Source organism: Simiduia sp. 21SJ11W-1, from assembly GCF_024138675.1.
Taxonomy (GTDB): Bacteria; Pseudomonadota; Gammaproteobacteria; order Pseudomonadales; family Cellvibrionaceae; genus Simiduia.
In genome coordinates, this window is the sequence record NZ_CP090959.1 from 1,745,547 (window position 1) to 1,976,232 (window position 230,686).

The 230,686-nt window shown below is 52.3% G+C and carries 212 protein-coding genes, 5 tRNA genes and 1 pseudogene (2 of these 218 only partly in view); 168 read left to right on the plus strand and 50 right to left on the minus strand.

Features of this window, described 5'->3' with window-relative positions; translation table 11 throughout:
* The 5 genes in view from nqrE to sthA are tightly spaced (at most 35 nt apart) and all read left to right on the plus strand, a layout consistent with a single transcriptional unit that may run on beyond the window.
* A protein-coding gene (gene nqrE / locus L1F30_RS07650; RefSeq protein WP_253361309.1) for an NADH:ubiquinone reductase (Na(+)-transporting) subunit E crosses the window boundary here: on the plus strand, positions 1-183 show its 3' portion. Its footprint begins 432 nt before the window's first position; 183 of the gene's 615 nt are visible here — the last part of the coding sequence; the start codon falls outside the window, past its left edge; its stop codon occupies positions 181-183.
* An 18-nt stretch (positions 184-201) separates the two neighbouring features.
* Complete coding sequence (gene nqrF / locus L1F30_RS07655; RefSeq protein WP_253361310.1) at positions 202-1,425, plus strand: NADH:ubiquinone reductase (Na(+)-transporting) subunit F; 1,224 nt, start codon at positions 202-204, stop codon at positions 1,423-1,425.
* A gap of 1 nt (position 1,426) precedes the next feature.
* Positions 1,427-2,467: an FAD:protein FMN transferase gene (locus tag L1F30_RS07660; RefSeq protein ID WP_253361312.1), complete on the plus strand. Its 1,041-nt coding sequence runs from the start codon at positions 1,427-1,429 to the stop codon at positions 2,465-2,467.
* 28 nt (positions 2,468-2,495) lie between these two features.
* The gene (nqrM, locus tag L1F30_RS07665; RefSeq protein WP_253361314.1) at positions 2,496-2,723 is read left to right on the plus strand and encodes a (Na+)-NQR maturation NqrM; all 228 of its coding nucleotides are present in this window, start codon (positions 2,496-2,498) and stop codon (positions 2,721-2,723) included.
* 35 nt (positions 2,724-2,758) lie between these two features.
* A complete protein-coding gene (gene sthA, locus L1F30_RS07670; protein ID WP_253361316.1) occupies positions 2,759-4,159 on the plus strand; it encodes a Si-specific NAD(P)(+) transhydrogenase in 1,401 nt (466 codons plus the stop codon).
* A 118-nt stretch (positions 4,160-4,277) separates the two neighbouring features.
* On the opposite strand, the gene L1F30_RS07675 is transcribed toward sthA, so the two are convergent.
* Complete coding sequence (locus L1F30_RS07675; protein WP_253361318.1) at positions 4,278-4,592, minus strand: hypothetical protein; 315 nt, start codon at positions 4,590-4,592, stop codon at positions 4,278-4,280.
* A 29-nt stretch (positions 4,593-4,621) separates the two neighbouring features.
* Entirely contained in the window at positions 4,622-5,158 is a 537-nt protein-coding gene (locus L1F30_RS07680) for a PilZ domain-containing protein (protein WP_253361320.1), read from the minus strand.
* A gap of 99 nt (positions 5,159-5,257) precedes the next feature.
* Here L1F30_RS07680 and L1F30_RS07685 point away from each other — a divergent pair, with 99 nt between their 5' ends.
* Genes L1F30_RS07685 through L1F30_RS07695 form a run of 3 tightly spaced genes read left to right on the plus strand, consistent with a single transcriptional unit; the run spans position 5,258 to position 8,401 of the window.
* Entirely contained in the window at positions 5,258-6,493 is a 1,236-nt protein-coding gene (locus tag L1F30_RS07685) for a lipoprotein-releasing ABC transporter permease subunit (RefSeq protein WP_253361322.1), read from the plus strand.
* Complete coding sequence (locus L1F30_RS07690) at positions 6,486-7,175, plus strand: ABC transporter ATP-binding protein (RefSeq protein WP_253361323.1); 690 nt, start codon at positions 6,486-6,488, stop codon at positions 7,173-7,175. The genes L1F30_RS07685 and L1F30_RS07690 overlap by 8 nt, the downstream gene beginning before the upstream one ends.
* Positions 7,172-8,401, plus strand: coding sequence for a lipoprotein-releasing ABC transporter permease subunit (locus L1F30_RS07695; RefSeq protein WP_253361325.1), 1,230 nt, complete (start codon positions 7,172-7,174; stop codon positions 8,399-8,401). Before L1F30_RS07690 ends, L1F30_RS07695 begins: the two co-directional genes overlap by 4 nt.
* Before the next feature lie 3 nt (positions 8,402-8,404).
* On the opposite strand, the gene L1F30_RS07700 is transcribed toward L1F30_RS07695, so the two are convergent.
* Both L1F30_RS07700 and L1F30_RS07705 read right to left on the minus strand, forming a co-directional pair.
* The gene (locus L1F30_RS07700; protein WP_253361327.1) at positions 8,405-8,938 is read right to left on the minus strand and encodes a DUF2062 domain-containing protein; all 534 of its coding nucleotides are present in this window, start codon (positions 8,936-8,938) and stop codon (positions 8,405-8,407) included.
* A 96-nt stretch (positions 8,939-9,034) separates the two neighbouring features.
* Positions 9,035-9,643 (minus strand): hypothetical protein, encoded by a 609-nt coding sequence (locus L1F30_RS07705; RefSeq protein ID WP_253361329.1) that lies wholly within the window; start codon positions 9,641-9,643, stop codon positions 9,035-9,037.
* 397 nt (positions 9,644-10,040) lie between these two features.
* Between L1F30_RS07705 and adk the strand changes: the two genes are divergently transcribed.
* Together adk and hemH are read left to right on the plus strand one after the other, a co-directional pair.
* Positions 10,041-10,685 (plus strand): adenylate kinase, encoded by a 645-nt coding sequence (gene adk / locus L1F30_RS07710; RefSeq protein ID WP_253361330.1) that lies wholly within the window; start codon positions 10,041-10,043, stop codon positions 10,683-10,685.
* 75 nt (positions 10,686-10,760) lie between these two features.
* Complete coding sequence (gene hemH / locus L1F30_RS07715; protein WP_253361332.1) at positions 10,761-11,738, plus strand: ferrochelatase; 978 nt, start codon at positions 10,761-10,763, stop codon at positions 11,736-11,738.
* A gap of 9 nt (positions 11,739-11,747) precedes the next feature.
* On the opposite strand, the gene L1F30_RS07720 is transcribed toward hemH, so the two are convergent.
* Positions 11,748-12,761, minus strand: coding sequence for a hypothetical protein (locus L1F30_RS07720; RefSeq protein WP_253361334.1), 1,014 nt, complete (start codon positions 12,759-12,761; stop codon positions 11,748-11,750).
* A 165-nt stretch (positions 12,762-12,926) separates the two neighbouring features.
* On the opposite strand from L1F30_RS07720, the gene tsaB reads away from it, so the two are divergent.
* The 7 genes from tsaB to L1F30_RS07755 all read left to right on the plus strand — a co-directional run bounded on the left by tsaB (position 12,927) and on the right by L1F30_RS07755 (position 20,129).
* Positions 12,927-13,607: a tRNA (adenosine(37)-N6)-threonylcarbamoyltransferase complex dimerization subunit type 1 TsaB gene (gene tsaB / locus L1F30_RS07725; protein ID WP_253361336.1), complete on the plus strand. Its 681-nt coding sequence runs from the start codon at positions 12,927-12,929 to the stop codon at positions 13,605-13,607.
* A 19-nt stretch (positions 13,608-13,626) separates the two neighbouring features.
* Complete coding sequence (locus L1F30_RS07730; RefSeq protein WP_253361338.1) at positions 13,627-14,418, plus strand: undecaprenyl-diphosphate phosphatase; 792 nt, start codon at positions 13,627-13,629, stop codon at positions 14,416-14,418.
* A gap of 42 nt (positions 14,419-14,460) precedes the next feature.
* Positions 14,461-15,330: an NAD(P)-dependent oxidoreductase gene (locus L1F30_RS07735; RefSeq protein ID WP_253361340.1), complete on the plus strand. Its 870-nt coding sequence runs from the start codon at positions 14,461-14,463 to the stop codon at positions 15,328-15,330.
* A gap of 224 nt (positions 15,331-15,554) precedes the next feature.
* The gene (locus L1F30_RS07740; RefSeq protein ID WP_253361342.1) at positions 15,555-16,853 is read left to right on the plus strand and encodes a M18 family aminopeptidase; all 1,299 of its coding nucleotides are present in this window, start codon (positions 15,555-15,557) and stop codon (positions 16,851-16,853) included.
* Positions 16,854-16,865: 12 nt separating this feature from the next.
* Positions 16,866-17,876, plus strand: a complete 1,011-nt coding sequence (locus tag L1F30_RS07745; RefSeq protein ID WP_253361344.1) for a cyclic nucleotide-binding domain-containing protein — start codon at positions 16,866-16,868, stop codon at positions 17,874-17,876.
* 9 nt (positions 17,877-17,885) lie between these two features.
* Positions 17,886-19,031, plus strand: a complete 1,146-nt coding sequence (locus tag L1F30_RS07750; RefSeq protein ID WP_253361346.1) for a DUF3524 domain-containing protein — start codon at positions 17,886-17,888, stop codon at positions 19,029-19,031.
* Positions 19,032-19,121: 90 nt separating this feature from the next.
* The gene (locus tag L1F30_RS07755; RefSeq protein WP_253361348.1) at positions 19,122-20,129 is read left to right on the plus strand and encodes a tryptophan--tRNA ligase; all 1,008 of its coding nucleotides are present in this window, start codon (positions 19,122-19,124) and stop codon (positions 20,127-20,129) included.
* 99 nt (positions 20,130-20,228) lie between these two features.
* Here L1F30_RS07755 and bioA read toward each other — a convergent pair whose 3' ends face one another.
* A complete protein-coding gene (gene bioA / locus L1F30_RS07760; protein ID WP_253361350.1) occupies positions 20,229-21,512 on the minus strand; it encodes an adenosylmethionine--8-amino-7-oxononanoate transaminase in 1,284 nt (427 codons plus the stop codon).
* A 14-nt stretch (positions 21,513-21,526) separates the two neighbouring features.
* Here bioA and L1F30_RS07765 point away from each other — a divergent pair, with 14 nt between their 5' ends.
* Positions 21,527-22,333, plus strand: coding sequence for a DUF547 domain-containing protein (locus L1F30_RS07765; protein WP_253361352.1), 807 nt, complete (start codon positions 21,527-21,529; stop codon positions 22,331-22,333).
* On the opposite strand, the gene L1F30_RS07770 is transcribed toward L1F30_RS07765, so the two are convergent.
* Positions 22,318-23,076, minus strand: a complete 759-nt coding sequence (locus tag L1F30_RS07770; RefSeq protein ID WP_253361353.1) for a flagellar brake protein — start codon at positions 23,074-23,076, stop codon at positions 22,318-22,320. The two genes, L1F30_RS07765 and L1F30_RS07770, sit on opposite strands and share 16 nt — an antisense overlap.
* A gap of 212 nt (positions 23,077-23,288) precedes the next feature.
* Between L1F30_RS07770 and ttcA the strand changes: the two genes are divergently transcribed.
* The gene (ttcA, locus tag L1F30_RS07775; RefSeq protein ID WP_253361355.1) at positions 23,289-24,218 is read left to right on the plus strand and encodes a tRNA 2-thiocytidine(32) synthetase TtcA; all 930 of its coding nucleotides are present in this window, start codon (positions 23,289-23,291) and stop codon (positions 24,216-24,218) included.
* 2 nt (positions 24,219-24,220) lie between these two features.
* Here the strand turns inward: ttcA and L1F30_RS07780 are convergent, their stop codons facing one another.
* The gene (locus tag L1F30_RS07780) at positions 24,221-24,649 is read right to left on the minus strand and encodes a hypothetical protein (RefSeq protein WP_253361357.1); all 429 of its coding nucleotides are present in this window, start codon (positions 24,647-24,649) and stop codon (positions 24,221-24,223) included.
* A gap of 257 nt (positions 24,650-24,906) precedes the next feature.
* Positions 24,907-25,395 (minus strand): Lrp/AsnC ligand binding domain-containing protein, encoded by a 489-nt coding sequence (locus L1F30_RS07785; protein ID WP_253361359.1) that lies wholly within the window; start codon positions 25,393-25,395, stop codon positions 24,907-24,909.
* 205 nt (positions 25,396-25,600) lie between these two features.
* Here L1F30_RS07785 and ald point away from each other — a divergent pair, with 205 nt between their 5' ends.
* Together ald and L1F30_RS07795 are read left to right on the plus strand one after the other, a co-directional pair.
* Positions 25,601-26,719, plus strand: coding sequence for an alanine dehydrogenase (gene ald, locus L1F30_RS07790; RefSeq protein WP_253361361.1), 1,119 nt, complete (start codon positions 25,601-25,603; stop codon positions 26,717-26,719).
* A gap of 267 nt (positions 26,720-26,986) precedes the next feature.
* Positions 26,987-29,350, plus strand: coding sequence for a bifunctional diguanylate cyclase/phosphodiesterase (locus L1F30_RS07795; RefSeq protein WP_253361363.1), 2,364 nt, complete (start codon positions 26,987-26,989; stop codon positions 29,348-29,350).
* 28 nt (positions 29,351-29,378) lie between these two features.
* Here the strand turns inward: L1F30_RS07795 and L1F30_RS07800 are convergent, their stop codons facing one another.
* A complete protein-coding gene (locus tag L1F30_RS07800) occupies positions 29,379-30,095 on the minus strand; it encodes a 16S rRNA (uracil(1498)-N(3))-methyltransferase (RefSeq protein WP_253361365.1) in 717 nt (238 codons plus the stop codon).
* 20 nt (positions 30,096-30,115) lie between these two features.
* Positions 30,116-30,192 (minus strand) — tRNA-Arg (locus tag L1F30_RS07805).
* A 79-nt stretch (positions 30,193-30,271) separates the two neighbouring features.
* Here L1F30_RS07805 and arsS point away from each other — a divergent pair.
* The 3 genes from arsS to L1F30_RS07820 all read left to right on the plus strand — a co-directional run bounded on the left by arsS (position 30,272) and on the right by L1F30_RS07820 (position 32,693).
* Positions 30,272-31,252 (plus strand): arsenosugar biosynthesis radical SAM (seleno)protein ArsS, encoded by a 981-nt coding sequence (gene arsS / locus L1F30_RS07810; protein ID WP_253361367.1) that lies wholly within the window; start codon positions 30,272-30,274, stop codon positions 31,250-31,252.
* On the plus strand, positions 31,236-31,991 hold the full coding sequence (locus L1F30_RS07815; protein WP_253361369.1) for a TIGR04283 family arsenosugar biosynthesis glycosyltransferase: 756 nt from the start codon (positions 31,236-31,238) through the stop codon (positions 31,989-31,991). The genes arsS and L1F30_RS07815 overlap by 17 nt, the downstream gene beginning before the upstream one ends.
* A 66-nt stretch (positions 31,992-32,057) precedes the next feature.
* Positions 32,058-32,693: a TIGR04282 family arsenosugar biosynthesis glycosyltransferase gene (locus L1F30_RS07820; protein ID WP_253361371.1), complete on the plus strand. Its 636-nt coding sequence runs from the start codon at positions 32,058-32,060 to the stop codon at positions 32,691-32,693.
* A 415-nt stretch (positions 32,694-33,108) separates the two neighbouring features.
* Here the strand turns inward: L1F30_RS07820 and L1F30_RS07825 are convergent, their stop codons facing one another.
* Entirely contained in the window at positions 33,109-33,570 is a 462-nt protein-coding gene (locus L1F30_RS07825) for a flavodoxin family protein (RefSeq protein ID WP_253361372.1), read from the minus strand.
* 101 nt (positions 33,571-33,671) lie between these two features.
* On the opposite strand from L1F30_RS07825, the gene L1F30_RS07830 reads away from it, so the two are divergent.
* The 19 genes and pseudogenes from L1F30_RS07830 to L1F30_RS07920 all read left to right on the plus strand — a co-directional run bounded on the left by L1F30_RS07830 (position 33,672) and on the right by L1F30_RS07920 (position 52,665).
* Positions 33,672-36,197 (plus strand): DNA internalization-related competence protein ComEC/Rec2, encoded by a 2,526-nt coding sequence (locus L1F30_RS07830; protein WP_253361374.1) that lies wholly within the window; start codon positions 33,672-33,674, stop codon positions 36,195-36,197.
* 131 nt (positions 36,198-36,328) lie between these two features.
* Positions 36,329-36,919 (plus strand): MotA/TolQ/ExbB proton channel family protein, encoded by a 591-nt coding sequence (locus L1F30_RS07835; protein ID WP_371922661.1) that lies wholly within the window; start codon positions 36,329-36,331, stop codon positions 36,917-36,919.
* Positions 36,920-36,922: 3 nt separating this feature from the next.
* Positions 36,923-37,360, plus strand: coding sequence for a biopolymer transporter ExbD (locus tag L1F30_RS07840; protein ID WP_253361378.1), 438 nt, complete (start codon positions 36,923-36,925; stop codon positions 37,358-37,360).
* A 4-nt stretch (positions 37,361-37,364) separates the two neighbouring features.
* Positions 37,365-38,393 carry a tetraacyldisaccharide 4'-kinase gene (gene lpxK, locus L1F30_RS07845; RefSeq protein ID WP_253361380.1) on the plus strand — a complete coding sequence of 343 codons (1,029 nt, stop codon included), beginning with the start codon at positions 37,365-37,367 and terminating at the stop codon, positions 38,391-38,393.
* Between the two features lie 48 nt (positions 38,394-38,441).
* On the plus strand, positions 38,442-39,206 hold the full coding sequence (gene kdsB, locus L1F30_RS07850) for a 3-deoxy-manno-octulosonate cytidylyltransferase (RefSeq protein ID WP_253361382.1): 765 nt from the start codon (positions 38,442-38,444) through the stop codon (positions 39,204-39,206).
* 31 nt (positions 39,207-39,237) lie between these two features.
* A complete protein-coding gene (locus L1F30_RS07855) occupies positions 39,238-39,729 on the plus strand; it encodes a low molecular weight protein-tyrosine-phosphatase (RefSeq protein WP_253361384.1) in 492 nt (163 codons plus the stop codon).
* A complete protein-coding gene (gene murB, locus L1F30_RS07860) occupies positions 39,726-40,736 on the plus strand; it encodes a UDP-N-acetylmuramate dehydrogenase (protein WP_253361385.1) in 1,011 nt (336 codons plus the stop codon). The genes L1F30_RS07855 and murB overlap by 4 nt, the downstream gene beginning before the upstream one ends.
* Entirely contained in the window at positions 40,711-41,322 is a 612-nt protein-coding gene (locus tag L1F30_RS07865; protein WP_253361387.1) for an alpha-ketoglutarate-dependent dioxygenase AlkB, read from the plus strand. The genes murB and L1F30_RS07865 overlap by 26 nt, the downstream gene beginning before the upstream one ends.
* Positions 41,323-41,520: 198 nt before the next feature.
* Complete coding sequence (locus L1F30_RS07870) at positions 41,521-42,174, plus strand: response regulator (RefSeq protein ID WP_253361389.1); 654 nt, start codon at positions 41,521-41,523, stop codon at positions 42,172-42,174.
* A gap of 247 nt (positions 42,175-42,421) precedes the next feature.
* Positions 42,422-44,170, plus strand: coding sequence for an excinuclease ABC subunit UvrC (gene uvrC / locus L1F30_RS07875; protein WP_253361771.1), 1,749 nt, complete (start codon positions 42,422-42,424; stop codon positions 44,168-44,170).
* Positions 44,171-44,216: 46 nt separating this feature from the next.
* The gene (pgsA, locus tag L1F30_RS07880; RefSeq protein ID WP_253361391.1) at positions 44,217-44,777 is read left to right on the plus strand and encodes a CDP-diacylglycerol--glycerol-3-phosphate 3-phosphatidyltransferase; all 561 of its coding nucleotides are present in this window, start codon (positions 44,217-44,219) and stop codon (positions 44,775-44,777) included.
* A 136-nt stretch (positions 44,778-44,913) separates the two neighbouring features.
* A tRNA-Cys gene (locus L1F30_RS07885) sits at positions 44,914-44,987 on the plus strand.
* A gap of 58 nt (positions 44,988-45,045) precedes the next feature.
* Positions 45,046-45,132: transfer RNA gene (locus L1F30_RS07890), tRNA-Leu, on the plus strand.
* A 1,228-nt stretch (positions 45,133-46,360) separates the two neighbouring features.
* A complete protein-coding gene (locus L1F30_RS07895; protein ID WP_253361393.1) occupies positions 46,361-48,268 on the plus strand; it encodes a competence protein CoiA family protein in 1,908 nt (635 codons plus the stop codon).
* A gap of 91 nt (positions 48,269-48,359) precedes the next feature.
* Positions 48,360-48,676, plus strand: a pseudogene (locus L1F30_RS07900) (type I restriction enzyme HsdR N-terminal domain-containing protein); the annotation flags it as partial.
* 555 nt (positions 48,677-49,231) lie between these two features.
* A complete protein-coding gene (locus L1F30_RS07905; protein ID WP_253361397.1) occupies positions 49,232-49,693 on the plus strand; it encodes a restriction endonuclease in 462 nt (153 codons plus the stop codon).
* A gap of 456 nt (positions 49,694-50,149) precedes the next feature.
* Positions 50,150-50,815: a hypothetical protein gene (locus L1F30_RS07910; RefSeq protein ID WP_253361399.1), complete on the plus strand. Its 666-nt coding sequence runs from the start codon at positions 50,150-50,152 to the stop codon at positions 50,813-50,815.
* Positions 50,816-51,013: 198 nt separating this feature from the next.
* A complete protein-coding gene (locus L1F30_RS07915) occupies positions 51,014-51,547 on the plus strand; it encodes a hypothetical protein (RefSeq protein WP_253361401.1) in 534 nt (177 codons plus the stop codon).
* Positions 51,548-51,561: 14 nt separating this feature from the next.
* Positions 51,562-52,665 carry a cellulose-binding protein gene (locus L1F30_RS07920; RefSeq protein WP_253361403.1) on the plus strand — a complete coding sequence of 368 codons (1,104 nt, stop codon included), beginning with the start codon at positions 51,562-51,564 and terminating at the stop codon, positions 52,663-52,665.
* A 418-nt stretch (positions 52,666-53,083) separates the two neighbouring features.
* Here the strand turns inward: L1F30_RS07920 and L1F30_RS07925 are convergent, their stop codons facing one another.
* From L1F30_RS07925 to flgA, 5 genes are all read right to left on the minus strand, one after another.
* Positions 53,084-54,028: a hypothetical protein gene (locus L1F30_RS07925; protein ID WP_253361405.1), complete on the minus strand. Its 945-nt coding sequence runs from the start codon at positions 54,026-54,028 to the stop codon at positions 53,084-53,086.
* 355 nt (positions 54,029-54,383) lie between these two features.
* A complete protein-coding gene (locus L1F30_RS07930) occupies positions 54,384-55,118 on the minus strand; it encodes a flagellar brake protein (RefSeq protein WP_253361407.1) in 735 nt (244 codons plus the stop codon).
* A gap of 3 nt (positions 55,119-55,121) precedes the next feature.
* Positions 55,122-55,598 (minus strand): flagella synthesis protein FlgN, encoded by a 477-nt coding sequence (locus L1F30_RS07935; RefSeq protein WP_253361409.1) that lies wholly within the window; start codon positions 55,596-55,598, stop codon positions 55,122-55,124.
* Between the two features lie 84 nt (positions 55,599-55,682).
* Positions 55,683-55,985: a flagellar biosynthesis anti-sigma factor FlgM gene (gene flgM, locus L1F30_RS07940; RefSeq protein ID WP_253361411.1), complete on the minus strand. Its 303-nt coding sequence runs from the start codon at positions 55,983-55,985 to the stop codon at positions 55,683-55,685.
* A gap of 373 nt (positions 55,986-56,358) precedes the next feature.
* On the minus strand, positions 56,359-57,057 hold the full coding sequence (gene flgA, locus L1F30_RS07945) for a flagellar basal body P-ring formation chaperone FlgA (RefSeq protein WP_253361413.1): 699 nt from the start codon (positions 57,055-57,057) through the stop codon (positions 56,359-56,361).
* A 234-nt stretch (positions 57,058-57,291) separates the two neighbouring features.
* Here flgA and L1F30_RS07950 point away from each other — a divergent pair, with 234 nt between their 5' ends.
* The 13 genes from L1F30_RS07950 to flgL all read left to right on the plus strand — a co-directional run bounded on the left by L1F30_RS07950 (position 57,292) and on the right by flgL (position 73,122).
* Positions 57,292-58,242 carry a chemotaxis protein CheV gene (locus L1F30_RS07950; protein ID WP_253361415.1) on the plus strand — a complete coding sequence of 317 codons (951 nt, stop codon included), beginning with the start codon at positions 57,292-57,294 and terminating at the stop codon, positions 58,240-58,242.
* 72 nt (positions 58,243-58,314) lie between these two features.
* Complete coding sequence (locus L1F30_RS07955; RefSeq protein ID WP_253361417.1) at positions 58,315-59,163, plus strand: protein-glutamate O-methyltransferase CheR; 849 nt, start codon at positions 58,315-58,317, stop codon at positions 59,161-59,163.
* A gap of 274 nt (positions 59,164-59,437) precedes the next feature.
* Positions 59,438-59,842: a flagellar basal body rod protein FlgB gene (gene flgB / locus L1F30_RS07960; RefSeq protein WP_253361418.1), complete on the plus strand. Its 405-nt coding sequence runs from the start codon at positions 59,438-59,440 to the stop codon at positions 59,840-59,842.
* Positions 59,843-59,844: 2 nt separating this feature from the next.
* Positions 59,845-60,282: a flagellar basal body rod protein FlgC gene (flgC, locus tag L1F30_RS07965; protein WP_253361420.1), complete on the plus strand. Its 438-nt coding sequence runs from the start codon at positions 59,845-59,847 to the stop codon at positions 60,280-60,282.
* A 12-nt stretch (positions 60,283-60,294) separates the two neighbouring features.
* Positions 60,295-61,005 carry a flagellar hook assembly protein FlgD gene (locus tag L1F30_RS07970; protein ID WP_253361422.1) on the plus strand — a complete coding sequence of 237 codons (711 nt, stop codon included), beginning with the start codon at positions 60,295-60,297 and terminating at the stop codon, positions 61,003-61,005.
* Between the two features lie 20 nt (positions 61,006-61,025).
* Positions 61,026-63,488, plus strand: coding sequence for a flagellar hook-basal body complex protein (locus L1F30_RS07975; protein ID WP_253361423.1), 2,463 nt, complete (start codon positions 61,026-61,028; stop codon positions 63,486-63,488).
* A gap of 395 nt (positions 63,489-63,883) precedes the next feature.
* Entirely contained in the window at positions 63,884-64,627 is a 744-nt protein-coding gene (gene flgF / locus L1F30_RS07980; protein ID WP_253361425.1) for a flagellar basal-body rod protein FlgF, read from the plus strand.
* A gap of 111 nt (positions 64,628-64,738) precedes the next feature.
* Positions 64,739-65,524: a flagellar basal-body rod protein FlgG gene (flgG, locus tag L1F30_RS07985; protein WP_253361427.1), complete on the plus strand. Its 786-nt coding sequence runs from the start codon at positions 64,739-64,741 to the stop codon at positions 65,522-65,524.
* A 29-nt stretch (positions 65,525-65,553) separates the two neighbouring features.
* Positions 65,554-66,231, plus strand: coding sequence for a flagellar basal body L-ring protein FlgH (flgH, locus tag L1F30_RS07990; protein WP_253361429.1), 678 nt, complete (start codon positions 65,554-65,556; stop codon positions 66,229-66,231).
* Positions 66,228-67,325 (plus strand): flagellar basal body P-ring protein FlgI, encoded by a 1,098-nt coding sequence (locus tag L1F30_RS07995; RefSeq protein WP_253361431.1) that lies wholly within the window; start codon positions 66,228-66,230, stop codon positions 67,323-67,325. The genes flgH and L1F30_RS07995 overlap by 4 nt, the downstream gene beginning before the upstream one ends.
* Positions 67,326-68,279 (plus strand): flagellar assembly peptidoglycan hydrolase FlgJ, encoded by a 954-nt coding sequence (flgJ, locus tag L1F30_RS08000; RefSeq protein WP_253361432.1) that lies wholly within the window; start codon positions 67,326-67,328, stop codon positions 68,277-68,279.
* Positions 68,280-68,339: 60 nt separating this feature from the next.
* A complete protein-coding gene (gene flgK, locus L1F30_RS08005; protein ID WP_253361434.1) occupies positions 68,340-71,513 on the plus strand; it encodes a flagellar hook-associated protein FlgK in 3,174 nt (1,057 codons plus the stop codon).
* A 7-nt stretch (positions 71,514-71,520) separates the two neighbouring features.
* Entirely contained in the window at positions 71,521-73,122 is a 1,602-nt protein-coding gene (gene flgL / locus L1F30_RS08010) for a flagellar hook-associated protein FlgL (protein WP_253361436.1), read from the plus strand.
* Positions 73,123-73,139: 17 nt separating this feature from the next.
* Here the strand turns inward: flgL and L1F30_RS08015 are convergent, their stop codons facing one another.
* Entirely contained in the window at positions 73,140-73,490 is a 351-nt protein-coding gene (locus tag L1F30_RS08015) for a hypothetical protein (RefSeq protein ID WP_253361438.1), read from the minus strand.
* Between the two features lie 377 nt (positions 73,491-73,867).
* Here L1F30_RS08015 and L1F30_RS08020 point away from each other — a divergent pair, with 377 nt between their 5' ends.
* The 46 genes from L1F30_RS08020 to L1F30_RS08245 all read left to right on the plus strand — a co-directional run bounded on the left by L1F30_RS08020 (position 73,868) and on the right by L1F30_RS08245 (position 121,547).
* Entirely contained in the window at positions 73,868-76,003 is a 2,136-nt protein-coding gene (locus tag L1F30_RS08020) for a flagellin (RefSeq protein WP_253361440.1), read from the plus strand.
* Between the two features lie 335 nt (positions 76,004-76,338).
* Positions 76,339-78,411 carry a flagellin gene (locus L1F30_RS08025; protein WP_253361442.1) on the plus strand — a complete coding sequence of 691 codons (2,073 nt, stop codon included), beginning with the start codon at positions 76,339-76,341 and terminating at the stop codon, positions 78,409-78,411.
* Positions 78,412-78,474: 63 nt separating this feature from the next.
* The gene (locus L1F30_RS08030) at positions 78,475-78,855 is read left to right on the plus strand and encodes a flagellar protein FlaG (protein ID WP_253361444.1); all 381 of its coding nucleotides are present in this window, start codon (positions 78,475-78,477) and stop codon (positions 78,853-78,855) included.
* Positions 78,856-78,946: 91 nt separating this feature from the next.
* Positions 78,947-80,968, plus strand: a complete 2,022-nt coding sequence (gene fliD / locus L1F30_RS08035) for a flagellar filament capping protein FliD (RefSeq protein WP_253361446.1) — start codon at positions 78,947-78,949, stop codon at positions 80,966-80,968.
* Between the two features lie 98 nt (positions 80,969-81,066).
* Positions 81,067-81,459 (plus strand): flagellar export chaperone FliS, encoded by a 393-nt coding sequence (gene fliS / locus L1F30_RS08040; protein ID WP_253361448.1) that lies wholly within the window; start codon positions 81,067-81,069, stop codon positions 81,457-81,459.
* 133 nt (positions 81,460-81,592) lie between these two features.
* On the plus strand, positions 81,593-81,958 hold the full coding sequence (fliS, locus tag L1F30_RS08045; RefSeq protein WP_253361449.1) for a flagellar export chaperone FliS: 366 nt from the start codon (positions 81,593-81,595) through the stop codon (positions 81,956-81,958).
* Positions 81,959-82,041: 83 nt separating this feature from the next.
* Complete coding sequence (locus L1F30_RS08050) at positions 82,042-82,290, plus strand: hypothetical protein (protein WP_253361451.1); 249 nt, start codon at positions 82,042-82,044, stop codon at positions 82,288-82,290.
* Between the two features lie 48 nt (positions 82,291-82,338).
* Positions 82,339-82,734: a flagellar export chaperone FliS gene (gene fliS / locus L1F30_RS08055; RefSeq protein ID WP_253361453.1), complete on the plus strand. Its 396-nt coding sequence runs from the start codon at positions 82,339-82,341 to the stop codon at positions 82,732-82,734.
* Positions 82,735-82,994: 260 nt separating this feature from the next.
* Positions 82,995-84,434, plus strand: coding sequence for a sigma-54 dependent transcriptional regulator (locus L1F30_RS08060; RefSeq protein ID WP_253361455.1), 1,440 nt, complete (start codon positions 82,995-82,997; stop codon positions 84,432-84,434).
* Between the two features lie 204 nt (positions 84,435-84,638).
* Positions 84,639-85,850 (plus strand): PAS domain-containing sensor histidine kinase, encoded by a 1,212-nt coding sequence (locus tag L1F30_RS08065; RefSeq protein WP_253361457.1) that lies wholly within the window; start codon positions 84,639-84,641, stop codon positions 85,848-85,850.
* Entirely contained in the window at positions 85,847-87,295 is a 1,449-nt protein-coding gene (locus L1F30_RS08070; RefSeq protein WP_253361459.1) for a sigma-54 dependent transcriptional regulator, read from the plus strand. Before L1F30_RS08065 ends, L1F30_RS08070 begins: the two co-directional genes overlap by 4 nt.
* A gap of 251 nt (positions 87,296-87,546) precedes the next feature.
* Positions 87,547-87,738 carry a PA3496 family putative envelope integrity protein gene (locus L1F30_RS08075; RefSeq protein ID WP_253361461.1) on the plus strand — a complete coding sequence of 64 codons (192 nt, stop codon included), beginning with the start codon at positions 87,547-87,549 and terminating at the stop codon, positions 87,736-87,738.
* 442 nt (positions 87,739-88,180) lie between these two features.
* Positions 88,181-88,549, plus strand: a complete 369-nt coding sequence (fliE, locus tag L1F30_RS08080; RefSeq protein ID WP_253361463.1) for a flagellar hook-basal body complex protein FliE — start codon at positions 88,181-88,183, stop codon at positions 88,547-88,549.
* A 42-nt stretch (positions 88,550-88,591) separates the two neighbouring features.
* Complete coding sequence (gene fliF / locus L1F30_RS08085; protein ID WP_253361773.1) at positions 88,592-90,262, plus strand: flagellar basal-body MS-ring/collar protein FliF; 1,671 nt, start codon at positions 88,592-88,594, stop codon at positions 90,260-90,262.
* Complete coding sequence (gene fliG / locus L1F30_RS08090; RefSeq protein WP_253361465.1) at positions 90,259-91,302, plus strand: flagellar motor switch protein FliG; 1,044 nt, start codon at positions 90,259-90,261, stop codon at positions 91,300-91,302. Before fliF ends, fliG begins: the two co-directional genes overlap by 4 nt.
* Positions 91,303-91,330: 28 nt before the next feature.
* Positions 91,331-92,320: a FliH/SctL family protein gene (locus tag L1F30_RS08095; RefSeq protein WP_253361467.1), complete on the plus strand. Its 990-nt coding sequence runs from the start codon at positions 91,331-91,333 to the stop codon at positions 92,318-92,320.
* A complete protein-coding gene (gene fliI, locus L1F30_RS08100; RefSeq protein ID WP_253361469.1) occupies positions 92,310-93,671 on the plus strand; it encodes a flagellar protein export ATPase FliI in 1,362 nt (453 codons plus the stop codon). Before L1F30_RS08095 ends, fliI begins: the two co-directional genes overlap by 11 nt.
* Complete coding sequence (locus L1F30_RS08105) at positions 93,668-94,105, plus strand: flagellar export protein FliJ (protein WP_253361471.1); 438 nt, start codon at positions 93,668-93,670, stop codon at positions 94,103-94,105. The genes fliI and L1F30_RS08105 overlap by 4 nt, the downstream gene beginning before the upstream one ends.
* Positions 94,106-94,273: 168 nt before the next feature.
* Positions 94,274-94,579 (plus strand): STAS domain-containing protein, encoded by a 306-nt coding sequence (locus L1F30_RS08110; RefSeq protein WP_253361473.1) that lies wholly within the window; start codon positions 94,274-94,276, stop codon positions 94,577-94,579.
* Positions 94,580-94,587: 8 nt separating this feature from the next.
* Positions 94,588-96,297: a fused response regulator/phosphatase gene (locus tag L1F30_RS08115; protein WP_253361475.1), complete on the plus strand. Its 1,710-nt coding sequence runs from the start codon at positions 94,588-94,590 to the stop codon at positions 96,295-96,297.
* A gap of 52 nt (positions 96,298-96,349) precedes the next feature.
* Positions 96,350-96,682 carry an Hpt domain-containing protein gene (locus tag L1F30_RS08120; protein ID WP_253361477.1) on the plus strand — a complete coding sequence of 111 codons (333 nt, stop codon included), beginning with the start codon at positions 96,350-96,352 and terminating at the stop codon, positions 96,680-96,682.
* A gap of 187 nt (positions 96,683-96,869) precedes the next feature.
* A complete protein-coding gene (locus tag L1F30_RS08125) occupies positions 96,870-98,309 on the plus strand; it encodes a flagellar hook-length control protein FliK (protein ID WP_253361479.1) in 1,440 nt (479 codons plus the stop codon).
* A gap of 209 nt (positions 98,310-98,518) precedes the next feature.
* A complete protein-coding gene (locus L1F30_RS08130) occupies positions 98,519-99,031 on the plus strand; it encodes a flagellar basal body-associated FliL family protein (protein ID WP_253361481.1) in 513 nt (170 codons plus the stop codon).
* Positions 99,032-99,040: 9 nt separating this feature from the next.
* Positions 99,041-100,036 (plus strand): flagellar motor switch protein FliM, encoded by a 996-nt coding sequence (gene fliM, locus L1F30_RS08135; RefSeq protein ID WP_253361483.1) that lies wholly within the window; start codon positions 99,041-99,043, stop codon positions 100,034-100,036.
* Positions 100,037-100,060: 24 nt separating this feature from the next.
* Complete coding sequence (gene fliN, locus L1F30_RS08140) at positions 100,061-100,504, plus strand: flagellar motor switch protein FliN (RefSeq protein WP_253361485.1); 444 nt, start codon at positions 100,061-100,063, stop codon at positions 100,502-100,504.
* A gap of 4 nt (positions 100,505-100,508) precedes the next feature.
* A complete protein-coding gene (fliO, locus tag L1F30_RS08145) occupies positions 100,509-101,033 on the plus strand; it encodes a flagellar biosynthetic protein FliO (protein ID WP_253361486.1) in 525 nt (174 codons plus the stop codon).
* A complete protein-coding gene (gene fliP / locus L1F30_RS08150) occupies positions 101,033-101,818 on the plus strand; it encodes a flagellar type III secretion system pore protein FliP (protein WP_253361488.1) in 786 nt (261 codons plus the stop codon). The genes fliO and fliP overlap by 1 nt, the downstream gene beginning before the upstream one ends.
* Positions 101,819-101,820: 2 nt before the next feature.
* Entirely contained in the window at positions 101,821-102,090 is a 270-nt protein-coding gene (fliQ, locus tag L1F30_RS08155; protein WP_253361490.1) for a flagellar biosynthesis protein FliQ, read from the plus strand.
* A 2-nt stretch (positions 102,091-102,092) separates the two neighbouring features.
* The gene (gene fliR, locus L1F30_RS08160; RefSeq protein ID WP_253361492.1) at positions 102,093-102,863 is read left to right on the plus strand and encodes a flagellar biosynthetic protein FliR; all 771 of its coding nucleotides are present in this window, start codon (positions 102,093-102,095) and stop codon (positions 102,861-102,863) included.
* Between the two features lie 10 nt (positions 102,864-102,873).
* Positions 102,874-104,010, plus strand: coding sequence for a flagellar biosynthesis protein FlhB (gene flhB / locus L1F30_RS08165; protein WP_253361494.1), 1,137 nt, complete (start codon positions 102,874-102,876; stop codon positions 104,008-104,010).
* Between the two features lie 35 nt (positions 104,011-104,045).
* Entirely contained in the window at positions 104,046-105,194 is a 1,149-nt protein-coding gene (locus tag L1F30_RS08170; protein WP_253361496.1) for an SMP-30/gluconolactonase/LRE family protein, read from the plus strand.
* 72 nt (positions 105,195-105,266) lie between these two features.
* Positions 105,267-107,459: a flagellar biosynthesis protein FlhA gene (gene flhA / locus L1F30_RS08175; RefSeq protein ID WP_305879925.1), complete on the plus strand. Its 2,193-nt coding sequence runs from the start codon at positions 105,267-105,269 to the stop codon at positions 107,457-107,459.
* 26 nt (positions 107,460-107,485) lie between these two features.
* On the plus strand, positions 107,486-109,000 hold the full coding sequence (gene flhF / locus L1F30_RS08180) for a flagellar biosynthesis protein FlhF (protein WP_253361498.1): 1,515 nt from the start codon (positions 107,486-107,488) through the stop codon (positions 108,998-109,000).
* Positions 109,001-109,029: 29 nt separating this feature from the next.
* Positions 109,030-109,854 (plus strand): MinD/ParA family protein, encoded by an 825-nt coding sequence (locus tag L1F30_RS08185; RefSeq protein WP_253361500.1) that lies wholly within the window; start codon positions 109,030-109,032, stop codon positions 109,852-109,854.
* Positions 109,855-109,856: 2 nt separating this feature from the next.
* A complete protein-coding gene (locus tag L1F30_RS08190) occupies positions 109,857-110,606 on the plus strand; it encodes an RNA polymerase sigma factor FliA (RefSeq protein WP_371922654.1) in 750 nt (249 codons plus the stop codon).
* A gap of 106 nt (positions 110,607-110,712) precedes the next feature.
* A complete protein-coding gene (cheY, locus tag L1F30_RS08195; RefSeq protein ID WP_253361504.1) occupies positions 110,713-111,096 on the plus strand; it encodes a chemotaxis response regulator CheY in 384 nt (127 codons plus the stop codon).
* A 23-nt stretch (positions 111,097-111,119) separates the two neighbouring features.
* Positions 111,120-111,896, plus strand: a complete 777-nt coding sequence (locus L1F30_RS08200) for a protein phosphatase CheZ (protein WP_253361506.1) — start codon at positions 111,120-111,122, stop codon at positions 111,894-111,896.
* A gap of 32 nt (positions 111,897-111,928) precedes the next feature.
* Entirely contained in the window at positions 111,929-114,187 is a 2,259-nt protein-coding gene (locus tag L1F30_RS08205; RefSeq protein ID WP_253361508.1) for a chemotaxis protein CheA, read from the plus strand.
* A 71-nt stretch (positions 114,188-114,258) separates the two neighbouring features.
* The gene (locus L1F30_RS08210) at positions 114,259-115,278 is read left to right on the plus strand and encodes a chemotaxis response regulator protein-glutamate methylesterase (protein ID WP_253361510.1); all 1,020 of its coding nucleotides are present in this window, start codon (positions 114,259-114,261) and stop codon (positions 115,276-115,278) included.
* Between the two features lies 1 nt (position 115,279).
* Entirely contained in the window at positions 115,280-116,020 is a 741-nt protein-coding gene (locus L1F30_RS08215) for a flagellar motor protein (RefSeq protein WP_253361512.1), read from the plus strand.
* A 14-nt stretch (positions 116,021-116,034) separates the two neighbouring features.
* Positions 116,035-117,099 carry a flagellar motor protein MotD gene (motD, locus tag L1F30_RS08220; protein WP_253361514.1) on the plus strand — a complete coding sequence of 355 codons (1,065 nt, stop codon included), beginning with the start codon at positions 116,035-116,037 and terminating at the stop codon, positions 117,097-117,099.
* 61 nt (positions 117,100-117,160) lie between these two features.
* On the plus strand, positions 117,161-117,955 hold the full coding sequence (locus tag L1F30_RS08225; RefSeq protein WP_253361516.1) for a ParA family protein: 795 nt from the start codon (positions 117,161-117,163) through the stop codon (positions 117,953-117,955).
* 2 nt (positions 117,956-117,957) lie between these two features.
* Positions 117,958-119,787: a chemotaxis protein CheW gene (locus tag L1F30_RS08230; RefSeq protein ID WP_253361518.1), complete on the plus strand. Its 1,830-nt coding sequence runs from the start codon at positions 117,958-117,960 to the stop codon at positions 119,785-119,787.
* Between the two features lie 95 nt (positions 119,788-119,882).
* Positions 119,883-120,368, plus strand: coding sequence for a chemotaxis protein CheW (locus tag L1F30_RS08235; RefSeq protein ID WP_253361520.1), 486 nt, complete (start codon positions 119,883-119,885; stop codon positions 120,366-120,368).
* 36 nt (positions 120,369-120,404) lie between these two features.
* Positions 120,405-120,920, plus strand: a complete 516-nt coding sequence (locus tag L1F30_RS08240) for a DUF2802 domain-containing protein (protein ID WP_253361521.1) — start codon at positions 120,405-120,407, stop codon at positions 120,918-120,920.
* Between the two features lie 72 nt (positions 120,921-120,992).
* Positions 120,993-121,547, plus strand: a complete 555-nt coding sequence (locus L1F30_RS08245) for a hypothetical protein (protein ID WP_253361523.1) — start codon at positions 120,993-120,995, stop codon at positions 121,545-121,547.
* A 103-nt stretch (positions 121,548-121,650) separates the two neighbouring features.
* On the opposite strand, the gene L1F30_RS08250 is transcribed toward L1F30_RS08245, so the two are convergent.
* From L1F30_RS08250 to L1F30_RS08265, 4 genes are read right to left on the minus strand one after another with little or no spacing between them, the layout of a single operon-like run.
* Positions 121,651-122,403: a YciK family oxidoreductase gene (locus L1F30_RS08250; RefSeq protein ID WP_253361524.1), complete on the minus strand. Its 753-nt coding sequence runs from the start codon at positions 122,401-122,403 to the stop codon at positions 121,651-121,653.
* Between the two features lie 16 nt (positions 122,404-122,419).
* Positions 122,420-123,088, minus strand: a complete 669-nt coding sequence (locus L1F30_RS08255; RefSeq protein ID WP_253361526.1) for an HAD family hydrolase — start codon at positions 123,086-123,088, stop codon at positions 122,420-122,422.
* Positions 123,081-123,812, minus strand: a complete 732-nt coding sequence (gene ubiG, locus L1F30_RS08260) for a bifunctional 2-polyprenyl-6-hydroxyphenol methylase/3-demethylubiquinol 3-O-methyltransferase UbiG (RefSeq protein WP_253361528.1) — start codon at positions 123,810-123,812, stop codon at positions 123,081-123,083. The genes L1F30_RS08255 and ubiG overlap by 8 nt, the downstream gene beginning before the upstream one ends.
* Before the next feature lie 4 nt (positions 123,813-123,816).
* Entirely contained in the window at positions 123,817-125,157 is a 1,341-nt protein-coding gene (locus L1F30_RS08265) for a TRZ/ATZ family hydrolase (protein WP_253361530.1), read from the minus strand.
* Between the two features lie 300 nt (positions 125,158-125,457).
* Between L1F30_RS08265 and gyrA the strand changes: the two genes are divergently transcribed.
* The 32 genes from gyrA (at position 125,458) to L1F30_RS08425 (ending at position 163,255) form a co-directional block, all read left to right on the plus strand.
* Positions 125,458-128,025 (plus strand): DNA gyrase subunit A, encoded by a 2,568-nt coding sequence (gyrA, locus tag L1F30_RS08270; RefSeq protein WP_253361532.1) that lies wholly within the window; start codon positions 125,458-125,460, stop codon positions 128,023-128,025.
* Positions 128,026-128,072: 47 nt separating this feature from the next.
* Complete coding sequence (pheA, locus tag L1F30_RS08275; protein WP_253361534.1) at positions 128,073-129,191, plus strand: prephenate dehydratase; 1,119 nt, start codon at positions 128,073-128,075, stop codon at positions 129,189-129,191.
* Complete coding sequence (gene cysC / locus L1F30_RS08280) at positions 129,192-129,821, plus strand: adenylyl-sulfate kinase (protein WP_253361536.1); 630 nt, start codon at positions 129,192-129,194, stop codon at positions 129,819-129,821.
* A 3-nt stretch (positions 129,822-129,824) separates the two neighbouring features.
* Positions 129,825-132,101: a bifunctional prephenate dehydrogenase/3-phosphoshikimate 1-carboxyvinyltransferase gene (locus tag L1F30_RS08285; protein WP_253361538.1), complete on the plus strand. Its 2,277-nt coding sequence runs from the start codon at positions 129,825-129,827 to the stop codon at positions 132,099-132,101.
* Between the two features lie 97 nt (positions 132,102-132,198).
* Positions 132,199-133,551, plus strand: a complete 1,353-nt coding sequence (locus L1F30_RS08290; RefSeq protein ID WP_253361540.1) for a phosphomannomutase CpsG — start codon at positions 132,199-132,201, stop codon at positions 133,549-133,551.
* 24 nt (positions 133,552-133,575) lie between these two features.
* Entirely contained in the window at positions 133,576-134,463 is an 888-nt protein-coding gene (gene galU, locus L1F30_RS08295) for a UTP--glucose-1-phosphate uridylyltransferase GalU (RefSeq protein WP_253361542.1), read from the plus strand.
* 258 nt (positions 134,464-134,721) lie between these two features.
* Positions 134,722-135,036, plus strand: a complete 315-nt coding sequence (locus tag L1F30_RS17595) for a ComEA family DNA-binding protein (RefSeq protein ID WP_371922655.1) — start codon at positions 134,722-134,724, stop codon at positions 135,034-135,036.
* A 222-nt stretch (positions 135,037-135,258) separates the two neighbouring features.
* Positions 135,259-135,936 carry a (d)CMP kinase gene (cmk, locus tag L1F30_RS08305; protein WP_253361544.1) on the plus strand — a complete coding sequence of 226 codons (678 nt, stop codon included), beginning with the start codon at positions 135,259-135,261 and terminating at the stop codon, positions 135,934-135,936.
* Between the two features lie 169 nt (positions 135,937-136,105).
* Positions 136,106-137,794: a 30S ribosomal protein S1 gene (gene rpsA / locus L1F30_RS08310; RefSeq protein ID WP_253361546.1), complete on the plus strand. Its 1,689-nt coding sequence runs from the start codon at positions 136,106-136,108 to the stop codon at positions 137,792-137,794.
* A 279-nt stretch (positions 137,795-138,073) separates the two neighbouring features.
* Entirely contained in the window at positions 138,074-138,370 is a 297-nt protein-coding gene (ihfB, locus tag L1F30_RS08315) for an integration host factor subunit beta (protein ID WP_253361548.1), read from the plus strand.
* Positions 138,371-138,372: 2 nt separating this feature from the next.
* Positions 138,373-138,654 (plus strand): LapA family protein, encoded by a 282-nt coding sequence (locus L1F30_RS08320; RefSeq protein WP_253361550.1) that lies wholly within the window; start codon positions 138,373-138,375, stop codon positions 138,652-138,654.
* A gap of 59 nt (positions 138,655-138,713) precedes the next feature.
* A complete protein-coding gene (locus tag L1F30_RS08325) occupies positions 138,714-139,838 on the plus strand; it encodes a tetratricopeptide repeat protein (protein ID WP_253361552.1) in 1,125 nt (374 codons plus the stop codon).
* A gap of 88 nt (positions 139,839-139,926) precedes the next feature.
* On the plus strand, positions 139,927-140,634 hold the full coding sequence (pyrF, locus tag L1F30_RS08330) for an orotidine-5'-phosphate decarboxylase (protein WP_253361554.1): 708 nt from the start codon (positions 139,927-139,929) through the stop codon (positions 140,632-140,634).
* Between the two features lie 167 nt (positions 140,635-140,801).
* The gene (cysD, locus tag L1F30_RS08335) at positions 140,802-141,716 is read left to right on the plus strand and encodes a sulfate adenylyltransferase subunit CysD (RefSeq protein ID WP_253361556.1); all 915 of its coding nucleotides are present in this window, start codon (positions 140,802-140,804) and stop codon (positions 141,714-141,716) included.
* A gap of 114 nt (positions 141,717-141,830) precedes the next feature.
* Positions 141,831-142,172 (plus strand): four helix bundle protein, encoded by a 342-nt coding sequence (locus tag L1F30_RS08340; RefSeq protein WP_253361558.1) that lies wholly within the window; start codon positions 141,831-141,833, stop codon positions 142,170-142,172.
* 94 nt (positions 142,173-142,266) lie between these two features.
* A complete protein-coding gene (gene cysN, locus L1F30_RS08345) occupies positions 142,267-143,676 on the plus strand; it encodes a sulfate adenylyltransferase subunit CysN (RefSeq protein ID WP_253361560.1) in 1,410 nt (469 codons plus the stop codon).
* Positions 143,677-143,698: 22 nt separating this feature from the next.
* Positions 143,699-144,769: a dTDP-glucose 4,6-dehydratase gene (rfbB, locus tag L1F30_RS08350; protein WP_253361562.1), complete on the plus strand. Its 1,071-nt coding sequence runs from the start codon at positions 143,699-143,701 to the stop codon at positions 144,767-144,769.
* Positions 144,766-145,668: a dTDP-4-dehydrorhamnose reductase gene (gene rfbD / locus L1F30_RS08355; protein WP_253361564.1), complete on the plus strand. Its 903-nt coding sequence runs from the start codon at positions 144,766-144,768 to the stop codon at positions 145,666-145,668. Before rfbB ends, rfbD begins: the two co-directional genes overlap by 4 nt.
* Positions 145,669-145,680: 12 nt before the next feature.
* Entirely contained in the window at positions 145,681-146,562 is an 882-nt protein-coding gene (gene rfbA / locus L1F30_RS08360) for a glucose-1-phosphate thymidylyltransferase RfbA (protein ID WP_253361566.1), read from the plus strand.
* Positions 146,562-147,110: a dTDP-4-dehydrorhamnose 3,5-epimerase gene (gene rfbC / locus L1F30_RS08365; protein WP_253361568.1), complete on the plus strand. Its 549-nt coding sequence runs from the start codon at positions 146,562-146,564 to the stop codon at positions 147,108-147,110. The genes rfbA and rfbC overlap by 1 nt, the downstream gene beginning before the upstream one ends.
* A gap of 28 nt (positions 147,111-147,138) precedes the next feature.
* Positions 147,139-147,927, plus strand: coding sequence for an ABC transporter permease (locus L1F30_RS08370; RefSeq protein WP_253361570.1), 789 nt, complete (start codon positions 147,139-147,141; stop codon positions 147,925-147,927).
* The gene (locus tag L1F30_RS08375; protein WP_253361572.1) at positions 147,927-148,661 is read left to right on the plus strand and encodes an ABC transporter ATP-binding protein; all 735 of its coding nucleotides are present in this window, start codon (positions 147,927-147,929) and stop codon (positions 148,659-148,661) included. Before L1F30_RS08370 ends, L1F30_RS08375 begins: the two co-directional genes overlap by 1 nt.
* A 27-nt stretch (positions 148,662-148,688) precedes the next feature.
* Positions 148,689-149,429 carry a hypothetical protein gene (locus L1F30_RS08380; protein WP_253361574.1) on the plus strand — a complete coding sequence of 247 codons (741 nt, stop codon included), beginning with the start codon at positions 148,689-148,691 and terminating at the stop codon, positions 149,427-149,429.
* Between the two features lie 40 nt (positions 149,430-149,469).
* Positions 149,470-150,603 carry an NAD-dependent epimerase/dehydratase family protein gene (locus tag L1F30_RS08385; RefSeq protein WP_253361576.1) on the plus strand — a complete coding sequence of 378 codons (1,134 nt, stop codon included), beginning with the start codon at positions 149,470-149,472 and terminating at the stop codon, positions 150,601-150,603.
* A gap of 6 nt (positions 150,604-150,609) precedes the next feature.
* Positions 150,610-151,338 carry a hypothetical protein gene (locus tag L1F30_RS08390; RefSeq protein WP_253361578.1) on the plus strand — a complete coding sequence of 243 codons (729 nt, stop codon included), beginning with the start codon at positions 150,610-150,612 and terminating at the stop codon, positions 151,336-151,338.
* A 7-nt stretch (positions 151,339-151,345) separates the two neighbouring features.
* Complete coding sequence (locus L1F30_RS08395) at positions 151,346-152,440, plus strand: GSCFA domain-containing protein (RefSeq protein WP_253361580.1); 1,095 nt, start codon at positions 151,346-151,348, stop codon at positions 152,438-152,440.
* Positions 152,441-152,702: 262 nt separating this feature from the next.
* Positions 152,703-156,806, plus strand: a complete 4,104-nt coding sequence (locus L1F30_RS08400; RefSeq protein WP_253361582.1) for a hypothetical protein — start codon at positions 152,703-152,705, stop codon at positions 156,804-156,806.
* On the plus strand, positions 156,803-158,305 hold the full coding sequence (locus tag L1F30_RS08405; RefSeq protein WP_253361584.1) for a hypothetical protein: 1,503 nt from the start codon (positions 156,803-156,805) through the stop codon (positions 158,303-158,305). The genes L1F30_RS08400 and L1F30_RS08405 overlap by 4 nt, the downstream gene beginning before the upstream one ends.
* Positions 158,306-158,322: 17 nt before the next feature.
* Entirely contained in the window at positions 158,323-160,542 is a 2,220-nt protein-coding gene (locus L1F30_RS08410; protein ID WP_253361586.1) for a glycosyltransferase, read from the plus strand.
* Positions 160,543-160,610: 68 nt separating this feature from the next.
* Entirely contained in the window at positions 160,611-161,480 is an 870-nt protein-coding gene (locus L1F30_RS08415) for a glycosyltransferase (protein ID WP_253361588.1), read from the plus strand.
* A gap of 2 nt (positions 161,481-161,482) precedes the next feature.
* A complete protein-coding gene (locus L1F30_RS08420) occupies positions 161,483-162,388 on the plus strand; it encodes a glycosyltransferase (protein WP_253361590.1) in 906 nt (301 codons plus the stop codon).
* Positions 162,389-162,391: 3 nt separating this feature from the next.
* Positions 162,392-163,255 carry a glycosyltransferase gene (locus tag L1F30_RS08425; RefSeq protein ID WP_253361592.1) on the plus strand — a complete coding sequence of 288 codons (864 nt, stop codon included), beginning with the start codon at positions 162,392-162,394 and terminating at the stop codon, positions 163,253-163,255.
* A gap of 12 nt (positions 163,256-163,267) precedes the next feature.
* Here L1F30_RS08425 and L1F30_RS08430 read toward each other — a convergent pair whose 3' ends face one another.
* The 3 genes from L1F30_RS08430 to L1F30_RS08440 form a co-directional block, all read right to left on the minus strand.
* A complete protein-coding gene (locus L1F30_RS08430; RefSeq protein WP_253361594.1) occupies positions 163,268-165,037 on the minus strand; it encodes a nucleoside-diphosphate sugar epimerase/dehydratase in 1,770 nt (589 codons plus the stop codon).
* Between the two features lie 128 nt (positions 165,038-165,165).
* Positions 165,166-165,996: a hypothetical protein gene (locus L1F30_RS08435; protein WP_253361596.1), complete on the minus strand. Its 831-nt coding sequence runs from the start codon at positions 165,994-165,996 to the stop codon at positions 165,166-165,168.
* A gap of 179 nt (positions 165,997-166,175) precedes the next feature.
* Complete coding sequence (locus tag L1F30_RS08440; protein ID WP_371922656.1) at positions 166,176-167,090, minus strand: NAD-dependent epimerase/dehydratase family protein; 915 nt, start codon at positions 167,088-167,090, stop codon at positions 166,176-166,178.
* A gap of 125 nt (positions 167,091-167,215) precedes the next feature.
* On the opposite strand from L1F30_RS08440, the gene L1F30_RS08445 reads away from it, so the two are divergent.
* Entirely contained in the window at positions 167,216-168,643 is a 1,428-nt protein-coding gene (locus tag L1F30_RS08445; protein WP_253361598.1) for an MBL fold metallo-hydrolase RNA specificity domain-containing protein, read from the plus strand.
* Between the two features lie 212 nt (positions 168,644-168,855).
* Here the strand turns inward: L1F30_RS08445 and L1F30_RS08450 are convergent.
* A tRNA-Val gene (locus L1F30_RS08450) sits at positions 168,856-168,932 on the minus strand.
* 207 nt (positions 168,933-169,139) lie between these two features.
* Here L1F30_RS08450 and thrS point away from each other — a divergent pair.
* The 10 genes from thrS to L1F30_RS08500 all read left to right on the plus strand — a co-directional run bounded on the left by thrS (position 169,140) and on the right by L1F30_RS08500 (position 177,113).
* The gene (gene thrS / locus L1F30_RS08455; RefSeq protein ID WP_253361600.1) at positions 169,140-171,056 is read left to right on the plus strand and encodes a threonine--tRNA ligase; all 1,917 of its coding nucleotides are present in this window, start codon (positions 169,140-169,142) and stop codon (positions 171,054-171,056) included.
* A 102-nt stretch (positions 171,057-171,158) separates the two neighbouring features.
* Entirely contained in the window at positions 171,159-171,701 is a 543-nt protein-coding gene (infC, locus tag L1F30_RS08460) for a translation initiation factor IF-3 (protein WP_253361779.1), read from the plus strand.
* Between the two features lie 62 nt (positions 171,702-171,763).
* Positions 171,764-171,958 (plus strand): 50S ribosomal protein L35, encoded by a 195-nt coding sequence (rpmI, locus tag L1F30_RS08465; RefSeq protein WP_253361602.1) that lies wholly within the window; start codon positions 171,764-171,766, stop codon positions 171,956-171,958.
* 31 nt (positions 171,959-171,989) lie between these two features.
* Positions 171,990-172,346 carry a 50S ribosomal protein L20 gene (rplT, locus tag L1F30_RS08470; RefSeq protein WP_253361604.1) on the plus strand — a complete coding sequence of 119 codons (357 nt, stop codon included), beginning with the start codon at positions 171,990-171,992 and terminating at the stop codon, positions 172,344-172,346.
* Positions 172,347-172,499: 153 nt separating this feature from the next.
* Positions 172,500-173,513, plus strand: coding sequence for a phenylalanine--tRNA ligase subunit alpha (pheS, locus tag L1F30_RS08475; RefSeq protein ID WP_253361606.1), 1,014 nt, complete (start codon positions 172,500-172,502; stop codon positions 173,511-173,513).
* Between the two features lie 57 nt (positions 173,514-173,570).
* The gene (pheT, locus tag L1F30_RS08480; protein ID WP_253361608.1) at positions 173,571-175,952 is read left to right on the plus strand and encodes a phenylalanine--tRNA ligase subunit beta; all 2,382 of its coding nucleotides are present in this window, start codon (positions 173,571-173,573) and stop codon (positions 175,950-175,952) included.
* 24 nt (positions 175,953-175,976) lie between these two features.
* Complete coding sequence (gene ihfA, locus L1F30_RS08485; RefSeq protein WP_183910263.1) at positions 175,977-176,282, plus strand: integration host factor subunit alpha; 306 nt, start codon at positions 175,977-175,979, stop codon at positions 176,280-176,282.
* The gene (locus L1F30_RS08490; protein ID WP_253361610.1) at positions 176,266-176,637 is read left to right on the plus strand and encodes a MerR family transcriptional regulator; all 372 of its coding nucleotides are present in this window, start codon (positions 176,266-176,268) and stop codon (positions 176,635-176,637) included. Before ihfA ends, L1F30_RS08490 begins: the two co-directional genes overlap by 17 nt.
* A gap of 95 nt (positions 176,638-176,732) precedes the next feature.
* Positions 176,733-176,809: transfer RNA gene (locus L1F30_RS08495), tRNA-Pro, on the plus strand.
* A 97-nt stretch (positions 176,810-176,906) separates the two neighbouring features.
* Positions 176,907-177,113: a DUF2788 domain-containing protein gene (locus L1F30_RS08500; RefSeq protein WP_253361612.1), complete on the plus strand. Its 207-nt coding sequence runs from the start codon at positions 176,907-176,909 to the stop codon at positions 177,111-177,113.
* Positions 177,114-177,201: 88 nt separating this feature from the next.
* Here the strand turns inward: L1F30_RS08500 and L1F30_RS08505 are convergent, their stop codons facing one another.
* From L1F30_RS08505 to L1F30_RS08520, 4 genes are all read right to left on the minus strand, one after another.
* Positions 177,202-180,687, minus strand: coding sequence for a chitinase C-terminal domain-containing protein (locus tag L1F30_RS08505; RefSeq protein WP_253361614.1), 3,486 nt, complete (start codon positions 180,685-180,687; stop codon positions 177,202-177,204).
* Positions 180,688-181,212: 525 nt separating this feature from the next.
* A complete protein-coding gene (locus L1F30_RS08510; RefSeq protein ID WP_253361616.1) occupies positions 181,213-181,584 on the minus strand; it encodes a response regulator in 372 nt (123 codons plus the stop codon).
* Positions 181,585-181,647: 63 nt separating this feature from the next.
* Complete coding sequence (locus tag L1F30_RS08515) at positions 181,648-182,799, minus strand: ATP-binding protein (protein ID WP_253361618.1); 1,152 nt, start codon at positions 182,797-182,799, stop codon at positions 181,648-181,650.
* Positions 182,800-183,273: 474 nt separating this feature from the next.
* The gene (locus L1F30_RS08520; protein ID WP_253361620.1) at positions 183,274-185,508 is read right to left on the minus strand and encodes an NADP-dependent isocitrate dehydrogenase; all 2,235 of its coding nucleotides are present in this window, start codon (positions 185,506-185,508) and stop codon (positions 183,274-183,276) included.
* A 607-nt stretch (positions 185,509-186,115) separates the two neighbouring features.
* Between L1F30_RS08520 and L1F30_RS08525 the strand changes: the two genes are divergently transcribed.
* Together L1F30_RS08525 and xthA are read left to right on the plus strand one after the other, a co-directional pair.
* Positions 186,116-188,209, plus strand: a complete 2,094-nt coding sequence (locus L1F30_RS08525) for a carboxy terminal-processing peptidase (RefSeq protein ID WP_253361622.1) — start codon at positions 186,116-186,118, stop codon at positions 188,207-188,209.
* 64 nt (positions 188,210-188,273) lie between these two features.
* Positions 188,274-189,083 carry an exodeoxyribonuclease III gene (gene xthA, locus L1F30_RS08530; RefSeq protein WP_253361624.1) on the plus strand — a complete coding sequence of 270 codons (810 nt, stop codon included), beginning with the start codon at positions 188,274-188,276 and terminating at the stop codon, positions 189,081-189,083.
* A 55-nt stretch (positions 189,084-189,138) separates the two neighbouring features.
* Here the strand turns inward: xthA and L1F30_RS08535 are convergent, their stop codons facing one another.
* Entirely contained in the window at positions 189,139-191,340 is a 2,202-nt protein-coding gene (locus L1F30_RS08535) for a response regulator (protein ID WP_253361626.1), read from the minus strand.
* 154 nt (positions 191,341-191,494) lie between these two features.
* Here L1F30_RS08535 and L1F30_RS08540 point away from each other — a divergent pair, with 154 nt between their 5' ends.
* From L1F30_RS08540 to L1F30_RS08555, 4 genes are read left to right on the plus strand one after another with little or no spacing between them, the layout of a single operon-like run.
* Positions 191,495-192,013, plus strand: coding sequence for a sigma-70 family RNA polymerase sigma factor (locus tag L1F30_RS08540; RefSeq protein WP_253361628.1), 519 nt, complete (start codon positions 191,495-191,497; stop codon positions 192,011-192,013).
* Complete coding sequence (locus L1F30_RS08545) at positions 192,010-192,372, plus strand: hypothetical protein (RefSeq protein WP_253361630.1); 363 nt, start codon at positions 192,010-192,012, stop codon at positions 192,370-192,372. The genes L1F30_RS08540 and L1F30_RS08545 overlap by 4 nt, the downstream gene beginning before the upstream one ends.
* The gene (locus tag L1F30_RS08550; RefSeq protein ID WP_253361632.1) at positions 192,356-192,616 is read left to right on the plus strand and encodes a hypothetical protein; all 261 of its coding nucleotides are present in this window, start codon (positions 192,356-192,358) and stop codon (positions 192,614-192,616) included. Before L1F30_RS08545 ends, L1F30_RS08550 begins: the two co-directional genes overlap by 17 nt.
* Positions 192,616-193,137: a DUF3106 domain-containing protein gene (locus tag L1F30_RS08555; protein WP_253361634.1), complete on the plus strand. Its 522-nt coding sequence runs from the start codon at positions 192,616-192,618 to the stop codon at positions 193,135-193,137. The genes L1F30_RS08550 and L1F30_RS08555 overlap by 1 nt, the downstream gene beginning before the upstream one ends.
* Before the next feature lie 16 nt (positions 193,138-193,153).
* Here the strand turns inward: L1F30_RS08555 and L1F30_RS08560 are convergent, their stop codons facing one another.
* From L1F30_RS08560 to L1F30_RS08595, 8 genes are all read right to left on the minus strand, one after another.
* Positions 193,154-193,393: a hypothetical protein gene (locus tag L1F30_RS08560; protein WP_253361636.1), complete on the minus strand. Its 240-nt coding sequence runs from the start codon at positions 193,391-193,393 to the stop codon at positions 193,154-193,156.
* A 20-nt stretch (positions 193,394-193,413) separates the two neighbouring features.
* Positions 193,414-195,033 (minus strand): methyl-accepting chemotaxis protein, encoded by a 1,620-nt coding sequence (locus L1F30_RS08565; protein WP_253361638.1) that lies wholly within the window; start codon positions 195,031-195,033, stop codon positions 193,414-193,416.
* Between the two features lie 148 nt (positions 195,034-195,181).
* Complete coding sequence (cysG, locus tag L1F30_RS08570) at positions 195,182-196,558, minus strand: siroheme synthase CysG (protein ID WP_253361640.1); 1,377 nt, start codon at positions 196,556-196,558, stop codon at positions 195,182-195,184.
* On the minus strand, positions 196,558-197,835 hold the full coding sequence (serS, locus tag L1F30_RS08575; RefSeq protein WP_253361642.1) for a serine--tRNA ligase: 1,278 nt from the start codon (positions 197,833-197,835) through the stop codon (positions 196,558-196,560). Before serS ends, cysG begins: the two co-directional genes overlap by 1 nt.
* A gap of 18 nt (positions 197,836-197,853) precedes the next feature.
* Positions 197,854-198,228 carry a fluoride efflux transporter CrcB gene (gene crcB / locus L1F30_RS08580; RefSeq protein WP_253361644.1) on the minus strand — a complete coding sequence of 125 codons (375 nt, stop codon included), beginning with the start codon at positions 198,226-198,228 and terminating at the stop codon, positions 197,854-197,856.
* Positions 198,225-199,580: a replication-associated recombination protein A gene (locus L1F30_RS08585; protein ID WP_253361646.1), complete on the minus strand. Its 1,356-nt coding sequence runs from the start codon at positions 199,578-199,580 to the stop codon at positions 198,225-198,227. Before L1F30_RS08585 ends, crcB begins: the two co-directional genes overlap by 4 nt.
* A complete protein-coding gene (lolA, locus tag L1F30_RS08590) occupies positions 199,573-200,217 on the minus strand; it encodes an outer membrane lipoprotein chaperone LolA (RefSeq protein WP_253361649.1) in 645 nt (214 codons plus the stop codon). Before lolA ends, L1F30_RS08585 begins: the two co-directional genes overlap by 8 nt.
* 19 nt (positions 200,218-200,236) lie before the next feature.
* Complete coding sequence (locus L1F30_RS08595; protein WP_253361651.1) at positions 200,237-202,570, minus strand: DNA translocase FtsK; 2,334 nt, start codon at positions 202,568-202,570, stop codon at positions 200,237-200,239.
* A gap of 248 nt (positions 202,571-202,818) precedes the next feature.
* Between L1F30_RS08595 and trxB the strand changes: the two genes are divergently transcribed.
* The 4 genes from trxB to infA all read left to right on the plus strand — a co-directional run bounded on the left by trxB (position 202,819) and on the right by infA (position 205,546).
* The gene (gene trxB, locus L1F30_RS08600) at positions 202,819-203,769 is read left to right on the plus strand and encodes a thioredoxin-disulfide reductase (RefSeq protein ID WP_253361653.1); all 951 of its coding nucleotides are present in this window, start codon (positions 202,819-202,821) and stop codon (positions 203,767-203,769) included.
* Between the two features lie 52 nt (positions 203,770-203,821).
* Positions 203,822-204,517: a leucyl/phenylalanyl-tRNA--protein transferase gene (gene aat, locus L1F30_RS08605; RefSeq protein WP_253361655.1), complete on the plus strand. Its 696-nt coding sequence runs from the start codon at positions 203,822-203,824 to the stop codon at positions 204,515-204,517.
* Positions 204,510-205,223 carry an arginyltransferase gene (locus L1F30_RS08610; RefSeq protein WP_253361657.1) on the plus strand — a complete coding sequence of 238 codons (714 nt, stop codon included), beginning with the start codon at positions 204,510-204,512 and terminating at the stop codon, positions 205,221-205,223. The genes aat and L1F30_RS08610 overlap by 8 nt, the downstream gene beginning before the upstream one ends.
* Before the next feature lie 104 nt (positions 205,224-205,327).
* Positions 205,328-205,546: a translation initiation factor IF-1 gene (infA, locus tag L1F30_RS08615; RefSeq protein WP_015046008.1), complete on the plus strand. Its 219-nt coding sequence runs from the start codon at positions 205,328-205,330 to the stop codon at positions 205,544-205,546.
* A gap of 105 nt (positions 205,547-205,651) precedes the next feature.
* Here infA and clpA read toward each other — a convergent pair whose 3' ends face one another.
* Both clpA and clpS read right to left on the minus strand, forming a co-directional pair.
* Entirely contained in the window at positions 205,652-207,937 is a 2,286-nt protein-coding gene (gene clpA, locus L1F30_RS08620) for an ATP-dependent Clp protease ATP-binding subunit ClpA (RefSeq protein WP_253361659.1), read from the minus strand.
* 13 nt (positions 207,938-207,950) lie between these two features.
* The gene (gene clpS / locus L1F30_RS08625; protein WP_253361661.1) at positions 207,951-208,334 is read right to left on the minus strand and encodes an ATP-dependent Clp protease adapter ClpS; all 384 of its coding nucleotides are present in this window, start codon (positions 208,332-208,334) and stop codon (positions 207,951-207,953) included.
* Between the two features lie 273 nt (positions 208,335-208,607).
* On the opposite strand from clpS, the gene cspD reads away from it, so the two are divergent.
* A complete protein-coding gene (cspD, locus tag L1F30_RS08630; RefSeq protein ID WP_253361663.1) occupies positions 208,608-208,871 on the plus strand; it encodes a cold shock domain-containing protein CspD in 264 nt (87 codons plus the stop codon).
* 91 nt (positions 208,872-208,962) lie between these two features.
* Here cspD and icd read toward each other — a convergent pair whose 3' ends face one another.
* Positions 208,963-210,219, minus strand: a complete 1,257-nt coding sequence (icd, locus tag L1F30_RS08635) for an NADP-dependent isocitrate dehydrogenase (protein WP_253361665.1) — start codon at positions 210,217-210,219, stop codon at positions 208,963-208,965.
* 221 nt (positions 210,220-210,440) lie between these two features.
* Between icd and L1F30_RS08640 the strand changes: the two genes are divergently transcribed.
* The 8 genes from L1F30_RS08640 (at position 210,441) to L1F30_RS08675 (ending at position 217,854) form a co-directional block, all read left to right on the plus strand.
* Entirely contained in the window at positions 210,441-211,121 is a 681-nt protein-coding gene (locus L1F30_RS08640; RefSeq protein ID WP_253361667.1) for a pseudouridine synthase, read from the plus strand.
* Entirely contained in the window at positions 211,118-211,579 is a 462-nt protein-coding gene (locus tag L1F30_RS08645; protein ID WP_253361669.1) for an NUDIX domain-containing protein, read from the plus strand. The genes L1F30_RS08640 and L1F30_RS08645 overlap by 4 nt, the downstream gene beginning before the upstream one ends.
* Positions 211,580-211,609: 30 nt before the next feature.
* A complete protein-coding gene (gene mnmA, locus L1F30_RS08650) occupies positions 211,610-212,722 on the plus strand; it encodes a tRNA 2-thiouridine(34) synthase MnmA (RefSeq protein ID WP_253361671.1) in 1,113 nt (370 codons plus the stop codon).
* Positions 212,723-212,725: 3 nt separating this feature from the next.
* Positions 212,726-213,355, plus strand: a complete 630-nt coding sequence (hflD, locus tag L1F30_RS08655; RefSeq protein ID WP_253361673.1) for a high frequency lysogenization protein HflD — start codon at positions 212,726-212,728, stop codon at positions 213,353-213,355.
* Positions 213,356-213,436: 81 nt separating this feature from the next.
* Positions 213,437-214,801: an adenylosuccinate lyase gene (purB, locus tag L1F30_RS08660; protein WP_253361675.1), complete on the plus strand. Its 1,365-nt coding sequence runs from the start codon at positions 213,437-213,439 to the stop codon at positions 214,799-214,801.
* 47 nt (positions 214,802-214,848) lie between these two features.
* Entirely contained in the window at positions 214,849-216,021 is a 1,173-nt protein-coding gene (locus tag L1F30_RS08665) for a cupin domain-containing protein (RefSeq protein WP_253361677.1), read from the plus strand.
* A gap of 434 nt (positions 216,022-216,455) precedes the next feature.
* Entirely contained in the window at positions 216,456-217,019 is a 564-nt protein-coding gene (locus tag L1F30_RS08670; protein ID WP_253361679.1) for a hypothetical protein, read from the plus strand.
* Between the two features lies 1 nt (position 217,020).
* Positions 217,021-217,854, plus strand: a complete 834-nt coding sequence (locus L1F30_RS08675; RefSeq protein ID WP_253361680.1) for a hypothetical protein — start codon at positions 217,021-217,023, stop codon at positions 217,852-217,854.
* 55 nt (positions 217,855-217,909) lie between these two features.
* On the opposite strand, the gene L1F30_RS08680 is transcribed toward L1F30_RS08675, so the two are convergent.
* Both L1F30_RS08680 and L1F30_RS08685 read right to left on the minus strand, forming a co-directional pair.
* Positions 217,910-220,081 (minus strand): malate synthase G, encoded by a 2,172-nt coding sequence (locus tag L1F30_RS08680; RefSeq protein WP_253361682.1) that lies wholly within the window; start codon positions 220,079-220,081, stop codon positions 217,910-217,912.
* 153 nt (positions 220,082-220,234) lie between these two features.
* Positions 220,235-221,173 carry a LysR family transcriptional regulator gene (locus L1F30_RS08685; protein WP_253361684.1) on the minus strand — a complete coding sequence of 313 codons (939 nt, stop codon included), beginning with the start codon at positions 221,171-221,173 and terminating at the stop codon, positions 220,235-220,237.
* 229 nt (positions 221,174-221,402) lie between these two features.
* Between L1F30_RS08685 and L1F30_RS08690 the strand changes: the two genes are divergently transcribed.
* On the plus strand, positions 221,403-222,995 hold the full coding sequence (locus tag L1F30_RS08690) for an isocitrate lyase (protein WP_253361686.1): 1,593 nt from the start codon (positions 221,403-221,405) through the stop codon (positions 222,993-222,995).
* 82 nt (positions 222,996-223,077) lie between these two features.
* Here L1F30_RS08690 and L1F30_RS08695 read toward each other — a convergent pair whose 3' ends face one another.
* The 3 genes from L1F30_RS08695 to L1F30_RS08705 all read right to left on the minus strand — a co-directional run bounded on the left by L1F30_RS08695 (position 223,078) and on the right by L1F30_RS08705 (position 225,102).
* Entirely contained in the window at positions 223,078-223,596 is a 519-nt protein-coding gene (locus L1F30_RS08695) for a putative 4-hydroxy-4-methyl-2-oxoglutarate aldolase (RefSeq protein WP_253361688.1), read from the minus strand.
* A 267-nt stretch (positions 223,597-223,863) separates the two neighbouring features.
* Positions 223,864-224,175, minus strand: a complete 312-nt coding sequence (locus L1F30_RS08700) for a Rieske (2Fe-2S) protein (RefSeq protein ID WP_253361690.1) — start codon at positions 224,173-224,175, stop codon at positions 223,864-223,866.
* A gap of 3 nt (positions 224,176-224,178) precedes the next feature.
* Positions 224,179-225,102: an alpha/beta fold hydrolase gene (locus L1F30_RS08705; protein ID WP_253361692.1), complete on the minus strand. Its 924-nt coding sequence runs from the start codon at positions 225,100-225,102 to the stop codon at positions 224,179-224,181.
* Between the two features lie 93 nt (positions 225,103-225,195).
* On the opposite strand from L1F30_RS08705, the gene L1F30_RS08710 reads away from it, so the two are divergent.
* The 3 genes from L1F30_RS08710 to L1F30_RS08720 all read left to right on the plus strand — a co-directional run bounded on the left by L1F30_RS08710 (position 225,196) and on the right by L1F30_RS08720 (position 228,061).
* The gene (locus tag L1F30_RS08710) at positions 225,196-226,584 is read left to right on the plus strand and encodes an anthranilate synthase component I family protein (protein WP_253361694.1); all 1,389 of its coding nucleotides are present in this window, start codon (positions 225,196-225,198) and stop codon (positions 226,582-226,584) included.
* Between the two features lie 390 nt (positions 226,585-226,974).
* Complete coding sequence (locus tag L1F30_RS08715) at positions 226,975-227,700, plus strand: phosphoadenylyl-sulfate reductase (RefSeq protein WP_253361696.1); 726 nt, start codon at positions 226,975-226,977, stop codon at positions 227,698-227,700.
* A gap of 25 nt (positions 227,701-227,725) precedes the next feature.
* Positions 227,726-228,061 (plus strand): hypothetical protein, encoded by a 336-nt coding sequence (locus tag L1F30_RS08720; protein WP_253361698.1) that lies wholly within the window; start codon positions 227,726-227,728, stop codon positions 228,059-228,061.
* Between the two features lie 71 nt (positions 228,062-228,132).
* On the opposite strand, the gene cysB is transcribed toward L1F30_RS08720, so the two are convergent.
* The 3 genes from cysB to L1F30_RS08735 form a co-directional block, all read right to left on the minus strand.
* The gene (gene cysB / locus L1F30_RS08725) at positions 228,133-229,107 is read right to left on the minus strand and encodes an HTH-type transcriptional regulator CysB (RefSeq protein ID WP_253361700.1); all 975 of its coding nucleotides are present in this window, start codon (positions 229,105-229,107) and stop codon (positions 228,133-228,135) included.
* 136 nt (positions 229,108-229,243) lie between these two features.
* A complete protein-coding gene (locus tag L1F30_RS08730) occupies positions 229,244-229,765 on the minus strand; it encodes a universal stress protein (protein WP_253361702.1) in 522 nt (173 codons plus the stop codon).
* Positions 229,766-229,825: 60 nt separating this feature from the next.
* Positions 229,826-230,686, minus strand: the 3' portion of a protein-coding gene (locus L1F30_RS08735) for a 5'-nucleotidase (RefSeq protein ID WP_253361781.1). The gene runs 72 nt beyond the window's last position; only the last 861 of its 933 coding nucleotides appear in the window; its start codon lies off the right edge, out of view; it ends in the stop codon at positions 229,826-229,828.

Below are 230,686 nucleotides of genomic sequence, written 5' to 3' on the forward strand. Positions count from 1 at the left end.
TCTACCGTGTTCGGTATTGGTTCTGGTGTGGGCTGGGCGCTGGCAATCACCGCGCTGGCCGGTATTCGCGAAAAAATGAAGTACAGTGATGTGCCTGCGGGTCTGCGTGGCCTGGGCATTACCTTTATCACCGTTGGTTTGATGTCGCTTGGCTTTATGTCATTCGGCGGCATCGACCTGTAAGCGAGGTAAGAACTTTAGATGGACATTACAATTATTGCTGGCGTCGTGATGTTCACGGTCATCGTGCTTTTGCTCGTGGCTGTGATCCTCGGCGCTCGCTCAAAACTGGTTAATTCCGGCGATGTCACCATCGTCGTTAACGATGAGAAAACCATCACTGTGCCTGCCGGCGGTAAGCTGCTGCAAACCCTGGCTGATAGTGGCTTGTTCCTGCCCTCGGCTTGTGGCGGCGGCGGTAGCTGTGCGCAGTGTAAGTGCATTGTGAACGAAGGTGGCGGCGAGATGCTGCCCACTGAAGAATCGCACTTCACCAAGCGTGAGGCCAAAGAAGGCTGGCGCTTATCTTGCCAGACGCCGGTGAAGCAAAACATGAAGGTGCACGTTGAAGAAGACGTGTTTGGTGTGAAGCAGTGGGAGTGTACCGTTGAGTCCAACCCCAATGTTGCCACCTTTATTAAAGAGCTGACGCTCAAGCTGCCAGAGGGCGAGAACGTCGATTTCCGTGCCGGTGGTTACGTGCAGCTGGAAGCGCCACCACACCATGTGAAATTCAAAGACTTCGAAATCGAAGAGAAATTCCGTGGCGATTGGGAGCACTTTGGCTTCTTTAACCTGGAGTCAAAGGTAACCGAGCCGGTTATTCGCGCATACTCCATGGCGAACTACCCGGAAGAGAAGGGCATTGTTAAGTTCAATATCCGTATTGCAACGCCACCACCGCGCACGCAGGGCTTGCCACCAGGCCAGATGTCCTCTTACGTGTTTAGCCTGAAGCCCGGTGACAAAGTGACCGTATACGGCCCCTTTGGTGAGTTCTTCGCCAAAGACACCGATGCCGAAATGGTGTTTATCGGTGGCGGTGCCGGCATGGCCCCCATGCGTTCGCACATCTTTGATCAGCTGCGTCGCTTGAAGTCCAAGCGCAAGATGTCTTTCTGGTACGGTGCGCGTTCGCTGCGTGAGCTGTTCTACAAAGAAGACTACGACATGCTCGCTTCCGAGAACGAAAACTTCGATTGGCACATTGCCTTGTCTGATCCGCAGCCAGAAGACGATTGGACAGGCCTGACCGGCTTCATCCACAACGTGTTGTACGAGCAGTATCTGCGTGATCACGAAGCGCCGGAAGATTGTGAGTACTACATGTGTGGCCCGCCAATGATGAACGCGGCGGTGATTAAAATGTTGAAGGACCTTGGTGTTGAAGACGAAAACATCATGCTTGATGACTTTGGCGGCTGATTTGGCAGCCGGGGTCTGGTTAAAAGCGAGGGCGCGCAAGCGCACCTCGTTTTTGTTTTTGTGGCTATTGGTTTTTTGCCTGGTAGCTTGCCAGGCAGACCCGGCTGCATATGAAAAGCTGGCCGGTAAAACCATGGGTACCAGCTACCACGTGACACTGGTAGGTGAGGTGGAAGATGCCGCCAGCCTGCAAGCAGAGATCGATGCGCTTTTGGTGCAGGTGAATAAGGAAATGTCTACTTATGATCCTGAATCTACCCTGATGCAGTTAAACCGCGCGCCTTTGGGTGAGGCCTTCGCGCTGCCCGCTGGCTTGCAATACGTGTTGGCTGAATCGGGCCGCTTGCATGAAGCCACAGGCGGTGCCTTTGATGTCACCGTGGGCCCTTTGGTTAACCGGTGGGGGTTTGGGCCTGAAGCCGAGCAGGCGCTGCCCAGTGCCGAGGAAATCGCTGCACTGCAGGCCCGCGTGGGTTTTGGCTACCTGTCGTTTTCTGAGTCTGGCGGTACTGTTACCCGTGAGCGCGATGTGTTTGTAGATTTGTCTGCCATTGCCAAAGGTTACGGCGTTGATCGCGTTGCCGAGCTTTTACAAGGTAAGGGGTTTGACAACTTTCTTGTGGAAATCGGCGGCGAATTGCGGCTTGCGGGTGTGAACCCCTACGGTAAGCCTTGGCGTATTGCCGTGGAGCGCCCGGAATTGGCCCCTGGTAGTGTTCAGGCCGCCATTGGCGTATCCGACATGGCAATGGCGACATCGGGTAATTACCGTAACTTTCGTTGGATTGATGGCAAGCAGTATGCCCATACTATCAGCCCCGTGACAGGCTGGCCGGTAGAGCATCAAATGTTATCGGTGACCGTACTTGCTGAAAATTGCACACTGGCAGACGGTTTGGCCACGGCTTTCAGTGTTATGGGGCCCGCCGATACGCTGGCTTATGCACAAAAGCACGGGCTTGCGGTATTTCTGCTTGAACAGCAAGGCGATAAAATAGTTGAACGCTGGTCCAAGGCGTTTGAACCCTACCTGGAAGATTGAGCGGCCAAGCCGCGTGTAGAGGTGTGAGATGGCAACATTTTTAGTGGCGTTTGTGGTGCTGGGGCTGGTGATTATTGCCATGTCTGTAGGCGTGTTACTGGGGCGCAAGCCAATCAGTGGTTCCTGTGGCGGTATGAGTGCCTTAGGGATGGAAGTTGCCTGCGATATTTGCGGCGGCGACAAAGGCAAGTGTGAAAAAGAAACCAGCAAATCCGGCGCAGATGCATCAGATTTGTCTTACGACGCAACCAAATAAGGCGCGTTGTTTTCGATATTAGCGGAGTGAGATGCATGGCGAAGAAGTATCACTATGATGTATTGGTGATTGGCGCGGGCCCCGGTGGTGAGGGCGCTGCAATGGCGGCGGCTAAGGCCGGCAAGCGCGTAGGTGTGATTGAAAACCGGCAGGGTGTGGGCGGTGCCTGTGTGCACAAGGGCACAATTCCCTCTAAATCACTACGTCATGTTGTGAAGCAAATTATCCGCCATAAAATCAGCTCGTTGTTTCGCACCACCGGTGATGCCCATATTTTCAGCTACCCGAAGGTATTGGCTGAGGCCTTGCGGGTAGTGCCCAAATATGTGGATTTGCATACCGACTTTTACACCCGCAACCGCGCCACCATCATTGTGGGTGAGGCAAGCTTCGTTGACGCGCACACTGTGTCGGTCAGGCTGGTTGATGGCGCAAAAGAGCAGATAACTGCCGAGAAAATTGTTATCGCCACCGGTTCGCGCCCCTATCACCCGGCAGATATTGATTTTAACCATGCGCGCGTGTACGACAGCGACACCATTTTGGATATGAAACACACGCCGCGTCATATCATTATTTATGGTGCGGGCGTGATTGGTTGTGAATATGCCTCAATATTTTCAGGCCTTGGTATCAAGGTGGATTTGATCAACAGCCGCGAGCATCTGTTAACCTTCCTGGATGACGAAATTTGTGACGCCCTGAGCTATCACCTGCGCGACATGGGTGTGACTGTGCGTCACGGCGAGGAATATGAATCCCTTGAGGCCACAGACCGCGGTGTTACCTTAAAGCTTAAATCCGGTAAGCGCATTCACGGTGATGCGCTCTTGTGGTCTAACGGGCGCACAGGTAATACCGATAGCCTTAATTTGGGCGCGATTGGCCTGGAGGCCGATGGCCGTGGCCAGGTTCGCGTAAATGATATGTACCAAACCAGCATAGAAAACATTTATGCGGTGGGTGATGTAATTGGCTGGCCATCGTTGGCCAGTGCGTCTTACGATCAGGGCAGGGCGGCGGCTACCAATATTTTGGGCCAGGAGAGCCGGTTTGTGTCTGATGCGCCCACGGGAATTTATACGTTGCCCGAAATCAGTTCAATTGGCAAAACCGAAACCGAGCTAACTGCTGCAAAAATTCCCTATGAAGTGGGGCGGGCATTTTTTAAAAATACCGCGCGCGCGCAAATTTCTGGCGAAAAGGTTGGTGTGCTTAAAATTTTGTTTCATGCAGATACCCTTGAGATTCTTGGTATTCACTGCTTCGGTGCAGAGGCTGCCGAAATTATTCACATTGGCCAGGCCATTATGAACCAGCAGGGTGAAGCCAATAGCATTGCTTATTTCGTGAATACCACCTTTAACTACCCCACTATGGCAGAGGCCTATCGCACGGCCGCATTAGACGGGTTAAACCGGGTCAACCGCATCTAGTAAAGGCGTGTTTTAACCTCTTGTGGTTACCGAGTGATGTGATAATCCGGCATTGTTAATACGCACAAAAAACCCCGCCAATAGGCGGGGTTTTTTGTTGTCTAGTGTGTTTGCAGTATCAGTCGGGCGAATCTACTGGCGTAGGCGTTTTGTGCATTGCCTTGGGTTGGTGCCTGAGTACTGCGTGAATCACGTGCTCGCCTTCAAAGTACACCATGAAGTTGCTGTACTCCCAGCGGGTGATGGGCGGGTTGCCCCGTGCGGGGTGTTGTTTTTCAGCCGCGCCAAACTTGCTCTCTACCTGCGTCATGGTTTGGCCTTTGGTGGGCAGTGTGAGGCCGTCTATGCCTTGCTGACCTACGGGAATACGGATTTCTTCCGCGTGTAAAGCGGGCGCAAATACGATAGCTAGCAAAAGTAATAGGTGTTTCATGGTGTTACTCCTCTTATCGCAGGGTGGCCTTAAGACCGTGAGCGCCGTTGGGCACTGATGATATGCCGCCCCAGTAGTTGTTGGTCGCTGTCGGCTTGCTCCAGAAACTCGCAGCCAATCAGCCACCCTGTGCCCTTTGCGTCGCACCTTACCACTTTGGCGTAGTTAAACAATGTGAAGTGGCTGGCAACGAAGGTTATCGCAAGCGCCAGACACGTATTCAGTGGCAGTGCATCGGCTTGCTCAAAGGCAAGGCCGTTGGTGCTGATGCTAACCGTTTGCTGCTTTGACGTTGTGTGCTCGGCGGCCAGCGCGTTTGCCAGCAGGTCCAGGCGTTTGTCCTGCAACCTTAATGCGTGGGCAACACTGCTTTCAAGGCTGCCGATCAGGGCCTGCAGCTCAAGGCCTAAACGCGTGAATTCGGTCAGTGTGTGTAGTTGCTCAAACTCCGGAAAATGGGCCGCAGCGGGTTTTTCGGTGTTGTTGGTCACCACTGCGTGCAACGCTACCCGCTCTTGAATTCTGAAGGCTTCGCGCTGGTCTTCCGGTGTTGATTGTCGGGCCATGGTGTACCTCCGTTTTGCCTTTCTTGTTATACCACGAAACCGCCTTGCTCGCGTGTGCCGGGGCTTGTGCCAATCGGGCGGCTCGGGTTTAATGCGCCCATGAAGTCTATGCCTCTTTTTATTGGTCTGCGCTATATCCGCGCTCGCCGTCGCAACCAGTTCATCTCGTTTTTGAGCGGCTTTGCCATGCTGGGCATGCTGCTTGGGGTGGGGGCATTGGTTATTGTGCTCTCTGTGATGAATGGCTTCGACAGAGAGCTCAAGGGCCGCCTGTTGGCGGCTATCCCTCACGGGCTCATAGCCGAGCCCGCCGGTACGCGGGATTGGGTTGCGCTGGCCGAGCGTATAAAGCACCCGGATATTTTAGCAACCGCTCCCTATGTAGAGGGCTTTGCCATGCTCGGGTTTGGCCGCTCGTTACAGGCGGTGGAATTCAACGGCATTGAGCCTGCTTTGGAGGGTGCGGTATCGGATATTGCCGATCACATGGTGATGGGGCAGCTGGATTCACTGGCGCCCGGCACCTACGGCGTGGTGCTGGGTCGCATACTGGCGCGCCAGTTGGGCGTGGTGCCCGGCGATAAGATCATGATGACCTTGCCGCAGTTGAATGTCACACCGGCCGGTATTTTTCCGCGTGTTAAACGCTTCACTCTGGTGGGCGTATTCGAGGTGGGGGCGCAGGTAGATCAATCACTGGTGTTAATGCACCTGGAGGATGCGCAGAAGCTTTTGCGCATGGGCGCAAACGTAGACGGCGTGCGCGTGCGCGTAAGTGATATGTTTAACGCCCAAACCGTGCTGCAAGATGTTCGCAATCAACTTGGTGGCACTGTAGAAGTGCGAAGCTGGATGCAAACCCAAGGCAGTCTGTTTCAAGCCATCAAAATGGAAAAAACCGTGATTACGGTTTTGCTGCTGATCATTGTATTGGTGGCTGCATTTAATATTGTCACAAGCCTGATCTTGATGGTGGCCGATAAACGCGCCGACATTGCCGTACTGCGCACGCTGGGTATCACCGCCAGGGAGGTAATGGCCATTTTCATGGTGCAAGGCTCAGCGGTAGGCATGATTGGAATTGTTGGCGGGGCACTGCTGGGGTCACTCATTGGTATTTATATTGGCCCCATTGTTCAGTACCTGGAGTCACTTACCGGGCTGTATGTATTTGATCCCTCCGTGTATTTCATAAGCCATTTGCCATCCCATTGGCAGTGGCAAGACGTTGCCTTGGTTGCCAGTGTGGGCGCGCTATTGAGTGTGTTGGCAAGTTTATACCCGGCATATCGCGCCTCTAAAGTAGAACCTGCAGAGACACTTCGCTATGAGTAATATTGAACCCGTTTTATCCTGTGTCGATCTCTGCAAGTCATACAGCCAGGGCCCGAGCGTTGTTCAGGTGCTTAAGTCTGTAGCCTTTCAATTGCGCCCGGGTGAGCGCGTGGCCATTGTAGGTTCCTCGGGTTCAGGTAAATCTACGTTACTGAATTTATTAGGAGGGCTGGATACGCCCACGCAGGGCTCGGTGATGCTCGCAGGCAAGCCCTTGTCTGAGCTTTCCGATAATGCTCGCGGGCGCTTGCGCAATCAGCATTTGGGGTTTGTGTATCAATTTCATCATTTGTTGCCGGAATTCAGTGCCCGTGAAAATGTAGAAATTCCCATGCGCATAGCCAAGATGCCGGCCACTACTTATCGCGCGCGTGCAGAAACCTTGCTCGCTCAGGTGGGCCTTGCGCACAGGCTGGATCACAAGCCCTCGGAACTTTCAGGCGGTGAGCGCCAACGCGTGGCAATTGCCAGGGCGTTAGCCATGCAACCTGCATGCGTGTTAATGGATGAACCCACCGGCAATCTGGATGCAGAAAATGCCGAGGCAATTCAGGCCTTGATGTTGTCTTTAAGCCAAGAGCATGGCCTTGCGTTTGTGGTGGTCACCCATGATATGGCACTGGCCGAACGAATGGATCAAGTGTTGTTGCTGGAAAAGGGCAGCCTAAGGGCGCACCCATGAATAGCCTGCCGCTTTGGATAGGCCTGCGCTACACCGGCAGTAAGCGCCGCGACCAAATGGTGAGTTTTATCTCGTTGGTGTCCATTATCGGTTTGGTAATGGGGGTTAGCCTGCTCATTGTAGTGATGTCTGTAATGAATGGTTTTGATCGCGAGTTGCGCGAGCGCATTCTGGGCGTAATGCCACAGGCAATGGTTATGCACCGTCAGGGCGTGGAAAACTGGCAGGAAAAGGCGCAAGAATTTGCCCGTCATCCGCTGGTGCTGGGCGCAGCACCTTACGTGCAAGTGCAGGGGATGATCAGCCATGCAGATCAGGTTGCCCCCGTGAGTGTTTACGGGGTAGATGCCTCACAAGAGCCTCAGGTGTCGCGCTTGCCGGAGTTTATCGAACACAGCGCGCTTGATGCATTGCCAAGCGATGGCGTGTTGTTGGGTGCAGGCGTTGCGAAAAAACTTGGCGTGGCTGTAGGTGAGGCAATTACCCTTATTATTCCCGATAGCGACAGCGCTACCCGCTTACCGCACCTGGCAACCTTCAGTGTTGCAGGCATTGTGAATACCGGTACCGAAGTAGATAACGGTTTGGCAGTTACCCGGCTTGAAACAGCCGCCGCACTGGCGGGCCTGGGTGACAGAGTGACAGGTATCAGGCTACGCCTGGCTGATTTGTTTGCTGCGCGCGCGGTATTGCGTGAAATATTGGATGCCCAGCCCTATGGTTTTTATGGCATAGACTGGACCCGCACTCACGGCAATTTATTTCAGGCAGTGCAGATGTCGCGCCAGCTGGTGGCGCTGTTATTGTTTTTAATTATTGCAATCGCAGCCTTTAACGTAGTGTCTACGTTGGTGATGGTGGTGGTTGATAAACAAAGCCAAATTGCTATTTTGCGTAGCCTGGGTGCAAGCCGTTGGCACATCATGGGTATTTTTATGGTGCAGGGCGCGCTCATTGGTGCTGTTGGCACTTCAATGGGGCTGCTCCTGGGAGCGCTGGGTGCATTCTATGTGACCGACTGGGTGAGCGCACTGGAATCGCTGCTTGGTATCCAGTTTCTGGCCTCAGATGTTTACCCAATCAGTTACTTGCCGAGTGATTTTCGCTTGAGCGACAGCCTGACGGTGGGTGCCATTGCTTTGGTGATGAGTTGGCTGGCAACCTTATACCCTGCCTGGCGTGCCAGTCGCGTGGCGCCCGCTGAGGCGCTGCAGTTAGATCACTAGTGTTTATTTGCTTGTTTTACGGGCCAGGCGTTCGTCAATGCGTTTGCGCCAGTTGCGAGAAACATTCCAGCGCCAGAGTTGATTGATGGTAAGAAAGGCAGTACACGAAAAAAACAGCGCGCACACGAGGCTCCCCGCTAACAGTGGCGGCAACAGGTAGCCCAGTTCAGCAAGTATCCACTCAACACTCATTTCAAAGTGAAACGGCCGGTCTGGCGCGCCGAGCAGTACCAGCCCTAAGCGGTAGCATGCATAAAACATGGCAGGCATGGTGACGGGGTTGCTGATCCACACCAGCGCCACGCTGATAGGCAGATTTGCCCGCAACCAGAGTGCACCGGCTGCAGCGACGCCCATTTGCCCGGGAATGGGCAAAAAACAGACGAAAATACCCACCAAAAACGCGCGTGAAACCGAGAGCCGGTTAAGGTGAAACAGGTTAGGGTCGTGCAGGAGTGTGCCGAGAAACTGCAGAGATGCATTGCTTCTGATTTTGGCTGGATCTGGCATCCAGCGTTTCAGGAACTTCTTAGCCATCGGCGTAGACCTAAATCCTTGATGGCGCGCATTATGCCGAAAATGCCTTGGCTGAGCCAGTGGGGCACAGGCCAAGGCGATTGGAACAAAAGTGGGTTAGTGGGGCAGTGACGGGTTTTCGGGGTCTTCAGCTGCGGGCGCCGGGGCGGCGGCTTTTGGTGCCCGCGGTGGCTGTGTAGCCGCTGAGGCACCAGCGCTTGCCTGCGCTTGTGGCGCAGCTTTTCTGGCGGTTACCGGTTGCTCGGGCCGGCTTAACTGGTTGGCCAGCTGCAGCTGCTCACGCACGCCTACTGTTTCCTTGTGATCTGCCAACAGTTCGGAAATCTGTTTGTTGCGGGCTGCAATCTGCGCCTGCAGGTCTTTTATTTCCTTTTCAAGCTGGGCATTTTTGTTAAGCAGGCGCTCTTCTTTATCAGTGGCATCGGCAATGATGTCGTCGATACTGATGTTAGTGGATTCCAGGGTTTGCTTAACAACAGAAACCACAACCTCTTTGTTGTCTTTCGGGAGTTTGCGCATCAGGCCTATGGCATCTTCAATGCCGTAGCTTAAGCTCGGGCGAACAGGTTTTGGCGCGGGCGCGGCCACCAGCGGTGCCTCGGGCTCGAAATACTCGCCGTTGAGATCCTGGCTGTTGGGCAGGCCAGGGCTATCAAGCAGCTCGGTTTCGTTGTCTTCTTGCTGATTCCGTGAAAATAGGCCCATGTCGCACTCCTGTAGATTGGTTTCTGGACTCCTATGATATTAGTTGATGCACGGTAACTGCCTGTGACCCTTTGGCAATTAATTATTCAGGTTATATGCCTAAAGGAAATAACAGCCATTCTGTAAAGTCACAATCTCTCTAGCTTGGCTGCCTGAAACTGCAACCGAGGTTCGCTATATAAGGTATAAAAGAGGCTCATTCGGCCAAAAAACAGGCAATTCAAGCACTTAGATGCGGTTATCAGTGCCAATAAGAACGGCCTTGCTTGAGTAGGTGGGGGGCAGCGTGTATCTTATGCGGCCCAAAACAAGGGTGTACCTGCTGACGATTAGTGGACTGATGTCTGGTGGCAACATCTGGAACAACGCGATACGAGAACTGTAGGAGCGAGCGAACATGCGCGTAATTCTTCTCGGTGCCCCAGGCGCCGGCAAAGGCACACAAGCCCAATTTATTATGGAGAAGTTTGGTATTCCCCAAATCTCCACCGGTGACATGCTCCGTGCAGCAGTGAAAGCTGAGTCGCCCTTGGGTTTAAAAGTGAAAGACATTATGTCTTCTGGCGGCTTGGTGTCTGACGACATCATTATCGCGCTGGTGAAAGATCGCATTACCCAGCCTGATTGTGCGAAGGGCTTTTTGTTTGATGGCTTTCCGCGCACCATTCCACAGGCCGAAGCCTTGGTGGAGGCGGGTGTTGATATCGATCACGTGGTAGAAATAGACGTGGCAGATGAAGTTATTGTTGAGCGTTTGAGCGGGCGCCGTGTGCACGAGGCATCCGGTCGGGTGTATCACACCGTATACAACCCGCCGAAAGAAGCCGGCAAAGACGATGAAACTGGCGATGCCCTGGTGCAGCGCCCCGATGACACAGAAGAGACAGTGCGCAAACGCCTGGCAACCTATCACGAGCAAACCGAACCTCTGGTTGGCTTTTATGCTGCGCGTCAAGCCACAGGCTCGGTAAAATGCAGTAAGATTTCCGGCGTGGGTAGCGTTGATGAGATTCGCGAGCGGGTGTTTGCCGCGCTGGCATAGTTTCTCGCTCGATGTAAAAACCCGCTTCGGCGGGTTTTTTTATGCCCGTTTCATTTATACCTTTAAAGGTGAAGTATGAGCCGCGATGCCGTAATTTTGATTAATCTAGGTACCCCTGAATCTCCAACACCCAGTGGGGTGCGTCGCTTCTTGCGGGAATTTTTATCCGACCGGCGGGTGGTAGAGGTTCCAAGACTGATCTGGTGGCCCATTCTGCACGGCTTCATTTTACCCTTTCGGCCAAACCGCGTTGCCAAGGCCTACCAATCCATCTGGACACCCGAAGGCTCGCCGTTGAAGGTTTACACCGAGCGGTTAGCTGAAAAGCTGCACGAGAGTTTGATTGAGGCCATGGCCGATAAGGCACCCAAGGTGTTTTGCGCCTACACCTACGGCAAGCCTTCTATCGAACAACAAATATCGCAATTACAGGGCGAGGGCGTGCAGCGTATTTTGCTGCTGCCTTTATACCCCCAATACTCAGCAACCACCACGGGCTCTATTTACGATCAGTACGCGGCCTTAATCCAGCGCTCGCGTGATGTGCCAGACGTGCGTATTCAGAAGTTTTACTACCATCGTCAGGATTACACGGCAGCCCTGGTACAAAGTGTTCAGGCCCATTGGGCAAAACACTCACAGGCCCAGAAGTTGTTATTTTCATTTCACGGAATCCCTAAGCGCAATGTCGAGCTGGGCGACCCTTACCAGCGTCACTGCCTGGCCACTGCCAAATCTGTGGCAGAGGCACTTAATCTGCCTAAAGATCGTTGGGCTGTTAGTTTTCAGTCGCGGCTGGGTAAAGCTGAATGGCTAAAACCTTATACCGATGTGGTGTTGAGTGAATGGCCGAAGCAGGGCATAAATAGTGTGGATGTAATCTGCCCGGCCTTTGCAATTGACTGCCTGGAAACACTTGAAGAGATTGATGAGGAAAACCGGGAGCTGTTTTTGGCATCGGGCGGAAGCGAATACCGATACATCCCTTGTTTGAATGACGACCCGGCCCAGGTGTTTTTATTTTCCAATATTGCGCTTGAACATTTCGCGTAGATTTCGCCGTTAAATCTTAAAAGGTATCGAATCGGGGGCAAATTCCAGAAATTTGCCCCTCACACACTGTTTTTTGTTCAAAAAATGGTCTAAAAACTCGCAAATTTTCAATTTCTTTCTTAATATCAAAAGCGATACCGCTGTGTTTGCAGTTTTAGCACTGGTGTCATGCACGATGTTGTGCTCAAAACGTGTAATAACAAAACAGTTTGATTCATGTTCGAGGAGATGACACATGGCACGAGTCGCTAAGAAACGCACCGCAAAACGCGCTGCAAAAAAAGCACCCGCAAAGGCAAAATCCGTACGTACACCTGCTGCTACTTCACCCGCCTTAGATAAGGCGCAAGGCAGTGTCGATAAAATGACTAAAGACATCGCAGCACAAGCCAAGCAACTGGCCGCTGCCCGTAAGAAAGCTGCAGCAGCCAAGAAGAAGGCCGCGAAATCCGGTAAGGCAATGGATAAGCGGGCGGCAGATGCTGCCAGCAAGGCCGCAACAAAGGTTTCTACAGCTATGCAGAGCCTGCGTGCAAAAATGTCTGATGCAAAAGATAAGCTGGCTAAGTTGAAGGCAGAAGCCAAGGCCCAGGCGCGCGTTGAATCGGCTATGGCCAAGATTGAAAGCATGAAAACCAAGCTTGCTGCCAAGGCCGAGGCTGATTTAGAGAAGGCACTCAAGGCCTTTGAAAGCAAATGGACCAAAAAGCGTGCAGCAGCAGACGCCAAGAAAGTAAAAGCGACCACCAAGAAGGTGAAAGCCAAGCTTGCTTCGGTAGAAAAGAAGGAAAAGGCCAAAGCAGCCGCCGCCGCTAAAAAAGCCGCTGCCAAAGCTAAAGCCGCCGCTAAAAAGGCTGCCGCCAAAGCGAAAGCTGCCGCTAAAAAGGCCGCTGCCAAAGAAAAAATAGCGGCCCGCAAAGCCGCCGCCAAAGCAAAAGCCGCCGCCAAAAAGGCCACCGCCAAGCCTAAAGCCCGCAAGGCCAAAGCGAAGGCGAAAGCAAAGCCCAAGGCTAAAGTGGCCAAGGTGAAACGCGCTCCGGCCCGCAAAAAGGCGGTAGGCCGCGGCCGCAAACGCAAAGCCTAGTAAGCAAAACCTTTAAAATCCCCCGCAAGGGGGATTTTTTTTGGGGTGCAGGCCTCGGCAAATTCTGGGAAAATGCTACCCCAAATTCCATTGCCTGCCTTCTTATGCGTCGAATTCTTGCTCTAGATACCTCTTCAAATGCCTGCTCTGTGGCACTTGCCTATGACGATGTGCGCTTTTGCCGGGCTGCCATAACCCCGCGTGGGCATATGCAGCGGCTATTACCCATGGTGGATGAAGTGCTGGCCGAAGCGGGAGTGAAGGTGTCATCGCTGGATGCCATTGCATTTGGTCGGGGGCCGGGCTCGTTCACGGGCTTACGGGTGGCAACGGGAGTTGTGCAGGGTTTGGCATACGGCGCGGATTTGCCTGTTATTCCCGTGTCATCACTGGCGAGCCTTGCACAGGGTTACAGCCGATTACACCCGGCGTTTGCCGGAAGCCTGGCAGTTGCTGTAGATGCCCGTATGGGTGAAATTTACGGGGCGCGCTTTACCGTTACCGGGCAAGAAATAGCCGCGAGCTCTGATGAATTATTGGCGCCGGTTGCCGATTGGCCAGCATGCCTTACGGGCACAGAGGCTGCCTGTGGCAGTGGCTGGCTGCTGGCGCCTGAGCTGCCACCGGTGTGTACCACAGAAATAGAACCCGATGCACAGGATGTTCTGACCCTGGCTGCAACAGGGCAGATTACCCCGGTGGCCGCAGATCAGGCACTACCTATCTATTTGAGAGACAGCGTGAGCTGGCAAAAGCGCACCCGTATTCGCACTCAATCCCTTTAAATTTTATAGCGAGCAGGTCATGGATTGGCTTCAAGTACTTTTGTTGGCTCTTATTCAGGGGCTAACGGAATTTTTACCTATATCGAGTTCCGCGCACCTTATTTTGCCGCACGCCATTTTAGGTTGGCCTGATCAAGGCCTGGCATTTGATGTGGCTGTGCATTTTGGTAGCTTGCTGGCGGTAATTACCTATTTCAGGCGGGATCTGCTCACCCTGGCCGGTGCCTGGTTTCACTCATTTGCCGGGCGGCGTTCACACAATAGCGACCTTGTGTGGATGCTGGCACTGGCTACCTTGCCTGCGGGCATTGCGGGCCTGTTAGGTAAAGATTTTATTGAGCTTCATTTGCGCTCGGCCTGGGTGATTGCATGGGCCACCATTGTTTTTGGTTTGCTCTTGGGCTGGGCCGACAGGCGCGGCGGTGGTGAGCGCACCTTGGTGAATATGACATTAATGGCAGCGGTGTTCATCGGCTTTGCGCAGGTGCTTGCGCTTATTCCCGGAACATCCCGTTCTGGTATTACCATGACGGCTGCATTACTTTTGGGTTTCACGCGGGTAGATGCCGCGCGCTTTTCGTTTTTGCTCTCCATTCCGATTATCGCAGCCAGTGCCGGTTATCTAAGCTATAAACTGTTGGCGCTGCCTGCTGTTGATTGGGGTACGCTGGGCTTAGGGTTTGTGCTGTCTGCACTCAGTGCCTATGGCTGCATTCATTTTTTCATGCAGGTTATTAGCCGCATGGGCATGATGCCTTTTGTTATCTACCGTTTGATCTTGGGCGGTGCGTTGCTTGTGCTTTTTTGGTAGCAGCGCGTTTATTTATATTCCTGAATATTTGTTGGAGGCCATATGAAAGCGGCGTTTATCGGGCTGGGCGTTATGGGCTACCCAATGGCTGGGCACCTGCAGCAAGCAGGAGTCGCTACCACTGTATACAACCGCACTACCGCCAAAGCCGAGCGCTGGGTGGCGGAGTTTGGTGGCCAGCATGCGCTGACTCCGAAGCTTGCCGCCAAAGATGCCGAGATTATTTTTGTCTGTGTTGGCAATGATGATGATTTGACTGACGTGGTGGCAGGTGAGCAGGGTGTGCTGGCAGGTGCCCAAGCGGGCGCCATTATTGTTGATAACACCACAGCCTCGGCCAGTGTAGCGCGCGAGCTCTATAGGGTGGCTGCGGCAGCCGGTGTGGCGTTTTTGGATGCCCCGGTTAGCGGTGGTCAGGCAGGCGCTGAAAAAGGCCAGCTCACGGTAATGGTAGGGGGTGACGCGCCGGCTTTTGCCAAAGCTAAACCGGTGATCGAACACTTTGCCCGGGCAGTGCGCTTACTGGGCCCCATTGGCAGTGGCCAGTTGTGTAAAATGGTTAACCAAATCTGTATAGCGGGCCTAGTTCAGGGGTTGGCTGAGGGGTTGCACTTTGCCAAGGCCGCGGGCCTGGATGCCGCCGCCGTGATTGATGTGATTTCCAAAGGGGCTGCCCAGTCATGGCAAATGGAAAACCGCTATGAAACCATGTTGGCGGGCGATTATGACCACGGTTTTGCCGTAGACTGGATGCGTAAAGATCTTGGGATTGTATTGGCCGAGGCCAGCCGCAACGGTGCCCGCTTACCGGTAACGGCCCTGGTTGATCAGTTCTACGGTGATGTGCAAGCGCTCGGCGGCAACCGTTGGGACACCTCAAGCCTGTTGGCGCGCCTGGAGCGCACCAAATAAGAAGTGCTGCAGCCATAGGTAAAGCCGCGTAGGTTCAGCGGCACAGGGTATTCGGGCGTGATGTGAGGCGAAGCCTGTGGATCTTAAACCCGGGCTTTGCACCTGATACCGGCGCTCCTGATGTCTACAATGAAGTGCCGCGCCTTGGCGCAATACACACGGGCAGGCATTAACAACATTCGATAAGGCGGCGTAGGCTGCCCACCAAACGAGGAAAGTTGCACATGGCCCAGGTTGCCATCACCGATAAATTAACCCGCTTTTTACAGGCATCCCCCACGCCTTTTCATGCGGTTGCCGCCATGGTTGAGCAATTGGAGGCAGCGGGTTTTCAGGCTTTGCACGAGGGTGATGCCTGGCACTTCAAGCCAGGTGGCAAATACTATGTGGTGCGCAACGGCTCTTCAGTGTTGGCCTATGTGCACGGCGATAACCCCATAGCACAAGGCATTCACATGGTGGGTGCCCACACAGACAGCCCATGCCTTAAGGTGAAGCCCAATCCGGAGGTGAACAGCTGTGGTTATTACCAGCTGGGGGTTGAAGTGTATGGTGGCGTACTGCTGGCGCCCTGGTTTGATCGCGACCTTTCGTTGGCGGGCCGGGTTAACTACCTGAATAAGGCCCGTGAGCACAGTGTGGCGCTGGTCAATTTCGAGCGCGCCATTGCCACCATCCCAAGCCTTGCCATTCACCTGGATCGTGAGGTAAACAAAAGTCGCAACATCAACCCCCAAACCGACATTCCACCGGTACTTGCACAATTGCCGGGCCTTGAAAGCAAGCCGGATTTTCGTAGCCTCTTGGCCGAGCAGCTTGGCAAACAAGGCTGTGACGACCTCTCGCAAGTGCTCGATTACGAGCTGTGTTTCTACGACACCCAGCCGGGCACCACTCTGGGGCTGAATAATGAATTTTACGTGGGCGCGCGGCTCGATAATCTACTGAGCTGCTTTGTGGGCCTGGAGGCCTTGTTAACCGCAGATGCAGGCCAGAGCCAACTACTCATTTGCAATGATCACGAAGAAGTGGGCAGTATGTCGGCCTGTGGCGCACAAGGGCCCATGCTGCGTCAGTTTTTAGAGCGCCTGCTGCCAGATGCCGAAGCCCGCAACCGCGCAATAGACCGCTCGATGATGATTTCAGCCGACAATGCGCACGGCATTCACCCCAACTACCCAGACAAGCATGATCAAAACCATGGGCCGCTGTTAAACAAAGGCCCGGTGATCAAAATAAATGCGAACCAGCGCTACGCCAGCAACAGCGAAACCAGTGCATACTTCCGCCACTTGTGTCAGCAGTTAAATGTCCCGGTTCAAGCCTTTGTGGTGCGCACAGATATGGCGTGCGGCAGCACCATTGGCCCCATCACAGCCGCAGAAATTGGCCTTCGCACATTGGATGTGGGCGTGCCAACCTGGGGTATGCACTCCATTCGTGAAACGGCCGGAACGACCGATATGGTCGATCTGATCAACGTTTTACGGGCGCATTTTTCTGCCCACTCACGCATTAAATAATCCGGAGTAACCATGTCGTTCGACCTTGAAGCCCTGGCTAAATTTGAGCCTTTTACATCCCTTAGCGAAGAGTACTTGCAGCGCCTAATGGATCACCTCGAATTGTTCGAGCTGGAGCGGGGCACTTTGGTTTTTAAACGCGGCAAGCCTTTGTCTGAAAACTACTACCTGGTGTCTGGCAGTGTAGATTTGATTGCGGCCGACTTTGAATCTGAAGTGATTACCGCCGGCACAGAGCGTGCCCGTTCGCCGCTCAATTTGCAGTCGCCCTCTCCGGTATCGGGTGTGGCGAAAGAGCCCGTTGTGGTGTTTCGCATTGATAAAGAGTTTGTGGATTTGGTGCTTGCTTATACCGAATCCACCGTTGAGAAAAAGGTCGAACAGGCCGGTGAAGAGCATCAGGATTGGATGTCGTGCCTGTTGGAGTCGCCCTTGTTTAACAAGGTGCCGCCGGCCAACCTGCAAGAACTGTTTGCCAAGTTTGAATGGGTAGAATTCGAGCCCGGCGATGTGTTAATTCAGGAGGGGGATCAGGGCGATTACTTCTACGTGCTGGAAAAGGGCCGCGTGGCGGTAGAGTCGCGCAGCCAAAAGCTCGACGTAGTGCTGCGCCCAGGCCATTACTTTGGTGAAGAGGCGCTGGTGGGCGAAGCCGTGCGCAACGCCTCGGTGATTGCCCAAACCCCAGGCGGCGTAATGCGCCTGACCAAAGAAGATTTCCGCGTGTTACTGCAAGAGCCCATATTGCAGTTTGTAGATGCCAAAGCCTGGGAGTCCCTTGAAAAAGCGGGCAACTTTAAATTGGTAGACGTGCGCCTGCCCATGGAATACCGTTGCGGCCACGTGGCCGGTGCCGTAAATATGCCCTTGGGTGGCCTGCGTGCCCGTGTTGACCGCTTGGAGTCTGGTATTAATTACCTGATTACCGGTGACGGTGGCCGGCGCGCCGAAGTGGCGGCTTATTTGTTTAATCAAGCGGGGCTTGATTGCTCTATTTTGTCCTGCGCGGGCGAGCTTTACTAAGCCGTTCGGGTGCGCTGCCTGCTTCTCTCTGCCTATCACGCGCACAGTCACGCCTATTGGTGTGACGGCGTGATGGCAAATTTCCCGCACATTCAGTGGGAGCAGCTCACACTGCCTGCACGCTATTTTAATTGGCGTATTCGGGGCAACGCCATTTCCCTGCTTGCACAATACCCCGAGCAGTTGTCGGCGCCTGCCGATGCCATAGTCGCCACCTCCATGACCGATTTGGTGGGCCTGAAAGCCTTGGCTCCGCACTTGGCAGGCTGCCCGAGTGTGCTGTATTTCCATGAAAACCAGTTCGACTACCCGGCCAACGATGCCCAACAGGCGCGCCTGGAACCACAAATGATGACGCTCTACAGCGCGCTTGTGGCCAATTATCTGGTGTTTAATTCCTGCTATAACTGCAATACCTTTTTTGCAGGCGTGAGCGCCCTGGTGCGTAAACTGCCCGATGGCTTGCCGAAAAACCTGGTGGCAGATTTGCAGGCTAAAGCGCGCGTGCTGCCGGTGCCGTTAAACCCTGCCGCCCACCCAGGCCCCTCGGCAAAAGCCGGCCGCCTCACGGTGATTTGGAATCACCGCTGGGAGCACGACAAAGCCCCTGAAAGGCTCTATGAAGCCTTGGTCAAGCTGCGTGAAAAGGCCCCCGGTTGTGCGCTGACGGTACACCTGGTTGGGCAGTCTTTTCGCAAGGTGCCGGCCGTGTTTGCCAAAATTAAACAGCTACTTGAAGAAGAGGGCTGGGCGGGCGCCTGGGGTTTTCAGCAAGCGCGGGCAGATTACAACCGGTTGTTGGCCGAAAGCCACTTTGCCATCTCTACCGCGCTGCACGACTTCCAGGGCCTTGCGATGCTTGAAGCGGCGGCTTATGGGGCGCAACCCATACTGCCGCGAAGGCTTGCCTACCCTGAGTGGTTTAGTGAATCGGCAGCACGGTTTTATGGGTCTCACCCGGAAGATGTACACAGTGAGGCACAAGCGTTGGCAGAGGTTCTTGTGCAAGCGGTTCAGGGGCATTATTCAGGTGCAGCCATGCGCGGGCATGCGGCTGCAACAGAGGCCGTAGCCGCGCTGGGCTGGGGTAACTTAAGGGCCGCATACGGCCAGTTGTTTGATGAGCTGCAAGCCTCTGCGGGCTTAATGGGGTAGTAGCGGCAACAAGAGCCGATGTGCAGGCTGCACGGCGGGGGCAGGTCGGGTATTATACGCGGCCCTAGCCAACACCAGAGTTTTAGCATTATGAGCAAGCAGCGGATTTTAACGGGCATCACAACCACGGGAACCCCGCACCTGGGCAACTATGTGGGTGCCATCCGCCCAGCCATTGAGGCCAGCCACGACACCAATAACCTGTCGTTTTATTTCTTGGCCGATTTTCACGCATTGATCAAATGCCAGGCGCCGGAGTTGGTGCACCAGTCTACCCGTGAAATTGCCGCTACCTGGTTGGCACTTGGGCTTAATACCGATAACGTGGTGTTTTATCGCCAGTCTGATGTGCCGGAAATTCCCGAGTTGTGCTGGGTGCTTACCTGCATGGCCGCCAAGGGCTTGATGAACCGCGCCCACGCTTATAAAGCCGCCGTTGCCGCCAACGAAGAGGCAGGTGAAGATACTGATTTTGGCATCACCATGGGGCTTTATAGCTACCCGGTGCTGATGGCCGCCGATATTTTGATGTTCAATGCCCATAAGGTGCCGGTTGGGCGCGATCAAATTCAGCACGTAGAAATGGCGCGTGATATTGCCGCGCGTTTTAACCATCACTACGGTGAATTGTTTACGCTGCCAGAGGCAGTGGTAGACGACAACGTGGCTGTTTTACAAGGCCTCGATGGCCGTAAGATGAGCAAAAGCTACGGCAATACCATTCCGTTGTTTTTGGAAGAAAAGCCCCTCAAAAAGCACATCAACAAAATTAAAACCAATTTGCTTGAGCCGGGCGATCCAAAAGATCCCGATGACGCCACGGTATTTCAAATTTGGCAAGCCTTTGCCACGCCTGAGCAAACCCAATATATGCGTGACGAATTCGCAGCCGGCATCGCCTGGGGCGAAGCCAAAAAACAATTGCACGCACTGATTAACGATCAATTAAAAGAGGCCCGCGAGCGCTACCAAACGCTCTTGGCAGACCCGCTGCACATTGAGGCAGAGTTGCAAAAAGGGGCAGAGAAGGCCCGCTCATACAGTGCGCCGTTGCTGCAAAAGGTGCGCGAAGCTGTGGGTATCAAGCCGATTCGCTAAGGGCTTACGGAAATTATAAAGGCGCCCGGCAATGCCTGGCGCCTTTTTTTATGTTCAAATTTTTTTGGTTTTTGTAAGATTGGGTGCGCGTGCGCGGCGCTAGCTGCCCATGCTCAATACCTTGCACATGGCGCCGGTGAGCAGCGAAAGTTCCTTATCGCTGATAATGAGCGGTGGCATTACGTAAACCAGTTTTCCAAACGGGCGAATCCATACACCTTGGTCTACAAAGCGGCGTTGAATAAGCGCCATGTCAACCGGTGCTTGCATTTCCACCACCCCGATGGTGCCCAGTACCCGCACATTGGCAACACCTGGCAGCTGTTTGCAAGGCGCAAGCCCCGCGGTTAACCCGGCTTCAATTTGCAGAACCTTTGCCTGCCAGTTCTGGTTGCATAAAATATCCAAACTTGCATTGGCGGCCGCGCAAGCCAGCGGGTTGCCCATAAAGGTGGGCCCGTGCATGAACACACCGGCTTCGCCATCACAAATGCCTTGGGCCACTTTGTTGTTACACAAGGTGGCGGCCAGGGTCATGTAGCCGCCGGTTAAGCCTTTGCCCACGCAGAGAATATCCGGGCTGATACCTGCGTGCTCGCAGGCAAACATTTTACCGGTGCGCCCGAAGCCTGTGGCAATTTCATCGGCAATCAGCAATATGCCGTATTCATCGCACAGTGCGCGCGCCGCTTTCAGGTATTGCGGAGAATAAAAACGCATGCCGCCAGCGCCTTGCACTACCGGCTCTAAAATCAGCGCGGCAAGGGTTGTATGGTGCTCGCTCAGTATTGCCTTTAGTGGGGCAATATCTTCATCAGTGCAGGGGGCATCAAAGGCGCAGGTGGGCGCGGGCGCAAACAGGTGCGTGGGCATGGCATCGGCAAAGAGGTGATGCATGCCCGTTACCGGGTCACACACAGACATGGCACCAAAGGTATCCCCGTGATAGCCGCATCGCAAAGCAACCATGCGGGTTTTTTCAGGCTTGCCTTGTGAGCGCCAAAATTGCAGCGCCATTTTAAGGGCCACTTCCACAGACACAGAGCCCGAATCGGATAAAAAGACTTTATTTAAACCGGGCGGTGAAAGCGCAACCAGTTTTTGTGCAAGCTTCACGGCGGGCGCGTGGGTGAGGCCGCCAAACATCACATGGGAGACTTTATCCACCTGGTCTTTAATGGCTTGATTGAGCACCGGATGATTGTAACCATGCAGCATGCACCACCAGCTGCTCATGCCGTCGATGAGCTTGCGGCCATCGGTGAGCTCGATGTATACGCCCTGGGCACTGGCTACCGGGTATACCGGCGGCGGATTGTTAAAAGACGAGTAGGGGTGCCAGAGTAATTGTTTATCTAACGAAAGCAGGCTGTCTGTATCCATGGGGGAACTACACAATGAACTTAAAAAGGGGAGTTTACGTGGCTTGCCTGTTTAGAACCAGCCGGGCTCAAGCCGTGGCCGTGATCTGCAGCCTGTCAATGTTGCTGGCAAGTGCTTTTGCCGGCGCAGCCGAGGCAAATCCGTACCAGCAATTTTTAGATACCTACCGCCATGAAACGCCCCGTGGCGCACTGGTAGATTACCGGGCCGTAACCGATGCCCATAAGAAGGCACTGGGCAACTATGTTGCGGGCCTTCAAAGGCAAGCGCCCAGCACCATGGGTGGCGCCGAGGCCCAAGCCTACTGGGTAAACCTCTACAACAGCCGGATGATTTTGCTGGTACTGGAGTCGGGCATTCCGGCATCAATCAAAGATGTGAAGCCTAATTTGGCGGCCTGGCTTGCCGGCGGGCCCTGGAAGTACCCGGTGGTTGACGTGGAGGGGCGCTCACTCAGTTTTGATGATATAGAACACGGTATATTGCGAGCCCAATGGCAGGAGCCCCGCATTCACTTTGTGCTCAATTGTGCGAGTATCGGTTGCCCGGATTTACCGGCCAAGGTGTTAACTGCAGGCACACTTGAGGCCCAGCTTGAATCTGCGGCCTGGGCGTTTATAAACAGTGAAAAGGGCGTAGATGTGAGCGCCAATACGGTGTACCTCAGCCGTATTTTCTATTGGTTTGGCGAAGATTTTGGCACCACCGAGGGCGCCCGCATCGCGTTTATCAATGGCTACCGCAAGGTGCCCATTCCCGAGGGGGCAAGCCTGCGCTACCGCTACGATTGGGCTCTGAACGACTATCAGGCGGCCCGGTAATTTTGCGCGAGCAGTGTGTCTACATAATGGCTCAGCAGGCCGTATTGGTCGCTGGTTAAGCCGCTGAACTCTACGCTGATTTCCGTTTGCCGAACCGGGCGACGCAGAAAGCGAAAGCTTCGGATTTTGCCGTCGCACTGGATTTTCAGCTGCCGGCCCAGTTCAAATTGAATGTTGGGTACCTTGCTGCCGCGGCTGATCTCGCGCAGCTTGTCGCCGTTGAGGTTTAGCCGCATGCCACCGGCCGACAAATTTACCAGTGAGCCAAACCAGTGCGAACGCCAGGGCGATTGCAGCTTCACCGGCACCATGTGATCTTCAAGCAACAAGCGCGGGTGGCGACGCCGCTGGCGGTATTCCAGTGATTCCGGCAGGGGCACCAGGTAGCAGGGGCTGCCGGCAATGGTTTGGCGCTCCAGCACCGGCGCTTCAAATTGCATGATTTTGCCCATGTGCTGGTGCGAAAGGTACAGGCTTTGGCCAATGGCTGGTTGTGGCGCGGTGGGGAACAGCTCATCCAGCACCAGCAGCCGTTGGCTGAAATTGATATCCAAAATCAGTGATTGAAAGCTTTGCCGGTGATTATCAAGCTGCACGGTAATCAGCTGGCGGCGGCTTTGCAGGTCTATCAGGCTTGCATAGCGCTGCATGATGCCCGTAAGGCTCATATCCTGGGCGGGTTCAACGGCAGGTGGCGCATCGGGTGTGCGAATTTTTTGCATTACTGCGTGCAAAAGGCTCATAGCGTCATCTCAATCGGGCAAGGTGCAAGGTGTTGTAACAGGGGTAGAGCAATCGCTATGCCAGCCCGGCACCCCTTGAATTTAGAGGGGTGCCGGGCCTACTGTGATGCAGAAGGCGGCAGGGGTTTGCCGCATGTTGGCAAGCGGCAAGGCGGTTTCCCAAAGCGCTTAAAATCCGTACAATGGCGCCCCCAAAATCGCAGGCCACCCCCATGCAAGATGTAGCCGAACGCAAAGACAAGCTGGAATTCAACAAGCTCCAAAAGCGCTTGAGGCGCCAGGTAGGCACCGCCATTGTAGACTTCAACATGATTGAAGATAACGACAAGGTGATGGTGTGCTTATCCGGCGGGAAAGATTCCTACGCCATGCTGGATATCCTGATGAGCCTGCAAAAAACCGCGCCCATTCGCTTTGAGCTGGTGGCGGTGAATCTGGATCAAAAGCAGCCGGGCTTCCCCGAAGAGGTGTTACCCAACTATTTGCGTACAGTTGGGGTGCCGTTTCAGATTCTTGAAAAAGACACCTACTCGGTGGTGAAAGAGAAAATCCCGGAGGGTAAAACCACCTGCGGCCTATGCTCGCGCCTGCGCCGCGGCACCTTGTACAGCTATGCCGAAAAAATTGGCGCCACTAAAATTGCGCTCGGCCACCACCGCGATGACATGGTTGAAACCCTGTTTTTGAACATGTTTTATGGCGCCAAGCTTTCAGCCATGCCGCCTAAATTACGCGCCAGTGATGGCCGTAACATAGTGATTCGCCCGCTGGCCTATTGCCGCGAAAGCGATTTGCAGGCCTTTGCCGAGGCCCGCAATTTTCCCATCATCCCCTGTAATTTATGTGGCTCCCAGGAAAACCTGCAGCGCCAGAACATCAAGGCCATGTTGCACGAATGGGAGCGTACCCACCCGGGGCGGGTAGAGCAGATTTTTGGTGCAATGCAAAATATTGCCCCCTCCCAGCTGGCCGACCGCAACCTGTTTGATTTTGAAAACCTGAACATCGATCGCACCGGCGAGCGCGCGGAATACGCCTTTGATGATGCCTCGGTTACAGATTGGAGTGACGGTGAGGGCAGCGAGCCGAAGGCGCGGGCGGCAGGTGCGGGCGTGCAATATATAGACGCGGTAAACCTTTAGCCTTAGGCCGCCATGCGTTTACGGCGGTTAAAGGCTGTGGCTAAAAGTTCGGCATCTGTGGGCTTGGCCGATGGCATGCGCTCGCAGGTTTGCTGAATGAGTAGCCAGGCAATGGCTGTGGCGTAGCGCAGGTTGGTGATCAGCTCATCATCGGGGTTATTCAAAAAGGCCCGCTGTGAGGCCAGGCCCCGTACCGTTGAGGCAAGTTCCGGCTGGTGTACCAGGTAGGTATCCCACACTTGGCGATGTTGTTTGGAGGTAATACGGTACAGGCCCAGGCGGCGGGCGCGATCTGGGCATATGTGGTGGCCAAGTTCACTGGCTGCAGCCGCCTGGAGCAACAATTGCTCGGCACGTTTTGTATACAAACCCATCTGGCGCAGGGTAGGCCGGATAATCAAGCCCACCAGTTCCGGTTCGCAGATGCCCATGTCAATCTCCCGCTAGCGCGAATAATACTGGGGTTTCGCCTGTCCAAGGTGTAGACCCATTTGGTTCAATACGCCAGAACTTATGCAAAAAGAATCACTTGCGGCCGATTGCTATAAATGATCTGAGCAGCGGTGCTGGCTTTTTGACGCTTACCACTTAGGTGGCGCTCAGTACTAAACGTTCCAAAATCTGTGCCAGTATTTTTCGCGGGCTTACCTTTAAAAAACCAGTGGAAATCACTGGCCTTTTGCCTGGCTTAAGGCCGTTGGTAGCGCACGGGAACTTCCAGGGTTTCTTTTACCTGCTCCATAACCACATAGCTGGTGCACTCCTGTACACCCGGCAGGGTGAGCAATGTTTCACCGTAAAACTGCCTGTAGGCTGCCATGTCTGCCACGCGGGCTTTAATTAGGTAATCAAAGTTGCCGGATACCAGGTAGCACTCCTGTATTTCTGGCAGGCTGGCGGCGGCTTTTCTGAAATCTTCAAAAATATCCTGCGAGGAGCGCACCAGGCTGATTTGCACAAACACCACCAGTGCGGCATCCAGAAACTCCGGGTTCACCATGGCGGCATAGCCTTGAATGACGCCGTCGCGTTCCAGCCGCTTTACCCGCTCCATGCAAGGCGTAGCGCTCAGCCCCACCTGGCGGGACAAGTCTGCATAAGAGGTGCGGCCGTTTTTCTGGAGCACGCGAATGATGTTTTTATCAATGGTGGAGAGCTCTTTTGCGCGTTTTTTCATGTGCGTAATTCTTCTGAAAAAGGTATGGGCTGATAATAGGCGGTCATAATGGTTGAATCCACTAAAAGGTAAATTTATATAGTTGAAAGCTCTGATAAAACACGAAAATTGCAAAGGAATCACCCGTTTGCCGTGGCTATACTTCGCCCCATCGATAACCACATAAGGCCAGCCATAGTGGCCCGGCGAGAGACTGAGGTGATTTATGTTAATCGGTGTACCTAAAGAGATTAAAAACCACGAATACCGCATCGGCTTAACCCCTGCGGGCGTAAAAGAGCTGGTGATGAATGGCCACGAGGTGGTGGTTGAAAACAACGGCGGTGCGGCTATTGGTTTTGAGAACGACCAGTACATTGCAGCCGGTGCACGCATTATCGATTCGGCCGAAGAGATCTTCGCCACAGCCGACATGATCATCAAAGTTAAAGAGCCCCAGCCAAACGAGTGCCGCATGCTGCGCGAAGGCCAGCTGCTGTTCACTTACCTGCACTTGGCGCCCGATCCACAGCAAACCGAATTGCTGGTGGCCTCTGGCTGTACCGCTATTGCCTATGAAACCGTAACCGATGCCCGTGGTGGCTTGCCTCTGTTGGCGCCCATGTCTGAAGTGGCGGGCCGCATGTCTATCCAGGCCGGTGCCCACCACTTGGAGAAGGCCCAGGGCGGCCTGGGTGCGTTGCTGGGCGGCGTGCCCGGTGTAGCACCTGCCAAAGTGTTGGTGATTGGTGGTGGTGTTGTGGGTACCCAGGCTGCGCGCATGGCTGTGGGTATGGGTGCAGACGTGACCATTCTGGATCGCTCCTTGCCCCGTTTGCGTCAACTGGATACCGAATTTGACGGCCGCTTGCGCACTGTTTACTCCACCGCAGACGCCGTAGAGCAATATGCCATTGAGGCCGATCTGGTGGTAGGTGCGGTACTGATTCCCGGTGCTGCGGCGCCCAAGTTGTTAACGCGCGACATTATCAGCCGCATGAAGAAGGGCGCGGTGGTAGTGGATGTGGCCATTGACCAGGGCGGTTGCTTTGAAACCTCCAAGGCGACTACCCACCAAGAGCCTACCTATGTCGTTGATGACGTAGTGCACTACTGTGTAGCCAACATGCCAGGCGGCGTGGCCCGTACTTCTACCATTGCACTCACCAACGCCACCTTGCCGTTTGCCGTGGCGCTGGCTAACAAAGGTGCCAAGCAGGCTGTGCTGGACGATGCCCACCTGATGAATGGCCTGAACGTGCACGCTGGCAAAATCACCTATAAGGCCGTAGCAGATGTACTGGGCTACGCCTTTGTGGAGCCCAAAGAAGCCCTGGGCGCCTGATTATCGATCAATCTGTGAGACCTTAGCGAAAATTTCGCGGCCGCCTAAACAGGCGGCTTTTTTTTGCCTGCAAGGTGGGAATCCTTTGTCAGCAAGGCGTTAGGCGACTACTCTTATAAGCACCGGGCATATTGCCCAGGGAAAATTCGGTTCAGGACAATAAGAACGCCTATTGTGAATACCCCTCTGGTAGACCACTCCTTCAAAGGGATCTCATTCCGCCTGGCTAAGGTTGGGGTTGTGCTTGCCTTTTGTTTGGGCTTGGCCATGAGCTCGATTCAGTTGTACCTGGATTTGAAAGGCAATGAGGAAGACCTGGAAAACCTCATTAACCGCGTCATTGAAGTCACCACGCCACCGGCTGCCCGCGCGGTGCACACCTTGGATGATGACCTATCGCTTGAGGTGGTAAACGGGCTTTTGGCCTACGATTTTATTTACGAAGTTACCATTTCCGACGAGCTCGGCAGTGTGCTGGCCTCCGGGAGCGAGCCGCGCCCGGCCACCTCCACCCGTTGGATTACCCGCTTTATTGCAGAAGATAGTCGCTCATACGTTGCGCGCTTGACCATTCCGGGGTACGGCGACGCCGTGGCTGGCACCATCCGTTTCACCGTGGATGTAGATGTCGCCTTAGCCCCGTTCTTTGAGCGCTCCGGGCTGATTTTGGGCGCGGGCATGTTGCGCAATGCATTCCTTGTGATACTGCTGTTTTTTGCCTTTCACGTGATGCTCACCCGGCCTTTGATTCGCCTGGTACGGCAAATGAGCAGTATCGATCTTGATAAGCCCGGCACATCGCGCATTGAATATGTGGCTGATCACAAAGACGATGAGCTGGGCCAGCTGGTTTCAACCACTAACAAGCTGCTCGATTTAATGGAGCTCTCGCTCGCCAAGCGACGCGCCGTGGAATTAGCTTTGCGGCGCAGTGAAGAGCACATCCGGCAGATTATCGACAACCTACCGGTGATGGTGGGCGCCCGCAATCGCGACGGCAACTACATTTTTGCCAACAAAGCGCTGGCAAATTTTGTGGGTAAAACCACCGCTGAAATGCAAAATTGCCATGTAAGCGATTTGCTTCCCTTTTACCTCAACGATGTGGCGCGTCTGTCTGAGATTGATCGCCATGTGATCGAGGGCGAGGTGGCCAGCGAAGTAATGGAAGAAAACTTCCGCTCGGCCGATGGCAAGCAGGTGTATCTGCAAACCCACATCATGCCCATGGAATTTTACGATGAGCGCGTGGCGCTGGTGGTATCTACCGATATTTCCGAGCGCAAGCAGGCACAATTTAAAATGGAGTTTATGGCCTATCACGATGCCCTCACCAATTTGCCAAACCGCGTGCATTTGGTAGAGCGCTTGGAGCACGAGCTGCGCAGGGCCAGGCGGCACGGTTACCACGGCGCGCTGCTGTTTATAGACTTGGATCACTTCAAAACCATTAACGACTCCCTCGGACACCCAGTGGGGGATGAAGTGCTGATACAAGTGGCAGACAGGCTGGTTAAAGCGGTGCGCGAAGAAGACCTGGTTGCACGCTTAAGTGGTGATGAGTTTGTGGTTGTGCTCACAGTTTTGGATCAAGATATTTCCGCTGCCGCATTCCGTGCAGCCGAAGTGGGTGAAAAAATTCGCCAGCGCATATCCGAGCCCTACCTGTACGATGAAATGGAGCTGCGGGTGAGCGGCAGTGTGGGCATTGTGGTATACCCCGATAACGAAAGCAGTGTGCACGAGCTGATTCGCTACGCAGATACCGCCATGTACCAGGTTAAAGAGCGCGGGCGAGACGCCATAGAGTTCTTCAACACTGAAATGGCCGATAAGGTAAGCCAGCAGCTGTTAATGGAGGGCGATCTTCACCGCGCGCTTGAGCTTGAGCAATTTGAGCTCTATTACCAGCCCAAAATTGATTGCGAAACACTGGAAACCATTGGCGCAGAGGCGTTGTTGCGCTGGCAGCACCCCGATAAAGGCTTCATTTCACCTGCGGATTTCATTCCCGTACTTGAGGCCTCTGGCCTGATTGTGGGCGTGGGTGAGTGGGTGCTGGAACAAGCCTGCAAAAGCCTGGTGGCATGGCATGAAGCAGGGCTTTGGAAGCCCGGTATGCGGCTGAGTGTTAATATCAGCCCGCGCCAATTCAAGCGCAAAACCTTCGTGCAGGATGTCACCGAAATTATTGAGCGTTACGATCTGCCTAAAGAGTCTCTTGATATGGAGATTACCGAGGGCGTGGTTATTCAAAGCATTGATGAAACCATTACCACCATGGGGCGCTTGGCGGCCATGGGGGTCAGTTTCTCTCTTGATGACTTTGGTACCGGTTATTCTTCTATCAGCTATTTGAAATCCCTGCCGGTTTCCACCCTCAAAATTGATCGCAGTTTTGTGCGTGACATTGTGGACGATCAGAACGACCGTGTGTTGGTTGAAACCATCGTTACCATGGGCAGCCTGTTGGGAATGGATGTTGTAGCAGAAGGTGTTGAAGAGCAACCGCAGCTTGATTTATTAAAACAATACGGTTGCCACTTCTATCAAGGGTATTTATCCAGCCCCGCTATCGCCTTTGATCAGTTCGAGCAGTGGCTGCAAAAGCCTGCGGCTAAAGCTCACTGAATGTTGCGCAGGCGTTACCTGAAATTCGCTAAAACAGCTTGCTAAGTAATACCGGTAGTGCAGTTTCTACCCGTAAAATTCTGGGCCCAAGGCTGATTGCCTGAAAACCGATTTCCTGCAGTTTTTTAACTTCAAATTCAACGTAACCGCCTTCAGGCCCAACGGCCAAGTGGCAGTGCTTTGCGCGGGTTACACCTGTTGGGCAAGGGGTTGCCTGATAGGGGTGGGCTACATAGTTTTGACAGCCTGTAACCCTGCCGGCCAACTCATCTTCCACAAAGGGTTTAAAGCGTTTGGCGAACTCCACGGTGGGCAGCCGGGTATCTTTAGCTTGCTCCAGCCCCAGTACCAGTTGCTCGCGGATGGCCTGGGGCTGCAAAAACGGGGTTTGCCAAAAGCTTTTTTCAACCCTTGCGCCATTAATCAGGGTGATGTGCTTCACTCCCATAGCGCTCGCGGTTTGCAAAATACGCCGTAACATTTTAGGGCGGGGCAGTGAAAGTAAAAGGCTGACGGGTAATGGGGCCGGGGGTTGCTCGGTGAGTGCTATGGCTTCAAGTGTGGCCCGGGTTTCGCTGGCGTGCGTAACAATGGCCTGGCCCATGCATCCATCAATCAGCCCCACCCGAAGTTGATCGCCGGCTTGAGCTTTGTGAACCTCAAACAGGTGCTTCGCGCGGCGGCCGGTTAAAACGGCTTGATCTGATCCGGTAAAATCCTCAGTATCGAGCAGTAATAGATTCATAGGTGAGTGCAGGTGGAAAGTGGCGTCCCCGAGACGATTCGAACGTCCGACCTGCCGCTTAGGAGGCGGCTGCTCTATCCAGCTGAGCTACGGGGACTCGGCGCCAATTGTAATGATATTCAGGTAGGGTGCAATCGCCGTGTGCGTTGGCCCATGCAAGGAACCCAATAAAACCCATGTTAGATACCAAGCATTTACTTACACCTACAGATTTTCCGGCCATCACCCGCGGGCGCCTGCATACGCTGCAGGTTAATCTTGGCTACCTGTGTAATTTAAGTTGCACCCACTGCCACGTAAATGCAGGGCCCAGGCGCACAGAGCTGATGGATCGTGAAACCATTGATATGGTGATCGAGTTTGCCTTGGCGCGCGGTGTGAGCTGTGTGGATGTGACCGGCGGTGCGCCAGAAATGAACCCGCATTTTCGCTACCTGGTAGAAACGCTGCGTGGCCACGGTATCAGCCTTATAGACAGGTGTAATCTCACTATTTTGCTAGAGCCTGGCTTTGAAGATATGGCGCAATTTTTAGCCACCCATCAGGTGCATGTGGTGGCAAGTTTGCCGTGCTATGAGGCAAAAAATGTGGCAGAGCAGCGCGGCAAAGGGGTGTATGAGCAATCTGTTGAAGCCTTAGTGCAATTGAATGCACTCGGTTATGGAACCGGCGGCGCGCTAAAGCTTGACTTGGTGTATAACCCCAATGGCGCTTTTTTACCGCCACCGCAAGCCGCTTTACAGGCAGATTACAAGCGCGAATTAGGGGAGCGCCACGGTATTGTGTTTGATGAATTATTAACCATTACCAATATGCCAATCAGCCGCTTTGGCAGCGTTTTGCAATCAAAGGGCAATTTTGATGATTATTTGCAGCTGCTAAAAAACAACTACAGCCAAGCCAACCTTCACAACGTAATGTGTAAAGGGTTAATCAGTATTGACTGGCAGGGCCATGTGTACGACTGCGATTTTAACCAAATGCTTGAAATGCCAATGATCAATCATGCGGCCGAAACCATTGCAACGGATAACGCAAGGCTGCACCTGACAACACTGCTGGCGCAAGACATTGAAGGCTGGCCCATAGTGGTTGCCGAGCACTGCTATGGGTGTACTGCGGGCCAAGGGAGCAGCTGTGGTGGCGCGCTCGAATAATCTGTTGAGCGTTGTTATACCCACCTACCGCGAAGGTGGGCGCTTATTGGCGTTACTTGAGTCACTGCAAGTGAGCCGCCAAAGCGCCGTAGAGATTATTGTGGTAGACGGCGAGGGTAGCGATAGCCGTATGCCGGCGCTTTCCTCTCTGTGCGACGCGTTAATCCAATCTGCCCCCGGGCGTGGCTTGCAAATGAATGCAGGTGCCGCCGTCGCCACATCGCCTTGGCTTTTGTTTTTGCACGCAGACAGTGGCAACGCTGCCCACTGTATTGCGCAATTGCTTGTGCAGCTGAAAAATTCGCCAGATCAGGTGTGGGGCTTTTTTAAGGTGCAAATTCGGCCTTTGCATCTGGCGCTTGAATGCGTCGCAAGCTTCATGAATTTGCGTTCGCGCACCACGGGCATTGCTACCGGCGATCAGGGTATGTGGGTCAACCGGAAGGTGTTCACAGGCTGCGGCGGCTTTTCTGAATTGCGCCTGATGGAAGATATTGCATTGAGCGATCTGCTGGCCAAGCAGGCGCGCCCGCTACAATTAACAGGCCCCTTGATAACCGATGCCCGGCGTTGGCTCGCACGGGGCTGGTTGCGCACCATGGTACAGATGTGGTGGTTAAGGCTGCGCTACTGGGCCGGCACTCCCGGCGATGTTTTGGCGGCCCGCTATTACCCAAATCACAGTTTCGAGGCGCAACAGCCTGGCCTTTCACCCCGCCAACATCAAAAAGTTAAATGATCATGCAGGCCATTAAGCGCCTGCAACGCGCCCACCCAAAAACACACAATTATTAAGGCCCAGGTTATGCCCCGCGGGATAATTATTCAGTTTGCCAAGTTGCCGAGGGCCGGGCATGTGAAAACGCGCATGCAGCCAGTGTTAACAACCGCGCAAAGTTGTGCGTTGCATCAAGCACTGTTGGCGCACAGCTTTGAAACCGTCCAACGTTGGAGTGCAGCGAAGCCCGGTTGGGGGCATTGTCTGGCGGTTACTGATCCAGAAGATGCCCATTGGGGCCGATTTCAAGCGCCCTTGTGGGCACAGCCTGAGGGGGATTTAGGCGCGCGTATGGCGGCCGCGGTTCGCTGGGGTAAAGACCAGGGTGCTGGCTGCGTGCTGATTATCGGCAGCGATTGCCCCGGGCTCGGCTCGGATTACCTCAATAAGGCAGCCGAGGCCCTGGAAGGTGGCGCGCCCTTGGTGGTTGGCCCGGCCGCTGATGGTGGTTATGTGTTGATTGGTATGCGCGAGCCTCAGGCGGTGTTTGGTGATGTCCATTGGGGGTCAGACAAGGTGCTGGCGCAGACGCTGGCACGGGCAAAACACTTGAATTTGCACGTGCACCACCTGCCAACTCTCGACGACATCGACAGGCCCGAAGACTTGGTTTTGCTTGAAAATTGGTCGGCTTTGGCGCCTTGGAGCCAATTTGAGCGTTAAGTGTGCGTTACCTTTATGCACACCATCATTTTTTGCTCAATCTTTGGGCAGGGCTTTCGCCAATGTTCAGGTTTTAATCTAGGTAAATAGTGTAAGTTATTGAAAGTAAAGGGTTATGTTGGGGTGCCTACTTTTTCGTCAAGTTGTAGGGCGCCCAGTATTTACCGCGTATAGCGGCATCTGCCCAAGGAGTATGCACAGAGTTATCCACAAGAATTGGGGAAAACTGACAGTCAGAGCTGATTATTTGTTCAAGTTTGTTACCCGCTTTTGCAATTGCAATTATCGGTAAAGCCAGGTTTTGATTTTTGATCCGGCAGACCTTGCCCGTTTTGCGCTTAAATTCCCCGCCTCGCGCCCAGGCTTCCGTCGTTCGGCGGGCTGTGAGCCGCGATTGAGGGCTGGGTGCACGCCCTTAGAAAATCCCCATCACCAAGCCTGCTGCCATCGTGAGCCCAAGCTCATGGGCATCGGCTAGATGTGCCGGCGTAATTTCGCCGCGGCAAATAAGCGGCGCAGCTACCCGGGTGAGGGGGTAGCCTTTGGCAATGCGATCTATTTCACGCACCGCCCCTGTGCCATCGTTACCGGCGGAGATAAACACGCCGTAGGGTTTGTTGAGCGCGTAAGGCTCTGCCGGGTAGAAAGTACGGTCAAAAAAATCCTTTAGTGCGCCACTCATATACCCAAAATTTTCTGGCGTGCCAAACAGCACCCCATCACACCAGAGTAAATCTTCAAGGGTTGAATCGAAGGCTGTTTGCAGTTTCACGCTGCAGCCGGCTTCTTCCTGGGCACCGCGAAAAGCCGCCTCTGCAAGCTGGCCTGTGTTGCCAGACTGGGTGTGGTAAACAATGAGCAGGTGCTTGGCAGACATTCAATAAAGGCCTGATTGATTCGCGAGGTGACGCCGCCGGTCAGGGCCGCTATAGTTGAGCTTACTTCCCCCTATGCGTTGAAACAAGGATCGTTATGCGCATGTCTTTGCTGGTTTTCAGCCTGAGCCTTGGCAGCCTTTGCCTGTGGCCGGATTTATTGCCTGGCAGTTGGCTAATAGCAGCCTGGTGCTTGGCACTTGCAGCCCTTTTATGGCCCTCACTTATTTTTTTCAATTTGACGAAAGTTCGGCCTGCGCCCGCAATCAGGCGGGGCATTTTGCAGGGGCTGTTTGCCGCACTGGCAGGGGTGAGTGCTGCGCAGTTGCATGGTGCGCACATAGTGCAGTCGCAATTGCCAGCCGCTTGTGATCAGCAGGCGTTTCGTATTGAAGGGCAGGTGGTTGATTTACCCAATCAGCAAATGGGCCGGGTACCCTTTGTAAGCTTTCAGCTGCGTGTAAAAAATATCAAAGGGTTAGGCCAAAATCAGCAGTTGGCCACTCAGTGTAAACCTCACGCAGTGCAGGGCGAGCGCGTGCAGCTGTATTTGTATGAAAGCGAAGGCTTACCCAAGCCACAAAATATAAAAGCCGGGCAGCATTTAAGCCTTGAGGTTGTGCTGAAACGCCCGCGTGGGCTGATCAATCCGGCGAGTCAGGATTATCAATTGAGGTTACTGCGCCAAGGCGTGATGGCAACGGGCATTGTACGGCAGTTGGTGCCGCTGCCTGATGCACGGCCAGGCTTCTCTGTTGATGTGCTGCGTGCGGCCTGGCGAGAAAAATTAACCCGGTGGGTAGCCGACCCTGAAGTGGTGGCGGTGATGGCAGCGCTCTCTATTGGTAGCCGGCAGGGCTTAAGTGAAAACACCCGCACGCTACTTACCCACACGGGTACCGGCCACTTGCTTGCCATATCCGGCTTGCATGTGGGCATGATGGCGCTGGTGGGGTATGGCCTTGGGCGGCTGCTCTTTGCGCTTTGTGTCGCGCTTTTTTCCGCGTCTTTTTACACGGTGATAAACGGGCGCTTACTGGCGGCTGTGGTGTCTGTGATTTGCGCCGGTGGCTATGCAGGTTTGAGTGGCTTTGCGCTACCCACGCAGCGCGCGTTGATCATGGTGTGTTTGGTGTATATCGCGCAATGGGTGGCCCGCTACTGGGCCCTGCTGGATGTGTGGCTGGTAGCGCTCGCCTTGGTGCTGCTGATAAATCCGCTGCAAGCGGCCGATGCCGGGCTGTATTTATCATTTGGTGCGGTATGGGCGTTGATGATGCGCCTGGATGCTCGCCACAACCAAAGTCACCATTGGGTGGGGAAAATCAGCGGCTGGTTTTTGCCGCAATGGTGGGTATTTTTGGGGCTGATTCCGTTAACCATTTTATTTTGGCAGGGGGTGAGTTCAACGAGTGTGGTGGCCAATAGTATTGCCATACCTTGGGTGACATTAATCACTGTGCCCGTTGTGTTGTTGGCGTTTGTGTTGCAGTGGCTGCCGCTGGTGTCTGAATTTTTAGTCTCGGTGTGTGCCGCAAGTATCGAGAGTTTGCTGGCGGTTTTGGCGGCCCTGGCAGCTATTGCCCGCGCGTGGGGCTGGCTGGTTGTCAGTTTGCCGGCCTTTGTGTGGTTGCTGGTGTTTTTTGCGGTGGCCTTGCTGTTTGTGCCGCTGCCTGTACGAGTGCGCATTGCCTGTTTGGTGTGCCTTGCCTTTGCAAGCCTGTTGCATACCGGATTTTTAGCGTTGAGTCACCCAGCCCGCCAGCGCATTACCGTGTTTGATGTGGGGCAGGGGCTTGCCGTGTTAATGGAAATAGATGGCCGTGTGATTTTGTACGACACCGGGCCGCCGCTGGGCAATCACACTAACGCTGCTGAACATATTTTATTGCCCTACCTGGTTGCGCGCGGTATTAACCGGTTAGACCTGTTGATTGTGAGCCACGGCGATGCCGACCACGCAAGCGGGGTGCAAACACTGATTTCACAATTGAAGGTAGATACCCTTTGGTTTGGCGAACCGCTTGAAGGGTTTGGCTTAGGCGCCATGACGCAGCCAAACACCGGTGCATGGCCTGCAGGTCACATGGCCCGTGCGCGCAATGCTCAAAACGCGCGTACAACTGCCTTTGCAGGCGAGCTTGGTGCTTGCCATGGCAAGCGCTGGGCCGGAGCCTCAGGGCTGTTTACCCTAAGCGCCTTGCCGCGGCCTGTTTCGCAATTACAGGGCGGTGGCAATAATGCCTCATGTGTGGTGTTGCTGGTGCTGCCCGGGCTTTCGGTGTTGATACCTGGCGATATTGATAAATCAGCCGAGCTTAGCCTCAATTTGCCCGCTCACAATGCAGGCGGGCTGCAGCTACTTGTGGCCCCCCACCATGGCAGCAAAAGCTCATCAAGCTTTGGCCTGCTGGGCATGTTTCAACCCTCCCATGTGATCGTAAGCGCAGGTTATCGCAATCGCTATGGGCACCCCCATGAGGATGTGGTGGCGCGCGCCCAGCTCTACGGGGCCATGCTGCTCAACACCGCCACCAGTGGTGCCATTGAGTATCACTGGCAAGCGGGAGAGCCCGGTGGCTTTCGCACCTGGCGCAATTATCAGCGCCGGTTCTGGCATCACCGCTAAACAGCCTTAAAACCTTGTGGTAGAGTGACGGGCAATTTGGCGGCGGTGTCCGCTCAATGGCAATTATCCCTTGCAAGGCAAGAGCTTAGGAGTGTGAAGTGATCGAGATTTTCTTGTCCGGTGGTTGGCTGATGTGGCCTATTTTGATTTGTTCCATGGCCGTTGTGGGTATCACCCTGGAGCGGTTCTGGACACTGGATGCGAAGAAAATCGCACCACGGCATTTGTTGTCGCAGGTTTGGGGTTGGATAAAAAATAACCAGCTCGATGCGACCAAGATCAAAGAGCTAAAGCAGTCTTCCCAGTTGGGCAGAATTCTGGCTGCAGGGCTTAGCAATTCACGCCACGGCCGCGACATTATGCGCGACTCAATTCAAGAGGCTGCCGGCGAAGTGGTGCACACCCTGGAGCAATACCTCGGCGCACTGGCCACTATCGCCGCCGTTGCCCCATTGTTGGGGCTACTGGGTACCGTCATCGGCATGATTGATGTATTCACCACCATCACCGAGCAGGGCACGGGTAACGCCGGTGCATTGGCCGGTGGTATTTCACAGGCCTTGATTACCACGGCTGCAGGTTTGTGTGTGGCGATTCCCGCGATGATTGCGCACCGGTTTTTCGTGCGTAAAGTAGATTCGCTCATCGTTATTATGGAGCAGGAGTCTATTAAGCTTGTGGATGCCCTGCACAGCGATCGCCGTGTGGAAGGCAAGGGTTAATAAATGAGCAACGCCGTACAGTTTCGCCGCTCGCGCCGCGAAGAAGAGGCAGTTAACCTAACACCCCTTATCGACGTGGTGTTTTTGCTGCTGATCTTTTTTATGGTGTCTACCACCTTTACCAAAGAAACCCATTTGTCCATTGATTTGCCGGAAGCCAAAGGTGAATCAGCCCAGGAGTTGCCGCAGCAAGTTGAAATTCTGATTCATGCAGACGGCAGCTATGCCATCAATGGCCAAACATTGGTGGATAAAAAACTGCCCACCTTATTGCGTGCGCTGCAATCACTTGAAGGCGAGGCGAATGAAACGCCGTTGATTATCACCGCCGATGCGGCAACCCCGCACCAGGCCGTGGTAACCGCCATGGATGCCGCAGGTCAGCTGGGCTTTGTGCACCTGAGCCTTACCACCCGTCGCCCAGAAGTGCAGGAAGACTGATACGATGCAGGCCTTTATGCTCAAGGCCTGGTACGAGGGTGGTTGGCGCTCTTGGGTGACGCTGCCTTTGCTATGGCCATTGAGTGTGTTGTTGCGGGCTGTTGCCGCAATCAGGCGCAGGCGCCAGCAGGCCCAGGCCCAGGCGCACGCAGTTGCAGGCGTGCCCGTGATCATTGTGGGCAATATTTCCGTGGGCGGTACCGGCAAAACGCCACTCATTGAAGCGCTGGCGCAGTCGCTGCAACAAGCCGGTTGGCGCCCGGGCATTGTCAGCCGTGGCTACGGTGGGCAGGGGCCATTCCCGCTTTTGGTGTCATCCAATACATCGGCACAAGCCTCGGGCGATGAACCCAAAATGTTGTATGAGCGCACGGGCTTGCCTTTGGTGGTGGCGCCTGATCGCCCCCTTGCCGTGCAGCATTTGTTAAGCCAGGCCAATTGTAATGTCATATTGAGCGACGATGGCCTGCAGCATTACCGGCTCCACAGAGATCTGGAAATTATTGTGCTAGACGGCAGCCGGGGCCTGGGTAATGGCCGGTTGTTACCGGCAGGCCCCCTGCGTGAAACACCTGCACGTTTAGGCGAAGCAGATTTACTTGTGATTAACGCCGCAGGCCCGCTGCACCCGAGTTTACAGCCCTGGGCGCACCAAAGTATCACCATGACCCTAAAAGCCCACGAGGCCGTAAATGTGGCCACAGGTGAGCGGCGGCCCATTGGTGAATTGCCCGATTGTCACTGGGCAGCCCTTTGTGGAATTGGCAACCCGGCGCGTTTTTATCACACGTTAGATGAGCTAAATTTGCGTTATACGCCGCACAGTTTTCCAGATCATCACGCCTACACTGAGCAAGAGCTGCAGGCTTTTACGGAAAAAGCCGTGTTGATGACCGAAAAAGACGCCGTAAAATGCCATCGGTTTGCCGGCGCGAACTGGTGGTTTATCAAGGTGGCGCCAACATTTAGCCGTGATATCAAAGCGCAGCTTACGGCATTGCTGAATGCCCTTGAAAATCCCATTGCTGATTAAGCAATAAATTTTTTATACGTTGGGCCAAATTTTAGGTAAACATTTACTATGAGTTACACAGTTATTATTCCTGCCCGCTTTGGCTCCAGCCGGCTACCCGGTAAGCCGCTGGCTGATATTGGCGGTAAAACCATGATTGAGCGGGTGGTTGCTGCGGCAAGTTTAAGCGGCGCTCAACGCGTGGTGGTTGCCACAGACGACGAGCGCATACGCGAACATTTGCAGGCCAAAGGCATTGCCGTGTGCATGACCCGTGTAGACCACGCCTCAGGTACAGACAGGCTGCAGGAAGTGGCGCAGCAGCTAAAACTTGCAGATAGCGACATAGTGGTAAACGTGCAGGGTGATGAGCCGTTAATTCCGCCAGCGGTTATCGATCAGGTGGCAAGTAATTTGGCCAATGCGAAAGCGGCATCTGTAGCAACACTGTGTGAAGCTATTGTAAAGCCCGAGGATTTATTCAACCCCAATGTTGTAAAAGTTGTGGCTGATCACGAAGGCCTGGCGCTGTATTTCAGCCGCGCGCCAATGCCTTGGGCGCGCGATGCCTTTGCCGCCCGCGGCACAGATTTTCACGGTGAATTACCGGCTGCACCCTTTGCACGCCATATTGGCATTTATGCCTATAAGGTTGGTCTGTTAAACCAGTTTGTGCAGTGGCCGCAGGCGCCCCTTGAGCAAGTTGAATCGTTGGAGCAATTGCGTGTTTTGCATTTCGGCCACCGCATTCATGTGGCAGAGGCCTGCGAGCCGGTACCCGGTGGCGTAGATACGCCTGAAGATCTTGCCCGGTTGCGCAAGTTGTTAGGGTAGGGCGTGCTTTGGTTGCTCAATAGGTATATTGATGAAAATAAAAGTATTGATGGTGTGCCTTGGCAACATTTGCCGCTCGCCCACCGCAGAAGGCGTATTGCAACAAAGGCTTAAGGCCGAAGGGTTAGCTGCGGTTGTACAGGTAGATTCAGCCGGCACCGCAGGCTGGCATGTTGGCAAGGCACCGGATGCCCGTAGCCAAGCCCATGCGTTGCGGCGCGGCTACGATTTATCGAGCCAGGCCTCACGGCAGGTAACGGCCGAAGATTTTAATACCTTCGATTACATTCTCGCCATGGATCAGCAAAACCTTGCCGATCTGCGCGCCATTAACCCCGCCAACAGTAAAGCCCAGCTGCAACTGTTTTTAGCTTTTGCGCCCAATTGCGGCACAACGGAAGTGCCAGACCCTTACTACGAGGGCGAAGCAGGTTTCGAGCAGGTGCTGGATTTAATTGAGCAAGCTGCAAGTGGGTTTATTGCCCATTTGCGCACCCATGATTTAAGTAGCCACACGCTGTGAATATTCAAACCAAGGTTAATCTAGCGCCTTATTGCACTATGGCAACACCCGCTGTTGCCGAGCGCTTGGTTGTGGTTGAGTCTACCCGGGCTTTGCGCGAAGCGTTGGCGCTGGCCCAGGCCAACCGCTGGCCTGTGTATGTGTTAGGTGGCGGCAGTAATGTGGTCTTCAAAGGCGACCTTGCAGGCCTTGTAATTCACATGGCCATTGACGGCATAACCCTGCAAGATGCCCAAGATACCGTACTGGTGACGGCCGGTGCCGGTGTGCGCTGGCAGGCGTTGGTAGATTTTTGTGTGGCACAAAATCTATGGGGTGTTGAAAACCTGAACCTTATTCCCGGCACTGTGGGGGCTGCCCCCATTCAAAACATCGGCGCCTATGGCGTTGAGCTGGAATCCATTTTCCATAGGCTTGAGTTAGTGCGGGTAGATGATCTGAGTGCCCACACATTCACACCCGAGATGTGCGAGTTTTCTTACCGGCAAAGCCGCTTCAAGCGTGAGCCTGGTGCTTATGTAATTACGTCTGTTACCTTAAGGCTTGCCAGGCAGGGTGAGCCACAGCTGAGCTACCCGGGGCTGCAAAACCAGCTCGCCCATGTTGCGGGCCCGTTAACGCCAAAGGCCGTGGCAGATACCGTGGCGGCCATTCGGCGCGCCAAACTGCCAGACCCGAAAGATATCCCCAATAGCGGCAGCTTCTTTCACAACCCCATAGTTTCGGCCAGCAAGGCTGCAGAGCTTCAGGCCCGCTGGCCAAACCTTGTGAGCTTTGCGCAACCCAACGGGCAAGTGAAGCTGGCCGCCGGCTGGTTAATTGAGCAAGCCGGTTTTAAGGGCCAGCTCTACGATGGGGTGGGTATGCATAGCCAGCAAGCACTGGTGATGACCAATCCGGGCCGGTGCAATGGCAGCCAGGTGCTGGCGTTGGCTGAGACGGTAGCCCAAAAGGTGAACGACCTGTTTGGGGTGCAGCTCCATGTTGAACCTCAAATTCTTCCCTGAGCATCTGGCCTTAAGCGGCGCAGATCTCTACTACCACCCCAGCTACCTGGGCGCAGCCCGGGCGCTGTCTTTGTATCAAGCGTTGGAATCCAGCCTTGCCTGGGAGCAATCAGAGATCCGGGTGTACGGCAAAAGTCATAAAATTCCGAGGCTCAATGCCTGGTATGGCGAGCCCGGCCTGCGCTACCGCTATTCCGGTAAAACCTTCAGTGCCCACCCCTGGACGCCTGAATTGGCCGAGCTTTGCCAGGGCCTAAACCAAGCGCTTGGTACGGGTTTCAACAGTGTGCTGGCCAACTATTACCGCACCGGCGCAGACGCCATGGGTTGGCATGCCGACGACGAGCCCGAGCTTGGCCCCCGGCCCGTTGTGGCCTGCGTGAGCCTTGGCGCACCAAGGGACTTGCGTTTTCGGCACCGGGCAGGCCAAGGCCCAAGCTTCGGCTTGCGCTTGGCCCATGGGTCGCTCTTGTTGATGGGCGAAGGCACGCAGACCCACTGGCAGCATAGCCTGCCACGCAGGGCGCGCAGTGGCGCCAGAATCAGCCTTACCTTTCGTCAGGTGACACGCCCCGCCCATCACTAAGCGGAATTTCATTGCCGCGAACTGCCTCACATTCGCTGGTCAATTTTACAGGCGGGTGGTACATTATTCCGTCAGCAAACCATGAAAAGCCCTTAAAAATGAACCTGTAAAAGGTTTAATAATGGATCTAAGCGGCAAATCAGTAGGGATTAGAAAAACACCCACACGCACAGTGTGACAGTCTTTGGGGACTCACTTTTGATCAAAATACTGGTAGTCGACGACCATGATTTGGTGCGTACGGGGATTGTACGCATGTTGTCGGATGTAGAAGGGATCGACGTTATCGGTGAGGCAGAAAGTGGCGAAGTGGCCATAAAGCTCACCAAAGAGCTCGCCCCCAACGTTATTTTGATGGACGTTAAAATGCCCGGTATGGGGGGCTTGGAGGCAACCAAAAAACTCCTGCACTGGCACCCTGAAGTGCGCATTGTGGCGGTAACCGCCTGCGACGACGATCTCTACCCACAGCGGTTGCTGCAAGCCGGTGCTGCCGGCTACATCACCAAGGGCGCCGACCTCAAGGAAATGATAGAAGCTGTGCACACGGTGATGCGCGGTGAGATCTACATGAGCAATAACATTGCCCGCCAGTTGGCCATGAAAAACTTTGGTGGCCGGGGCGCAGAGCAGTCGCCCTTTGAATTGCTATCTGAGCGGGAGCTGCAAACGGCGCTGATGATTGCCAATGGCCAAAAGCCCACAGATATTGCAGCTACATTTAACGTAAGTCCGAAAACCGTGAATACCTACCGCTACCGGATTTTTGAAAAGCTCAATATCAGCAGTGATGTAGAGCTTACCCTGATGGCCGTAAAACACCACGTATTGGATCCGGAATCTGTGGTGTAATTAGCCTCACGCAGTGTTCCAAACGCCCGGTTAACCGGGCGTTTTTGTTTCTGTTTCACTCGTGTCAAAATCTGCTAACCAGCAAACCTTGCAGTGGCCGAATACAGGCAATAGAGCAAAATACGTAATGACCGAACCCCAATCAGAACTGGCCGCAACAGAACCAGAGGCTAAGGTTCAAAGTGGCCAAGCATTTGACCCAAAGCGCTTCGTGAAAACTTTGCCGCAAACCCCGGGCGTGTATCAAATGTTTGATGATGCAGGTCACATCTTATATGTGGGCAAAGCGAAAAATCTTAAAAGCAGGGTGGCCAGCTACTTTAGGGGTACGGGCTTGTCGCTTAAAACAGAGGTATTGGTTAAGCGCATTCAGTCGATGCAGGTCACGCTTACGGAAACGGAAGTAGAGGCGTTGCTGCTTGAGCAAAGCCTGATCAAGGCGCAGCGGCCACCGTACAATATTTTATTGCGCGACGATAAATCCTACCCGTATATTTTTATATCCAGCCGCGATGATTACCCAAAAATAAGCATTCACCGTGGTGCCAAGCGCAAAAAAGGCGACTACTTTGGCCCTTTCCCTGGCGCCAGTGCGGTACATGAAAGCATTAATTTCCTGCAGAAGGCGTTTAAGCTGCGCACCTGTGAAGATTCAGTGTTTGCCAACCGCTCGCGCCCCTGTTTGCAGTATCAGATTGAGCGCTGTTCAGGCCCATGCGTAAACCTGATAACGCCTGAGGATTACCGGGCAGATCTTGCCAATGCCGAGCGTTTTTTAAAGGGCAGTAGTGCAGAGTTAATTGGCGCGCTGGCCGATCAAATGGAGCATGCATCACAGCTTTTAAATTTCGAGCGCGCAGCCCAACTGCGAGATCAAATCAGCGCGCTGCGCAGTGTGCAGGCGGAATCCACCGTTGATAATCAGTCTGGCGATGTGGATGTGATTGGGTTGGCCGTTGATGGCGACCAGGTATGCGTACATTTTTTATTCGTACGTCAGGGCCGGATTCAGGGCAGCAAGAGCTACCATTTGAAAAATCATTTAGGTGAGGGTGACGCAGAGTTGCTCAGCTCTTTCGTATCTCAGTGGTACCTGGGTGGCGGCGACCGCGATTACCCGCGCGAGATTATTGTACCCTTCGAAATAGAGGGCCATGAGCTGTTAACCCAGGCCATCGCCAGTGCGGCCGGGCGCCGCCTTGTGATCAGCTGGCAGGTGCGGGCCTACCGCCAAAGCTGGCAGGGCCTCGCACAAACGGCAGCGGCGCAAAACCTGGCCTCCGAGCGCGCCGCCAAATCCAGCCTGCGCCAACGTTTTGAAGCGTTACAAGCCGTGCTCAAACTCGATGAGTTGCCAGAGCGCCTGGAGTGTTTTGATATCAGCCACAGCAGTGGCGAAAAAACCGTGGCCTCCTGTGTTGTGTTTAACCACGATGGCCCGCTGAAGTCCGACTACCGGCGCTTCAATATTGAAGGGCACACACCCGGCGACGACTACGCCGCTATGTCTCAGGCGCTCACCAGGCGCTATGAGCGTGTGCAGAAAGAGGGTGGGCGATTGCCGGATTTATTAATAGTGGATGGCGGTAAAGGCCAGCTTGGCATTGCCCGCGAGGTAATGGCAGAGCTCGGGCTTACCCAGTTGCGGTTGTTGGGGGTTGCCAAGGGCACCACGCGCAAGGCGGGCTTTGAAACCTTGATAGACGGCACCCGCGAGTTCACGCTAGACGGCCAGCACGCGGCATTACACCTCATTCAGGCTATTCGCGATGAGGCCCACAGGTTTGCCATCACCGGCCACAAGCAGCGCCGTGACAAGGCGCGCAGAGTCTCTAAGCTGGAAGAAATTCCGGGGGTTGGGCCGCGCCGGCGCAGAGAGCTGCTAAGGCACTTCGGCGGCTTTCAGGAAATCGCCGGTGCATCGGCAGCGCAATTGGCAAAAGTGCCGGGAATCAGCAAAAAACTGGCCGATGATATTTACACTGCCCTGCATTGAAGGTAACTTGCCCGATTGATATCTACAGAAGTATTGCAGTCGCCCTATGACATTGGCCAACCAGCTTACCCTTGCGCGAATCGCACTTATTCCTCTGTTTGTTGTGGTGTTTTACCTCCCTTATAAGTGGAGCTACCCGGCGGCGGCATTGATTTTTTCACTGGCGGCCATTACCGATTGGCTCGATGGCTATATTGCCAGACGCTACGAACAGGCCACCCCCTTTGGTGCATTTCTAGACCCGGTGGCAGATAAGCTGATGGTCGCGGTGGCCCTGGTATTGCTGGTGGGAGCGCACGACAGCGGGCTACTGGCGGTAGCGGCTGCTGTGATCATTGGCCGGGAAATTGTCATTTCAGCTTTGCGCGAATGGATGGCCGAGCTCGGCAAGCGCTCAAGTGTGGCGGTATCGTTCTTAGGGAAGGTAAAAACCGCAGCGCAAATGGTTGCGTTGATTATCCTCCTTGCCTTTGAACCCGAAACGCATCCACAAGCGCAATTGGCAGGCTACTTTTTGATCTATCTGGCCGCCGGCTTAACGCTTTGGTCGATGTTTATTTACCTCAAGGCCGCCTGGCCACTAATGAATTTAAGCCGCCAGCCTTAATTGCTTGACACCGGGGGCAGGGTCAATAGAATAGCGCGCTCCCGGCTAATCAGTTGGGCCGGTATTTGGGCTTTGTTACCTAAGTATCAGAAAATATTGCATTTTTTGTAAATGCTCGGCTACAATGCCGTCCTCTGGCGCGATAGCAAAGCGGTTATGCCACGGATTGCAAATCCGTTGAGCCCGGTTCGACTCCGGGTCGCGCCTCCACTTTTCCTCAATCACTCATTGGTGGTTGTACCTCGCAAGCAAGGCTTGCCCGCTCAATGCCCGAGTGGTGAAATTGGTATACACAGGAGACTTAAAATCTCCCGACCTCACGGTCGTGCCGGTTCAAGTCCGGCCTCGGGCACCATTTATACTCCGATCTAAATTCCGCATACCTAACTAGAGCAGTGCACTGTTGTCCCCGGGGACTTGAACCGGCCGGTTCAGCATTTGTGCATACAAATGCCAACAAGGAGCGGAGCGACGCCGCCCGAAGGGCGCCAATAGCCCTTAGGCTATTGGCGTTAACCCGGCCTCGGGCACCATTCACACTTCGCAAACAATTCCGCAGCCCAAGCTTGCTCAGTGCACTGTTGTCCCCGGGGACTTGAATCGGCCGGTTCAGCATTTGTGCATACAAATGCCAACAAGGAGCGGAGCGACGCCGCCCGAAGGGCGCCAATAGCCCTTAGGTTATTGGCGTTAACCCGGCCTCGGGCACCATTTATACTCCGATCTAAATTCCGCATACCTAACTAGAGCAGTGCACTGTTGTCCCCGGGGACTTGAACCGGCCGGTTCAGCATTTGTGCATACAAATGCCAACAAGGAGCGGAGCGACGCCGCCCGAAGGGCGCCAATAGCCCTTAGGCTATTGCCGTTAACCCGGCCTCGGGCACCATATTTACCTTAAAAACAACACCTTACGATTTATCTGTGCTGTGCGCTTTTTGAGCGTTTGTGGCTGTTTTCGGTATGTGCCCACATTGTGCCCACCGAAAAATAGTAGGTTTTCTCTTGAGTGTGACTGTATCGGTTTAAACGTGTACATCGCAGGAGAATTTCAATCTCCCGGAGTATTATTAGGTATATTAGTGCTTTGCTAAGCGATAGTGTTTTTCTCTGGTTTTTCAGTCGAAATTCGATTGTTGCTTTAGGTTCTGTTTTTTTGGAAAACTCGACTAGTACTCCTTTCTAGGCAGTTGGCTTAAGCACTGCCAGTAGTCTACCTGTGTCTATATTTGTGGGTTGGGACTGTTAGGCCAAATCTTCAACAAATTAAAGCAGTGCGATAGCCCGTCCGAACCAGCGACCCTCGCTGGTGTGCAAATCACGCCTCGGTACATACGTTCTGCGCATCCAGCCCCATCACACAGCACAAGGTCGTGATCGAATACGTTAGCATTCGAATATACGAATGGTAGAGTCGGGGGGTAGGGAGTTGTTGTGGGTATCCGAGCAATAGATGGCAGGTAATCAGCTTGAAAACACGACATGTACAAGTGGCCAGTAATGCTTGTCAGCTAAATTTGGGTATGATTATTAATTGATAGAATGAGTATTAGCTAATATTTCATAGATTTAGGAATCAGATAGTGTCTAAAGCCATTATGGCCTGGGGGTTACATCGTAACGGTGAATATACACACGTTAGCGATGCCCTCAATGGTTTGAAGTGCGAATGTGTTTGTATTGATTGTGAAGCCCCTGTGGTGGCTCACCAAGGTCAAAAGAAAGCTTGGCATTTTGTTCATGCAAGCAATACCGCATGTCAGGGCGAGTCTGTTTTACATAAAGTTGCAAAAAAGGTTCTATTAAGAGCCCAGGTCGATCAACTAAAGATCGCTCTACCTAACCTGCATCAAGAGATAACGGAGAATGATTTAATGCAAGAGCCCCTGGTTGTGACTATGGGGCATAGTGATTTGGAAGAGCCAGTGGAGTTTGCCGAAGAGGAGGTCCCACTACCTAAGAGCTTGATCGCAGACGCTGTAATCCAAACCAAAATTTATAAAGAGCTCGCGGTAGAAATACATGTCACAAACCCTAAGTCAGAGGATGATATTCAGAAATATGTTGCATTAGAATTGCCCTGCATTGAAATTGATTTGTCAGAGATGTCATGGGAATTTACGTGGGCAGAAATAGAGCGTTGGGTGCTAAGGTCAGCACCTAGAAAATGGCTTAACAAGCCTAAAATTGACATGGCCTATGCTGGCCCTGCTCTTAGGGCTAAAGTTGAAACACGAAATGCGTTACTTCGAGAAAAAGCAGCTAAATTGATAGAAAAACTAGAAGATACATTGCTGCTAAAGCGGGTATCTCAATGTAAGTTGACCGGCCATTGCTCACAAGACAATTCCGAAATTTCAGAGGTTATTAGAGTCACTGCGCTTAATGGCGATTGGGTAAAAAATGAAGAGCTGTGGCAAGCCAAAGGGTTGGTGAATGACAAAACTGAGGTGCCGATTGTTATTAGGGCACCTTGGGTTCCTAACCCAATCACTGATGTTGATCAGCTGCAGCTAGAGATTCTTCCCCGGTTATCCGACACCGAAAGTGATCCTAAATACTCGTTTAAAGTCAATTGGTTTGGGATTGAATGTTGGCAAGCAGAATTGACAAGAAGGGCGGAAAAAATTTTCGTTGATAAAGTTGACGCGCGACATTCTTTACTGCGAGAAAGAGTAGGTAAATTGATAGACAGGTTGGATGATCCATCGCTGCTACAGAAGTTATCTCAATACCAATTGACCGGTTATTGCGCGCAGGACGAACCCCAAATTTCAGAGGAAATAAATATCACAACGCTGGTCACTGATTGGGAAAAACTTGATGGCCTATGGAAAGCAAAGGGGTTGGTAAATAACAAAACTGAGGTGCCAATTGTTGTTAGGGCACCCTGGGTGCGTAACCCAATCACTGATCTTGATCAGCCACAACTTGAGATTGTTCCTCTGATATCGGAGACAGACGGGTATCTACAATACCCGTATAAAGCCAGTTGGCTAGGAATCGAACGCTGGCAGTCCGAATTGGCACGAAGAGCGGAAAAAGTTTTCGCTGAGAAGCGTGCAGCCGAGGCAAGTTTTAAAAGCACTTTTAAACGCTCAAATCAAAATAGAAAAATTGAATTAATCGCAAATGATCTTGGTTTGCCTCCCCCTCATCAGCTCGGAAATTTCAAAAAATGCTGGAATGCCTGCGAGGCGATGTGGGCCGGGTTGATTTGGCGAAATAGCATATTGAAATCCGTTGGTGGATCTGTAACCCCAGTCAAATTATCCCAAATAGCCTGCATACAAGAGCTGCTAGAGTGGCCAACCGATGCCGATAGTCTCAAAAGCCGCAGAATTGATCTTTGGTGTTGGTTGAGTCGCCTCGAAGTAGCTGGCCTAGCAACGCATGAAGGGCGGCAAGTATTCTCTATAGCAAAAACCATCCCCCCAGCCTTCAACCCGTGGAAATTACCGCCTTATAAACCCCGTCAAAAGGGCACATAAACCACCGTACACAGCTCTCAAATTCTCTGGTACTCTTGTCCGATTCCAATACGGACCATTCGAAGGCCGACCACAAGGGAAAAGGGGCTCAATGGACAAGCGCAAGCTCACGGAAACCGACATCATCACCAAATTTATCCTCCCCGCCGTAGAGAGCGCCGGCTGGGATAACATGACCCAAAGCTCCGCGATGGCAAGGTGATTGTGCGGGGCCAGGTGGGCCTGCGTAAAAAGGTGAAGTCCGCCGATGTGGTGCTCTACCACAAGCCCAACATGCCGCTAGCGGTGATAGAGGCCAAAGCCAACAAGCACGAAATCGGCAAAGGCATGCAGCAAGGGCTCGACTACGCAAGCCTGCTAGATGTCCCGTTCGTGTTTAGCGGTATTTTGAAAAATGATAGGGGGTTTCCGAAACCCCCCATACAATTTGCAATCGCTTTTGGCCCGTGAAGGGTTCTTTTCACGACGGATTTGTTCGCCGTTTTGGCTAAATGTTGATCTATATTTTGGTGCCAATTCGGATGCTCACTGGATGTATTTCTTTAGGGCCTTACCAAAAATTACTGGGGCTTCCACGTAAGAAAATATTGAAAATACTGGAGCATCCACTTTAAGCGGTAAAGCACAAGTTTCCATATTTTTAGACAGGGTCTATTGGGCTAAATCTTCAACATATTTCAACAAATTAAAGCAAAATGCTCTAGCTCGTCCGAAACAGCGACCCCCGCTGGTGTGCGGATCAAGGGGTCACCGTGAACCTGCTACAGTTTAACGGACACTATTAATCAGGGACAATAGGTCCCTAAAGAGTGTTACAAATGACTGGAAAGCGAAAGCCCTATATGACTTATTCCAAAGAGTTCAAGCTGGAAGCTATCAGATTGATGGAATCATCCGATAAGTCGGCGCGCGAAAAACGCTTCAGGATCAATCAGTACGCTCTTTGAAATCAGCAAAGAAACCTTGGCGGAGTTCCTCGCAATCATCGAAGGAAAGTCCGTCTCACCAACAGTTCAAGATGTGCAGGCCGATGAAAGCGACGATGAGCCTGACTCAGAGCAGCTAAAAGATGAAACCATCTCCCGCAGCCATGAGCTGATCAAAGATAAAATCGCCAATCTCTCACCCGAAGAAATGGAAGAGTTGGTGGCTGCTATCCTGCGGGGTATGGGCTACAAAGAAAAAGTATCCCCCAATGGCCCGGATCGCGGCGTAGATGTTATTGCCTCCCCCGACGGCCTAGGCCTCACCCAACCGCGAATTAAAGCCGAAGTGAAACACCGCGATGGCTCAATGGGCGCACCCGCCATAAGGGGTTTTATCGGCGCGCTCAGGGAGGGCGATTCTGGTTTATTCGTAAGCACTGGTGGCTTCACCGCGAAGCCCGCTACGAAGTTGAACGCGCCACAATCCCCCTTACCCTAGTGGATCTAGACGACCTTGCCGACTTAATCGTCTCACACTACGAGAACTTCGATTTAGACGGCAGAGCCTTGGTGCCGCTCGTTGGAATCTATTGGCCTGCGGATTGAAGCTTCGATTTGAAGACCTTGTTTTTGACATCAGGTGTTAGTTAGTTCGCGGAAGTCAATTTTAAAATTAATGTTGAAGCGCAGATTTATTGCCTACCTTAAATTTTGTCGCCAAAAATTACTTCGTGGAGTTTGACGACATTTTCACGGTATTCCCTTGCGATAAAATTAATGTGTAAGCGGTTTTATTTTCTGGATTCCGTAATAACACAGTCGCTATACTCCAGCTATTCACATTAAATGGGACTAATGTTCTAGCATTCCTTTTTGTGGACAAAACCAGTTAGCAGGGATTTCGTGGTGTGTTTTAAATCACTGCCAGCTTTTCAATAGTTAAAAGGAATTTAGCATGAGAAATTATAATTTTATTTCAAAGTTATTGTTGTTGTGTGTGATGTTCTGCGCTTCTAGTGCATTTGCGCAAGACGGTGCGGCTACTCCAGCCGCAGCTACTCTGGCTGCTGGCGAGGTGGACGAAGCAGACAAAGGAAGTGGTGTCGATAAGCAAGGTTTGAATGTTGAACAGTGGGGGTTGGCGTTAGGGGTCGCCGTCGAGGGATATTCTAAAGATTACGTGAAAAGTGCCGGAATATATGGCACAGATAAAATTGTAGTTGTCGATGAGAGTTTTAGTACGGACACTACGATATGGGCAGTTGGTAATTGGACTGTAGATACATGTTTTAGTGACTGGCGAAAATGGGTGGTTCCATGCAGCACGTGGGTTAAGCCAGGGATTTTCTTTGGGCTTAAGCTAGGTGGTCAGGATGGGGCTGCGTTAGAGGGCATGGCATTAGGACTTCAATGGTCATTTTTGCAGAATGTTTCGTCAAATAAAAATGATGGTAAGAAACCTTCCTGGAATTTGGGTGTTGGTTTAGTGCAGCATGAGACACAGAGTCTTGCTAATGGAATTGTTGATGGTGCTGCTTTACCGGGCCATTTTCAGCAAATTCAGTATAAAAAGGGCTCTGATACTGGGTTCGTAATTATGCTGTCTAAAAACATCTACTAAGCCAATCTTAGAATTCTTCGTTGTTTAAAGGCGCACCAGATAGTAATTACGAAGTCAGGAGTGAATGTACTTACTATCTGGTGATTCCCAATTAGTTAGTTCGGTAGTGCCAATTGGGCAGCACTGTGTAGGTTTGACAGGGCCATTGACATACAATGCAGTGATATTGACCCATCGTCTTTGGAGTGCTTGCTAGGAATGGATTCTCCCCCCCTCGTCTTACGTCGACTCTCACTTGTCTTCATGCTGGTCTTCTCCTTGTTCACAATCGCGTGTGCAGAGCGAGAAGATTTTGCTACGTACGCCCATAAAGGCTTCTCGGTCGAATATCCTACGTCTTGGAAGTTCAAGAGGGATCAGGACTTTTCCTTAGATGGTAGCCGAGAGGTTATTTTTGACCTTGGCGAAGTTTCTTTCGTCGCATTTTACTTTAACGACCGTCTGACCTTTAGTGAATTCACTAAGCAGTATATTGATAATGTCTATCTCAAAGATGCAACGGGGTCTGCTAAATTAATCAGTCAGACCCCTTTCGACGTTGCTGGTCGAAAGGGATTGGATTTCCAAGTAACGGCTAAATTTATAGGCACCTTGAATACTCGAGTTATAACCGTTGACGTTTCACAGAATGGCGAGTCGGTTTTTTTGGTGGCCGCTACGGCTGATGAGGATGGGCTGGATATTCAGCCTTTGCTAAAGCATGTGGTTTCGTCAATTCGGATAGATAAGTAGATCAAGGAGGATTTATGAGTGAATACAGCGGTGAATTAATCAGCGAGCTAGGTGTGGCTAGGTATCTTCAAGGTCGTGAAGCAATGTCCACCTCTAATATTAGTTTCTTTGATCGCAAAGATACCCTCGAAAGAAGGTGGCAAGACTGCAATTTTGGCTGCCATACACCGGCCTACCGTATGCTTAAGAAGCCTGCTTCATGGAATGACGTTTTATTGGAGTTAGACAAGATCAGTCCAGCCGTCGCAGGCCTTGTAGATGGCATTAAATATGAGGCCGTCGATCAGCCTGCAAAAATTGCTGCAGGGCTAGATCGCACTGCTGAGGGTTTACACCTAAAAGGCGCCGACAAATTTGCTTTGGTGGGTGACGAGAACTGGGCCGCTTATGAGTTGCTAACGTCCACGTTTACTGCGTTGGTAGAGTTTGATCTGGATGTGTTTGATAACCCAATCATGAAGTCTGTGCTTGTTATCGTAAATGACTACATTTCGGTGTTGCCAGAATGGGTGCTGATTGAAGTGCAAAAAAGTGGATTGTTTACGGATACCGGAAGCGTAGATTCCGTTACGTTGTTGAAGGCTAGTGGCTTGTTACTAGAAGGTGCTATCTCTGATGATGATCTCAAGCAGGCTAGAGACTTCGTCTCTGGTAAAGCTCAGCGAATACTGGGTAAGCAAGCAGGTAAAAAGATTGCCCGCAAGCTTGCAGCCACCATTGCACTGGCATTGGCAACAAAAATCACCAAGCAATTATTGAGCGATAGTGGTAGAAATTTACAGCTTAAGCGAAAGTTAGCCCGTTTGCGGAGCACGGCTAAAAAGGCTGGTGGTGGGCTAGGGGGCGCGTTAGTGACGCTGTTGAAGTCTCAGGGCCTACTAGGCATTGCTGCAAAGCACAGTAGAGAATTGAAACAGAAGTGCCCGAAAACCTGGCATACCTTGCGCTACAGGCTTCAAGGCTGCGATATGGTGTACTTTCTAATTCACCCATTGCTGAGTGAATACGTAGACAGGCTTAGCCTTCTGGAGCATCAACCGGCTGAATTCTTGAAGGTCATGCGTGCGTTAATCGAGGCTCGCCACACGCGCGAAGTGTTTTATCCTGGATCGCTCTAGCGACGGCGCCCTCTGTAGGGTGAGCGGGGCATAGCGTAAACCGCTCAAAATTCACTCCTTCCGACTCCTGCCCGTTCTGGGTAGGAGGTTGATCAATGAAGCATCGATTTTCGGCTAAGTTGGGCGCCAAGCGGGGATCAGGTCTGTACAAAATTTCATCAATTGCGATATATGCAAGCGGATTGAAAGTTAGGCTACTTGTTACCTGATCAATCGTAAGAGGCCTAAAGTGTCAACCAAGTGTCAACGCAAAGGTGTAGAAGCCAGGCTAAACGTGGTGCTTTAAATACGACTTAAAATCCTCGGTGTTCTCGGTTTATAAACCCCAAGTGGTTATAAAATTAGACCGTTGAGGTTTTTTGGGCTGTATGGCGAGTCTTAAACCCCCTAACCGCACTTGCGATTAGGGGGCTGATTTTTAATCCAGCAGGGATTTATTAAAAATCGAAAACTCGGCTTTGTACTTGTCGCGGGTGTCGTAAATTACAACGAAGGTGTGGCCGTGTTCATCGTCGGGTACTTCAACGGCAAAGGTGCGCGAGCGAATTTTGATGCGTCTTTTACCTTTTTCCAGTTCCACCTCAGCGTAATACTGATGGTTGCCCAAGTATTCAAATTCTAGTAGGTCGCCTCTGTCTACGCGCAAGGTAAGGCTTTCGTACCGGCGCCAGCCTTCTTTATCCGCACCTTTTACGCGTGCGTTTAATTCATCCATCATTTTTTGGGCGTGTAGCTGGCGGGGCGTGGGCGGAACTTCCTCAGCTACAGGCTTTGGTTCTGCGGATTGTGCAGTGCTGGCCGCTATTTGCGGTTGGGGAACAGCAGGCGCTGGCGTGGCAGTTGTTATGGAAGTGTTCTGTGCGGCGATTATGGCCGCCTGCCGCTGGGCCTCGGCTTTGGCTTTGGCTTGCGCCTGTGCATCCCGTTGGCGCTGGGCTATAACGCTTGAAAACGCCTTGATTTCTGCTTCTGTGGTTTGCTTTTCTACCAGCAGCGCTGTGTACTTTTCACGGGCACTGTTTAACCGGCTTTGTCTGCTCTCTAGCGCATTTTTTGCAAGCTCTACTTTTTTGGCGGCCAGGGTCTGCAGGGTTTGTGCATTGGTGGCGTTGCTGCGGGTTGCCGCATCCAGTTCCGCAGTGGCGCTGCCTAAGTCTGCCAGTGCCTCTTGCAGCTTTTCCTCTGCATCTACTTGGCGCTGTGCATAGCTTTCAATCCGATTGTTGAGCGTAGTGAGCGCGCTTTCTTTTTTGCTAAGTGCTGTTTGAAGTGCGCTTAGCGACTGCGCATTGGCAAGCGAGGGTAGGGCAAGAATGAATACGGCGAGTGCCGCCGATATTTGGGCACTGAATGGCAACTTCATGTACATCTCCGCTGCATGGGGTTAAAGGCCGCGGATTCTACCTTATTGCGCGTTTGCTTGTCAGGTTGGTTGTTTGTGCGCGCGAGTTGGGGTTTTTGGCCATAGATATTGCGCGTGCAACATAAATGTCAATAGATGGCTTAAATGAGGGTGAAAAAGCGCGGCGCAGGGCGGGGCCTATTGGTTTAATGCTATGCCATGGCCTTTTTGGCGAGTTTGCCAGTTTGGGGTTGGGCAAAATGCGGCCACAAATGGCCAGAGCCACAGGTGTACAAAATTGAAGTGTTGCGGGCGTAAGCCACAGGCTTGCGGTACGGTGCTGGGGGGTTAGGTTCTGGTGGTTAGCTTCTGGTGGTTAGCTTCTGGGTGTGCTGAGCCTTAGGTGTTGGCGCTGTGTGCGCTGAAGCTGGATTACCCATTGGTTAACCTGCTTGGCCTCCGCGGCATTCAGCCTGTAAAAACTGAAGCCGCATCGGTATTTGTCGGTGAATTTGTCGTAACTTGGGTGCTTGGCCATTAATGCCTGGGTAAACTGGCGGCCATTGGCAACAAACTCGCAGCGTTCAAATACTTCGCCCGGCTCTATGGGCGGGTGAATAAACTTGTCGAACACAACACCCAGGCCCTCTGCCGATACATCGGTTATCCAGCCTTCCAGAGTCTCACGGCTGCGGCCAGACAGGCTGATGGCCGGCGTCTCGCCGGTGATATTTGCCCTGAAAGCGGCACGGCGTTGCCGGTGCAGTACTTTACCGGGAAGCGCCATTAGCAGTTTTGCACCTTTGTCATCTGTTTGGATGCGCTGTAACTGGCACTCTCCGCTCACTTGCACACCCCCGTATGCCGCACGAAACACCAGAAGGCTTTGCGGGCTTAAGGCGTTTTGTAGGCTAGTATCATTAAGCTGATCGATGGTCAGGGTTTGGTTTTCAAGGTTTACATCCAGCACCATACTGCTGGCCATCTGCTTTTGGCCAGGCAGGGTGACGGTAATGAGGGCGCGGTGCAGCTCAAGCAGCTTAAGTACCCGGTAGATATCCTCAGGTTCCGTAAGCCGCTGGGTTACCCCTTGTTCGTGATCTACCCCCATGATTCAGGCTTGTGCATAGGTGAGTGCCTGTTTGCCGGCATTGTGATTGCCTTTGTTGTTGTAAAGGGAGGTATCTGCCGACTGGCCCTTTAGGGCGCCCATCAATCGATTCACTGCCCGCTGGCTGCGGGCCAACAGTTTTCCGTTTATTTCGTTTTCGCGCTTACAGGCCAGAATGTTTTCTTCAATGGCGTGCCATTGGTGCAACAGCTTTTCATCGCGACAGCGTGAAAGCAGTAGCCGCCAATGTTTATCGTCTACAGGTAATTTTTGATCCGTTAGCAGCGCACGGCGCCTGCGGGCCGCTTGGTCGAGGGCAACCAGTTCTTGGCTTTTCTTTTCGATGATTGAACTTAATGCGCCAAGATTACGTTGGCTTAAGGCATCGGTTTCCTGGCTCAATAACGCCAACAGCTGTGTGGCTGCACGCAGTTCTTGTTCTATTACTTTGGCAATTTGAAAGGGAAGCGGGGTGGCCATAGTGCTTGCTCCATAGGGTGAATAGCCGGGTTCACCTAAAGCAGTTGCAAGCGGCGTGCCTAATTAGCAGAAAGGGGCGAGGGCTTAGAAACCCTCGCTGCTAAGAATTTTGTCGGCTAAGCGATCGGCATTAACGCTGTAGCTGCCATCGGCAATGGCGGCCTTTAGCTGCGCCACGCGCTCTTCGTTAACCTCGGGCGCCTGGGCAATGTTTTCCTCAAGCTTTTGCAGGCGCTGTGCTTCTGTGCTCAGTTGCACGTTATCGCGCGCCGGTGCTTCGGCCTCTGCAGGAGGTTGGTTTGAGCGTTCTGCACTCTGTTTTTGCAGTGCACGCTGGCTTTGTTGTGTATTCAGGTTGTTAAGGCCTGTTTTTGGGTCGATAACCATAATTACCTCGATCTTTACACCCGTTCAGTTTGTGATGTTTGTGCCTGTGGGCAAGCCCTGTAGGCATTTCGCTACGCTGTCATCACGCTTGCAGGCCGTGCCTGCGTGTTAAACAAACAGCCTGCCGGCCGGTATTTAACCCGGGTGATTTGGCTGTTTGTCGCCATTTATCACCCTGTAAAGCCTTGGCGCTCACGCCCGTATGCCGGCAATCGCACTAAATCTGCTTCTACAGCTGGGTATCGGCCGTGGGCTCAGAAACTTTAATGCCAATTTCGCTATTTTTTTAGCCACATCTATGGTCAGTATAGCTTTGTTGCCACGCTATGGCTTAGGCCCCTGGCACCCGCTTGCTGGAGGCTCAAAAGGCGCCCTACATCGGCACTTCTACGCGCCCCTCGGCCACTACTTTGGCGCGCACCTTGCGGTTAGAGCGGTTGTTGCTAACAGGAATTTGCTGGCCCAGGCGCCCGTTGGCCAGTGCGGTGCCTGTCATCAGTACCTTAAGCCCCCCGGCGGATGCGGCAATTTGCACGCTATCGCCCCTGCGGATCACCATGGGTTCATTTAACTGATTGATTTTTATAGGAAAGCCTGCCTTAAGTTGCCTTCTGGTTTCTTTGCCAATGGCGGCTTCCGGGGTAAATAGGGCGCCTGAACGTATTTCTGCCAGGTTAAATGCCTTGAGGGCCACATCGGCCGGTTCTATCACATCGCCCCGGCCGAGGGGGCGGCGGGTAACCACTACCTGCTGCCAGATTTCCGCCTGGCCCTTAAGGTAAATAGACCAGGGCGCCTGGCTTTCACATTTCACCAAAACCGACAGGTTACCGCCGTTGCTAGGCGGATTGGCGAGATCTAGTGTCAAATTTTCGTCGCAGGCTTTGAGCTGCAGGCGGTTGTCTGGCAGATCTATGGTCACATTCACATCTGCGTGCGGGTACTGGCGCTCATAGTGCTTGATCATGGCTGCCGCTGCGTTATCGGCTACGGGCTGCCATTGCTGCCAGGCAGTGCTGGCGCTGGCGGGCGCAGAGATGAAGGCGATAATAAAAAGCCACTTACACTTCATGAGGTTTGGCCTATGCTTTGTTCTAGTGCTCAAGGTCGGCGGTGACAGGCCGATACAGAGCATGTATTGAAGAGTGATTTGCCGCAGGCTGCATTCAATTGCAGCATTAAAACGCGCCAATCAACTCGCTGTATGAGGGTAAATGCAACTTGTATGCCGTAGAGCGAAGCGCCGTAATCTGGGCTATGTTTAAGGCAGGCAATAGACTCAAGTGCGTTCAGGATGGGGGCCGTAATGGCAGGAGTGTTAGACAGCGTTAACCAGCGTACCCAGCTCGTTGGGCAAAATCGCCTAGAGCTTCTGCTGTTCAGGCTTGCGGGCAAGCAGCTGTATGGCATTAATGTGTTTAAGGTAAAAGAGGTGCTTCAGTGCCCGCCGCTCAATGCTATCCCCAAGCGCAACCCGGTTGTGCGGGGCGTTGCCCATATTCGTGGTGGCACTATATCCATCATGGATATGAATCAGGCAACCGGCCACGGTGCATTGACCGACATTCAAAACTGCTTTGTGATCATCACTGAATACAACCGCTCAACCCAGGGCTTTCTGGTGAAGAAAGTAGAGCGTATTGTGAATATGAACTGGGAAGACATTCATCCGCCACCCAGAGGTTCAGGCAAGGAAAACTACCTAACCGCAGTGACGGAAGTGGAAGGGCAGTTGGTTGAAATCATTGATGTGGAGAAAATTCTGGCAGAGGTTTCGCCAATCAGTGAAGAAATTACCGCAGGTGTCATTGAAGATGGCATTGCCGAGCGGGTGGTGCAAAAGCATGTGCTTATTGCCGACGATTCAACCATCGCCAGAAAGCAGATCCAGCGGGTTATTGAGTCTATGGGGCTTAAAACCACCCTGTGTAAAGACGGGCGTGAAGCGCTGGAGTTCTTGAACGATATGGTGGCCCAGGGCAAGAGCGTTACCGAAGAACTGCTGTTGGTGATTTCCGATATCGAAATGCCAGAAATGGATGGCTATACATTTACTGCAGAGGTGCGCGCTACACCTGCGTTGAAGGATTTGCACATTATTTTGCATACATCTTTGAGCGGTGTATTTAACCAGGCCATGGTGAAAAAAGTGGGGGCGGATGATTTTCTTGCAAAATTCCACCCAGATGACTTGGCAAGGCGGGTTAATGAGCGCGTTAAATCCATGTGTGGCGAAAGTATGCTTGACGAGGAGTAACAAGTTGGCCTGGAGGGCTTGTGGTTGCCATTTGACGCCGCACACACTGGCAGTGCACATCAGGGGGGTGCTATGAGCATTCCCACACGTACTGGGCGGGATTCGCTAAATCCCGCCCATTTTTCCGCTTTTCGGGATTTCCTTGAGCGCGCCTGCGGTATTTTTCTTGCCGAAAATAAGCAGTATCTGGTAACTACCCGCATACTTCCGCTGTTAAGCCACCATGGCTTAAATGATCTAGGCGAGCTGGTGCAACAGCTATCTTCTAATCGCTATACGTCGCTGCGCGACATTGTGATTGATGCAATGACAACCAACGAAACCTTTTGGTTTCGCGACACTTACCCCTTTGAGCTGCTTAAAAACACCGTATTCCCGGAGCTTTTTGCAGAACAGGCCAGCGTGAGCATTTGGTCTGCTGCCTGTAGTTCAGGGCAGGAGCCCTTGTCTATCAGTATGGTGGCCGAAGAGTCTGCAAAATTGCACAACCTGCGCATTGGCAGCAATTTAAGTATTTTAGGTACAGATTTATCCCCGTCTATGCTCAAGGCCGCGCGCGATGCCACCTACGATAAAGGCACGGTAATGCGTGGTTTATCTGCCGAGCGTTTGGCCCAGTTTTTTGACGCCTTGCCCGATGAACAATGGCGGGCCAAGGCTCAAATTTCCCAGCGTATCCGCTACAAGCCCATGAATTTACAGGAAAGCTTTGGCGGGCTTGGCAAGTTTGATGTGGTGTTTTGCCGCAATGTGCTGATTTATTTTAGCCACGAACTTAAGCTCGATATCCTCACCCGCATCCGCCGTGTATTAAAACCCAATGGCATTTTATTTCTGGGTGCCTCAGAAGGCCTTGGCGGTGCTTCAGAGCTGTTTGACATGGTGCATTGCAACCCCGGAATTCTCTACCGCGCCAAATAGCCTCTGCGTGGCGCAACTGCCGCGTCTTTTTACTTCCTGTCTTGCTAGCCTGCTGCACATGCCTTGCCGCTGCACCTCCTTGCCGCCGCACCTCCTTGCCGCAGCGGAAATAACTTGCCGCTTTCCTGAAACAAAGGCCTGCCCATTTAACATTAAGTAAATATTTATCTATGTAAAACAATGGCTTATAGATGGTGAGCAGGCTGGCACAGGGTTTGCTCTATAGCGGTATAGCGCACAAATTTGTGTAACGTGTTTGAGTGAGGAGTACACCATGGCCATCAGTTTTGCCGAGACCACAGGCTTTTTTGAAACAACCCTGGATCTGCGTGCCAGGCGAGCCGAGGTACTGGCCAACAATCTCGCCAACGCGGATACCCCTCACTACAAAGCGCGCGATATCGATTTTAAGGCCGAGCTCAATCGGCAGCTTAGCGGTAAGCAGCGCGAGGGCTTTGATCTGGCGCGCACCCAATCGCGCCACCTGGCCGGCCAGCAAAGTGTGAGTGGTGAAGAGTTGCGCTACCGGGTACCGCAGCAGCCCTCGGTTGACGGCAACACGGTTGAAGAGCAAGTAGAGCACGGCCAATACATGGAAAACGCCCTGGCATTCCAGGCCAGTTTCACATTTCTCAACAGCCGCTTTAAAGGGCTGATGAATGCGGTTAAAGGGGAGTAATTATGTCGCTTAATGCCATCTTCGGAATTGCCGGTAGCGGCCTGAATGCCCAAAGCCTGCGACTGAATACCACCGCCAGTAACATGGCTAACGCCCAGTCGGCGGCCTCCAGTTACGATCAGGTGTACCGCGCGCGCCACCCTGTGTTTACCACGGCGCTGAACAATGCCCGTGGCGGGCTCATGCCCACTGCAATGGCAGAGGAGGCCAATGCCGGCGTACAAGTGCTCGGCATTGTGGAAAGTGACGCACCCTTACAGCAGCGCTACGAGCCTAACCATCCATTAGCCAATGAAGACGGCTATGTGTTTTACCCCAATGTGAATGTGGTTGAAGAAATGACCAACATGATCTCCGCCACTCGCAGCTTTCAAACCAACGTTGAAGTTATGAACTCCGCCAAGCAGATGATGCAGCGCGTGTTAACCATGGGCCAATAAGAGGGCAGCAAGATGTCTGGAATTAGTAACATTGGCGGCGTGCTGGATCACTTGGATATTGGTTCGAAAAACAAAGACGCGCCAAAAAGTAATGAGCTTGGCCAGGCGCAGTTTTTGGAATTGCTGATGGTGAAGATGCAAAACCAGGATCCGCTCAACCCCCAGGAAGATACAGAATTTATTGCAGAACTTGCGCAATTCAGTGAGTTGGAGGAAATGGAAAAGCTAAATACCAATTTCTCCAGCTTTTCGAATGTCATGATGTCTAATCAGGCATTGCAGGCATCATCTTTGGTGGGCCGAAGCGTCACAGTGCCCACAAATAATGCGAGCCTGGCAGCCGGCAACGTGGTGAGTGGCAGTGTAACTATTCCCGCCAGCACCAGCGATGTGAATGTGAATATTTACAGTGAATCTGGCTCGCTTGTGGAATCAATTCCCGTGGGCTACCAGAGCAAGGGCGAAATGGTATTCCGGTGGGATGGCATGTACCTGGAGGTAAACGGTGAGCTAACCGATTGGGCCAGCCAGCTCCCCAACGGTGCTGCGCCCGGGCAGTATAAATTTGAAGTGATGGCGAGTATTGACGGCGAGCCCACGCAGTTAGATACCGCATTAAGTGCCAATGTGAACAGTGTGACCATTGGTTCAAACGGATCCTTGACGTTGAATCTGGCAGGCATTGGGCCTGTATCAATGTCTGATGTAAAACAGTTTAACTAGCCTTAGAGCAGGGTATTACAATGCCATTCAATACAGCGTTAAGCGGCATTCGTGCAGCAAACTCCGATCTGAAAATTACCGGCAATAATATTGCAAACGCCAGTACCACGGGTTTTAAGAGCTCTCGGGCGGAATTTGGTGACGTATATGCCACCACTATTTTGGGGGCGGGCGTTAATACCATCGGCGGCGGTGTGCGTTTGCAAGAGGTATCGCAACAGTTTAGCCAGGGTAATATCAGTTTTACCGAAAATGAGCTGGATCTTGCCATCAGCGGCGCCGGATTTTTTATCTTGAATCAAGGCGGCGATCAACTTTATACCCGCGCAGGTACCTTTGGCTTAGATAAAGACGGCTATATTGTGAACAACACCAATGGCCGCCTGCAGGGCTTCGGCGCTGATATCAACGGTGTCATTGGCGGCGTTGTGGGCGATATGCAAATCCAAACCGGCAATCAGCCACCACGGCAAACCACTTTGGTGGAATCTGCGTTGAATCTGGATGCCAACGCGCCTGTATTACAGCGCTCAGGTACCACCATTTTGACAAATGGCAATGCCATTGGGGTTACTCAGGTTGGGCTGCAAAACGCCACTACATCCACGGCTGCGTCTACAAACTTTGCACTGCCAGGTGCGGGGTTCGATTTTAATGCCAATACCGTAACCTTTGATATACAGCTGGCCGGAGCGACCTCCGGCAACAATGGCACTGTGTCTATTACTTTGAATACTGCCAACGGCGTGCCTGCCAATATCAACAACTTTAACGATTTGCGTACCCTTGAAGGCGTGATTAACGGGCAAATTTTTTCACCCACCTTGCCGCAAACCCCCATCGATGTTTTGGCCGTGGCCGTAGATGATGGCGGCGGTAACTACCACCTGGAGTTTCAGGCGCTGCAAGATGGCGAGCCCTCGCAGGTAACCTTGACCAATGGCAGCGGCAATGCTGGCGTGCTGGGTTTAGCCGGCGCAATTGGCGCGGGCAGCATTCAGGATAACTCCGGAACGCCCGCTGTTGATAATGGCTACCCATTGCAATCTATTGATGTGGTAGGGCCAAATCAAACCATTACCTACACCAGTGCAGAGGGCCAAACAGCCAGTGAAATTGCCTCGGAAATGAACGGGCTTGCCGGCGTCACTGCAACGGCAACTACCACCGCGCGCATTGTGGCAGCCGGCTACAACAATGCCGCCGGAAACATGGTTATAAACCTGAATAATGTAGCCCTCAATGCCAATGATTTGGCTGGCCTTGAAACCGAAATTAACGGCTTATCTACCTCAACACTTCCGGGTGTAACCGCCACCCTGGATGCAGTAACAGGGGATTTAATCGTAACCTCTAACATTGGTGACGATTTACGTTTCATCATGAGCTCCACTACCGATGGCGATACCGTGGAAGTATTGGGTAATCCTGCCGTGCCTTCGCAAACGCTGGAAGCAGATCCTGCCAACAACGGCATTGGGGCCGGCAATTCGCTGGCATCCACCAACGGCATAGTGGTGGGCGGTGAGATAGATCTGGTGCTGGATGAAGGCTACACCATTAACAATCCCAATCCGCCGGCTATCGGTTTGTACAGCCCCTTTACGGCTACGTCTTTCCAGCCTTTTGTGATTAACCAGTTCGACCCAACCGATCAGGGCACCTATAACCACGCAACCTCGGTTACGGTGTACGACTCGCTCGGCAACAACCATGTGATGACGCAATACTTTGTACGTCAAAACTACGACCCGAACGATCCGCTCACCTCGCCCAATCACTGGGTGATGCATGTGCAGATTGACGGCGAAGATGTAGGCGACCCAGACACAACATTGCCGCCACCCGGCAATGTTGCGCCGACCCAGGCATCGTACAATCTGCACTTTGATTCTAATGGCGCATTAGATCCATTGTTAAGCGACCCGATACTGATTTCCAACTGGGTGCCTCTTGATCAAAATGGCAACCCCAATGGCGCGCAGGGGCCATTGAATCGCCTGCAGGGTGGCGCCTTACCCATTGTGGTGCCACCTACCAATTCCAACTTTGAAGTTGTGATGGATGGCACCTCACAGTTCGGTAGCGATTTTGCAGTTAATAATGTAGATCAAAATGGTTACGCCACCGGCAGGCTTTCGGGCATAGATCTGGATGACGAGGGCGTACTCTTTGCCCGCTTTACCAATGGTGAGGCGCAGGTGCTGGGCCAGCTAGCGATTGCCGATTTTGCCAATGTGCAGGGCTTGCAGCCCGCCGGCGACACCATGTGGGCTGAGAACTTTGAATCGGGTATTCCGCAAATAGGTACGCCCGGCACTGCGGCCCTTGGGGTTATCAATGCCGGAGCACTGGAAGATTCCAACGTGGATTTGTCTGAGCAACTCGTAAACTTGATTATTGCCCAGCGTAACTTCCAGGCCAGCGCCAAGACCATTGAAACGGCCGATGCCGTTACCCAAACCATCATCAACCTGCGCTAATGACAGTTTTTACCCTCTGCGCCCCAAGTCTAGACACAGAGACTTGGGGCGCAGTTTGTAACCCTCACTCGCACGGGTTTAGGTGACGGCTAGCTAAGTATTGCTGTGCAGTGGCTTGTACCCTCTCATTCCTGTTTTGCAAGCAGGCCTCAAAAGGCGTTTGCGCCGGGTAACATGCTGCGCCTGAACTCTCATCTCAAGAAAGCGTTTGAAGGCATGGCCTTCAAGGTGTGGGCAAGCTCACATTAGCTTACTGTTTAGCTGCGTTCTTAAGGCCGTTGTTTGTTGGTGCCATTTGCTACATAAGGCCGGTGTTGGTTTTCTCTGGCACTGTTTTTGCTCTATCTCAGGTATGACGATCGAATGATCAAAAATTGTCGTTCCGAGGAAGAACTATGGACAAGGCGCTTTATGTATCCATGACCGCGGCCAAGCACAATATGCGCGCGCAAACCGCGCATTCCAATAATCTGGCCAACATTAATACCCATGGTTTCAAGGCGGATTTCGCGCAGGCAAGGGCGATGCCCGTGTTTTACGGCGATGGCCACCCCACGCGCGCCTACGCACTGACAGAGTCGCCCGCCACAGATTTCGCGCATGGCGCATTTATTGAAACCGGGCGTGAGCTGGATGTGGCCATCAATGGTGATGGTTTTTTGGCGGTGCAACTTCCAGATGGCCGTGAAGCCTACACCCGGGCCGGCAACCTGCTGATTGATGCCGACGGCATCTTGCGCAACAGCGAGGGCATGATTGTGTTGGGTGATGGCGGCCCCATTGCCTTGCCGCCCCAAGAGAAGGTGGAAGTAGGGCTGGACGGCAGTATATCCATTATCAACGCGGGCGAAGGCCCGCAAACCCCGGCACAGATCGCGCGTTTGCGATTGGTTAACCCAGATGTCGCCAACCTTGAAAAAGACGAGAGCGGCTACTTTGTGACGCGCGACGGTGAGGCCGCAGCGGTAGATGCCAATGTCCAGGTAACTTCGGGCTTCCTGGAGGCCAGCAATGTCAACGCCATGCACGAGTTCACCTCTGTGCTTACGTTGGCGCGCCAGTATGAGTTACACGTAAAGCTTATGGGCAGCGTGCAGGAAAACTCTGAAGCATCGGCCCGAATGTTGCAAATAAGTTAACACCAAGGCTATTTATGGGCGCCGGTACTTGGCTGTTGCCAACACCGGCGCGTAAGAATTAGAGCGATCAGGGCGCAAGCCTGACGTACGTGAACCGAGAGGAATGCCAGTATGCACGCCGCACTTTATGTGAGTAAAACGGGCCTTAGCGCGCACGATAAGCAGTTAACCACTATCTCAAATAATTTATCGAACGCCTCCACTGTGGGCTACAAGCGCGATAGAGCCGTATTTGAAGATCTGCTGTATCAGGTGCAACGCCAACCCGGCGCGCAAACTACCCAAGACACCCAGCTCCCCTCGGGTTTACAGCTGGGTAGCGGTGTGCGCGTTGTGGGTACCCAAAAGCAATTTACAACCGGTAGCCTGCAGGTAACTGATCAATCTCTGGATGTTGCCATTAACGGGCGCGGCTTTATGCAGGTGCTCCAGCCAGATGGGAATATTTCCTACACCCGCAACGGCCAGCTGCATTTAAATTCTGATGGCCAGGTGGTTAATGCCAATGGTTTGTTGTTAGAGCCTGCCATTACCATACCCGAAGATGCCAACCGCATTACCATTGGTACAGATGGCACCGTGAATGTGTTTATTCCCGGCGACCCTAACCCGCAGCAGGTGGGCAATATTCAATTGGTGGATTTCATTAATCCCGCAGGCCTTGAAGCCATAGGCGGCAACCTGTTTTTGGAAACCGCATCCAGCGGTAACCCGCAGGCAGGTACCCCCGGTGAAAACGGCCTGGGTGAAGTGCTGCAAGGTACGCTTGAAAATTCCAACGTGGATATTGTGGAAGAAATGGTCAATATGATCACCACCCAGCGGGCCTACGAAATGAACTCAAAAGTGGTATCTACAGCGGATCAAATGCTGCAATTTATCACGCAAAACCTGTAATGCCGCTTCGCTATAGAGGAATGCAGTGTATGTTTAAGTTCGCCTCAGCTCTGTTGGTTTCATTGGGCGCTTTGCTTGGTGGGTGCGTGGTATCGCAACCGCCAGCGCCGAACGACCCCTTCTACGCACCGGTACTGGGAAATACGCCAGTACCGCCAGTGCCCACCGATGGCTCTCTGTACCGTGGCGACTACAGCTTATCGTTTTTTGACGATCGTAAAGCCACCCGTGTGGGCGACATTATTACCATTGTGCTCTCCGAGCGCACCGTAGGCAGCAAAAGCTCGGGCGTCAGCATGAAAAAAGAATCAGACAACAGCTTTACCGGCACATTGTTCGGTGTTGAACCCAGGGTAGGGGAGTATTCATTGGATACCAGCACCCAGGTAGATCGCGATTTTGTGGGTGAATCTGATGCAGACCAAAGCAACAGTTTGCAGGGCAATATCACCGCTACTGTAACCGATGTTCTGCCTAACGGTAATTTGGTAATACGCGGTGAAAAATGGATAACACTTAATAAAGGCGAAGAATTTATTCGGGTAAGCGGCATGGTGCGGCGCGAAGATATCAGCCTGGATAACAGCGTATTGTCTACCCGGCTCGCCAATGCTCGCTTGAGTTATGCAGGCCGAGGTGCGCTTTCTGACGCCAGTGAAATGGGCTGGCTGGGCCGATTTTTCAACTCTCCGGTATGGCCATTATGAAAATTTTGATTGTTGCTTTAGTGATGGCTTGCTTGCCGCTGGCCGCAGTTGCAGAGCGGGTGAAAGACATCGCAAGTGTGGCAGGTGTGCGCACCAATCAGTTGGTGGGTTATGGCTTGGTGGTGGGGCTTAATGGCACCGGAGATCAAACCAACCAAACCCCTTTTACGGTGCAATCGTTCTTAAATATGCTGAATCAGTTCGGTATCGCCATGCCGCCCGGCATTAAACTGCAGCTAAAAAATATTGCGGCAGTAACGGTGCACGCAGAAATGCCGGCCTTTGCAAAACCTGGCCAATCTCTGGATATTACGGTTTCCTCTATTGGCAATGCCAAAAGTTTGCGCGGCGGCAGCTTGATTATGACGCCGCTGAAAGGCATAGATGGGCAGGTATACGCCATTGCACAGGGCAATCTGGTGGTGGGTGGTTTTGGCGGCGAAGGCAACGACGGCTCAAAGGTGACAGTGAATGTACCCAGTGTGGGCCGTATTCCCTCAGGCGCCATGGTAGAGCGGCAAATCGCTACCCGCTTCGATGAGGGGCGCGCCATAGTATTTAATTTACACAGGCCCGATTTCACCACCGCCAAGCGTCTGGCTGAAAGTATCAACAATATGCTGGGCCCGGATGTTGCTGCACCTGTTGATGCCGTGTCTGTTTCGGTACAGGCACCGGTAGATCCCGCACAGCGGGTAAATTACCTTTCCCTACTTGAAAATATTAATGTAGAGCCCGGGCGCGAGCCCGCACGGGTTGTGATTAACTCGCGCACCGGCACCATTGTGGTGGGGCAGGATGTGCGGGTCTCGCCGGTTGCTGTTACCCACGGCAGCCTCACAGTCACTGTTTCCGAAGCACTTTCGGTAAGCCAGCCCAATGCGTTGGGGGAAGGCCAGACTGTGGTAGTGCCGCAATCCAATGTGGGTGTTGAGGAAGAAATAAACCCCATGTTCAAATTTGATACCGGCACAAGCCTGGATGACATAGTGCGCGCCGTTAATCAGGTGGGTGCAGCGCCCGGCGATCTAATGGCCATTTTAGAGGCGCTCAAGCAATCTGGTGCGCTCAAAGCCGAGCTTATTGTGATCTAGATGAATAACCTAAACCTTCCCGTTCAGTCTACCCAGGTTGATAGCTTTACTAATCTCAACTCGCTGGATCACGTGAAAAAAATGGGCCGCGAGGGCGATCAACAATCACTGCGCGAAGTGGCGCGCCAGTTTGAAGCCATGTTTGTGCAGCAGTTGCTAAAAACCATGCGCGCCACCGAGGATGTATTTGCCAAGGGTAACTATACCCAATCAAGTGAAATGAAATTTCACCGCGATCTGCTGGATCAACAGATGTCGCTCTCGCTTACCCAAGGCCGCGGCCTGGGCCTTGCTGAAGCGTTGTTTGCCCAAATGACAGAGCAATACGGCAAGCTTTTGCCGCCGCCAACCAATGCCGCCGGCGCTCAAGCCCCGGCAGGCACAAGCGGGCAAGAACCTGAACCAGCACCAAGCGCGCCGGTAAGTAACGTGAATGCCGCCGATGCTAAAACCGATGCTAGCGCTTCTACTGAGGCAAAAATTCGCCGCTTCGTGGATGAGGTATTTCACGCAGCGCGCCAAACAGCCGATGCTCTGGGTGTAGCTGTGGAAGGTGTAATCGCGCAGGCAGCCCTGGAGACGGGCTGGGGCGAGCACCAATTAACAGATGATAAAGGCGCCCCTAGTCATAATTTCTTTAATATCAAAGCCGATGCCCGCTGGGAGGGTGACTCTGTAGCCAAGCGGGTATTGGAGTACATAGACGGTGTGCCCATTACGCTACTGTCAAATTTCCGGAAATACGAAAGCGCGCAGGCCGCCTTTAAAGATTTTACTAATTTTATAACCCACTCCCCACGCTACCAGGAAGTTAAAAACAGCCCAAGTGCGAAAAGCTATGCCCAAGCGCTGCAGGCAGCAGGCTATGCAACAGATCCGGCTTACGCCCAAAAAATTGCCAACATTGCCAATAGCCCATTGCTTAAAAATATATTGGCTCAAAAATTGCTCTAATTAATTCAGTGGGGTCAATATTTCAATATTGACGCGGAATTAATTAAACGGTGAAGCGCAATGGCCGATTTATTAGGTATAAGTATCAGCGGGCTGAAGTTCAGCCAGTCTGCGCTCAAAACTACCAGCCATAACATCTCCAACGCTGATACCGCGGGCTATTCACGCCAGCGGGCGCTCGCTGGCACCAACGATGCCACCTTCATTGGCGGCAGCTACCAGGGCAACGGCGTTCACCTGCAAACCCTGGAGCGTATTGCCAGCCAGTTCGCCATTGATCAATTGCGCTCTGATACCACGCTGTTCAACCAGTTGGAAACCTTTAACGACAACATTCGCCAAGTGGATTCGCTGTTATCAGATCCGGCCACGGGCGTTGCAGCTGCCATGCAAACATTTTTTGCAGCAATGCAAAATGGCGCGAATGACCCAACTTCCGTGCCCTCGCGCCAGCTGATTGTCAGTGAAGCGCAAAGCCTGGCCACGCGTTTTAATACGCTGTATGACCGGTTTGATGCGTTAAACCAAGGCGTAACCCAGCAACTGACAACCGCTGTTGCACAAATTAATTCATTGGCCAAGGTGATAGGCGAGCTTAACAGTAAGATTGCTTTGGCCTTTGGTGGCGGCCAGGGTGCTGAACCCAACGACCTGTTAGACCAGCGCGATGAAGCCCTTCGCCAGCTTGCGGAATTTGTCTCGGTAAGCACTTTTGATCAGGGCGATAACCAGATTAACGTGCTGGTAGGCAATGGCCAGCCACTGGTGGTGGGCAACGCGGCACGCTCACTACGCATTGAAGGCGGCTTGCTGGATGCCTCTAAGGCTGAAATTATTTTTGACTCTGCAAAGGGGCCGCAGCGTATTACCGAGCTTGTTACCGGTGGTCGGGTAGGGGGCTTGCTGAGTTTTCGCGATGAAGTGCTGGACCCTGCCATCAATGAAATTGGCCGCCTGGCCATTGCCGTGGGTGAATCTTTCAATGAAGTGCACACCCAAGGCCTTGATTTAAACGGTAATTTTGGCGACCGGTTTTTCAATGATGCCAACGACCCGAATGTGGCCCAATCGCGCGTAAAGGGCAGCTCCGATAATGCCGCACCTGACGACCGGCAACTGGCTCTGGAAATTGTAGATAGCTCGCAAATTACAGCGTCCGACTACGAGCTAGACATTGGCGCTAATGGCATTTACACCATTACACGGGCGGCCGATGGTTCCATTGCCAGCAAAGGTATTATGGCGAGTACCTTTCCCTTTGAAATAGCGTTCGACGGCCTAAGCCTCTCCTTCGGTGGTGGCAGCTTTACTAATGGCGACAAGTTTTTACTTCAACCCACCCGATTGGGAGCGCGCTCTTTTGGCGCCGCCATTAGCCGAACCGAGGAAATTGCCTTTGCCTCACCCTTGCTCACAGATGTAAGCCTGGCCAATCAGGGCAATGGCTCCATTACCCCCGGCGAAGTGCTGGCCGTACACGATGCCAATGGCAACTACTTGCCGCTATTTACCCAGCAGGGCAAGTTTTCACCGCCATTGATCGTAAAATTTAATACGCCAACCAGTTACGATATATTGGATAACTCAGATCCCGCCAATCCTGCGCAGCTGGATCCGCCTATTCGCAACCAAATTTTCGTGCCGGGCCTTTCCAATAAGCTGTTTTCAGAAGATCCGGGCGCAACCCAAGTCAGTACTCAAGGCCGCGCCATTGGTTTGCCTGTGGGCAGCCGGCCCACGGTAACAGCTGCATTAAAACCCACAGGCGCGGTTGCGCCGAACTTCGGTGTTACAGATTTCTCTGGCACGGCCAACCAGTTTGCGTTTGATATTGTCGTGAGCAATACGCTTAACGGCGTAAACGATGGCACTTTTACGGTACTCATTAATAGCCCCGGAATTGTGGATAACGCAACCTTGCTGGCAGATATCAATGATGACCTGGCCGGCAGCGATGTGGTGGCCTACATGGATGAAAATGGCGAGCTGGCATTCAGGCTGCAATCGATGGGCTATGGCGATATCAGCCTGCAAAATTACAACCCGGACCCCGATGGCGGCGCAGACAACGCACCGGCTGGCCAAGCCAATAATTTGCTTGGGTTTAACGTTGAGGGCGCAAGCTTTACCACCACGGCCGGTGCCAGTGGCACCTCCGGGCAGGGCCTGGTGGGCAATCGTTACCCCTCTGAAATAGTGCGCATCAATAGCCTGGATCCAGCCACCGGATTGCCTGTTACCCAATCGGTAACCACTGTGCCCAATGGCAGCGCCCGGCTGCTGGCAAGCACGCTGTCTAATTTAAACGGCGTTAACGCCAAGGCCTATACCACGGCAAAAATTGATAACTTCAACCTCTCCCTTAACGAGCCGTTGCAAATTCACGTTAATGGTGAAGATATTCTGCCCTATGAAACCAATCCGGTTACCGGCGCGCTGGAGTTGTCTGCAGACGTGCCAGACCCGGTGGCCGAGCGTGAAGCGTTTATTAATTTTGTTGCAGCCCAAATTGGCGCCAACAACAGCCTAAGCAACAACGGCATTTATGCTTCTGTGTACCAGGATGCCGCCACCGGCCGGCTGAGTGTTTCTGTAACGTCAAACCTTGGTGATGATCTGGATATTCGGCTGAGTGCCCAGCCAGGTGAATCTATTGATGTGGGCGATACCATCAATCCGCAAATTCGGCTGGCCGCCAACGGGCCGGGCGTGCAAGCTGGCGCAGTAATTGGTGGGCGGGTGGATGTCACCCTTGCGGAAGGCTTCACCATGGCCACTTTGCCGTCTACCAGCCAATTGTTTGGCGATAGCAGCGCGGCCGATTTTCAAAAGAGTAAGTACTGGGGTATTCAGGCGGCCATTGATGGCCACCCGGTAGTTGGCGACACGTTTACGTTGAACTTTAACCACGATGCCTCAGCAGATAACCGCAATGCACTTAAGATGGTGGATTTGGAGTTGGCGCAGGTGGTAGACGGCGGCAAAAATACTTTTTCAGGCACCTATGGCAAGGTGGTTGAAGAGGTGGGTACCAAAACTTCAGCCTCACAGATCAATCGCGATGCATCAGAGAAAATTCTGGCCCAAAGCCAAACGCTGCGCGATTCCATCTCTGGTGTAAACCTGGAAGAAGAGGCCGCAAGTTTAATCCGGTTCGAACAGCTCTATAACGCCAACGCCCAAGCCATCTCAGTGGCGCGGGATTTGTTTGATCGTTTACTTAACAGCTTTTAGGTGATATATGCGCGTTTCTACCAGTGAAATGTTTAATGTGGCAAACCGGGGCATCAGTAATGCCAATACCGCCATTGTTAAAACCCAAGAGCAACTAAGTACCGGCTTGCGGGTGCTAAACCCCTCAGACGACCCGGTGGCCTCCACTAAAATCATGCAGCTCAACGAAAGTATTGCGCGCATTTCACAATTTACAAAAAATATCAATTCTGCAGAGAACGACCTGCAGCTTGAAGAAACCACACTTGATGGCGTGCTGTCATTAATTCAACGCATTCAGGAAATCAGCGTGCAGGCCGGTAATACTGCCATTCTTACGCCATCAGATTATCTGGCGCTGGCGGCCGAGGTGGATGCCCGCCTGGAGGAAATGCTGAATCTGGTGAATACCCGCAATGCCAATGGCGATTATATTTTCGCAGGCTACAAAGGCGGCACCCAGCCCTTTGAAAGGTTGGGCGCGGGCCAGTTTGAATACCGTGGCGATGACGGCCAAAAATTCGTAAAAATCTCAGAGAGCGTAAAAGTACCGGTAAGTGATAACGGCAAAGCGATATTTATGGATATCGACAGTGCCCAAAATACCATCCGTACCAGTGTGAGTGCTAAAAACACCAGTGTGCCACCCATTCAGATCAGCGTGGGGCAGGTGGTTGATCAAGATCTATACAACAGCTTTTACCCCTCGGATATGACCATCACCTTTAACGCAGATTCCGCCATAGTGCCCGCTGCCAAAAACTTTACCGTTACCAACCGTGCAACCGGTGAGGTGCTGTTAGCCAATCAGAAATTTGTGAGCGGCCATGCTATTGAAGTGGCAGGGGTTTCTTTTTCGATTATTGGTGAGCCTAAGTCGGGGTTGCCTGCGGTGAATGCAACCCGGCCCTTTGGGGTAGATTCGGCCGCTGTCTTCCCCTTTGATTTCACCGCACCTGCAGACGAAACCTTTGAGATCAATGTTGGCGGACGCACAGAAACCTTTGTGCTGGATGCCAATGTAACCAGCACCGCGGATATAGCCGCTATTTTAAACAACGCCGGTAACGGCAATGCGGCCCGGCTTGCAAGCCTGGGCATCACCGTTACTGCTGCAGGCTTTACCATGCCCACCGGTGTTAACTTCACCATTGGCGCCGGTAGTGCCAATATCAACGGCGTAATGGGAATTGATACCGTGGCTGGCAGCACATCTGCCAACGGTGCGCGAGCCCTAGCCGGTGATCAAGCCTTTGTGGACGCGGCAGACAATCAAGACATACTGCTCACCCTTGCCCGGCTTTCCGATGCCATGAAAACCGTAACAAACAGTGCAGACAGTAAGATGCTGTTGAAATCGGTGGTAGACAACACACTGATTAATCTTGGCAATACCCAAACCCGCATTCTAGAGAAAACAAGCCAGCTGGGTGCCCGTTTCAACACCATTGAAAGTACGCGGGATCTACACCTCGATACGGAGCTTGTAAGTAAAGAGATGTTGTCTGAACTGCAAGATCTCGATTATGCCGAAGCCGCCAGCCGGCTTTCAAAGCAAGAGCTGATTTTGCAGGCGGCCCAATCTACATTTGTACGAGTGAGCCAGTTAAGCTTGTTTGACAGGCTCTAGTTGAGTAAGCCATTTAATTAGCCGTCTGGCTGCTGGTACTTCTTTGTTAATTGATCTTTGGCCTTTTGGCTGCCTTTAACGCTTTGTTTATTAGCTGGTGGCGGGTTTTCATTGCGCTTGCCGGCCACCTTGTGAATATGACCCAGCCGCGTTGACAGTTCGTTCAGCTCTGTATCCAGGTGCTTTAGTGTGTTTATCAAGTGCCCGTGCTCTGCTTCATTTAATGCCTGCCAATTTACTGCCCGCATCGCGGCATCTCGCGCGTTAACCAGTGTTTCTGCCTTAATGAGTTCCGATGCCTGCAGTGCATTTTTAAGCGCAATAGAACACGCGACTGCGTTTTCCAGCTGGGCTGTTTGACTATTCATTGATTTTCCAATGCCTGTTTTCTGTTGGCCTTAAGCCTAGCGTGTTTGGGCGTGCTTTTGTGTAAATCTACCAGTTTTATCACTACTTGCGGTAAAGCCTTATTTGGATCCTGTGATCATTCACCAACGGCGGCAATGGTTTGCCGCTTTAAGGCTGTTGGCGGTCGCGAATATTTGCCGCCTACACGGTTTACGCCTTTTAACCTGTTTGGTTGGCTGTGGGTTTCGTTAAAAACTACTGTAAAAATAGGATTTTACGGTGGTTTTTGTAAGTTGGCATGGCTGTTGCTCTATCCCTTTTGAGATTTATGTGGCGAGTCGAAACCAGCGTTTTGACAAGCTGGTTGGCAAAATACTCTGGGTAGAGGAGAAGCAAGATGCCATTAGTCATTAATACCAATGTGCAATCGCTTAATGCACAGCGACAGTTGGTAAAGTCTGGCGATGATATGAGCCAGGCTATGGAGCGTCTGTCGTCGGGTAAGCGGATTAATACCGCCGCCGACGATGCTGCCGGCTTGTCAATTTCAAACCGTATGACTTCGCAAATTCGTGGTCTTAATCAGGCTATACGAAATGCAAGCGATGGCATATCACTTATTCAAACCGCAGAAGGTGCGCTAGACGAAACCACCAATATTCTGCAGCGAATTCGTGAGTTGTCTATCCAGTCGTCGAACGGCATTTACGATGATAGCAACCGTAAAACTCTGGATGCAGAAGTTCAGCAACTAAAAGCAGAACTCGACCGCATATCAGAAACCACCTCGTTTAACGGCCAGAAGCTACTTAACGGCAGCCTGGGTGAGGTGACCCTGCAGGTAGGTGCGCAAGCGGGCGAATTTATTGATTTGCAGGTAGGTGAGCTAAGTTCCGAAACACTCGGTGCTGCAAAAGATGCGGGCCTAAGCAATACCACCCGCTATTACGATAACCCGACGGCGGGTACGCTCGGCATTACCGTGGGTGATTTAACCATTAATGGTATCGCCATTAGTGGCACCAGTTCAGCAGACGATACGGCGTCTACTTCTAACGCCAATGCAAGCTCCATTGCTTTAGCTGCGGCCATTAACAGCGTATCTGATTTAAGCGGTGTAAAGGCCACAGTGAACCCCACTGTGATGGCCGGCGCTTCCATGACGCCCGTGGCCGCCCAAACCGGCACATTCACCATTAACGGTGTCACCACTGCTGCGGTTACCACAACTGCCGATGGCGCTACAACGCGCTCGGCCATTGTGGCGGCCATTAATGCCATTGCCGCGCAAACCGGCGTGACCGCTATAGATAGTGGTGAAGATGCCACGGGTATTGACCTAGTGGCGGAAGACGGGCGCAATATTTCTGTGGTTGCAGGTGCTGCTGCACTCACAGCCGCCAATACCGGCCTGCGGTTAGCGGCTACCTCAACCAACGAGGCCTTGCAAATTGGCAGTGTGAGCCTGCTTTCGGTAAACGGTGGTGACGTCACCATTGGTGGCGATAGCTCACTCACACCGCAATCCGGTTTTGTATCGGGCACCTTTTCTGGCGTGCTGGCGCAGGCTACCAGTGCATCCCATGAGGGGGCAGATAACGCAACCACCCAGCTGCAAGCCGGCGACCTGGTAATTAACGGCGTACAAATCGGTGGCGCGAAAGCCACTGACGATACAGCAAGTACCGTGGGCAAAACCGGCAGCGCCATTGCCATTGCCACCGCCATAAATAATGTGTCTGATGCCACAGGCGTCACAGCAGAAGTGACGGGCACCACCATTATTGGCCAATCTTCTGTTGCGCCTGCGGGTGTTGGCGATACATTCACCACAACTATTAATGGCATTACTTTACCCACGGTTACGAGTGTGGGCGAAGTGAGTGCCGATCGCGCAGCAACCGTTGACGCCATTAATAAAATTTCTGGCCAAACCGGGGTTACCGCAAGGGATACCGGCAGTGGCATTGAAATGCTGGCAATTGATGGCCGCAATATCACCCTTGGTGCTGCAGGCGGTACCGGTACTGCAGAAGAGTTTGGCCTGGGTAATGCTGCCGGTGCCGGCCCAAGTACGGCCTTTGCACAAACTACCTTTGGCGCAGTTACCTTGAGTTCCGGTTCTGAAATAGAAATCTCAGCCGGCGCCAACGGGATTGCGGGCCTTGAAGGCATTGGCTTTAGGGCGGGTACCTTTGGTGCCACTGAAAGCGGCCAGCTGCTTAAAGATGTGAGCATTGCCACACTTAAAGGCGCACAAGAGGCCATTCAGGCGGTGGATAACGCCCTTGAAAAGATCAATGCCGTGAGGGCAGACCTGGGTGCCATTAACAACCGGCTGGATTTCACAATCTCCAACCTGATGAATGTGACCGAAAATACCGCCGCCGCCCGCAGCCGGATTATGGATGCAGACTTCGCGGCAGAAACGGCCAACCTGAGCCGCGCGCAGGTGCTCCAACAGGCATCACAAGCCATGCTTGCCCAGGCCAATGCATCTACCCAGCAGGTATTGCAGCTGCTCAATCAGTAAGCGGCGGCATTAGCGGGTTTTCCGCCATAAGCCTCAAGCTTTTTATAACCACAAAGGCTCCGATAGATTATCGGGGCCTTTTTTTATGGTGAATTAGTTCCAAACGGTATAAGACTTTGGTGTGAAGCAGGCGCGATTTCGCAAGAAAAATACTAATATTTTCAGAGGCTTAGTTTCCACTTGCCGGTTGGCGGCAACAAGTTGCCGCTCAGGGCTAAAGAAATTCCAAACCATGTCGATAACCCTGACAGAAGCGCTTCGACCAGTTCGGGCCTTTTCATCAGGCTGGTTTACACCGGTCCTACTTAATGTGGAACTCGTGATAGGAGGCAATCATGCCCTTAGTCATTAACACCAACGTACAATCGCTGAACTCTCAGCGGCAACTGGTGAAGTCCGGTGCAGACATGTCGCAAGCCATGGAGCGCCTCTCATCCGGTATGCGTATTAACAAGGCAGCCGACGACGCGGCCGGCCTTGCTATTGCAAACCGCATGACTTCTCAAATTCGTGGCCTTGATCAGGCCGTTCGAAACGCCAACGACGGCGTGTCGTTAATTCAAACCGCAGAAGGTGGTTTGAACGAGATCACCAACATGCTCCAGCGTATGCGCGAGCTGTCTATCCAGTCTGCTAACGGAATCTACTCAGATGCCGACCGCAGCACCCTGAACGCGGAAGTGCAGCAGCTGAAATCGGAAGTTCAGCGTATTGCAGATACCACATCGTTTAACGGCCAGTCATTGTTGGATGGCTCGCTGGGCGAAGTGGCCCTTCAAATTGGTGCGGAATCGAATCAAACCATCGGCGTTAACATTGCTGAGGTAAGCAACGATAAGCTGGGCGTCAGTGCTCAAGCGGGCATCAGCTCCTTTGCCCAAGCGCCCGCGTTGACTTTAAACGGCCTGGGTACCGGTGATTTGATCCTCAATGGCGTAGCCATTGCCGCGGCATCAAGCGGCGACGATACCTTTTCTTCTGCAAACAAAACAGCAAGCGCAATTTCAATTGCGGCTGCAATCAATAAGTCGTCAGATACAAGCGGAGTTACCGCAACGGTTGAGAAAACCACTGTTGGCGGCACCGCCATGGTGGCAGCCGCACTGACCGGTACATTCACTATTAATGGCGTGACTACTGGCTCAATTTCTACCGGTACTGATGCTGCAACCAGCAGGGCTGCGGTAGTGGCCGGTATCAATGCGATCTCCGATCAGACCGGGGTGATTGCGATAGATTCCGGTTCTGATAACGGTGGGGTAACGCTTGAGGCCGCCGACGGTCGTAACATCACAATTTCGGCAGCCACCTTAACGGCGGCGGCCACGGGCGTAACGGCGATTGCCACTAACGTCACTAATACCGGTACGGTTGCATTACGATCTGAAAATGGCGGTGATATCACTATTACCCAAGGCGCGTTAGGCAATACACGTGATGCCGGCTTTGAAATCGGTACCTACAGTGGAGTTCAGGCACAGGTGTCTTCTAACCTGCTTGATTCCGCAACCGCTATGGCTGCCGGTGACGTGAAAATCAACGGGGTAACCATTGGTGCGTCCGTTGCATTAGATGATACTGCCTCTCCTGCAACGGCTGCGGCTGCAAGTGCGATTGCCAAGGCTGCTGCCATTAATAAAGTGGCGGATCAAACCGGTGTTACCGCGGTAGTGCGTGAAAACGTGGTGGCTAATACTGGCGTTCAGGTAGCTGCTGGTGCTGCTGTTAGCGGCACCATCAATGGCGTGGCCATTACCGGCTTTACGTCTGTTGCCGGTGAGTTTGCAAATAACCGCCAGGCATTTGTTGATGCAGTTAACGCCATCGCGGGCCAGACTGGCGTTCGCGCGGTGGATACCGGTGAAAATGGTACCGCTGCCGGTGGTGGTGTTCAGCTAATAGCTGATGATGGTCGAAATATCGTGACCAATATCACCAACGGCCTGGAAGCCGGTGTTGTGGCTGGTGCCCAAACCTATACGGGTGAATTTACACTGGTTTCTGATAAGGAAATTGTGATTGAACGTGGCTCTACTGCTGGCATTGCAAATTCCGGTCTTAAAGTTGGTACCTACGGCAATGCCGAAGATGGCCAATCAGTAGCCAACGTTGATATCTCAACCGCCGCTGGTGCTCAGGCTGCCATTAAGGGCCTGGACAACGCCATCGACACCATTAACAGCATCCGGGCTGACCTTGGTGCGGTTAACAACCGGTTGGACTTTGCAGTAGCCAGCTTGCAGAACACTTCTGAAAACACCTCCGCTGCGCGGTCGCGAATTCAGGATGCGGATTTTGCGGCTGAAACTGCGGCGCTGAGTCGTGCACAGGTACTCCAGCAGGCATCTACCGCCATGCTGGCTCAGGCTAATGCGCAACCACAGCAGGTTCTGTCGCTGCTCCAGTAATGGCGCAGTCACAGTTAACTTAAGGCAGGCGGGGCAACCCGCCATTAGCTGAGAGGTAAACCCATGAATGAAGTAAGAGCAACGCAAGTGGCTATGACGATAGCCGCCGGGTCTGCTTCATCAAAAGGGGCTGCTGGCGCACCAAGCAGGGAAACCGGCAATGCATTGCCGGTGGAACAACCCGAGCAACCGCAAAAGCCGCAAAAAGCGCAAGAGAGCGTGAACCTGCAGGATGCAGTGGCAGACATGAACAACTACGTTCAATCTGTTCAGCGCGATTTACACTTTGCGGTGGATGAAGATCTTGATCAAACCGTGATTAAAGTGGTTGATCGAGATACTGGCGAGTTGATCCGCCAGATACCCGAAGAGGTATTCCTAGACTTGGCACGGAAAATGAAAGCTCAACAAGAGCCCTTTCATTTAGTGAACGCCCAGGGCTAGGAACTCCGAACGGTGACGAGGGTGTGCAACGCGCACCCTTTGTCACATTTATTCGTTCGGCCAGAACACACATGTTGATACAGAGGTATGTATGATTGATTCAAATATCCCCAATCTGCTGGGAGCCGGATCAGGTATCGACTCGAAAAAGCTGGTTGAACAATTGGTGGCCATTGAGAAATCGGCCAAGCAAACCCAAATAGACACCAAGCGCGAAGGCCTTGAAGCCAAGCTTTCTGACTACGGCCTGTTCAAAAGTGCGTTATCCACTTTGCAGGGCGCACTGTCTACGTTAAAAAATCCTGATACCTATTCAGCCAAGTCGGTGTCTTTCCCCGATAGCGATGTGGTTATTCCCACAGCAATTGAAGCTGGCGCACTCAGCGGTACTTATTCGCTGGAAGTCACCAACATTGCCCGTTCACAAAGTTTGAGCTCGGGCACTTTTGCAGCGGTAACAGACGCCGTAGGCAAGGGCACCTTAACGTTTAATTTTGGCAGCTGGGATTCACCACCCACGGTGTTTAGCGCCAATGCCGACAAAACCGCTAAAACCATTACCATCGACGATAGCAACAACAGCCTTGAAGGCTTAAGAGATGCCATTAACGATGCCAACATGGGCGTGCAAGCCAGCATTGTGAACGATGGCTCGGGCTTTAAACTTCTGATGAAGGCGGAATCCGGCCAGAACAATCAGCTGCACATTGCAGCCGTAGAAGAAGGCGGCACACCCACCAATAACGATGCCGATGGCCTGTCGCGGTTTACGTTTAATGAATCGGCGCTACAGCTAACGCAGCAGCAAGCCGGTATGGACGCCAATCTCATCATGAATGGGCTGGCCGTAACCCGTACCACTAACGAAATTACCGATTTAATTGAAGGTTTCAGCTTTACCATTGCCAAAGATGCACCCGGTGAGGTTGTGAATGTATCCATACTGGACGACAAGCTTACCGCAGAAGATGCCATTCGAAATTTCGTAGATTTATACAACGAATTTCTGGAAGTGGTTAAACCCCTAACCGGGTTTAATGAAGAAAGTGGCGAGTACGGCAGCCTTTCACGGGATGCGCTTGCCAAATCCATGCAAAGCAAAATTCGCCAAATAATTACAGAGCCTGTAACCGGGGTAGATTCAGGGTTAAATGCACTGACCAATTTAGGCATTCGCACTGAATTAGACGGCAGCATGAAAATCAATGAGGCTGTGTTCAGTGCAGCCATGAAGAATAATTTTTCAGAAATCACCCAAATATTTGCGCCCCAAACAAGCTCCAGTGCCGATAAAATTAAAGTCACAGGCTTTGGTAACGACACCATTGCCGGCAGCTATGATGTGGTAATTACCACCGAGCCCTCAAAGGGCAGTTTAACAGGGGCGGCCGTTGCGGGCTTCCCAATAGATACTACCGGTAAAGACTACAGCTTTGTGTTTGAAGTAAACGGCCTGGCCTCTGGCACCTTAGCCTTGCCCGATGGCGTAACCTATAACACCAGTGAAGAATTGGTAGACGCATTGCAGCTCATGATTAATAGCGATGCCACACTGTCTGCCGCCGGCGCCAGGCTTGAAGTCAGTTACGATACCGATCACCTGGTATTTACTTCATCGGCATTTGGCAGCAGCTCGCTGGTATCGATTACCACTGCTGGTGCCGATGCGGCAGACTTGGGCCTTTCTGTGGCTACGGGCGTGGCTGGTACCAATGTGGCCGGTACCATCAACGGCGAAGAAGGCTTTGGGCTGGGTGATGTATTGTTGCCCGCCATTGGTTCCAATGCCTATGGTTTAAAGCTTAAAGTGCTGCCCGGTGCCACCAGTGCCACTGTAGATTTCTCTCGCGGAGTGGGCGATGGCCTGGATCAACTGCTGGCAGATTTTTTAAGTAGCCAAGGGCCAGTAAAAACCCGGGAAAAGGGCATAAACGAAAGCCTTGGTGATTTGGATGAAGATCAAATGAAGCTCGACAGGCGTTCCGAGGCCTATCAGGCACGGCTGCAGGCGCAATTTATCGCCATGGAAGCCATTGTGGATCAGCTTAACTCCACCCGCGATTACCTGGGCAGTGTGCTGGATAACTTGCCTTTTACAGCTAAACGTAATTAAAGAATGTTACCGCAACGCCGATAACCTAATAGCTGCAAGGCGGGCAAAAAGCCTGTGTTGTAAACAGTAGCAAGCGTTGTTAAAAGGTAGGATTCAGCATGACTTATCGAACCAGTGTTAATGCCTATACCCAGGTTGGTAATGAAACTTCTGTGGCCGCGGCCGATTCCCACCGTTTAATTGAACTGCTGTACGAAGGCGCCTTGTCGCGTATTGCACAAGCCAAGGGCGCCTTGCGCCAGGGCCGCATTGACATTCGCGGTGCAAAGGTTTCCCACGCCATCAACATAGTGCTGGGTTTGCGCGATGCTTTAAACCCCGCTCAGGGGGCCGAACTTGCCGCCAATCTTGATGCCCTCTACGACTATATTCAGCGCCTGCTGATGGATGCCCATCGCGAGGGTGCAGAGGCAAAGCTCGATGAAGCCAGCAAACTGTTGGGTGAACTGTCTGCCGCCTGGAAGGAAATCGGCGCAAAAAGAACGCTCTAAATAGCACTTAATCGAACCCTTCTAATGCCCCGGTTTTCTTGCGGGGCTCTCATGGGTGCAAGTTGGCATAATCTTCGCAGTGTTTGTTAAAGAGTGACTACTGATCATTTTTTGACATTTAGAGGATAGTGCGATGTCGTTAGCCGCAACCCGTGCCGCCGAACAAATGGCTGCCGCGCCACAAGATCTTTCCCCTCACAAGGTTATTGCTTTGCTGCTAGACGGTGCGCTAGAGCGCATCGGCCAAGCCAAGCAGAGCCTGAAAGCCGGTAATGCCCAAGAGTTCGACATTCTTTTGCTGAAAACTGTGGGCATTGTAAATGGCCTGCGTGCCAGCCTTGATTTTGAGCAGGGCGGTGACATCGCCACAAATCTGGATGCCGTTTACGATTACGTAGGCGCCAAGCTCATGGAAAAGAAAAACGAAGATGCATTGGAAGAGGCGCAAAAGCTACTGGCAGAAATAAAACAGGGCTGGGATGCCATTGAACCTGCCTAGTGTTTTGCATTGCTTTTAATGCTTAAGTAATGCCGGCATGAGCCGATACCCTGAAGACGATCAAGCAGTTTCAGGAGTAGCTCATGTCACTTGTACCTCATTCACAGTTGCGTTTAGTGCGCGTAAGAAAAGCCCTTGAAGCCGCCTTGGCCGCGCAAGACTGGCAGCAGTTGCGAAGCCTTGATATTGAGCTGATGGAAGCGCTGGACGCCGCCAGTGATGACCCGGCGCGCCACCCTGAAACCCTGCTAACAGAGCTTGCGGTGATTGTAGATCTCTACAAAGATGTGGTGTTAAGCAACGATTTGCACCGCAGAACCAGCGGCATTTAACCCTGGCCGGTGCTATGGTTAGTGGGTTAATTATTCAGGAGCGTACCGATGCAACACCGCAAAGGTGGCGATGCCTACAAGCAGCTGCATATGGAATCTATTGTTGCAGATGCCAGCCCCCACAAGCTGATTACCTTGCTTTTTAGCCAGACCCGCGCGCAGCTGAAATCGGCATTGGTGGCCCATCAGGCCAACAATACCGGTGTGCGCCGCGAGGCCATTCACCGGGCCGTAGAATGCCTTTCGGGGCTGCGTGAAGCGCTCAATTTCGAGGTTGAATCAGATTTGCCGCACAATCTCCATAAGCTGTATTTGTATATGCAGCAAAGCCTGATTGCCTGCCAGCGGGAATTTTCAGAAGCCAAGGTGGTAGAGATCTTAAGCCTGCTAGAAACCCTGGCCGATGCCTGGGCCCAAATAGACGATGCCGCAACCGGGCCCTAGCCTGCCTTCCTGCAAGCGCGCTAACCGCCATAATTCAGGCGGTTAGAACCAATCCCCCCAATACACGTCAATTTCTAGACGAAATCGATCCAAGTCTTAACCGCCAAAGGTTTGACCACCGGCAGTCTTTTGACTATTACTTGAATTACTGAGGCGTTTTGTTGACTCCAATCACAAAATGCTCCGTGAATTGGGGTCACCTACGGGTGATGATTGCCAACGGATTGCAGTAATCCATAGGTGTACATTGGGAAATCCAAATGCTTTTAGAACCCATCAAAATTCTGGTTGTAGACGATAACGCCGAACGCCGTCGCGACCTAAAAGTCATACTCGACTTCATGGGCGAATCTGCCCTATCGGTAGATACCAGCCACTGGGAAGAAGAGGCAGATCTTGCCGATGCGGCCCATCGCTACAGCGCGGTTTTTCTGGGCGAGAATAAAGATAACCCCTCACTGCTGTCGCGTTTGCAGCGCATTCACAATTGGGATCAAGGCCTGCCGGTGGTGTTGGTGGGCCAAGAGCCAGAGCTGCCGGAAGATTGTAACCCCTATTTAAAACACAAGATCATTGGCCTGGTGCCCGCGCACCCCACCTATAACCAGCTGCTTGACTTATTGCACCGGGCGCAACGCTTTCGCCAAATGCTCAGCCGCAATGCAAAAGTTGGGGTTAAGGGTACGCCGCATTTGTTCCGAAGCCTGGTAGGCAGTACCGATGCCATGGATAAAATGCGCGAGATGATGAGCCGCGTGGCAGATAAAGACGTCACCGTATTGATAACCGGCGAATCCGGTACCGGCAAAGAAGTGGTAGCGCGCAACCTGCACAACCATTCAGATCGCCGCGATCAACCCTTTGTGCCGGTTAATTGTGGCGCAATTCCCGCAGAACTTTTAGAGAGTGAGCTCTTTGGCCATGAAAAGGGCGCGTTTACCGGCGCCATAGGTTCGCGCGCCGGGCGCTTTGAAATGGCCGAAGGCGGCACCCTGTTTCTAGATGAAATAGGTGATATGCCCTTAAATATGCAAGTGAAAATTCTGCGCGTATTGCAAGAGCGCTGCTTTGAGCGGGTGGGTAGTAATAAATCCCAGCCCACCAACGTGCGTATTATTGCAGCTACCCACCGCAATCTTGAATCAATGATTACCGAGGGCGAATTCCGCGAAGATCTTTACTACCGCCTTAATGTCTTTCCCATTGAAGTGCCGGCATTGCGCGAGCGCGCTGAAGACATACCCATGCTTATTGCCGAGCTGGTATCGCGCATGGAGGCCGAAAAACGCGGCAGCGTAAGGTTTAACTCCAATGCAATTTTGTCGCTCACCCGGCACGAGTGGTCTGGCAACGTGCGAGAACTTGCCAATCTTGTGGAGCGTATGGCGATTTTGCACCCAAGTTCGGTGGTGGGTGCGCAGGATTTACCGGCCAAATACCAGCATGTGGCCGCCGAGGAGCAAGCCGCTTTTGAGGCGTTGGTAGAGCAGGGCACACAACCTGTAATAAAAGTTGGCGAAAGCCCCTTGCTGCCAGACCAAGGCATAGACTTAAAGGAATATCTCACCAATTTGGAGTGCAGCCTAATTCAACAGGCCCTAGACGACACCAACGGCGTGGTTGCCCGCGCCGCCGACAGGCTTGCCATAAGGCGTACCACCCTCGTTGAAAAAATGCGTAAATACGGCTTAAGCCGTTAAGCCTTTCAACCAATAATTCAGCATATCTTGGGCCGTAAGGCCCATTTTTTTGTGCAGGCTGTTGAGGGCGCGCGCGTTTAAAGGCATAACTTCAAGTACAGTCGGCAAACTTTTGCCGCGGGCCATCATTTTTGGCACCGGCTTTGCAATAACCCTGTGTAACGTCATTTTGTTGTTTTTTTGACACTTAAACAGGGTAGCGCCATGGGCCAAACCGCCAGTGCATTCGAAACAGGGCCGGAACTCACAGATCCCCAGGGGTTGAAGTCTGCCTTTGAAATGTTCAACCAGATGTCCGCCCAACTGGCAGACTCCTACGACGCCCTGCAAACCCGTGTCAATCAACTGAACCAAGAGCTGTCTGCGGTCTCGGCCGAGCGCTACCGGGAACTGGCCAAGAAAGAAGAGTTGGCAAACCGGTTGGAAACGCTGCTAAATGTGCTGCCCGGCGGTGTCATCGTGTTGGATGCCAAAGGGCGTGTCACCCAGGCAAACCCTGCCAGCCGTGAAATGCTTTCAGAGCCATTAATCAATTGCAGCTGGCGCCAAATTATTGAACGTAACTTTGCGCCCAAGGCAGATGATGGCCACGAGGTATCCACTCTGGATGGCCGTCGCTACTCCATCGCCACGCGTTCATTGGATGACGACGGGCAGATTATTTTACTCACCGATCAAACGGAAACCCGCCATTTGCAGGCGCAGTTAAGTCGCCACGAGCGGCTGTCGTCTATGGGGAAAATGGTGGCCGCCCTGGCACACCAAATTCGTACGCCACTGTCTGCTGCACTGTTGTACTGCGGGCATCTGGAGCAGGCGGCCACCGAGCCTGAACGCACGGCGGCTTGTGCCAAAAAAATTTACGGGCGCCTGATGCACATGGAGCGGCAAGTAAAAGACATGCTGTTTTTCGTGCGCGGCGATCTGCCGGTAGAGGATGTATTGCTACTGGGCGAATTCAAAAATCAGCTGGCCGAGGCGCTGGATGCATCCTTTAGCCGCGCGGGCGTGCAGTGCCAATGGCGTATTGAAAAGGCCGATCAAACCATTCGTGTAAATAAAGATGCATTAATTGGCGCGATTCAAAATCTGGTTGATAACGCCATTCAGGCAGCCGGTGGTGCCCTGAACCTCGCCATAGTAATGGAGCCCTTTGTGAATAACGCACTGGCTATCAGTGTTGTGGATAACGGCCCGGGCCTGCCTGAGGCCATAGCCGATTCTGTGTGTGATTTGTTTGTCACCAGCAAACCGCAAGGCACGGGCCTTGGGTTGGCGGTGGTACAACAAGTGGCCAAAGCCCATGGCGGCAAGTTTGTGATCCGCTCTATGGCCGGTAAAGGTACGCGCGCCACATTATTGATTCCTGTATTTACCGGCCGCACCTCGGCCCAACCCCTGGAGAAATCTGCATGAGCTCAGCCCACGCCCTACAAGCCCTCGCTCAACCCACCTCGGGCGCACGGATACTGGTAGTTGAAGACGACAACGACCTTCGAGAAGCCATTGCCGATACCTTGTCTTACGCAGGATTTGATACCCACGCGGTAAACTCTGCCGAGGCCGCCATTGCCTATCTTTCCGAGGGCAACAGCGTGGCCATGGTGGTATCGGATATCAACATGGGCAAACTTTCCGGCCACGACTTGTTGCGTCACGTGCGCGCCCACCACCCGCAAACGCCGGTTCTACTGGTTACCGCCTACGGCAGTATTGCCGATTCCGTAGACGCCATCCGCGAAGGCGCGGTAGATTATTTGGTGAAGCCTTTCGAGCCTCAGGAGCTCGTCACCCTGGCCTGCCGCTACGCCACCCATGAATCCCACACAGGTGACGAGCCGGTGGCAGAAGCGCCCAACAGCCGGCAGCTCTTGCAGCTGGCAGAGCGGGTTGCCCAATCAGATTCCACGGTATTGATTTTGGGGGAATCCGGCACAGGTAAAGAAGTGCTTGCGCGCTATATTCACGAACATTCAACCCGCAAAGATCAGCCTTTTGTAGCCATTAACTGTGCGGCCATTCCCGAAAATATGCTCGAAGCTGTGCTGTTTGGCCATGAAAAGGGCGCATACACCGGCGCCCATGCAGCCAGCCCTGGCAAGTTTGAGCAGGCCAATGGCGGTACCTTGCTGTTGGATGAAATTTCAGAAATGGCCCTTGGTCTGCAGGCCAAGTTGTTGCGCGTGTTACAAGAGCGCGAGGTAGAGCGCCTTGGCGGGCGCAAGCTTATCAAGCTGGATGTGCGGGTAATCGCCACGTCTAACCGCGGCATGCGCGAAGAAGTGGCAGAGGGTCGCTTTCGCGAAGACCTTTACTACCGCCTGAGTGTATTGCCCCTGCAGTGGCAACCCCTGCGTGAGCGCCGCGAAGACATAGCGCCGCTGGCCCAGCGGCTGCTGGCACGCCACGCCAAGCGTCAAGGGCGCAAAGGCGTGCAGTTAAGCGAGCACGCACAAGCCTCACTCGAGCAATACCCGTGGCCTGGCAATGTGCGTGAGCTTGATAACGTCATGCAGCGTGCGTTAATTCTTCAGCCCGGCAATTGCATTGAGGCGCAAGACCTGGGCCTGGAATTTGGCCTGGGCACCCAGGCAGGCCACGCAAGTGTTGCGCAAGGGCGCACGCCCACGGGTGGGTTAGATGTTGCCAAGCCGTTGATTTCCGATGGCCTGTTGGGCGATGACCTCAAGCAACGTGAATTTCAGGTAATTGTAGAAACCCTGAAGCAAAGCCACGGCAGCCGCAAAGACACCGCAGCCAAGCTGGGTATCAGCGCGCGCACCCTGCGCTACAAGGTGGCCCGTTTGAAAGAAGACGGCCTGGATGTAGATGCCGCTTGGAAGGGCTTGCCCTACGCGTGAGCCTTGCCGGGCTCAGCGAACCGGGCCCTTTGGGGCCAATGTTCAGCCCCTGATTTACCGCTCAGACGTGCTGTAAAAACCTCTCACAAAACTATTGACCGCCTGCCTCAGTCCGTATTATTTTCCGCAACATGCCAAGGCCCAAACGAACTCTGTGTTCGGGCGGCTTTGGTTTATAACCAATAAGCGCAATATTTAGCCCTTATTCGGGTTTTGATAACCAGATCTTATTTCATACAGTGGGGTAGCTTATGTCTGGTATTGAACTGTCTGTGGGTTTCGACGATTCAGACGACCTTTATTTATCAGATTCAGACGATGATCAAGTGGAGACCAAGGTGGCTGCGCACACCATAGATCCACGCCGTCGACTGGAAGAGCGTTTGGAAGAAATGCGGCTTAAGCGCGAATTGCGCGAGCTGGATCTCGATTTTAAAATTTAGCCCCTGTGCGCCGTCTTGGCGGCGCGCGTTACTGTGCCGGGTACGCATTTGGCCGGGCGCGTAATCTGGCAGGGCGCTTAGTTTTTCAGAGCGCCTGTTTGGCAGTGCCTTTTGTAGCCTTATTTTTTCAGGCCTTCTCCGAACCTCCCGTGTGTTGCTAACCGCTTTTCAGCGCCTGTTTACTTCCCCTTTGTTGTGTTTCGCTGCCGTCAAAAGGCTGTGTACCCACGCGCTTGTTATTTTCTGCCTGAACCGCCTGCAGGTTTGCCCCCAGCAAACACAATTTGCTGCGCGCATTTGGGTATTTTCATTTTCCGAACCCCCGAAAATCTTTGGGCGGCAATTAATGGCCACCTGGCAGCAATAATTGGCCTGCATGTTGCAGTAACCCAATGCAAGGGCACTTTTGTCGCTAACAGTCAAAATTCCGTCGGTGAAGAATATGGTAGATCGGGTTGATATTAATCGCTTATTGGTTGAAATGCGGGCGATAAAACAGCAGGCCATGCCGCCGCAAGCCAACGGCATAGATGCCGTAAACCCGCGCATCAAGCCGGGTACCGTGGTGGGTGCAACCGAGCCCACGGTTGATAAATTCGGCGATCTATTCACCCAGGCTATAGACAAAGTAAACAGCCTGCAGCAAGAGAGCTCGGCCATGGCCAAGGCTTATGAAGCGGGTGAGCCGGGTGTGGATATCACCGATGTGATGATTGCCTCGCAAAAGTCCAGCGTATCGTTTCAGGCCATGGTGCAAGTGCGCAACAAATTGGTAGATGCCTACCGCGACGTTATGAACATGCCCGTTTAAGTGCTTAGGAGTTAACGGAAAATGGCCTCTACAGCTGCGGACATGAGCGACGATATTTCAACCGGTCGCGACAAGCCCACCAACGATTTGGTGGAGGGCTTTAACAATTTAAACCTGGTGCGCCAAGCGGGCCTGATGGTGGGTTTGGCAGCCAGCGTGGCCATTGGCTTTGCCGTGGTGCTCTGGACGCAAGGTGAAGATTACCGGCCGCTGTACGGTAGTTTAGATCGCCTTGATAGCAGTGAAGTTACCCAGATTCTTGAACACAACGACATCGTATTTAAAGTCGATGGCAGCACCGGCGCGCTGTTGGTTGCCGCCGATCAAATTCATACCGCGCGCCTAAAACTTGCAGAGGCCGGTATTCCCGGCGATAAATCCGTAGGCTTTGAGTTGTTGGATCAAGAGCAGCCCTTGGGCACCAGCCAGTTTATGGAGGGTACCCGCTATCACCGCAGCCTTGAAGGCGAGCTTGCGCGCACCATCACCAGTATTAATGCCGTGCGCTCTGCGCGTGTGCATCTCGCCATACCCAAGGCGTCTGTATTTATTCGCGATGCAAGAAAACCCACGGCCTCGGTTTTTGTGGAGTTGTTTCCGGGGCGAATGGTCAAGCCCGAACACGTGAAAGCCATGGCGAACCTGGTGGCATCCAGCATTCCCGAGCTCAAAATCGAAGATGTCACCATTGTGGATCAGCGTGGCAACTTGTTGAGCCAGGGCGATGAAGATCTGGAACTTGTTATGGCCGGCAAGCAGCGCGCCTATACCCGTAAAATGGAAGACGATCTGGTTGCCCGCATCAACAGTATTCTTGAGCCCATTGTGGGCGCCGGCAAATATCGCGCAGAAGTGGCGGCCGAAGTGGATTTTACCCAGGTCGAGCAGGCCGATGAGATTTTCAACCCCGATCTGCCCGCAGTGCGCAGCGAGCAAACCGTAGATGAAACCCAAGTGGGCAGCGCAATTGCGGCCGGCATTCCGGGAGCCTTGCCCAATCAGCCACCCAATGATGGCGCCGCACCCGAGCAGGCAGGCCCCGGTGGCAATGGCGAAGGCGGCACGACACCGCGGCGCGCCACCAAGCAGGCTACGCGCAATTACGAGTTGGATAGAACCGTCAGTTATACCAAGCACCAACTGGGCAAGCTTAAAAGACTTACCGTTGCAGTAGTGGTAGACGATAAGATGGTGCCAGGCGCGGAGGGCGAGCAGCGTCAGGTGTGGAGCGAAAACGAGCTTGAACGCCTGGCCATACTGGTGCGCGACGCCGTAGGTTATTCCGCCGCGCGCGGCGATAGCGTCAATGTATTGAACTCGCCGTTTCTGGGTGTAGAAGATGTAGTGCTCACCGAACCCGAGTTGTGGGAGCAAGAGTGGTTTTTGAATTTGGCCAAGCAAATTGTTGGGCTAATTATTGTGCTGGTGTTAATTACCGGGCTGTTGCGGCCGGTATTAAAAAGTTTGGCGGTGTCTGGCCAGAAGGCGAAAGAGCTTGAAAATGCCAAAGAAATGGCAGCACTGGAAGAAGCAGGCCTCAGCGGCTTTGAAAATCTTTCCGATGAAACTGTAACCCTCACTGGCGGCGACGGTTTGGCGCTGCCAAGCCCAGAGGAAAGCTACGAGCAGCAAATCAATATTATCAAGGGCCTTGTGGCAGAAGATCCGGGCCGCGTTGCACAGGTAATCAAGCGCTGGGTAAATGAAGAATGAGCAATGAAAAAGCGGTAGACAAAGCCCAGGCAGACAAAAAGCCCGAGCTTAAAATGTCCAAGGTGGACCAAGCGGCCATCTTGCTCATGTCTATGGGCGAAGCCGATGCTGCTCAGGTGTTAAAACACATGGGCCCCAAAGAAGTGCAGCGCGTGGGTACATCCATGTCGCACTTGAACAACATCCAGCAATTTGAAGTTGAAGCTGTGATCTCCAATTTTTTGGAAGAAGTGCGCACCCTGACTGGCCTGGGAATGGGGGCTGATGGTTACATCCGCAATATGTTGGTGAGTGCGCTTGGTGAAGACAAGGCCAACGGTTTGATTGACCGCATTTTACTCGGCGGTAACACCACAGGCCTTGATACCCTCAAGTGGATGGAGTCGCGCTCGGTTGCCGATATTATTCGCAACGAGCACCCGCAAATCCAGGCCATTGTGCTGGCCTACCTCGATAGTGATCAATCCGCTGAAATTATGGGTTACTTCCCCGACAAGGTGCGGCTCGACATCATGATGCGTGTGGCATCGCTCGATACCGTTCAACCCAGTGCGCTACAAGAGCTGAACGACATTCTAGAGAAGCAGTTCTCAGGCAATGCCGGTTCGCAAACCAAGGCCATGGGCGGCGTGAAAGTGGCGGCGGAAATCATGAACAACCTCGATAGCTCCATTGAGGCAGACCTTATGGAATCTATCAAAGAGGTGGACGAAGATCTGGGTACCCAGATTCAGGATCTCATGTTTGTATTTGATAACCTGCGCGATGTGGATGACCGCGGCATTCAGGCACTCTTGCGCGAGGTGTCTTCTGAAATATTAATTGTCGCCCTCAAAGGTGCCGATGAAGCCCTGCAGGAAAAAATCTTCAAGAATATGTCTAAGCGCGCGGCAGAACTCCTGCGCGATGATTTGGAGGCCAAGGGGCCGGTGCGTGTTTCAGAAGTGGAGGGCGCGCAAAAAGAAATACTTACCATTGCAAGGCGCATGGCCGATGCCGGTGAAATTATGCTCGGCGGCGGTGGCGAACAAATGATGTAATGGCGCAATTATCCGGATTTTTTACCCTATGAGCGGCGCCTCAAAAAATTACATTCCTGCAGATCAGGCGGCGGCCGCCACCACCTGGCTATTGCCGGATATTGGTGACGGTACACCCATTCCCAGCGCTGAAAAAGAAGCCCGTGAACTGCAGGCACAAGCCGAGGCTGCGGCAAAAGAAGTGGTGGAAGAAGTAGCGCCGCAGGCGTTACCTACGGCCGATGAAATTGAAGCCGTGTTTGAAGCCGCCCGCAAAGAAGGTTTTGATGCCGGCCACACAGAGGGCATGTTGGCGGGTACCGAAGAGGGCCAAAAATTGGGTGCCGAGCGCGCCTATGCACAAGCAACAGAAGACATTGAGCGTTTAAAAACCCAACTGCAAAGTTTAATTGCAGAGCTTGAAGGGCCCTCCCGGCAACACTTGGGTGCGTTGCAAAAACTGTTGGTTGAAATGCTGGCGCGCCTGGCCCAAAAACTTGTGCTCACCGAACTCGCCACGCCTTCCCCCCATATTGAAAACCTGGTGCAAGCCTGCCTCGCCCAATTGCCTGCCTTGCAAAGTGGTGCTAAACCGCGGGTGACACTGCACCCGGACGACCTTGCATATTTACACGGCGAATCCATGATTTCAGACATGCTGTCGCGCTGTGACTGGGTGGCAGATAAAACAATTAGCCCCGGTGGCTGCAAAGTAGACACGCCCTCAAGCCACCTTGATGCGCAGCTGGAAACCCGGCTCAACGAAGTGTTAGATGCCTTTGAACAGGGCCAGCTGGGCGATGCAGAAGGCAGCACCTTTGATGACCCGGCCTTTGAGGATGAAGAGCGCGATGGGGCAGACGTTAGCACTGCAGCCCAAGCGAGCGCTCAGGGCGAGGCAGCCGGGCCAAAGCCCGGCGCTGGTGTGGGCGCAGAGCCTCGTGTTCAACCCGCTGATCAGCCAAATGCCAATTCCAATCCTGAACAGGATGCCAGCCAAGAACCCCCGCAGCCCGGTGACCCAGACGATGTGGAATGAGTTGACCGCCCAGCTAAAAACCCTGGGCCCGGCAGATAACAGCCCCTACTTGCCGCCTGTAGAGGGTAGCCTCACCCGCGTGGTGGGTATGACGCTTGAAGCAGAGGGTATAGATGTCACCATTGGTCAGGCTTGTGAGCTGATTACGCCAGCAGGCCCGGTGGCTGCCGAGGTGGTTGGGTTTAGCGGAAACAAAGCCTACCTGATGCCCATGGCCAAGGTGGCCAATTTGCGTGTGGGTACCCGCGTGCGGCCGGCCCGTCACGGCGCCGGTATCTGGGTGGGCGAGGGCTTGCTCGGGCGGGTGATTAACGCCATGGGGCAACCCTTGGATAGGCGCGGCCCGCTCACACGCGTGAAGGTTTCCGAGCTGGGCCAGCAGGCTATCAACCCTCTGGACAGGCACCCCATTAGTGAGCCTTTGGATGTGGGTATTCGAGCGATCAACGGCCTGCTTACCGTGGGCAAGGGCCAGCGCATTGGCCTGTTTGCAGGCAGCGGCGTGGGCAAAAGCGTATTGCTTGGCATGATGACCCGCTTCACCAAAGCGGATGTAGTGGTGGTGGGCCTGGTGGGTGAACGCGGGCGGGAGGTCAAGGAATTTGTTGATCATATCCTTGGCGAAGAGGGTTTGCGCAGGGCGGTGGTGGTGGCATCACCGGCAGACGATGCGCCCCTGCAGCGCCTGCGGGCTTCGCACCTGGCAACAGAAATTGCGGAATATTTTCGCGATCAAGGTAAAAACGTGTTGCTGCTGATGGATTCCCTAACGCGCTACGCCCAGGCCCAGCGTGAAATTGCGCTCGCAATCGGAGAGCCGCCGGCCACAAGGGGCTACCCGCCCTCAGTGTTTGCCATGCTGCCCCAATTGGTAGAGCGCGCCGGTAACGGTGCAGAAGGGGGCGGTTCAATTACGGCCTTTTACACGGTACTCACCGAAGGTGACGACCTGCAAGACCCGATCGCCGATTCGGCCAGAGCCATTCTAGATGGCCACATTGTGCTGTCTCGCAAGCTTGCCGATGAAGGCCTGTACCCGGCCATTGATGTAGAGGCCTCCATCAGCCGGGTGATGCCCAATGTGGTGACGCCTGTGCACCTGCAGCTGGCCCAGCGCTTCAAAGGCCTTCAAGCCACCTACACACAAAACAAAGATCTGGTGAGTATTGGCGCCTACCAGAAGGGCGCAGACGCCGAGCTCGACCAGGCCATAGAGCGCCAGCCCAAGCTCAAAGGCTATATCCGGCAATCTTTGGGTGAGGCTGTGAGTTTTAACGATGCAAATCGCGCACTGCTGCAGGTTATGCAAGATCAGCCCAGCCCCGAAGGCCCCGCCGCTAATCGGCCATGAACACCCAGCTTAAGCGCGCACAATTACTCATTAAACTTGCCAAGCGCAAAGAAGAGCAGGCCGGTGCGGTATTGGCCGAGTGGCGTGAACGGGTGGCAACCCAGCGGCACCAGCTTACCGAGCTTGCCGGTTATCAGAAGGCCTACCTGGCCGCTGCAGGTGAGGCCAGCCAAACGGTGCACCAGCTGCAGGCGAATCGGCAGTTTTTGTCGCAGCTAGACGGCGTGATCAGCGAGCAACGCCTGCGCATGCAGCAGCTGGAGCAGCAATTCGAGCACTATTGCCGCCAATGGCAGGGCCTGCACCAGCGCCGCAAAGTACTTGAAGACTATCGCGAGCGGTTGGACCTCTCGGCCCAAAAAGCCCTGAATAAGATGTGGGATAAACTTTGCGATGAACTCGCCGCACGCCCTGATGCGCCACAAAATCGCTAGTTGGCCACATTATTTGACTGGATTGCTGGCATTAGTCAGCTTAGGCAATTACCTTATAGCCAAGCCAAAGTATTTCCCGTGTGCCTAATCGGCGCGGATTATAATGAGCTATGCTTAGGCTGCAGTGGCTATCAGCCTTAGAGGTCGTCAGGAATAAAGGAATTTTTTATGGGTATTCGTACCAGCTACTCTGCAGACACTAATTTTCTGACCATCGCCGTTGAAGGGCGATTTGATTTTTCGGCCCACCAGGAATTCAGGGCCGCCTATGAAGAGGCCGAGCCTCAACCTGATGGTTTTTGTGTTGACATGAGTGAAACCAACTACCTGGACAGCTCAGCCCTTGGGATGCTGCTGCTACTGCGTGATCACGCCGGTGGCGATGGCGCGAACATCACCATTGAAAATTGCAGCGCCGATGTAAAAAAAATATTAACGATCTCCAATTTTGAACAACTGTTCACCATTAAATAAGTGCCCCCATGGCCATAGCAGAGGCTAAAGCCCTAACCGTACTGATTGCCGACGATACCAAAACGGATCGTATGATCCTGGAAAGCATCGTCAAAAAAGAAGGGCATCAGGTGGTGAGTGCTGAAAATGGCAGACAAGCGGTCACGCTTTACAACGAGCTGCGCCCGGATATCGTGTTGCTCGATGTACTGATGCCTGAACTGGATGGCATAGGTGCGGCCCGTGAAATCAAAGAGGCCGCCGGCGATGAAATGGTGCCGGTGATTTTTCTCACCTCCTTGAACGACACCGAATCCCTGGTGAATTGCCTAGAAGCCGGTGGCGACGACTTCTTATCAAAGCCCTATAACCGCGTCATATTGCAGGCCAAAATCAAGGCCTTTTCGCGCATGCGCGATATGCACTCCACCATGCGCAAACAGCGCAATCAAATTTCCCTAAACCACGAACACATGCTGCAAGAGCAAGCCGTTGCCAAGCAGGTGTTTGATAACATCGCCCACAGCGGCTGCCTGCACGCCAGCAATGTGCGCCAGTTCATGTCGCCTTTGGCGGTGTTTAATGGCGACGTATTGGTGGCCGCGTTACGCCCCTCGGGCAGTATGCTTATTTTATTGGGCGACTTTACCGGCCACGGCTTGCCTGCGGCCATTGGCGCCATGCCGCTGGCCTCCACCTTTTATGGCATGGCCCACAAAGGGTTTTCGCTGTCAGATATTTTGCAAGAAATTAACCAAAAGCTGAAAGATACCTTGCCCATTGGCCTGTTTTGCTGCGCCGCCATTGTGGAGATGAATTTCAAGCGCAACTACGCCCGCGTGTGGAATGGCGGTTTGCCCGATTGCTTTTTGTACCGCGAAGCCTCAGGCAAAGTTGAAACCATTGCCTCTACCCATTTACCCCTGGGGGTTGTGGGCGGCAAAGATTTCAAAGACGACAGCACTTACCTGGAACTAGAACCGGGCGATCGGCTGTTTTTATGGTCTGACGGTATTCACGAGGCCCGCAACGCCGAAGGTGAAATGTTTGGCGAAGAGCGTCTGCAAACCGTGTTTGATCAAGCCACCGGTGGCGGCGAAATCTTTGATGGCGTGTTAAGTGCGGTGCAAAAGTTCGTGGGTGATGAAGATCGCGATGACGATTTGTCGCTGGTGGAAATCACCATGGCATCGCCCGTTAACCTCGCGCAGTTGCAGGAAAGTTATGGTGGCAGCGCATCCAAGGGGCTCACCGAGTGGTCGTTAAATTTTGAAGTAAAAGCTGGCAGCTTCCGCTTTTTTGACCCGCTGCCTGTGCTGTTAAATATTGTGCAAAGCGTGCCGGGCCTGAAAAAGCATGGCGGCAACCTTTATACCATTCTTGCAGAGCTCTATTCCAACGCCCTTGAGCATGGCGTGTTAAAGCTCGATTCAAAGCTTAAAACCACCTCTGAAGGATTTTTGGAATACTACGAACTTAGAAAAGCCCGGCTTGAAAAAACAACGGGCTCTGTCACCTTTGGCATCGCACACAAACTGAGCAGCGAAGGTGGTGTGCTCACCATTACTGTAAAAGATACCGGTGACGGCTTTGATTACCAATCGGCCAAGACGCAAGGCGAAAACCTGACATACTCGGGCCGGGGTATGACCCTTCTGAACGATTTGTGTACCAAAGTGGAATACAAGGGCCGCGGCAATGAAGTGGAAGTTGAGTTTGTGTGGCATGATGACCAGTAAGCGCCGCACAGGCCCATGTGTAACAATAAATACAAAACCTTAGGGAACCGCCATGAGCAATCTTGATACTGCGGCGTTGGAAACACTCAAGGAAGTCATGGAAGATGAGTTCCACCTGCTGCTCGATACCTTTTTTGAGGATTCCACCCAGCGTCTGGCCGATTTAAAACAACATGTGGCAGAGCAAGATGCAGAAGCCTTGCGTCGCACCGCGCACAGCCTTAAGGGCAGTGCCTCTAATCTGGGTGCGCTCGGGCTTGCCGATTTGTGCCTTAAAGCCGAAGCAATGGGTGTGGCAGGTAACCTCACTGGCGCAGAAGCCCTTGTGGCCAGTATCCATACCGAATATGAAAGTGTCTCTCAGGCCCTTGAAACCTACCGCTAGCAAAACTGGCAATCTAATTGCATTACTCTCTGTGAAATCTGGCCACTGCTTTTTGTAAGTCGGCGTTCAGCGACGTTTTAAAAGGTAAATGCCAATAAAATCAACAGTTTTTATCGGGTGCTGCACGCGCCATCAAGTGTGCAGGCCGGTAGAGCGGCAGTAAATTGCCGGTTGTGCGGAGAGTTTTATGTCTTTGAATGTGTCGAGCTTTTCCAGCCTGGGTGTATTGTTAGGTGTGGGCCAGAAGGCGCGGGCTGAGGCCCGCGGTTTTAACGAAACCTTTCGGAAAGCACAAAACCCTGGGGCAGAAAATCCCACCCGCCAAACCGACGCAGCCCTGCCAGCCGCCAAGCAACCATCCGCTGAACAAAAAGCGGCCCGCGCCGAGCCAGAAGCTACAGCGGCTAACGCACAAAAAACCAATCAGCCAAGCCACAATAACCGCCCAGTGCAAGAGCCCGCGCCCCACAACCAAGCGGCCGGCAACGAGCAACAAAAAACCGCTGACCAAGGCCCCGCCGAAGCGCCGGAAAATCCAGCCGGCGAGGGAGTCACCACTGAACCCCAGATCCAGCAAATGCTCACACCGCTCGAACAAGCAGCCGCGGGCGTCGGCGTTAGTTTGGCTTTGGTTGGCCCAAGTGGTGCAACAGCGCTTGCCGGTGATACTGGCTTGAGCGCGCCACACATCTTAAGCAGTACCGCACAGCCAACTGGCCTGTTAAGCGCCAATCCTGCTGGCTTGCCCTTGGGGGTTGAGCAAGGTGTGCTGAATGGTGCAAGCACTGCCGTGGATCTTGAGCCGGTGTTGGCTGGCAGCACGCAGGGCTTGGCCTCTGTGAATTGGCTTGCAGGCGCGCAAAGTCAACGGCAGGTGTTAACCGGTGCGCAAGGGTCCCTAGACGCGGGCGCACTCGGTGAGTCAACCGCGTTTGATGCCCTTGAGAGCGAGTTGCTGCATATGAAAACGGCCGGTGCCAAGGAGCCGCAGGCCGGTGTGGTAAAAGTGAACGCGCTCATGCAGCCGGCAGCCAATACGCTGAACGTCAATTTGTTGGCAGAGGCCAAGTTGCTGGATAACAAGATTCTGGAACAGGGTCTGTCCACAGACCTCAAGGCCGGCGCCCTGCAAGAAGCTGGCGCCCGCCCGCTTGCAAATGGCCTTTTACTCAATGCGGGCGCTCAGGCCCAGCCTCAAAAACCCTTGCCCATTACTGTGCCGGTTAATCAGCCCAACTGGGGGCAGGCCGCGGGAGAGCGGGTGCTGTGGATGATTTCCAGTAAGCTGCAAACCGCAGATATCCAGTTAGACCCACCAGAGCTCGGGCCTTTGCAGGTAAAGGTTCACGTCAATAACGATCAGGTGAGCCTGACCTTTGTGAGCCCCCACGCCCATGTGCGTGAGGCACTGGATTTCCAGGCGCTGAGGCTTCGGGAAATGCTTGAAGGGCAGGGCCTGAACCTGGTGGATGTGGATGTCTCAGACCAGTCGTTTCAATCTCAGCAAGAGCAGGCAGGCAGCGATGCGCAACACCAGGGCGGCGCTGAGTCAGATCCTCACGAGGCCGAACCCGTGCTGAGCAGTATCAGCGGGGTAAGCCTGCAGTTAATTGATGCCTTTGCCTGATTAGCACATCGTTTTACGCCCTCCCAGTCGGCGTCCCTTGCAGGCGCCCCTTACAGGCGTCCCTTGCAGGCGCCCCTTACAGGCGTCCCCAGCCCTTGCCTCTGAACTACACTTAACCACACAAGGCCGTGCCAGCAATAGTAATGGCACGGCCTTTGCTCATTCCCTTTTTAAGGGGCAACCCTTCGCCAAAACGACGGACTTTTGACATGGCAGAAGAAGAAAACGAAGCCGAGGGCGGTGGTGGCGGTAAGAAGAAGCTCATCATCCTCATAGTGATTGGTATGTTGCTGGTTGGGCTCTCTGTGGGGGGCACTATCTTTGCGTTGCAAATGCTGGCAGACCCGGAACCCGTGGCAGAGGGAGAGGAAGGTGAGGCCGAAGAGGCTGCCGCGCCTAAGTTGCCGGCGGTGTATTTTCCGCTCAAGCCCGCAATTATCGTGAACTTCAACGCCCGTGGGCGCCAGCGCTACTTGCAGGCCGAAGTCACTTTAAAAATTCGCGACCCGGAAGTAGTTGCCGCAGTGGAGTTACACATGTCGATGATTCGCAATGCGCTGGTGATGCTCTTCAGTGGCCAGGTTTACGACGAGCTACAAACGCCCGAAGGGCGGGAGCTTATGCGCCAGCAGGCGCTGGAGGAAATTCAGCGCATTGTTGAAAGTGAAATTGGCAAGCCCGGTGTTGAGCAGGTGTTGTTCACAAATTTTGTCATGCAGTAGGGGTTATTCGTGCAAGATTTACTCTCACAAGACGAAATCGATGCCCTTTTACACGGCGTAGACGACGGCGATATTGAAACCGAATCGGATGACGATCCAGGTTCGGTCAAATCCTACGACCTCACAAGCCAGGATCGCATTGTGCGTGGGCGCATGCCCACGCTCGAGATGATCAACGAACGTTTTGCCCGCTACACCCGCATAAGCATGTTCAACCTACTCAGGCGTACCGCCGATGTATCGGTTGGGGGAATACAAATCCAGAAGTTCGGTGAATATGTGCATACCTTGTATGTGCCCACCAGTTTGAACATGGTGAAGTTTCGCCCGCTGCGCGGCACCGCGTTGCTGATTCTTGATGCGAAGCTTGTATTTAAGCTTGTGGATAATTTTTTTGGCGGCGACGGCCGGCACGCAAAAATTGAAGGTCGTGAGTTCACACCTACCGAGTTGCGGGTTGTGCAAATCGTGCTGCAACAAGCATTTATTGATTTGCGCGAGGCCTGGAAGGCGGTAATGCCCATTGAGTTTGATTACATCAACTCCGAAGTTAACCCTTCAATGGCAAACATTGTGAGCCCCAGCGAAGTGGTGGTGGTGAGCACATTTCACGTAGAGCTAGACGGTGGCGGCGGTGAGTTTCATATCACCTTGCCCTATTCAATGATCGAGCCCATTCGCGAGGTGCTTGATGCAGGTTTACAAAGTGATTCAGACGACCAAGACGAGCGCTGGGTTAAATCGCTGCGCGAAGATGTTATGAGCGCAAAGGTGCGGCTTGAGTGTGATATTGCCCGGCGCCAGATTACGCTACGCGACATAGTTGAGTTGAAAGCCGGCGATGTGATTCCCATTGATTTTCCTGAAAGCCATATTGTTACGGCCAACGGTGTGCCGATATTCAAAGCCAAGTTTGGCCAATCTCGCAAAAATCTCGCCTTTGCAGTTGAAGAATTAATAGATCGAAGTAAGCCGGGTTATCTCAGTGATATTGGCTTTGAATAGCCCGCGTAATAAAAGGATACAGCCATGAGTGACGAACTACCCCCAGAAGAGGACGGCACCGAACCCGACCAGGATGCAATGGCCGATGAGTGGGCCGCTGCCATGGCCGAAGCCGGTGAGGGTGGCGGTGAAGCCGAAGAGGAAGCGCCTGCCGCATCAACCATGCCCCTGGATGAACTGGAACAGCCCGTTATAAAAACAAACTCCGGGCAAGATCTGGATACCATCCTGGATATTCCGGTGAGCATCTCCATGGAGGTGGGCAGCACCTCAATCACCATCCGTAATTTATTACAGCTAAACCAGGGTTCAGTTATTGAGTTGGATCGTTTGGCAGGCGAGCCACTGGACGTGTTGGTAAACGGCACACTCATTGCCCATGGCGAGGTGGTGGTGGTAAATGAAAAGTTCGGTATTCGCATGACCGATGTGGTGAGCCCTTCCGAGCGCATCAAGCGGTTGAGGTAAGTTTATGACCCTAAATGCAGTGAAGGTATTTTCCGAAACGCTGGGGCGCAGCGCAGAGGCGAGTGTTGCCACAGCGCAAACCACCACTGCCTTGGTTAAGGGGCAGAGCGCTGCGGATGTTGCCGTGCAACTGGTTCAGGTGTTGGTGTCTTTGGGCGTTGTACTGGGGTTTATTTTTGCCATCGTTTGGTTCATTAAAAAGCAAAAAGGCTTTCGTATACCCGAGCGTGAAATGCAGCTGATTGAGCGCTTAAGTATTGGCCAGAAAGATCAACTGGTGTTGGTGCAAGTGGGCGGTAAACGCTTGCTGCTGGGCGTGAACCCAGGGGGTATTAGCCGCCTGCACAGCTACCCGGCCGCAGGGCAGGCGCCAGTCAGCCATGAGGCCGACCAATGCGAAGCTCTGCACGGCAAAGCAACCCCTGCAAATGGGCAGGTTGATCAAGAGGTTTCTGAACAGGGCCAGGGCCGGGCGCCGGGCTTCGCTACTTACCTTAATCAAGTACTGCAAAGTAAGGTTGCCCCTTAATGCTTAGGGTGATGATAAAAGCGCTGCTTATCTGGGTGCTGGCCACCGGTGTGGCCTTGGCGCAAGAGCCGGCCCAAAGCCCGGGGTTTATTGAAAGCCTTGAGGGCGCGGGCATTCCTGCCGTCACGCTCAATACCAACCCGGACGGCAGCCAGGAATATACAGTAACCATTCAAATTCTGGCCATCATGACGTCGTTGACGTTATTGCCGGCCATATTGATGATGATGACAAGTTTCACGCGCATCATTATCGTGTTTGCCATTTTACGCCAGGCGTTGGGTTTACAGCAGTCGCCTTCTAACCAAATCCTCATTGGGCTTTCGCTGTTTTTAACGCTGTTTATCATGATGCCGGTATTCGAGCAGGTGAACGAGCGTGCGTTACAGCCTTACTTGAGCGAGCAGATGACCTCCAGCCAAGCGCTCACTGCGGCCACGGCTCCCTTTCGTGAATTCATGGTTGGGCAAACCCGCGAGTCAGATCTGGATTTGTTTTTGGATATTGGCCGCTATGGCGATGTAGCCACCATTGATGACGTGCCCATGACGGTATTGATTCCGGCATTTGTAACCAGCGAATTGAAAACTGCGTTTCAAATCGGCTTTATGCTTTTTATCCCGTTTTTGATTATTGATTTGGTGATTGCCAGCGTGCTCATGGCCATGGGTATGATGATGCTATCGCCCTTGATTATTTCATTGCCCTTTAAAATCATGTTGTTTGTATTGGTAGACGGCTGGGCGATGGTGATTGGTACTCTGGCTGCGAGCTTTGGAGTCTAGTGATGACGCCAGAAGTGGTTATGGATCTCTACGCCGATGCCTTCTTTCTGGCGGTGTTGGTGATCTCGGTGATTGTTGGCCCGAGCCTGGTAGTGGGCCTTATTGTCAGTATGTTTCAGGCGGCCACCCAAATTAATGAACAAACCCTGAGCTTTTTGCCGCGCCTGTTGGTCACCCTCATTACCATTATGATTACCGGTGGCTGGCTGCTTTCCGAGTTCATGGATCTATTCATGCGCACCTTCCAAAATATTCCATTGTTAATCGGTTAGCCATGGAGTTTTCTGCACAGGAACTCACAAGTTTACTTACCCAGTACTTTCTGCCCTTTGTGCGTGTTTCCGCGTTTATGCTGGCCGCGCCGATTTTCGGGTCGCGCCTTGTCAATGCCCGCTCGCGCCTCTTGCTTGCGTTGTTGGTTACGGCATTGGTTGCACCGGGTCTGCCCGAATTGCCTGCGGTATCGGGCTTTGGGTTAGATACCTGGCTATTGGTGCTGCAGCAATCACTCATCGGGCTTGCCGCAGGCTTCGCCATGCAGGTGGCTTTTCAGGTGGCGGTGTTGGCAGGCCAATATATCGCCATGAAAATGGGCCTTGGCTTTGCCTCAATGAATGACCCCGCCAGCGGCCTTACGGTTACTGTGGTTTCACAATATTATTTAATGCTCATTTCCATGTTGTTCATTGTGGGTGATGGCCATTTGCTCATGTTGAGCTTGCTGGCTGAAAGTTTTTATACCACGCCCATTGGTGTGAGCCTGCCGTTGGCGTTGCTAATGGATTTAGTGATGACCGGGAGTTGGATGTTTGGCGCAGCACTGCTCATTGCCTTGCCGGTGCTCACGAGTTTGATGATTGTGAATATCGGCTTTGGCGTAATGGGGCGTTCGGCACCGCAAATGAACATCTTCACTGTGGGGTTTCCCATCACCCTGATTCTGGGTGCATTTCTGATTTGGTTTGGCTTTACCACCTTTTTGGGTAACTACAACCGCTTCATGCAAGATGGTTTCATGATTTTACGGCATATCTGGAATATCTAGTTGAGTTGCTATGGCTGAAGAAAACGACAGCAGTCAGGAAAAAACGGAAGAGGCAACCCCCCGAAAACTCGAGAAGGCGCGGGAAGACGGGCAGGTAGCCCGCTCCAAAGAACTGACCACCACCATCTTGCTCATTACCGGCACCTTGGCACTCATGGCCAGCGGGGCGTTTTTGGGCAGAAAACTCATGCTGGTGTTTGAAGAATCCATGACCCTTGAGCGCGAAACCCTATTTGACCCTGTCTCCATGCTTACGCACATGGGCCATGCAATATTTGAAGCCTCACTGGGTTTGGCCCCGCTTTTTTTGGCGTTGATGGTGGCTGCGTTTGTGGGGCCTATTTCCCTTGGCGGTTGGCTTGTAAGCACCAAAGCGCTGGCCCCAAAACTTAACCGCATGGATCCGATTGCAGGCTTGAAGCGCATGTTTTCCATTAAATCGGTGGTGGAACTGCTAAAAGCCGTTGGCAAAGTAGGAATTATCCTATTGGTGGCTGTGCTAATGCTCAAAGCCTTGCGCTCGCAGTTGCTGGGCCTTGCCAGTGAAGCGCTGGGGCCTGCAATTATTCATGCGCTCTGGTTGGCGGCAATCTCAGCCCTTGTGCTGGCGGCCAGCACCATATTAATCGCAGTGGTAGATGTACCCTTTCAAATTTGGGATCACGCCAAAAAGCTGCGTATGTCTATGCAAGATATTAAAGACGAATACAAAGACACAGAGGGTAAGCCCGAAGTAAAAAGCCGGGTGCGCCAATTGCAGCGCGAAATGGCAGAGCGCCGCATGATGAGCGATGTACCAGAGGCCGATGTGGTTATTACCAACCCCACGCACTTTTCCGTGGCCTTAAAGTACAACCCTGAAACCATGGAAACGCCGGTGATGGTCGCCAAAGGCGCCGACAACATAGCCCTTAAAATACGGGAAATTGCCAATGCCCACGGCGTGGAAATTGTTGAGGCGCCGGCACTTGCGCGATCGATTTTCCACACCACAGAAATTGGCGACACAGTACCCGCGGGCCTGTATGTGGCAGTGGCCCAGGTATTGGCTTACGTATTCCAGCTACGCAGCCACAAGCAAGGCCAGGGTGATCGCCCGCAAAAACCACGGAACGTCCAAATACCTCCGAATTTACGTTACGATTAGCGCCTTTTTAACGGATTACCGCAAAGGATGTGGCCATGAGGGCAGGGGCGTTGTTGTTGAAAAGTGTGCTTGTAAGTCTACTGGGTGCGCTTGCTTATTTGTGTTTCTGGCCGGTGCCGGTTGATCCGGTTGCGTGGCAGGCGCCTGTTAATCAGGGTTATGTAGATGCCTATGCGCCCAATGAAAAGCTGCAGGCGGCCACGCCACTTGCGCTGAGCCTTCCCAATGGCCCGGCAGTAACCGGGCCTGAAGCGCTGGTGATTGATTCCCGGTCACGGCTTTATGTGAGCACCCACGAAGGCTGGATTTTGCGCTCTGAGAATTTTGGCGAGAGCTTTACGGCTTTAATCAATACCCAAGGCCGGCCATTGGGCCTTGCCCTGGATGCGCAAGATCGCCTGATCATTGCCGATGCCTATCGCGGTTTGTATCGCTACAGCGACGCCGCAGGTTTTGAGGCCTTGGTTTCCAGAGTAGACGGCCAAGCGCTGGGCTATGTTAACGATGTGGCTGTGTCCCCTACGGGGGTGATTTATTTCACCGATTCCTCGCAAAAATTTCCGGCCCGCGCCAACGGCGGAACATACCCGGCAAGCCTGCTCGACATCATGGAGCACGGTGGCCATGGGCGGGTATTTCGTTATGATCCTGAATCAAAGCAAACTTCGTTAGTGGCAGCCGGCCTACACTTTGCCAATGGCATTGCCATTGCGCCTAAGGCCAAAAGCGCAGTTATAACCAGTGAAACCCCTGGCCCTAAGGACGTGGACACGCTGCTGGTGGTTGAAACTGCAAGCTACCGTATTTGGCGCTTTCGCGTGGCCGGGGGTGAGCTTGTCGAGCGCACACTGGTTGCAGACAATTTACCCGGCTTCCCCGATAACATTGCCGCAACGCCTGCGGGCGATTTCTGGTTTGGCCTGGTGTCACCGCGCAGTGAACTGCTGGATAAACTCTCAGGGCAGGTATTTATGCGCAAACTGGTACAGCGTCTGCCAGCGGCCATCAGGCCCAAGGCCCAACACTACGGCATGGTGGTTAAAATGGATGTCAACGGCCGGGTACTCGAGCAATTGCAAGATCCCAGTGGGCGGTTTTTCACCACAACCGGGGCTGCAGAAACGGAAAATTTCCTGTTTGTGAGCAGGCTGCATGGCAAAACACTGGCGCGGTTAAATAAATAATCCACCCATAGCGGTTTAGGTACGCTTTTTGCGATAACCCCTCTATTACGAGGGGAGTGTCAAAAAAGCGTTATGGCCTTACCGGGATTCAGCAGCCTAGCGAGCTTAGATCGCCAGCAAATCGTCAGTAATATGTCGCACATGGGGCGGGGGAATCTTGGCATTCCTTTGCTGCTGCTCATGTTGCTCGGCATGATGACCTTACCCATTCCGGCGTTCCTGCTGGATGTGTTTTTCTCTTTTAATATTGCGCTCTCCATCGTAGTGCTGCTGGTGGGCGTGTATGCCTTGCGGCCACTGGATTTTGCGGTTTTCCCCACCATTTTATTGCTGGCCACCTTGCTGCGCCTGGCACTTAATGTCGCCTCTACCCGGGTAGTTTTACTGCATGGCCATGAGGGGGGGGATGCCGCAGGCAAGGTGATCCAGGCCTTCGGTGAAGTGGTGATTGGCGGTAACTACGCTGTGGGTCTGGTGGTGTTTCTGATCTTGATGATCATCAACTTCGTGGTGGTTACCAAGGGTGCCGGGCGCATCTCGGAAGTCAGTGCAAGGTTCACCCTCGATGCCATGCCGGGCAAACAAATGGCCATCGATGCCGATTTGAATGCAGGCCTAATCAATCAGGAAGAGGCCAAGCTGCGCCGCACCGAAGTGGCCAGTGAGGCAGATTTCTACGGCGCTATGGACGGTGCCAGTAAATTTGTGCGTGGCGATGCCGTGGCGGGCATTCTCATTTTGTTAATTAACGTCATTGGCGGCTTGATTGTGGGCATGGCGCAACACAATCTCGAATTTCAAGATGCCATGCAAAAATACATTTTGCTCACCATTGGTGATGGCCTGGTGGCGCAAATTCCATCGCTGTTGTTGTCAACCTCCGCCGCGATTCTGGTTACCCGGGTGAATACATCCGAAGACATGAGCCAACAGATCAGGCGCCAGATGTTTGACTCGCCCAAGGCACTGGCGGTGTCTGCCGGGGTGCTGTTTATCATGGGCGTAATTCCCGGTATGCCCCATGTGGCCTTTTTGGGCCTTGCCACGGTTGCCGGTGGCCTTGCCTGGTATATCCATAAACTGCGCTCACAGGGCGAGCTGGTTTCAGAGGCCGAGGGCGATACGCCAAAAGTCAAAGCTCCTAAAGACGCAAAACCCGGCCAGCCGGGCACTGAAGCCCAGGCAGCGCTCGAGCACCAGCGCGCGCCAGAGCCCGTAGAGGTGAGCTGGGATGACGTAAAGCCCGTGGATGTCATCGGCCTGGAAGTGGGCTACCGGTTAATCCCCATGGTTGATAAAACCCAGGGTGGTGAATTGCTTGGGCGCATTCGTGGGGTGCGTAAAAAAATGTCGCAAGAAGTGGGCTTTTTGGTGCCAACGGTACACATTCGCGACAACCTGGATCTGCTCCCCAATCAGTATCGCGTCACCCTGATGGGCGTTGCCGTGGCCGAAGAAGAAGTGCACCCGGATCGCGACCTCGCCATTAACCCGGGCCAGGTGTTTGGCGACATAGAGGGCATTGCCGCAAAAGATCCGGCCTTCGGCTTGCCCTCGGTTTGGATCAAAAAAACCGAGCGCGACCATGCGCAAACGCTCGGCTACACAGTGGTAGATGCCTCAACGGTGGTGGCCACCCATTTGAACCAGATTCTCAGCCAGCATGTGAGCGAATTGCTGGGCCTTGAAGATGTGCAGCAGCTGGTAGACATGCTGGGCAAAACCTCACCCAAGCTTGCCGAACATTTGGTGCCGGAAAGTGTGAGCTTAAAAACCCTGCTCAAAGTGCTGCAGCTGCTGTTGCAAGAGAATGTGTCTATTAAAGACATGCGCAGCATTGCCGAGGCAATCGCCGCTAACAGCGACAAGAGTCAAGATCCCGTCATGTTGATGACTGCGGTGCGCCAGGCCATTGCGCGGCAAATTGTGCAGGGGCTGGTGGGTAACGACACAGACATCCCCGTTTTCACCCTAGACCCAAGCTTGGAACAAATATTGCTGAAGACCTATCAGCAGAGTCAGAAAAGTGGCGATGGTGGCCCGGTAATAGAACCGGGCCTGGCCGAAAAGCTGCGCGAATCGGTGCAGCAGGTGGCCCATCAACAAGAGGGCTCAGGCGCGCCGGCGATATTGCTGGTGTCTGGCCAGATCCGCTACCAACTGGCTCGCTTCGTGCGCGCGTTTGTGCCCGATATGGTGGTGCTCGCCTACAACGAGATACCCGCCAATAAACAGATCACCATTGTAGGCAGCGTGGGCGCTTAGCCACTGCCTAACCTCAGGAGATACACATGGCCATCAAAAAGATTGTGGCAGCGAATATGCGCAGAGCGTTGGATATCGCCCGCGAACAATTGGGGCCGGATGCCATTATTTTATCTACCCGCAGGCACCCAGACGGCATAGAGCTGATGGCCACGGTAGAGGCCGAGGGCCGAGTGCCCGATGATCAGCAGGCATTTGCCGCGCAAAAAGCCGAGGCTGAAGCAGCGTTCCCCTTAAACAGCGATAACGCGTGGCAGCACCAAGATGCCGTATCTGATGCGCTGGCGCACAGCGCGCAAACCACTCAGCACGCGGCGCTGCCACAATCAAACCCGCGCCCGAAAGATATCAGCCAAAAGCTTTTTGGTGGTAAAACCGGCCCGGAGCTTGCAGCTGAAATCGAAGCTGCACGCCAGCGGATGCTGGCAAATCAGGCCCGCGAGGCCCCGCAGCGTGCGGGCGCCAGTAGCAATGTGGGCGCTGATGATGTGTGGGCCTCACAACTTACGCGCGAGCAGGCCCGCAAGGCCACGCCTGACAAACCGCAATACACCGCTCAGCCGAGCGCCAAGTCTGGCGTTGCGCCAAATGCCGAGCCCACGCCCGCACAAACCTTGCAGGCAAATGAAATGGCCCGCTTGCATGCGGAGCTGAGCGAAATGCGCACGCTGTTAAAACAGCAATTAGATCAATCAAATCGCGCAGGCTCCTTGTCTAATAACCCGGTAGTGCACAAGCTTGCAGGGCTGGGCTTGCCGGCCTTTCAATGTGAGCGCATAGCCGCGGCGGTAGATGGCGATCACGCGCCCGATAAGGCCTGGGCCGAGGCTTTGGCCTTGTTATCCCAAAGGTTGCCAACAGCCGGGCGCGATGTGGTGGCCAATGGTGGCGTTTATGCCTTTGTGGGCCCTACAGGCGTGGGCAAGACCACAACCCTTGCAAAATTAGCCGTGCGCCATGTATTGGCCCACGGCCCACAATCCCTTGCGCTGGTAACCACAGATAACTTCCGCCTGGCCGCCCATGAGCAAATTACCTCGCTTGGCCGTTTGCTTAAGGTGCCGGTAAAAGTGGTAGGGGAAGGCGAGTCGCTTGAACAAATACTGGTGAACCTGAGCCACAAGCGCCTGGTGCTTATTGATACCGCAGGCCTGCGCCATGGCGACCCGCGTCTGAAGCAGCAGCTTGCGCAGCTGCGCGAGGCCGGCAAGGTAAACAGCTTGCTGGTGTTGGCGGCAAACAGCCAGGCGCAAATGCTGAAAGCCAGCTGCCACGCATACGGCGCGGCCCACCCGGTTGCCACGGTGCTTACCAAATTGGATGAAACGCCGTCGCTCGGTGAAGCCATGGGCATGTTGTTGGCACATCGCTTGCCGTTGGCCTACACCACCGATGGCCAGGAAATACCGGCAGATATCCAGGTTGCCAAGGGGCATCAACTGGTGGCCAAAGCCGCCAAAAACCCGGTTCCCGTGGGTTCTTATGGCGTTGGAGTGCAAGCCGCTAAAGCCGGCCTGCAGGTTCAGGCCGAGCAACTATAATCAATGCAGGTTTTATTGTGGGAGCACGCATGGGCCACCATCCAGTTCAAGTGATCGCCGTAACCGGCGGCAAAGGCGGCGTTGGCAAAAGCAACATATCCGTCAATATGAGTATTGCACTGGCCCAGCTGGGCCGGCGCGTCATGTTGCTCGATGCCGACCTGGGCCTGGCTAACGTGGATGTGCTACTGGGCATTCGAGCCGAGAAAACCCTGGCCGATGTGCTGTCGGGTGATTGCAGCCTGCGCGATGTACTGATCAAGGGCCCGGGCGGCATTCGCATAGTGCCTGCGTCTTCTGGCGTGCAACAAATGGCGAGCTTGAGCCGTCAACAGCATGGCGCCTTAATTCGCGCTTTCAGCGATATCTCAGACCAGCTGGATGTGTTGGTAATAGATACCGCCGCCGGCATTAGCGATACCGTGGTGAGTTTTGTGCGCGCGGCCAACGAGGCGCTGGTGGTGGTGTGTGATGAACCGTCGTCGGTTACCGATGCCTACGCGCTCATTAAGCTGCTCCACAAAGATGCCGGCATGCAGCGTTTCAGGGTGGTGGCCAACATGACCCGCACATCGACGGAGGGCAAAAAGCTTGTCCATCGCTTACAGCAGGTGTGCGATAAATTTCTGGATGTGGCGCTGCAATTCGAGGGGGCTATTCCCTTCGATGAAAGCGTGCGCAAGGCCGTTCAGCACCAGCGCGCACTGGTGGAATACGCGCCGCAAGCCAAGGCCTCAAGTGCCATACGCGCCCTGGCCGAGCGGGTGGCGCAATGGCCCTTGCCGAAGGCCGCCACAGGAAACCTGGAGTTCTTTGTGGAACGCCTGCTGGAAAGCCCCGAAGTAGGTGCCTAATAATGGCCGCAGTAGAAGGATTAGCCATGTATGACCAGACCAGCCGACAATCTGGTGAGCAGATCCGCATTGAAGACTATGCGCCGCTGGTTAAACGTATTGCCTACCATTTGATGCTACGCATGCCTGCCAGTGTGCTCGTAGAAGATTTGATCCAGGCCGGCATGATCGGCCTGATAGAGGCCTCGCAGAAGTTTGACGCCTCAAAGGGCGCAAGCTTTGAAACCTATGCCGGCATTCGCATTCGCGGCGCCATCATGGATGAAACCCGCAAGGGTGACTGGGTTCCAAGATCTGTTCACAGAAATGCCCGCAAAATTACCCAGGCCATTGGCGAGCTGGAGGCCCGCCTTGGCCGTGAAGCCGGCGAAAAAGAAATAGCCGAAGCCCTGGAGATGACGCTTGAAGAATATCGCGCCATCTTGCAAGACACCACCAGTGCGCGCCTGTTCAGCTATGAAGAATCGGCCACAGACGACGATGCAGGCCCCACCAAGCCCGCCACCATTGGCCTTGAGGCCCCCACAGATGCCTTCGAGCGCGATGCATTAAAGCAATCGCTGGCGCGGGCGATAACCCAATTGCCCGAAAGGGAACAACTGGTGTTATCGCTTTATTACGACGAAGAGCTGAACCTCAAGGAGATAGGCCAGGTGCTGGGCGTGAGTGAATCGCGCGTATCACAAATACATTCGCAGGCGGCTGCTAGGCTTAAGGCCAAGCTCTCCGGCTGGACGTCGGCGGGCGAATAGATCAGCCGGCAATTAATTGACCAATTTTATGACTAAAACTGGCTAGTAGTATTCCAGCTACTAGACTGAAGATTAACGGAGTCCGGCAGTTACGACGGAGGTTGCTTTGGACAAAAACATGAAAATCCTGATTGTTGATGACTTCTCGACCATGAGACGCATCATCAAGAACCTGTTGCGCGACCTGGGGTTTAGCAATACACAGGAAGCCGACGATGGAGCAACAGCGCTGCCGATGCTTAAGGCCGGCGACTTCGATTTCCTGGTAACAGACTGGAACATGCCGGGCATGACCGGCATAGAACTGCTAAAGCAAGTGCGGGCCGATGAAAAGCTGGCATCGCTACCTGTACTGATGGTTACCGCTGAGGCCAAGCGCGACCAAATCATCGAAGCGGCCCAGGCGGGTGTCAGTGGCTATGTGGTTAAACCCTTCACTGCACAGGTACTCAAAGAGAAGATCGACAAGATTTTTGAGCGTGTGGGATAACACAGACAGTATCAAGGGTGCCCATGGAAAGCCAAGTGGACCAGAAGGCCAATCAGGAATTTGTGGCTGAGTTACGCGATTGTGCAAAAGTGCTCATCGAAAAGCTTGAGGGCGATAAGTTCGACGAGGCCTCCCAGCTCATCGAGCAAATTATCGCAAGCCGCGACCGTCACCTGTTCAATAATGTAGGCAAGCTTACCCGCGGCCTGCATACGGCAATCAGAAGTTTCAATATCGATTCGCCCATTTCACAGGATGAAAGCCTCACAGATGCGAGCGATCGCCTCAATTATGTGCTGCGTCTTACCCAGGATGCGGCCAATAAAACCATGGATAAGGTAGAGGCCTCGGCCCCGATAGCCATGGATCTAGGCAACGAAGCCCGCGCCTTAAAGGCGCAGTGGCAGGCGCTGATTCGACGCGAACTGAGTGCAGACGACTTCAGGGATTTATACCACCGCATTGAAACCTTTCTGGATCAAATGGAAACCGGGGCCGGTGCGTTGAACGCCAATTTGCAAGACATCATTCTTGAACAGGGCTATCAGGATCTCACAGGCCAGGTACTCAAAAAGGTGATGGACCTCGTTGCCGAGGTAGAAGGCAGCCTGGTGGATTTAATGCGCATTGCCGCGCAAGTAGAAGAAATTACAGGAATTCAAAAGCCCGTCGATAACATAGATGCCAAAGAGCCGAAAGGTTCCGTAGGCGAAGGTCCACAAATTCATGCCGACAAGCGCGAAGATGTGGTTTCAGGCCAAGACGACGTGGACGATTTGTTGTCCAGTCTCGGCTTTTGATGAGTTACGGCTGCCAGTTTAAGGAGCGCTGAATGGGTTTTGGCGATGACGAAGATATCTTGCAAGACTTCCTGGTGGAAGCAGGGGAGATATTGGAAAAATTGTCGGAACAGCTCGTTGAGCTGGAGCGTCAGCCAGATGATAAAGATCTGCTAAACGCTATATTCCGTGGATTCCATACCGTAAAAGGCGGTGCGGGCTTCCTGCAGCTTGGCGCCATGGTAGATTGCTGCCACGTCACCGAAAACCTGTTCGACATACTGCGCACCGGTAAACGCGCGGTTACCCCAGAGTTAATGGACGTCGTGTTACAGGCGCTCGATGCCGTAAATCTGCAGTTTGATCAAGTACAGCAGCGCGAATCCCCAACGCCTGCCAGCGCCGATTTGATTCATCAGCTAGAGCGGCTGGTAAACCTTGAAGATTTAAACGATCCGGCACCAGAGCCAGCAGCCCCCGCGCCGCAAGCGCAGGCCCCGGAGCCAAGCGCTGAAACCACCAAGGGCGCGCCCGGTGAAGACATTACCGATGCCGAATTCAATGAGTTGCTCGATGCAATCGACCCGCCCGGCACGGCTGCCGCTGCAGCGCCGCAGGCAGCCCCGGCTGTCGGTGGTGGCGACGATATAACCGACGATGAATTTGAAGCGCTGCTCGATGAGTTGCACGGGCAGGGCAAAGGCCCGAGCGTGAAGGCTGCGCCCGCGCCTGCACCCACACAGGCCTCTGCCTCGGGTGATGAAATAACCGAAGATGAATTTGATGCATTGCTGGACCAGCTGCACGGTAAGGGAAAAGGGCCGGGTAAAGCGCCTGCTCCGGCTGCGCCTGCACCGTCTGCTGGCGGTGGCTCGGGCGAGCTGATTACCGATGATGAATTTGAAGCGCTGCTGGATGAGTTGCACGGCAAAGGTAAAGGGCCAACTGCAGCGGAAGCCGCAGCGGCAGCCGCGAGTGCTAGCCCGGCCGCACCAAAACCTGCGCCTGCGGCCAAGCCTCAAGCGCCAGCCCCAAGCCCCAAGCCGGAACCGGCAAAAGCTGCACCTGCTGCCAAACCAGCTACCGGGCCCGCAACCCTTGTGGCAAAGCCTGCTGCCAAAGATGTAGCACCGCCACCGGCAGCGGAAACAACCGTACGGGTAGATACCCAGCGCCTGGATGACATCATGAACATGGTGGGCGAACTTGTGTTGGTACGTAACCGGCTTGTACGTTTGGGGCTTAACACCAACGATGAAGCGCTCAGCAAGGCGGTCAGCAATCTGGATGTGGTCACCGCGGATTTACAAACCTCGGTGATGAAAACCCGCATGCAGCCCATTAAGAAAGTATTCGGGCGCTTCCCACGGGTGGTACGCGATTTGGCGCGCACCCTTAAGAAAGACATCAACCTTGAACTGCAAGGCGAAGAAACAGACCTGGATAAAAACCTGGTTGAGGCACTGGCAGATCCGCTTGTGCACCTGGTGCGCAACTCGGTAGATCACGGTATTGAGTTGCCCGATGTGCGCGAATCCAAGGGCAAGCCCCGGGTAGGTAAAGTGATACTCGCCGCCGAGCAAGAGGGCGATCATATTCTGTTGTCTATCACTGATGACGGCGGCGGTATGGACCCGGAAAAACTGCGCGAAAAGGCCGTGGAAAAGGGCATTCTGGATGAAGACGCCGCCCAGCGTCTTTCAGATCCCGAAGCCTTCGCGCTCATTTTTGCACCGGGTTTTTCCACCAAAACCGAAATTTCCGATGTGTCTGGCCGCGGTGTGGGCATGGATGTGGTGAAAACCAAAATCACCCAGTTAAACGGCTCGATAGAGATTCAATCAAAGCTGAATGAAGGCACCCGTATCATTATCAAGGTGCCGCTCACGCTAGCGATTATGCCAACTTTGATGATTATGCTTGGCAAGCAAACTTTCGCCTTGCCACTGGTTAGCGTGAACGAAATATTCCACATGGATCTTACGCGCATTAACGTGGTAGACGGCCAGGAGTGCGTAACCGTGCGTGAAAAAGCCGTGCCGGTTTTCCACCTCAAGCGCTGGCTAATAAAAGGCGGCAAGCGCGAACAGCTTAAAGAGGCCCATGTGGTGATTGTAAACGTAGGCACGCAGCGGGTAGGTTTTGTGGTGGATCAGCTTATTGGCCAAGAAGAAGTGGTTATCAAGCCGCTGGGTAAAATGCTGCAGGGTACACCCGGCATGGCAGGCGCCACCATCACAGGGGATGGCACCATCGCCTTGATTCTTGATGTGCCGAGCATGCTGAAACGGTACGCCGGCCAGAAAAGGTAAACCATGTGGGGGTTGGCAGTTGAGACAGAGTCCATTCCTATAAACGCCCGCCCGGTTGTGGGTGGCCACCTATGACCATCAAAGTACTTATTGTTGACGATTCCAATTTCTTTCAGCAGCGCCTGAAAGAAATTATTGGTGCCCATGCGCAGTTAACGGTGGTGGGTGTTGCCGCCAATGGGCGCGAGGCTATAGAGAAGGCCAATGCCTTAAAGCCCGATGTCATCACAATGGATTACGAAATGCCCATGATGGACGGCGTCACTGCCGTGCGCCAAATCATGCGCGATCGCCCAACACCTATTTTGATGTTTTCATCGCTCACCTATGAAGGTGCGCGCACCACCCTTGATGCCCTTGAGGCAGGTGCAGTTGATTTTTTGCCAAAGAATTTTTCGGAAGTCTCAAGCGATTCTGAAACCCTCAAGCAAAAACTCTATCAAAAGATCATTGCCATCGCTCGGCCAAAAAACCAGGCGCCTGTGCCTGCTGTGCCCGCGGCCAAGCCCCAGGTACCCCTTAAGGGCCGCATAAAGTTGGTGGTGATCGGCGCTTCAACCGGAGGCCCGCTGGCGATTACCGATGTGTTAAAGCGGCTGCCGGCAAGCTTTCCTGTGCCCATTTTACTGGTGCTCCACATGCCGGAAAATTTTACCCGCGCATTTGCAGAGCGGTTAGATAAGCAGTGCGAAATATCGGTAAAAGAGGCAGCCACAGGTGATGTAATGCGCCCGGGCCTTGCACTGCTTGCGCCAGGGGGCAAGCAAATGATTCTGGAATCGCCCGCCGGCAGATCTGTGCAAATTATCGAGGGCGATGATCGGGTAAATTATAAACCCTGTGTTGATATTACCTTTGCCAGTGCGGCAAAGGTGCGCGGCGATACGGTGCTTGGCATAGTGCTCACGGGCATGGGCAGCGACGGTAAAGACGGCGCGAAATTACTGAAGCGCGCAGGCGCACGGGTATGGACGCAAGATGAAGCCAGCTGTGTTATCTACGGCATGCCCCAGGCCGTGGTGCGAGAAGGCCTTTCAGACCGTGTGGTGAAACTGCGTGAAATGAGCCAGTTGATGGTAGAGGAGCTCTAGTATGGATGTGCTCTCAATCATTGGCGTGATCATAGGGTTTGCTGCATTACTTGGCGGAAACTTTCTGGAGGGCGGCACCTGGACAAGCCTGCTCAACGGCCCTGCGGCAATTATTGTGATTGGTGGCACAGTAGGGGCCGCCATTTTACAAACCCCCAAGGCGCGCTTGGCGCGTTCATTGCGCTTGTTGCCCTGGGTGCTTAGCCCGCCCCCCACGCCCTTTGGCGAAGGCGTAAGGCGCGTGGTGAAGTGGGCTTTGGCTGCCAGAAAAGAAGGTTTACTGGGGTTGGAGTCACTATCTGAAACAGAGCGCGACAGCTTTTCACGAAAAGGCCTGCAACTGCTGGTGGATGGCGCAGAGCCTGAAGATATCCGGCGGGTATTGGAAAACGACCTGATTCTACTTGAAGGGCGAGATGTAGACGCCGTTAAATTTTATGAAAGCATGGGCGGTTATGCGCCCACTATTGGTATTCTGGGTGCGGTAATGGGCCTGATTTCCGTGATGCAAAACCTTGCCGACCCCTCGCAATTGGGCCCCGGCATTGCGGTGGCCTTTGTGGCCACGATATACGGAGTAGCTCTGGCGAACCTGTTGCTGATACCCATCGCCAATAAACTTGCCATGTGTGTGCAGGAGCAAAGCCGTTACCGCGAGCTGCTGCTCGAGGGCATTGTTGCCATCGCCGAGGGTGAAAACCCCCGCGCCATTGAGATGAAACTCAATGGCTATGTGGTGTAAGGGCGCAACGTCACATGCCTCGCAGACGCCCGGCCCAACTGGCAGTAAACCACGAGCGTTGGCTGGTGTCTTACGCGGATTTCATCACGCTACTGTTTGCGTTTTTTGTTGTGATGTATTCCGTATCGCAGGTATCGGAAACCAAATACCGCGTGCTTTCAGATACCTTAGTGAGCACATTCAAGTTCCAGTCTCAAACAATCAACCCCATTCAGGTAGGGCAGCCCAGTTTAAGTAGCGACCCGTCAGTTATAGACACCCAATCACCAAAAACCGGTGAAGAGCAGGGCGATGGTGCCTTTCAGCAAGACACAGATTTGCCACACATGGCAGAAAACCTGCGCACAGCGCTTTCAGATTTAATTGAGCGAGATCTGGTAGATATTAAAAGTAATGAATACTGGTTGGAAATCGCCCTTAACAGCAATGTGTTGTTTGGCTCTGCCAGTGCCGACCCAAGCCGCGATGCGCAATTAATTTTTGCGGAAATTGCCAAACACTTAACCGGCGCCGAAAACCCCATTCAGGTTGAGGGCTATACGGATGACCAGCCCATTCGCACAGACCGCTTCCCCAGCAACTGGGAACTTTCAGCCGCAAGAGCCAGTGCAGTAGTGAAACTGCTCCAGCAGCAAAACATTGCACCCGACAGGCTGTCTGCCGTAGGTTACGGTGAGCACCGGCCCATAGCCGACAACAGCACAGAGGCAGGCCGTGCACAAAATCGCCGGGTATCGCTGATGATCGCCAAATCGAGCCTGGCGCGGCCAGAAAAAAGCCTGATCGATGCACTCGATGATTTTTCCGGCAAGGGTGACTTTACAAACCCTGGAGCCCAAATCCTGCCAAAGGATTTATCAGGCACGGATAATGCATCGCCAAATAATGATGACCTGCAGCCCGCAACGGCAGAAGGTGACAATGGCGCTGGTGCACCGGCCAATTCAGGGCCTTCAGAGGAAGGGCACCTAACCACAAGGCGCGGCCTACAGGCTATCAAGCTTGAAAGCGGCGGCATTTTATTTACCAGTGATCCGGCGCGGCTGGAACAAGCACAAGAGCAAGAGCAAAATAACTGAACGCAAGGCATGCGGAGCTAAATATTTAGTGTCATAAAATTGACGAAACGGTGATTAAAGCGTGGAAATCTGGAGTGTAGCAAATCAAAAAGGTGGGGTAGGAAAAACCACCACAGCGGTATCGCTTGCAGGCTTGTTAGGAGAGCAGGGCAAGCGGGTATTGCTGGTTGATTTAGATCCGCACGGCTCACTGTCCAGTTATTTTGGCTATGATCCCGATCAACAAGAGCAGGGCACATACGCCCTGTTCCAGCAAAAAGACACCCTGGCCGCAGCGGCCGTTCAGGCGCTGCAGGTGAGCACGTCTATGGACAATGTGGCGCTGCTGCCAGCTTCAACGGCGCTTGCCACGCTTGAACGCCAGGCCATTGGCCGCGATGGTATGGGGTTGGTGGTTGGCAAAGCCTTAAAGTTGATCCAGCAAACAGTTGATGTTGCAATAATTGATAGCCCGCCATTGCTGGGTATATTACTTGTTAACGCCCTGGCCGCCTGCGATAAGCTGGTTATTCCGGTGCAAACGGAATTCCTGGCGCTAAAAGGCCTGGAGCGCATGACCCACACGCTGGCCATGATGTCGCGCTCGCGCAACAAGTCTGTGGGTTTCTCCATTATTCCCACCATGTACGATCGCAGAACCCAGGCCTCTGTGGCCAGCCTTCGCCACTTGCGCAACCATTACGGCGATGACGTATTCCCGGGGCGCATACCGGTAGATACTAAGTTTCGCGATGCCAGCAAGGCGGGGCTTTTTCCACACCAGTTCTCCAACGACAGCCACGGCGTGGATGCCTATCGCCAGTGTGTTAAGTGGCTACAAGGCCTGAACGCAGGCTCTCTGGAGCAGGTGTCGTGAGCATGGGGGCTGCGCAAAATTCCGTGGCTGACTATCTGGCTGAACTGCTGGAAGAGCCACAAGAGACGCTAGAGCCGCTAGACCCACAAAAGTCTGGTGTTGATGCTGAAACCACAAGCAAAGATGCACTGGCGCGTAAATCTGAACTCGGGCCTGCATCAGGCGCGCAGGCTTTATCTGAATCCGCAGCAGAATTTGACCTGGAATCAGTAATAGACTCGAAAACAACAGCCCATCAAAGCGCCGAAGAACCGCCTGCGGCCAACCCCACAGAAAATGCGACTGGCAGTGGGCTGATTGATCAGAGCACAGGCCCTGGCGCGCCAGCAGCCAGCGCCCCCCAGCAAGATATAACCCCTGAGCTTGATCTGGCGCCAGCCCGTAAAGAGCCCTCAGAGCATAAGGAGCCCTCAGCGCATGAAGAGCCCTCAGCGGGTAAAGAGCCCTCAGCGGATAAAGAGCCCTCAGCTAGTAAAGAGCCCTCAGCCCCCGAAGAGCCCCAAGTGAATCAAGAGCAGGCTTCTGAATCTCGAACAGCACCGCCAACCCAACTGGATACCAGTCCGGCTGTTAACCTTGAGCCCATTGCAGGTGCAGCAGTCACCGGTGATGCGCTTGTTGTTGATCTTGCAGAACAGGGGGTGCAAGAGGCGCCACTGCCAGAGGCCGAGCTTCGGGCGGCTTCAGCCCCGGCGTTTAAAGCGCCGGAGCCGGCATTAGAACAAGCGCCTGCATTAGAACAAGCGCCTGCATTAGAGCAACAGCCTGCAATAGAAAAAGAGCCTGAACCAACCCAAGCATCGGAACCAAAGCCTGCCCCAAAGGCTGAGCCCAATGCGATAGCGCAGCCCCCAGCAGAGGCCACCACGCAATCTGGGCGCGATAGTCAGCCAGAGCCGCAATCAAAGCCCACACCTGCAGATGCGCCAATGGCGGATGACAAGCCGGAGCAGGCAGCACCTGAACGGCCACTGAGGCACGCTGGGCACGGATTTACTGCAAGCGCATCTGGCCAGAGCCGGTATCAGCCAGATCTATCATCAACAACCGGCGGTACAGCCAACAGTCAGGGGCCTGCGCCTGTGCAACCCACCCCTGCACAAGATGCTTGGGCGGTTAAGCAAGAGCGAGACTTGGCAGAGGTTGATCGCGAGCGCCTCAACCGCCTGTTAAGCAGCGCGCGCCCCCAGTCTGCGCCTGCTGGGCTGAAAACGGTGCCGCAAGAACCCGAGGTGGTGCCAGTAACGCCCGCGCCGCAGCTAACCCCTAGTAAACCAGCGCCGGTTGAGGCGCCGCCTGCTGAGCCGCAGCTTGAGGTTGAGCCTCACATTGAGCAGGCGCTACTTGCAGATACCCAATGGCACGAAAATGGCCGGCCCCAGTGGGCGCAAGAGCGTTTTGATGTGCTGCTGTTTAAGGTTTATGGCCTCACCTTGGCTGTGCCCTTGGTGGCACTTGGCCAAATCCAGCCTATTACCGATGAGCTAACGCCCTTGTTTGGGCAGGCAAAATGGCTGATGGGCTTGCAGCCTACCCCCGTGGGGCGAATTAAAACGGTCAACACCGCCTTGTTTGTGATGCCCGAGCGCTACAACCCGGAATTCTTGGAAACAGCCAAATATGTGGTGTCTATTCACGGGTTGGATTGGGGGCTGGCGGTAGATTCCGTACAGCAGCCTAAATCGCTAGATCCAGACGACGTGAAATGGCGCGCAAGCCGCGGCCAGCGCCCGTGGCTTGCGGGCACCATCAAGGCCCATATGTGCGCCCTGATAGACGTTGCCAATATGGGGCAAATGCTGGCGGCATCAGACAAGAATCACCGGGGTTGAATTAGTGCCAGTCCGACTGGCATAGAAGCTGCTTTAATCTATATTAAAAGGGCCGTCGCTAATATTTTGACGCTGCTTAGCCTGAGGAATTGAGAATGGCCACGAGTTCTACCAAAACCAAATCCAGTGAAGATCCCATACTCCAGTGGGTAACCTTCAAATTAGCCGGTGAAACCTACGGCATTAACGTAATGCAGGTGCAAGAAGTACTGCGTTACTCGGAAATTGCCCCTGTGCCCGGTGCGCCTTCCTATGTTTTGGGCATCATCAACTTGCGCGGCAATGTGGTAACCGTTATCGATACCCGTCACCGGTTTGGCCTGGAGTCGGGCGAGATAAACGACAACACGCGCATTGTGATTATTGAGGCAGATAACCACGTGGTAGGCATCTTGGTAGATAGCGTGGCCGAAGTGGTGTACCTCAGGCAATCTGAAATAGAAACAGCGCCCAATGTTGGCAATGATGAGAGCGCCAAGTTTATTCAGGGCGTGTGCCACAAAAACGATGAGCTTCTAATTCTTATTGAGCTTAATAAGCTGCTCTCCGACGGAGAGTGGGCAGATCTAGACAGTATCTAACGTTAAAACCGAAAGTGATAAATTCCGGAGCCCGGCATGCAAAACTTACTTACCCAGCTTACCTCGCTTGAAATGGTGTTAGTCGGTGCCGTAGTGGTTAGCTGGGTGGCTGTGGCATTGGCGATGGCAAGTTTAATCAAGGTTAAACGCCAGGAAATACTGGTTCACAACGCCATGGACGAGTTAAAGCGTTCTGTCTCTATCGGCAATAACGGGCTGATGGGTATGGGTCGCAAGCTTTTGAATATTGAAAAGACCATGCAGCGTCAGCAAAACCGGCCGGTGGCTGCAGGCGGTGTGGGCACGGCTGCAGCAGCCGCAAAATCCTCAGGCGCCCAAGCCCGGCAAATGAAGCCCTCGCAGGTTAATCCGTTTGCCCAATTCGCTACCGAAATAGATGCCCAGCCCGCAAAAGATTCACACTACCAACAAGCGTCAACTATGTTGGCACAGGGGCTTACTGCAGCTCAGGTAGCCAGTGCTACGGGTATGTCGCATGCGGAAATTCAGCTGCTGGCCATGCTTAATGGTCAAGCGGCCAGCGTCAATTAATTGCCCGTGCCAATGCTTACCCGTTGCATCTCCCTTGCTGTAATTTGCGCATTGTTCAGTGGCTGCAGCTTTGTGGAGTTAAAGCGCAGTGAACACACAGCACGCGCAGGCAAAAGCCTAGACCCTTCGGTATTTTCTTCCATCACCCCTGGCACAACAGATAAACAGTGGCTACTGCGTTACCTGGGCCACCCGGATCAGGTAATAGAGCTGGGTGGCGGTAAACAACAGTTTCTTTACAAGGTTGAGCACAACGAGAAAAAGTCGCTGCGGGTGTTTTTGTTGTTTGAGCAGCGCGCCGATAAAACCACGCCCCATTGGTATGTGGTAGAGCTTATGGGTGAAAAAGTGGTAGATGCCTGGCAGAAAACGCCTGCGCTGCCGCCTCAGGTAAAGCCGGAAGTGCCTCAAGAATCGCATTCTGAACAGGCGTTAGACGTTGCGCAAAGTGGTACAGCGGCCACAGGCAAGCCTGCCCATTCAACCGCTACTACAAGCGCTACAACAGCTAATCAATCAGCGCCTCTGGCTGCTCAGCCAACAGCAATAGTTCCCGAAGGTGGCGCAACCCAAAGTAAAACCCCCGCAGCCCAAGCTACAGAGCCCACTAAGCCCGGCACTGAATAAGGCTGGGTGTGTTACTTCTCAATTTAAAAAACCGTTAATCAGCCAAGCGCCCTTGCCGAATGTGTGCCGCAGTACAGGGGCTTAGCGTCGCCTGTGGGATTGATTATTTGCCAGAGGCATCAATTTGTTGGCCGTTCACATGCTTTGAGTCTTGCCCCATCAGGTAGAGGTATGCGGGCATAAGAACGCTGGGGGCTTTTACGTCTGCGGGGTTTTCAGCCGGGTAGGCCTTGGCCCGCATTTTGGTGCGCGTGCCACCGGGGTTGATGCTGTTTGCCCTTACCTTGCTGGTGCCGTCTTCTTCATCGGCCAGGGTTTGCATCAGGTTTTCCGCTGCAGCTTTCGAAATCGCATAAGCGCCCCAATAGGCGCGGCCTTTGTAGCCAACGCTTGATCCGGTAAACACCAGGCTTGCCCCATCAGATTTGCGCAACAACGGCAACAACGATTTGGCCATTAAAAACGGTGCGTTCACATTTACTTGCATCACCCGGGCAAAGGTATCTGCTGAATAGTTTTCAAGCGGGGTGCGATCGCCAAGCAGGGCTGCATTAAATAAAATGCCGTCGAGTTTGCCAAAGGCTTCGTCAATGCGGTTGCACATATCAATGTAGTCGGCTTCTGTTGCTCCAAAAAAATCAATGGGGTAGATGGCCGGTTCTGCGAGTTTTTCGCTCACAATGGTGTCGTATACTTTTTCTAGCTTGGCTACTGTGCGGCCCATTAAAATAACAGTTGCGCCGTGGCGAGCAAAGGTAAGCGCGGCTTCTTTGCCAATACCGTCGCCTGCGCCGGTGATTGCAATCACGCGAGTGCTTAAAAGATCTGATGGTGCCTGGTAATCCAGTGGGTTCATGAGGTGCTCCAAAATTTTAATGGGTGCCTTGCACGAAAGAAATGATCTGCTCAGCCAGCTCCTGTGGCGAGTCGGCAATTTCGTGGGCGCCCCAGGTGGTAACGTCAATGTGTGGGGCAAGGTAGCCGTAGGCAACGGATATGGTGTGCATGCCCGCAGCAATGCCAGCTGCAATGTCGCGCTCGTGGTCGCCGCAGTAGCCTAACGCGCTGGCTGGGGTGCCAATTTTTTTAGCGGCCAATAACAGCGCGTCTGGTGCGGGCTTGCCGTTTGCAATGTCGTCACCGCACACAAGGCAGTTTGGCCTTAGCCCGAGCCGCTCCAGCAACACAGTGGCAAAACGGCGATGCTTGTTTGTCACAATGCCCCAGGGCGTATGATTGGCTTCAAGTATGGCCAGCAGGTTATCCATACCAGAGTAGAGGTGGCAGTGCAGGCCGATAACCTTTTCGTAATAGTTTAAAAACTGGTTTTGCAGCTCTGCAAAGCCCGGGTGGTCCTGGCTTATGCCAAAACTTGCTTCTGTCATAATGGCGCCACCGCCGTTCACCAAGGGTGAAATTTCTGCGGTGGTGAGGCGGCTTAGCTTATGGGCTGTTCTGAAATGGTTAATAACCGCAACAAAATCAACGGCTGTGTCTACCAATGTGCCATCTAAATCAAACAGAAAGCCACGCTCAGTCATGGCGTTTCCGGGCGTGTACCAGGTAGTTTACAGATACGTCGTGTTCATTCAGCCTGTAGGTTTTAAACAGCGGGTTGTAGGTGAGCCCTGTCATGGCAACCAGCTCAAGGTTCGCATTGCGGAGCCACTGTGCAAGCTCGGAGGGCTTTATGAATTTACTGTACTCATGGGTTCCCTTTGGTAGCAACTTTAACAGATATTCGGCGCCCAAAATTGCAAAGGCGTAGGCCTTGGGGTTGCGGTTTAACGTTGAAAAAAACAAATCGGCGCCGGGCTTGGCAAGCGCTGCACATGCTTTTATTACAGATTCAGGTGAGGGCACGTGCTCCAGCATTTCAAGGCAGGTTACCACCTCGTAACTGCCGGCTGCCTGTTCTGCTTTTGCCTCGGCCGTTATTTGTTGATATTCAATATCAAGCTCGGATTCAAGGGCATGCAACTTTGCCACAGCCAGTGGTGCCGCCCCCATATCAATGCCTGTAACCCGGGCGCCGCGGTGGGCGAGCGCTTCGGTGAGTAGCCCGCCGCCACAGCCAACATCAATGGCTTTTTTACCCGCAACCTGTGCGCGTAAATCAATGTAATTGGCGCGCAGCGGGTTGATATCGTGCAGGGGTTTGAATTCAGATTGCGGATCCCACCAGCGCGCGGCTAGCGCTTCAAACTTGGCGATTTCAGCCGGGTCCACATTTGCGCCCGGATCAATGTTTTCGGAAGTTGCCATAAAATTACTCAGAGTCTTTTGCCGCAGCACTAATGCGGGCTTGCCACTGCTGGGCGTTGTGTAAAATGTTTTCGGCATTGAGCGTGTTGAGCTTGCGCTCTTGCACCAATAGCTTGCCGTCTACCCACACGTGGCTCACCTTGTGGGCGCACTCGGTATATAAAAGGTGGGCAATAGGGTCGTACAGTGGCGCGAATTGTAAATCATCCAGGGCAATGGCGGCGATATCTGCGCGCTTGCCAACGCTGAGTGAGCCCACTAAGTGATCAATACCCAAGGCTTTGGCGCCGTTGATGGTGGCCATGGCAAGCAGGGTGTCTGCACCCATTACTGCCGGGTCTCCGGCGGCTACCTTGCCTAAAAAGGCCGCGGTGCGCATTTCGCCCAGCATGTTGAGGTCGTTATTACTCGCAGCGCCGTCGGTGCCGAGGCAAATGTTAACGCCTGCGTCAATCAGCTTTGCGCTGGGGCAAATGCCGCTTGCGAGTTTCATGTTGCTTTCCGGGCAGTGCACAACCTGTGCGCCCGTGCGTTTTAACAGCGCGATATCTGAATCGTCCAGTTGTGTCATGTGCACACACTGGGTGCTTGGTGCCAGAATACCTAACTTGGCCAGCCGTTGGCTGGGCCGCTCGCCGCTTTCTGCCAGTGCGCTTGTCACCTCATGAGCGGTTTCGTGCAAATGAACCTGTATGGGGCAGTGGTAGCTATCGGCCAGGGCCTTCAGCCGGGTAAAGGTATCATCGGAGACTGTGTAGGGTGCATGTGGCCCCAGCGCCATGCTTACGGTTTCATGGCCTTGGTATTGCGCCAGCAACTGCTCGCCTTTGGCAAGGTATTCGGCAGGGCCGCTCGCCCAGGGCGTGGGGAACTCCATCACGGGAATGCAAATTTGTGCGCGCATGCCCGCGGCCTCGGCAACGGCTGCTGCGGCCTCGGGAAAGAAATACATGTCTGAAAAGCAGGTGGTGCCACCCAGTAGCATTTCGGCAATGGCAAGTTCTGTGCCTTCGCGTACAAATGCATCAGACACATGGGCCGCCTCGGCGGGCCAAATGTGCTCTTCAAGCCAGGGTTTCAGGGGCAGGTCGTCGGCGTAGCCGCGCAAAAGGCTCATGGCCGCATGGCCGTGGGCGTTAATCAGGCCAGGTATCACCAGGTGCCCGGGCAGGCGGATCTCTTCATTGGCCGTGTAATTTGCCTGCGCATCCGCCGCGCTACAGATGTCTACAATGGCGCCCTGGTTAATTATTAGGCAGGAATCCCTCAGAATTCGCCCTTGAGTTGGGTCTACCGGGGCCAGCCAGCGGGGGTAAATTGCGGTATCTACGGTTTTTTTGGTCATAAATCAGCCTGTTCGAAAAATTGCACTGCCGGCATTTGCGCGATTTCCCGGCGTCTTGATTGAAAATTGTGCGCCGGGCGCGGTTGTATTGCGGCTGCTGCAGTCGGCATATGAGCGGCAGTATAACGCTCTGCGGGCGCGGCTGTAGAGGCAGTGCCTATGTTATTGAAAATATGGTAGTATCCGGCGCTTATGTGCGGCCAGTGCGGCGTTTATTGGCGCCTGCCCCGGTGCCCGAGTCGGGTTTGATTGTGGGGTTACGCCCCCAGGTTAAAACAACAAAAAGGAAAGCGGTATTCCATGGGTGAATTAGCTAAAGAAATTTTACCTGTCAACATTGAAGATGAGTTGAAGCAATCCTATCTCGATTACGCCATGAGCGTGATCGTAGGCCGCGCACTGCCAGATGTTCGCGATGGCCTGAAGCCTGTGCACCGTCGCGTGTTGTTCGCCATGAGCGAGCTGAACAACGATTGGAACAAGGCCTACAAAAAATCTGCCCGTGTGGTGGGTGATGTGATCGGTAAATACCATCCCCATGGCGACTCCGCCGTATACGACACCATTGTGCGTATGGCCCAGCCCTTCAGCCTGCGTTACATGTTGGTTGACGGCCAGGGTAACTTTGGCTCCATCGATGGCGATTCCGCAGCTGCCATGCGTTATACCGAAATCCGCATGGCCAAAATTGCCCACGACCTGTTGGCCGATCTCGATAAAGAAACCGTTGATTTCGTGCCCAACTACGACGGCACCGAGCAAATTCCAGCAGTGCTGCCCACCCGTATTCCCAACTTGCTGGTAAACGGCAGCTCCGGTATTGCCGTGGGTATGGCAACCAATATTCCACCGCACAACCTCACCGAAGTAGTGAAGGGGTGCCTGGCGTTAATCGATAATGCAGATATCACCATCGATGAGCTGATGGAGTATATCCCCGGCCCGGATTTCCCCACCGCCGCCATCATTAATGGCCGCGCCGGCATTATTGAGGCCTACCGCACCGGCCGTGGGCGCATTTATATTCGTGCGCGCGCCGTTGTTGAGACAGATGAAAAGTCTAACCGCGAGCGCATTGTAATATCTGAAATTCCCTATCAGGTGAACAAGGCTCGCCTGATTGAAAAAATTGCCGAGCTCGTAAAAGAGAAAAAGATTGAAGGCATTAGCGAGCTGCGCGATGAGTCCGATAAAGACGGCTTGCGCGTGGTTATTGAACTTAAGCGCGGTGAGGTGGGTGAAGTTATCCTGAATAACCTCTACGCGCAAACACAGCTTGAAAACGTATTTGGTATCAATATTGTGGCCTTGGTAGACGGCCAGCCAAAAATATTGAACCTCAAAGAGTTGCTGGAACACTTTGTGCGTCACCGCCGTGAAGTGGTTACCCGCCGTACGGTTTACCTTTTGCGCAAGGCGCGCGAGCGCGGCCATATTCTGGAAGGTTTGGCCGTTGCCATTGCCAACATAGACCCGGTAATTGAGCTGATTAAATCATCGCCCACCCCTGCAGATGCCAAAGAGGCATTGCTGGCCCGTGGTTGGGAGTCTTCTGATATTGGCCAGTTTTTAGAGCGCGCCGGCAGTGATGCCTGCCGCCCCGATGGCCTGCCGGAGCAATTTGGCCTGCGCGATAGCAAGTACTATTTATCGCCAGAACAAGCACAAGCCATTCTTGAGTTGCGCCTGCACCGCTTAACCGGTATGGAGCACGATAAGCTTTTGGGCGAATATCAGGAAAAGCTTGAATTGATTGCAGGCTATCTTGAAATTTTGGGCTCGTCCGTGCGCTTGATGGAAGTGATTCGCGAAGAGCTTGAGCAAGTAATTGCAGATTTTGGCGATGAGCGCCGCTCTGAAATTGTCACCTCGCGCCGCGACCTGACAATAGAAGATTTAATTACCGAAGAAGATCGCGTTGTCACTATTTCCCACGGTGGCTACGCTAAGAGTCAGCCGCTGGCAGATTACCAAGCGCAAAAGCGCGGTGGCCAGGGCAAATCTGCAACAGCGGTAAAAGATGAAGATTTCGTAGAGCACCTGCTGATTGCCAATACCCACACCACGCTGCTGATGTTTACCAACGCAGGTAAAGTGTATTGGTTGAAGGTGTATCAAATTCCATTGGCCGGGCGCCAATCACGTGGCCGCCCGGTGGTTAACCTGCTGCCGCTTGAAGAGGGCGAGCGCGTAACATCAATCCTGCCGGTGCAGGAATACGACGACGACCACTTCATCTTTATGGCAACCGCCAACGGCACAGTGAAGAAAACAGCGCTCACGCAGTTTTCACGCCCGCGTAGCGTGGGCCTGCGTGCAATTGAATTAGACGAAGGTGATCAGCTGGTTAAAACCGCCATCACCAACGGTAGCTGCGACATCTTGCTGCTGGCAAGCAGCGGTAAAGCTGCACGCTTTAAGGAATCCGATGTGCGCGCGATGGGTAGAACCTCACGTGGCGTTCGCGGCATTCGCCTGCAGGAAGATCAGCGTGTTGTGGGCATGATTGTGCCAGAGCCCGAAGGTTTCGTACTCACGGTAAGTGAAAACGGCTACGGCAAGCGCACCGAAGTGAACGACTTCCCAACCAAGGGCCGTGGCACCCAGGGCGTAATCGCCATGGCAGCCAGCGAGCGCAACGGTTTGTTAGTGGGCGGTGTGCAGGTGTTTGATGGCGAGGAAATTATGCTGATTTCCGATCAAGGCACCTTGGTGCGCACCCGCGTGAACGAAGTGTCTGTGTTGAGCCGCAATACCCAAGGCGTGCGCCTGATTAAAGTGAAGGGCGCCGAAAAACTTGTGGGTGTAGAGCGTATTGAGGAATCAGACGAAGAGCAGGCCGAAGGCGAAGTAGACGCGTCCGAGTAAACCGTTATTAAAGGCCTAAAATTGGATTAGGCAGTGAGCTAAGAGTTATGGCGAGCGATCAGGAACGCGAAAAAAACGATACCCAGCAGCAGCTGCTAGCCTTGCGGGATCGAATAGATGCAATAGACGAGCAAATTGGCCAGTTGATCAGCGAGCGCGCCCTGTGCGCGCAAGCTGTGGCTGAAGTTAAAAAAGCCGCGGGCGACCAACAGGTAATCTACTACCGGCCGGAGCGTGAGGCGCAGGTGTTGCGCCGCGCCATGGAGCGCAATAAAGGCCCCTTGGGCGATGAAGAGGTGGCCCGGCTGTTCAGGGAGATCATGTCTGCCTGCCTGGCACTTGAAGAGCCTATTAAAGTGGCGTTTCTTGGGCCTGAGGGCACCTTCACCCAGCAGGCGGCGCTCAAGCATTTTGGCAATAGCGCCGTCACCCGGCCTATGTCTGCCATAGATCAAGTGTTCCGCGAGGTTGAAGCCGGTGCCGTTAACTACGGCGTAGTGCCTGTTGAAAACTCAACGGAAGGCGTGGTTACCCACACCCTTGATAACTTTATTGGCTCTAACCTGAAAATTTGCGGCGAAGTTGAGCTGCGCATCCATCACCACTTGATGGTGTCTGATGTCACCCATACTGATTCCATTACCCGTATTTATTCACACTCGCAATCTTTGGCCCAATGCCGCAAGTGGCTGGATGCCCATTACCCTAAGGCTGAGCGCATTGCGGTTAACTCCAATGCCGAAGCTGCAAAGCGCATTAAAGGCGAGTGGAACGCGGCGGCCATTGCGGGCGAAATGGCGGCCGAGCTTTACGGTTTGCAGGTGCTTGCTGAAAAAATTGAAGACGAGCCCGATAACTCAACCCGATTTCTCATTATTGGTACCGATCAGGTGCCGCCAAGCGGCGAAGATAAAACCTCCATTGTGGTGGCGGTAAAAAACTCGCCCGGTGCACTGCACGATTTGCTGGAGCCTTTCCAGCGTCACAAGGTGGATTTAACCCGCGTGGAAACCCGGCCATCACGCAGTGGCGCCTGGACATACGTGTTCTTTATTGATTTCAAAGGCCATGTAAATGAGCAGCCGGTTCAATCTGCTTTGGGCGAAGTGTCTGAGCGGGTTTCAGATTTAAAGATTCTGGGCTCTTACCCCAAAGGCGTTCTGTAAGTGAATGAGCGCTTTCTAACCTGGCACGACCATAGCCTTAACCAATCAAACCATGCGGCGCAAAAGCAGCAAAGCCCCTGTTTGATATGGTTTACCGGGCTTAGTGGTGCCGGTAAATCAACCATCGCCAACGGTGTGGCGTTAGCCCTTTATGAACGCAACAAGCACTCCTACCTGTTAGATGGCGATAATGTGCGCCACGGTTTAAGCGCAGATTTAGGCTTCAGTGATGCAGATCGCGTTGAAAATATCCGGCGTATTGGTGAAGTGGGGCGCCTGATGGTAGATGCAGGCCTCATTGTATTAAGTGCCTTTATTTCCCCCTTTCGTGCAGATAGAAAGCTTGTGCGTGAAAAGTTTCCGGCAGGCCAATTTTTTGAAATCTATGTGCGTGCACCCTTATCGGTTTGCGAGCAGCGCGACCCAAAGGGCCTCTACAAAAAAGCGCGGCGCGGGCAGCTGCAGCAGTTCACCGGCATAGATTCCGCCTATGAGGAGCCGCAGGCGCCAGATTTGGTAATAGATACCGCAAATTGCAGCGAGCAAGAGTGTATAGCGCTTGTGATTGAATTTATGTCGCGCAAGGGTTTGCTTGAGTACACAGTTGCAGCACAAGGTGGGGCGGTGTAATTCATGGGCACTTCAAGCGCTGCATCAACGGCTTTGCATCAGTCATCACAGCCTGCTGCACAGGTTGTGGTAAACAAGCTTGTGGTTATTGGCATTGGCTTGATTGGCTCAAGCTTGGCTGCGGGCCTAAAAGCCCGCGGCGGCTGCCGGGAAGTCATTGGCATAGCCCGCAGCATGCAAACAATTACACAAGCGAAAGCCTTGGGTGTTATCGATCGCGGTTTTCTAAGCCTAGAAGAGGTAGCGCCAGAGCTAGGCGAGGGTGATCTGGTTTTCATTGCCGTGCCAACGCTCAGTGTTGCCAAGGTGCTGCATGAATGTGCACGGTTTCTGCCGGCAAGTGTCACCATCACTGATGGCGCTTCTGTAAAAGGCAGTGTGGCCCAGGCAGTGCTTGAAGCCTATGGTGCTGTGCCACCACAGCTGGTGCTTGGCCACCCCATTGCGGGTTCCGAAAAAAGCGGTGTTACTGCGGTTAATCCATCCTTGTATGAGCGGCACCGCATTATTTTAACGCCCCAGGCTGAAACCTCACCGGTGCATTTGCAGCGTGTGGTTGAAATGTGGCGAGCAGTGGGCGGCGATGTGGTAGAGATGCCCATAGATGTGCACGACGATGTACTGGCCTCCACCAGCCATTTGCCTCACGCCATCGCCTACTCGCTGGTAGATACCCTGGCGCACGATTCAGATAACGCCGATATTTTTAAATATGCAGCCGGCGGCTTTAGAGATTTCACCCGTATTGCCTCCAGCGACCCGCTCATGTGGCACGACATCATGAAAGCCAACCGCGAATGCGTGTTGGCATCGCTCGATTTGTTTACTGCAAATCTTGCGCGTTTACGTAGAGCCATCGCAGCAGATGATGGCGAATATATGCTCGGGGTTTTTACCCGGGCAAAAGAAGCGAGAGATCATTTTACTCGATTAATAAATAAACAGGCGTTTGTACCCAAAATGCAAAGCAAAGAAGTCACATATATCATGCAGCCCGGCGGCAACGTACAGGGCAAAATTCGTGTTCCCGGCGATAAATCCATGTCGCATCGCTCTATCATGCTGGGCTCACTCGCCAACGGCATTACAGAAGTAGAAGGGTTTTTGGAGGGTGAAGACGCCCTTGCAACACTTCAGGCTTTTCGCGATATGGGCGTGGTTATTGAAGGCCCGGTTAACGGTAAAGTAAAAATTCATGGCGTTGGCCTCAATGGCCTGAAGCCGCCCGCCGGCCCGCTTTATGTGGGCAATTCGGGTACTTCAATGCGATTGTTGGCGGGCATTTTGGCAGGCCAGCAGTTTGACAGCGTACTTACCGGTGATGAATCGCTCTCAAAGCGCCCCATGAACCGTGTGGTGAAGCCGCTGCAAAGCATGGGTGCGAACATCAGCGCCGAGGGCGAAAAAGGCTTGCCGCCTTTGGTTATTAAAGGCGGCGCCAAGCTGAACCCCATTAACTACACATTGCCGATGGCATCGGCGCAGGTGAAATCTTGCGTATTGCTGGCAGGTTTATATGCCGAGGGTGAAACCCAGGTAACAGAGCCTGCGCCAACGCGGGATCACACCGAGCGCATGCTTCGTGGTTTCGGCTACGAGGTTGCCTCGCTAGGTGCTACGGCAAAATTAAGCGGTGGCGGCAAGCTTGCCGGTGGCAAGATTGATGTACCTGCAGATATTTCCTCTGCAGCGTTTTTCCTGGTTGCGGCCTCTATCACGCCCGATAGCGACTTAACGCTCTTGCATGTGGGCATGAACCCCACGCGCGTGGGTGTGATTAACATTTTGCGCGAAATGGGTGCAAATATTGAAGTGCAGAATGCCCGGGAAGTAGGCGGTGAACCAGTGGCAGACTTACGCGTAAAATATGCACCATTAAAGGGCATTAACATCCCTGAAGATCAAGTGCCGCTGGCGATTGATGAATTCCCGGTGCTGTTTGTGGCGGCCAGCTGCGCTGAAGGCACCACGGTATTAACTGGCGCGGAAGAATTACGTGTTAAAGAAAGCGATCGCATCCAGTCTATGGCAGACGGCCTGATCACCTTGGGCGTGGTTGCCAAGCCAACGTCCGATGGCATAGTGATAGAGGGCGGCACCATTGGTGGCGGTGAAGTTGAAAGCCACGGCGATCACCGCATTGCCATGGCGTTTGCCGTGGCATCGCTGCGCGCAACCGCCCCAATTGTCATTAAAAATTGTGCGAATGTGGCCACCTCTTTTCCCAACTTCACAGAGCTTGCTACAGAAGTTGGCATGAATCTGGCTGTATCGCCCTAAAGGCAAAGCGCCGCGGGTGTTACTCTTTACCCGTGGCGCAATATTTAACTGTTACCTGCTGATTAGCTATCAAGTTCGCAACAAGGATTTTTTATTAATGGAAAAGCTGACCTGCTTTAAAGCCTACGATATTCGCGGCAAGCTAGGCACAGAGTTAAATGACGACATCGCCTACCGCATTGGCCGCGCCTACGCCCACTACCTAAAGCCAAAAGAAGTGGTTGTGGGTGGCGATGTTCGGCTTACCAGCGAGTCGTTAAAGCTTTCCTTTGCGCAAGGCTTGATGGATAGCGGTGTGAACGTAGCTGATATTGGCCTGTGCGGCACCGAAGAAATCTATTTTGCCACCAGCCACCTGCAAGTAGATGGCGGCGTGGTGGTTACTGCCAGCCACAACCCCATCGACTACAACGGCATGAAAATGGTGCGCGAAGGTTCGCGTCCAATCAGTAACGATACAGGCTTGCTGGATATCAAACGCCTGGCAGAAGAGGGCAGCTATGGTGAGATTGCCGCCACAAAAGGCAGTTTGCGCAAGGTTGAAGTAATAGATGCGTATGTGAAGCACCTGCTCGGTTATGTTAATGCCGAAAAACTTAAGCCACTCAAGCTTGTGGTAAACGCAGGCAATGGCGCTGCCGGCCACGTGGTAGATGCCATAGAGCCGCACCTGCCATTCGAGTTAATCAAAATCCAGCATGAACCCGATGGAAACTTCCCCAATGGTATTCCTAACCCGTTAGAGGTAGATAACCGCCAGGCCACCATCGATGCCGTGCGTGAGCAGGGTGCAGACATGGGCATCGCCTGGGATGGCGATTTTGATCGTTGTTTTTTGTTTGATGAGCGGGGCGATTTTGTAGAGGGCTACTACATTGTAGGCTTATTGGCCGAAGCCTTTCTGCGTAAATACCCGGGCCAAAAAGTGATTCACGACCCGCGCTTAACGTGGAATACCCAAGATGTTGCGGCAAGTATCGGGGGCTTGGCGATTCAATCGAAAACAGGCCATGCGTTTATCAAAGAGAAAATGCGCGCAGAAGATGCCGTTTACGGCGGCGAAATGAGCGCGCACCATTACTTCCGCGATTTCTTCTATTGCGATAGCGGCATGATCCCCTGGTTGCTGGTAGCCGAGCTGCTGTGTGTAAAAAACAAGCCGCTATCAAGCTTGCTGGAAGAGCGCATCGCCAAATACCCCTCGCCGGGTGAAATCAACAGCAAAGTAGCAGATGCAGAGGCCGCCATTGCGCGCGTGCTTGCCCATTACGAGGCGCAGGCGTTGGAGGTGGACCGCACAGATGGCATCAGCCTTGCCTTTGCAGATTGGCGGTTTAATTTGCGTATGTCTAATACAGAGCCGGTGGTGCGTTTAAATGTTGAATCCCGTGGTGATGCAACACTTATGCAGCGTAAAACCGATGAAATTCTTGCCCTGGTAAGGGCGTAATACACTTCCAAACTGGAGGCACGGATGTCAGCACCTTCTACCAAACCCATTAGAAAGGCAGTTTTCCCTGTTGCAGGCATGGGTACCCGTTTCTTGCCGGCAACCAAGGCCATCCCAAAGGAAATGTTGCCCATAGTAGATCGCCCCTTGATCCAGTACGCCGTTGAAGAGGCCTATGCTGCAGGTATTCGGGAGATGATTTTCGTAACCGGGCGCCACAAGCGTGCCATTGAAGATCATTTCGATACCGCCTTTGAGCTGGAGCACGAGCTGGAGCAAGCCAACAAGCATAAAATGCTGGAGATGGTGCGCTCGGTTAAGCCTGCCGATATGCAGTGTATTTTTGTGCGCCAGCCGCAAGCCCTGGGGCTGGGGCATGCCATTTGTTGCGCTGAAGCCTTGGTGGGCGATGAGTTTTTTGCAGTGCTCCTGGCAGATGACTTAATGGTGGGCGCCAAGCCGATTTTGCAGCAAATGGTTGAAGTGCACGAGCGTACCGGTGGTTCGGTGCTCGCCACGCAGGATGTGCCCAAGGCGCATACCTTTCGCTACGGAATATTGGATGTAAAAGGCAATAAAGAACAAACCGCGCAAATTTACGGCATGGTTGAAAAGCCAGACCCGGAAGAAGCCCCCTCAACGCTGGCAGTTGCAGGCCGCTACATTTTATCGCCCAGTGTATTTGGAAAGATCCGCACCCAGCCACGGGGTGCCGGCGGTGAAATTCAGTTAACCGATGGCATAGCTGCACTGTTAAGTGAAGAGGGTGTGTATTCGCACCGTTACGATGGCAGGCGTTACGATTGCGGCAGTAAAGAAGGCTATATTCAGGCCACTATCGATATGGCGCTGGAGCGTGACGATTTAAAAGATGCTGCAAAAGCTCACCTTGATAAAATCTACAACAAGTAATTGTTGCAATGGGCGCCAGCTTTTCAGAGGCTGGCGTACCACTTTTGCTTATTTTGCTTGACGCACTTTCATTTACCGCTAATTGGTACGTTTGAAGTAAGCCATATCCCACAAACTTTTACGCTATTTGCCACAAGATCTTTTGAGCGGCTTTGCGTATTCTGAAATTGCTGGTGAGGAGTTAAGCCGGCAACTGGCATAAAGGTGTAGCCACTTAAATAAAGTTAGGGATAACAGCACACACACGGAGGTGTACCCATGCGTAAATTTCGCAATGCAACATTCTTGTTTCTCGCCCTTGTTTCATCATCAGTAGCGGTTTATTTGCCGGCAGTCGCAACAGCCGCAGAAAAACCTGTAGCAACCGCACAAGTTCAAACCGTTAACATCAATACTGCCACTGCCGAGCAATTGGCTGCTGCACTTAAAGGTGTGGGCTTAAAGAAAGCGCAGGCCATTATTGAATACCGCAATAAGGTGGGTAAGTTTGTAAAGGTTGAGCAGCTTGCAGAGGTTAAAGGCATAGGCGCGGCCACCATAGAGAAAAACCGCACCCGCATTACCTTGAAGTAAGCGTTACCCGCGACTCTACCGGTCAGGTGCCATTGCTGTGGGCAGGGAGCCATAGCCAGGGCATGACGCGCAGGCTACAGCTTCGGCATCTGTCCCGTAGGGTCGCTTTTGAGTTTACAGCACGCAACTAGCCCATTTTGCTGTAAACTCCTTTTCCCTTCTGTTTAACCCCATCTCACCAAATCATTACTGATATAATTCCCGCTTTTTGAGGAAGTACTAGTGAGTGATGCGTTAATTATCACTATTGATGGCCCCAGTGGTTCCGGCAAAGGCACCATCAGCCAGCGGGTGGCACAGGCGCTGGGCTTGGCACTGCTAGACAGTGGCGCACTCTACCGTTTGGTGGCCTTGTGCAGCATTCGCCAAGGGGTGGATCTTGCCGATGTGGCAGCCTTAGCGGCAATCGCCCGCAGTTTGCCCGTGCAATTTAAGCCCACAGGCGAGGGGGTTGAGGCCTTCCTTGAAGGCGAATCTGTAGGGCTTGCCATACGGGCTGAAGAAGTGGGGCTTGTGGCCTCGCAAGTGGCAGCAATTCCAGAGGTGCGTAAGGCCCTGTTGCAGCGCCAGCGCGATTTCGCAGAGCCCCCGGGCCTGGTGGCCGACGGCCGCGATATGGGTACGGTGGTGTTTCCCGGTGCCCAGGTGAAAATCTTCCTTACCGCCAGTGCCGAAGAGCGGGCAAATAGGCGCTTTAATCAGTTGAAGCAACGGGGGGAATCTGTTAGTCTCCCGCGCTTGCTGGAGGACATCCAGGCGCGCGATGCGCGGGATATGAATCGACAGGTCTCACCCCTCAAGCCTGCAGATGACGCTATCGTAATTGATAGCTCGCAAATGGGTATTGATGAAGTGCAGGATGCGATTTTGGCGGTAGTCGACAACCGCTCGCCCGATTGACCGCACTACAGGTGTTTTTTGGTGGATACGCCCGGCTGCTTTGCCAGAGAGAAAGCAACCAGGCGTTTTTATTAACCGGCCCGCAGAACTGGCTTTGCGGTACAGCGGTAGACCCCATTTCAGCCCCAAGGGCATCCTCGGTCTCCGTGTCGTATATAAAGGTAGCCTCATGAGCGAAAGCTTTGCAGAACTCTTTGAAGAAAGTTTGAAATCCGTTGATATGATCCCCGGCACTATCGTGACCGGCGTTGTGATCGATATCGATAAAGACTGGGTGACTGTTCACGCTGGTCTGAAATCTGAAGGCGTGATTCCCGCCGAGCAATTCAAGAATGAAAACGGTGAGCTGACCCTGTCTATTGGTGATGAGGTTCAGGTTGCCCTGGAAACCGTAGAAGACGGTTTCGGTGAAACCCGTCTTTCCCGCGAGAAGGCCAAGCGTGCCGAAGCGTGGAAAGTGCTGGAAGCTGCACACGCTGCTGATGAAGTGGTTACCGGTGTTATCAATGGCAAGGTTAAAGGTGGTTTCACCGTAGACGTTGCCAGCATCCGCGCGTTCCTGCCAGGTTCACTGGTAGATGTGCGTCCGGTACGCGAAACCGCGCACCTGGAAGGCAAAGAGCTTGAGTTCAAAGTGATCAAGCTGGATCAGAAGCGCAACAATGTGGTTGTTTCCCGTCGTGCGGTACTGGAGCAAGCCAACTCTGCCGAGCGCGAAGAGCTGCTGGCAAGCCTGCAAGAAGGCATGGCTGTTAAGGGTATCGTTAAGAACCTGACCGACTACGGTGCTTTCGTAGATCTGGGCGGTGTAGACGGCCTGTTGCACATTACCGATATGGCGTGGAAGCGCATCAAGCACCCAAGCGAAATCGTGGCCGTTGGTGACGAAATCGACGTTAAAGTGCTGAAGTTCGACCGCGAGCGCAACCGTGTATCGCTGGGCCTCAAGCAATTGGGCGAAGATCCATGGGCCGCTATCACCAACCGCTACCCAGAAGGTGCCAAGGTTAAGGCCGTGGTTACCAACCTCACAGACTACGGCTGCTTTGCCGAGCTGGAAGAGGGCGTAGAAGGCCTGGTGCACGTGTCTGAAATGGATTGGACCAACAAAAACATCCACCCATCCAAGGTTGTAAACGTGGGTGATGAAGTGGAAGTGATGGTGCTGGATATCGACGAAGAGCGTCGTCGTATCTCCTTGGGTATCAAGCAATGTCAGGAAAACCCATGGGATGCATTTGGCCGTCAGTTCGCTAAAGGCGACAAGATCTCTGGCAAAATCAAGTCTATTACCGATTTCGGTATCTTTATCGGCCTGGACGGCGGTATCGACGGCCTGGTTCACCTGTCAGATATCTCTTGGAACGAAGCCGGCGAAGAAGCTGTGCGCAAGTACAAGAAAGGCGACGAGCTGGAAACTGTAATTCTGGCCATCGACCCAGAGCGTGAGCGTATTTCTCTTGGTATCAAGCAGTTGGATCAAGATCCCTTCAGCGAATACGTTGCCACTAACGATAAGGGCACCATTGTTACCGGTACCATTAAAGAAGTGGATGCCAAAGGCGCTGTTGTAGTGCTGGCAGACGACGTAGAAGCAACCTTGAAAGCGTCTGAAATCAGCCGCGACAAAGTTGAAGATGCGCGCAATGTGTTGAAAGAAGGCGAGTCTGTAGAAGCCAAAATCATCAACGTTGACCGTAAGAACCGCGTAATCAACCTCTCTATCAAGTCTAAAGACGTTGATGAAGAGAAGGCCGCAATCAAAGAGCACAGCAGCAAGCAGACTGAAGCTACCGCTTCTGGCCCTTCGACTATTGGCGATTTGATCAAGGCGCAAATGCAGAGCCAAGACAAATAAGTCTTGTAATGCATGAGTTAAAAAGGGCCGCTTAGCGGCCCTTTTTTGTGCCTGACCATAAATTCTGGCCGTTAGCTGTTGTGGGGTTTGTAGCACACGGCTGGCGCCAAAAGCGCAGTGCGCGCCTATTTTTTTAATAAAAACAGTGGGTTATCTTGCAATTTAGTTGCGATTTGTAGAATCCTGGTGTAAAAATAACGCTATGTGCTTGAATTCTGGTGTTTTATTTCGCGCGCATAGAATAATAAACGCCAAAAATCGCCATTGCAGGAGCTTCAAATGACCAAATCGGAGTTAATCGAGCGGATTGCGCAGCGCCAGGATCAACTGTCTGCCAAGGATGTAGAGTTGACGGTAAAGCTGCTGCTTGATTACATGTCTGATGTGTTGGCCGCAGGTGACCGCATAGAGATCCGGGGCTTTGGCAGCTTTTCCTTGCACTACCGCGAGCCCAGAGTAGGGCGCAACCCCAAAACCGGCGAGGCAGTAGAGCTGCCCGGCAAGTACGTGCCCCATTTTAAGCCCGGTAAAGAGATGCGCGATCGCGTTAATCAAAGTCTTCAGCAGTACCCCTAACTATGAATGCCATTAACCGGCTTGTATCTCTGTTTTTACTTCTCATCGCGCTCATCTTTGGTGCCTGGTTTGGGTGGGATAACCAAACCCCCCTTATGCTCCATGTGTTTGGTTATGATCTGCCCTCGGTAAGCGCGGGTGTGGCCATTCTGATGGCGCTCGCCATGGGTGTGGTGCTAGGGCTTGGGGTGGCCCAGTTCAGCCTGTACCGGCTGCGCATTAAAAACAGGCAATTAAAAAAGCAGCTAAAGCGAGCGACCTCCTTTCCTGTAACGGGTGACTAGATTTGTCCAACGCCCTGATATTTCTTCTGCTTTTGCTGGCAATCCTCTGTGGTTACATCATGGGGATTTATCAGCGTCGCACCGATGAAGACGAAGAAGAAGAGCAGCAGGCCGGCAATAAGCAAGACCTGCTAAAAAATCTTGGCCACATTTTGCGCGAAGAGCCAGATACCGGGCTCGACCAATTTATTCATCGCCTGGATGTAACGCCCGCCACCCTCGATACCCACCTGGCCGTAGGCAGCCTGTTGCGCAGAAAGGGCGAGGTTAGCCGGGCCATTCGCGTACACCAAAACCTTATTTCACGGCCCAGCCTTTCCAAACAGCAGCAGCGCCAGGCGCAAGTAGAGCTGGCACAAGATTTCGCCCAGGCAGGCCTGCTTGATAGGGCAGAGCGACTGTTGCTGGAGTTACTGGATGAAGAGAGCGAGCAAGACAAAATTGCCCAACTATTGGTAGATATCTACCAGGATGAGCGCGAGTGGGCGCGAGCACTCGAGGTGGTAGATCGCCTGGGTAAGGGCTGGTTTGTGAAACTCTCAGACCACTGGCAAACCCTGCGGGCACATTTTTACTGCGAGCAGGCATCGCTCGCGGTGGCCCAGGGGGATTTGGTATCTGCCCGCCGCTTGTTAAAGCAGGCCCGCAGCCAGCAAAAAAATCTTGCCCGCAGCTACTTGCTGGCTGCAGAGGTAGACATTCTGGCAGGTGAATACCCGCGGGCGTTAAGCTCGCTGGAATCGCTTATGCTGGTAGATGCCGATGCACTGTATGCAGGCCTTGCGCTGCTCAAGGGGTTGGCAAAGTACGAAAAGCTAAAGCCCCCCGTAATTCAGCTGCTACAGCAAGCCTGGCGCAAAACCCACATTGCAGCCTTCGTGCTCACAGAGCTAACCCTGGTTGAAGGCCGCAGCTTTGAAGAGCAGGGGCAAATTCTTAAAGTGGCCCTGCAAGAGCACCCCAATCTGCGCTTGTTAGATGCCTACCTCAACCTGCTGGCAACCCAAAAGGTAGAGTTTCAGCCCATTTTGCTGCCGCTCGAGGCCATGGCCAACAGGCTAGAGCGCCTCTCGCATTTTCGGTGCGGGCAGTGCGGTTTTATGGGCAAACAAATGCACTGGCTTTGCCCCAGCTGTAAAACCTGGAGTTCGCTTGCCCCAATCAAAGGCCTAGAGGGCGTATAGGCGCGCTAAATGGCGTATAATGCGCGCCTGAATTTGCAGGCCGCCGGGCCCGCAGCCATTAAACCTGCCGCAGAGATTTGCAGAACTCATGCAAAACGCCAACACCCAATCCCCCATTATTGTTGCCCTGGATTACCCCAACGCCTCTGAGGCGCTTGCCATGGCAGACAAACTAGACCCATCCCTTTGCCGGGCCAAGGTGGGCAAAGAGCTCTTTACCGCAGAGGGGCCGGCGCTTGTTAGGCAATTGGTTGCCCGCGGGTTTGATGTGTTTCTGGATCTGAAATTTCATGACATTCCCAACACCGTAGCCAAAGCCGTGGCGGTTGCCGCAGACTTGGGTGTGTGGATGGTAAATGTACACGCATCGGGCGGCGCTAACATGATGGCGCAAGCCAAAGCCGCATTAGCGCCGTTTGGGGCAGACGCGCCTTTGTTAATTGCAGTAACTGTGCTTACCTCAACAGAGCCAGATTCGCTGGGGGAGATAGGCGTGCAAGGCACGCTGGATGAACAGGTGGTACGCTTGGCCTGTTTAGCGGAATCGGCGGGTTTGGATGGCGTGGTTTGTTCTGCAAAAGAGGCAGTGCTTTTGCGCCAAAATACCGGGGCTGGTTTTAATTTGGTCACCCCGGGTATTCGCCCGGCAGGTAGTGCAAAAAATGATCAGGTGCGCATTATGACGCCGCCAGAGGCAGTGAGCGCGGGGGTTAACTACATGGTAATAGGTCGCCCGATTACCCAGGCGCAAGATCCATCGGCTGCACTTGCAGGCATTTTACAATCTATTGCTTAGCAATCTTTCAGAACTAAACCAACAAGCATAGTCATATTCCTAATTCGCAGGTTAGCCCTAGAGACTAACCTGCTGATTTTACGTATAATTCCGCCACATTTTTGACATATGCTGGCACTAGCGTGCAAAATGCGCGCACCAGCAAGGACAGCGGTATTACGACCTCTATGACTTCCAAATATCAACTCACTCACCTGCAGCAGCTTGAAGCTGAAAGCATCCACATTATTCGTGAAGTAGCCGCCGAGTTTGATAACCCGGTGATGCTCTATTCGGTAGGTAAAGATTCCGCCGTCATGATGCACCTCACCATGAAGGCCTTCTACCCCGGTAAACCACCGTTTCCGCTCATGCATGTTGATACCACCTGGAAATTCAAAGAGATGATTGAGTTCCGGGATAACCTGGTTAAAAAAGAGCTGGGTTGGGATCTTATCGTTCACATTAACGAAGAAGGTGTGAAGCAGGGCGTGGGCCCATTTACCCACGGCAGTGCCAAACACACAGACATCATGAAAACCCAAGCGCTCAAGCAAGCGCTTACCAAGCACGGGTTTGATGCAGCCTTTGGCGGCGCAAGGCGCGATGAAGAAAAATCCCGCGCAAAAGAGCGCGTGTATTCCTTCCGCGATAAATACCACCGGTGGGACCCAAAGAACCAGCGCCCCGAATTGTGGAACATCTACAACGGCCGGGTAGATAAGGGCGAGAGCATCCGCGTATTCCCATTATCAAACTGGACAGAGCTGGACATCTGGCAATACATCCACCTGGAAGGTATTCCCATTGTGCCCCTGTACTTTGCCGCCAAGCGCCCAGTGGTTGAAAAAGATGGCGTGATGATCATGGTAGATGACGAGCGCATGCCCATCGGCCCGGAAGATAAAGTAGAAGAAAAGATGGTGCGCTTCCGTACTTTAGGCTGCTACCCGCTCACCGGCGCCGTAGAGTCACAAGCCACCACCTTGCCCGAAATCATTCAGGAAATGCTGCTAACCAAAACCAGCGAACGCCAGGGCCGGGTAATCGACAGCGACAGCTCCGGCAGCATGGAAAAGAAAAAACAGGAAGGATATTTTTAACGCGAAGCGTTAATAAGCTTACAGGAAAAGGAGTTTACAGCTAACAGGACAAGCGAATGCGCTTCCTTTTAGCTGTCAACTGTACGCTGTAAACTTTAATAACAAGGAAGTTTTATGAAGTTTGAAACCTTAGAGGTATGGAAGAGAAGCGCAAATCTGGCCTCGCAAGTTTATGTTGAGCTAGCGCAACTGAAAGATTACGGGTTTAAAGATCAGATAACCCGTTCCTGCTTGTCTATATCCAGCAATATTGCAGAAGGCTGGGAGCGCGATAGCAGTAAAGAGAAGTGCAGGTTCCTCAATATAGCAAAAGGTTCAGCGGCTGAATTTATTTCCCAAACCTATATTGGGCGCAAAATCAAATACATTCCGGGTGATGCAGGTAAGCATTGGCAGCAAGAAGCTAAGGAAATAGCTGCAATGATCGCGTCTCTCTCAATGAAATTAGACCATTAAATTACGGAGGAGCAGCAGTACATAAACGCAAATGGGTAAGTGGTTGTTTTTGCCTTTCCTGTAAGCTGTAAACTGTAAGCTGTTAACTAATTTTATGTCCCACCAGTCAAACCTAATCGCAGAAGACATCAACGCCTACCTAGAGCAACATGAAAACAAAGAAATGTTGCGCTTTATTACCTGTGGCAGTGTAGACGATGGTAAATCAACACTCATTGGCCGCCTGCTGCACGATTCAAAAATGATTTTTGAAGACCAGCTGGCTGCAATCGAGAAAGATTCCACCAAGCATGGCACCACCGGCGAAAAAATAGACCTCGCATTATTGGTAGATGGCCTGCAGGCAGAGCGGGAGCAGGGCATTACCATTGATGTAGCCTACCGCTACTTCTCAACTGAAAAACGCAAATTCATTATTGCAGATACCCCCGGCCACGAGCAGTACACCCGCAACATGGTAACCGGTGCGTCAACGGCAGATTTGGCCATCATCTTGATTGATGCCCGCTACGGCGTGCAAACCCAAACCCGCCGCCACAGCTACATTGCTTCACTGCTGGGTATCAAACACATTGTTGTGGCCATTAACAAAATGGATTTGCTTGGTTTCTCTGAAGAAAAGTTTGAGTCCATCAAAGCAGATTACCTAAAGCTTGCAGAAAAGCTGGGCATGCAAGATGTGTATTTTGTGCCCATTTCAGCGCTAGATGGCGACAACGTTGTAGATAGAAGCACCCGCGCCAATTGGTACCAGGGCCAAACGCTCATGGAAATACTGGAAAGCGCACCCATCGCAGAAGATCGCAACCTTTCAGATTTCCGCTTCCCTGTGCAGTATGTAAACCGCCCCAATCTCGACTTCAGAGGCTTCTGCGGCACGGTTGTATCTGGCGTGGTGGCAAAAGGCGATGAAATTAAAGTATTGCCAAGCGGTAAAACCAGCAAGGTAAAAGCCATAGTTACCGCAGATGGCGAGCTGGATGAAGCCTTTGTAGATCAATCGGTAACCCTTACCCTTACAGATGAAATAGACATTAGCCGTGGCGACATGTTGGTAAAAGCGGTAGATCAAGTAGTGGCCGCAAATGCCATGAACGCCCACTTGGTGTGGATGGCCGAAGCCCCGCTAGATACCACAAAAGAATACCTCTTCAAATTTGCCGGCAAAACCGTATCCGGCCATGTTAACGCTATTGAGCATCGCATAGATGTAAACACCCAAAACAAAGAAACGGTAGAAAACCTGGCCCTTAACGACATCGCCAAGGTAAATCTGGAATTAAGCCAGCATGTAGTGGTAGACCCATACAGCCAAAACCGCGCCACCGGTGCCTTCATTGTTATAGATAGGCTAACCAATGTAACAGTGGGTGCCGGCATGGTAGAAAGCGCTACAGAGCACAAAGGGGTAGGGAAGGCAGGCAAATACAGCGAGTTTGAAAAAGAACTCAATGCACTGGTAAGAAAGCATTTCCCCCATTGGGGCGCTAAACGAATAGACTGAAAAATACTTTTAGGATTGCAAAATGAAAATACTCGTTACGGGTGGGGCTGGCTTTATAGGTTCGGCTGTGGTTCGCCACATTATAAACAATACCGGAGATAGTGTTGTAAATGTAGATAAACTGACCTATGCCGGGAATTTGGAGTCGTTGCTATCTGTATCCGACAGCGAGCGTTACTTTTTTGAACGAGTGGATATTTGTGACGCGGAAGAGTTATATAGAGTGTTTACTGATCATAAGCCTGATGCGGTAATGCACTTAGCTGCAGAAAGTCATGTTGATCGCTCTATAGATGGCCCTGCAGAATTTATACAGACGAATATCGTTGGCACATTCAATATGTTGAATGTTGCAAAAAAATACTGGCGGTCATTGTCGGAACAAAAGCAAAGCTATTTTAGATTCCACCATGTATCTACTGATGAGGTTTACGGCGATCTTGGCGGGCCTGAAGATTTTTTCAGGGAGGATACACCGTATGATCCGAGCTCACCTTATTCAGCATCTAAGGCTGCATCTGATCATTTGGTTAGAGCATGGCGTAGGACTTATGGCTTGCCTACCATTGTTACTAATTGCTCCAATAACTATGGGCCGTACCATTTTCCAGAGAAGCTTATCCCGCTCGTTATAATGAATGCGCTCGCCCAAAAACCATTGCCGGTATACGGTAAAGGTGATCAAGTGCGTGATTGGCTGTATGTAGAGGACCACGCCAGAGCTTTGTATAAGGTGCTAAAACAAGGGCTTGTCGGCGAGACCTACAATATCGGCGGTCATAACGAACGGCAGAATATACAGGTTGTGCATGAAATTTGTCGGATTTTGGATGAGGTCAGACCTCTGGATCGCAAGTCTGATATTAAATCTTATAGTGAGCTTGTGACATTTGTTAAGGATCGGCCCGGTCATGATATTCGTTACGCGATTGATGCATCTAAAATCGAGAGTGAGTTAGAATGGTTGCCTGAAGAGACCTTTGAAACTGGTATTCGCAAAACTGTTTTATGGTATCTAGAGAATCAAATGTGGGCGCAGAACGTTATTGATGGTTCATACCGCGAGTGGATCGAAAGGCAGTACGAAGCATGAAAATATTACTACTCGGATGTAATGGGCAGGTGGGCTGGGAGTTGCAGCGATCATTAGCACCGCTTGGCGAAATCATTGCCTGGGGCAGAGAAGAGCTAAATTTCTCCGATCTTACATCAGTCAATGAAAAGCTAGCTAGTTTGACTCCTGATTTAATCGTCAATGCTGCAGCCTACACTGCAGTAGACCAAGCGGAGACCGATATAGAGCTGGCGCGTTTGGTCAACTCAGATGCTGTAAGGTTGCTCGCCGATAGAGCGCTGGAGCTTGGGATTTGGTTGATACATTATTCAACAGATTATGTGTTTGATGGTCAAAAAAAATCCGCTTATGAAGAAAGTGATATAACTTCGCCCCAAAGCATTTATGGGAAAACAAAGCGTGCTGGAGAGGTGGCTATTCAATCTAGTGGGTGTAAACATCTAATTTTTCGTACTAGTTGGGTGTACGCACGCCGTGGGGGAAATTTTGCTAAAACTATGTTAAAGCTGGCGTCAGAGCGAGATTCATTAAAGGTTGTTTCGGATCAGGTTGGTGCGCCTACGTCTGCCGAGCTGATCGCTGATGTTACTGCTTTGTGTATAGTAAAAATTTTTCAAGATCAAAATGCAGCCACGTCGCTTTCTGGCGTATATCATCTTGCTGCGAAAGGTGAGGTAAGCTGGTATCAGTATGCGCAGTTTGTATTAGAAAAGGCCGAAGAGTGCACTGTCGCGCTTAAAGTGAATTCTGCCGAGGTCCAGGCTATTGCAACTGCGGATTATCCAGTTCCTGCCAAGAGGCCAGCTAATTCGAAGCTGAGCACCCAAAAATTATCTGAGGCTTTTCGTTTAGATATGCCAGACTGGCAGCACCACATGCAGCGTTTTTTGTCAGAACACCTATCTCACTACAAGTAAAAGGTTATTCAAATGGAACGAAAAGGAATTATCCTAGCGGGAGGGTCGGGCACTCGGCTGCATCCCGCAACACTAGCTATTTCGAAGCAATTGCTGCCGGTGTTCGATAAGCCTATGATCTACTATCCATTAAGTACGTTAATGCTTGCTGGTATTAGAGATATATTAATTATTTCTACGCCTCATGACACGCCACGTTTCGAACAGCTTCTTGGTACAGGGGAGAAGTGGGGGATTAATCTTTCATATGCAGTACAAGCCTCTCCTGATGGTTTAGCTCAAGCATTTATAATCGGTGAAAGCTTCCTCGGAAATAGCTCCTCTGTATTGGTGTTGGGGGACAACATATATCACGGACACCATTTCGACAGTCTTTTGGCTAATGCGTCTCAAAAGAAAAGAGGGGCTAGTGTGTTCGCTTATCACGTACATGATCCAGAGAGATATGGGGTGGTAGAGTTCGACGCAAATGGTAAAGCCATCACTTTGGAAGAGAAACCAGAAACACCAAAGTCAAGTTATGCCGTAACCGGATTGTATTTTTATGATAATCAGGTTGTTGATATTGCAAAAAGTGTTCAGCCCTCCCCTCGGGGCGAGCTAGAAATTACGGATATTAACAGGGCATACCTTGAACAGGGGGAGCTTTCCGTAGAGATAATGGGAAGAGGTTACGCATGGTTGGATACAGGTACTCACGAATCGCTTCTTGAAGCCAGTCATTTTATAGCAACCCTGGAGCACAGGCAGGGTTTAAAAGTTGCATGCCCCGAAGAAATTGCATTTAGAATGGGTTGGATATCAAATGAACAGCTGGAAAAGCTAGCTGCGCCACTATTGAAAAATAGCTATGGCAAATATTTGCAAAGACTTTTGATTGAAAAGGTTTACTAATGAAAATTTCTGGATTTGAAAACCCCGACCTTTTGCTGGTTGAGCCTGAGGTTTTTGGTGATGAACGAGGTTTTTTTTACGAAAGTTTCAATAAAGAAAAATTTGACGCTGCGGTGGGCCGCCCTGTGGAATTTGTTCAGGATAATCACTCGAAGTCCGCAAAGGGGGTGCTGCGTGGATTGCACTATCAATTGCCGCCTCACGCACAAGGAAAGCTGGTAAGGGTTGTCAAAGGTGCGGTTTTCGATGTGGCAGTTGATATCAGGCGTTCTTCTCCTTTCTTTGGAAAGTGGCAGGGCGTAGTTCTTTCTGCTGAAAACAAGAAGCAATTTTGGATTCCGGAAGGATTTGCCCATGGTTTTCTTACGTTGACTGATGATGTTGAATTTCTATACAAAACAACCAGCTACTATGCGCCAGAATCAGACAGAAATATTCTCTGGAACGATAGTAATTTAGGTATCGAATGGGGATTAGAAGTTGATCCAGTGCTGTCATCTAAAGATCAATTCGCAAGCCCTTTTTTGAAGGCGGATTGTTTTGGCTGACAAGTCAGGCCTTAAAAGGAGTCTTCGGTTGATTGAAATATTTAGAATTGCGCTAAACGATATCGGTGATGGGCTTCGTCGCAAAGATGTCTGGGTTGAGTTGGCTAAAGAAGATATTGGTGATCAACACAAAAAAACGTTGTTAGGACCACTCTGGCTTTTGGTCAACTACCTCCTATTTGCATGCACATTTATTTACGTGTTTAAGATGGGAGGTGATATTGAAGGTTATACAGTGCATGTTGCAGTCGGTCTGTTGATTTGGTTGTATATGTCTGAAGTTATCTCGCAAGGTGTAGTATTGTTCGGTAAAGAGCAAAGCTTTATTAAAGGAACTCGATTGCCTCTTACTGTTTACGTTCTTCGCTTGACGACGCAATCAGTTATTCGTGCAGTGTATGCTTTTGTTGGTTGTATTGCGTTGTTATTTGTTGGTGGTTTTGCATTTACAGAAACCTGGTACATATCCATTTTGGGTTTAATTTTGATCATAGTCTCCACACCAGCGGTAGTGTATTTTTTTGCTTTTGTGGGCGCCTTCTTCCCTGATGTACAGTTTTTGGTTTCAAATATTATGCGGATTGGGATGTTTCTGACACCTGTTTTCTGGGTCTATGATAATGCAGGTGGTATAAGATATTTGCTATATAGTTGGAATCCATTCACGTATTATATTGAGCTTGTAAGGGCTCCCTTAATGTCGGCAAGCCCAGACTGGCTTGTGTTGACAAAGTGTATTGGGATGTCAGTAGTGTTTTGGCTTGTTGCGTTTTTACTTTTGGGTACTCTTAAAAAACGAGTTGCGTTTGTAATCTAATGGTTCAGATAGTCTGTGAAAATGCATCTATTGCATATAAAGTTCAAGCTAAAGGAACGAGCATCCTGAGCAGAACGAACAAAACTTCAGCGGATCCTAGACTCATAATGACAGGGAGCTCAGGAGAAGTTCGAGCTTTAGATGGTGTAACGTTCACCCTAAAAGAGGGTGATCGCTTAGGTCTTGTTGGTGGCAACGGTGCAGGTAAAACAACTTTACTTAAACTAATTTATGGCGTGCTGACACCTTCTGCTGGCCGTGTTTCTGTACGGGGATCTGTCGATGCGCTATTTAACATTAATTTAGGCTTCCGCCCCTGTTCCACCGGGCGGCGCAATATATTGCTTCGCGGCTTGATTAACGGTTGGTCAAAAGCTGATATTGAACGCCGAATGGATGAGATTATCGCTTTTAGTGAGCTTGATGAATTTATTGATCTGCCATTCAATACTTATAGTCAAGGCATGGCGGCGAGACTTGCATTTTCCGTTGCCACTGCTTTAGATCCAGAAATACTTTTAATGGACGAATGGTTAGGGGCGGGCGATCCATCTTTTCAGGAAAAGGCAGCCAAAAGAATGGAGGAGATAACCGCGCGTGCAGGGATAATTGTTTTGGCAAGTCATAATGGAAATCTGATACGGAGGACTTGCAACAAGATTCTGGAGCTGAAGAGGGGGCATGCTTTGCCTATTTGTACTATCGACGAATGGAATCAGAGAAGTAGCAGTTAAGCAATACTATTTTTAAATGAGGTGATAATGAGAAAAGTTTTTGTGGGTTACACTTCCTATCAGGATGTGGTCTACCAAGTTGCGAAACATTCAATAGAACGCCAATCCAAGGATGTTGTTTGCTATCCCATTATTCAACAATCTCTCAGAGATCTAGGGGTATACACAAGAGCTGCAGACAAAATGGGGGCCACAGAGTTTTCTATTACAAGGTTTCTCACTCCCTATCTTGCCGGTTATCGCGGTTGGGTTTTGTTTTGTGATAACGATGTGTTGGCACTGACAGATGTAAACGAGCTGTTCGACTTGGCTGACGATAAATATGCTGTGATGTGCGTAAAGCACAATCACGTTCCTACTGATAAATATAAGCTGGATGGGCAGATACAAACTATCTATCCCAGAAAAAACTGGTCTTCAGTGGTTTTGTGGAACTGTAATCATCCAAAAAACAAACTCATAACACCAGAATTGGTCAATGAGGTTTCACCGCGTTTTTTGCATCGCTTTATGTGGCTAGAAGATAGCGAAATTGGTGAAATCCCCCTCAGCTGGAATTGGTTAGTAGATTGGTACAAAGAGCCACAGGATGGAAAGCCGAAATTTTTACACTTCACCGATGGCGGCCCGTATTTTCGAAATTACCAAGAAGTGGACTATCACGAATTGTGGCGAAATGAGTACGCGCATTATGCGGGTAGGGATTTCACTTTGGATGATATTATCGACAATGTGGTGTTTGATAAGAAGAGTATCAATGCCGATTAAAAGGTTTGATTTTGTTTGCATTGCTTTAATGGAGTAATTTATGAAAACAATCCTAGTAACCGGTGGTGCTGGTTTTATCGGATCTCATCTTGTGCCCATGTTGTTAGGCTTAGGTTATAAGGTTAGGGTATTGGATTCGCTCTCCCCTCAAATTCATGGCCATGTGCCTAGCGGTTTAGCCTGGCTTGATTCTGGCAAGGTCGAATTTATTCGTGGGAGCGTAACTGATCGCACTTTGGTAGAGAAAGCTTTAGAAGAAGTACAGGCGATCATTCATCTTGCCGCTGAGACTGGAACGGGCCAGTCCATGTACGATATTGCTAATTACACTCAAGTCAATGTGCAGGGCACCGCGGTGCTTATGGATGTGCTGGCCAATACGAAAAATCATGCGGTAAAAAAAATAGTGCTGGCTTCAAGCCGGTCCATCTACGGCGAAGGTGCTTTTGCGTGCCAAAGCTGCAGTCCCGATAAAAGAGTGTACCCTGAGTCTAGAGCGCTTGAGCAACTTCAGCAGCATCAATGGGAGTACAGCTGCGATTCTTGTGGTGCTGAATTGCAGGCGATTGCCACCAAAGAAAGTGACCCGTCAAAACCAGCATCTATTTATGCGTCTTCAAAATTTACTCAAGAAGAATTGATTCGTATTGCCTGTACATCATTGGGCATAGGCTACACGATTCTGCGCTTGCAGAATGTATATGGGGAAGGGCAGTCGCTTAAAAATCCCTATACCGGCATTCTTTCTATTTTTTCAACAAAAATTCGGCTCGGTCTAGAGTTACCGATTTTTGAGGATGGATTGGAGTCGAGAGATTTTGTGCACGTGGATGACGTCGCTAAGGCATTTTCAGCGGCAGTCGAGCTAGACGGAAACGATGTTATTAACGTAGGCTCCGGAGTAAAAACCAGTGTTTTAGAGGTTGCACAAGGATTAAACCAAGCCTTTAAAGGCCAGTCACCGCTTAAAGTGACTAAACAATTTAGACTAGGGGATATTCGGCATAATTTTGCTGATATTCAAAGACTGGGAGAGTGCTTGCATCTAAAAAAGCTAATATCACTTGAAGAAGGTCTGGCTAGATTCTCCCAGTGGGTTCTAACTCAACCAACCCCCAATGATCTATTAGATGCCGCCAATAAAGAATTGCGTGATAGAAAACTAATGGGTTGACCAAAAATGACTAGCTCCACTCCGAAAATAGTAGTTTTAGGCGACAGCCATACAAGAGCATTGCGTAAAGCGATAGAAGGTAACGATAGTAATATTGAAGTAAGATGGTTAAGAAAGGAAAATAGTGCGCAGAGTCAGGGTGACACTTCGCTTGATGAAGCCAATGATGTAATAGATTCACTGTCAAACGACGATTTTCTTTTTCTATCTTTTGCCGGTACACAGCATAATATCTACGGGCTTCTTAAGCACGAGACGGCCTTTGAGGTCGTCCACAACGATGATTTTTCGGGAGGGCTGGCATCTCATACAGAAGTTATCCCACAAGCCGTATTAATTGATTTTTTTCTCGAAAAAACGTTAAAGAATAAGACTGTATCTCAGTTCGTTGATCGCGCGAATTGCAATGTATTTCATCTCTCAACCCCTCCACCGAAAGGCGATAACGACTTTATAATGAGAAAAATCTCAAAGTACCGCGATCAGCTGGTGTCAGAAGTCGGATTGAATTCCGCTAAGCTAAGATTGCAGCTTTGGGAGCTCGAGATGATAGCGCTACAGAAGGCGTGTAAGAGCTGGAAGATAAAATTTCTACCGGCGCCGGCAAATGGTCTTGATGCTAATGGGTTCCTTTCAGTTGATTGTTATGCCGACGATGCAACACACGCAAATGTAGTTTACGCTAAGCTTGTACTAGAGCAGCTGCGTGCAATGTCAAACAAAATGCCCCAATAGGTATTATATGTCTAGTCATCCATACAAGAAGTTTCCTGACACATCTTTTTGGCGGCGCTCAGTATCTGGTGTACCCGTAAGCGAAGTTGACCCAGTTGGAGGTAGCTTCAAGTTAAAACTTGATGTCTCCGAGAAGATTGCTACAGCTGGAAGTTGTTTTGCGCAGCATATTGCAAGGCATTTACGTAAATCTGGCTATAATTATTTTGTAGCTGAGACTGGTCATCCGCTGCTCTCAGAATCAGTGAAGAACGCCAACAATTATGGTCTTTATTCTGCGCGCTATGGCAACATCTATACAGCTCGCCAATTATTGCAATTATTTAGTCGTGCTTTTGGCAAGTTTACTCCTTTAGAGGGTGCTTGGAAGGATGCTGATGGTGCATATGTCGACCCTTTTCGCCCCACAACTCAGCCAGGTGGGTATGCGAGCGAGCTAGAGCTCGAGTTCGACAGAAAGCAACACCTGCTTTTGACGCGTAAGATGTTCGAAGAATTGGATGTCTTTGTATTTACTCTAGGCCTCACCGAATGTTGGCGCTCTAAGGAGGACGGAGCTGTTTTTCCGCTTTGCCCCGGAGTAGAAGGAGGCGAGTTCTGCGAAGGAAAATATGAATTCTATAATCAATCTATCTCCGATGTAGTTAGCGATATGACTGCGTTTGTGGAAAGTTTGTTTGAAATTAACAGTAAGGCAAAGATCATTCTTACCGTATCCCCTGTGCCATTGATGGCTACTGCAGAGCCTGACGAACATGTGCTATCGGCTACTAGTTACTCCAAGTCTGTTTTGAGAGTCGCGGCCAATGAATTAGCGAAAAGCCATGAAAAGATTCACTACTTTCCTTCATACGAAATTATTACCGGAGCATTTAATAGGGGAGAGTATTTTGCCGAGGATTTAAGGAGCGTCAGAGAAGAAGGCGTTTCTCATGTAATGAAAGTTTTTATGAATCACGCTTCGAATTCATCAATCGACTCAGCGAGCTTAGCCCAACTTAATAAGCCTGCGGAAAGAAATACAGTAGAGAACGCCTCATCGAAGCTTGCTCAGGAAATTGTACAAGTCGAATGCGACGAAAGCGCTTTGGATAAACCCTAAAGGGTCTAAGTAGCCTTTTTGATGGTCTGTCGATTGGGGTTGGTTAAACTACCCGTTTACTTGTCTAGTTCTCAAGAATAGATAAAGCTTATTCCAGAGTTGGAGTGGCGAGAATTTGGCTGAGCTTAAAGATGATGGTTTATGTGTCGTGTTTGCCTTGAGAAACGTACATTTTGAATGTTCAGATACATTTTTCCCAATATAAACTCTAGTTGTATTTGCTTATCTATGAAAGTTAGAAACAGATCTAAGGTGCACTTTGATGTCTGAAAAAACAGCATTGGTCATTGTCGGAATGCATCGTTCAGGCACTTCCTGCTTAAGTGGAATTCTGGCCATATTGGGTGCGCTGCCACCAGCCCATTTGATACCTGCCAATGAAGCCAATAAAAAAGGGTATTGGGAATCTTTCGAGATCAATCGATTTAACGATAGCGTGCTGGCTGATCTTGGTCAGAGTTGGAGAGATATCTACCCAATCGAATTAAAGCGTTTGGATTCAACAAAGCTGTCGGCTTATGTAGGTCAGGCAGAAAAAATAATAGAACAGGAATTTGATGGCCGTACGCTGCCATTGATAAAAGATCCCAGAATTTCGCTCGTGCAGCCTATATGGCATAGCGCTTTGGATATGGCTGGGTACAAACCCAAGTATGTTTTTACGGTAAGAAACCCCGATGAAATAGCCAGCTCACTCGTAAAGCGGAATGGCATGGGCTACTTCCATAGCTTAATGTTGACAATACGCTACTGGCTTGATGTTGAGTACTACACGCGAGATCAGCCCAGAGTTTTTGTGCATTTTGACCTACTCCTCGATGACTGGAAGGAGCAGGCTTCAAGAATCTGCAATACTCTCGACTTTGATTGGCCAAATTCCGTTGAGACTGTGATAGAAGACGTTGAAGCCTACCTCGAAGGAGATCTTCGACATTTTTCTACGAAATCCGGATATGGGAATGAGATATATAGCGTTTATAAACAGGCGCAAGAGCTGCATGAGCTGTTTGTCAGGTGGAGCAAGTTTGGAGAGGACAAAGAGTCATATGCTTATTTAGATGAATTGAAAGAAAGCTTTAACGCTGCAACCAAGCATATTGGTTTCGGTTTTATAAAAGATCAGGACCGAATGCGGCTAGAAACGAAATCCATGAAGAAAGATATTTCAGTGTTTACAAAACAGAAAGATGAGGCTGCTCAAAAGTTAGAGGCTTTTGAGGTTGAGCTAAGGGATATCAAGAACTCAAGTTCCAGGTTGGTCACCGAGCATCAAATGGAGGTCGAGCAATATCGGAATAAGGTATTTGCACTTGAAAATACATCTGACAATCAAAGACAAACTATCAACCTACTTCAAAGTCAGGCAAAAACCCTTGAAGATCAGATCGTGCTACTAAACAATCAGGCTGCAGTGGAGTCAGCACGATACAGTGACGCCTTAAAAGAAAATGGCGAATTACAAAGAGAGTTGCGAGAAGAGATCAAGAGGTGTGCTCAGCTTGAAGCTCGTGACTCAGTTATCACGAAGCGAATTGAAGAGCTAGAAAATTCTTTTTCTAAGATTCTGCCTAAGATAGAACAGTCTTTTGTAAAATCAGATTCGCAAGCCCATTTACAGGGCGAAGAAATAAAGCGTTTGCGGGAAGAGATTAGAAATATTGTCCAGCTTGATGCTCGTGACTCAGTTTTCTTGAAACGAATTGAAGAGCTGGAAAATTCCTTTGCAAATATTCAGTCTGAAAAAAAGCAATCCATCATAAAAGAAGATTTGCAAGACCAGTTGCAAGTCGAAGAAATAAAGCGTTTGAAACGAGAGCTAAAATCGCAAAAAACGAAATACGCTGATCTTGTTAAAAGACACAAAGAAGTGTGTGAAAGGTTTTCCCGTAGCAAGCAGAGCATCATTCGGTTAAAAGAAGATGTCAAATCTAAGCGCAGTATAGTTGAAGTAGAACCCACTGGCACAATCCGACAAGCACTATACCATAGCCTGTTAAAAGTGAATGTTATTAGCCGTGCCCGAAATAAAATTCGGAATGGTAAGATTGTCAAAGTCATTAAGGATTCCGGAGTATTTGACAGTGGCTGGTATCTGAATTGTTACCCTGATGTTGAACATGCAGGCGTAGACCCTGTTTCACATTATGTAAGATTTGGCGCCTCAGAGGGCAGAAATCCCTCTCAGAATTTTGATAGCCATCTTTACTTATTAGCCAATCCAGATGTTGCAAAGGCCAATATTAACCCTCTATACCACTACATAATGTATGGGCAGTCAGAGGGGCGTCCGTTATTGCCTTCGGGCGCACGTAATCGAGATGCATTGGCTATAGCGGATTTGGCACACACGGTATCTAAAACGTCACAGCCGGTTCGTAAGTTTAACAGCGAACAGCCTTTGCCCCCTGTTGTACCCGACTTTGCTACTTTTTCCGCTGAAGCGATGTCGTCTGTGGTGGATAAAGCGTTGGCAAAGAAAATGATCTGCGATAATTCCCGCGCCAAAGCAATGGAGCGATCCTCGTTATCAACTGACTACATACAGCAATTGGTCCACGTTTTTGCTCGGCTCTCTGGCGTTTCGGGATCGAATGTCGAAAAGACGCTCAGAGATGCACAAGTTTTTGGCGTCACCTCTACAACTAGCGTTAAACCGACTAATAGTGGGTTAGTGGCTCAGCGCGAAAGCGATGGTGTGCTGAAAATACAAGATTTATTTATTAGCAGTCAACGAAAGCTAAAAGTACGCGTTGCAACTGGTGGAAATTTCGCGTCGCAGCAGGTTACTTTTTACCTTATTCAGGTAAGTGATGACTCAACCGGAACGAAAGAATGTCGTTCTATCGTTGAAAAATCCAACCTGGAAAATTCTCTCCATCAGGTTGAGATGAGACTTATTAATCCGTTCCTACCGGTACTACTTTTGGCAGCCAATAGTGACGGCGATGTGATTGAGAGTGCTCAGCTTTTATTTCCTTCGCTGGCGCGGGGTGGTGCTCATTACGCCGAGCTACTGTCATTCCAAAGAAATACGGGTATTGAAAGCTATACGGCGGCTGTTACAGAGTACTCCACCAGACTTGCTGAATCAGCGTTTATTCAGGCTAATGAAGGCGAAACACAGTTCAAACTCATAATCACGGGAGAAAGCCTTACTGGTCGAGAGAGAATATTTTCATCTGACGTATTAAACTGGTTTTCAGCAAATAGTAATATCCAACTGAGCTTTTTCAACAATCCCTCCCCACACCTCTTATACCTGGAAGACAAGCTATCCAAATTTAAATGTCAAAGTGTCGGTAGCGATGAAGCTAGTTCAGCCTTGATGATTGCTGGCGATTCCATACCCACACTGGGTGCTGTATACGGTCTCACAGCAGCAGCCATTGGGAAATCCTCTGCAATTGTAGGGGGGCAACTGATTGTTGACCGCGTGGCAAATAGATCAATTTATGAGGTAATACCCAGGACGACAGCTGAGATTTCAGTTGATCTCATTGGCTCTTCAGTCGGGCTTCCCCTGTTTTTCCGAGCGCAGAATGTGCGAGAGATGGGGCAAGTCACAAGCTGTATTTATACCCCGCAGGCGTTATCCATTAAGTTTTGCGAAGTAGGTCGCTCTGCGGAATCAACACTGATTTACTCAACCTGCCCACCAGCTAAGCCAGGACAAGTAGCAGCGAATCGAGACGCATCATACTGGCCTAGCATAAGTGTCATTTTAAGCGATTCATTAAAAGATATTGAGAGCTTGGTGGCATCGATTTGCCTACAGCAACATGTGAACATAAGCTCGATATATCTTAAGTCCGATTCAAAGAAGCATCGAGATTCTTTGGTTGACCTAATCCCTAATGATATATCATTAAAATATTATGATGAAGACAGCCAGCTGATTGATTTGATTCTCAACGAGAAGCCAGGCTTTGTCGCCAGCGTCAATGCTAAGGTTTTGCACGACCCGCGAACATTTTCACAACTTGCAAAATCTGCGGGTGCTGAAAACGTCGCATCAGTCACGTGTGGATTCGTATACGAAGATAGTGCGTTGGGCATGCAAGCCGTAAAAAGCAATATTTGTGCAGACGGTTATGAGCAGCCTTACAAATTGGAGTTGGGAATCGCTAGTTTATTGCCATCGGCTTTGTTGCCAATAGAATCAAATAAGCATGCTGTTAGAGTTTCTTGCTTCAGTCAGTGGAAAAAGTTAGTTTTGACGGAAGATATTATCGCTGAACAAGCCACTCCTAATTTTGTTCATCTTATTGACACCAGCCTCACTGCAACCATCGATCCCTCATTATCCGAATCGATGAACTTTTTCGATGCTGAAGTTGGTACTAAAATCGTAAGGTACACGGTATGAGATTGTTAGTGCTAGTTTCATCTGAGGATGCTTTTCGTCAAGCAGGCGTGAGGATCAGGTACCAACGGATAGCAGAAAGCCTTAAGGCCGAGGATGGGTCTCTTACGCTTATGGCTATAACGGGCTTAGATGACGCCCAGAAAATTCTCAGTCAGTACGATAGCGTTCTTATTAGTAAATGCTACACAGTAAGGGGGTTGCTCGCGGCAAAGGTTGCAAGCCAACTTGGACTACAGGTTGGAATTGATATGTTTGATGACTATTTCAGTCAGACCGATGATCCGAGGTTTTCCCGGCTTCGCTACTGGTTGGCTAAAATTCAAGAATATTGTACCTTTGTATTGTGCTCGACCGGGGCAATCAGGTCTGTTTCTGAAAGCATATTGCCCAAGCTACCTCATCATGTAATGAATGATCCTTTTGATCAGCTCAATCCTACGCTAGTGGAAGAAAGGGTCTCGAAAAAAGCGATGCTTATTTCGGCAACGAAGAACATTCAGGTCGCTTGGTTTGGCATAGGAGACAATCCAAACTTTTCCGTTGGATTGGTCGATCTCGTAGGATTTTCAGGTGACTTTTCTGTACTTAGAGACGCAGGTTATTCAGTTCAACTCAAAATACTAACTAATGAACGAGCGTTGACATCGGACAACCTTTCGCTTTTGGCTTCTCTGGATGTTGACTATTCGATAGACCTTTGGAGTGAAGAGAAAGAAGCAAAATTGCTGGAAGACAGTTTTCTTGCATATCTTCCCGTAAACGCGCAGCCTTTTAGTCGCGTAAAATCCCTCAATAGATGTGTCACGGCCTTGTGCAGTGGCATACAAGTCCTGTCCAATGGCTATCCGCTCTATAAGGACTTAGGTCGCTTTATCTATAGCGATGTCGATCAGCTGGTGTCAGATTTAGACGTTTGCAGTTTTAAAGTGAATGCCAGCACGGTATCCGACTTGAAGGTGACTCTGGAAATGCTCGCAAACCCTGAAGCAGAATCCCGAGGATTATTTCAGTTCTTGAATACCTTATCGCCACGAGTGATTGATCAGAACGAAAATAAAATCAGATGCGCAGTCGTTCATGGCAGGGAGAGCTCCGGTGACGCACATAAGTTTGCTAGAAAGAATCAGGCGCTGTCAGTTTCTTCCCCCTATTGTCGATTGAATTTGAATTATGACGTTTTGGTCCGGTGGAGCGAAGATTCCCACAACATTGAAATACTCGTTTCAGAGAAGACTGCATCGCTGCTCGGTTACGTCAATATAGACTCTACATCAAAAACAAAGTTTGTGGACACCAATTATTTTAGAGCAATATCTGATGTTGTTCCGACTGCTGTTGAAAAGCAGTCTATCGCGCTATCCAGGAATGGCGGCAAAGTTGGCTATTGCCTGTCGTGTTCAAATGTATTGGGGCTTATTAGCCGCTCACTTTCGACGCTTTACCCAAACCTCGACGTCATCCTTTCGGAAAATTCCAAGCTGCCATGGTTGCTGTCATAAAAAGTTGATTCACGTTTATGAAATCTAAAAATCACTCAGTATTTGTTTTCAATCTTCTTCAAGATGTTAACATTCTTCGCCCATTGGTTTACTTGGCATCATCCGAGATTGGGAGTTATACAACACTTCTGATAACAGAAGCCTTCTGTAAGAGGGATCAGTCCGGGGCATGGATGCAGGAACTGAAATCCATGTCAGCACAGACTGGTAGTCGGTTTGAGATCTTCGGTGCAACTCACAGTGGTATAAGCTTACTGTCCAATCGTTCTGGCATGATATTTTCGGGAAGTGAGTCCAATCTAAATGCACACAAACCAGTGCATGATTTGTTCCTGGCTTTACCCGAAAACTGGTTGAAAGTGACACTGCAGCACGGTTTTGAATGCGTAGGCTTTATGCAGAGCCGAGATCAAAACTTGGCCCATGGTACGGAGGTTACGTTTGCGGCTGATGTCATTTGCGGCTGGTGCAGTAGCGAGAGGCTGTATTCGATTGCCCCCTCTCAGCGCTCAAAGCTTTTCGTAACAGGACCTACAAGCGTTCTACATTCTCAACCCGCCAGTAAAGAAACGTTACCGTATGGTATTGTCTGTGAGAATCTACATTCACCAAGAATGAAGACAGCCGGTGATTTCAAAAATCATTTTGTTGATGCGTTCGGCGAATTCAGTTCAATGGTGGCTGAAAATAAGGGAAAGGTAGTTCTAAGACCTCATCCAGGCGGACAGTATATTTTAAAGAATGATGTCCCAATTCCTGAGAATGTGATCATTAATAATCACCCAAGCTACAAGGTGGATTTTTCCCGATACGCGTATGGCATATCTGCTCCTTCCTCGGTGTTGATTGACATGTTGCTGGCGAAAATTCCGGTTGCAGTATGGCGCGATGAGCATGGCAAGATGGACGCTGGAAACTATGCTGGCTTGACTGAAGTTAGTAATGCGAAGGAATGGTTCGACTTTGCTGGTGACGCAATGGTTAATAGACAAACGTACATTGAGCGCCAAGAAAAGTTTTTGAATAAGCTGGAAATGCCCACCCAGCCATCGGAAGTATATAGTAGGTATAGGGTTCTGTTTGAGTCTTTTTCGGCCAGGTCCGTCGAGCCATTTGTAGAAAGACAAAAAAAGCGAATACTGTTCATAGCCAATGGCATAATACCCACAATTGAAATCAGTTTTTTCGAGCCCCTAAAATCAGATGTGGCAGCTGGCTCTCTGGAGTATGCCTGTTTAACAGAGTCTGAAATACGAAAACGTTATGGCAAAGATTTTGCCAGTCTGGAGGCCAGAGACTGGGCGATGGAGAAGCTGTTTCAATACCAGCCTACTCATATTGTTTTCTGTCGCTATAGTGGACCCTTTGTCACTGACTATACTGCTTTTGCTAAGCAGAGAAATGTACCTGTCATGTTTCATATTGACGATGACCTGTTGAGCATCCCCAAAGATTTTGGTGAAACCAAGTATAATTTCCACAATGACCCAAGTCGATTATCAACTGTAAGGCACTTGTTGGACAATGCCAATTTGGTCTATAGCTCAACGGTATTGCTAAAAGAAAGGCTCGAGCACCTTGGAGCACGAGCAAAGATCCTAGCTGGTAAGATTTATTGTTCTGGTAAGATAGTTTCCCAGGCTAGAAAATCAAACTCTTGCGTTGTCGGTTACATGGGGCATTCGGAAAAATTCGAAGATCTTATGATGATGTTGCCGGCACTAACGCGTTTTATGCGAGAGCATGATGATGTCCGGTTTGAGCTTTTTGGGTCAATTGCAATGCCCAAAGAATTAGAGGAGTTTGGTGACAGGGTTTCCCTTCTGCCCGGCGTACAAGGGTATGAGCTATTTCTTCGCGCGCTTGCAGAGAGGCGATGGGATATCGGAATATGCCCATTAAAGCCAACGCAGTTCAATAAGGTCAAAGCTAACACCAAGTGGTTGGACTATACGGCCGTGGGTGCAGCAGTCATTGCTTCCTCGGGTTTGGTTTACGATGAGTGCTGTAGGGATGATTGTGGATTACTCGCCAATACGCAAGAAGAGTGGAGTGAGGCATTTAATCGCTTTTATAACGATCGGGAGTATCGGTATCAAGTAGTACGGAATGCTCAGGAAAAAGTAATGAGCGAGTACTCCATCGAGCAGCTTAGGCTTCAAGTGCTGAGCATGATTGATGAAGCATCTATTTCGCAAGTGTCGAAAACTAGATTGAGATCTGGCGTTATTGTTTAATGTGCAGAGCAATAGTTATCCTTTCAACCTACAATGGCGAGCCCTACCTTGCGGAGCTGTTGGATAGTGTGGCTGCGCAGCTGGAAGATGATGACATTTTTTTGATCAGAGATGATGGCTCTTCCGATAGGACGATGAGCTTGCTTCGAAGCTATCGCGATAAGATTCCGCAGATCAGATTGCTGGACAACGATCGACGCAATGTCGGGCCTATAGCATCATTTGGGTGGTTGCTACAGTATGTAAACGATCATCCGGAACTGCATCAGGTTCCGGATCCGCTGATATTCCTATGTGACCAGGATGATGTCTGGAAACCCGGTAAGCTCACTATGTTTAAGGCTGCTTATCAAGGGATGTGCGCGGCGAAGCACGAGCGAGAACTGCTGATACACTCTGATCTAATGGTGGTAGACAGCAAATTGGAAGTGCTGCACGCTTCTTTTTTTTCGAGTCAGGGTATCAATGTAGAAAAGAACTCATTTTTTCAGCTTGTGGTTGGCAATACTGTTACTGGTTGTGCGGCGGCTATCAATCTCCCGCTGTTAAGGAGGGCGGTCCCAATGTCTGGTCAAGCCATAATGCATGATTGGTGGCTTGCGCTAGTCGCAGCCATGTTTGGTCGTATAGTCAGCTTGAAAGAGAGTACGGTTTTATATCGACAACATGGCGGCAATGTCATCGGTGCGAAACCTTTACAGTCGCTTGGTTTTAAACAAAAGTTCAGAAAGTTATTTTCATTGAAGAAAAACCCTGATATTACCGCGGTGGCTATGCAGGCAGATGGCTTTAGAAAACGATATTCTCAGGAGCTCAGCATTATTCAACGGTTCTATTTGGTGAGTGTGGTGCTGTTCTGTCGCCCAGCTCTACCTTTTCTGTATTACGTCTGGGCTCGTCTTCTTTATCCGGTTTTCAATGGCATTGTGCAAAAATAGCTATGATCTCAACCGCGTCCGTAACCGTTGTCTATGAGCCAGATGCAGAGCGATTAGAAAGACAGCTGGAAGCCATTCAGTCCCAGGTGGATCTCATACTGCTAGTCGTTAACGGTGGATATGACCAATTAGGTTTTGATCTGGATAGATACCGCTACAGTACACCCATAAAGATAGTTACACTCGGAAACAATCTCGGTATTGCTGCTGCCATTAACCGGGGTATTGAGGAGTGTAAGCTCATTGGCGTTCATTATAGTTTGCTACTGGACCAAGACAGCATTCCTGCACCTAATCTCGTCCATAGGCTTCGGGCTGGTCTTGTACGCGCAGCATCCAATGTTGCCGCCGCAGGCCCGAGGATTATTGATCATGGATGTGAATCAAGATCAGTATTTTCGGCGCTCGATAAAAGGCAGCAAGCCTCCCATGCAGACGACGGCGCCGCTAAGTCTGATGATCAATTCGTTGATTTTTTGATTACGTCCGGCACGCTACTAAAGGTGGAGGCTATTAACGTAATCGGGTTAATGGAAGAGGCGCTGTTTATTGATAGTGTCGATTTCGAGTGGTGTTTTCGGGCAAGATCTCTAGGGTTTAAATTGCTCGTTGTTAATGAAGCAATACTGGATCATCAAAGAGGCGCTGTCATATACCCTGTGCGATTAAAAATATTTCCACTGAGGTGGCACTCTCCTTTTCGACAGTACTTTATTATGAGGAATAGGTTGACCTTATACGGTCGACCCTATGTGCCAATTTCATGGAAGCTAAAAGATTTTCCTCGGATGGTGGTAAAAGTGTTGGTCTACATTGTGCTGGTTCCACCAAGAATCGAAAACCTTAAGGCCATTATCCGAGGTTTTGTCGATGCTCTAAATGGGCGGCTAGGACCAAATCAGAGCTAACAAATGTCGGAAAAGATTCGTAACGCACGCCCAATTAGCACCGAAAAATCTTTGTCGGTACCATTCTCACTGCTAATGGCCGTCTACCATGCTGATAATGCAAGCTGGCTTGCTGCGTCCTTGTCCAGTATTTGCGAACAGACGCAGAAACCGACAGAGGTCATCTTAGTTCGTGATGGACCCATACCGACTCATTTAGACGAGGTTATTACACGTTTTTGTGGCCTACTACCCATCAAGCAAGTACAGCTTCCAGTCAATGGCGGTCTTGCAGTAGCGTTACAATCTGGCTTGCAGGCCTGCCAATATGACTGGGTTGCTAGAATGGATTCAGATGACATAGCGCTGCCCGAGCGTTTTGAGCGCCAGCTCGCGTTTTTGTCCAACCATCCAGAAGTAGACGTGTTGGGCACTTGGGTATCCGAGTTTGAAGAAAATCCAAGCGTTGTCTCAGGCTACAGATGTCCACCGGGGGATACTATCGAGTTGCATGAATTTGCTAAGCGCCGCTGTCCATTGAATCACATGACTGTGATATACCGCAAAAAAGCGGTGTTGGCGGTAGGTGGATATCAGGGCTTTAGAGGTATCGAAGACTATTTTTTATGGGCGAAATTGATAAATGCTGGTTACCGGTTAGCTAATCTCACTCAGGTTCTGGTGTGGGTCAGAGGCGGTGAGAGTGTAGCTAGGCGCAGAGGGGGGCTCCGATATCTAACGATGGAAGCCAAGTTGTACGTGAAATTCTACAGAATAGGTTTTTTGAACCTGCCTATGGCGCTTTGGCAGTTTCTAATTCGACTTCCAGTCAGGCTTTTCTCGTGGCTTAGGGTGCTGACCTACAGGTACATTCGAAAACGAAGCTAAATACTTTTATGGTTAGCCACTGTGCGCAACTGCGATGCGATCGTGCAGTGCTTGGTTTTCGCGAGTGACGTTTGGATTAATATAGTTTGTATGATCGCTCAAAATTAGTTCTTCTAGCTTCGGTATGTTTTTTGCCTTGATTGCTGCTTCGAGTTGTTGCGCAAGATTTTCAGGCGCGTTTGAGGTGGCTGAATCGTCAAACCAAATTCTAGGATGCTCGGTACCACTGCATTGTTTGTTTAATAACAGCTCTTCGTAAAGCTTCTCTCCTGGTCTTAAGCCCGTAAATTTTATTTCAATGGTGTTTAATCTTGCTGTGCTTCGGTGTCCGTAAAGGGCAATCATTTCTCTTGCCAAGTCGACAATTTTTACCGGCTCGCCCATATCCAGTACAAAAATCTCACCGCCTTTCGCCATTGCACCAGCCTGAATCACCAATTGCGCAGCTTCCTGCTGAGTCATAAAGTAGCGCGTAATGTCTGGGTGTGTGATAGTCACAGGGCCGCCATTGGCTATTTGTTCGCGGAATTTGGGGATCACTGAACCTGAGCTATCCAGCACGTTGCCAAAGCGGACTGCGGAGAAGATGGTGATTTTGTTCTTGGGAGATCTCTGGAGATCCTGAATGATTAGCTCGGCAAACCGTTTCGTTGCCCCCATAACATTTGTGGGGCGAACAGCTTTGTCTGTAGAGATCAGAACGAAATTGCGAACCCCGTTGTTCATTGCTGCTCTGGCCGTAAGCAGGGTTCCGTAGGCGTTATTGCGTATACCTTCCCACACATTGCCTTCAACCATGGGAACATGCTTGTAGGCAGCAGCATGATACAGCGTGTCAGGCTGGTATCGCTGTATGACGTCGCCGATACTTTTTTCGTTTCGTATATCTCCTAACACTACCTCTACTTTGGGGTAATTTGGATGCTTGGCGATTTCAGAGTCGAGGCGATAGAGATTAAATTCGCTGTTATCAAAAAGTACTAATCTTATTGGGTTGAGTGCTAAAATCTGTCTTGAAAGTTCTGAACCTATTGATCCGCCGGCGCCGGTTACCATTACTACTTTTCCCGAAACACTGCGTGACAGGAGCCCTGGTATCGGATCGACGGGATCGCGACCGAGTACATCGGAAATTTTTATATCTCTCAGCTCTGTGATTGCGCTAGCACCCGCAATGATTTCACCAATGCGTGGCACCGTAGCAATTCTCAGATTGTGAGGAGCTAGTAATTTTAATATGGTGGCGATTCTGTTTTTATCAGGGTTGCCGAGTGCAAGCAGAACCATTGTAGGCTGGTATCGCTCAATTAGCTTAGGGATATCCTTTGGTGGATGAACTTGAAGGCCGCGGATGTTTGTCTTTTGCACAGCTTTGTCATCATCGACAAATGCTATTGGGTTAAACTCTTCACCCATTTGAAGTGCTGCCGCAAGATGGCCGCCAGTGTTTCCTGCTCCATAGATTATTACCGATTCTTTTGAGCCAGGGTTAAGCCATTGAATTACGCTACGGAATATTATTCTAGGAGCGCCAAGTGTAATGAACGCAATGCTGGCATAAATTATAGGGACGCTTCTGGGCATCATCCCGGCGAACATGAAGCTCGTGGCGGCTAGCACAGTAGCTGAAAGTGCGACACCTAATCCGATTGTAATGTATGCTTGGTGTGTCATATATCGCAAGACTGCGCGGTATAATCCTAACCGCACAAAAACAAACACTGATGCTGTTGCAGAAACGGTTAGTGCAATAAGGTCAAACCGTGTGTAATCATATTCCATTTCCCCTATTCGCAATGCCCATGCGGCCATGAACGACACGTATATAGCCGCCAAATCATATATGACAGATATCAAGCGCTTGAACCATCTAGGCGAGTTGAGGAATGGTTGTATCAACAGTGTCTTCCTTAATTACTGGTGAAGGTTTCAGGGCTGGCTAGGCAATCTTTCGGGTCGGTCAGCCCAGCCCTATACTGCCAGCATAGTAGGGCGTGAATGGTTATAGCCGCTAATAGATAAAGCGTCCAGTACCAGCTGGTCGCATGTAGCGCACCAAGGGCGAGCGGCCATTGTACTAGCGCCCCTAACAATAAGTAAGTAGCAAGGGGCGCCTTGTGAGATGCAAATTTACGCGCCATTTTCTGGTAGTAGTGTAGACGGTGTGCCTCCCATACGCGCTGCCTGTTTAGAAAGCGTGCAGCAAGCGTCCAGCTGGCGTCGGTAATGAAACCTGCCAGCAATATTAGGCAGGCGGCTAGCTGGTTAAAGGTTTCTGCAATCTGCAAGGTGATAAAGCCAAATATTAGCCCAAGTACTGTGCTGCCAACATCACCCATAAATATCTTTGCGGGTGGCCAGTTAAAGATTAAGAAGGCAGTTATCGCACTGGATGTCACAATTAGCAGCAGCGCTTCTGCTGAGCCATATTCGGGAAATAGCATCAAAACCCCTAGGGTGAAAATCAGCCCCTGTGCGCCGGCTAGTGCGTCTGTGCCATCCATAAAATTGTATAAGTTAATGAGCCACATGATGCCTAGAACAACGGCGGCACCCCACAGAGGGTTGACATTGATCGAAAATAATAGGGGTAAGCACGCTAGGCTTGCCGATATAAGCTGAACCAGCAGGCGCAATTGTGGGCTGAGAGGGTGGGTGTCGTCGCGCCAGCTTGTAAAGGCAAGCAGTGCTACGCCTAGTCCGCAGCCTAAATAGGGTGCGCCATTAGTAGCAGTTAACACCAAAAGGCACAGTGAAATGCATAGGCTAATGCCTAGGCCTCCGCCGGTGGGCGTGGGCCTATGATGTGAGCTGCGGTGGTTGGGGATATCCATGCGAGCGCGGCGTTTAACGTAATATGTGCAGGCCAAGCTCACAGCGAACGCAAGGGCGGCGGCAAATAGGGTAAAAGAATCAGTAATCATGGGCGCGGCGCTGCCTTTTTACGGTTTGGCTTAAAGCCGGTGCTCGCCCAGGTGTGGCTGGCATCAAGCTCAAGTGAGCCTGTTAGTTTGGCTACCGGTTTACCTAACCCAGGCAATTTTAGTAGTAGCTTCCAAAGCGTGCCGGGTAGCGGTAAAAGCCTGCAGGTAAGCCCCTGGGCACGAAGCATTTGCTCAATTGCTGCGGGTGTACTCAGCGCCTGATCATCGCTTATTAGTAAAGGGGTAGGGCAATTAAAGGGCTCCTCACGTGTGGCAAGGTGTGCCAGGAAGTCGCAAACTCGCTCGATAGAGACCCAATGGCGCCGATTATTGATGCCTGCAAGCGGTAAAGGAATGCCGGTTTTGGCCCATTTTAAAATGGCCGCCAGATTACCCTTGGGGGCTTCGCCCCAAACCAAGGGGGGGCGCACGATAAGAAGCTCTGTGTTGGTGCCTTTAAAAAACTCTTGAAGCCGCTGTTCTGCCATTAATTTGGATTTGCCATAGTAATCAGCAGGCTTTGCTTTAGTGATGTTGGTAAAAGGCTCGCCCGGTTTAGTGGCATCGCCTATGGCCTTTACAGAGCTTACAAAAATGAACCGTTTTATGCCTGCCTGTTGGGCGGCCGCGGCAACGCGAAGCGTGATATCTACGTTCACGGCGCAATAGTCGCCTAGATGGTTTCCGCCCCGGTTATGAGCTTTGCCCACTAGGTGAATGAGCGAGTGACAGCCTGCTAGCCGCTGTACCAAGGTATTGGTGTCTTGGTAATTAACCGGCTTAAGGGCTGGGGAGCCTTCTGGTGCAATTGTGGCGCGAACCAAGCCAAGAGCGCTAACATTTGCAGTGCCTAGCGTTTGCATTAAATGCCGGCCTACAAAGCCGTTAGCTCCAGTTACAGCAACTTTCATAAAAAACGGCCACAAATCAACAAGTTGCCTATTGTACTGCAGTTTTTGGGTGCGTATAAGGTGGGTAGCTGCTGTGCCTGGTGGAGTGGCTGGCAGAAGGTATGCAATTATTCAGGGAGGAATATATGAAGTTAATTCACCATGGTGCCCGTGCGGGGGTTACTGGCTCTTGCCATGAGCTTTTTATCATGCCGGCTGCTTCGCTGTTGGTTGATTGTGGCCTATTTCAGGGGGAAGCGGAGGGGCGTTCTTCTAACCTCACCCTTGGCTTTGATTGCACGAAAGCCCGCTGCCTTGTGGTTACCCATTGCCATATTGATCACGTGGGGCGTATACCGGCGCTATTGGCTGCGGGCTTTGCAGGCAACATTTACTGCACTCAGGCCACAGCGCTGCTGTTGCCCGAGGTGCTGGAGGATGCCTTAAAGCTTGGCGTTACGCGTGATGAGGCAGTAATTGAGCGTTTTTTGGCCGTCATTCAATCTCGGTTGGTGCCCTTGGCCTACGGCCAAACCATTTTTCTGCCCGAATTTGAAGCCCAAGCGGTAACCCTGCGCTTTGAATGCGCGGGCCATATTATGGGCTCGGCCTACGCGGTGCTTGATGTACCGGCCGAGGTGGTGGCGCCACATGCAGGCGAAAAACCGCGCGCAACTGTTGTGTTCAGTGGCGACCTCGGCGCGCCTCACACCCCGCTACTGCCAGACCCAACCCCACCGCCCAGAGCAGACGTTCTGGTTGTAGAAAGCACCTACGGCGACCGTGAACACGAGCAGCGTGCAACCCGCCAGCTGCGGCTAGAGGCCCTGGTACGCAAAACCCTGGCAAATGGCGGCACCACGCTAATACCGGCGTTCAGTATTGGGCGCACGCAAGAGCTGTTATACGAGCTAGAGGCCATGTTTGCCCGCCTTGCCGAAGGGCGCGAAAGTACGCTTAGCCGTTTGCCGGTAATTGTAGATTCCCCCATGGCTGCCAAATTCACCAAGGGCTACGAGCAGCTTAAGCGCCTGTGGGATGAAGAGGCCAAGGGCCGGTTAGCCAGTGGCAGGAACCCGCTGGATTTTCACAACCTGGTAATTATTGATAGCCACGCCCAGCACGAGGCACTGCTAAACCGGCTGGCGCAGCATAAGGAATCTGCCATTGTGATTGCTGCCAGCGGCATGTGTACCGGCGGCCGGATGCTCAATTATTTAAAGGCGCTTATTGGGGAGCCCTCTACGGATATTATTTTTGTAGGCTACCAGGCCGCCGGTACTGCAGGGCGTGCCATTCAAATTTACGGCCCCAAAGGCGGCTGGGTAGAGCTGGATCACGAGCGCTTCAATATTCGTGCAGCCGTGCATACCTTGGGCGGCTATTCCGCCCACGCAGATCGCAGTGACTTATTGGCCTTCTGCAAAGCCGCGCAACCTGCCTATGTGCGCGTAGTGCATGGCGAACCCTACGTGCAGCGCGCGTTTGCAGGAGAGCTGAGGGCAGGGCTTGGGTGTTTGGCGGAGGCTGCGTGTGATGGGGTAGCGCTTTGCGCGCTTCGCGCTAAGTATTGAGCTAACAGTTTACAGTTAACAGGAAGGGCAGCGCTTTGCGCTAAGTGTTGAGTTGACAGTTTACAGCTTACAGGAAGGGCGAAAAGCAAAGGCGAAGGGCAAAGCGTTGGCTTATTGCCGTGCCGCTCTTGCTTTTGCTTTTCCTGTAAGCTGTGAACTGTACACTAATCAAAAAGGCCAGCCGATGAGGCTGGCCTTTTTGATAAAAAGCGTGGTAGGACTACCCGGATTCGAACCGGGGACCTCTACCATGTCAAGGTAGCGCTCTAACCAACTGAGCTATAGTCCTGAGAAGGCGCGTACTCTACCAACAAGGTGTAAGGCTATCAATAGCTTAGGTTTATATTTTGTTGTGGGTGGCCCGGCCTTGTGGGCCTGGTATTGCGCCTTGCCCTTTACCCCTAACGCCCTATAATACCGCCTCTCGCCGGCAGTACGCTGCCTTCTTATCACGTGGCCTTTGGTAGGGGTCACCACTGTAGTCAGGAATATATTCATGCCTGTTATTACGCTTCCCGATGGCTCTCTGCGCCGTTTTGATAACCCCGTGTCTGTAATGGACGTAGCCCTGGATATTGGCCCGGGCCTGGCTAAAGCCACCATTGCCGGCCGTATAAACGGTGAGCGGGTAGATGCCTGCGAAATGATCGAGCAAGATGCCAAGCTCGAAATCATTACCGGCCGCGATGAAGATGGCCTTGAAATCATCCGCCACTCTTGCGCCCACCTGTTGGGGCATGCCATCAAGCAGCTGTGGCCCAATGCCAAAATGGCCATTGGCCCCACCATTGAAAACGGCTTTTACTACGATATAGACCTGGATCACCCGCTTAACGACGACGATGTAGCCAAGCTTGAAGCGCGCATGCTGGAGCTTGCCAAAACCGAATACGACGTAGTGAAAAAGCGCGTGAGCTGGCAGGAAGCGGTGGCTGCTTTCACCGAGCGTGAAGAGCCCTACAAGCTTGAGATTTTAGAGCGCGACATCCCCAAAGATGCAACCCCCGGCCTTTACCATCACGAAGAATACGTGGATATGTGCCGCGGCCCCCACGTGCCGAATATGCGTTTTTGTCAGTACTTCAAGCTAATGCGGGTATCTGGCGCCTATTGGCGTGGCGATTCCGATAACAAAATGCTTCAGCGCATTTACGGCACCGCCTTTGCTGATAAAAAGGCCCTTAAGGCGCACCTTAAGTTTTTGGAAGAGGCGGTAAAGCGCGATCACCGCAAGCTGGGTAAGAAGTACGATTTCTTCCACATTCAGGAAGAGGCCCCGGGCATGGTGTTTTGGCACCCCCGCGGCTGGGCTATTTATACGGCTGTTGAAGAGTATATGCGCAAGATCCAGCGCGAAAATGGGTACCAGGAAATCAAGACGCCGCAAATTGTTGATCGCAGCCTGTGGGAGCGTTCCGGCCACTGGGATAAGTTCCGCGATAACATGTTTACTGTGGAGTCTGAGGCCCGTGATTACGCGGTTAAGCCCATGAATTGCCCCTGCCACATTCAGGTGTTTAACCAGGGTTTAAAAAGCTACAAAGAACTGCCAATCCGTTTGGCTGAGTTCGGCAGCTGCCACCGCAACGAGGCCTCGGGCACCCTGCAGGGCTTGATGCGCGTGCGGGGCTTTACGCAGGATGATGCTCACATCTTCTGCTCTGAAGAGCAGATTCAGGATGAAGTGAGCATCTTTACAGACCTGCTGTACAAGGTATATGCAGATTTCGGCTTTAACGATGTGATCATTCGCCTTTCTACCCGCCCGGAGCAGCGCGTAGGCAGCGATGAAGTGTGGGATAAAGCCGAAAAAGCCCTGGCAGATGCGCTGGAGGCCAAGGGCCTGGATTACAGCCTGTTGCCTGGCGAGGGTGCCTTCTACGGCCCGAAAATCGAGTTTTCACTGAAAGATTGCCTGGGCCGGGTGTGGCAGTGTGGCACCATTCAGGTGGATTTCTCTATGCCCGGGCGCCTGAATGCGCAATTTGTCGCCGAAGATGGCTCCCGCCAGGTGCCGGTCATGCTGCACCGGGCCATACTCGGCTCTTTTGAGCGGTTTATCGGTATTTTGATCGAAAACTACGAGGGCGCATTCCCCTTGTGGTTGGCACCTGAACAGGTGGCGGTGCTGAATATCACTGATAATCAGGCCGAATATGTGCGTAAAGTTGAAGAATCCTTGAAAAACAAGGGCTTCAGGGCGTTTTCGGACTTGAGAAACGAGAAGATCGGCTTTAAAATCCGCGAGCACACCATACAGCGGGTTCCCTACCTGCTGGTTGTAGGCGATAAAGAGATGGAAACCGGCAAAATAACGGTGCGTAACCGTGACGGGGAAGATCTTGGCGCCATGACGGTGGAAGAACTGGCAGAGCGCTTACATGCTGAGATAGCGAAAAAAAGCGCTTTATAAGGCTACTTGGGCCGTAGGCAGCCATTGTGTTGGCTGCCACGATTTGAGTGGTCTTTTGCTGTTGTAGCCCCATAGTGGGTAATTAGAAAGGAGGCGATAGCCATCAAACGAGATAGCGCGAAGAGCGGTAAATCAAAGAAAGCCCGTATTAATGAACAAATCGAAGCGAGTGAAGTTCGCTTAATTGGCGCCGACGGTGAGCAGGTTGGCATTGTGTCCATCGCCGAGGCACTCGCTGCAGCGCAGGCTGCGTCACTCGATCTTGTTGAAATCGCGCCCGATGCCGAGCCGGTAGTGTGTAAGATTCTCGACTACGGCAAGGAACTGTTTGAGGCCAAGAAGGCCAAGGCTGCTGCCAAGAAAAAGCAGAAACAACAGCAAATTAAAGAAATCAAAATTCGCCCAGGGACGGACGTAGGTGACTATCAGGTAAAACTACGCAACCTGATACGTTTCCTTGAAGACGGGGATAAAGCCAAGGTTTCATTGCGATTCCGCGGCCGGGAAATGGCACACCAAGAGCTCGGTATGGAGATGCTTAAGCGCATTGAGATCGATCTTGAAGAGTATGCCGTCGTTGAGCAGCATCCGAAGATGGAAGGTCGGCAGCTGATGATGGTTCTTGCCCCGAAAAAGAAGAAGTAGCCGGGCTTTTTAGCTGCCTTGTTACTTTTATTATTTAACTCGCAAATGCGGAGTGTTTTATTATGGCAAAAGCTAAAGTACACAGTGGTGCTGCCAAGCGTTTCAAGAAAACCGGCGCTGGCTACAAGCACAAGCATGCTAACAAGAGCCACATCCTCACTAAGATGACCACCAAGCGCAAGCGTCACCTGCGCGGCACCGATATCCTGGATAAGGATAACGTTGCATTGGTAGATCGTATGTTCCGCGCCAAGTAATTGGCAGTAACCTTAGAAAGAGGATTAGATTATGGCGCGTGTTAAGCGTGGTGTAGTGGCTCGTCGTAGCCACAAAAAAGTTCTGAAAGCCGCAAAAGGTTACTACGGTGCACGTTCACGTGTATTCCGTGTTGCCAAGCAGGCCGTTATTAAAGCTGGTCAGTACGCGTATCGCGATCGCAAGGTCAAGAAGCGTAACTTCCGCGCACTGTGGATCACTCGTATCAACGCGCAATCGCGCGCTGAAGGTTTGAGCTACAGCAAGCTGATCGCCGGCCTTAAGAAAGCAAACATCGCATTGGATCGTCGCGTGTTGGCAGACATTGCCGTACACGACAAAGCGACCTTTGCAACTATCGTGGAAAAGGCTAAAGCAGCTCTGGCTTAAGCCGCACGGTAGTGAGGTTTTTACCTCATTGTGTTCAAAAGGGAAGGGGCCAGTGCCTCTTCCCTTTTTTGTTTAAAAAATGCCTGCGGGCACACAACACGGTATTGCGCCGCAATACACTTGATCAAGTTAGCTGATCTCCGGAGAGTTTAAATGGAAAACCTGGTCGCGCTCACAGAAGAAGCGCTGGAACTGGTTGCCAAAGCCGATGACCTCGCAGCGTTAGATTACGTGCGGGTAGAGTACCTGGGCAAAAAAGGCAAAATTACCGCGCTGTTGAAAAGCCTGGGTAAATTAAGCGCAGAAGAGCGCCCAGCCGCCGGTGCTGAAATCAACAAAGCCAAGGCCCGCGTGCAGGAAAAGTTATCGGCTCGTAAAGATGCGCTGGAGGCAGCCGCCATTAATGCGCGCCTTGCCAGCGAAACCATAGATGTCACCTTAAGTGGCCGCGGCCAGCAGGCCGGTGGAATGCACCCGGTTACACGAACGCTCGAGCGTATTAGCCAAATTTTTAAGCAAGCCGGTTATCAGGTGGAAGAGGGGCCAGAAGTAGAAGACGACTACCACAACTTCGAGGCACTCAACATTCCTTCGCACCACCCGGCTCGCGCCATGCACGATACCTTCTACGTGGATGAAACCCACGTGCTGCGCACGCACACTTCACCTGTGCAAGTGCGCACCATGGAAAACCAAGAGCCGCCCATCCGCGTGATTTGCCCGGGGCGGGTGTACCGTTGTGATTCAGACATCACTCACACGCCTATGTTTCACCAGGTAGAAGGCCTGGTGGTAGATAAACGCATAAGCTTCGCCGATTTAAAAGGCACGGTAGATCAATTTTTAAAGGCATTTTTCGAAGCCGATGTGCCCGTGCGTTTTAGGCCTTCGTATTTTCCGTTCACCGAGCCTTCAGCCGAGGTAGACATTCAGTGCACCCAGTGCGGTGGCAAAGGCTGCAGGGTGTGCAAGAACACTGGCTGGCTTGAGGTAATGGGCTGCGGCATGGTGCACCCCAATGTGTTTACCGCAAGCAAGGTAGACCCAAATACCTATTCAGGCTTTGCATTTGGTATGGGCGTAGAGCGCCTGGCAATGCTGCGCTATGGCGTAAACGATTTGCGCTTGTTTTTCGAGAATGATCTTAAGTTTCTCCGCCAGTTTTAAAGGCGCGCAACAGCATTTCGTCGCACAGGCGACCAACAGAATTGGATAACGCAAAACATGAAAATTAGTGAATCCTGGTTGCGGGAATGGGTTAACCCGCAAGTTACAACGGCCGAGCTTTGCGAGCAGCTAACCATGGCGGGCCTGGAGGTAGACGGTGTAGAACCCGTTGCCGGTGAGTTCAGCGGCGTGGTTGTGGGTGAAATTATTGAGATCACACAACACCCGGATGCCGATAAGCTGCGCGTATGTAAGGTGGCCGGCCACGGTGAAGAGCTCACGCAGGTTGTGTGCGGCGCGCCCAATGCCCGCACGGGAATTAAAATCCCCTTTGCCACGGTGGGTGCCGTACTGCCGGGGAATTTTAAAATCAAAAAGGCCAAGCTTCGTGGCGTTGAATCCTTCGGCATGCTCTGCTCGCAAACTGAGTTGCAAGCAGGCGATGACGACAGCGGCATTTGGGAGCTGCCCGCAGAGGCCAAAGCTGGCCAATGCCTGCGTGAGTTTTTATCGCTGAACGATCAAATTATTGAAGTGGATTTAACGCCAAATCGAGCAGATTGCCTGGGTGTAGCAGGTATTGCCCGTGAAGTGGGTGTGCTCAATAGTGTTGAAGTACACGCCCCCCAAATTGCTGAAGTGGCTGCAGTTATAGACGACACGCAAGCGGCAACCTTAAGCGCGGGCTGTGGTCGTTATTGTGCGCGTATCATTCGCGATGTTGATGTTACCAAGCCATCGCCTTTGTGGCTGCAAGAGCGCTTGCGCCGCAGCGGTGTGCGCAGCATTGATGCCGTGGTAGATGTCACCAACTATGTGCTGCTGGAGTTGGGCCAGCCCATGCATGCGTTCGATTTAAATACTCTTACAGGTGATATTAATGTGCGCATGGCCCATAAAGATGAACCGCTCACATTGTTGGATGGCCAGGAAGTCACCCTGCGTGAAGATACCCTGGTAATTGCAGACAGCAAGCAAGCCTTGGCCATTGCCGGCATTATGGGCGGCAAGCCAAGCTCTGTTACCGGTGCCACCAAAGACATCCTGCTGGAAAGCGCATTTTTCGCACCGGAAGTGATCGCAGGCAAGGCCCGCAGCTACGGCTTGCACACAGATTCTTCGCACCGCTTCGAGCGCGGTGTAGATTTCAACCTGCAACGCCAGGCCATAGAGCGCGCGAGTGCCTTATTGCTTGAAATCGTAGGTGGCAAGCCCGGCCCTGTAACCGAAGCTACCCACGCACCAAGCCTGCCTGCCATCGGGAGTGTGAGCCTCTGCCGTGCGCGCATTGCTGAAGGCCTGGGCTTTGCCATAGAAGATGCCCGCGTGCTGGAAATTCTTACCCGCTTGGGGCTCAGGCTCGTTGAAGAAACCGCCGAGGGCTGGCGCTTTGAGGTGCCAAGCCACCGGTTCGACATCGCCATTGAGGCAGATTTACTGGAAGAGCTGGCCCGTATCTACGGCTATAACAACTTGCCGGTAACAAGCCTCAGGGCAGATTTGCCAATACTGCCCATCAGCGAGCAAAAAACACCGGTGGGCCGCCTGCGGGATTCTTTGATATCCCTGGGCTATCAAGAGGCTATTACCTATAGTTTTGTTGAGCCAAAGCTACAGCAGTTATTTGACCCTGAGGCTCAGGCTGTATCGCTGCTTAACCCCATCAGTGCCGATATGAGCGTAATGCGCACAAGCCTGCTGCCGGGCTTGGCGCAGGCCTTACAGCACAACGTGAATCGCCAGCAGCCAAGGGTTCGGCTGTTTGAAACGGGCCTCACCTTCGTACCCGGCGGCAAGGGGCCTGCAGGCCTTACCCAAGAGCCGATGTTTGCAGCACTCATCTACGGCGACCGACTGCCAGAGGCCTGGGGCCACGGTAAAGAGAAGTGCGACTTCTTTGACCTCAAGGGTGATCTTGAGCGCTTAATGGGTATCAATGGCGACTTAAGCGACTTCCGCTTTGTTGCCGAGCCGCACCCGGCGCTGCACCCGGGGCAGACGGCGAGCATCTACAAGGGTGATCAAAAGGTGGGCTATATGGGCTGCTTGCACCCAAGTACCCAAAAAGCGCTAGACTTGGATGAGCCTTGCTTTGTGTTCGAAATTGCGCAGAAGGCGCTGCTGGAAGGGCGTATGCCAGCCTTCAGGCCGTTGTCTAAGTTCCCGGAGGTGCGTCGGGACCTGGCGGTAGTCGTAGGCCAGGAGGTATGCGCTACATCACTGCTGGAGGCCGTGAAATCCGCCGCCGGTGAGGCCCTTACAAACTTAAAGGTATTTGACGTATATAGCGGCAAAGGCATTGATCCACATAGAAAAAGTGTAGGGCTGGGCTTGACGTATCAGCATCCTTCCCGCACTCTTAACGACGAAGAAATCAATGCATCAGTTGCGGCCGTTGTGGCGCAGCTGGAGTCCATGTTCAAAGCGACCTTGAGGTAAGAGGGCACTGCAAAAGGGGTGACTATGTCAGACGGGGCTTTAACTAAAGCTGATCTGGCCGAAAAACTGTACGAACAGCTGGGCTTAAACAAGCGCGAAGCAAAAGAACTGGTGGAGGCCTTCTTTGAAGAAATCCGCCATGCGCTTGAAACCAACGAGCAAGTGAAACTTTCCGGTTTCGGAAATTTCGACCTCCGCGATAAAAGCCAGCGCCCCGGCCGAAACCCTAAAACTGGGGAGGAGATCCCCATTACAGCCCGCCGCGTGGTGACCTTCCGCCCCGGCCAAAAGCTTAAGGCAAGAGTAGAGGAACATGCTCGAACCAAGTAATAACGATGAATTACCGGTTATACCGGGTAAGCGTTACTTTACCATTGGCGAAGTCAGTGAGCTTTGTGCCGTAAAACCGCACGTTTTGCGCTACTGGGAGCAGGAATTTCCTCAATTGAATCCTGTTAAACGCCGGGGCAACCGGCGTTACTACCAGCGCGACGATGTGCTTACCATTCGGCAAATCCGCTCTCTGCTTTATGATCAAGGCTTCACCATTGGTGGCGCCCGGCAGCAGATGTCTGGTGAAACGCCGGCTGCTCCCGTGGTAGAGAGCGGTGACGATAAGTTTGCCAATGTGATCAAACAGATGATCAGTGAGCTTGAAGAATTACTGCTGGTACTTAAGCCCTGAAAAGGGCTTGCATTCTCTTCAAAACGCGGTATTATGCCGCCTCTAGGTTGGGCAGTTGAGGAATATCTTTTTCAAATCAACGGTTTAGCTGATCTCGGAGCGTAGCGCAGTCTGGTAGCGCACTATACTGGGGGTGTAGGGGTCGTGGGTTCAAATCCCGCCGTTCCGACCAAACAAAACGCAGAAGCCCCCATTGCTTCTGCACCAAAAGCCTGGGCCTGCCCGGGCTTTTTTATGCCCGCGTCTCCAGTGATGTGATAGAGGTACCCATGGATATCGAAACCTTCGAAACCTATTCGCTTTACATCGGCATTACGCTGTTGATCGGCTTTATGGGGTTCATTATTTGGGATTTGGCCAAGCAGTCCAAGGCCGGGCGTTTCGGCACCATTATTTTATTTATTGTGCTCGGTTTTTGCTTGCTGGGCTTTATTATCAAGGGCTTGTTGGCACAAGCCATTGGTGGCGGCAGCTAGCCTTTAGGCAAATAAACACCAATAGATTTAAATAAAAAAACGGGGCAACTTTTGCCCCGTTTTTTTATTGTTGGATTAAAGGTGTGCCCTAAAAGCTACACACCAAATCCCAATCTGCCGTGCCAGGCTCGCTTGCTGTCCACCATTTGGCTTGGTAAACCGCTTGGTTATGTGTCATGCGATCCCCACCGTTTGCATGAGACGGGTTACCTGCCCAATCTTTTTGCGGGAAGTTGGGGTAGGCCGGGTATGAGGCCGGATCTACATTCTGGCTGCTGCAATTGCCACCTGTATTTCCGTCGCCTCCGCTGCCGTCACCATCGTTGCCGCCTGTGCCTGCCTCAATGGTACCTGCAGGCAGGTTGGGGTACTCCTGGGCCAAGGCGAAGCGTTGGCTACCTATTTTTACCTCCCAGTTTGAAGGCAGTGACACCGGCAGGTAGTATTTTAAAACCACCTTCCAGCTCTCACCGTGTTTTACCGTGAGGTAGCTTGGCGTGGCAATTTTCACACGGTGGAAATTGTTTTCCAGGCCGCCAATGTTATTGCCAGCGGCATTGGAACCATTGGTAACCACCGCTAAACCTGCAGCGCTTTGGTCTGCCACATTGTCTGGCGTTGATGTGGCAATATCAAAGTAAAACTCCGTTCCGCCCGGTAAATCTTTACCGCTGTTATTGGTAATTATCAGGTCTGGCGTAATGGGGTAGTTTGAATCGCCCAGTGCAAAGTTTGTGAGATCAAAGCGGATGTCTAGCTGCTCACCCGGCAAGGCAACTTCCGCGCGCTTGTTGCCGTATTTGGGTGCGCCGCTAAACTTGCTGGCAATGGTATTGGTGAGCGTGTGGCCCATTTCGTACTCGCCACGGTTTGCGTTGTAGCGGTAGTCGCCTGCCAGCTCCCAGAACATGATGCCACCTATACCCTGGTCAATAACGTAATCGGCCTTGCGGGTGATCGATTGCTCATCTTCCGTAGAAAGGAAAACCTTTTTCTCGGCATTCCAAAGCCACGGCGCTACCAACACATCGTTATAGTGGCGAATATAACTGCCCTGCATTTGATGGTAGGGGTTGTTGATTGGGTCTAACCCGTAGCTCTGTAAATAGCTGCCTAAAATGCCGTTCTCCAGATTTTTTGCATGCCACATGGGGTTTGAGCCTGCGCCCAGTTCATCGCCCATTTCATTTTTATCGTGCCAGAGGTTATCAATACCAATAGCGCCATAGCCGCACTTGTTGGTTTCGCCTTCACCTGTGCCGGCCGGGCATTCGCCCTGATTAGGCAGCGACGCTTCGCCCCATAGGCCGTTTGTGCCGCCTTCAACCCCTTGCCAACCGCGGGTGTAGTAGGGCACGCCAATGTTAATGCGCCCGGCAGGTAGCGAGCCTCTGAAGTAGTGGTACGCCCAATCGGTATTGAGGTAGCCCACATTCTTGTATTGGCCGCCATAGGCATTCCATTTCAGTAACTCGGAATCTTCACCGTTGTCGAACAGCGGCGCGTTGGGGCCAACAAATTGGTTCCAGGAGCCGTGCAAGTCGTATGACATGATGTTTACATAGTCCAGGTATTGCACAGATTTAAAGGCTTCCATACCGCGCAGCAAATAACCCGAAGACGGTGACGCAATGGTAAGCATGTAGTACTTGCCATCTTCAGCGCTGGCTGCATCAAGTTTTTCGCGCAGGGTTTTCATTAAAACATTGTAAGACGCGTTCAGGCCGCCACGCATTGCGTTGGAAATATGAAAATCCAGCGGGTTGCCCGCATCGTTCATTGAGGTGGGGTATTCGTAGTCTATGTCGGCACCATCAAAGCCATATTTACGTAAAAACGCCACAACAGAGTCTGCAAAGGTGTTGATGCCGGCGTAATTGATAGAGCCGTCTGCATGGGTTGTCATGGTGTAAAAGCCACCTGAGTCTACGCGTCCGTCACCTTCAAAATAGCCGCCGGTTTCGGCCCAGCCACCAATAGATACCAGCGTTTTAACGTGCGGGTACTGCTTCTTGAATTTATTGAGCTGGTTGAAGTGGCCCTTGTAATTGAACGACGGGTCCATCTCGGCACCGGCAACGCCTGGCCACTCCATGCCTGTTGCGGCATTTGTGGCTGAATCTGCACCCACAGATACTTCATTGGCCGAGTTCACGTGGGCGAAGGCATAGTTGATGTGCGTTAAGCTTTCCCATGGAATCTGGTGTGCCAGGTATGCAGGCCCATTGTTGCCCGTGCGCCAGCTTGTGAAATATCCGATCACGCGGCGCGTAGCACTGCCCATTAATTCGCGCCCATCGGTGTCGTAAATATCGCAATAGGGCACATCAATGCCGGGTGTTTTATACAGGCCATCTGGCCGGCACTGCTCGTGAACCACTGCGCCATCTGGCTGAACGTTTACACTTTGTTGTGCATCGGCTGTTTTACTTTGGTTATCAACGGCTCTTGCAATAATTGTGTGGTTGCCAGTAGTTGCCTGCCACTGTGTTTGATAGGGGGCGGTGGAAACTGTGGCAAGTAATTGGTTGTCTACTAAGAACTGAACTTCGGCAATGCTGCCGTCTGAATCACTCGCACTTGCGCTAAGCGTTACCAGCTCGCCGGAAATGATGGGCGAGGGGAGTTGCCCAAGGCTAACCGAGGGTGCCTGGTTTTCATCAGCAGCCACGGTGAATGTTTGCGCCAGCGACTGGGTGCTGGCATTGTTGTTATCGAAAGCTACTGCATAAAGGCTGTGGTTACCGGCCACCGCTTGCCAGCTGGTAGAAAAGGGCGCTGTGGTATCGTTTGCCAGCAGTGCATTGTTTAAATAAAAACTCACCTTGCTAATGTGCCCATCGCTGTCTGTTGCGGTGGCATTGAAGGTAACGTTTTGGCCTGCCATTAAATCTGCAGCTACTGGCTGCAGGCTTATGCTTGGGTTTTCATTCGCTGTGGTGGTTACTGTAATTGTGGCCTGGGTAGACTGTGTTACAGCGCCAAGGTTATCTTCAGCGGTTGCGCTGACTGTGTGGCTGCCGGCAACTGCAGCCCATTGCGCGCTGTAGGGTGCGCTGGAGTCTGTGCTGATTAAACTGCCATCAACGTAAAATTTTACATTGCTAATAGTGCCATCTGAATCTGTGGCGTTGGCGGTAAGCGTGACGGTTTCACCAGCCTCGGCATTTGCAGGCGCGCTAACACTCACCTGGGGGGCTGCATTTTCAGTGGCGCCCTCATTAACTTGAATGGTAACGGTATTGCTGTTTGTGCAGCCGTCGGCGTTACACAGGGCCACCTGTAGCTGGTTGCTACCGGCCGGGTAGTTGCTGGTGCACTCGGCGCTTTGTTCATTTTGGCCGTTGGGCGTGAGTTGGCCTTCGCACTGAATCGCGCCATTGTTGTATAGGGCCCAGTGAGTGCCATTGGTGCCCCACCACATATCCCAGTGCACGAGTATGTTGCTCCCGCTTTCATGGGTGGCTGGTAGCCAGGCGATATTTGGCGTAGCTGGAGCTGCTGCAAAGCTGGGAGCGGAGATCACCGCACACGCAAGCGCAACGCCCAGCCCAAGCTTGGACTGATTAAACATTGTGTTACACCTCTTGGTTTATTGTTTTATTTAGGTACTTCACTTCAGGTACTTCACTCGCTATCCGAACGGTGCGCCGCTACTGCATGGCTCTCAGGCCCGCAGCCACCTGGATGACAACGTTGTACCATAGGTTTTACCTGTAAGACAACGTTGTCTGCCGGTTTTGTGACGGAGTGAGGTTGAATGGCCGGGTGACAATCGCCGCGCCAGCTTGTGGGTGTACATGAAAGTTTCGGGAAATCAGTGAGTTAGCAGTTTGGACGGGCAGCATCATACTGGGGTAATGCTAAAGTGCTGTTTTGCTCAAATTGTGACTATCGCGCCATGCAAGCAAGTTGCAGGTTACAAAATCCAGGGCCTGATGTTCAGAGCGAGTCACAGGTTAACCGCAAGAGGGCGTGTGCATGGGTGTCGCGTACAACAAAGGGCGCCGTGAGTTGGCTATGAGGTTGCTGAGCCCATATGAAGCGCGCATTTTTTGGGCTTTTGTGTTAATTAGCGAAATGCGGCTGTTGTGTCTAGCTAGGTATCACAAATCAATTTATGTGTGATGCTGATAAACCTATCTGTGGTTAGCGGTTTATGCTCAAGCAATACGCCAAAGGCCTTGGCCTTTTGCTTATCTGGCTCGCCAATTGAAGAGGTGAGCATCACGGTATGGCTGCACGGTTTTTTTACGTTGGCCAGTTGAAGGTAATTTTCAAGAAATTCAAACCCGTTTATTGCCGGCATGTTGATATCCAAGAAAATACAATCGGCTTGATGCTGGGGGTTGCTAAACCATTGGAGCGCGTCATCTGCCATGTTAAAAATTTGTGTAACGCGTGCCTTGCCAGATTTCTCTATGACGCGTTTATGAATATAGTTATCTGCCTCATCGTCATCAATTAGCACTACACGCAATAGGTTTTCTGTGGGCATAAACTGAACACTCTGGCTTAATAGGTGTAGCTTTATTTAATCTTTGTGAAAAAGGGGGAGGGTAAAGGAAATCTTTAACCCGCTATCTTTTTCAGATTCAGCGCAGATTTCGCCGCCATAAGCCGCGACAATTTTTCTGGCAATTGCAAGCCCAAGCCCGCTGCCTGAAAGAGCGCCGCTTTTATGGAAGCGGCTAAAATTCGCGAAGATTTTGTTTGCCTGCCGGCTTTCAAGCCCTATACCGTTATCTTTTACTGAGATTTCTGCAAATTCACCCTTATCCGCTTGACTTACCTCTATTCTCAGGGGGCGGTCTGGGTGGGCGAATTTCACACTATTGTGAAAAATGTTCAGCAGTATTCTGTAAAGATGTACCGGGTGGCAACCAAGTAGTTGATAGCTTGCAAGTTGCTTTGCGCAAGGCGTGGCCAATGTCTCGCTTTCAAGATTCAGCTCGCTAATAACACTGTTAACTGTGTGTGCCAGGCTTGCACCTTCTGTCACGCTGCCAGATCGGCCATCCAGATCCGCCAGGCTGCGCACGGAATCCAGTAGTGAGTGCACATGGGTTAACTTTTTATCTATCAATGCCATTGTGGTTGCAATGACTTCAGGCGAATTTTCGGGTGTTTCTTCTTTTAAAATTGCAAACAAGCCCTCAAGGCTTTTGAGTGGCGCGCGCAAATCGTGGGATAAGGCGTAAGACATAGATACCAAGTCTTCGTTCATTGCCTCAAGTTTCTTGGCCCATTGCTCGGTTTCCCGCGCCTCCATGATTTCTGTAACATCCGTATGCGCGCCTAGCATACGAATGGGTTTACCCGATGTATCTCTGATTGCGAGCCCGCGGCAGCGAACCCAAACCCATTTGCCATTGCTGTGGCGATAGCGTACATACTGATCGTACTTGTGGTTTGGGTCTTTGCAGTGTCGCTCGAAGTTCGTGAGCGCTGTGGCGAGGTCTTCCGGGTGAATAAGGTGCTGCCATTCCGAGCTTTGATGTTTTTTGGTTTCTGGATCTATGCCGAGGGTTGCCCAGAATCTGGGGCTCATCCACTCGTTTTCTGGTGACTCCAAATCCCAAAACCATAGGCCATCCAATGAGCCTTGCTCAATGAAGTCAATCAGGCGTTCATCGCTCTGGATGAGTTCATAGAGCTCGGATTTTAAATAGTTATCTGCCGCCAAAGGTTCGCTCCCTGAATGCTGTATCTGCTTTGGTTAGCTAGCTTAAACCCGGCGCTAGCGTTAGGCTTGGCGACTTGATGGGTTATATTGGATCTTAGTTGACTTCGCCGTGTATGTAACCTAATTACGCATAATCTATATTATGTTAAATCGCATGTTATTCTTGTGCGTATTCGTGGTCGGTGAATCCGCTGGACGGCCACCTGCTGAATCACCTTTGCCAGGGCTATATGGCCATTAGCCCTTTTCTGAGCCCTTATCTGAGCCCGTTAATGAGCGCCCCTATACTTGCGGTTCGGTGATGCCACACGGCTAATCCTTGACTACAGAAACTTACTTCACGGCAGCTGCAACACGTACATCTTTGTTGCTGGCTCACACTGTGCTGGGCTTTGCTGGCCAATGCTGCACTTTAGGGCAAACAAAAAAGCCACCGTAACCGGTGGCTTTGGTCTAGCAAGTTAGCGTTTTTGGCTACTTGTGCGCAGCCGCCAGCAGTTTGTTCAAGGTTTGGCTTGGGCGCATGGCTTGCTCAACCTTGGCGGGTTCTGGCATGAAGTAGCCGCCCAGATCTACAGGTTCACCTTGGCAGTTGGTGAGCTCTTCTACAATCTTGGCTTCGTTTTCAGCCAAAGACTTGGCCAGATCTGCGAAGGCTGATTGCAGAGATGTGTCTTCAGTCTGTGCGGCCAATGCCTGTGCCCAGTAGAGCGCAAGGTAGAAATGGCTGCCACGGTTATCCAGCTCCCCTACTTTGCGCGATGGCGATTTACCGTTTACCAGCAGTTGCTCGGTGGCTTTATCCAGGGTTTTGGCCAGAATCTGTGCTTTGTTGTTGCCTTTTTTAGCGGCAACATCTTCAAAAGACACGGCCAGGGCCAAGAATTCACCTAATGAATCCCAACGTAGGTGGTCTTCTTCTGCAAATTGCTGCACGTGCTTGGGGGCCGAGCCGCCAGCGCCGGTTTCAAACAGGCCGCCACCTTGCATGAGCGGTACGATAGACAGCATCTTCGCACTGGTGCCCAGTTCAAGAATGGGGAACAAATCGGTGAGGTAGTCGCGCAGCACGTTACCGGTAACGGAAATGGTGTCTTCGCCGCGGCGCATACGCTCAAGGGTGTAGCGAATGGCGCTGTCTGGCGGAAGAATCTGGATGTTCAGGCCGCTGGTATCGTGATCTTGCAGGTACTTTTCAACCTTTTTGATCATTTCACGATCGTGGCCACGGTTCGGGTCGAGCCAGAACACTGCGGGCATGCCGCTGGCGCGAGCGCGGTTAACCGCCAATTTCACCCAATCCTGGATAGGCGCATCTTTGGCTTGGAACATGCGCCAAACATCGCCGGCTTCTACCTTGTCGTGTTGCAGTAACACTGTGCCATCTTCGGAAATAACGCGTACGGCGCCGCTGGCCGGCAATGTGAAGGTTTTATCGTGTGAGCCGTATTCCTCAGCCTTTTGTGCCATCAGGCCCACATTGGGCACTGTGCCCATGGTGCGTGGGTCGAAGGCATCATGGTGTTTACAGAAGTTGATTACTTCCTGGTAAATGGTGGCGTAGCAGGAATCCGGAATAACGGCCTTGGTGTCTTGCAGCTTGCCGTCGGCGCTCCACATTTTTCCGCCCGCGCGAATCATGGCTGGCATAGAAGCATCAACAATGATGTCGCTGGGTACGTGCAGGTTGGTAATGCCTTTATCGGAATCAACCATGGCCAGCATTGGGCGGCGCTCGTAGCATTTGCGGAAATCGTATTCGATTTCAGAGCGCTTGGAGTAGCCAAGGCTATCCACTTTTTGCAATACAGAGCCAATGCCGTCGTTGGGGTTTACGCCCAGCTCTTTAAGGGTTTTGGCGTGTTTTTCCCATGCATCTTTAAAGTACACGGTTACCGCATGGCCAAATACGATGGGGTCTGAAACCTTCATCATGGTGGCCTTCATGTGCAGTGAGAACAGAAGGCCTGCGTTGCGGGCACCTTCCATCTCCTCGTCGAGGAACTTGCGCAGGGCTTTAGTGCTCATGAACTGGGCGCTGATCACTTCATCGGCCTGAATGTTTACTTCTTTCAGCTGGGTGATCTTGCCGCCCTCTTCTACCAGCTCTATGCGTACTTTTTGGGCCTTGGTAGAGGTGGTGGAGATATCGCTGGAGTAGAAGTCACCCTCGCGCATGTGCGCCACGTGGGTGCGCGAAGCCTGGCTCCATTTACCCATTGAATGGGGGTTGCTGCGGGCATAGGCTTTTACCGCCGCAGGCGCGCGGCGATCTGAGTTACCTTCACGCAATACGGGGTTCACCGCGCTGCCCAATACTTTGGCGTAGCGGGCCTTTATGTCTTCTTCTTCCGCGTTTTTAGGCGCATCCGGGTAGTTGGGGAGCTTGTAACCTTTGGCCTGCAGCTCTGCAATGGCGGCGTTCAGCTGTGGGATTGAGGCGCTGATGTTTGGCAGCTTGATGATGTTGGTATCTGGCTCCTGGGTCAGCTCGCCCAGCTCTTTCAGCGCATCGGGAACGCGTTGTTGTTCAGTTAAGTACTCGGGGAAACCGGCCAAAATACGTGCAGCCAGTGAAATGTCGCTGGTTTCTACTTCGATATCGGCAGCAGCGGCAAAGGTGTTCACGATAGGCAGCAACGAATAGGTTGCCAGCGCTGGTGCTTCGTCTGTTTTGGTGTAGATAATCTTGGATTTTTGATCTGTCATTTTATCCCCATTTATGCGTCCGGCTGACCTGGCAAGACTTGCTGGTCACGCCCCTTTAAAATCTGCGTGCGGATCATACAGAAACTTGCGTGGAAATTATAGGTTGTAAAAATACTACAGCCTGCACCAAGTTGAGGCGTACTGGCAGCGAAAAGCCATCAAAACACTGTAAAACCCCTGTTTTAACGCTATTTTAGGGTAGCCTTGCTACACCCAGATTGGCCCTGGCGCCTACGGAATGGGTACCGTTAAGCCAAACTACGGGGTGGAACTCTTATTAATAGGCGGCTGTCTTAGGTGTGTTTGGCCGTTTGTCGCGTAAAACCGTGGCCGTAGCGCAAGGCTGCGTGATAGCCCTGCTTGCACGGCCCGTATTTGCTAAGCTAGAGAGACGTTTCAGGGTAGCGCCCCTAGTAAACCTGCAGGGCAGCGGGTTTCGGGCAAAACCTGATCGATAAATGCACCTATACACATGCACAAGCGTAAAAAGTAAGATACATAAACAGGTTCTGTCAGTCACAGGCGTACTCTGCTTGCAGCTATTGGCCCTAAGGCCTAAGCCTGCGTGCAAGGGCGGTGAATAGAACAACTTACATACAGGTAGCTCATGAGAAGTAAACTTCTGTTAATCACAGCGCTGTTGTGGTCGGTTTCCAGCCTGGCCGCAGTGGATAACACCCCTACCCTAGCTTTCACTGAATCCCAGGCGAAAACTGCCGTTGAGATTATTGACAAGCTTTCGAACCGTCACTATCGGAAGCTGTCGTTAAATGATGACCTTTCCAGTGAATACCTTGATAAGTTGTTAGAAACCCTAGACCCAGGGAAAGCGTATTTTTATGCGGCAGATGTTAAGAAATTCGAGCGCTTGAGGTCGGAATTTGATGACTTCTTTGCCAAGGGTGATTTGGCGCCCGGTTTTGAGATCTATAACCTCTACCGCGACCGTGTGGGGTCGCGCCTGCAAGCCATGATTGCCGAGCTGGAAGACCCGGATACGCAGTTTGACTTCACCCAAGATGAGTACCTTGAAAGCGATAGAGAGGCCGCCCCTTGGCCAAAAGATAAGGCTGCATCTGATGAGTTGTGGCGCAAGCGTGTTAAGGCTGCAGTGCTTTCATTGAAGCTTTCGGGCAAAACCGTAGACGAAGCTAAAACCACACTGGTGCGCCGCTACAAAAATCAGCTCACCCGCCTGCAACAGCAAGATCACGAAGACGTGTTTGAAACGCTGATTAACGCGCTGACACTGCTGTACGATCCTCATACCAACTATCTTTCTCCGCGCACACTGGAGAATTTTAATATCAATATGTCTTTGTCTTTAGAGGGCATTGGCGCGGTGCTGCAATCTGAAGATGAGTTTACAAAAATTGTACGCTTAGTTGCCGCAGGCCCCGCCGATAAATCCGGCCAGCTGAAACCTGCAGACAAAATTTTGGCTGTAGGCCAAGGTAAGGATGGCGAGCTGGTAGACATCGTGGGTTGGCGTTTAGACGAAGTGGTACAGCTCATTCGCGGCGAACCCAACACCATTGTGCGCTTGCAGGTTCAGCCCGCCAATGAAGATGCCACCGCAATTAAAGTGGTAACCATCAACCGTGAGCGTGTGAAACTCGAAGAGCAGGCGGCCAAAAAGGCCGTGTTTGAACTAAAAGATGGCGATAACACCTATAAATTAGGCGTTATTGATATTCCGGCGTTCTACCTGGATTTTGAGGCCTACCGTAAACGCGACCCCAACTACAAAAGCACAACCCGCGATGTAATGAAGTTATTGCGCGAGCTGGAGCAAGAGCAGGTAGATGGCATTATTTTGGATTTGCGAAATAATGGCGGCGGCTCTTTGCAGGAGGCCACAACCCTTACCGATCTGTTTATTGATCCGGGCCCGGTTGTGCAAATCCGTCAGTCGAATGAAACTATTTCGCGTTTTCACCGGTCCCGTTCACGAGCGCTCTACCGTGGGCCGTTATTGGTACTCATTAACCGCCTAAGTGCTTCGGCATCTGAAATTTTTGCAGGTGCCATACAAGATTACGGCCGCGGCATTATTGTGGGTTCACAATCTTTTGGCAAAGGTACGGTGCAATCTTTAACCGGCTTGCAGGAAGGCCAGCTCAAGATTACCGAATCCAAGTTTTACCGGGTGTCGGGCGAGAGCACGCAGCACCGGGGTGTAATCCCGGATATTACCCTGCCCAACCTTATTGATGATGCTGAAGTGGGCGAAAGTGCTTATGAAAATGCCCTCCCCTGGGACAAAATTCACCCAGTGCCCCATGAAAAGTACTACAACATCACGCAGCTCATGAAGGATATAAACCCCCAGCATGAATCGCGTGTGGCCATGAGCCCGGATTTCAACTTCCTGCGCGATCAGCTCTCTTTGGTGGCCGAGCTTAAAGAGAAGAAACGTTTGTCTTTAAACGAGAAGAAACGGCTGGCCGAGAAAGACGCCCTTGATAAGCGCAACTTGGAAAGTGAAAACGCCCGCCGCGTGGCCAAAGGCGAGAAACCCTACGCCAGCATTAAGGAGCTGAAGGATGCGAGCGAGGCAGAAAACACAGAAGCGCTAAGTGGCACTGTACAAATAGATACTGAAAAAGATGCCATGTTACGTGAAGCAGGCTTTGTATTGGCCGATTTCATTGCAAGCCAACGTGAGGAATCTGCCAGCAAGCTTGCTGATTTTCGCTGAAGGATGACCTGACGGAAAAAGAGCCCTAAAATAGGGCTCTTTTTTTTGCCCGGCTAATTTCCCTATGAAGAATATAGTGTCGTTTAACATCAATAGTTTGCGTGCGCGTATGCCCCAATTAGAGGCTATTATCGCCAAACACCAGCCAGACATTATTGGCCTGCAGGAAACCAAGGTACAAGACAAGGATTTCCCGCTGGCAGCCATTGAGGCGCTGGGTTATCACGCCGTGTTCCATGGCCAAAAAACGCACTATGGCGTTGCCCTTTTGTCTCGCGATGCGCCCATCAGCACGCTGAAAGGCTTTGAAGGCGATACAGAAGACGCCCAGCGGCGCTTTGTGGGCGCAGAATTTGTACGCAACGGCAAGCCCTTGTGGGTTTACAACGGCTACTTTCCCCAAGGCGAGAACCAAAAGCACGAAACAAAATACCCAGCCAAACGCAAATTTTACCAAGACTTGCTCGCGCATTTAGAGCGCAACCATAAGCCCTGCGACCAGATAATCGTGATGGGCGATATCAACATTTCGCCAACAGATTTGGACATAGGTATTGGCGAGCCGAATCGCAAGCGTTGGTTAAGGGATGGTAAATGCAGTTTTTTGCCTGAAGAGCGTGAGTGGTTGGGCAAATTGCTGGATTGGGGCCTGATTGATAGTTTTCGGCACCATCATCCAGAGACTAATAATCGTTTCAGTTGGTTTGACTACCGCAGCCGTGGTTTTGAAGACACACCAAAACGTGGCCTGCGTATAGATGCCATCTTATGTACTGAAAGCATGCTAGAAAACAGCGTTAAAGCCGACGTAGATTACGACATACGCGCAATGGAAAAACCCTCTGACCATGCGCCTATCTTTTTGGCCTGGTAAGGCCGGGCGGGCAGCTAGATTAACAGGTTTAACGGCCCCGCCCTCGCCGTTGCTGCTAGTCACTTTTCCCTAGCCAGCGCTTTAAGCTGAGCTCAAGCTGTTCGTAACTTACGGGCTTTGCAAGGTAATCGCTCATGCCCGCGGCGAAGCATTTTGATTGATCGCTTTTACCTGCGTGGGCAGTCATGGCAATAATGGGTAGCGGGTTCTCTGTGCCCTGCTCAGCTTCTTGTTTTCGGATGGCTGCTGTGGCTGTGTAGCCATCCATTTCTGGCATTTGGCAATCCATCAACACCAGGTTATACATTTGCTCTTCAAGGGCTGCCAGTGCTTCCTTGCCGTTGTTGGCCAGTGTTACTTTATAACCAAGTTTTTGTAGCATACCTTTGCTTACCATCTGGTTAACCCGGTGATCATCTACCAGCAGAATACGCTTACCCACGCCCTGTTTGTGATCGTGCTGATGGCCAATTTGGGGTTGTTCCTCGGTTTTGATCAGGGCCTCTACTACAGCCTGATGCAGGTTGCCACGCAACACAGGCTTAAGCAAATTGATTAAGTGTGGCTGGTTAAATAACGCGGCCACATCGGATTTGGCGCGCTGCTGTAAGGTGGTTACCAGCACTTGAGGCAGCTTGGCAAATGCTTCAGTTGCCAGTAGCCGCTTGGCAAGTTCTACCAGCTCAAGTGACTTCACCAAGGTATAGATCAGCACGCCGTCAAATGGCGCCTCTTGGGTATTGGCGTCTTCCAGTAAATTAATTGCGGCATCTGCATCTTGCGCTGTATCCAGTTGCATGCCCCAGGTTTCCATTTCTATCAGGAAAGAGTCTTCAATGGATTTTGGAATTCCCACAAGCAACATTTTCTTGTTGCGTAATTGAGGGTTAACCGCCAGGCTTTTTGGCGACTTGCTTGTGGTCTCAAGGGTAATGTTGAAATAGTACTGGGTGCCAAGCCCCGGTTCTTCAAAAACTTGTAGCGAGCCATTCATGCACTCAGCCAAACCTTTACACAGGGTAATGCCAAGTGGGATGTCGTCGCCTTGCTTATTGGTGCCCTCAGCACCATCTATGTCTTTCTCAGTGTTTGAAATCTCGGCATGCTGATCTACCACGGTAATCTGAAGTTCGCCTTGCTCGTTACTTTTCAATACGAATTCGGATTTAAAGAACACATCGCCACTGCTGGAGTATTTAATGGCGTGGCTTAACAGGTTGATTAGCACTTGCTGTAATCGCTGTGCGTCGCCTTTTACGCGCACAGGGGTTTCGCTGTCGAGCACATGATTCAATTCAACTTCCTGTTGGTAGGCGTCGTGCGAAACATCTTCTACCACATGCTCTATCAGCTTCCAAAGGTTGAATATGGAGTGATCCAGCACAAGGTTTTCGTTGGAGGCGTTGGAAAAATCGATGGCGCTGTGAACCAGGTTTAGCTGACGTTCGCCAGCCTTATTGGCAAGTGCAAGCAGTTCCCGTTGTGAGGGCGTCAACTCGCTGTCATCGAGCAGGCTCAGTGCACCTAAAATATCGTTAAGTGAAGTTCTGAGTTCGCCGCCAAAGCGTGTGAGGAAGGTGTTTTTTAACTCTGCCGCCGCCTCTGAATCACGTTTTTCAAGCTCCAGGCTTTTGGCGTGCTGATCCAGATTAAACTGGGCTTCAAGCCTGTCCCAGTAAGTGCGCGAGGTAACCTCCCCCTGATGATCCAGCAGCAGGTAGAACACGAGCATGGTAATGCCATAGATATAGCCCTCCCAGGTGCCTAGCAAGATCGCCACGCCGGCGGCAGGAATTTGGCCAATAAACAGGTATAAACCCAGAAAACGGCGATACGGCGCAAACACATTTGCCACACTTGAATAAAACACCACTGAGTACAGCCATATGAGCAGTGTGTCGTTTTGCATGCCTACCACCCAGGTGATAGAGACGATAATCACGCTCCACCAGCCAGCACCGACGAATGAGGCCCAAAAGTAGTGGGTGCGCCAACGCGCAGGTGCCCTTGGGTAAAGGCTTTCAAAGCGAAACAGAAAGTAGCCGCGCCAGAGCGTGATCAAGAGCAGGCCAACGGCCAAACCCGTGGCATAATTGGGCACTTGCTTGTAAAAATCACCTAATGCCAGGCACAGCAAAAACGCGAATAGATTTAGAATCAGGCCTCGGCGGCTGTATTTCGCCATGCGGGCGTCAGTTTCCCGCATGATTTTCCGGTCTTTCTGAACCTTGTTAGCCGGAATGAAAAGTTGCAGCATAGGGCTCCCTTAGGATTGTTGGCCTGTAAGTGGTGGCCAGGCATTGTAGGACGGCGATTGGGCGCTGTGAAATATTTTATATCTGTGTCAACCAATTGTGGCCTGGCGCGTTTAATGGAATGAATAATAGCTAATCTGGGGCGTTTGGGCGGCGTTGAAGCACAGCATACTTAACCGGTTTTTGCAGGCGCATGAGGTTCAGGCGTTCAAGATTGCTCGCGCAGCGGTGGGTAGTCACGATGACGCCCTGGATATAGTGCAAGATACCATGCTTAGTTTGTGCAAAAATTATTCAGCCAAGCCTGAATCCGAGCTGGCGCCATTGTTTTTCCGGATGCTCAATAACCGCATTATGGATCACTTCCGCCAGGTCAAATCCCGCAGCCAATGGCTGCAGGAGGCAGACCCTGCCCGCCCGGAGCCCGATGCACAAGACGGCAGTGCCGCTGAAGGCCTGCGTGCGTTACTGAGCGAAAGGCAGTTAGCGGCGGTATCTGAGGCGCTAGCCCAGTTGCCAGCTAGGCAACAGGAAGCTTTTTTGTGGCGCAGCTGGGAGGGCCAAAGCACCGCTCAAACGGCAGCGCATATGGGCTGCACCGAAGGCAGCGTAAAAACCCACTACTCGAGGGCGCTCACCTCTATGCGCCAGGCGTTATCAGGTTTATGGCCATGACAGACGACAAACTACCAATAGATATTGAAGGCCAGCGCCAACAGCGGGCATTTCAGGCGTTTACCCAAAGCTTGCCCGAGGCCGTTGAGGTAGACGACGCTCTTCGCGCGCGCCTGGCGGCTATGCGGGCTGACGCTCTGGCAAAGGCTACAGGCAATAAGCGGCCTGCCCTATTGCCTTGGGCTGCTGCAGCATCTGTGCTTGTGATGTTGAGCTGGGTAGCCTTTCAGGGCAGCAATACAGCTCCGGCGTTCGAGCCCGAACTGGCGCTGGTTACTGAGCTTGAAAACCCGGATGTTGATATGGAATTAATTGATGACCTGGAATTTTATGAGTGGCTCAGTGAGCTGGAAGGCTAGTTTTGCCCGCCGGATATTTGGGCTTGCGGCTTGTGCTTTGTGGCACAGTGGCGTTGCGGCAAAAGAGCCCATAGACCCGGAGCTATTTAGCTTTTTGGGGGGCTGGGAGGCCAGTGAAGAAGAAGCCTATACCCCGCTTGAATGGCTGGAAATTTTAGATGCTACCGCTTTCGATGATAACCCCGGTGAAATTGAAGACCCGCAGGACAGTGAGCAGCAAACCGACAGTGAGAGGCTTGAGTGATGAATAAACGAAACCCATTCAAATGGCCCGTCACGCTTATTGCCTGGTTTATCTGCAGCTGGTGCACACCCCTGGGCGCGGCAGAGGTTAACTGGCAAAGTTTGAGTGCCGATCAGCAGCAGCTGCTTGGCGCCTATGAGGCGGGCTGGGCGGATTTGCCGGAAGAAAAGCAACGCCAGCTTCTGCGTGGTGTAGAGCGTTACCAGGCTATGTCGCCAGATGAACAGGCACAAGCGAAAGCGCGGCTTAAGCGTTGGCAGCAGTTACCTGAAGCCGAAAAGCTGAGGCTCAAGGAGCGGTTTCAAAAATTCAGGGATTTGCCACCGGAAGAACGCCAGCGGTTAAGGCGCGCCCACCAACGCTTTAAACAGTTGTCGCCCCAGCAGCGTGAGCGTTTAAAGCGGCGTTGGCAGCGCATGAGCCCGGAGCAGCGGCAAAATATGCGCGAGCGTTTAAGGAATATGACTCCCGAACAGCGCGAAGCCTTTAAAGAAAAAATGCAGCAACGCCGCAAACAGTAGCCAAGCAAGTGTGGGTTTAGGCCTCTACATCGATGGCTTTATCGCCCCGGCGACGGTCGTGACCGGTGCGCAACTCAATTAAGGGTCGCCGGTAGGCGCGCCCTCTGCGGCGCTGCTTACGGCGCCGCTCACGGGTAGGAAGGTTTTCCGGTAGCTGCACGGGGCGTTCAACAGGCACCTCTTTCGGCAGGGTTTCGCTGACGGGTGTGACCCTTGTGGTTTCCACGGGCTTGCTGGTAATTCTAATGTCGGACATAGGTTGGGCTCCTGCTGAGCTTATACCCTAAATTGCGCCGCCACCGTTTTCAACTGATCAGCCAAACCTTGCAAAGATGTACTAAGCGCGGCAACTTGCTCGGTGTTTTCTTGCGCAACCTTCGAGGCATCGCGCATTTTAATGACATTGCCCTGAATGCTTTTGGCAAAGGTTTGCTGCTCTTCGGTGGCTGCGGCTATTTGCTGGTTCATATCGGTAATAGATGTCACCTTGCTGGTGATGGCATCCAGGGAGTGGCCTGTGTCGCTGGCTTGATCCACACTGCGTTTGGCCCCTGCTTTGCCGGTTTCCATAACCTGTACCGCTTCACGGGCGGCCGATTGCAGCTGTTCGATGACGGTTTGGATTTCGTGGGTGGATTCCTGTGTGCGTGAGGCCAGCGTTCTTACCTCATCGGCCACCACGGCAAAGCCCCTGCCCTGCTCACCGGCACGAGCGGCTTCAATGGCGGCGTTGAGTGCCAGTAAATTGGTTTGCTCGGCAATGCCTTTGATCACATCCAAAATGCCGGCAACGCTCTCTGTGTCTGCTTCCAGTTTTACAATCACCACGGCTGCGCGCTCAACCTCTGTGGCCAGCCGGTTAATGGTTTGCACTGTGTCGTTCACAATTTTAAGCCCGGCCTGGGCTTCGGTGTCGGCATCGGTGGCGGCTTGCGCTGCGGTGCCTGCATTAGTGGCAACGTTGTTAACGCTGCGCATCATGTCATCCATGGCGTGGGTGACGCGTTCGGAAGATTGAGATTGCTCTGTTGATAAGCGTTCCGACTCATGGGATACGCCGTTTAAGCGCTCGGCCACATCGGTGAGCGGTGCAATAACCTGCATCACCTCGCCAATGGTGTGATGCAGTTTATCTACAAAAGTATTGAACCAACCCACCAGTTCGCCTAGCTCATCGTGCGAGTTTTTACGCAGCCGGCGGGTTAAATCACCCTCGCCCTGGGCGATGTCTTTAAGTGACTTGGTAATCACGTTGACATTACTGGTGATGATCAGCGCAATACTGATTGAAATGGCCAACAATAAAGCAACCATAACCAAGCCCACTATCAGGCCTACCTTTACATTGCTCTGCTCGGTTTCTGTGGCCTGGGCCACGGTATCTTTAAAGCTTGCCTGGCTTTGGTCACGAAATTCTTTGAAAGCGTTGTCTACCCGGTTTAGCGCTTTATTCCGGCGTTCGGCAATAGCGGCCAGTTGGCTGAAATCTACTGTGCCGTCAATCATGCTGGCTGTCAGGCTGTAGGAAATCTCAAGGTAGGCCTCAAGTTCAGATTCCATATCGCCAATCTGGGTTTGCCTGTTTGGCAACAAACCCCGCATGCGATTCATGTTGTCGCCAATGGTTTCACCCATGCGCTTGGCATTTTCCAGCATGTCCATTTCACCGGTGCTGGCTGCGGTGCTCATGGTTTCGTTCATGCGATCGAGGGTGACGATATTGGCCTGTGCCAGCTCCAGTACCGGGAAATACACGTCTTGAATGAGGTTAAGGCGCTCGACGTTTTTGAATCCTGAATTGATGGTAAACATCAAATACAGGGCAAAGCCCGTAATCCCCACCGCCGGGATGAGCAGGATCTTATATTTGATACTGATATGACTAAGCCACTTCATAGCTGCATTTTGCCCTTAGTTCACTGCCTTATAAGCATAGCCAATAACCCCACTGGCGCTACTTGCGATCATCTACGGGGGTTATCGGCTTTTTAGAACAGAGCTTTAACAAAAACCAGGCCAGTGGGGCTTGCCGGCTATAAGGCAGCTAGTTGGGCTGGTACCAGGCCAGGGCCTTCTGAAGCGCCACAACCCCGCCGATGATCAATAAGGTGGGCGCATGGATGCGGGTTTCCTCGGCGAGTGCCGGCAGTGTGGCCAAGGTGCCGGAATGAACCCTTTGGGCCCGTGTTGTGCCTCGCTCTACAAGGGCTGCCGGTGTTGCAGGGCTCTTGCCATGCTTGATGAGTGTGTTGCAGATAGTTTCAAGCCCGTGCAGGCTCATGTAAAACACCAAGGTTTGCCCTTCAGCCACCAATTCTGCCCAGCGAATGTTGGGTTGATTGTCTTTCAGATGGCCGGTAATAAAGCGCACCGATTGCGCGTGATCGCGATGGGTAAGCGGAATACCCGCATAGGCCGCGCAGCCTGAGGCGGCGGTAATGCCTGGCACCACCTCAAATGGCACTTTTTCAGCGGCCAGTAGCTCAATTTCTTCACCGCCGCGCCCGAAGATGAATGGGTCACCCCCTTTCAGGCGCAACACCCGTTTACCCTCTTTTGCGAGATTAACTAATAGCTGATTAATCTGCCCCTGCGGCACGGCGTGTTCTGCGCGTTGCTTGCCCACGTAGATGCGATCTGCATCGCGGCGCACTTTATCCATGATTTCCGGTGACACCAGCCGATCATAAAGCACCACATCGGCCTGCTGCATGAGCTGTAGTGCCCGCAGCGTCAAAAGATCTGGCGCGCCCGGCCCTGCGCCCACCAGGTAGACCTCACCCCTTGGCGCTTCATCTTGCTCGAGCATGGCCAGCGCTTGGCTTTCTGCCTCGGCAACTTGGCCCTTGGCGGCCAAATTCGCCACCGGGCTATCAAGCAGCCGCTCCCAGAAGCTGCGCCTGCGCGGCTCTGGCAATTTGGCTTTTACCCGCTCGCGCAGGCCATCGGCGAAGTTTGCAATGCGCCCAAGGCTTTCAGGTACCAGCGCCTCAATGGTTTGGCGCAATCGCCGCGCCAACACAGGGGCCGCACCGCCACTTGAAATGGCAACCACCAGCGGGCTTCTGTCGATGATTGCGGGCGTGATTACCGAACAGAGGGCGCGCTCATCCACCACGTTTACGGGTAGAAAACGCGCTTTGCAGGCCTGTGAGATTTCGGTGTTGAGGGTGTGATTATCGGTAGCGCTTATTACCAGGCAGACGCCATCAAGATCTGATGGCTGATATTTGCGTGGGTGCCACTGGCCGCCGCCTTCGATAACCAGCGCTTGCAGCTCAGCCACGGCATCCGGTGCCACCAGCTGAATGCGGGCCTGTGCCTTACTCAGCAGGCGCGCCTTTCTAAGCGCAACCTGCCCGCCGCCTACCAGCAGCACAGGTTGCTTGCGCAAATCGAAGAAAAACGGAAAGTAGTCCATTAACCGAGATGGGTTTTGCCGCCCATGTAGGGTTGCAGCACATCGGGTATGGCCACGCTGCCATCGGCTTGCTGATAGTTTTCAAGCACGGCCAGCAATGTGCGGCCAATGGCGAGGCCTGAGCCGTTGAGGGTGTGCAATAGCTCCACTTTGTTGGTTTCAGGGTTGCGGTAGCGCGCCTTCATGCGCCGGGCCTGGAAGTCGCGGAAGTTAGAGCATGAAGAAATTTCGCGGTATTTCTCCTGGCTGGGCAGCCATACCTCAATGTCGTAGGTTTTGGCGGCAGAGAAACCGATGTCGCCACCACACAGCACCACCGTACGGAACGGCAGAGCGAGCTTCTTCAAAATCGCTTCGGCACAGCCCAATAAAGATTCGAGCGCCTCGTCTGATTGATCGGGCCGTACAAATTGCACCAGTTCTACTTTCTCAAACTGGTGTTGGCGAATCATGCCGCGGGTATCGCGCCCGTGGGAGCCGGCCTCACTGCGAAAACACGGTGTGTGGCACACAAGTTTCATGGGCAGCGGGGTTTTGGCGTCAAGAATTTCATCGCGCAAAAGATTGGTTACCGGCACTTCGGCTGTGGGTATCAGGTAAAACTCGCGCTCATCGTTCAGCTTGAACAGGTCTTCTTCAAACTTGGGTAGCTGCCCTGTGCCGTAGAGCGAATCTTTGTTCACAATAAAGGGCACATACACTTCTTCATAGCCGTGCTCGTTTTGGTGCACATCAAGCATGAATTGAATGAGTGCGCGATGAAGGCGTGCGATGTCGCCCCGCATTACCGCAAACCGTGCGCCGGTGATCTTGGCCGCCACTTCGAAATCCAGGCCGCCGTGCTGGGCGCCCAGCTCTACGTGATCTTTCACCTCAAAATCAAACCGCTTGGGCTCGCCCCAGCGCCGGATTTCGACGTTGTCGTCTTCGTTTGCGCCCTCGGGTACATCATCGGCAGGAATGTTCGGCACGCCCGCTAAAAAGGCATCCAGTTCACCCTGCACGCTATTGAGGTTGGCCTCGGCATCGCTCAGTTGTGATTTCAGGTTTTCAACTTCAGCCAGCAGCGGCGCTATGTCTTCACCCTTTGCTTTGGCCTGGCCGATGGATTTTGAGCGGGTGTTGCGCTCTTGCTGCAGGCTCTCTGTGGTAGCCTGAATGCTCCGGCGGCGTTCTTCCAGGGCTTTAATGGCCGCGACATCCAGCGTAAAACCGCGCTTTTTCAGCTTTTCGGCCACTTCTTCTGGGTTGGTTCTAACGTACTTAGAGTCAAGCATGGGGAAATCGGTCTCGTATTACAGGTATTCGCTGGTGATTTTGATGGCAAGAGAAACGGCAATGATACAGCTGGTCACACTCAGGAGTACATAGCCCAGGGCCATGAGGGTGGCGCCGTTTCGCATAAGGCTGAACGCATCCAGTGAGAAGGCCGAAAAGGTGGTAAAAGCGCCGAGGAAGCCCGTCATGAGCAGATGCCGAAGCACCGGGTGGTAGCTGCCGCGTTCAATGAGCCACACATAGGCCACGCCCATGAGTGCCGAGCCCACCAAATTAACCATGAGTGTGGGCAGCGGCACGCGCTGCTCAAACACCGGGTAAAGCCATAGGTTCACCGCGTAGCGTGCCACGGCACCCAAGGCACCACCGGCAGCGATGGCCAGCCAGATCACAGGTCAAGCTCCGGCCAGCGCTTATGGGGGCTTTGCCTGTCGAGTTCGGCAAGCCTTTCAAGCTTTTCAGCGATTTTTATTTCAAGCCCTCGGCTAACCGGCTTGTAATAGCGCCGGCGGCTGATGGCCTCTGGCAGATAATTTTCACCGGCGGCGTAGGCATCTGGTTCATCGTGTGCGTAGCGATATTGCGCACCATAACCTTCGCTTTTCATCAGTTTGGTGGGCGCATTGCGCAGGTGCAGTGGCACATCAAAGCTTGGGTCTGCTTTTACATCGGCCATGGCCTGGTTAAAGGCTTTGTACACGGCGTTACTTTTGGGGGCGGCCGCCAGGTAGGTGAGCGCCTGGGCTATGGCAAGCTCCCCTTCGGGGCTGCCCAGGCGCGATTGGACATCCCATGCAGAGAGGGCGATATCCAGTGCGCGCGGGTCTGCGTTGCCGATATCTTCACTGGCCATGCGCACCACCCGCCGGGCCACATAGAGAGGGTCGCAACCGCCATCAAGCATGCGGGCAAACCAGTAGAGCGCGCCATCTGGATTGGAGCCGCGCACCGATTTATGCATGGCTGAAATCTGGTCGTAAAATTTATCGCCGCCTTTATCAAAGCGACGCACATCACTCTTTAAGACTTCTTCCACAACCGCATCTGAAATAGTTGCACCCTGCGCATGGGTTTCTGCAAGATCTGCCGCAATTTCCAGCAAGTTTAACAGCCGCCTGGCGTCACCATCTGCGGCGTTACACAGCTTGGCTTTAACCTCTTGGGTTAGCTGAAGGTTTAATTTGCCGAGCCCGTTTTCAGCATCAGAGACCGCGCGCTCAACCAGCTGCATCAGTGCTGCGTCATCCAGGCCGCGCAACACATACACGCGGCAGCGCGACAGCAGCGCGTTGTTGAGTTCGAAACTGGGGTTTTCTGTGGTGGCGCCAACAAAAATAAACGTGCCATCTTCTATGTAGGGTAAAAAGGCATCTTGCTGGCTTTTATTGAACCTGTGCACCTCATCGACAAACAGCAAGGCTTTTTGATTGTGGGTTTGGCGGCGCTGCTTGGCTTGTTCAACCACGGCGCGAATGTCTTTCACGCCGGCCATAACAGCAGAGAGCGTGAAGAAACAAGCGTCAACCTGGTTTGCCAGCATGCGTGCAAGGGTTGTTTTGCCCACCCCGGGCGGGCCCCATAAAATCATGGAGTGAATTTGCCCGCCGCTTAAGCACTCTCGCAGGGGTTTACCTTCACCCAGCAGATGCTGTTGGCCTACATAGTCTTCCAGTACTGTTGCTCTTAATCGTGCAGCCAGCGGTTGGTAGCCTTGCGCACTGGCCTCAAAAAGATCGTTAGTCATTCTGAATAATGTCGGTACCGGCCGGTGGTGCAAATTCAAAGTGGCTATCGGGTAGCTCGGTGTTGAGCGCAACTTGGCTAAAACTGAATTTAGTGACGTTGCCGGCCTTATCAAACAGCACCATGGCCACCAGGGTTTCGCCTTTAAAGTGGGCCTCTATACGCTTGAAATCTGCGGTGTTGCTGCGGCTAATTAGCTGGAACGCTGATTGCTGATTGTTGCTTTCAAGTTTGCTGACATCGTATTGGCTTGCAATTTTGGCGCTGTCGCCGCTCAGTAAAACGGCGGGCGTTTGCGCCATTTTTTCACTGATCTTGCTCACGCTTGCCTGCTCAAGGTCGGGATCATAGAGCCATAATTGCTGGCCATTGCTCACAAGGGTTTGCGGGAAAGGTGTTTGCGTGAGCCATTTGAATTTGCCGGGCTTTTTTACGGCAAACTGGCCTTCACTTGCCTGCAAGGCATTGCCTTTGGCATCTTGTAGCGATTGTTCAAAATTGCCCTCGGCGCTACGCATGTTGTTTAACACTTTGGTCAGGTCGTCAACCGGTGCGGCGTGAGTGCAAACGCTTGCCAGCAAGGCGCAGGCCGTTAACAGCTGCCTGGCAAAACAATTCACTGCGTGGGTGGCTTTCATAACGAATACTCTTGAAATTTTAGTGTTTCGGTGGTGCCGGCGCGAGTACTTCACGGTTGCCGTTAGTGCCCATACTGGAAACCACGCCCGCCTCTTCCATGGCTTCAATCAGGCGGGCTGCGCGGTTGTAGCCAATACGCAATTTACGCTGCACCGATGAAATAGAGGCTTTGCGGGTTTCTGTAACGAACGCCAGCGCTTCATCGTAAAGCGGGTCTGACTCGCTATCGCCGCCCTCCTCGCCTTCTGTGGCAAGCCCCGGTACCGGAATGCTATTGGTGCTTTCATCAATGATGTCGTCCAGGTAATTGGGCTTGCCGCGCTTTTTCCAATCGTCTACTACGGCGTGTACTTCGTGATCATCCACAAAGGCGCCGTGTACGCGCACCGGTACAGAAGTGCCGGGCGGCAAGTAGAGCATGTCTCCGTGGCCTAGCAGCTGTTCAGCACCGCCTTGATCCAGAATGGTGCGTGAATCGATTTTCGACGACACCTGAAACGCAATGCGCGTAGGCACGTTTGCCTTAATCAAACCGGTAATTACGTCCACCGAGGGGCGCTGGGTGGCCAGAATCAAATGAATACCCGCAGCCCGTGCTTTTTGGGCAATGCGGGCGATCAATTGTTCAACTTTTTTGCCGACGATCATCATCATGTCGGCGAATTCATCAATCACCACCACAATGGCAGGCAAGGTTTCCAGGTCTGGCGCCTCGGCCACTGATTCACCGGGGGTGAAGTTTTCATCGGCCACAAATAGCGGATCTTTGATGGGCTGGCCGGCCTTAATGGCATCTTCAATTTTGCGATTAAAGCCTGCCAGGTTGCGCACGCCGAGCGCTGCCATCAGTTTGTAGCGGCGCTCCATTTCACCCACACACCAGCGCAGGCCGTTGGCGGCGTCTTTCATATCTGTGATTACCGGCGTGAGCAGGTGCGGAATGTCATCGTAGATTGAAAGCTCAAGCATCTTGGGGTCCACCAAGATCAAGCGCACTTCCTTGGGCGTCGATTTGTACAAAAGGCTCAACAGCATCACATTCACGCCCACGGACTTACCGGAGCCTGTGGTACCGGCAACCAGCAGGTGCGGCATTTTGGCGAGATCTGCAATCACCGGTTCGCCGGCGATGTCGTGCCCCAGAGCCATGGTAAGGGGCGATTTGGCGCGATCGTAAACCGAGGATGCCAAGACTTCGCTCAAGCGCACCATCTCACGGTGCTCGTTCGGGATCTCAATACCCACAACCGATTTGCCTGGAATCACCTCCACTACCCGCACGCTGATTACCGCCAGCGAACGCGCCAAATCCTTGGCAAGGTTGGTAATGCGCGACACCTTTACACCCGGTGCCGGCTGTATTTCAAAGCGGGTGACCACGGGCCCTGGCAATACGGAAACCACTTCGGCGCTGATGTTGAAATCCGCAAGCTTGAGTTCCAATAGCTTGGAGAGCGCCTCCAGGTTTTCTTTGCTGTAGCCTTTACCGCGATTGTCGTCGGCAGGTTCCAGCAGGCTGATTTTAGGCAGCTCGCCATCTACGGTGGTGTCCACAAACAGGGATGTCTGTTTTTCCTTTTCAACTCTCGGGCTGGGCGCTTTTTTCTTGACGGGCGACTCAATAAGAATGGGCTCGCGCTTTTCCTGCTTTTCTACCTGCGCTGCAATCGCCTTGCGGCGGGCCTTTTGTGAGGCCTGTGCCTGGGCGGTTTCCCGGCGCTGCTGGCGACGCTGAGCCCATTTGGCGCGCGCCCATTCCAGTACAGCCAGGGTAATGCGGCCGGTGTTATCCATCAGCCGGATCCAGCTGAGATCGGCAAACACCGTTAAGCCAAACAACAGGCTGGCCAATAAAATCATGGAGGCGCCCACGAAGCTGAAGGCGCCATCGAGCGCTGCAGAAACCGATGCGCCTAGCAGCCCACCCTCAGAGAAAGGCAGGTTTGCCTCGCCCGTTTGGTGCAGTGCGATGAGCCCTGTGCCGCCAATCATCAGTAACACCAGGCCCATGAGCCTCAGGCTGAGCAGCAGGCCATCGAAGCCGCGGTTGGATTTGCGATCCCGAAAGATCAGCCAGGCGCGCCAGCCCAATAGCCACGGGAACAGGTAGGCCATATAGCCGAATAACGACATAAACACATCGGCAAGCCAGGCGCCAAAAGGCCCGCCGGCATTGCTCACCACGCGGTTCAAGCCAGTGCTAGACCAGCCCGGATCTACCGGATCGTAGGTGGCCAAAATCAGCGTTAAAAAAGCACAGACTACCAACAGCCCGATAAGCGTACCTTCGGTGACGGCACGGCCTACCACCTTGGTGGCGCTCGCGGTTTGGGTTTGTTCCAAGGACTTCAATCGCTCACCCTTTTTCAACAAGCTTTGTTTGTGCACTTGCACGCAAAGCAACTAATAACTTAATAATCAATATGTTATACGCTTTTCTTAAAGTAAACAAAAGCGATAAATACCCGCTATAGCTAACTGTTATCCGATAGATTAAGCGATACAATTTGCCAAATTTGATGCTGTCCCTAGAATTTGGGCCAGCTTGCCCCCATTGATGGGGCATCACCTAACACAACCTATAGAATCAGGACGACCCTATGAGCGACATCAAGCACCATCGCCTCATCATTCTGGGCTCAGGCCCGGCCGGTTACACCGCCGCAATTTACGCGGCACGCGCCAACCTGAAGCCCGTGGTAATTACTGGCATGCAACAAGGCGGCCAGCTTACCACAACCACTGAGGTGGAGAATTGGCCTGGTGGTGTACACGACCTGCAAGGCCCTGATCTGATGGTGCAGATGCAACAGCATGCCGAGCGCTTCGACACCGAAATTTTGTTTGATCATATCGATTCGGTTGATTTAAACCAGCGGCCGTTCATTTTGAAAGGCTCCAGCACTTACAGCTGTGATGCGCTCATCATTTGTACCGGTGCCAGCGCCCAGTACCTTGGCCTGCCCTCTGAAGAGGCCTTTATGGGCCGTGGCGTATCTGCTTGTGCTACCTGTGATGGCTTCTTCTACCGCGATCAAAAAGTGGTGGTGGTAGGCGGCGGCAACACCGCTGTTGAAGAGGCGCTTTACCTCTCTAATATTGCCTCTGAGGTAATTCTGGTACACCGCCGCGACAGCTTGCGCTCTGAGAAAATTCTGCAAGACAAGCTGTTTGAGAAGGCGAAAAACGGCAATGTGACACTCATGTGGAACCACACATTGGATGAAGTGCTGGGCGACGACTCAGGTGTAACGGGCATCCGCGTTAAAAGTACCCAAGACGGCAGCACCCAGGAGCTGGATGTTCAGGGCGTATTTATTGCCATTGGCCACAAGCCCAATACCGACATCTTCCAGGGCCAGCTGGAAATGAAAGATGGCTATATTGTGGTGCAATCTGGCTTGAACGGTGGCGCTACCCACACCTCGGTAGAGGGTGTTTACGCTGCGGGCGATGTGTCTGACCACATTTACCGCCAGGCGATTACCTCGGCAGGCTCAGGCTGTATGGCGGCGCTCGATGCAGAAAAATACCTGGATGATTTAGCCTAAATTGCCCTCGGGGGTTAAGCTGATAACCTGCGCTACATAAAGGAGTTGTCGCTTGATCCCCTGGCTGCCCCCTGATACACCCCGATTTCCGCCCACCCATACTGCATTAAAAGACCCAAACGGACTCCTGGCCGCCGGTGGCGCCCTTACCCCTGCCTGGCTTTTGCTGGCCTACCGCCATGGCATATTCCCTTGGTTTGATGAAGAAGACGTCATACTCTGGTGGTCGCCGGCGCCGCGCATGGTGTTGTTGCCCGCCCGCGTTCACATATCGCGCAGCCTGCGCAAAGCCATGCGTAAAGATGCCTTTGAGGTGCGCTTTGATACTGCATTCAAAGAGGTGATAGGCCATTGTGCGAGCTTGCGCAAAGCCTCCGGCACCTGGATTTTGCCTTCTATGCAGCAGGCCTACTGCACGCTGCACGCCTTAGGTTATGCCCACAGCGTTGAGATCTGGTTGGCAGGCGAGCTGGTGGGCGGCCTGTATGGCGTGTGCATCGGGGGCCAGTTTTTTGGTGAGTCCATGTTCTCTTTACACCCCAACGCCTCAAAGGTGGCCCTTGTGGCACTGGCACGCCACGCAGAGGCCTGGGGCATACAGGCAATAGACTGCCAAATGCACACCGATCACCTGGCCTCTATGGGGGCCGAGCTCTATGACCGCCAGGCCTTTGAAGCTATGCTAAAAGCATGCGATCTTGATACCAAGGCCGATTGGCGCCTGCGCCCGGAACTCATGCATGTCTAGCTCTATTAACCTCAAGCTGTTTTCGACCCACCCTCATCCCTGTAGCTATTTGGATGATCAAGAGGCCACAACGGTATTTGTAGACCCTGAGGCCCCTATGACCCCGGCGCTCTACAGTCGCCTTTCAGATTTGGGGTTCCGGCGTTCAGGCCAACATGTGTACCGGCCACAGTGTGCCGAATGCAGTGCTTGCTTGCCGGTTCGTGTACGCCTGCAGGACTTCAAACCCAATCGTACCCAGAAACGAACCCTCAAGCGCAACAGAGACCTGCAGCTTGAACTGGTAGATTCCATAGATACCGATGAGTGTTACGCCCTCTATGCGCGCTATATTGCCGAGCGCCATCAGGATGGCGATATGTACCCGCCCAGCCGCTCGCAATACCAAGGCTTTTTAACCACTGAATGGGGTATTACGCGCTTTTTGGTGGCGCGCGCCGACGGCAAGCTTGTGGGGGTTGCCGTTTGCGATCAACTGGAACAGGGGTTATCTGCGGTTTATACCTTTTTCGACCCGGCCTTAAGCGCCCGCAGCCTGGGTAGCTGGTTCATTTTGCAGCAAATTCATTGGGCGAACCGGCTTGGCCTGCCCTACCTCTACCTGGGTTATTGGATTCGGGATTGCCAAAAAATGAACTATAAAACCCAATATCAACCGCTGGAATGCTTTAGAGCCGGCTTTTGGGCGCGATTATCGGCAAATTAATGGCCACTGTCCTTGGCGATCGCGGTGAATTAGTGCACAATTGCCGCCTTCTCGAAATTGGCCCATTTTCCGGCCAACGTATGCATCAAAGAGGACATTGCCGGATGGCACGCGAAGATCATATTGAAATGGAAGGTGAAGTGGTAGATACACTGCCAAACACCACCTTTAAAGTTAAGTTAGAAAACGGTCATGTGGTAATTGCACACATTTCAGGCAAGATGCGTAAAAACTATATCCGCATCTTAACCGGCGACAAAGTAAAGGTTGAGCTTACCCCTTACGATTTGTCCAAGGGCCGCATTACCTACCGCGCACGTTAATAAATTTACCGCCTTCAAGGCCGCTTGCGTAGAGCGCGTAAGCTAGGCCTACAGGCAATAAAAAAGGCAGCCCAGCTGCCTTTTTTATTGCCTGTAGGATCTGCACTAACTCATGGCGGGTTCTTTTTCACTTTCGGTGTTTACCACCAATTGCCCGCCCTCTTCATCTACAGTCACAAGGCCGCCCGACTCTGCCAGCTCGCCAAACAAGACCATTTCTGCCAAGGGCTTCTTGATCTTCTCTTGAATCAAACGGGCCATGGGGCGCGCGCCCATTTTTTCATCGTAACCGTTTACTGCCAGCCACTCACGGGCGGCCTCGGTTACATTGAGCTGTACGTGTTTATCATCCAGCTGCACCTGTAATTCAACCAGGAACTTATCCACCACAGTTTTGATGACATTCAGCGTGAGCGGCGCAAATTGCACTATGGCATCGAGTCTGTTTCTGAACTCCGGCGTGAAAGACTTCTTAATTTCTTCCATGCCATCGGTACTGTTGTCTTGATCGGTAAAGCCCATTGAGCGCTTGCTGAGCACATGTGCACCGGCGTTGGTGGTCATCACCAAAATCACGTTGCGGAAATCGGCTTTGCGGCCGTTGTTGTCGGTGAGGGTACCGTGGTCCATCACCTGCAGTAACAGGTTGAAAACCTCAGGGTGCGCCTTTTCAATTTCATCCAACAGCACCACGCTGTGCGGGTGCTTGGTTACAGCATCGGTCAGCAGGCCACCTTGATCAAAGCCCACGTAGCCGGGTGGCGCACCAATCAGGCGCGATACCGTGTGCCGCTCCATGTATTCAGACATATCAAAGCGCAGCAGTTCTATGCCCATAATTTTGGAAAGCTGGCGGCAAATTTCGGTTTTGCCGACACCCGTTGGCCCGGCTAACAAGAAAGACCCGATGGGCTTGTCGCCAGAGCCAAGCCCTGCACGGGCAAGCTTAATGGAGGTGGCAATGGTAGCCACAGCTTCATCTTGGCCGAACACCACCATTTGCAGCTGTTCTTCCAGCGTGCGCAGCTGCTCTTTGTCGTTGCTGGATACACTTTTGGTTGGGATACGTGCAATTTTTGCCACCATGGCTTCAATGTCGGCCACGCCAATTTGCTTTTTGCGTTTATTGGCAGGTTGCAATTGCTGGAAGGCACCGGCCTCGTCGATGACATCAATGGCCTTGTCGGGCATGAAGCGATCGTTAATGTATTTGCCTGCAAGCTCGGCGGCTGCGCGCAATGCGGTATCGGTGTATTTCAGGCCGTGGTGCTCTTCAAACCGGCTCTTAAGCCCCTTCAATATGAGGTAGGTATCTTCAACCGAAGGCTCGTTCACGTCGATCTTTTGGAAGCGGCGTGAGAGCGCGCGATCTTTTTCAAAGATGCCGCGGTATTCCTGGAAAGTAGTGGAGCCAATGCAACGCATTTCACCGGAGGTAAGCAATGGCTTTAACAGATTAGAGGCATCCATCACGCCACCGGAGGCCGCGCCTGCACCAATAATTGTGTGGATTTCATCGATGAACAGCACGGCGTTTTCTTGTTTGCGAAGATCGGCCAGTAAGCCCTTAAAACGCTTCTCGAAGTCGCCGCGGTATTTTGTACCTGCCAAGAGCGACCCCAGATCAAGTGAATAAACTACCGAGTCGAGCAGTGTTTCGGGCACTTCACCGTCTACAATTTTCTTCGCCAAACCTTCTGCTATGGCGGTTTTACCCACGCCAGACTCGCCCACCAGTAGCGGGTTGTTTTTCCGCCGCCTGGCAAGTACCTGGGCCACCCGCTCTACTTCGTCGTCGCGGCCTACCAATGGGTCGATTTTACCGGTGGCAGCCAGCTCGTTTAAGTTAGTGGTAAAGCTGTCTAGCGGGCTTTGCTGGGCGCCGGATTCTGCCACTGCCTCTTCGTCTACAGCATCTGGGCTCTGCTCGGGCGCAGCATGGCCAGAGTGGCCAGAAACTTTTGAAATGCCGTGGGTGATGAAGTTCACCACATCAATGCGGGCAATAGATTGCTGCTTGAGGTAGTAAACCGCCTGGCTTTCCTGCTCGCTAAAAATGGCCACAAGCACATTGGCGCCGGTGACTTCTTTTTTACCGGAAGACTGAACGTGAAACACCGCGCGCTGCAACACCCGCTGGAAGCCGAGCGTGGGCTGGGTTTCCCGCTCAGAATCATTCTCGGGAATTAACGGGGTTGTGGAGTCTACAAACTCAATGAGTTCTTTTCTAAGTTTGTTGATATCTGCGCCACAGGCTCTGAGTACGGTGGCGGCAGATTCATTATCCAGCAGTGCAAGTAACAAGTGCTCTACCGTCATGAATTCATGGCGCTTTGCCCTGGCCCCTTTGAAGGCCAGGTTCAAGGTAACTTCTAAGTCTTTGCTTAACATCTTTAGTAAACCTCTAAGCTTCGTCACCTTCACCAGCGGCTTCAATTTCACACAGAAGCGGGTGCTGGTTCTCGCGTGCATACTGGTTAACCTGCGCGGCTTTCGTTTCCGCTATGTCCCGGGTATACACTCCACATACGCCTTTACCCTGCGTATGGACTTGCAACATGACTTTAACGGCCTTCTCCCTGTTCATGGAGAAGAAGCTTTCCAGCACCTCAACCACAAAATCCATTGGCGTATAGTCATCGTTCATTAAAACTACCTTGTACATCGACGGGCGCTTTAATGTGGGCTTGGCCTCTTGTACGGCTACCCCCCGGTCGTGACCAACGTCGTCTTCACCTTCATCGCCATGACTACTTAATGTTAGTTGAAGAAATTTAAGATTTCCCATGTTGGTCCACTGTGAGTTGCTAATTTTGACAGCGCCATTTTACCTAAGTTCGCCAGGATTACCCGGTAACTAGCCCTATCCCTTGACAGATGCGTCCCAGTTGGTTAAAAGATGACTTATCCAGTTACTTTTTAACCACATTTGTCGGTACCTTTAACACATATGGGTACCGATTCCGCCCCTCACAAGGGCCGGCTGTTGTTTTTAGAAGGTTGTGCTTTTATAAAAACTATAAAAACACGTTTCAAATCAAGGCAATAGAAGGATTTACCTATGCCTACAGGTACAGTTAAGTGGTTTAACAACGCTAAGGGCTACGGCTTTATACTGCCAGATAGCGGTGGTGAAGATCTATTTGCTCACTACTCTGCTATTCAGATGGACGGCTACCGTACGCTCAAAGCCGGCCAGCAGGTCACCTTTGATGTTGTTGAAGGCGATAAAGGCTTGCACGCCACCAATATTCAAGCCAGTGATGCAGAGCAGCCTGCGGCGCCCGAAGTACAGCGCCCGCACCTGAAAGCTGTAGCTAACTAGCACCTTAACGCCCTCTACCTTTTTTGTGAATTCAACAAAAAAGCCCCGAACTCGGGGCTTTTTTGGCATCTAAATCAACATATTCTCTAATTCAGCTGATTTTCTTGATAATTGCATCCCCAAACGCCGAGCACGACAACAGCGTTGCATCATCCATAAGCCGCTCAAAATCATAGGTGACTGTTTTATCGGCAATGGCACCTTCCACACCTTCAATAATGAGATCTGCAGCTTCTCGCCAACCTAAATGCCGTAGCATCATTTCAGCCGAAAGAATCAGTGAGCCGGGGTTTACCTTATCTTGGCCGGCATACTTTGGGGCTGTGCCGTGGGTTGCCTCAAACAAGGCCACGGCATCTGAATTGTTGGCGCCAGGGGCGATGCCTATGCCACCTACTTGTGCCGCCAGGGCGTCAGAGAGGTAATCGCCATTGAGGTTAAGGGTGGCGATAACATCGTATTCCGCCGGGCGCAGCAGAATCTGTTGCAACATGGCATCGGCAATCACGTCTTTAATGACTATTTGCTTACCGGTTTTGGGGTTGCTAAAGGCGTGCCATGGGCCGCCATCAAGGGGTTTGGCACCAAATTCATCGCGCGCCAGCTCGTAACCCCAGTCGCAGAAGGCACCCTCGGTGAATTTCATGATATTGCCTTTGTGAACCAGGGTCACCGAGGGCAAGTCCTGATCTACGGCGTATTGAATGGCCTTGCGTACCAATCGCTTGGTGCCTTCACTGGATACGGGCTTAATACCAATGCCCACATTTTCCGGAAACCGGATCTTGGTCACGCCCATTTCCTTTTGCAGGAAATCCACCACCTTCTGGGCTTCGGGCGTTCCCGCCTTCCATTCAATGCCGGCGTAAATATCTTCCGAGTTTTCACGGAAAATCACCATGTCTACTTTGCCGGGCTCTTTTACGGGCGATGGCACCCCTTTGAACCACCGTACCGGGCGCTGGCAGACGTAGAGGTCCATCTCTTGGCGCAGGGCGACGTTTAGTGATCTGAAGCCACCGCCTACGGGCGTGGTGAGCGGCCCTTTAATGGCCACAACATATTCGCGAATGGCATCGAGGGTTTCAGCGGGAAACCAGTCGCCGGAGTATTTTTCTGCGGCCTTCTCACCGCAGTAAACCTCCATCCAGGCAATGGATTTTTTGCCACCATAGGCTTTTTTAACGGCTGCATCGGTGACTTTGCGCATCACGGGGGTAATATCTACGCCTATGCCGTCGCCTTCTATAAATGGAATAATTGGCCGGTCTGGTACGGTGAGTGAGAAATCCTTGTTGACGGTGATTTTTTCACCATCGCCCGGTACTTGGATGTGCTGATAACCCATTGCTTGCTCCCTCATTAATGAATTTTCGTGGGCAAATGCCGCAAAGAACGCAGCGCCCGAAAGGCTGGCCCAGCTGCGATGCTTGCCGCCGGTAGTGCCATGCATGATAGCATGCCCCACTGCGACCATGATTTTCGTTAGTTAGTTCCATCATCACTCAAATCAATGAACGGCGCGCTTTTAGTGCTGTTTTTATAGACTTATCTATACCCAGAGGCACCGTGGCAACCCTCGTTTTATTAAATAAGCCCTTCAATGTTTTAAGCCAGTTTACCGATGATCAGGGCCGGACCACGCTTGCGGATTTAGTTCATACCAAGGGTGTTTACCCTGCAGGCAGGCTCGACTACGACTCCGAGGGCCTGCTTCTACTCACCGCAGACGGCGAGCTTCAGCACCGTATTGCAAGCCCTACCCACAAACTGCCTAAAACCTATTGGGTGCTGGTGGAGGGCGAGCCTGCTCCGCAGGCCCTGCAGCTGCTCCAGCGGGGAGTTACCTTAAACGATGGCCCCTGCCGGCCCGCTAAAGTCAAAACCATTGCCCCGCCAAGGCTCTGGGCCCGTAACCCGCCCGTGCGGGTGCGCAAAAACATCAAAGATACCTGGCTTGAAATCACCATTACCGAAGGCCGCAACCGGCAGGTGCGCCGAATGACCGCCGCCATTGGCCATCCAACGCTCAGGCTCATTCGCGTGGCTATCGGGCCCTGGAAACTGGGCACACTGGTGCCTGGGGAGTCGCGCAAAGAACAAGTTCACTTGCCCTCTTCGGGTTCGCCCAGGGCCAAAACGGGCTCAAATAATGAGCAAGCGGGCGCAGGTGGCCCGCCTAAAAACGCGCGCAGACCCAAAGCAGGCCCTAAGAAGCCGCACACTAGCCGCCAGCGGGCGCCACGATGAGTAGCGCCTTTGCACCCCATGTCACGGTGGCAACCATTGTTTGCCGTGTGGTCGATGGCGCTACCGAGTTTTTGTGCGTAAAAGAACATACGCCGCAAGGAATTCGCATTAACCAGCCTGCCGGTCACTGGGAGCCGGGTGAAAGCCTGGTGGAGGCCGCAGTGCGCGAAACCCGTGAGGAAACCGGTTGGGCCGTTGAGATCACAGGTTTTGTGAGTGTTACAAGCTTGCTGGCCGCCAATGGCGAGACCTACCTGCGATTTACCTTTGCCGCAAAAGCGTTGGGCCCTATTGAAGGTGCTCTGCTCGACCCGGAGATCATAGAGCCCTTGTGGTTGACCCAAGCACAACTAGATCGCCAAAAGAGCCTTTGGCGCAGCCCCTTGGTAGGTGATGTGATCGCCCAGTACCAAAGGCTTGGCGAGCAGCCTCTGGAGCTTGTTACCCATGGGCGGTAGAATCGCCGGCCCAGTACTAGAGGTATCCCCATGAGTATTCAACCCACCCCTCCAGCCAAAGTGATTGTCGGCATGTCTGGCGGCGTAGATTCGTCTGTGTCTGCGCTGCTGCTTATGGAGCAAGGCTATCAGGTTGAGGGCTTGTTCATGAAAAACTGGGATGAAGACGACGGCACCGAGTATTGCACCGCCAAAGACGATTTAGCCGATGCCGAAGCCGTGTGTAAGAAGCTTGGTATCGTGCTGCACACAGCCAATTTTGCCGCCGAGTACTGGGATAACGTTTTCGAGCATTTTTTGCAGGAATACAAGGCCGGGCGAACCCCTAACCCCGACATCCTCTGTAACCGCGAAATCAAATTCAAAGTGTTTCTGGAATATGCAGAGGCACTGGGCGCAGACTATATTGCCACCGGCCACTATGTGCGCCGGGCAGACGTTAATGGCCACACCCTGCTGAAAAAGGGCGTTGATGGCAACAAAGACCAAAGCTACTTCCTGCACGCAGTGGGTGAGGCAGAGTTCGCCAAAAGCCTGTTCCCCGTGGGTGAGCTGGAAAAACCCCAGGTGCGCAAGCTGGCCGAGCAGCACAACCTCGTAACCCATAACAAAAAAGATTCCACCGGCATTTGTTTTATTGGCGAGCGCCGGTTTAAAGATTTCCTGGAACAGTATTTACCGGCCCAGCCCGGCCCCATGGAAACCATGGACGGCCAGCGCATTGGCCAGCACCACGGCTTGATGTATTACACGCTGGGCCAGCGCCAGGGCCTTGGCATTGGTGGTGTAAAGGGGTTTCCCGAGGAGCCCTGGTTTGTAGTGGCTAAAGATCTTGCCAACAACACCTTAAAAGTAGCCCAGGGCACAGATCACGACGCGCTCTATACCGATACCCTAACAGCGAGCGAGCCTCACTGGATAAACGCAGCCCCGGCCCTGCCCTTACGGTGCTACGCCAAAACCCGGTATCGCCAGCCGGATCAGGCTTGCGAAATTACCGCAGGCCCCAATGGTGGCTTGAAGGTCGCGTTTGATCAGCCTCAACGAGCGGTAACTCCCGGCCAATACGCGGTGTTTTATCTGGGCGACGTGTGTTTAGGCGGCGCGGTAATTGATGCAAGTTTTAACGAAAAAGCGCAGTAATAGATGAACAAAACCGATGTACAAGCGCTCGCACTGGCGGGCATTTTTGAAGCCACAACCCAAGTAGAGCGCCTGGCTACCAGTGGCATGAAAAATAAAGACAGCTTTCAAAACCTGATTAACAGCCTTTTTGTACAAACGCCGCAGCAACCGGAAGATGTGTATCAGGCACCACTGGAATCCGGCCTGGAAGCGTTAATCCAGTTTCTTCAAAAAGGTAAGCAGAAAGGCAGTTTTGTAGACCGCTACGTTCACGGGCTGCTCTATTTACAAAAAAAGCTCACCAAGCACCCCGCCATGCTTGAGACCATTGGCACCCGAATTGGCCAGGCCCGGCATCAGCTCGAGCATTTTGGTGCAGATCACGAGAACCTGGTGGCCAACCTGGCCTCTATTTACACAGAGACACTCAGTACCTTCCGGTTTCGCATTCAGGTGATGGGTGAAATGACCTACCTGCAACAATCGCGCATTGCCGATCAAATACGCTGCCTGCTGCTGGCGGGCATTCGCAGCGCGACCCTCTGGCGCCAAATGGGCGGTTCACGTTGGCAACTTGTGCTACAGCGCCGCAGATTACTTGAGTCTGCAGAGCGCCAGCTGTATGAGCTGCGCAAAAAATCGACACATTAAGCCCTGAACAAGCTGCCTTTAACGGCCAATTCGGGTAAGATGCCGCCCCTGAATTTGACCTTGATTATCGGGAGCTCCCCCATGGAATTGTCTGCCCTGACGGCTGTATCGCCCATTGATGGCCGCTACGGAAGCAAAACTACTGATTACCGTGCAATTTTTAGTGAATTCGGCCTCATTAAATGCCGTGTAGAGGTGGAAATACGCTGGCTGCAACAGTTGGCGCGCCACGCAGATATCCCGGAAGTGCCCGCCTTCTCCGCCGAGACCAACGCCCTGCTCGACGCCATTGTGGCCGATTTTTCAGTGGCCGATGCCGAGCGCGTAAAAGCCATTGAAGCTACAACCAATCACGACGTAAAAGCCGTTGAATACTTTATTAAAGAGCGCTTTGGCGACAACGAAGAACTGGCAAAGGTTAAAGAGTTTGTGCATTTTGCGTGCACTTCGGAAGACATCAACAACCTGTCTCACGGCTTGATGCTAAATCGCGGGCGCAGCATTTTGAGTGCCCAAATGCAGCAGCTAATCGATGCTATTGCAAAGCTTGCCCACGAGTTCGCCGCCGACCCAATGCTCTCCCGCACGCACGGGCAAACTGCATCTCCCACTACCGTGGGCAAAGAAATGGCAAACGTGGTTGCGCGCCTGCGCCGCCAGTTAAACAGCATTGAGCGCGTTGAAATGCTTGGCAAGATCAACGGCGCTGTGGGGAACTACAATGCGCACCTTTCTGCCTACCCGGACATTGATTGGGCCGCCAACGCGAAAACCTTTGTTGAAAGCCTGGGGCTCACCTTCAACCCTTACACCACACAAATTGAGCCGCACGATTACATTGCCGAACTGTTCGATGCCATTGCGCGCTTTAACACCATTGTTATCGATTTCGATCGCGATGTTTGGGGCTATATTTCACTTGGCTACTTCAAACAAAAAACCGTTGCCGGTGAAGTGGGCTCATCCACCATGCCGCACAAAGTAAACCCAATTGATTTTGAAAACTCAGAAGGTAACTTGGGCATTGCCAACGCGGTATTTAATCACTTGTCTGCCAAGCTCCCCATTTCACGCTGGCAGCGTGATTTAACGGATTCAACGGTACTGCGCAACATGGGTGTCGGATTTGGTTACTGCGCCATTGCCTTTGCTTCGTCACTTAAGGGCATTAGCAAGCTTGAGATTAATCGCGCACGCCTGCAGGAAGATTTGGATAACGCCTGGGAAGTATTGGCAGAACCCATTCAAACCATTATGCGTCGCTACGATGTGCCAGAGCCCTATGAAAAACTCAAGGCGCTCACGCGTGGCCAAACCATCAATCAGAAAGTGCTGATGGACTTCGTAGAAACCCTTGAAATACCGGAGTCTGCCAAAGAAACCATTCGCGCACTGACACCACACAACTACATTGGCAACGCAACAGAACAAGCCAAAGACCTCTAAAAATACGGCAGCTTAGGCTGCCGTTTTACTTTTTAAACGAGAATACTATGCCTACCCTGCCAAGCCTCGGCGAGCTATCGCTGGATACATTTCTATCTGATTACTGGCAAAAAAAACCCGTGGTGCTGCGCGGGGTATTTCCCGATTGGCAATGCCCATTAACGCCCGATGAATTGGCGGGCCTTGCCATGGAAGAAGAGGTAGAGTCGCGTTTGGTGCTTGAGCGGGATCAAGGCAAACCCTGGCAGCTGAAAGCCGGCCCATTTTCTGATGAAGATTTTGACCAGCTACCTGAAAACGGCTGGAGCCTGCTTGTGCAGGCGGTAGATCATTGGGTACCAGAGGCTACGGCGCTGCTAGATCAATTCCGGTTTATTCCCAACTGGCGACTGGACGACCTGATGGTAAGTTACGCCCCAGACGGTGCATCTGTTGGGCCACACTTTGATTTCTACGACGTATTTCTGGTTCAAGGGCTGGGTAAAAGGCATTGGCAGCTTGGGCCAAAGTGCAATGCCCAAAGCGCCCGTGTGAAAGATACGCCGTTAAACATACTGGCAGATTTCAAAGCCGATGCGGAATATATTCTGGAGCCAGGCGATGTACTCTATGTGCCACCGCAGTTTGCGCACTGGGGCGTTGCACAAGGCGATTGCATGACCTATTCCGTGGGTTTTCGGGCACCCTCGCACGCGGAAATTCTGGATGACTATGTAGCCGAGCTTTGCAGCCGTTTGCCCGAGCATCTGCGTTATCAAGACCCGGCGACTGCGCCCACCCAAACTCCCGGCCTGCTGGGTAACGATGCCCTGAGTGCCTTACAAGCTCTTTTGACCGAGCAGATTAATCAGCCACAACAGCTGGCGCAATGGTTTGGCAAGTACATGACCGAACCCAAGTACCTGCCCGATCAAGGTACGGAAACGGCACCGGATCAAGAGGCACTTAGCCAGGCCGCGGCCGAACTGCAAGAGCACGATGGCCCGCTGTTTCAGGCGCCAGATGCGCGATTTGCCTATTTTGAAAGCCAGCTGTTTGCCAATGGCGAACGCTATGAGTGCGATGCTGAAACTGCCGCCCTGCTCGCCAATACCCGATGCATTTCTGGCTGGCAAGCTCAGGTAACACAGCCGGGTGTTGCCGCCTTGCTAAGCCAACTGGTTGCCCGAGACCTGCTGTGGTTTGAAGATCCAACTGCCCCTGAAGGTGAAGACGAATAAGGGGCTAACCCTTTTCGGCTTTCGCCCAGCCATCCCCCCGCAGTGCGCGTGTCGCGCGGGGGGATGTGCAGCCTGCCTCTCGGTAGTTCAGCCTCTAATTTACAGTTTTGCCCAGGTTCGCGCCTTAAAATCCGGCCACAAGCGGCAACTGTTAAGGGTGGCGCCGTAGCACGCTTGGCTACTGGCTACTGGCTACTGGCTACTGGCTACTGGCTACTGGCTATAAGGGGCCAGTGGCTGCAAACCCCAATGGCTCACAGCGCGCAGCGGTTTGGCTTTTACGTGTAAGCTTCTTACCGTTACACCCTTCCTGGCTTCTACAAAGGCGCTGATCTTCTATGGTATGGTAAGAATTGTACCGAGGCTGCGATTGCACTTTGCACCAAACGCCGGTTACTCACGCCCTGCTAACTTTCAGCCCAATGGGAGCAGCTATGAGCCAAGACCTAAAGCCCTCCGAACTCGGTGAGTTCGACATACAAGGGGCGAGCGCTGCAGACACCACCCCTTCGCTTATTATTCTCTCTGAACTTGAAGGCTTTCGGGCCTTTGCCACCGAGCTTGCTTCACAATCGCGCAAGCAGCTGCGTATATATAGCCAGCAGCTCAACCCTCTCATTTTTGCCGAAGAGGCTTTTGTATCTGCCTGCTCAGCCTGTGCACGAAACAACCCAAGGGCAAAAATTGAAATATTGGTAAGCCTGCCGCAGGCGCTTATTGAACAGCCCCACCCGCTGGTTCGTCTGCAGCAACGGCTTTCAGATAAAATTAAACTGCGCGCGCTCCCCAGAGATTTCGACCCGGAAAACATTCATAAGCTTGAGCGTGAATACCTGCTAGGCGACGACGATAAAATATTACTGCAGCACGATAGCGCGCAACTCGATGGCTTTGTAAACTTTGATGACAGGCCCAATAACCGTGATTTCCAGAAGAAGTTCGACTACCTTTGGGGCCATGGTGAAGCCATTGGCCCACTGCAGCGACTAGGGATATAACATGAGACTGTTTCTGATTCTGGCATCTTTGCTGTTAGCGTCTGGGCTTGCCCCCGCGGTGGCCGAAGCCGATTCCCGCATGATTATTTACACACTGCCCGTTAAGCACCGCACGCCTGAATCTATTGTGGCGGCCATTGAGCCCATGCTCGCCCCAGGTGGCAGCCTCTCAAGCTCCGGCAACAAGCTTATTATCAAAACCACGTCACAAAATTTTCAAGAGCTTAACTTGCTCATTGATGAGCTTGATACACCCACGGCACAGCTTTTGGTGAGCGTGCGCCAAGAGGGAGTTAATAACAGCCAGCAAGCAGGTGTTGGCGTGACAGGTGGTATTAAGCGTGGGACCATTTTACTAAATGGTGAGCCCGCTCAACAAAAGCAGCCGCAAGAGCAATATGACCGCAAGACTCATGTGACAGTAACCCGCAATAGCGGGTGGGGTAACAAAACCAGCAGTTACCAGTTGCGCGCACAAGAAGGCGAGCCTGTATTTATTCAAACGGGGCAGCAAATACCCATCCAAACCCGTTACGGCATTGTGGGTGGCAGCACCACTGAGTATCACGCGGTAAACAGTGGCATCAGTTTTGTGGCCAGGCTTGCCGGTGATGGTGTGATTCTTGATATTACCCAGCAGCAACAAACACCTGTTGAAGGTAATCGCATTGAAACCCAGTCGCTCAGAACGCAAGTGAGCGGCCGTCTTGGTGAATGGATTTCACTGGGTGGCACGCAATCGCTCAATGGCTCACGGGAACGGGAGCTTACCCGCTACCGCTCAACACAGGGGCAAAACGACAGTAATATTTACGTTAAGATTGATCGCTACTGAAGCAATAGCGCTAAATTTAACGTAAAAATACGCCCTCTTGTGAGGGCGTTTTAATTTAAGCTTGCTTGAGTTTTCTACGGTAGTTGTGCAACAAAGGTTCAGTGTAGCCGTTTGGCTGCTCTTTGCCTTTGAACACCAAATCTAGCGCAGCCTGATAGGCAATACTTGTATCCAGGTTACTTGCCATCGGCGTGTAGGCGGCATCGTTGGCGTTTTGCTCATCAACAACTTTAGCCATGCGTGCAAAGGTTTCTTTAACCTGTGCTTCACTGCAAACACCGTGATGCAGCCAGTTAGTCATGTGCTGGCTGGAGATACGCAGTGTCGCACGGTCTTCCATCAAGCCCACATTATTGATGTCTGGTACTTTTGAGCAACCTATACCTTGGTCAATCCAACGCACCACGTAACCCAAAATACCTTGCGCGTTGTTGTCCAGCTCTTTCTGGATTTCTGCACTGGTCAGGCTCTCGGGCTTTGCCATTACGGGCACTGTAAGAATGTCATCCAATGACGCCTGCGCGCGCGTTAAAATCTCTTCTTGGCGTGCTGCTACATTTACGCGGTGGTAATGTACCGAGTGCAAGGTTGCCCCGTTGGGTGACGGTACCCAGGCTGTGTTGGCGCCAGATTCCGGGTGGCCAATTTTTTGCTCAAGCATGGCAGCCATTTCATCAGGCATGGCCCACATGCCCTTGCCTATTTGCGCTTTGCCCGCCAAGCCACACGCGAGCCCTACATCGACGTTGGCGTTTTCATACGCCTGAATCCAGGCTTGTTGCTTCATTTGCCCTTTGGGTACAAAGGGGCCAGCCAACATGCTGGTGTGAATTTCGTCGCCGGTGCGATCCAGGAAACCTGTATTGATAAAAACCACACGTTCTTTGGCCACGTGAATACACGCCTTGAGGTTTACCGTGGTGCGGCGCTCTTCATCCATAATGCCAACTTTCAGCGTGAACTCTGGCAGCCCTAGCGCACGCTCAATGCAGGCAAACAAATCACAGGTGAAGGCAACTTCTTCTGGCCCGTGCATCTTGGGCTTCACAATATATACGCTGCCTGTGCGTGAGTTGTTAATTGCACCGTTGTTAAGCAGATCGTGCTTGGCTGCCAGTACGGTCACCATGCCATCCAAAATACCTTCAGGTATTTCGTTGCCCTCTGTATCCAATACCGCATCGGTGGTCATCAGGTGGCCCACATTACGGACAAACAACAAGCTGCGGCCGTGCAACACTAACTCGCCGCCATTGGCTGAGGTGTAAACGCGATCTTCTGCAAGCTTTCGCACCACGCGCTGGCCGCCCTTCTCAAAGGCTTCTTCCAGATCGCCCTTCATCAAGCCGAGCCAGTTTTCGTAAACTTCAGTTTTATCTTCTGCATCAACGGCGGCTACGGAATCTTCACAATCCATAATGGTGGTAATGGCAGCCTCTACCAGCAAATCTTTCACGCCAGCTGGGTCTGTTTTGCCAATGGGGGCTGTGCGATCAATCTGGATTTCAATGTGTAAGCCGTTGTTTTTTAGCAGTACAGCGGTGGGGTCTGATTCAGTACCGCGGTAGCCCACAAACTTTTCTGCCTGCGCAAGGCCCGCCTCTGTACCATTTTGCAGCACTGCACGCAACTCACCAAAGCTCACCTTGTACTGCACCACATCGCGGTGACTGCCAACAGCTAGGGGGGCTGCCTGGTCTAAATGATCACGGGCAAAATCAATCACTTTTTGGCCGCGAACCGGGTTGTAACCCTTGCCCTTTTCAGCGCCATCTTCTTCTGAAATGGCGTCTGTGCCGTAAAGTGCGTCGTACATACTGCCCCAGCGGGCATTTGCAGCATTCAAGGCAAAGCGCGCGTTTTTCACCGGCACAACCAGCTGCGGGCCGGCTTGCGTGGCTATTTCTTCATCTACATTGGTGGTGCTAATGGCGAAATCTGCAGGTTCTGGCTGCAGGTAGCCGATCTCTTGTAAAAAGGCTTTATAGGCGCCCATATCTTGTATGGGGCCAGGGTTTTGGGTGTGCCACTGGTCAATCTTGGCTTGTAACTCGTCGCGCTTGGCAAGCAAGCTGCGATTGCGTGGGGCGAAGTCTTTCAGGATTTCAGCGAGCGACTGCCAAAAGTGCTTGGGTTCAACGCCTGTGCCAGGTGCTATTTTATTGGCCACCAGCTGGTGCAGGCACTCGGCTACTTGTAAGCCACTCTCTTCTGTTCGCTTAGTCATTATTACCTTCCCCTATCTAAAATTACTGGCATGTAGCATGGCTATGTAGATCTTAATGGCCATAAGCGACATGAATCCTAGCGCAGATTCTAAAGAGGGCTTCGAAATTTATCTAACAGATAGAATCTATACCGATCATTCATGCTGAAAATGCTACTGGGTGCTGTGCGCCACGTCCACAATCAGGCGGCGCATCCACTGATGTGCGGCATTGTTTTGCAAGAGCGGGCTCCAGGCCATCTTGAGCTCGAACTGGGGCACCTCAAAGGGTGGATCTGCCACTACCACTTGCGGATTGTGCTCATGCAGTCGGGCGGCTTTCGACGGAATCGTCACGATAAGGTCTTTTTGCTCTGCCAATAACATGGCAGCCTGGTAGTGCCGGGTAAATACACTGATACGGCGCTTCTTGCCCTGCTTGGCCAGCGCTTCATCCACCCAACCCAGGCGCTGCACGTCGCGGGGGTTAACCCCAACGCCCACGCCCATTCCGGTTTTGCTCACCCATACGTGCTGGGCCTGCAGGTAGGCCTCAAGAGAAAATCTGTCTTTTATGGGGTTTTCTGCGCTAAACATGCAAGAGAAGCTGTCTTTCCATAGGGTTGTCTGGTGGAAGGATTGGGGCATGCTGTCAAAGCGGTTGATCACCATATCCACCTTGCCCTGCTCTACATCGAGAAAGCTTACGTCTGACGGCGTCATGATATCCAGGGTAACGCCGGGCGCCTCTTGGCGCAGCCGGGTAAGCACGCGAGGAAATAGCACAGCCTCTGCGTAATCGCTGGCCATTATTCGATACACACGGTCAGAGGCTGAAGGGTCGAAATCGCTTTGCGGCTGCACGGCTTTTTCCACATTGGCCAATACATCGCGAATCACCGGCTGCAGGCTGAGTGCGCGCTCTGTTGGGGTCATGCCTTCACTGGTGCGCACCAACAGCGGATCTTCAAACAGGTCGCGCAGGCGTCGCAAACCGTTACTCATGGCGGGCTGGCTCAACCCCAGCTGATTGGCAGCCTTGGTGACATTGCGCTCGCGCAGCAATACATCCAAATAAACCAGTAAATTGAGATCAATTCGGTTAATATTCACGCTCTTTCCCCTGCTTATGGCCGCCTATAAGGCCGTTGCGCGCTAAATCCCACGCTCTAAAAGACTGCACCTTAATTCATAATGGTGATAACCGCAATAATAACTATAAATTAGGCAAATCTTGGTATAAATCCTAGACTTGATCTCAAGCGATAGATGCTTACCGGCGGGTTGCTGCAAAGACGTAGCGCGCCGCGATCATTAACCCAAGCACGGGAAGGATTACACCATGTCTCAATACAACAATGACATCGCCGCAGTTGCAGCCTTGCGCGAAGCACAGGGCGCCAAGTGGGAAGCCATCAACCCTGAATACGCCGCTCGCATGCGCGCCCAGAACCGCTTTAAAACCGGTTTGGACATTGCACGTTACACCGCCAAAATCATGCGTGAAGACATGGCCAACTACGATGCAGACTCCTCGCAGTACACCCAGTCTCTGGGCTGCTGGCACGGTTTCATTGGCCAGCAAAAGCTGATTGCCATCAAAAAGCATCTGGGTAACACCAAGCGTCGCTACCTCTACCTGTCCGGCTGGATGGTTGCCGCACTGCGCAGCGAATTTGGCCCGCTGCCCGATCAATCAATGCACGAAAAAACTTCTGTCGCAGCTTTGATTGAAGAGCTGTACACCTTCTTGCGCCAGGCTGATGCCCGTGAGCTGGGCGGCCTGTTCCGCCAGCTGGATGATGCCCGCGCCAAAGATGACCAGAAACTGGCCGCCGACATTCAAAACAAAATTGACAACTACGAAACACACGTAGTGCCCATCATTGCAGACATCGATGCAGGTTTCGGTAACGAAGAAGCCACCTACCTGCTAGCCAAGAAAATGATTGAAGCCGGTGCTTGCTGCATTCAGATTGAAAACCAGGTGTCTGACGAGAAGCAATGTGGTCACCAGGATGGCAAGGTCACCGTTCCGCACGCTGACTTTTTAGCGAAAATCCGCGCTGTGCGTTACGCCTTCCTTGAACTGGGTGTAGAAGACGGCGTTATTGTTGCCCGCACCGACTCCCTGGGCGCCGGCCTCACCAAACAAATCGCCGTAACAGAAGCACCAGGTGATCTGGGCGATCTGTACAACAGCTTCCTGGATGCCGAAGAGGTTGCACCGGCGGACATGAAAAACGGCGATGTTGTGATTAACCGCAACGGCAAGTTATTGCGCCCGAAGCGTTTGGCGAGCGGCCTGTTCCAATTCCGTAAAGGCACAGGTGAAGATCGCGTAGTACTCGACTGCATTACCTCACTGCAAAACGGTGCAGACCTCTTGTGGATCGAAACTGAAAAACCACACGTAGGTCAGATTGCTGCGATGGTTAATCGCATCCGTAAAGAAGTGCCAGATGCCAAGCTTGTGTACAACAACTCGCCATCATTCAACTGGACCTTGAACTTCCGCCAGCAGGTGTTCGATGCCTGGACGGAAGAAGGCAAAGATGTATCCCAGTACGATCGCAACAAGCTGATGAGCGTTGATTACGACAGCAGCGAACTGGCTCAGGAAGCAGACAAGCGCATTCAGGCGTTCCAGAAAGACGGCGCACGTGAAGCGGGCATCTTCCACCACCTGATCACGCTGCCTACTTACCACACGGCTGCCCTGTCTACCGACAACCTGGCGAAAGGCTACTTTGGTGAAGAGGGAATGCTGGCTTACGTTCAGGGCGTTCAGCGTCAGGAAATCCGCCAGGGTATTGCCTGCGTTAAGCACCAAAACATGGCCGGTTCCGACATGGGCGACGATCACAAAGAGTACTTCTCTGGTGATGCCGCACTGAAGGCCTCAGGTAAAGACAACACCATGAACCAGTTCTAAGTTCTGGTGATATAAAAAAGGGTTGCAGCTGCAACCCTTTTTTTATACCCGCCGAACAAACACCTACAAATTTCGGCAAACCTCAGGCTAAAAGATTTTTCTTTGCGACTAAAACACCATTGGCGTCTGCAAAAAGGTATTGCCCTGGAAAAATAGTAATGCCGCCGAATCGAACTTCCACATCCACATCGCCCAGGTCACGCTTATGGGTTTTCATGGGGCAGGCCTGAATCGCTTTCACGCCTAAATAAAGTGTTGCGAGTATTTCCACATCTCTTACGCAGCCGTTAATTACCAAGCCGGCCCAACCGTTGTTGACTGCTTGTTCGGCAATCATGTCGCCCAGTAGCGCACGCCTGAGCGAACCGCCACCATCTACCACCATAACCTTGCCGTGCCCTGGCGTTGCGGCCAGCGCTTTTACTTTGGAATTATCTTCGAAACATTGCACTGTAACTATGGAGCCAGAGAAGATGCGACTGCCACCAAAATCCTGAAGGTTTAGCTCCAGCACCTGAACGTGATCTGGATGTTCGTCGCATAAATCCGGCGTGCTGAAATGTGCAGTACCCGCTGATTTGTTTGCCCCTGCCTCAATCATATTCACTCCTGCCTGCGGGAATTCGGTTAATAAGCCAGTATGCCACTGTGATACAGCTCGCCAAGGGTTGAGGCCATTAACTTCACCAATAGTCGTTATTTGAGAAGCATATTCAGCGCACGAAGCCTGGATTTTTTTGCCTATAGGCTAACTAATTCGTTAAACAGTTGCGCTGGCTCTCGTGCAGAAATGAATTGTACTCGGGAGAATGTGGCCTGCTGCCTAATCCACTATCACATGTATGGCCAAGAAGGTGGTGCATTGAACCTAGAGGTCTACCCCGATGGTGGTGCCCTCAAACGCATGAGGCAGCTTTTCAAGCTGTTTTAAACAGTGGGCAAGTGGCCCCTGTGCAACACCGGTAACCAGGTTAAAAGCAATGCCGTGCACCGGGCAGCGGATGTGATTATCCATTACCTGGGCGCGATCCATGCGTGCATCCATGTGGGGGCAACGGTTAACCAGCACATAGGGGCGCCCTTCATCTTGTACTAATAACAGCGCATGCCCTGCTACCTGAAAAGGCCTGCAGTAACCGTCGTGCAAGTTAATTAATTGCTCTAGCGGATGATAAGCCATTTATCAGGCGCCCCCCGCCATTTGTTTTAACACCTGCAGTAATCCCGGTAACACCTGGTGCAGGGTCTTGGGTTGTTGTAGCCATTGTCTTGCGGATTTATAACCTGCGTGATTATCAGCCAGTAGATGGATGTCAACGGCGGGTAAATTGCGCCAGCGTGCGAGCCTGGCTGAGAATTGCTCGGGGGCAAAAATTACCAGCGCTTTGCGTGGCTGACTTAAAAACAAGGTTAATGATTCACAGGGCTTTGCACGCCAGCGGGTAAGCAACCCAAAACGTTTCCGCCAGACTTTTAGCCAGGCCCTGCGCTCAGGCTCGTCGCCCCCCTCCTCTTGCACCAGTTGTTTTCGCAGGCCCGCATCGGCGATGCGCTGCCCCAGAGTCATGGCATCTTTGTCGCAAGGGCCACCAATAGATACCATGCCCGAGATCAAGTTTGGCGATAGTAGCCCTGCCTGATAGGCATACAGCAACGAAAGGCTGCCTACGTCTACACCCAGGAAAATTGCAGGCTGGCCGGTTTGTTCACGCACAAACATGGCCGCAGCCGGGATATCGCACTCGGCGATTTCAAGCGGACTTTCGGCGGCCGAGCGCCCGCGTAGCGGCGAGCTGCCATGCTCTCGCAATTCAGGCAACCATACATCGTAACCTTCATTAATCAGTGCCAAAGCCAAGCCCTCACCGCCGGCTATCCACTGCTGGCGGTTTCTATACAGGCCATGCACCAGCACCAAAGGCGGTAGTGCAGGATTTAATTTCTCAGGGATGCTCAGATGGGTAACGGCAAACTCCACCGTTCTATCCATGCTGTTGCCTGGCTTAAGCAGGTAGACGTCTTCTATATAGTCGCCCTTGAGCTCTGCCTCTTTCAGCAACGCCGGAAACAGCCCGCTACTACTCTTTACGCCTAACCGCGCGCTCATGGAGCGCCCCCTTGTCTTTCAAATTGGCTTAAAATTGGCTTGCGAAGCACAAACACTTACAATTGCCGCCCGCTCATCGCCTGACCTTTGTTTATGCCCACAACCCTTGAACTCATGGATGCGCCCTTTCTGGCGGATGCCAGCGACTGGCTATTGCGGCTTGAGGCAATGCCCCACCTGGCGCTATTTGACAGCTGCCATTTTGGTGGCGATGAGGCGCGCTATCATATCATTACAGGTGCACCACAACAGTGGCTCAGGTTACAAGAAAATCGATTAACCCACGTCACCTCAGAGGGCGCAGGCCCTGCTACAGAAATAGTAAACCCCGCAGCTGAGGTGGTTTGGCAATTCATAGAGCGCATGCAGGCGCCTGTGACCGAGTCTGACCTGCCATTTTGCGGTGGCCTGGTGGGCCTGTTGGGCTATGAATTCGGGAGGCTGTGCGAGCTAAACGCCCCAAGCCGATCTGAATTACCCACACCCGACCTGGTAGTTGGGCGCTACAGCTGGGCGCTGGTGCAGGATATCGCCGCTAAAAAAGCCACCCTTTGCTTCCAGCCAGACTGCCCGGCTGCATTGCGCAAACAGGTGGTAAAGGCCGTGCTATCTGACTCGGGCGGCCAGCCAATTGAGCAATTTATTATTCGAGAAAACAATAGCTTGCGCGCTGATGTTAGTGAAGATTCTTACCATAAGGCCTTCTGCGATATCCAGCAGTACCTGCATGCCGGCGATTGCTACCAGATCAATTTCACCCAGCGATTCAGTAACACTAGCCGCCACCTTCACCCTATCGCCCTTTACCGTAAGCTACGTGCCTCACTGCCCGGGCCCATGGCGGGTTACCTGGCACTTGATGAAGCAAGCAACCTGCACTGCCTTTCGCCTGAGCGGCTGGTGAGTTGCGACAAGGGTGTGGTTCTTGCCCAGCCAATCAAGGGCACCATTGCCCGAAGCCAGAACGCCGAAGAAGACGCTATGCTCGCCAGGCAACTTATAGCCAGCCAGAAAGATCAGGCCGAAAACCTCATGATTGTTGATCTGCTACGCAATGACATGAGCAAGGTTTGTAAGGCGGGTAGCGTGAAGGTGCCTGCCCTGTTTGAATTGCAAAGCTTTGAGAATGTGCATCATCTGGTTTCCAGTATCACCGGAGAACTAAGCGAACACAGCTCGCCCCTTGCAGCATTAAGGGCAGTTTTTCCTGGAGGGTCTATCACGGGTGCGCCCAAAAAGCGGGCTATGGAAATTATCGATGAGCTAGAGGCCCACAGCCGGGAAGCCTATTGCGGTAGCCTGTTTTACTGGAGCGCAAATAACAAGCTGGATGCAAACATCACCATCAGAAGCGTATTGCAAAGTTCCGAAGGCCTGGCTTGCTGGGGGGGCGGAGGTATTACCGTGGGCTCTGAGGCTCACGCTGAGTATCAGGAATCCATCACCAAAGTGAGCCGGTTGATTCAGAGGCTGAGTAAATAGCAGCATATACCCTTCCCCTTAGCGCCATAAATGGCGGATTTCACGGCATGTTCCCCGTGGAACATAGTAAGATTTTGCCAGTTAAGGGGTTTTTATATAACCGCTTTGCTGACTATTTTTTCAACATATAGTACTAATTGCCGCCCCTATGGTTAAGGTTTCGCCGCGGAAAAGGCCAGATATGCGTATACTATTAAGGCCACCCACTAGATGTGGTGGTTTTAGGGTGAATTTCAGCCAATGTTCCACGGCGTGCGCGCAATAACCTGCCGCTATAAACGTATAATCAAACATTGCTTATAACTTATAACGGCCTTTGCTAAAATTCGGCAACTTTTAGTGCCGCTGGCGCGCACACCTCTGTCGCGCCCAACTCTGTATAGGCGATTCATGACCGACACAATTTCTATCGTTGACCTCAACACCACGCTTGAGAAGGCCTCCCCCATGGAGATTCTGGAGCACGCCATTGATAACCACGCAGATCTGGCTTTGTCTTTCAGCGGCGCTGAAGATGTTGTGTTAATCGACATGGCCAAACAGATTGATCCACAAATTCAGGTTTTTTGCCTGGATACGGGCAGGTTGCATGCAGAGACCTATCGCTATATTGAAACCGTTCGCAAGCACTACAAACTCAATCTGGAAGTGCTATTCCCGGAAAGTGCCGCGGTGCAAAAACTGGTGGCTGAAAAAGGCCTGTTCAGCTTCTATGAAGATAACCACCAGGAATGCTGTGGCATCCGAAAAATCATGCCGCTACAGCGCAAGCTGCAAACCCTGGACGCCTGGGTTACCGGCCAACGGAAAGACCAAAGCCCGGGTACCCGCGCCAATATACCTGTCATTCAGGATGACAAAGTGTTCGCTCGCAAGGGAGGCTCACTGACCAAATACAATCCTTTGGCCAACTGGAGTTCACGCGCTGTGTGGGATTACATTCGCGCGCACAATGTGCCCTACAACGCGTTGCATGATCAGGGTTTCATCTCCATAGGCTGCGAGCCCTGTACGCGCCCGGTAGGCCCAAACCAGCACGAGCGCGAAGGCCGCTGGTGGTGGGAAGAAGCCACCAAGAAAGAATGTGGCCTGCATGCGGGAAATGTGAAAAGCTAATGGCTCTTAATCAGGAAGCAGACTTGTGAAAATTACCCTCGTAAAAAAGATTTTGGCCGACGGCAGCCCCTGTAAAAAATGTGCAGATGTGCTGGAAAAGCTGGAGTCTGGCGGCCATATGGCGCGTATTGATGACGTTTTGGTGGCCGACGAACGCGACCCGAATTCACCCGGCATGCTTCTGGCCGACAAGCTGGAAGTAAATCGTGCGCCTTTTTTTGTGGTTGAAAAGCCCGATGAGGAACCCCTGGTCTACACGGTATACCTGAAATTTGTGCGCGACATTCTGGAGCAGAAAACAGAAGCCGCAGAAGAAGCCACAGAAATATTAAGCAACAACCCTGATCTGGACTTCCTGTAGGCGAAATCGTGCAATAAAAACGGGGCTTTCGCCCCGTTTTTTATTGCGCTCAAGTGATAGGGTAAACGCCCTTAATAAGTGGGCAACTCCATGCCGTCGAACAAATCGTCAAGCTCGGCCTTTGAATGCTTTTGGTAGGCTTGGTCTATTACCTCACGGGTTAAGTGCGGCGCAAACTGTTCAATAAAGTCGTACATAAAGCCACGCAGGAAGGTGCCGCGCCTGAAGCCGATTTTTGTTGTGCTTGCGGCAAACAGGTGGCTTGCATCAAGCGCCACCAGGTCTTTGTCTACTTCTTCGTTGTAGGCCATTTTGGCAATTATGCCGATCCCCAAGCCAAGCCGCACGTAGGTTTTGATTACGTCGGCATCGGCCGCGGTAAACACCACCTTGGGGGCAAGGCCCTTTTCAATAAAGGCCTCATCAAGCTTGGAGCGGCCAGTAAAGCCAAAGACGTAGGTAACCAGTGGGTGCTTGGCTACCGCTTCAAGGGTAAGGTTAGACACCTGGCAAAGAGGATGATTGCGTGGCACCACAACGCATCGGTTCCACCGGTAACAGGGCATCATTACCAAGTCTGAAAACAATTCCAGGGCTTCGGTGGCAATGGCGAAGTCAACGGTACCGTCTGCGGCCATTTCTGAAATTTGCATGGGCGTACCCTGGTGCATATGCAGCGACACTTCCGGATAGGCCTTGATAAAGGATTCAATCACCTTAGGGAGCGCATAGCGGGCCTGGGTATGGGTAGTGGCGAGCGATAGGCTGCCCTTTTTCTCGTTACTGAATTCCTGGGCAACCTGCTTGATACTCTCAACTTTACGCAAGATTTCACCGGCAGTTTTGAGGATGGCCTCGCCCGCCGGCGTAATGCGTGTTAAGTGTTTGCCGCTGCGTGAAAATACCTCTACGCCCAATTCGTCTTCGAGTAATCGGATTTGTTTACTGATACCCGGCTGTGAGGTGTAAAGACTCTGCGCGGTAGCCGACACGTTTAGGTCGTGGTGTGCTACTTCCCAGATATAGCGCAGTTGCTGCAATTTCATACTAGCCCTCCAAATGGCCGCTGAAACGTTTTTGCTGTTATAAGAATCAGCAGAAGTATTCTAATGGAGAATAGATAGGTTTTTTTGGCTTTGCCAGTCTTTGGTGTTTTTTTGTACTAAGACCAAGCCAGTATAGTCACCAAAGCCCGAGTTGCTCGCTTTGCGGGTGATCACCTGGTTGCACCTGTTGTGCCAAGGGTATGGTTAACACGGGTACAGGCGCGCGCTGAAGAATTTTACTGGCCACAGAGCCCAATAGGGTAATGCCGTCTTCTCGCCCGCTTTGGCCGCCAATCACAATCAAATCGGCGTTTGCCACCTTGGCGTGGTTAAGCACCACCTCTGCCGCCGGCCCCTGGTCGACCACCACATCGCAAATGGTGCCCAAATCCTCCAGGCCCGACATATAGTCGTCTGCCAGACTATCAACCACTTGGGCCTTGATGGTGGCCAGAATTTTATCAATGGCGAGGAAAGCTCCCTGTTCATCGGGGCCAGAATAAACACTGAAAACGGCCTTGGCGAAACTGCCCAAGGGCTCCACAGCGTGTACCACCTCAACTTTGGCGCCGCACTTTCGTGCCAAATAGACTGCGTGGTAAATCAAATAAGATGCGTGCGGGCCGAGGTCCGTTCCGCACACGATCCGCTCTATCATAACGCCACCGTACCACTGGTGATTGACCTGCCTTTAGCATAGCAGTGGTTAACCAGCGCGCTACTCGTTTGCCACACCGTGGGGCACGTGGCCGGTGGCCACATGCTCGCTGGCAGCGTCGCAGTGGATGGTTTGGTCATCGAAGAACACATCAGCGCCATAGGCCTTGAGGAAGCTCGCCTTGGACATACCCCCTAAAAACAGGGATTCATCGATGCGAATATTCCAGGCGCGCAGTGTGCGAATCACGCGTTCGTGCGAGGGCGCAGAGCGCGCCGTCACCAGTGCCGTGCGTATGGGTGAATTCTCCAGGCTGAATTCAGACTGGATAGAGTGCAACGCGGCCAAAAAGGCCTTGAAGGGGCCGCCGCTCAAGGGCAGCTTCGCCGCTGCCCGTTCATTCTGGGCGAAGGCTTCTAAGCCTTTGGTTTTATATATTCTTTCTGATTCATCCGAGAACAGCACAGCATCGCCATCAAAGGCAAAGCGCAGCTGATTGGTGGCCTCTCGGGGCTGCTTGGCTGGCAGCAAGGTGGCGGCAGCCACACCTTCATTAAGGGCCGAACGCACATCCTGTGGATCGGTTGAAAGAAATAGGTGACATCCAAAGGCCGTTACATAGCGGTATGGGTCTTCACCACCGCAAAACGCCGCGCGGATAATGGGCAGGTTGTAGTGCTGAATGGAATTAAACACCCGCAGGCCCGTATCGGCGCTGTTGCGGCTCAGTAAAATCACCTCTACTGCGTGATCTTTCAGGCTGTCGTTTAAGCGCAGTAGCTTTTCAACCAGGGGGAAGGCCTCCCCTTTTGGCAAAATTTCCTCTTCGTGTTCAATTTGGTATTGGGCATAGGCGTCGAGCCCCTGCTCCATAAACACCTGATGGCTGTCGTTGAGGTTAAACAGGGCCCGGCTTGATAT

What these genes read in the sequence shown, in the direction of transcription:
- nqrF (WP_253361310.1), top strand. Translation starts at nt 202, where the DNA reads ATGGACATTACAATTATTGCTGGCGTCGTGATGTTCACGGTCATCGTG.
- nqrM (WP_253361314.1), top strand. Translation starts at nt 2,496, where the DNA reads ATGGCAACATTTTTAGTGGCGTTTGTGGTGCTGGGGCTGGTGATTATT.
- sthA (WP_253361316.1), top strand. Translation starts at nt 2,759, where the DNA reads ATGGCGAAGAAGTATCACTATGATGTATTGGTGATTGGCGCGGGCCCC.
- L1F30_RS07675 (WP_253361318.1), bottom strand. Translation starts at nt 4,592, where the DNA reads ATGAAACACCTATTACTTTTGCTAGCTATCGTATTTGCGCCCGCTTTA.
- L1F30_RS07680 (WP_253361320.1), bottom strand. Translation starts at nt 5,158, where the DNA reads ATGGCCCGACAATCAACACCGGAAGACCAGCGCGAAGCCTTCAGAATT.
- L1F30_RS07685 (WP_253361322.1), top strand. Translation starts at nt 5,258, where the DNA reads ATGAAGTCTATGCCTCTTTTTATTGGTCTGCGCTATATCCGCGCTCGC.
- L1F30_RS07690 (WP_253361323.1), top strand. Translation starts at nt 6,486, where the DNA reads ATGAGTAATATTGAACCCGTTTTATCCTGTGTCGATCTCTGCAAGTCA.
- L1F30_RS07695 (WP_253361325.1), top strand. Translation starts at nt 7,172, where the DNA reads ATGAATAGCCTGCCGCTTTGGATAGGCCTGCGCTACACCGGCAGTAAG.
- L1F30_RS07700 (WP_253361327.1), bottom strand. Translation starts at nt 8,938, where the DNA reads ATGGCTAAGAAGTTCCTGAAACGCTGGATGCCAGATCCAGCCAAAATC.
- L1F30_RS07705 (WP_253361329.1), bottom strand. Translation starts at nt 9,643, where the DNA reads ATGGGCCTATTTTCACGGAATCAGCAAGAAGACAACGAAACCGAGCTG.
- adk (WP_253361330.1), top strand. Translation starts at nt 10,041, where the DNA reads ATGCGCGTAATTCTTCTCGGTGCCCCAGGCGCCGGCAAAGGCACACAA.
- hemH (WP_253361332.1), top strand. Translation starts at nt 10,761, where the DNA reads ATGAGCCGCGATGCCGTAATTTTGATTAATCTAGGTACCCCTGAATCT.
- tsaB (WP_253361336.1), top strand. Translation starts at nt 12,927, where the DNA reads ATGCGTCGAATTCTTGCTCTAGATACCTCTTCAAATGCCTGCTCTGTG.
- L1F30_RS07730 (WP_253361338.1), top strand. Translation starts at nt 13,627, where the DNA reads ATGGATTGGCTTCAAGTACTTTTGTTGGCTCTTATTCAGGGGCTAACG.
- L1F30_RS07735 (WP_253361340.1), top strand. Translation starts at nt 14,461, where the DNA reads ATGAAAGCGGCGTTTATCGGGCTGGGCGTTATGGGCTACCCAATGGCT.
- L1F30_RS07740 (WP_253361342.1), top strand. Translation starts at nt 15,555, where the DNA reads ATGGCCCAGGTTGCCATCACCGATAAATTAACCCGCTTTTTACAGGCA.
- L1F30_RS07745 (WP_253361344.1), top strand. Translation starts at nt 16,866, where the DNA reads ATGTCGTTCGACCTTGAAGCCCTGGCTAAATTTGAGCCTTTTACATCC.
- L1F30_RS07755 (WP_253361348.1), top strand. Translation starts at nt 19,122, where the DNA reads ATGAGCAAGCAGCGGATTTTAACGGGCATCACAACCACGGGAACCCCG.
- bioA (WP_253361350.1), bottom strand. Translation starts at nt 21,512, where the DNA reads ATGGATACAGACAGCCTGCTTTCGTTAGATAAACAATTACTCTGGCAC.
- L1F30_RS07765 (WP_253361352.1), top strand. Translation starts at nt 21,527, where the DNA reads ATGAACTTAAAAAGGGGAGTTTACGTGGCTTGCCTGTTTAGAACCAGC.
- L1F30_RS07770 (WP_253361353.1), bottom strand. Translation starts at nt 23,076, where the DNA reads ATGAGCCTTTTGCACGCAGTAATGCAAAAAATTCGCACACCCGATGCG.
- ttcA (WP_253361355.1), top strand. Translation starts at nt 23,289, where the DNA reads ATGCAAGATGTAGCCGAACGCAAAGACAAGCTGGAATTCAACAAGCTC.
- L1F30_RS07780 (WP_253361357.1), bottom strand. Translation starts at nt 24,649, where the DNA reads ATGGGCATCTGCGAACCGGAACTGGTGGGCTTGATTATCCGGCCTACC.
- L1F30_RS07785 (WP_253361359.1), bottom strand. Translation starts at nt 25,395, where the DNA reads ATGAAAAAACGCGCAAAAGAGCTCTCCACCATTGATAAAAACATCATT.
- ald (WP_253361361.1), top strand. Translation starts at nt 25,601, where the DNA reads ATGTTAATCGGTGTACCTAAAGAGATTAAAAACCACGAATACCGCATC.
- L1F30_RS07795 (WP_253361363.1), top strand. Translation starts at nt 26,987, where the DNA reads ATGAGCTCGATTCAGTTGTACCTGGATTTGAAAGGCAATGAGGAAGAC.
- L1F30_RS07800 (WP_253361365.1), bottom strand. Translation starts at nt 30,095, where the DNA reads ATGAATCTATTACTGCTCGATACTGAGGATTTTACCGGATCAGATCAA.
- arsS (WP_253361367.1), top strand. Translation starts at nt 30,272, where the DNA reads ATGTTAGATACCAAGCATTTACTTACACCTACAGATTTTCCGGCCATC.
- L1F30_RS07820 (WP_253361371.1), top strand. Translation starts at nt 32,058, where the DNA reads ATGCCCCGCGGGATAATTATTCAGTTTGCCAAGTTGCCGAGGGCCGGG.
- L1F30_RS07825 (WP_253361372.1), bottom strand. Translation starts at nt 33,570, where the DNA reads ATGTCTGCCAAGCACCTGCTCATTGTTTACCACACCCAGTCTGGCAAC.
- L1F30_RS07830 (WP_253361374.1), top strand. Translation starts at nt 33,672, where the DNA reads ATGTCTTTGCTGGTTTTCAGCCTGAGCCTTGGCAGCCTTTGCCTGTGG.
- L1F30_RS07835 (WP_371922661.1), top strand. Translation starts at nt 36,329, where the DNA reads ATGTGGCCTATTTTGATTTGTTCCATGGCCGTTGTGGGTATCACCCTG.
- L1F30_RS07840 (WP_253361378.1), top strand. Translation starts at nt 36,923, where the DNA reads ATGAGCAACGCCGTACAGTTTCGCCGCTCGCGCCGCGAAGAAGAGGCA.
- lpxK (WP_253361380.1), top strand. Translation starts at nt 37,365, where the DNA reads ATGCAGGCCTTTATGCTCAAGGCCTGGTACGAGGGTGGTTGGCGCTCT.
- kdsB (WP_253361382.1), top strand. Translation starts at nt 38,442, where the DNA reads ATGAGTTACACAGTTATTATTCCTGCCCGCTTTGGCTCCAGCCGGCTA.
- L1F30_RS07855 (WP_253361384.1), top strand. Translation starts at nt 39,238, where the DNA reads ATGAAAATAAAAGTATTGATGGTGTGCCTTGGCAACATTTGCCGCTCG.
- L1F30_RS07865 (WP_253361387.1), top strand. Translation starts at nt 40,711, where the DNA reads ATGTTGAACCTCAAATTCTTCCCTGAGCATCTGGCCTTAAGCGGCGCA.
- uvrC (WP_253361771.1), top strand. Translation starts at nt 42,422, where the DNA reads ATGTTTGATGATGCAGGTCACATCTTATATGTGGGCAAAGCGAAAAAT.
- pgsA (WP_253361391.1), top strand. Translation starts at nt 44,217, where the DNA reads ATGACATTGGCCAACCAGCTTACCCTTGCGCGAATCGCACTTATTCCT.
- L1F30_RS07910 (WP_253361399.1), top strand. Translation starts at nt 50,150, where the DNA reads ATGAGAAATTATAATTTTATTTCAAAGTTATTGTTGTTGTGTGTGATG.
- L1F30_RS07915 (WP_253361401.1), top strand. Translation starts at nt 51,014, where the DNA reads ATGGATTCTCCCCCCCTCGTCTTACGTCGACTCTCACTTGTCTTCATG.
- L1F30_RS07920 (WP_253361403.1), top strand. Translation starts at nt 51,562, where the DNA reads ATGAGTGAATACAGCGGTGAATTAATCAGCGAGCTAGGTGTGGCTAGG.
- L1F30_RS07925 (WP_253361405.1), bottom strand. Translation starts at nt 54,028, where the DNA reads ATGAAGTTGCCATTCAGTGCCCAAATATCGGCGGCACTCGCCGTATTC.
- L1F30_RS07930 (WP_253361407.1), bottom strand. Translation starts at nt 55,118, where the DNA reads ATGGGGGTAGATCACGAACAAGGGGTAACCCAGCGGCTTACGGAACCT.
- L1F30_RS07935 (WP_253361409.1), bottom strand. Translation starts at nt 55,598, where the DNA reads ATGGCCACCCCGCTTCCCTTTCAAATTGCCAAAGTAATAGAACAAGAA.
- flgM (WP_253361411.1), bottom strand. Translation starts at nt 55,985, where the DNA reads ATGGTTATCGACCCAAAAACAGGCCTTAACAACCTGAATACACAACAA.
- flgA (WP_253361413.1), bottom strand. Translation starts at nt 57,057, where the DNA reads ATGAAGTGTAAGTGGCTTTTTATTATCGCCTTCATCTCTGCGCCCGCC.
- L1F30_RS07950 (WP_253361415.1), top strand. Translation starts at nt 57,292, where the DNA reads ATGGCAGGAGTGTTAGACAGCGTTAACCAGCGTACCCAGCTCGTTGGG.
- L1F30_RS07955 (WP_253361417.1), top strand. Translation starts at nt 58,315, where the DNA reads ATGAGCATTCCCACACGTACTGGGCGGGATTCGCTAAATCCCGCCCAT.
- flgB (WP_253361418.1), top strand. Translation starts at nt 59,438, where the DNA reads ATGGCCATCAGTTTTGCCGAGACCACAGGCTTTTTTGAAACAACCCTG.
- flgC (WP_253361420.1), top strand. Translation starts at nt 59,845, where the DNA reads ATGTCGCTTAATGCCATCTTCGGAATTGCCGGTAGCGGCCTGAATGCC.
- L1F30_RS07970 (WP_253361422.1), top strand. Translation starts at nt 60,295, where the DNA reads ATGTCTGGAATTAGTAACATTGGCGGCGTGCTGGATCACTTGGATATT.
- L1F30_RS07975 (WP_253361423.1), top strand. Translation starts at nt 61,026, where the DNA reads ATGCCATTCAATACAGCGTTAAGCGGCATTCGTGCAGCAAACTCCGAT.
- flgF (WP_253361425.1), top strand. Translation starts at nt 63,884, where the DNA reads ATGGACAAGGCGCTTTATGTATCCATGACCGCGGCCAAGCACAATATG.
- flgG (WP_253361427.1), top strand. Translation starts at nt 64,739, where the DNA reads ATGCACGCCGCACTTTATGTGAGTAAAACGGGCCTTAGCGCGCACGAT.
- flgH (WP_253361429.1), top strand. Translation starts at nt 65,554, where the DNA reads ATGTTTAAGTTCGCCTCAGCTCTGTTGGTTTCATTGGGCGCTTTGCTT.
- L1F30_RS07995 (WP_253361431.1), top strand. Translation starts at nt 66,228, where the DNA reads ATGAAAATTTTGATTGTTGCTTTAGTGATGGCTTGCTTGCCGCTGGCC.
- flgJ (WP_253361432.1), top strand. Translation starts at nt 67,326, where the DNA reads ATGAATAACCTAAACCTTCCCGTTCAGTCTACCCAGGTTGATAGCTTT.
- flgK (WP_253361434.1), top strand. Translation starts at nt 68,340, where the DNA reads ATGGCCGATTTATTAGGTATAAGTATCAGCGGGCTGAAGTTCAGCCAG.
- flgL (WP_253361436.1), top strand. Translation starts at nt 71,521, where the DNA reads ATGCGCGTTTCTACCAGTGAAATGTTTAATGTGGCAAACCGGGGCATC.
- L1F30_RS08015 (WP_253361438.1), bottom strand. Translation starts at nt 73,490, where the DNA reads ATGAATAGTCAAACAGCCCAGCTGGAAAACGCAGTCGCGTGTTCTATT.
- L1F30_RS08020 (WP_253361440.1), top strand. Translation starts at nt 73,868, where the DNA reads ATGCCATTAGTCATTAATACCAATGTGCAATCGCTTAATGCACAGCGA.
- L1F30_RS08025 (WP_253361442.1), top strand. Translation starts at nt 76,339, where the DNA reads ATGCCCTTAGTCATTAACACCAACGTACAATCGCTGAACTCTCAGCGG.
- L1F30_RS08030 (WP_253361444.1), top strand. Translation starts at nt 78,475, where the DNA reads ATGAATGAAGTAAGAGCAACGCAAGTGGCTATGACGATAGCCGCCGGG.
- fliD (WP_253361446.1), top strand. Translation starts at nt 78,947, where the DNA reads ATGATTGATTCAAATATCCCCAATCTGCTGGGAGCCGGATCAGGTATC.
- fliS (WP_253361448.1), top strand. Translation starts at nt 81,067, where the DNA reads ATGACTTATCGAACCAGTGTTAATGCCTATACCCAGGTTGGTAATGAA.
- fliS (WP_253361449.1), top strand. Translation starts at nt 81,593, where the DNA reads ATGTCGTTAGCCGCAACCCGTGCCGCCGAACAAATGGCTGCCGCGCCA.
- L1F30_RS08050 (WP_253361451.1), top strand. Translation starts at nt 82,042, where the DNA reads ATGTCACTTGTACCTCATTCACAGTTGCGTTTAGTGCGCGTAAGAAAA.
- fliS (WP_253361453.1), top strand. Translation starts at nt 82,339, where the DNA reads ATGCAACACCGCAAAGGTGGCGATGCCTACAAGCAGCTGCATATGGAA.
- L1F30_RS08060 (WP_253361455.1), top strand. Translation starts at nt 82,995, where the DNA reads ATGCTTTTAGAACCCATCAAAATTCTGGTTGTAGACGATAACGCCGAA.
- L1F30_RS08065 (WP_253361457.1), top strand. Translation starts at nt 84,639, where the DNA reads ATGGGCCAAACCGCCAGTGCATTCGAAACAGGGCCGGAACTCACAGAT.
- L1F30_RS08070 (WP_253361459.1), top strand. Translation starts at nt 85,847, where the DNA reads ATGAGCTCAGCCCACGCCCTACAAGCCCTCGCTCAACCCACCTCGGGC.
- L1F30_RS08075 (WP_253361461.1), top strand. Translation starts at nt 87,547, where the DNA reads ATGTCTGGTATTGAACTGTCTGTGGGTTTCGACGATTCAGACGACCTT.
- fliE (WP_253361463.1), top strand. Translation starts at nt 88,181, where the DNA reads ATGGTAGATCGGGTTGATATTAATCGCTTATTGGTTGAAATGCGGGCG.
- fliF (WP_253361773.1), top strand. Translation starts at nt 88,592, where the DNA reads ATGAGCGACGATATTTCAACCGGTCGCGACAAGCCCACCAACGATTTG.
- fliG (WP_253361465.1), top strand. Translation starts at nt 90,259, where the DNA reads ATGAGCAATGAAAAAGCGGTAGACAAAGCCCAGGCAGACAAAAAGCCC.
- L1F30_RS08095 (WP_253361467.1), top strand. Translation starts at nt 91,331, where the DNA reads ATGAGCGGCGCCTCAAAAAATTACATTCCTGCAGATCAGGCGGCGGCC.
- fliI (WP_253361469.1), top strand. Translation starts at nt 92,310, where the DNA reads ATGTGGAATGAGTTGACCGCCCAGCTAAAAACCCTGGGCCCGGCAGAT.
- L1F30_RS08105 (WP_253361471.1), top strand. Translation starts at nt 93,668, where the DNA reads ATGAACACCCAGCTTAAGCGCGCACAATTACTCATTAAACTTGCCAAG.
- L1F30_RS08110 (WP_253361473.1), top strand. Translation starts at nt 94,274, where the DNA reads ATGGGTATTCGTACCAGCTACTCTGCAGACACTAATTTTCTGACCATC.
- L1F30_RS08115 (WP_253361475.1), top strand. Translation starts at nt 94,588, where the DNA reads ATGGCCATAGCAGAGGCTAAAGCCCTAACCGTACTGATTGCCGACGAT.
- L1F30_RS08120 (WP_253361477.1), top strand. Translation starts at nt 96,350, where the DNA reads ATGAGCAATCTTGATACTGCGGCGTTGGAAACACTCAAGGAAGTCATG.
- L1F30_RS08125 (WP_253361479.1), top strand. Translation starts at nt 96,870, where the DNA reads ATGTCTTTGAATGTGTCGAGCTTTTCCAGCCTGGGTGTATTGTTAGGT.
- L1F30_RS08130 (WP_253361481.1), top strand. Translation starts at nt 98,519, where the DNA reads ATGGCAGAAGAAGAAAACGAAGCCGAGGGCGGTGGTGGCGGTAAGAAG.
- fliN (WP_253361485.1), top strand. Translation starts at nt 100,061, where the DNA reads ATGAGTGACGAACTACCCCCAGAAGAGGACGGCACCGAACCCGACCAG.
- fliO (WP_253361486.1), top strand. Translation starts at nt 100,509, where the DNA reads ATGACCCTAAATGCAGTGAAGGTATTTTCCGAAACGCTGGGGCGCAGC.
- fliP (WP_253361488.1), top strand. Translation starts at nt 101,033, where the DNA reads ATGCTTAGGGTGATGATAAAAGCGCTGCTTATCTGGGTGCTGGCCACC.
- fliQ (WP_253361490.1), top strand. Translation starts at nt 101,821, where the DNA reads ATGACGCCAGAAGTGGTTATGGATCTCTACGCCGATGCCTTCTTTCTG.
- fliR (WP_253361492.1), top strand. Translation starts at nt 102,093, where the DNA reads ATGGAGTTTTCTGCACAGGAACTCACAAGTTTACTTACCCAGTACTTT.
- flhB (WP_253361494.1), top strand. Translation starts at nt 102,874, where the DNA reads ATGGCTGAAGAAAACGACAGCAGTCAGGAAAAAACGGAAGAGGCAACC.
- L1F30_RS08170 (WP_253361496.1), top strand. Translation starts at nt 104,046, where the DNA reads ATGAGGGCAGGGGCGTTGTTGTTGAAAAGTGTGCTTGTAAGTCTACTG.
- flhA (WP_305879925.1), top strand. Translation starts at nt 105,267, where the DNA reads ATGGCCTTACCGGGATTCAGCAGCCTAGCGAGCTTAGATCGCCAGCAA.
- flhF (WP_253361498.1), top strand. Translation starts at nt 107,486, where the DNA reads ATGGCCATCAAAAAGATTGTGGCAGCGAATATGCGCAGAGCGTTGGAT.
- L1F30_RS08185 (WP_253361500.1), top strand. Translation starts at nt 109,030, where the DNA reads ATGGGCCACCATCCAGTTCAAGTGATCGCCGTAACCGGCGGCAAAGGC.
- L1F30_RS08190 (WP_371922654.1), top strand. Translation starts at nt 109,857, where the DNA reads ATGGCCGCAGTAGAAGGATTAGCCATGTATGACCAGACCAGCCGACAA.
- L1F30_RS08200 (WP_253361506.1), top strand. Translation starts at nt 111,120, where the DNA reads ATGGAAAGCCAAGTGGACCAGAAGGCCAATCAGGAATTTGTGGCTGAG.
- L1F30_RS08205 (WP_253361508.1), top strand. Translation starts at nt 111,929, where the DNA reads ATGGGTTTTGGCGATGACGAAGATATCTTGCAAGACTTCCTGGTGGAA.
- L1F30_RS08210 (WP_253361510.1), top strand. Translation starts at nt 114,259, where the DNA reads ATGACCATCAAAGTACTTATTGTTGACGATTCCAATTTCTTTCAGCAG.
- L1F30_RS08215 (WP_253361512.1), top strand. Translation starts at nt 115,280, where the DNA reads ATGGATGTGCTCTCAATCATTGGCGTGATCATAGGGTTTGCTGCATTA.
- motD (WP_253361514.1), top strand. Translation starts at nt 116,035, where the DNA reads ATGCCTCGCAGACGCCCGGCCCAACTGGCAGTAAACCACGAGCGTTGG.
- L1F30_RS08230 (WP_253361518.1), top strand. Translation starts at nt 117,958, where the DNA reads ATGGGGGCTGCGCAAAATTCCGTGGCTGACTATCTGGCTGAACTGCTG.
- L1F30_RS08235 (WP_253361520.1), top strand. Translation starts at nt 119,883, where the DNA reads ATGGCCACGAGTTCTACCAAAACCAAATCCAGTGAAGATCCCATACTC.
- L1F30_RS08240 (WP_253361521.1), top strand. Translation starts at nt 120,405, where the DNA reads ATGCAAAACTTACTTACCCAGCTTACCTCGCTTGAAATGGTGTTAGTC.
- L1F30_RS08250 (WP_253361524.1), bottom strand. Translation starts at nt 122,403, where the DNA reads ATGAACCCACTGGATTACCAGGCACCATCAGATCTTTTAAGCACTCGC.
- L1F30_RS08255 (WP_253361526.1), bottom strand. Translation starts at nt 123,088, where the DNA reads ATGACTGAGCGTGGCTTTCTGTTTGATTTAGATGGCACATTGGTAGAC.
- ubiG (WP_253361528.1), bottom strand. Translation starts at nt 123,812, where the DNA reads ATGGCAACTTCCGAAAACATTGATCCGGGCGCAAATGTGGACCCGGCT.
- L1F30_RS08265 (WP_253361530.1), bottom strand. Translation starts at nt 125,157, where the DNA reads ATGACCAAAAAAACCGTAGATACCGCAATTTACCCCCGCTGGCTGGCC.
- gyrA (WP_253361532.1), top strand. Translation starts at nt 125,458, where the DNA reads ATGGGTGAATTAGCTAAAGAAATTTTACCTGTCAACATTGAAGATGAG.
- pheA (WP_253361534.1), top strand. Translation starts at nt 128,073, where the DNA reads ATGGCGAGCGATCAGGAACGCGAAAAAAACGATACCCAGCAGCAGCTG.
- L1F30_RS08285 (WP_253361538.1), top strand. Translation starts at nt 129,825, where the DNA reads ATGGGCACTTCAAGCGCTGCATCAACGGCTTTGCATCAGTCATCACAG.
- L1F30_RS08290 (WP_253361540.1), top strand. Translation starts at nt 132,199, where the DNA reads ATGGAAAAGCTGACCTGCTTTAAAGCCTACGATATTCGCGGCAAGCTA.
- galU (WP_253361542.1), top strand. Translation starts at nt 133,576, where the DNA reads ATGTCAGCACCTTCTACCAAACCCATTAGAAAGGCAGTTTTCCCTGTT.
- L1F30_RS17595 (WP_371922655.1), top strand. Translation starts at nt 134,722, where the DNA reads ATGCGTAAATTTCGCAATGCAACATTCTTGTTTCTCGCCCTTGTTTCA.
- rpsA (WP_253361546.1), top strand. Translation starts at nt 136,106, where the DNA reads ATGAGCGAAAGCTTTGCAGAACTCTTTGAAGAAAGTTTGAAATCCGTT.
- ihfB (WP_253361548.1), top strand. Translation starts at nt 138,074, where the DNA reads ATGACCAAATCGGAGTTAATCGAGCGGATTGCGCAGCGCCAGGATCAA.
- L1F30_RS08320 (WP_253361550.1), top strand. Translation starts at nt 138,373, where the DNA reads ATGAATGCCATTAACCGGCTTGTATCTCTGTTTTTACTTCTCATCGCG.
- L1F30_RS08325 (WP_253361552.1), top strand. Translation starts at nt 138,714, where the DNA reads ATGGGGATTTATCAGCGTCGCACCGATGAAGACGAAGAAGAAGAGCAG.
- pyrF (WP_253361554.1), top strand. Translation starts at nt 139,927, where the DNA reads ATGCAAAACGCCAACACCCAATCCCCCATTATTGTTGCCCTGGATTAC.
- cysD (WP_253361556.1), top strand. Translation starts at nt 140,802, where the DNA reads ATGACTTCCAAATATCAACTCACTCACCTGCAGCAGCTTGAAGCTGAA.
- L1F30_RS08340 (WP_253361558.1), top strand. Translation starts at nt 141,831, where the DNA reads ATGAAGTTTGAAACCTTAGAGGTATGGAAGAGAAGCGCAAATCTGGCC.
- cysN (WP_253361560.1), top strand. Translation starts at nt 142,267, where the DNA reads ATGTCCCACCAGTCAAACCTAATCGCAGAAGACATCAACGCCTACCTA.
- rfbB (WP_253361562.1), top strand. Translation starts at nt 143,699, where the DNA reads ATGAAAATACTCGTTACGGGTGGGGCTGGCTTTATAGGTTCGGCTGTG.
- rfbD (WP_253361564.1), top strand. Translation starts at nt 144,766, where the DNA reads ATGAAAATATTACTACTCGGATGTAATGGGCAGGTGGGCTGGGAGTTG.
- rfbA (WP_253361566.1), top strand. Translation starts at nt 145,681, where the DNA reads ATGGAACGAAAAGGAATTATCCTAGCGGGAGGGTCGGGCACTCGGCTG.
- rfbC (WP_253361568.1), top strand. Translation starts at nt 146,562, where the DNA reads ATGAAAATTTCTGGATTTGAAAACCCCGACCTTTTGCTGGTTGAGCCT.
- L1F30_RS08375 (WP_253361572.1), top strand. Translation starts at nt 147,927, where the DNA reads ATGGTTCAGATAGTCTGTGAAAATGCATCTATTGCATATAAAGTTCAA.
- L1F30_RS08380 (WP_253361574.1), top strand. Translation starts at nt 148,689, where the DNA reads ATGAGAAAAGTTTTTGTGGGTTACACTTCCTATCAGGATGTGGTCTAC.
- L1F30_RS08385 (WP_253361576.1), top strand. Translation starts at nt 149,470, where the DNA reads ATGAAAACAATCCTAGTAACCGGTGGTGCTGGTTTTATCGGATCTCAT.
- L1F30_RS08390 (WP_253361578.1), top strand. Translation starts at nt 150,610, where the DNA reads ATGACTAGCTCCACTCCGAAAATAGTAGTTTTAGGCGACAGCCATACA.
- L1F30_RS08395 (WP_253361580.1), top strand. Translation starts at nt 151,346, where the DNA reads ATGTCTAGTCATCCATACAAGAAGTTTCCTGACACATCTTTTTGGCGG.
- L1F30_RS08400 (WP_253361582.1), top strand. Translation starts at nt 152,703, where the DNA reads ATGTCTGAAAAAACAGCATTGGTCATTGTCGGAATGCATCGTTCAGGC.
- L1F30_RS08405 (WP_253361584.1), top strand. Translation starts at nt 156,803, where the DNA reads ATGAGATTGTTAGTGCTAGTTTCATCTGAGGATGCTTTTCGTCAAGCA.
- L1F30_RS08410 (WP_253361586.1), top strand. Translation starts at nt 158,323, where the DNA reads ATGAAATCTAAAAATCACTCAGTATTTGTTTTCAATCTTCTTCAAGAT.
- L1F30_RS08420 (WP_253361590.1), top strand. Translation starts at nt 161,483, where the DNA reads ATGATCTCAACCGCGTCCGTAACCGTTGTCTATGAGCCAGATGCAGAG.
- L1F30_RS08425 (WP_253361592.1), top strand. Translation starts at nt 162,392, where the DNA reads ATGTCGGAAAAGATTCGTAACGCACGCCCAATTAGCACCGAAAAATCT.
- L1F30_RS08430 (WP_253361594.1), bottom strand. Translation starts at nt 165,037, where the DNA reads ATGGAATATGATTACACACGGTTTGACCTTATTGCACTAACCGTTTCT.
- L1F30_RS08440 (WP_371922656.1), bottom strand. Translation starts at nt 167,090, where the DNA reads ATGAAAGTTGCTGTAACTGGAGCTAACGGCTTTGTAGGCCGGCATTTA.
- L1F30_RS08445 (WP_253361598.1), top strand. Translation starts at nt 167,216, where the DNA reads ATGAAGTTAATTCACCATGGTGCCCGTGCGGGGGTTACTGGCTCTTGC.
- thrS (WP_253361600.1), top strand. Translation starts at nt 169,140, where the DNA reads ATGCCTGTTATTACGCTTCCCGATGGCTCTCTGCGCCGTTTTGATAAC.
- rpmI (WP_253361602.1), top strand. Translation starts at nt 171,764, where the DNA reads ATGGCAAAAGCTAAAGTACACAGTGGTGCTGCCAAGCGTTTCAAGAAA.
- rplT (WP_253361604.1), top strand. Translation starts at nt 171,990, where the DNA reads ATGGCGCGTGTTAAGCGTGGTGTAGTGGCTCGTCGTAGCCACAAAAAA.
- pheS (WP_253361606.1), top strand. Translation starts at nt 172,500, where the DNA reads ATGGAAAACCTGGTCGCGCTCACAGAAGAAGCGCTGGAACTGGTTGCC.
- pheT (WP_253361608.1), top strand. Translation starts at nt 173,571, where the DNA reads ATGAAAATTAGTGAATCCTGGTTGCGGGAATGGGTTAACCCGCAAGTT.
- ihfA (WP_183910263.1), top strand. Translation starts at nt 175,977, where the DNA reads ATGTCAGACGGGGCTTTAACTAAAGCTGATCTGGCCGAAAAACTGTAC.
- L1F30_RS08490 (WP_253361610.1), top strand. Translation starts at nt 176,266, where the DNA reads ATGCTCGAACCAAGTAATAACGATGAATTACCGGTTATACCGGGTAAG.
- L1F30_RS08500 (WP_253361612.1), top strand. Translation starts at nt 176,907, where the DNA reads ATGGATATCGAAACCTTCGAAACCTATTCGCTTTACATCGGCATTACG.
- L1F30_RS08505 (WP_253361614.1), bottom strand. Translation starts at nt 180,687, where the DNA reads ATGTTTAATCAGTCCAAGCTTGGGCTGGGCGTTGCGCTTGCGTGTGCG.
- L1F30_RS08520 (WP_253361620.1), bottom strand. Translation starts at nt 185,508, where the DNA reads ATGACAGATCAAAAATCCAAGATTATCTACACCAAAACAGACGAAGCA.
- L1F30_RS08525 (WP_253361622.1), top strand. Translation starts at nt 186,116, where the DNA reads ATGAGAAGTAAACTTCTGTTAATCACAGCGCTGTTGTGGTCGGTTTCC.
- xthA (WP_253361624.1), top strand. Translation starts at nt 188,274, where the DNA reads ATGAAGAATATAGTGTCGTTTAACATCAATAGTTTGCGTGCGCGTATG.
- L1F30_RS08535 (WP_253361626.1), bottom strand. Translation starts at nt 191,340, where the DNA reads ATGCTGCAACTTTTCATTCCGGCTAACAAGGTTCAGAAAGACCGGAAA.
- L1F30_RS08545 (WP_253361630.1), top strand. Translation starts at nt 192,010, where the DNA reads ATGACAGACGACAAACTACCAATAGATATTGAAGGCCAGCGCCAACAG.
- L1F30_RS08555 (WP_253361634.1), top strand. Translation starts at nt 192,616, where the DNA reads ATGAATAAACGAAACCCATTCAAATGGCCCGTCACGCTTATTGCCTGG.
- L1F30_RS08560 (WP_253361636.1), bottom strand. Translation starts at nt 193,393, where the DNA reads ATGTCCGACATTAGAATTACCAGCAAGCCCGTGGAAACCACAAGGGTC.
- L1F30_RS08565 (WP_253361638.1), bottom strand. Translation starts at nt 195,033, where the DNA reads ATGAAGTGGCTTAGTCATATCAGTATCAAATATAAGATCCTGCTCATC.
- cysG (WP_253361640.1), bottom strand. Translation starts at nt 196,558, where the DNA reads ATGGACTACTTTCCGTTTTTCTTCGATTTGCGCAAGCAACCTGTGCTG.
- serS (WP_253361642.1), bottom strand. Translation starts at nt 197,835, where the DNA reads ATGCTTGACTCTAAGTACGTTAGAACCAACCCAGAAGAAGTGGCCGAA.
- L1F30_RS08585 (WP_253361646.1), bottom strand. Translation starts at nt 199,580, where the DNA reads ATGACTAACGATCTTTTTGAGGCCAGTGCGCAAGGCTACCAACCGCTG.
- lolA (WP_253361649.1), bottom strand. Translation starts at nt 200,217, where the DNA reads ATGAAAGCCACCCACGCAGTGAATTGTTTTGCCAGGCAGCTGTTAACG.
- trxB (WP_253361653.1), top strand. Translation starts at nt 202,819, where the DNA reads ATGAGCGACATCAAGCACCATCGCCTCATCATTCTGGGCTCAGGCCCG.
- L1F30_RS08610 (WP_253361657.1), top strand. Translation starts at nt 204,510, where the DNA reads ATGTCTAGCTCTATTAACCTCAAGCTGTTTTCGACCCACCCTCATCCC.
- infA (WP_015046008.1), top strand. Translation starts at nt 205,328, where the DNA reads ATGGCACGCGAAGATCATATTGAAATGGAAGGTGAAGTGGTAGATACA.
- clpA (WP_253361659.1), bottom strand. Translation starts at nt 207,937, where the DNA reads ATGTTAAGCAAAGACTTAGAAGTTACCTTGAACCTGGCCTTCAAAGGG.
- clpS (WP_253361661.1), bottom strand. Translation starts at nt 208,334, where the DNA reads ATGGGAAATCTTAAATTTCTTCAACTAACATTAAGTAGTCATGGCGAT.
- cspD (WP_253361663.1), top strand. Translation starts at nt 208,608, where the DNA reads ATGCCTACAGGTACAGTTAAGTGGTTTAACAACGCTAAGGGCTACGGC.
- icd (WP_253361665.1), bottom strand. Translation starts at nt 210,219, where the DNA reads ATGGGTTATCAGCACATCCAAGTACCGGGCGATGGTGAAAAAATCACC.
- L1F30_RS08645 (WP_253361669.1), top strand. Translation starts at nt 211,118, where the DNA reads ATGAGTAGCGCCTTTGCACCCCATGTCACGGTGGCAACCATTGTTTGC.
- mnmA (WP_253361671.1), top strand. Translation starts at nt 211,610, where the DNA reads ATGAGTATTCAACCCACCCCTCCAGCCAAAGTGATTGTCGGCATGTCT.
- hflD (WP_253361673.1), top strand. Translation starts at nt 212,726, where the DNA reads ATGAACAAAACCGATGTACAAGCGCTCGCACTGGCGGGCATTTTTGAA.
- purB (WP_253361675.1), top strand. Translation starts at nt 213,437, where the DNA reads ATGGAATTGTCTGCCCTGACGGCTGTATCGCCCATTGATGGCCGCTAC.
- L1F30_RS08665 (WP_253361677.1), top strand. Translation starts at nt 214,849, where the DNA reads ATGCCTACCCTGCCAAGCCTCGGCGAGCTATCGCTGGATACATTTCTA.
- L1F30_RS08670 (WP_253361679.1), top strand. Translation starts at nt 216,456, where the DNA reads ATGAGCCAAGACCTAAAGCCCTCCGAACTCGGTGAGTTCGACATACAA.
- L1F30_RS08675 (WP_253361680.1), top strand. Translation starts at nt 217,021, where the DNA reads ATGAGACTGTTTCTGATTCTGGCATCTTTGCTGTTAGCGTCTGGGCTT.
- L1F30_RS08680 (WP_253361682.1), bottom strand. Translation starts at nt 220,081, where the DNA reads ATGACTAAGCGAACAGAAGAGAGTGGCTTACAAGTAGCCGAGTGCCTG.
- L1F30_RS08690 (WP_253361686.1), top strand. Translation starts at nt 221,403, where the DNA reads ATGTCTCAATACAACAATGACATCGCCGCAGTTGCAGCCTTGCGCGAA.
- L1F30_RS08695 (WP_253361688.1), bottom strand. Translation starts at nt 223,596, where the DNA reads ATGATTGAGGCAGGGGCAAACAAATCAGCGGGTACTGCACATTTCAGC.
- L1F30_RS08700 (WP_253361690.1), bottom strand. Translation starts at nt 224,175, where the DNA reads ATGGCTTATCATCCGCTAGAGCAATTAATTAACTTGCACGACGGTTAC.
- L1F30_RS08705 (WP_253361692.1), bottom strand. Translation starts at nt 225,102, where the DNA reads ATGAGCGCGCGGTTAGGCGTAAAGAGTAGTAGCGGGCTGTTTCCGGCG.
- L1F30_RS08710 (WP_253361694.1), top strand. Translation starts at nt 225,196, where the DNA reads ATGCCCACAACCCTTGAACTCATGGATGCGCCCTTTCTGGCGGATGCC.
- L1F30_RS08715 (WP_253361696.1), top strand. Translation starts at nt 226,975, where the DNA reads ATGACCGACACAATTTCTATCGTTGACCTCAACACCACGCTTGAGAAG.
- cysB (WP_253361700.1), bottom strand. Translation starts at nt 229,107, where the DNA reads ATGAAATTGCAGCAACTGCGCTATATCTGGGAAGTAGCACACCACGAC.
- L1F30_RS08730 (WP_253361702.1), bottom strand. Translation starts at nt 229,765, where the DNA reads ATGATAGAGCGGATCGTGTGCGGAACGGACCTCGGCCCGCACGCATCT.